Below are 230686 nucleotides of genomic sequence, written 5' to 3' on the forward strand. Positions count from 1 at the left end.
TCATCCTCATGATCTTTACGGATACAACACCCCTCTACATATTGACTGCTGCCATCCATATAAAATTCTTCTTTCCATACAGGCACTTCATGTTTAACCCGTTCCACCGCCTCTTCACAAGCAGCAAATGCCTCCCGCCGATGTGGTGCATAGGCCATTGCAATAATCGCTTTTTCACCAATATCTAAAGCGCCAACGCGGTGAATCACACGCACATAAGATATGCCATGTTTGATTTGAATCTCTTGTTCAATTTGACGGATCATTTTTTCTGCTACAGGCGCATAAGCGGTATATTTCAGCGCCTTAACCGCCTTGCCTTCATGATGATCTCGTACCGTGCCGACAAAAATCCCGATCCCGCCACATTCAGGAAAATGTTCAATGCCATCAAAACCGTCTTGGCTTAATGCACTCTCTTGAATGCGTTTAAAATCTTTTAAATGTCGATGTTGACTATTCACAATTTCAGTCATGTTAACCTCCTGCAACAGGCGATAATAAAACCAAAGTAGTATCTGAACTTAAAAGGGCTTGTCGTGGAATAATGTCTTCGCCCACCGCGCAAGCACAACGTTCCAAAAGTGTTGAGGACTGTGGATAAGCACGTTGTACATATTCAAGTACATCGCTAATGCTGATTTCAGACTCAAACTGCAAGCATAAATCTTGTGGCAGTTGTCGCTCAATCGCACCAAACGACTCTATTTGAATGTTGATCAGTGCACTGTGAGGATCTTGATTGTGTACTGTGAAATGCATCTTAACCTCCAATCATATACATACTAATTTTGCGTGTTGCCACATGGTTTACAGATGCCGTTAATGTCGTTTGTTCTTGCTGTATGGCATCAAAGCCTTGTTTCTTATGCCAAATATAATCAGTTAACACTGCATTTAACTTCAATTCTGCTGGTGCTTTTTTCTGCATCAATGCCTGAATGTATTTTTTTAAATCCAAACCTTGCGTTGCAAATAGACAATTAAAAAACTCTCCTTTTGCAGTTAAACGCAATCGGTCGCATGTGCCACAAAATGAATTGGAAATGGTGGAAATAATCCCAATCGGAAAACCATGAATGAAATAAGTGCGTGCAGGTTCAGACGATTGACCTTGTTTGATGGTGACATCAAAATCTTGTTTTAGATGTCTTAAAATGTCTTGTTCCGTCACCACATGCGCAGATGACCAATGCGCATCACCATCTAAAGGCATAAATTCGATAAAACGCACCATCACATTATTTTGTATCGACCAATGTGCCAAAGGCAAAATTTGATCGTCATTAACACCTCTAATGAGCACAGTATTGATTTTAATTGGTAGCCCTACCGCTTTTGCTTGCTGAATTCCCTCAAGTACAGGCAATAAATCTTTTTTGGTTAAGTGTTTAAATTGCTCGGCATCTAAACTATCTAAACTGATGTTTAAATCATCCAATCCCGCTTGTTTCAGTTGTGAAGCATATTGTTTTAAATAATGTGCATTCGTGGTCATAGACACTTTTTTGAGACCGATTTTTTTCAACTGTTGTAATTCGGCAATAAAATGCACCACGCCTTGACGCATTAAGGGCTCGCCCCCTGTAATCCGAATGTGTTCGATGCCACGGCGCACCATAAACTCGCAAAACTGATAAAGTGCTTCAAAACTAAGTAAATCTTGTTTTTTCATCCATTCGGGATGTTCAGGCATACAATAGACACATTTAAAATTACAGCGATCTGTCACTGAAATTCTCAGTTTACGTTTATGACGTCCAAATTGATCAACAAATGGATTGACGTCACGCTGTACATTATGATGTGGTATTGCATTCATACACAGTCCCTTTTGCACTGTTTAAGTTCAGGATTTTCCAAAACTAAAAAAATGCATCATCTGATTTACAATGAAACTGCAAAAAGTGTTCCAATATTTAGTAAATCGAAATATTTTTATAAAACTCAAAGGCTGCAAAGTTAAATGTGAATAGATTTCAATTGTTGATATTGTTGTAATTCATCCAGCGAATTAATACTGTGCAAAAATAATGCATGATTTTTAAATATTACCCCCTGGCCGTGCAACTCGGAAAAACACTGTTTTAAACTGCGCTTATTTTGTGCAAGACTGTTTTGAATAGTCTGATATGCACTACGCTTGACAAGACAAAATGGATATAGCGCCACACCATTAATGTCGACATAAGCCACATCAGACAAAGCATTTTTGGCTAATGCTTGATGTAATTTTTCAACCACACGCTTAGGAATAAACGTCACATCACAAGGGACAAACAACACATAATCGGCTTGCACATACGTCCACGCACTTTTAATGCCCATCAAAGGACCGTGAAAACCGCCATCATCATCTTGATAACAATCAATATTTGGAATCATTTTTTGATAAATTGAATAATCCCGATGGCTATTCACCCATACAGCCGAGACTGCATATTTGAGTTGTTGATGTATTTTAATCAGTTGAATTTGATCATCAAATTTTTGCAATAATTTATTAATTCCATTCATGCGTCGTGCTTGACCACCAGCAAGAATCACCAAATCCGTTTCAGGATAATCTATCCCTCGACTGATCATTTTGACTATTCTCTTCATTCGGCTGCCTCCGCTTGACAAGCTTTGATTAAGCCACGAATTTCAGGTAGACAAGAACCACAGTTCCCCCCTGCTTTTAAACAGGCAGTGACTTGTTTTTCATTGCTGATATTTTGTTCTTTAATGGTTTGAATGATGCGGTTTTTACCGACTTTAAAACAACTACAAACCAATGGGCCGTCATGATTGCCCATTGACATGGCTTGTCCTGCAAGCAATGCCTTACGGTGCATAGCACTTAAACGTTCACGTTTAAATAGACTCGAAATCCAGTCCCGATCAGGCAATAAGGCTTTTGGTGCAATATATAAACTGGCAATTAAAATCCCATCTTTTAAAATAATGGTATGGCTGATATGTGCAGTTTGGTCTTCAAGATTTAACCATTCAAAACTCTCATCCTCAAAAGGTAACAACTCTTTTAAGTGTTCAGTAGTTTGAGTAAAACGGCGACGATCAGCCAACTCATAACGTATAGCTTTAGCAATTTGAATTTTTGTCCACCACACCGTATTTTCAATACTATTTTTAACGAGATGGTCAAAACCATGTCGCACATAGAACACCCCTTGCCATTGGGTATAAAAAGGGTGAATGATGACAGGCGTATGTTTAAATTCAGGCTCGCCCGAAATAGCATCGACCACAGGATTGACCACTTTGCCAATGCGTGCATCTGAAGCAAATTGATCGTTCCAATGAATCGGAGCAAAAATCTGTCCACGGCGAATATTTTCACTCACCACCGCACGCAGTACACAATTCCCCCAAGCGGATTTAATCTCAACCAATTCACCATCTTTTAAACCATATTTCAGTGCATCATTTGGATGAATTTCGCAGTAAGGTTCAGCTTTATGGGTACTTAAATTTGCTGACAGACCTGTTCGTGTCATGGTATGCCATTGGTCACGGATTCGACCTGTATTAAGAATAAGTGGATATTCACGATCAGTTTGATTTACAGGATCAATCATTGTTGTTGCAATGAATTTCGCTTTGCCATCGGCATGGCTGAATTGCCCTCGTGTAAATAATTGCCCATATTCATCTTTCGATTGTTTTTTTTGTATCACAGGCCATTGCACAGGTTCGAGTTCATGATACTCAGACAATGAAAGTTCAGTTAAACCTTGCAGATTAAAATAACGGAAGTTTGCAACATCAGCACGTTTATTGATTTCTGTATTTTGATAAGCAGAAAGTTGAGCATGTTCTTTGAAAATGTCATGGCTATTTTTAAATTCAAAACCACCAAAACCCATTTTCTTTGCCACTTGTGCGACTGCCCACCAATCTGCTTTGGCTTGTTCAGGCTCAGTTAAAAATGCGCGCTGTCTTGATATACGACGTTCAGAATTGGTCACCGTACCATCTTTCTCACCCCAGCCTAGTGCAGGCAATAAAACATCGGCATATTGGGTGGTATCTGTATCTTTACAAATATCTGAAACCACAACAAATTCACATTTGTCTAAAGCACGTTTTACCTGATCTGCATTCGGCAAACTGACCACAGGATTGGTCGCCATGATCCAAATGGCTTTAATTTTACCACTTTCAACTGCTTCAAAAAGATCAACTGCTTTTAATCCAACCTGAGTGGCAATGGATGGGCTGTTCCAAAAACTTTGCACAAGCTGTTGATGCTGAGGATTTTCAAGCTCCATATGCGCCGCCAACATATTGGCTAAACCACCGACTTCACGGCCACCCATGGCGTTGGGTTGTCCTGTCATCGAAAATGGTGCTGCACCTAATTTACCAATTTTTCCTGTGAGTAAATGAGCATTGATAATACTGTTGGCTTTATCTACCCCACGTGAAGATTGATTAACCCCCATAGAAAATAAGGTCATGACTTTTTCTGTTTGAGCAAATTTTTCAAAGAAAACTTTTAATTTTTCGAGTGAAATCCCTGTTTTCTTTGCAACTGGTTCGATGTCCGCTTCAGGCTGTGAACTTTCTAATAGCGCATCCAAACCTTGTGTATGTGCTTGAATAAACTCGTGGTCACTATACCCATTTTGATATAAATATTGAACTAAACCATTAAATAACGAAACATCTTGACCAATCAGAATCGGTAAATGTAAATCCGCTGCTTCACAGGTAGCAGTAAATCGTGGATCGATCACTACAACAAATAAATCTCTTTCTTCCTTAGCTTTCATAATGCGTTGATACAACACAGGATGACACCATGCTGTATTTGAGCCGACTAAAACCACCATGTCGGTGTGTTCAAAATCCTCATAACTTGCAGGAACAAGGTCTTCGCCAAAGGCACGCTTATGCGCTGCTACCGCAGAAGACATACATAAGCGTGAATTGGTATCAATATTGGCAGTACCGAGATAACCTTTAACGAACTTATTGACCACATAATAATCTTCTGTCAGCAATTGTCCTGAGACATAAAATGCAATGCTGTCACGACCATATTGGTCAATACATTGTTGAAATTTATTGGCAATTAGGTCCGTCGCTTTATCCCAGTCAGTTTTTTGACGTGTGTAAGCATAGGCATGTTCTGCATCAATTTTCCGCCCGAGCATAGGGTGTAAAACACGTGTTTCTAGCCCTACGGTATCTGCTAAATTACTGCCTTTAATGCAGAGTTTGCCGTAATTGGATGGATGATTAACATCACCGATTACAGATACTTTTTGTCCAAGTACAGTATCTTCAACAGTTGCCGTTACACCACAACCTACTCCACAGTATGGGCATGTGGTTTGGGTAATTTTGACTTTATTTTCTGTGGAGCTGTGCAATTCCATTACAGGGATACTATTCATTTTCTGCGGTGCTCCTGATAATGCTTTTATTCCCCTCCTTTCAGGAGGAGTTAGGGGTGGTTTATATTAGAAATCCCCACCATCCCAACCTCCTTCTCCCTAAGCCATATACGGCGTAAGAGAAGGCACTTGAATACCTAAATTTCACAATTTAAAAAAGGAATTAGGGAGACTAATTCACCCTGCTTTCTTCAAAGCAAAATCCTTACCAAACAGCAATTTATTTCGAATAGAAGAAATAGAAGTTTGATCCGAGATCAATTCAGCATACCAAGTCCCATCTTCGGTATCACCAAACAAGACAGCACCAATAACTTTATCTTTTTGAATAATAATACGTTTATAGATTTGACGTTTCTCATCATTCAATACGATGTCTTCAAATTCCTCATCAGCATTCTTATCAAGATCAATTCGACCTGCGGAGAACACATCACAGCCACTCACTTTGAGCTGCGTCGGCACTGTTGGTGCTTTAAAAGTTAAACTGCCATGTTCAGCCAAATGTGATGCACAAATAAATGCTTGACCCCACAAAGGTTCAACCAAACCAAAGGTTTGATTACGATGCTCAATACATTCACCAACCGCATAAATACTTGGGTCATAAGTCTGCATCGTATCATTCACCAACACACCACGATTACAACGTAAGCCTGCACTTTGTGCCAGTGCCATATTCGGACGGATACCGACTGCAAAAACCACTAAATCAGCATCTAAAATTGTGCCATCTTTTAAGCGTACATGTGTGACATGACCATTTTCACCCAAAAGGGCTTCTGTATTGGCTTCAGTGATGATGCGAATACCTTTTTGCTCAATACTATGACGTAACATTTGGCTCGCTTTACTATCCAATTGGCGTTCCATAATGCGATCCATTAAATGTAAAACAGTCACATTCATGCCACGTTGTTTTAAACCATAAGCTGCTTCGAGCCCGAGTAGACCGCCACCAATCACCACTGCATTTTTCTTAGATTTGCAGTAGTCGAGCATGGTATTGACATCGTAAATGTCACGGAAGCTTAATACACCATCAAGTTCTGCACCGTGTACAGGCGGCACAAATGGCTTAGAACCTGTAGCCAAAATCAAACGGTCATAATCAACCATTAAACCTTTTTCGGTATAAACTTGTTTACGTGGACGATCAATCCGTACCGCAGGATCGCCTGCAATAAAGCGAATATTTTTATCGCTATACCATGCGTGCGGATGCAGCATAATATCATCAATGGTTTTATCTCCCGATAACACAGGTGATAGCATGATACGGTTATAGTTCCCCCATGGCTCTTCACCAATGACGGTAATTTCATAACGATCAGGTGCCATGTCAAGCAAGTCTTCAAGGCAACGCATACCTGCTAGACCATTACCGATCAGCACCAACTTCATTTTTTCTTGAGACGTACCATTATTGGTAATATAGGTTTTTTGTGGTGTCGGGCTAATCATCACTCGACCATTTTCAATTTTGCTAGGAAATACTAAAAGTTTTTGATCTTTATCTTCCAAGCAACGCCCTGTTGCCAAACTAAAATGTTGTTTATAAATCGGAGAAGCAACCACACGTTCACCTTGTAAATCACCAATAATGCCACGTGACATCACAAAGGCTTTGCTAAACGGATCTTGGTTGCTGAGTGCGTATACTCGCTTTTCTGAACCTACACGGAAAATTGCAATTTGTTGGTCATCAATTAACGCACCCACACCTGTATTCGGCGTAATATCATCCAATGCACATACATCTAACCAATTCAATTCATTCATATCTTTAAATACTGTCATCATCTTATCCTTGTTCTTTAACTTCATTTTTTCTGCATCTTCATCTTTTCTCTTCAGAAAATGCAGCGCTATACTTAAAAGAAGTTTTCTGACCTAAATTCGTTAAGCTTCAACTACAGGGATACGACTCGCATCACGTTCTGCTTCTGTCTTTGGACGAATTTGTCCACGTACTTCAGCAAATTGCACATGTGGATCTTGTTGTTGTTCAGCTTTAGCATTGATAAAGGTGACAAAGCGTTTACGCACTTCAGGATCTTCCACCGCTGTACGCCATTCATCTTGATAGGTACCTACCACATGGCTCATACGGCGTTCAAGTTCTTCTGCAAGCCCTAAAGAATCATTCACCACCACATCTTTGAGATAATCCAATCCCCCTTCCATGTTGTCACGCCATACTGAGGTACGTTGTAGACGATCTGCCGTTTGGATGTAGAACATAAAGAAACGATCGATATATTTGATTAAGGTTTGTGTATCTAAGTCGGAAGCAAGTAATTCAGCATGGCGCGGTTTCATACCACCATTACCACAAACATATAAATTCCAACCCTTTTCAGTTGCAATCACACCAACATCTTTACTTTGCGCTTCAGCACATTCACGAGTACAGCCTGACACTGCCATTTTGAGTTTATGTGGAGAACGTAAGCCTTTATAACGATTTTCAAGGAAAATGGCTAAACCGACTGAATCGTCTACGCCATAACGACACCATGTACTGCCTACGCAGGATTTCACAGTACGCAATGACTTACCGTAAGCATGTCCTGACTCAAAACCTGCATTGATCAGTTTTTCCCAGATTTCAGGCAGTTGATGCAGTTGTGCACCAAACATATCAACACGTTGACCACCTGTCAGTTTGGTATACAAACCATATTCTTTGGCAATTTGACCGACAGCAATGAGTCCATCTGGCGTGACTTCACCGCCTGCCATACGTGGCACGACTGAATAAGTCCCATCTTTTTGAATATTGCCAAGATAATAATCGTTACTGTCTTGCAAACCTGCATGACTTGGTTTAAGCACGAAGTCGTTCCAACAAGAAGCAAGAATATTTGCCACAGTCGGCTTACAAATATCACAACCTAGACCATGTCCATGTTGTTGAATTAAATCATCAAAGGTTTTGATTTCATTGACACGAACCAAGTGATACAACTCTTGACGAGAGTAGGCAAAGTGCTCACAAAGATGGTTATTGACGGTCACACCTTGGCGTTGTAATTCTGATTTTAAAACTTGAGTAACGAGCGGTGCACAACCTCCACATGCTGTTGCAGCTTTGGTACATTTTTTCAAAGCACCCAATGAAGTCGAACCTTCTTGAATTGCGGAGCAAATATCAGCTTTAGAGACGTTATTACATGAGCAAATCGTTGCACTATCAGGCAGTAGGTCTACACCACTTCCGCCTGTTTTTGCACCTGATTGAGCATAGCCTGGCATGATGAGGCTTTCAGGATTTTCAGGAATCTCTAAACCATTGAGCATCATTTGTAGCAAGTCATTGTACTCTTTAGCACAACCGACCAGTACCGCACCTAAAAGTTTGGTTTTCTCAGCATTGACCACAATCTTTTTATAGATCATGGCATCTTCATCAGCAAAGAAATAGCTCAAAGAATTTGGGGTCATCGCATGCGCATCCCCCACAGAAGCAACATCGACTCCCATAAGTTTGAGTTTGGTGCTCATGTCCGCACCTGCGAACTCAGTACTGGTTTGTTCGAGTACGTGTTTCGCTGCAATACGCGCCATGTCATAGCCCGGTGCAACCAAACCATAAATTTTATTTTGCCACAGCGCACATTCACCAATGGCATAGATATCAGGGTTAGAAGTTTGGCAATAATCATTGATCACGATCCCGCCACGCTCACCAATGGCTAAACCGCTTTGACGTGCGAGTTCATCACGAGGACGAATGCCTGCTGAAAACAAAATAATGTCGGTTTCAAGCTCAGAACCATCACTAAATTTCATCACATGAGTTGTATTTACACCATCTTCAATGGATGAAGTCGCTTTTTGGGTATGAACTTTTACCCCTAAGTTTTCAATTTTTGAACGTAAAACTTTACCGCCTAAATCATCGATTTGAACCGCCATCAAACGTGGCGCAAATTCAACCACATGCGTTTCTAAGTCTAAGTCTCGAAGTGCTTTAGCAGCCTCCAAACCCAATAAACCACCACCAATCACCACACCTGATTTTGCATTCAAGCTTGCAGCTCGAATCGCATCAAGATCTTCAATGGTACGATAAACAAAGCAATTTTGACGATCATTACCTGGAATCGGTGGAACGAATGCATAAGAACCTGTAGCGAGAATCAATTTGTCATAACTGATGACATCACCATGATTAGTCGTTACCAATTTATTTACAGTATCAATTTCTGTTGCTTTTGTGCTTAAACGGAGATCGATACCATAAGCATCGGCAAAATCTGCACGGCATAAAGTTAGGTCTTTTGCCGATTTACCAGTGAAATATTCAGTTAAATGAACGCGATCATAAGCTAAACGTGGTTCTTCTGCCAAAATCGTGATTTCAACTTCATCACCTGCATGCTCTAACACAGATTCAATAAATTTGTGCCCTACCATTCCATGACCAATCATGACTAATTTCATTTCAATTCTCCTCAATTCTTATGCTTATACGTGGCTTTTAAGCTGCGCTATTTTGTTTAACTGTTGCCGCTGAAGCTTGCTCCATACGGTTGCGTTCCAAGACAGCTTCTTCAAATAACTTTTGCTCTTTTTCTTTATGTTCAACTGAGAATCGAATCATCAATACAAAGCTTGCTGCAATGACTACTAATCCACCCAAAATCATCAGTGTAATTTGAATATCCAACATACCTTTGAGTAAAAAACCTGCTGCGACTGCACCAACGTTACCACCTGCACCAATAATCCCTGCCACGCCACCTAAGGCATCACGGTCAATGAAAGGAACTAGGGCATAAGTTGCACCACATGCCATGTGTGTGAATAGTGCGAATACCGTCATTGCTAGGATGGCAAACATTGGGACATTCATTTGTGAGAAGACGATCAGGAATAAACCTTCCATGAGAATCATCACAAAGAGAACTTTAGTACGACCATCTAAGCCTTTTTTAGTCGCTACTTTGTCTGAAACAATTCCACCCAATGCACGAGCAAACAATGCCAATAAACCGAAGATCCCTGCTGCCATGCCCGCTTCTTTTAAACCAAAGTTGAAATGGTCTACGTAGTACATCGCAATGATGTTATGGATGAAAATTTCGATGCCGAAACATGCCGCATATGCACCAAATAAAATCCAAACGCGGTAGTTTTTTGCGGCATGCATTAAAATTGCGATACCACCTTTTTTGTCACTTCCTACTTGAACGCCTTCGGCACGTAATGCTTTAAAATCACCTTGTGGACAGTCTTGGGTAAATTTCCAATACATCGCACCGACGATTAACATCATCACACCAGGAACGATCAGCGCAATTCTCCAACCTAAAGCTTTTTCAATCCCAAACATCACTAAAGCAGAAAGTAATAACGGCATAAGCGCTTGAGTTGCACCACCACCCGCATTCCCCCAACCTGCAGTCGTTGCATTGGCTGTACCTACGACATTTGGTGCAAACATGATACTGGTGTGATATTGGGTGATGACAAAACTCGCGCCGATCGCACCAATCAATAAGCGGAAGAATAAGAATGATTCATAACTATTCGCAGATGCCACACCAAATACTGGGATACTGCCGAGAATCAATAAAGCGGTATAGGTTTTGCGTGGGCCGTATTTATCACACAATGGCCCAACGATAAGACGAACCACGATTGTGATTGCAACTGCTGCAATATTAATATTGGCAATTTGATCTTTAGTCAGATGAAATTCACCAGCAATGACTGGCATTAAAGGTGCACAAGCAAACCATGCAAAGAAACAGACAAAAAATGCGAGCCAACTCATGTGGAAGGCTCTCATCGCTGCGCTGCTAAAACTAAAAAGATTGATTTTTGTTGCTTTTTTAGCATCCAAATTTATATTTGAAGACATAACCATCCCCTTCCAGAACTGAACGTATAGGTTTATCTGCTGTGCAACTATTGCACTTCAGATTCGATCAGAGCGGACGTCGTTGGCCGTCTTACAAATTTTTCATCGAGTCTTCTTTGACTCAGTTAGGATTATGCAACTGGTGTGCCAACTTTTTAAGTTAGAACATATATTATTATTTTTAAATGAATTTATTTTTTAAAATATAATTCTAATCCACAAATAAGTATATTTTAGATTCATGGTTGAGCAAGTTTGTTATGCTTTACTGTGCGATCAATCAGCGCAATTTGCATCATTAAAGTGCATTCATCGCAAAGCTAAATCCAATTCAAGCAATATATGCTCTTTTTGGTATAGAAATTGCTTATTAAATAATAACTTTCAGGCTTCCTGATACGCATGTCAAAACTTAAAATTGCTTTGATTGATGATGATTCTGATCGAGCAGAATTTGTCAAAAAAACCCTTATCGAACATCAGTTTGAGGTCGTTGCATGCCTTATGACCGATCAACTCGATCTCTTTTATCTACAACAAATTCATGCCGATGTCATTCTTTTGGACATGGATCATCCACATCGGGATATTATTGAAAGCTGCGTTAGTCAATTTGACTTACCCACTGTGCTTTTCACTAAAAATGGGCATAAAGAAACCATCAAAAGTGCGATTGAAGCTGGAATTACTGCTTATATCGTAGATGGAATACAACCTGCGAAATTAGACAGTATTTTACAAATAGCAATTGAACAATATAAAAAGCATAAAAAGTTAACCAATGACTTAAAAGAAGCTAAAACTAAATTAGCAGACCGTAAAGACATCGACAAAGCCAAGGTCTTGCTTATGAATTTACACCAAATCAATGAAGAAAATGCCTTTGCATTACTGCGTAAAAATGCGATGAGTCATCGTATAACCATCGGTGAAATGGCACGTAGGCTCATTGATGCACAAGCACTGCTCCAAGGACATACAAAGGATGAATTATGAAAGCATTAGAACAAACAGAGATTCAACTGGGTTATGTACCACTTTTGGATTGTATTGCACTGTTATGGGCACAACATCAAGGCTACTTTATTGAACAAGGCTTAAACGTAAGCTTAGTCAAAGAAGCATCATGGGCAAGTTTACGTGATCGCTTAGCTTTTGGTTTTTTAGATGCGGCGCACTGTTTATCCGCGATGCTACCTGCCGCAGCATTGGGTGATGATCAACTTGGCATTCCGCTACAAACACCTTTGGTACTCAGTACCAATAAAGCGTTTATCAGTTTAAGTCAGCAGTTATGCCATGAACTGAATATTGGCTTACATGATTGTGTCGAGCAAACTGCGACAAAAGTCGTCGATGCATTTAAAAATGGACAAACCTTACAACTGGCACATGTTTTTAAACATTCGATCCATCACTATAGTTTACGAGAATGGTTAGCACTGGTAGATCATGAGGTCGCAGCACAATATCCTTTTTGTACCCTACCACCACCGTATATGGTTGAGGCTATCTCTAAACAAATGATTGATGGTTTTTGTGTTGGGGAACCGTGGAATACTCAAGCTGAATTAGAAGGCTATAGTCAAATTATTGCCAGTAGCCAAGAGATTATTCCAAGTGTTGCAGACAAAGTATTGGCCGTCACTGCAGCTTGGGCTGAACAACATCCTCAAAGTTTAGCTGCATTAAAAGCAGCTATTGTTCAGGCACAAAATCATTTAAGAGATTTAGAGGATTTTAGTGAAGTATGGCAACTGTTAAAAGACTATCAGGTTGTTCGTTTTAATTGCTCAACACATGTACATGTGAAAGCATGTTATAAAATTCAAAATATTATTCAAAATCTTGTACCTATTGAAGTTAACCCACAACAGGTAGATTTTGAGTGGCTCGTGACTCAAAATTGTAAGTGGCAGCAACTCGACATCAGTCAAACACTTCAACAAGAAATAGCAAGGCAGTGCATTTTGTAATCGGCATTGATGGAAATATGCTGAAAAGCCATACATCAAAAGCAGATAAAATATTTTTTTCTGCTTAAAAAATAGCATGATAAGCATTTTTTTGTTCAAAATGCATATTTATAAAGCAAACGATTCATTTCTGTGTATTCTCTTGTTGACGAGTTGCTATTTCATCCCTAAAATGCGCATCAGATTCTCCAATAGCTCAGTCGGTAGAGCGACGGACTGTTAATCCGCAGGTCCCTGGTTCGAGCCCAGGTTGGAGAGCCATCTATTCTTCCATAGCTCAGTCGGTAGAGCGACGGACTGTTAATCCGCAGGTCCCTGGTTCGAGCCCAGGTGGAAGAGCCAAGATTTTAAAAAGCCCATGCATTGCGACATGGGCTTTTTTATTTTACGATTCAGACTCAATACAATATTTTATTCAATCAAATATGTCTGAAAATTCTCATATTTTTTATTTTAAGCAAAATAAACGCCATAAATTTACACTTCCCATCCTGCTTTTAATTTTTATCCTTGCAACATTGATAATGATGGTTAATGCAATTGCACATCACAGTATTATTTATACAGCACTTGCACTATTTTTTGGCTATCTTATTTATCTGTGTAGTTTTGCAACCTATCGCTTATTTAAAATTGGGCATCCACATTTAAAAATTACAGCAGAGGGTCTGTTTCACGAGGGTATTTGGAAAAAATCGGAATATGTGAAATTTATTGATATTGAAACTTCAGATTTAAAAATACATTCCGTTTATGGCAATACGATGTGTGACTTACAATTAAATGCTTGGAATGTTCAAAAACAGCAAAAAACGGGCTATGGTGATTATAAAGAAGTTTTACGTATTCGTATTTTCCCAGAATGTTATCACTTCATCGATCTTGATTTTGCCACATGGATTACTTTATTCAAACGCATGAATATCCAACAACGTAATGAACTCATTCAACAATGGAATTTAGGGATCAAGCCTGAACTCACTCAATATTTCACTGAAAAAGAGCGGCAATATTATTTAGAAAATAATGTAATTTTAATTGGTAACAACATTCGTTTGGCATTTCAACATGATGCAGAACAACGGCAAAATAAGATTTAAATCTTGATTAAAATCTTATTTTATAAAAGCTGAGTCAAAAATAATCATGATGTCTACATCCCCTACATTAAAATTCAGTTCTCGCCTAAGTCTTATCATTTTCAGTTTTATTATCACTTATGTTTTTGCCTGTCTATTTTATTTTTTAAATCTTGAATTTCAGTTACATCACCCCCTACTCGCATTTGGCTGTGCATTCATCAGTCTTTTATTCATTCTCATCTCACTCTATTATTTTGTATTTCTCATCCGCTTTGGAAAGCCTTTTTTAAGAATTTCTAAGCAACGACTTGAAATTCAAACATTATTTAAGTCTTTCAATATTGTGCTTGAAGATATTGAACAAACCAATATCAGTGTAGAAAATCTTAATTTCTTCCAAGCAACGGTCATCTTGCACCTTGATCAGAAATCAACACATCAACATCATGTAATTCCGCTATTCTTTTTACCCAAACACCTCCATTTTGAAATCATCACGTTATTATCTTTAATCTATTATCTTCCTGAGTCTAAAAGAGAGATATTTATTCAATCTTATCAAAAAGATATCAATATTGATTTCAAAGAGTATTTAAACATTGAACAAACTTTTGAGTTAGATCTATTGGGCTATTTACTGATTTCAAAATAGCCCTACGATGCCATACTGGATAAAAATTAAGTTTAGCAACTGTAAGTATAAAAAAACCCGCATCTAGCGGGTTTTTTTTCAGCTGAAAAATTATGCAGACTTTTTCGCCGCATTATTTTTACGAATCGTAATCATTACCAACTGAACTGCCGCAGGTGTTACACCTGGAATACGACTTGCTTGAGCTAAAGTTTCAGGACGTACATCTTTCAACTTCAAGGTAATTTCACGAGAAAGACCAGAAACTACATCATAATCAAAATCAGCAGGTATACGCGTGTCTTCTAAACGCTTCATCTGCGCAACATCTTCTTGCTGACGGTTGATATAACCGGCATATTTCACCGCAATTTCAATTTGCTCACCGACAAATGCAGTCACTTCTGAACCCGTGATTTCAGCAATTTGTGAGAAATTGATATTTGGACGTTTCAGCAAATCAATCGCATTGGTTTCTTTAGACAAGTCATCCCCTGTCAAATCAACGAATTTCTTACCCAATGCATTATTTGGTGCAGCCCAAAGATGCTGTAAACGCGCTTTTTCAGTTTCTACCGCTTCCATTTTGTCACAGTAGTTTGCCCAACGTGCATCATCCACCAAGCCCATTTCACGACCAATTGGTGTTAAACGTTGATCCGCATTGTCTTCACGCAGCATCAAACGATATTCCGCACGTGAAGTAAACATACGGTACGGTTCTTTTGTACCAAGTGTAATTAAATCATCCACCAGTACGCCCATATACGCTTCATCACGTTTCGGCGTCCATTGCTCTTGATCCCAAGCACGGCGTGCAGCATTTAAACCAGCCAATAAACCTTGTGCGCCTGCTTCTTCATAACCTGTTGTACCGTTAATTTGACCAGCGAAGTACAAGTTATTGATCGCTTTGGTTTCTAAAGAAAACTTCAACGCTTGCGGATTAAAATAGTCATATTCAATCGCATAACCCGGACGAAGAATGTGTGCATTTTCCATACCACGAATCGAACGAACCAATTCAAACTGAACATCGAAAGGAAGTGATGTAGAAATACCATTTGGATATAATTCGTGTGTATCCAAACCTTCGGGCTCTAAGAACACTTGATGCGAGTTTTTATCTGCAAATTTATTGATTTTATCTTCAATGGATGGGCAATAACGAGGCCCAACACCTTCAATCACACCTGTATACATTGGTGAACGATCTAGACCACCACGAATAATGTCATGCGTACGTTCATTAGTATGAGTAATATAACAATTGACTTGCTCAGGGTGCATCGACACATCCCCCATAAATGACATGGTTGGCGATGGGAAATCGCCTGGTTGTGGTGTCATGACAGAGAAGTCAACTGAACGCGCATCGATACGTGGCGGTGTACCTGTTTTTAAACGACCTACAGGTAGTTTTAATTCACGTAAACGCGCTGCTAAAGAAATCGAAGGAGGATCACCTGCACGACCACCTGAAGCATTATTTAACCCCACGTGAATCACACCACCTAAGAATGTGCCTGTGGTCAACACAACCGTTTTCGCATCAAAGCGAATTCCCATTTGTGTGACTACACCTTTTACGGTATCGCCTTCAACAATTAAATCATCCGCTGCTTGTTGGAAAATGTCCAAATTTGCTTGGTTTTCTAAAGTATGACGAATTGCAGCTTTATAACGGATACGATCCGCTTGCGCACGTGTCGCACGTACTGCTGCACCTTTACGTGAATTTAAAATACGGAATTGAATACCGCCTTTATCGGCAGCCAATGCCATTGCACCACCTAAGGCATCAATTTCACGTACAAGGTGAGATTTACCAATACCACCAATGGCTGGGTTACAGCTCATCTGTCCTAAAGTCTCAATGTTATGAGTAAGGAGTAAAGTCTGTCGACCCATACGTGCCGCAGCAAGTGCTGCTTCCGTACCTGCGTGACCGCCGCCGATAACAATGACATCGTAAACTTTAGGATAATGCATAGTGATAATTGAGAGAAAATAAAATGACGTAAAATTATAGCAAATTTTTAACTTTAGTATGAGGATGATTTACAATTTTTATTTTCCTTCGTGGTTTCATACTATTAACACACCGTCACATTCTGTAGCAGTTCACTCTCATAAATCAAATATAACTTGCTTAAAAAATTTCCTAGTATGAATAACGAACGTAGAGATCAGGGTTATTTTTCCCTCATTATTATTTGATTGAATAAATAAAGGATGCATGTCATGAAAAATACAATCTCAAAGGTACTTTCTCTTTCACTTATGTGTTTTGTAGGTACAAGCTTTGCCCATGCAGCAGATGAAAACTCAAGCAAAGCGGAAGTTAACAAGCAAATTCAAGTTTGTAAAAATAAAAAGCAAGGAGATTGGGTTGTTTATGCCAATAAAGGTGTAACTTATAACGGTAGTTGTGAACCCAATGAAAATGGTAAATTGCAATTTACTTTCCCTGCACCAGCAGGTGGTGCAACAGCAGCTGTTCAAGCTCAACCTACAACAATTGAAAATACACCAGCTGTAGCTGTAGAAAGTACATCTGCGGTTCAATCAGAAGCTCCTGCTACTGATGCAACGCAACAAGCAAGTCCTGAAGCAGTAACACCAGCTACTGATGCAACACAACAAGCCAATCCCGAAGCTGCTGTAGATGCACCTGATGTAGCACAATAATGCCTTTAAATGAATAAGCTTTATTATTTTCAGCTTGAAAATATAACTCAAAAGGCGATCAATTTTTATTGATCGCCTTTTGCTTTAATCAAAATGTCCAATACGATCAAATAATTCTTAATTTATTCTAAATTTCTATTCCACTTTTCCATAAATCGTTTAGGCTAAAACTTAGCACGATTTAAAACAACAAAAAGGAAAAGTATATGGATTCAGGGATTATCACCATGATGCTACCTCTTGCTCTTGCCATTATTATGATTGGCTTAGGGCTTGAGCTTACTCTAAAAGATTTTGCACGAGTCACTCAACATCCGAAAGCTGTGGTCATCGCTTTATTTTGTCAACTCGTACTCCTCGTCGGTATTGCTTTTATTCTATGTAAAATCCTCGCTTTACCGCCCTTACTTGCTGTCGGTTTAATGCTGCTCGCTGCTTCACCTGGTGGAAGTACAGCAAACTTATTTAGCTATTTATTTAAAGGTGATATTGCGCTAAATATCACGCTGACCGCGATCAACTCAGTAATCGCCGCGCTAACCCTACCTTTCATTGTTAATTTTTCGATTCAATATTTTATGAACGATGCTCAGCAAATCAGCATGCAATTCAGTAAAATAGTGCAAGTTTTTGCCATTATTCTCATTCCTGTTGCTATAGGAATGACCATTCGACGTTATGCACCTCATTTTAGTGAAAAACTAAATAAGCCTTTACGCATTTTTTCAGTTGTATTTTTAGTTTTGATTATTATTGGTGCCATTGCCAAAGAGCGTGCGCACATTGTGGAATATATCGCTCAAGTGGGAATTGCAACGATTATTTTTTGTATTTGTAGCCTGTTAATTGGTTATTTTGTCCCACGTTTTTTAGGAATTAGTAGTGCTCAAGCACGCGCTTGCGCCTTTGAAATTGGCATTCATAACAGTACTTTAGCCATGACCATCGCATTGACTGTTATAAATAACACGACCGTTGCTATGCCAGCAGCGGTCTATTCTATTTTTATGTATTTTTTCGCAGCTATTTTTGGCATGCTCATTTCACGTTTGGCAGACCATCAATCTGTTTCGACCTCTGCTTCTCTATCAAACACTTAATATCAGATCCTATGTTTAAAATGGACGTTCAACGTCCATTTTTTAATTTGATACAGCACAAGTGCATGGTTTCCGCTACAATACTGCTTTTAAGAAAAGTATTAGGTCTTTGCCGTGAAGTGGTTACAAATTCATATTACAGTTGAGCAAGCTCAAGTTGATTTTACAGAAACATTATTAAGTTCACTTGGCGCTGTAAGCGTTACCCTTGACGATGCTGAAAACCAAGACTTACTTGAACCACTACCAGGTGAAACACCACTTTGGAATAAAGTGATTGTCACTGGCATTTATGCGCAAGAAGATAATGAAGAAATTGATGTCGCCGCTTTAGAAACCTTTATTCGTACACAACTACCAACAGAACCGATGCGTAGTGAATTCTTAGAAGATCAAGAATGGGAACGCACATGGATGGATGCCTACGAACCCATTCAAATTGCTGAAAAATACTGGATCGTACCCGAATGGATGGAAGCGCCTGAGGCTGATGCAGTTAATATTAAACTTGATCCAGGTTTGGCTTTTGGTACAGGTAACCATGCTTCTACGTTCTTATGCTTACAATGGTTAGGCAAAACTGATGTGAAAGATAAGATCGTCATTGATTATGGTTGTGGTTCAGGCATTTTAGGTGTTGCGGCACTTTTGCTTGGCGCAAAAAAAGTGTATGCAACCGATATTGACCCACAAGCTGTTTTAGCCACACAACAAAATGCTGAGTTAAATGGTGTATTGGAAAATCTGTATGTCGGTTTGCCTGAAGAATTCAATCAAGTATTGGCGGGACAACAAGCAGATGTTTTTGTTGCTAACATTTTAGCAGGTCCACTCATGATGCTTGCGAAAGAATTTTCAACTTTAATTAAACCTGAGGGTGAATTTGCACTTGCAGGTGTCATTGAAGAACAAGTAGAGGATGTTTCTCAAGTATATGCTGAGTTTTTTGATATATTAAACGTTGAAAAACGTGATGAAAATTGGTGCCGTATTTCAGGAAAACGCCATCAAGCATAAATCCATACATTGATAAACTTATGAGTGACAAACAAACCCGCTGCCCCCAGTGCTTAACTTTATATCGAGTCTCTGTGATGCAACTGACTGTTGCAGGCGGCGAGGTTTGTTGTGCGAAATGCTCAACTCAATTTAATGCACTACTTCATTTAAATGAGATCAGCTCTACTGAAAATGACATCACTGCACTTAATTCTGTCACCCAACCTATTTTTAGCCAATTTCCAACAGGCGATGCTACAACGTTCGAACTTGAGAAAAACAATATTACTGATTTTTTTAATCGTAAAATTCAAAACTCAAATATTGATTTAAGAACTTATCTCAATAGCCTCAAAGTTGTACAAGATGATGGTTTTAATGCCTTTCCATCCTTACATTTGGCGACTCATCATAATCATAAAGCACATGCACAAATTCAAAAAACTCGCTTTTATTACATCATATGGACATTGATCAATATTGCTTTGGTTTCTATTTTAAGTTTTCAAATTTTATGGTTTAACCCCAATCTACTAGACCGCTATCCTATTTTAAATACAATTTTTACTCAGACCTGCTCAGTATTACGCTGTGAAACCATTGATCAACGTTATAAAAAAATTTTAGTCAACAACCTACAAGTTAAAGCTACGCTAAATAATGAAACCGAGTTTTCAGGTCAGTTGATCAATCAATTTTCCAAAAGCTTAGAATTACCCTTAATTAAAGTGTCTCTATATAATAAGGAAGGCAAACTCTTTAAAACATTTATTATATCTTCTGATGAATATCTTGTAGAAAGTTTATCTCGGATTCGACGCATTCCACAAAATAGCCCTTATAGCTTTAATTTTAAGTTACCAATTCAGAAAAAAAAGATTGACAGTTGGAAATTAGAAATAATTCACCCTTAATATTGAAAAAAACTATAAAAAAATTAAAAAAAATGTAGTTTTCTTGCTCACTTTTTCTTAGACAATGGTATCATACGCGCCACGAAAGCTTTGTACCGCAAACTCCTCGCAATTTTTCACAATAAATATAGTCTTGACCATGTGCTTAATCTCTCATTTTGCGCATCAGGGATTGTTTTTGTTTTAAAGTGATCAGTAACAAATATTAATTTATTGTTACGCTTATTTTTCACTCAATTGCATTAGGTTGTGGCAAGCTAATTGTTCTTGTTTTAGAGCCCACCGTTTTAGGATCTAAAACGGAGCTCGATATTTTTTAGACCACATTTATATTACTTTACCCAAGTAGTATCTGAATTTTCGGATTAACTCGCATGAATAGCAAATCTCCTATTTTTACTGCACAATCTGATGTCGCTTTACGTATTCACGTAGATCGCGCAGTTCGCCACTATTTTGCACAATTGCAAGGTGAGCAACCATCTCAAGTGTATGACATGGTGCTAGCAGAAATGGAGAAACCTCTTTTATCTGTTGTTTTAGAATATACGCGTGGGAATCAGACTCGCGCTGCTGAAATTCTCGGACTGAACCGTGGTACTTTACGTAAAAAGTTAAAAGCTCACGGTTTAATGAGTGAATAAATGATAAAATGCTCACGGCTTGCGTGGGCATTTTTTTTACCTACGTTTTGCCTATTTGTTTAAATCTCTAGACTTAAGAACTGTTGACGAAGATCATGACTATTAAACGCGCTTTAATCTCTGTTTCAGATAAAACTGGAATCGTTGAATTTGCCCAAAACCTTGCTGCTCTTGGGGTAGAAATTTTATCTACTGGTGGTACATATAAGTTGCTTAAAGACAACGATGTTGCCGTAGTTGAAGTTTCAGAGCACACTGGTTTTCCAGAAATGATGGACGGTCGTGTTAAAACGCTACATCCGAAAATTCATGGCGGTATTTTGGCTCGCCGTGGTCTAGACGAAGCTGTCATGGCTGAACACAATATCGACGCGATCGATTTAGTTGTGGTTAACCTTTATCCATTTGCGGCAACTGTTGCAAAACCAAACTGTTCACTTGCAGATGCAATTGAAAATATCGACATTGGTGGTCCAACCATGGTTCGTGCTGCTGCGAAAAACCATGCTTCTGTAGGTATTGTGGTGAATGCTGCTGACTATGCAACTGTAATTGCAGAACTTAAAGCGGATGGTGCATTGTCTCATGCAACTCGTTTTGACCTTGCTGTTAAAGCATTTGAACATACTGCACAATACGACGGCATGATTGCATCTTACTTAGGTGCTCGCGTAGGTGTCGAGGCAGGTAAAGCAGATAAATTTGCCCGTACTTTCAATACGCAATTGAACAAAGTTCAAGATTTACGTTACGGTGAAAACCCGCATCAATCTGCTGCTTTTTATGTAGAAGCAACTGCGACTGAAGCATCTGTTTCTACAGCGAAACAGTTACAAGGTAAAGAACTATCTTATAACAACATTGCAGATACTGATGCAGCACTTGAATGTGTTAAATCATTTGCGAAACCTGCTTGTGTCATTGTAAAACATGCAAACCCTTGTGGTGTTGCTGTTTCTCTTGACGGCATCCAAGCAGCTTATGATCTTGCTTATGCAACTGACCCAGAATCAGCTTTCGGTGGCATCATTGCATTCAACCGTGAATTAGACGTTGCAACTGCTCAAGCTATTGTTGACCGCCAATTCGTCGAAGTGATCATTGCACCAAGTATTGCTGATGGCGTACTTGAAGTGACTAGCGTGAAGAAAAATGTACGTGTACTTGTATGTGGCGAACTTCCTGCAATTGATGCGCGTCAAGCTCAACTTGACTACAAACGTGTAAATGGCGGTTTATTGGTTCAAGACCAAGACTTAGGCATGATCACCAAAGATGACTTAAAAGTTGTGACAAAACGTGCACCAACTGAACAAGAAATCGATGACATGATCTTCGCTTGGAAAGTTGCGAAATATGTGAAATCGAATGCGATTGTTTATGCGAAGAACCGTCAAACCATTGGTGTAGGCGCAGGTCAAATGAGCCGCGTTAACTCTGCGCGTATTGCTGCAATCAAAGCTGAACATGCTGGCTTAGTGGTTGAAGGTGCAGTCATGGCATCTGATGCATTCTTCCCATTCCGTGATGGTATTGATAACGCTGCGAAAGCAGGTATTAAATGCATTATCCAACCGGGTGGTTCTATGCGTGATGAAGAAACGATTGCTGCTGCTGATGAAGCAGGTATTGCAATGGTGTTCACAGGCATGCGTCATTTCCGCCACTAATTACTAGACATTACATTGTAATGACAACGTCATTCATTGTTGTAGATACAGATTAATAATCTTGCATAAAGTCCTCTCCTTTTAAGGCTGAGGACTTTATGTCATTTTCGATTCATGGAGTATGAACCGATGAATATTTTAGTTTTGGGTAATGGCGGTCGTGAACATGCGCTTGCATGGAAAATCGCACAAGATGAAAAAGTCGCTAAAGTTTTTGTTGCACCGGGTAATGCAGGTACAGCAACTGAAAATAAATGCGAAAATGTTGCCTTAAATATTTTAGATAACGCTGCAATTATAGACTTTGCAAAAAACAATGCAGTTGATTTAATTGTGGTGGGTCCAGAAGCGCCACTTGTCAATGGTGTAGTCGATGCTTGCCGTGAAGCTGGTGTAAAAATTTGGGGTCCAACTCAATTTGCAGCGCAATTAGAAGGCTCTAAAGCATTTGCGAAACACTTCTTAAAACGTCATAACATCCCAACGGCTTTTTATGATGTATTTACAGAAGTCGATGCAGCAAAAGCATTTGTTGAAAAAAATGGTGCACCAATTGTAATCAAGGCGGATGGTCTTGCTGCAGGTAAAGGCGTAATCGTTGCCATGACCAACAAGGAAGCATTTGATGCGATTGATGACATGCTTGCAGGCAACAAATTTGGTGATGCAGGTTCTCGCGTAGTCATCGAAGAATTCTTGGCAGGTGAAGAAGCCTCTTTCATTTGTATGATTGATGGCGACAACATTCTGCCAATGGCAACTTCACAAGATCACAAACGTATTTTTGAAGGCGACCAAGGTCCAAACACGGGTGGTATGGGTGCTTACTCACCTGCGCCTGTTGTAACGGCTGATGTGTTTGAAAAAACCATGAATGAAGTGATGCGTCCTACCGTTGAAGGTATGAAAAAAGACGGTCACGTGTATACAGGTTTCTTATATGCAGGCTTGATGATTGATGAACAAGGTCAACCTAAAGTGATCGAGTTTAACTGTCGTTTTGGTGACCCTGAGACTCAACCTATTATGATGCGTTTAAAATCGTCTTTAGTTGATTTGGTTGAAGCGGGTATTGCGGGTAACTTACCTGCTGAAGCTGAATGGGACGAACGTAAAACTGTTGGTATAGTTTTAGCATCTAAAGGCTACCCTGAAACTTCGAGCAATGGCGATGTGATTTCTGGTTTAGACACAGTAATGACCGATGCCAAAGTATTTCACGCAGGTACTAAAGCGCTTGAGAATGGTGATATTGTAACGGCTGGTGGTCGTGTACTTTGCGTGACTGCTTTAGGTCATACCATTGGTGAAGCACAAGCAAAAGCTTTAGAACTTTGTGAAAAAGTGACGTTTGATGGTGTTCAATACCGTAAAGATATTGGTTACCGTGCCATTGCACGTGAAAATGCATAAGTCATTTTCAATGTAAATAAAAAACCTGCTGAGGCGGGTTTTTTATTTATCTAAATTCCATTCAATTACTTTTTAATACTTTAAACAATAATATAATCAGATAGATCAAAGCAAAAATGATCAATAACGTCATGATACTTATCGTTAAAATATATGCTGTTGACCCTACCTCAACAACATGACTGTTTTTTTAATCCACAATAATGATAAATTGCACAATCCCAAATTTTATAAAATACAAAGAAAAACAATGACACTCAGTATTTGATAATAAACATTATTTTGCATCTATATCGCACAATGCGATTTATTAAAAATCTATGTTCTGTATAAGCTGAGATCTTCTATTATCAAAACACTAGTCCAAATGAATTTGTCGTTGAATCCGGATAACACGTTGCTTAAATCGTTGTGTCAAAGCATATAAAACAATACTCAGCATAAGAAATAAGGTCAAAATTCCCAATAAAACCTTTTGAATCAGTGCTGACCACGACTGTGCATTTTCAATACGAGGCTGTAATTTTTCAGTACTGGCTGTCACTGCTTTTGCATAAACAGCATGTTGCATCGCCCACAGCTGCTCAGGTTTAAAGCCATATTCAAGAAAATGTGGATCGGTGCGTTCAGTCTGAACCAATTGTGTAACATATGCCGTAGCTGTATCTCGATCCTGTGGCTTATGCAATAACGCAGCCTGTCCTAATAGATAGGCTTGTACAGGTTTTGCAGTTTCAGAGTGTTGCAAATACTGAAAAATATGACTTTGTTGAATATTACGATCATAATGCACAAGTTCTTCATAAGCGGACTGTTCATTGTCTTGCCAATCATATTGTAAATACGTTAGCCCTGACCACAACACCACAAAAGCAATGATCCAAGCCACAAATTTAAGTACAAAAGACTGAAAACGCACCAAGAAAAAACGAAATTTCTTTAAAAAACCGACAATGAAAAATGCGCCAATAAATGACACAACAACTTTAAGTAACAACCAACCAAACCATGAAAATAAATTCATCAAATAATTTGGATGCTCAACATAGGCCTGTAAATTTTGGTCTACACTCAACGGAATATGCAGTTGAGCAATATTTTGTGTCAAACCTAAAAAATGAAAAACCACATCCTGCTGAATAAACAAGCTTAAACCCGTTGCGATAAACACTACACAGCTCAACACAGTCAATGCAGTCAATTTACCTTGGCGCTGTTTTAAACGGGCTAAGCCTGTGTTTAAATCTGCTGACTGTACAGGATAATCTTCTTTAAGTGACAATATGTTCTCCTAAAAGCTTAAGAAGAATGCGTATTTTCCAAAACCAATTGTTTCAAATTACTTTGCAAGGCACGAATCCGCTCAGAAGCTTCCTCACGTTTTTGCACCCCCTCTTTCTGGATTTGAATCACATCATTTACAGTTTTAATGAGGGTATTTTGCACATGTTCAAGGGTTTCAATATCAATCACTGAACGCTGATTGGCTTTGGCAGTATCTACTGAATTTTGATGTAATAAGTCAGCATTGCGCTTTAATAAATCATTGGTTGCATCATCGATGGTATTTGCGAGCTGTACACTATTACGCTGTTCATGCAATGAAATAGCCAAACTAATTTGATTTTTCCACGCAGGTAAAGTGATGTTTTTAATCGCATAAAACTTATCAACCAACATCATATTGTTGGATTGGATAATACGAATCATCGGTAAAGTTTGCATTGCAGACTGCTGTAGAACTTGCAAATCACTCACTCGTTTTTCCAAATTATTGGCTAAATGATTTAAATCATAAATTCGCTGATGCGTCTGTTGATCTTGTTCTTGTGTGGTCAGTGTTGAAATTTCTTGCTGTAACTCTTGTTGTTTGAGTTTGCCTGCCGCAACATAAATACCTAATTGTTTATATTCCTCTTGTACCGCAGCAAACATTTTGTCTAAAGTGCTGACCCGCGCTTTTAAACCATTTTGTGATGTTTCAATTTCTTTAACTAAACTTTCAATCTGCTCTTTGGTTGAATTAAAATGCTGATCAAAACTTTGCTTAGCCCCTTTAAATTTACTTAAAATGCCACCAAAAAAGCCTGAACTTTTTGACTGATTTAAAATACTTGAGGTATTTAACTGTTGGGCAACTTGTACGACCTGATTGAGTTTTTGTCCTGTGGCATCGAGGTCTTTATTTTTGACCAAATCTAACAATTCATCCGTATAAGATGAGGTTTTAGTTGCAATATTTTTACCATATTCAGCCACTGCATGATGGTCAATATTAAGCAACTCTTTTTGTGCATTGAGCACTTCATGATAGTCATCAGCATTTAAACCAATCTCTTTAAGGCTGAGCTGCTCAAAACGTTGTTGTAAGTCTGCCGAAGATTCAACCAAGACATTTTTATCTAATTCTGTCATCACACACCCCTATTTTTGCTCTAATGATTTTTTCAATGAGTTGATCAATTTCTCTCGGCTTTGGTCGAGCTCTTGTACTGACTCTCTCGACTGTTGCTCTGAGTTTTGTTTTAAATGATATTGCCAAGCAGGAATCAACACTTGTTGTGCTTCTTTAAAACGATCCATCAAACTCAATGATAATTGTTGTGTCAGTTGCATTTGCGCCAAAGCAATATCATTACTGGCTTGCAGAGTCTCTAAAGTATGAATTTTTTTCGATAATCGTTCTGCAAAATTATCTAAAGGATGTCTATTTTTGACAAAGGAAGGATATTCACCTAAAAATTCTTGTGCTGCTCGAATATACTTTGCCATTTGCTCACGGAAACCAAGTGCTTGCTGGTAACGTGCTTGTGATTTTTGAATTTCAATGGCCATTTTTTGATTTAAATAATTGGCTTCCTGAATCAAAACATCTAAATCTCTAAAATATTTCACCTGTCCCGCACTAAACTCTAAGTCTAATCCAAGCCATTTTTGTAAAGCATTAAATTTACGCTGTTTGAGCTTTTTTTGCGAATTTGAGAGTTGTTGAATAATTTGTGCAATGACTTGACTAAGTTTCTGTGTCAACTGTGCATCTACGCCGTTGAGTAACACGGATTGTGCTTGAATTAACTGATCTGCATATAAATTTAAACGACTTTGATTATCTAATAGCGGTACCAAATCATTGCGTTTAATCGACAACAATTCCTCAGGATCAATCTGAATATGCTGTAAAGGTGTCAATGAAATCAATTGGGTCATGGCAAAATCATATAAAAATTATACATCTATGTTATGGCTTGCACAGGCATAAAATACAAGTCTTATGCAAACTTATAATACAATTTTAAAATTTTAAATATAGAAATATGTAAACGTTGAGCGTTAAGCTACTGATTTAAATCATCAACAATAAAAAAACCAGTGCAAGCACTGGTTTTTCATGAAGTTATTGATTATTTGTTACGAGCATCTTTATAACGGCGATAACCAACTAAACTGATGAGACCCAAGATACCAAACCATCCCATTGAACCACCACCACTGTTGCGAACACTATTTTCCGCTGTGGCGGTATTGTTCAATTTCACAGTCGCTTCATTTGAGATCAATCCATCGGCGTCATAAACTGCATAATTAAATTTATAACTGAATGGATCTAAAGTATTTTTATACTGAACGGTAATTTTACCACCATAACAGGTATATAAACGGTCTTCACCCGGACAAGGTCCACTACGTTCTGCACTAAAAAGCAAAGGATCAATTTTTTTAGTAATACGGATTGCTAAATCCTGTCCATTGGCATTGGTATAATAAGCCAATTTGTTTTTTAACTTCTGATCTGTCAAAGCACTAACTAAACCATCACCATCATCATTAACATAATTCAGTAAATCAACGGTGACTTTCTTATCTGAACCTTCTTTCACTGTAAATTCAGCATCTTTGGCAATCGGTGCAATATTACCAAATGTGCCTAAAATGTAGGCTGAAGATGATTTAGTTCGATCCGCGTTTAATCTTAAAGTGTACTGACAAAATTCTTTATCACCCGTTGGCGTAACATGGTCATCAACACGCCACATTTTGATCAAACCTAAGCTTGCATCCCATTCACACTTAAGATTTGCATCTGGCTTAATATTTTCAACATTTTCAGAAATGTTACCGATACCTTTAGCATTGACTTCAACCAAATAATTCTGAGCATTCAAATGTTTAATTTCTCGTCCGCCATTTCCTAACTCAATCTCATGTGGCAGGTTTGAAACAAATGGATCAAAGAAAATAGTACGATATTTTTGCTTGGTTTTAATATTTGCAAGATTGCTATATTTGGCTTGCTCTGCTTTGTAATACGGTAAGAATTCAGGTTTGGTGGTTTTATCTTCAATTAAGGTTTTAAACTTGTCAGCATAACCTTTGTATTGATCCAATAACGTCACGACAGAACCGTTGGTTAATTCTGCTTTAAATGCAGTTAAACGTACAATTTCTGTTGAACCAATATCACATGAGTTGGATTGATCTGAGGTTTTTGACTCGCTCGCATTGACTCGACCTACCCCACGTTGATCATATCCACTACAAGAGTATGCTTTGGTATCGACTAAACTTACACTCGCCCCTTTGATATTTAGAGGGAAATATAAAGGCATAAAACCTGTATATTGTGATGCAGGTTGTAAACTACTCAATACACTTGAAAATGCAATATTGCTCAAATCTACTGAATTTTTTACAGCTTCAGTGGCTGTGACTTTAGCAGGTAATTCACAACTTGAGTTTGCACTATTTGCTGATAATGCCCATGCATTTTTTTCCACAGTCATATTTGGCTTATCAACTGTTGCCAAGTCATTGCCTGTATAACGACAAGATTTACCATTGCCATTATAAGCGAGGACATTAAAACCTAAGGTCTTACTGGTTGGAGCATTATATAAGAAGGTTGACCATGCTGAATTTTTAACGATGGTATTACTGAGCAATACAATACTTGATAAGTCGCTCAAACTTACATTGCCTTGTGGTGTTACTGCACTAAATTGAATAATACTGCCGTTATTTGCATTTGCTGTATTTTCAGTGATGGTATTTGCAGAAAAGTTCACATCAGGCTGACCACAAAATGCAAACATACTATTGCTATTTGCCGCACCATTGCCTAAAAAGCTTGCACTCGAAATTGCAATACTGCGTTTGGTATCATTTAACTGATCACTACAGGTCATTGCTAAGAGGCTACCTGTAACTGCATTATTCTTTTGAAAGGTACCATGCGTAATGGTTAAATCACTATGGGTACCATTCAAATAAATTGCGCCACCAGTTTGTGCATTCGAATTTTCAATCGAAACATTATTTAAAATTGTTGGTCCGCCTAGATAAAGCGCTCCGCCTGCATTGGTGCGCTCATTTTTACTTGAACCATTGATTAATTTTAAATTAGTCAAAGTTAAACTCGGTGCACTGGTATTATTGGTATTAAAAATACGTGATGATCCCTGTGCATTAATGGTGGTTTTTAGTGCAGTTGCCGCAGGATAACTATTTGTTAATACATCAGGTTTGCTATAGTCTGCTGGTTCTTTGCCCACAATCAGCATCGCTGAACTTGGCTGCAATTCTGACTTTAATTGATATTCACCTGCTTCCAACTGAATCACATTCGTGACCGTACTATGCGGTTGTCCTGCACTACAGCCACCAAATGCCTTATGTGTAGATGCCGTGATTACCGCTTCACGCAAAGAACATTTATCTGTATTTTCACCATTTTCATCGGCAAATGTGGTGACATAAATTGTTCGATCTTCTGCCGCCATTAATGACATTGCAGATAAAACCATTAGGGTTAATACCCCTTTTTTATAATGTTTCATCACTTATTCCCTTATTATTTTTTAGTTCTGCGTAATCCGATCAAGCCAAATAAAGTGAATAATGCAATAACACCAACACCACCACCCGAAGTTTTTACTTTTTTATCTTCAAAATTATTCACAGGTGCTTGTACAACGCGTGCATTAATTGCGATATAAGGCTCAGTATTGTCGCTAAAATACGTGGTTGAGGTCACCACTTTTAACTGAAACTCATCTGAACCATGCCAATTACCATTCGGGACATAAGTAATATCACCATCTTGGGTCACTGTTAATGTGCCTTTTGAAGGCGTATTGGTTTGCACAACTTTTAAACAACCTGGTTTCCAAGGACTACCATCGGTCGGTTTGCCAAATAATGCTGTACATTGTGCAGGCGTAACCAATTCACCATCTTGTAATTGATCTGGAAGAGCTAGTTTTACAGATGCGCCATTTTCCGTATTGGTTGAAAGACTAAATTTAGCAATTTCACCATAGTGAATATCTTCACCGACCGTCGTATTTGTACTGGTATCTACAGACAATTCAATTGCCCCACGGTCACATAACTTAGCATTATTTGGACGTTTTGTATTACGCTGATCCACTACACAAGCCAAGAGGTCACTATTTTGTGGACCTTTATTCACAATAGGTGAGTCTGCGATGGTTTTATAACTTTCAATTAAGCGAGGCTTGAAGAAACTCATCACTGTATCTTTTGCAGGATTATATGGGCATAAAATTCCTGTTGAACTTAGATCACACTTACCTTCTGTGGTTTTACCTGCAATTAAAGTGGTATTGCCCAAAGCTTGCGCCCCTGTACCACCACACCCCACAGAATAAAGGTTATTACTGATCTGATTGGCTTCACCACCAGCAACGATTTTACAGTCTTGCGAACCATTTTTTGCCAAAATACTATTGGCAACATAGCCTTTTTTGTTTGGCGCATTCACAACCAAGCCCATGCTATTTAAAATCATCGTAGTGTTAATCACTTGCATATCATCTAAGACTTTGATGATATAGCCTTTATTATTAAAAATCGTACTGCTAAAAATACCACGTGTCAGTGTAGATGCAGATAAATTTTTACTGATCTCTGCACTAAAAGGTGACTTTGCCTCAAATAATGATGAGTTACTATCAGTCACTTCATTATCACGCACAACAGACTGCGCAATCAAAAATTGTGGCACTTCACTATAAACCACACCACCTTGTGCTGCTTTGTTACCTTTGATAAATGACTTTTCAATACTCACCACACTCCAGTTAAAACTTGAGCCTGGAACACCTGCATTATAAATTGCACCACCTTGATCGGCAGTACCATTTAAAAGACGTGCATTGGTAATGGAGAGTGCTTCATTGTTGTAAATCAAACCACCTTGTGCCTCACAACGACTTGTACCACAACCCTGTAACGTAAGCTCTGAAAGATTGACTGAAATTTTTGCATCTTTTTCAGCTTGCGTTTGGTTCTTATCAACAGGCAAGAGAACTTTTTTAATATTAAATAAACGATGATTACCTGATGCTTTGATTACAGCATTCGACAATCCGACCTGACTGTTCGCATCTGTTACCGTAGTATCATAAACTGATCTTATATCAACACTTTGTGCAATAGAAATTTGACTTTTCAAGACATATTCTTGTTTGCCTTTCAGTTCAATCACTGCTGAGGTTTCTTTACCACCACAGCCATTGAAACCCGCTTCAGGCAAGCCTTTATTGACATATTCAATCGCTTCACGAAGGGAACATTGGTCATCGGCTTTTACAACATCTTCTGTTGTTGTCACCACAATATTTGCACTAAATGCATGACCAGTAATACATAATAATCCTAAGCCTATGCCCCGTTTGAGCATTATAGTCTCCTTGATTTCTTTTAATTATTTCTTATAAGCCAGCATAAAGCTTTGCTAACATTCCTTGTGCGTACTTTGTCACAGCTTAATAAAATTCTCAAGAATTTTATTGTGGACGGTACTCATCGATCAGTGCATAGATTTGTCTCAGTGTTGCATGAGAAAGTTTTACCTTCTCACCTTTCAATAATTTTTCCAAACGATCCACTGACTGCAACAGTGTACTGGTTTGATGTGCACCATGTAATAGCAGATATTCGGTTATTTGTGGATCAAAATGTAGACCGCGCCGTGCTAAGACAGAATTTAATAATGCCTGACGGTCTGCATAAGAATGTCCATTTGGAACTTTGACGCTTACAGCTTGGGTTAAGCGAGACTGTAAATCTGGTAATTCTAATTTTAATTCAATCGGAGCAAAACGTGATGAAAAGACCAACTGACCACCGTCTTCATTATTACTATTAATTAAATGAAAAACTGCTTTTTGCCAATGTGGTACACCACTGATCGCTTCAATATCATCCAATGCAACTAAATCATAGGTTTCTAAAGCACTAATCGCCTCAATCGGAGCATCAAGCAACTCTAAAAGAGAAACTTTGATCGCAGATTTACCTATTTCTAAATAGGAATCACAAATCGCTGAAAGCAAGTGGCTTTTTCCCGATCCCGCTCCACCATAAATATAGAAACGGTTCATCAAACCTGCATGTAATTGTCTGACTGCATCAATTACAGGTCCCCAACCTGGGCCAGAAAAATCACTGATTTTGGCATCTAGTTGTGGCTCTATATCCAACTGTAATTGACGCATATATTTTCATTATTCCTTAACAACAGATCATTATTTGGTTGAGGGTTCGTCATTATGTTGCGTGTTTTGAATCTCAAGATCAAGATTAATATGCTCACTTTCTATTGAAACTATATGGCTATTTTCATTATTTTCAATGCCAACTGAGGTAGAGTCCTGATAAAGTGAACTTCGTTCATACCATTCTCGTGCATGTTTTAATAGCACAACAATAACCGCAGCAACAGGTAGCGCGATGAGCATCCCCATAAAGCCTGCTAATTGTGCTCCTGCCAACACGGCAAAAACCACAGCGACAGGCGATAATCCGATTTTATCGCCTAATAAGAATGGTTGTAAAACATAACCTTCAATAATTTGTCCTACCCCAAATACCACTAGAACCAGCACTAAATGTGTCCAGTCCAAGCCGAATTGGAAAAATGCCGCAATCATCGCTGCAATAATGCCTACACCAAAACCCAAGTAAGGAATAATGCTACACAAGCCTGCAACCATACCAATGATCAAGCCAACTTCAAGCCCAACCAACTGTAAGCCAACCGCATACACAACACCAAGTAAAAACATGACAAGGAATTGTCCTTTCACAAAGGCACCTAAAACACTGTGACATTCACCCACAATTTTTAAAGTACTTTGTTCATAAGCACGAGGAATTAAATTTCTCATACTCATTAACATACGATTCCAATCTAAAAGAAAATAAAATGCAATAATCGGAATAAGTACAATTGTACCGCCAATGGAAATAAAACTTAGCCCCGATTGCGCAATTTTAAGTGCCATCGCTTGAATACTGTCTGCACTGTAATTGGTTTGTACATATTCCATAACAACTTTGGAAATTTGATCTGTGTCGAGTTCCATACGTTCAACATTAAACGTCTGAGAAACCCAAGGCAACAAGGTATAATTGACCCAATGGATGGCCGCAGGAATACTATCTCGCGCATAAATCAATTGCTTCCACACTAAAGGCACTACAAACCACATTGCCCAAGTCAGAACAATACCAATGCCAACAAATACAACTGAAATCGCTAACCAACGTGGTAAAAACTTATCAAGCTTTTCCACAATCGGGCTAAATAAATAAGCTAATAAAAAAGCGCCAATAAATGGCACTACTACAGGCTTAAGCAAATATAAAACCCAGAGTATCAGTGCGATCCCTGCGAGGATAAAAATTCGTTTTAATGTCCGATCGCGCATACAATTATGCCTTTTTCAGGTTTATTCATTATAGAAAGTAAAATATTTCAATAAAGATAGCATTTTAGTACAGAAATAACATAAGAGTTTCGTATATTCGGGTATAATCGCCGCGCGAATGCGGAGACTTCAAATATGAGCAACTCAACTTCTACCCCAAACACTGGTTTAAGCTATAAAGACGCTGGTGTCGATATTGAAGCGGGCGACGCACTTGTCGATCGCATCAAATCTGTCGCTAAACGTACCACTCGTCCTGAAGTAATGGGCGGTCTAGGCGGCTTCGGCGCACTTTGTAAAATTCCTAAAGGTTATGAAGAACCTGTTCTCGTATCTGGCACAGACGGTGTTGGTACAAAATTACGTTTAGCATTGAACTTAAACCGTCATGACACGATTGGTCAAGACTTGGTGGCAATGTGTGTAAACGATCTTCTCGTATGTGGTGCTGAACCATTATTCTTCCTTGACTACTATGCAACAGGTCACTTAAATGTTGATGTTGCTGCCAATGTTGTTACGGGTATTGGTAAAGGTTGTGAGCTTGCAGGCTGTGCATTGGTCGGTGGTGAAACTGCTGAAATGCCAGGCATGTATGAAGGCGAAGACTATGACTTAGCAGGTTTCTGTGTAGGTGTAGTTGAGCAAAGCAAAATTATTGACGGCAGCAAAGTAAAAGCGGGTGATGTTTTGATTGGTGTAGCATCTTCAGGTGCACATTCAAACGGTTACTCATTGCTTCGTAAAATCCTCGATGTCAAAAATGTTGATTTAACACAAATTGTGGATGGTCGCCCACTTGCAGATACAGCAATGGAACCAACACGCATTTATGTAAAATCAATTCTTGAATTAATCAAACAAGTTGATGTTCACGCGATGGCGCATATCACGGGTGGCGGTTTACCAGGTAACTTACCACGTGTATTACCAAATGGTGCACAAGCGGTAATTAATGAATCTTCTTGGCAATGGCCAGAATTGTTCCAACTCCTCCAAAAAGAAGGTGGTGTTGACCAATTCGAAATGTACCGTGCATTTAACTGTGGTGTAGGTATGGTGATAGCTGTTGATGCAAACGATGCAGACAAAACAGTTCAGTTGCTCAACACATTGGGTGAAAAAGCATGGAAACTGGGTTTCATCCAAGATAATGCTGAATCTGTTGAAGGTGCTGACGAAAAAATCCGCGTGATTTTCGCATAATTCAGTCATCAATCCCATGATCAAAATTGCTGTACTTGTTTCTGGTAGTGGAAGTAACTTACAAGCCCTGATTGATGCAAATCTTTCAGGAAAAATTGTAGGGGTTATTTCCAATAAACCTGAAGCTTATGCTTTACAACGTGCACAACACGCAGGCATCTCAACTGCCATCATTGAACACAAACAATTTCCGAATCGTGAGGCTTTTGATGCAGTGATGCATCAACAATTACTGGATTGGGATGTTGATTTGGTGATTCTTGCGGGCTTTATGCGAATTCTGAGTGCAGGCTTTGTCAATGCTTGGCAGGGGAAAATGGTGAATATTCACCCTTCTCTATTACCCCATTACAAAGGCATGCATACGCATCAACGTGTTTTAAATACGGGTGATATGCTACATGGTTGTACGGTGCATTACGTCACAGCAGAACTCGATGCAGGTCAAGCCCTGACGCAAGGTGTGGTTCAAGTTCATTTACATGACACTGTCGACACTTTAGCTGAACGAGTACATACGCTTGAACACTTGATTTATCCACAAGCAGTTGAATGGATCTGTAATGGTACGATTCAGCATATGGAAAATGGTCAAGTCCTGTATAAGGGTCAAGTATTAAAACAACCTATTCAGTTCTGTAAATTTTAAAAAATGTGTAATTTAATAACGCATCTTCGGATGCGTTTTTTATTACTTGGAAAATTATACTATCAATCTGGTTCTGTAGTATTAAGCTGTATTATGTTAATTTTAAATATTCTTAAAAGGGATTAGGTAATAAAACAGGTCCATGATCATCTCTTTTTTCTAAACACCACACTGCATTTTTGCTATCAATAATATCATCTTCCAAAATATATTTAGCTTCTTCTGGAAATTCTTGACCAACTATTAAATGCTGTGGAAATCCCTCAAAATCAAATGGTTTCCACATCCCTGAATACGGAACAAGTTGACGATCATATTTATATTTACCCAGTACGTGGAGTAATTCTTGTTTTTTGCCTTGAGGATTAAATATTCCCTTTTCAAAGTTATCATTATTCCAACGATGTAACCAATAATATGTTTGTGGGTAGGAATATAGATTACCTTGGTTACCTGTATGTAAAGCATCAAAAGGTTTTTTAGTCATAATAATTCGGCATAATTGATTAACAACAACATAGCTTAAAGGTAAAGGTTCTTTGACATTAGCTAAACGAGGAATATCTCCCGCTTGTAAAATTAAGCATCCATTTATCTCAGAATTTTTCACGTCCGGATAATTTTTCAAGGTTTCTTGATAATAAGGTTGTTGAATCACTTTATCTTTTAATCTAGCCCCAATAAAAGTTTGCCAACTTATACTTCTGAGACCGGTTTGCCATTCATGTTTAGAAAATGCTCCTCCATCGGGCGTAATTCCCCAATATTTATGGGTAATATCATATTCATAAGATTGAAATGGGTGTCGATCATAAGGCGTTTTTAGAGTCAGTCCAGCATAACCATGAAAAACAGAAAAAGAATGAATAAATAGATGAATCCACTGTTGATATTCCTCTAAACCTTCTTTTGTTTCAATGGTTGATAAAGGCAGAGTAAGACTAGCATAAGAGAGTTTTAACTTTTGATCTGTTGCAGATTCTGAATCAGGATATGCTGTGAAAAACTCAAGCACATAGTCATCTGCAAACTCACCGTCTTCATCAGAAGATAAATAGTAAGTGAATAAATCGTCATTGGCTTGAATATTTTGTTCAGCTTTTTTTAAAAAGTTTTGATAGTTTTTTTCATTAAACTTTACAAAACCTCGGTTACTCTGTGTGAACTGAGCTTTCAAATGTGGAGCGTATTTCTGTTTAAACTGCGCTATGATCTCTAATGCTTTACGTTTAGATTCTGCTGTTGCACCATCTAAATAATAGAGTTGAATGGTGAGTGCTAATTTTGCCAATGGTCGATTTTGATCATCGATTAATCTTAATTCTCGTTCGGCTTTTTTTAGTTCAAAAATCAGGTCTTGTTGCTCAGGTACTTTTAATTCAACGTCTTTCACAAAAATTTTCCTTAATCTCAATACGATTTAAAAAGCAGGTGAAAGCTTTATGGCACAAAATTGTAAATCTTATATAGAGAAGTTATTCATAAATCAAAAAATATGCAAATTAATGTTTTTCATTTAGGCAACTTGTGTACTTTTTAAGTTAATTTCTCTGAAAATTGAATAAATACAAGCTACTATTTATTTTATAGATAAATTAAAACAAATAGTCATCAATCCTGTGGAGAAATTAAATGCTCAAATCAGTCCTTATTTCAAGTTGTGCGGTTTTAACCTTAAGTATGGCGGGTTGTGCAACTATGTCCAATCCTTCTACTGAACGTAATTTAAATGACCTACAAAATAAAAATTGGGTGGTTAGTGAACTTTATGGCACCAAACTCGCTGCTGATCCAACACAATCTGACGTTCCATCTATACAGTTTAACAATGAGCGCGTCAGTGGTTCAGATGGTTGTAATCGCTTTATGGGCGGCTATGCGGTCAAAGGCACACAAATTCAATTCTCTAATCTAGCATCAACACAAAGAGCATGTCTGAATGCAACGGATATTCCACAAAAATATACCCAAGCTTTAGGTCAAGTCACCCACTATGATGCCTCTAAAAAAGAGTTGAAATTTTTAGATGCCAATAACAAAGTGGTGATCAAATTTGATCATGTGAAATAACTTTAGATTTTATTTAAAATAAAGTAAAAATAAGCACTTAAAAGTGCTTATTTTTTAGTATGAATAGTTAAAACACAAATAACAGGACTAATCTTTTGGAATTTGGATTAAGTCTTTAATTAACTGTACCACTTCTACAGGATGCTCCAAAGGAAACATATGCCCCCCTGAAGTGATGCTAAAAGGAATACCTAATTTTTTCTGAATCATTTGCGGAAATTTTCGAGTTAAAAATGGACTTTCCGATCCCACCACCAACTGCGCTGTAATCGGTGGTTTGGCTTTAGGTAACCACCAAGAAATTGAATTGGTACGAAAAATATCGACCTCATCATATTTAGAAATTGCCAGCTCTACTCCACCGCGGACAGGATCTTCCACTAGAGCATACTGAATATAATCATGAAAACAGTCTGCATCAAAATGTTGATAAAAACCTTTTGGTCGCAGTAGTAGCGCAGCTTGTTCACGCGATTCCCAATGATCTCGGCGTTTAATGCTCAAACCTGCTGGAGTGATTTTATCGACCATTTTTGGATGAAAAATTTTGGTGAGGAACAGTGCAAATGAGGCTTGTCCTACAATTAAAGGAGGATCAAGCAAAATTACTTTTTCAAATAATTCTGGTCGCTTATAAGATGCCATCAAGGTTAAGACAGCGCCCAAAGAATGTCCCAAACCAATGACTTTACGTCCTTGTGCTTGCTGCACAATACTATCGATCACTTGATCAACCAAATCCTGCCAACCTTGTGTAATTGGATAGCGGCGATCTGGACCAAGTAATGGCACATAAATAACGTCATATTGATCACTTAAAAGATCAAATAATTTTGAATAGACTTTCGAGGGCACACCATTTGCATGCGCAAAATGAATCAGTGGTTTGGACTGCTTTGAACGACACATGTTTTTCAATTTCTACTGGTTTAAATGATGAAAAAAGCTTCTTCCTAATCTTGGAATAGAAAGAAGCGAAAGCATAACTTATTGCATTTTTACATCTTGGTTCATGTTAATTTTTTGGCTCATTGCTTCACCTACACCATGTCCCATTTCCGAACCTAAACGACCTAATACTGAATCAAATGGACTACGTTCAACGGTATAGTTCACCGTTTTTTTGATTTTTAATTCACGTTTTAGCGTTTCTATATTGCCTGCTTTGTCTGCAACTCCTAACTTAATGGCTTGCTCACCTGTCCAAAACAGTCCTGAGAAAATCGCAGGATCATTCGATTTTAACTTTTCACCACGACCTTGTTTTACTGCCGTAATAAAATGTGAATGCACATTGTCCAATAATGCTTGAATATGCGCTTTTTGCTCAGGACTCACAGGTTTGGTCATACTCAAAATGTCTTTGTTTGCACCTGAGGTCATGGTACGATCTTCTACACCTAACTTTTGCGCTAAACCACTGACACCGTAATTCGGCATAATCACACCGATAGAACCGACTAGGCTTGACGGATTTACCCAAATCTCATCCGCAGCTGACGCAATATAATAAGCGCCTGAAGCCCCCATATCTCCAATAACTGCATAGACTTTTTTCTCTGGATGTTGCTGCTTTAAATAACGAATCTCTTGCCAAATATCATCAGATTGTACAGGAGAGCCACCTGGTGAATTGACATTAAGTACTACAGCTTTAGCTGCACTTGCTTCAAAGGCTTTTTTCAGCGACTTAATGGTATCCGTGCTATTTACACCTTGATTACTTGAATCAATCGTGCCCACGATATTGACTATACCCAAGTGCGATTCTGAAGTTGAACCTGTTGCATCATCCCCTGATGAACAGCTTTTTCCAAACAATAAAAAGCCAAGCAAAATAAAAATATATGAGAAAGTTAGAATTTTAAAGAATATTCCCCAACGGCGACTGCGACGCTGTTCTTGTACTGACGCCAAAACAACTTTTTCTAAAAGTTGCCATTCTTGACCTGTCGGTTGTTGTGGTACAGAACTACCTAATGGAGTATTTTCATTATGTGGTTTCGGTGGCCAATCGGACATACATACCATCCAAATTAATTTTTAAGGCATCATTATATACAACTAATTCAGTTAAACTGTCTAAATCGACATAATTCACTTATAATAATTTACAATTCACTAGCACTTTGGCTCAGTTTTAAATATAGATAAACGATGACTGAAAAGCAAAAATCCACAACCACTCGACTACTCCATTTTTTTGGTCGTCAACCTATTCTTTTTTCTAGATTTTATGCACGTATATTGGCAGGGATTGTCAATTTATTACATGTGTCTAAAACATCAAAAACGATACGCCTGAATATCGAAATCTGTTTACCCCATCTGAATAAGCAACAACGGGAACACATTACACGCACTGCAATTCGTAATGAATTACAGTCTTATATGGAATTTTTTAGTATTTGGGGCAGCTCAACTGAAAAAAATATTTCTAGAATTCGTCAAATTCATGGTGAACACTTCGTGCATGAAGCCCTTGCTGAAGGTAAAGGTTTGGTGTTGATTGTACCGCATTTTGGTACATGGGAAATCATGAATCCATGGTTTGCACAGCATACGCAAATGACGATTATGTATAAACCGATTAAAAACCCTGATGCTGATGAGTTTGTCCGTGATGCCCGTAGTCGTGATCAAGCCAATTTAGTCCCCACAGATGAATCTGGCGTACGCCAAATTTTCAAAGCCCTAAAACAAGGGGGGACAACCGTCATTTTACCTGACCACACCCCCAATGCCGGTGGTGAACTGATTGATTATTTTGGTGTTCCTTTAGCTTCAAGTAATCTTAGTGCCAAATTGATTCAAAAAACCAAAGCAAAATCTTTACTTCTATATGCCATTCGCAATGAATCTGATGATTTTGATATGTTTATTGAACCCATGGATGAGCAGATTTATCAAGGAACAGCCAATGACGGCACACGCATTATTCATCAAGCACTTGAACATTTGATTGAACGTTTTCCTGAGCATTATCATTGGAGTTATAAACGTTTTAAAGCCAATCCTGAGCTTAGAGATTTATATACCGTATCGACTGAACAGGCGATTGCACGAATTAATGCAATTAAAGAACAAAGTCACAGCCTAGCGGACGAGCCACATCTTTGAGCTACGATAATTGCTCATCTGCATATTTTTCTGTGCATCGAGTTGAAACTGAATACTACCCTGTTCAATCGTACTCACCATAGGAATATTCAGGGCTTTTAGTCGAGCCAAAACAATCGAATGTGGATGTCCATAACGGTTGTCAAAACCTGCTGAAATGACTGCGACTTTAGGTTTAAGCTTATCTAAAAATGCATACGCTGAACTATGTTGACTGCCATGATGTCCTAAAACGAGCACATCTACTTTTAAGTTTGGATAATGTTGTAGCAAATCAAACTCTGCTTCCCAACCTGCATCTCCCATAATTAAAAAATTTTGATTATTTTGAGCATTTTGTACTTGAATATACACGATACATGAAAGCTCATTTTGTTGAGAAACCACATTGCTTAGGCTATTTTCAGGTGGTGCTAAAACCTGTATTTTCACTTGCGCATATTGCCAAACTTGCCCTGCATGACAATACTGAAAATTTTCCTTGGCAAATCTTCCATCATTTTCATTTGACCAAATCTGTTTTACTTTTATTTCCTCTGCAATCGCAGGAAATGCCCCACTATGGTCTTGATCTAAATGTGATAAAATCACTTGATCAAGCTGATGAACACCTTGTTGCTTTAAATAAGGGATGACCACTTGTCGACCAATACTAAATTTTATTTCATCAAATGATCCCCCAGTATCAATCATCATTTTATGTGTGGGTAAATTGAGGAAAATGGCTTGCCCTTGTGCAACATCTAGCACCGTTAATGTAAAGTCAGATTGTTTTTGTTGTGGAAAAATCAAAGGAATACAGCAGATCCCCACCCAAGCTTTAGACATGACACCGCGGGGTAAAAATAGAATAAAAATCGCCAATGCCAAACATAGGGTCATCCATGGTGTAAAAGCAAACCACTGTAAGTTTTGAGAAAAAATTTGATCTAAAACATTTAAAATATGTAATAAAATGGATAAAACCCAATCTGCCACAGCAAAAAATATGCTTCCTAAAGGGGTAAAAAGCAAACTCAAACATGCCCCAATCACTTCGAGGGGCACTACCACCGCTCCGATCAAAGGAATCGCAAATAAATTACTGAGTGGTGCAACCCAAGCCACTTTTTGAAAAATAAAAATCATTAAAGGGAACAGTGCAATAAATACTTTCCACTGTGACTCCACTAAAACTTTAAGATAAAAAATTGTTTTTTGGAAAAGTGTTTGATATTGCGACGGTTGTTGTTGCAGCGTTTGATAAACACGAATTAAAATAAAACACGCCCCATAAGACAGCCAAAATGCCGCTGATAAAATACTAAAAGGGTCCACCCATAATAAAATACTCGCACTGAGCAATAAAATTTTGAGCGCAGACAAAGACTGCCTCAGCCAAATCAGAACACTGCATAATGTAACGGTGAGCAACGTACGCAAAGCAGGAATTTCAAAACCGACAAATGCGCTATACAAGGCTACACATGCCAAAAAGGGAATCATCAATAAATAAGGCTTCGGACATTTTAAATAAAATTCTGGACGAAACTTTTGAATAGCCCTTTGAAAAATTGAACAAAATAAAATGGCAAAAATCAACACATGAGGGCCTGAAATCGCCAATAAATGTGAAATTCCTAAGCGTTGAAATAAATGCTGTGTATCACTCGAAAGTAAACTTTCATCCCCCGTCAACAATGCCAAAAGTAAGCCTTTTTGTTGCAAACTACTATTTTCAATGCGCTTTCGAAATGCTAAACGCTGCATTTCAATGCCTAATTTAAACTTCGACCACCACGAATCATGCTGCTGCACAAATTTTGCATAACCTAATGCAGAAACTTGGAGTGTATCGATCGGTTGAATAAATTGAGCATTTAAACTCCCCATCATATTTTCTTGTAAAAACCAACGCTCTTTATCAAATACACCCGCAACCGCATAACTATGTGCTGGCTTTAATTTTCCTGAAATTTGGTAATAGTGACCTAATGCTAATGGGCTTTGCCCTTGTTTTAAATCAACACTGATTTTAATCGGTTGTGCAGCATGATTAAGTAACCATACCGTATATTTAGTACGTACTTGGTCTGTATCTATTGAAACTTGACTGATTTTATCAACATAGACCAATGCCGAAACATTTAAGATCTGCTGAACTCGCAATTGCAAACGTTGTTGCAAAGCATGATCTGCATAAAACCAAGCGCCAATAAACATACTCAGCCCTAAGCTTAAATGTAGGATAATTTTAATAATGTTAGAACGTACTAATTTCCATTTTAAAATAGAAGAAATAGCCACGAAAACAATAAAAATAAAATTAAAAAATAAGATGATATTTAAATGATTTGGGATGACATTGCCCATACAACTGATGCCAATGATCCAACCTAAACAGAGTGAGTAGACATACCACATACTTATTATTTTTTTGTTGATGTTTTCAATGAATTAAAGCCCATTTTCATGAGCTTTAACAAGGTTTTTGATCGGATTTATCGCGTTATTTTAAATCGGTATTTAAAAATAACGTAGGTTATTCAGTGATCCACACACCATCTTGCATGTGTAGCACTTTATCCGCAGATTTTGCCAATTGCTCATCATGCGTTACGATTAACATTGCCATATTAAACTCATGCCGTAAATCACGTAATAATTCAAAAATCGTGACTGCAGTTTTACGGTCTAAGTTACCTGTCGGTTCATCAGCAAGCATTAATTTTGGCTGTGTGACCAAAGCACGTGCCAATGCCACACGTTGCCGTTCACCACCCGATAACTCACCAGGCTTATGCGTCAGACGATGTGATAAACCCACACGATTGAGCAAGTACTCTGCACGTTCTTTGACTTTTTTAAACTCAGCATCTTTACGCAACATCAATGGCATTGCCACATTTTCCAATGCTGAAAATTCAGGTAATAAATGGTGAAACTGGTAGACAAAACCGAGGTGTTGATTACGCAAGAAACCACGTTCTGCCTCACCTAAGTTATCAAAGCGTTGTCCATTTAAATTTACAATACCTTGTGATGGACGATCTAAGCCACCCAAAATATGCAGCAAGGTACTTTTACCCGAACCACTTGAACCAACAATAGAAACAAACTCACCTTGATGAACTTGCAAAGACAAGGCTTTGATCACATCAACGGTTGACTTACCATCGGTAAAAGATTTTGAAATGTCTTTGGCTTCAAGCACCACATTACTATTCATAACGAAGTGCCTCCGCTGGTTGAATTTTTGCAGCACGTAATGCAGGATAAATCGTCGCAAGAAAACTGAGGGCAAGTGACACACAGACAATCAGCAACACATCTTGCCAACGTAAATATGAAGGTAAATAATTAATAAAATAAGCATCAAATAAATGCCAACCAAACAAATTATTCATCCAATCGATTAGATTACTGATTCCAAGTGCAGAGATTACACCTAACACAGCTCCCGCCAAGGTTCCAACTACACCGATGACCGTACCTTGCACCATAAAAATTTTGGTAATGGTTGCAGGTGATGCACCAAGCGTACGTAAAATGGCAATATCAGATTTTTTATCTGTCACGACCATAACCAAAGATGACACAATATTAAATGCAGCCACCAAAACGATCAGGAACAACAATAGACTGACCATGGCTTTTTCCATTTGAATGGCACTAAATAAATTACCATGTGTATAGGTCCAGTCAGATGCATAAAAACCTGAAGGTAAATCTTGAACAATTTCATTGGCAACTTGTGGTGCAAGGAAAATATTATCCAACTTCATCCGCACACCTTGTGCGCCATCAGGTAGACGTAGCAACGTAGATGCATCATTCAAAGCAATATAACCCAGACTTGAATCTACTTCTGCCCCAATACTAAAAATCCCCACAATTTTAAAACGTTTAAAACGTGGTACTACGCCCGCAGGTGAAGGTGTCGCTTCAGGAAGAACTAAGGTGATGCTGTCATTCAAGCTCAAACCGAGAGCATCCGTCATTTGTTTACCCAGTACGATGCCAAATTCACCTTTTTTCAGCTGATCAATACTCCCCTCAACCATATGATTTTGAATAATTGATACATTCTTTTCATACTTGGGTTCGATCCCACTGACCATGATCCCTGCGACACGCCCTTGTGCCGTTAACATCCCTTGCAATTGAGTAAAAGGTGCTACCCCAGTAACATGTTCATGTTTCTCAATTTTCTTTGCAAGTGTGGGCCAGTCTGTTAAAATCTGCGTGGATGAAACAGTGGCTTGCGGCACCATGCCTAAAACACGATTTTTCAGTTCACGGTCAAAGCCGTTCATCACAGATAAAACTGTAATAAGAACCGCAACGCCAAGGGTTAGACCGATCATAGACACCAAGGCGATAAAAGAAATAAAGTGATTACTACGCCGTGCGCGAGTATATCTCAACCCTATATACAGCGAGATTGGTTTAAACATACCATCAAAGTCCGAGGTGTTTTATGGAAACGTTACAGCATCAAACTGAAGCCAACGAGCGTCGCGTGATGTCTCGAATCGATGCTGCCTTAAGAATCAATTATCAGATCATTTCTGACGATGTCGCCCTTAACGATCCATACGATCCAAATTTTGTATTGCCGCGCTATTTTCTACTACTTGCAGAATTAGATCAATTTGATCATGCACTTCAATACGAATTAGACCAATTAAATGAAAAAGATCAACAAATTGCTCGAATCTTATCCTTATTCAACCAAAAATTAAACCTCATTACAGGCTCTCTGTATGATTCAATTGTACAAACCATGTTACCAACACCACAAAATGTGAATTTTTCAGAGAGTGGTTTTAGCTTTTTTAGCAAACAAAATATCAATGAAGGCACGTATATTCATGTAACTTTAAGCCATGCTGAAAACTTCTTTCATATTGCAGCAACGGCACAAATTGCTTACTCAGAGCGTATTTCTGACGAGCAAGAGGATTATCGAATTGGTGCATATTTCGTGACATTGCACCCCCAAGATAGAGTCAAACTCGCAGAATGTGTTAAATCATGTATGTCTGCATAAAAATATACATATTTATGATGAAGATTTAATTTTATGAGCAAGCTCACGACTTGCTTTTAAATCTTTGAAAAAGTACAAGAACAGACCAAATAACAATACACTTGCACCGACAAATATCATGAAGGATAAACTTTCATTATTCAAAAGTGCACCAAATAACATTGCTAGCATTGGGGTCATCACGGTCGTTAATGACAATGTAGTAGCTTTGATATTTTGTACCAATTTGAAATAACAAAACATGGCAATCAAAGATGCCATAATCACTGTATACAATAATGCAAATAAAGATTTTGCCTCAGGAATGTGGTCAGGTGCATATTGCCAAATAAACGGCACAATACAGAGTGCCATAAGCGTAGAGATTAAAATTGAACCTGTTGCTTGTGCCATCGGCTCAACCGTTGCATTCACTTTTTTGACCCAAAAGATCGACAATGCATAAGTAAAAACACTCATTAACATCAAAGCAATACCGATCGGGTGCACACGCTGCTCTGCTCCACCACTGGTACAAATAATGGCTAAACCACAGACCGAAACACACATACCTATCCATTGCAATGTCTGTAATTTTTGTTGAAAACCAAAACGTCCGATCAAACCCGCCATAATGGGGGCTAAACCAAACATCAAAGCAATAATGCCTGAGCTTAAATAACTGGTTGCCGCATAGGTAAAAATTTGTGAACCGATTAAACTAAATGACCCTGCAAAATAACTATGTAAAGCAATTTTGTTTACAGGAAATTTGATTTTTAAAACCAGCAACAACAAAATGGCGATCGGCAAAGCAATCAAAAAGCGGATCACTAAAGCCCACATCAGGTGAATGTCTTGCACACTCCACACAATTGCTAAAGGTGTACTCGCCCAAATGAAGACCAACAAAATATAGGTCATCATGATATTGTTTTTCGATGGCATCGAACTGTCCTGCTATTGCGCTGCGGTTTTACGTTTTTGCTTTAAAATGGTTTGATCTAAACTACTTGAAAATTCACGCTTATCGCGTTCAGAAATAGGGGGTGGTCCACCTGTTTGTACCCCTGCTCCACGTAAAGTATCCATAAAATCACGTAAATGTAGGCGTGCTTTGACATTTGCATCGGTATAGACCTCACCACGTGGATGAATTGCGATTCCTCCCTTTTCAATCACTTGTGCCGCAAGTGGAATATCTTGGGTAATGACAATATCATTCGCTTGCATACGTTCCACGATTTCTTGGTCAGCTTGGTCAGCACCACTGAGTGCTTGAATCGAGTTGATGCGTACAGAAGGTGTAATTCCAACAGGTTGGTTAGCAACAAAAGTGACTTCAAGTTGATAACGATCCGAAGCACGAATGATCACTTCACGCAATATTTTTGGTAAGGCATCGGCATCGACCCAAAGTTTAAATGGCAGCACAAAACATCTCTCTGAATAGCATTACATGGATTGTAGCAAAACTTTGCTAGAGAATTATGATGACAATGGGCTTTTTTCAGATTTATTTCCAAGCATACATTGCACAATATTCTCATATTGTGAAAATAAAATTATTTCTCACTAGGAAAAAACCTTATTTTCTATACATAAAAAGACACTTAGACTTATTTCTCAGGTGATTTACATGTTCATGTTTTGTGAATTTTCATATTTTATCCTAAAATACATTTTTAAAAATCTAACGTTACATTCATTATGTCATCTCCTGCCTCTGATCCTCAGCAACCGCATGCTGAAGGACAACCGATTTCTTTAAAAAGAGCCATGTCTCGCCGTCACCTCATTATGTTGTCACTCGGCGGTGCGATTGGTACAGGTCTATTTTTAAGTTCTGGTTCTGTGATTCAACAAGCGGGCCCGCTTGGTGCTGTTATTTCGTACATCATTGGTGGCCTGATTGCCTACATGGTCATGTTATGTTTAGGAGAATTAGCCGTTAACCAGCCTGTTACAGGTTCATTTGGTGCTTTTGCTGCCAATAATATTGGTCCTGGTACGGGTTATATGGTGTCTTGGATGTATTGGCTCGGTTGGTCAGCAACACTCGGTACCGAATTCACCGCGGCTGCGCTACTCATGCAAGAATGGTTTCCAAGCATCTCGATTTGGATTTGGACACTCATTTTTATTTTTGGCGTTCTATTTTCAAACTTATACTCAACACGATTTTTTGCCGAATCGGAATTTTGGTTGTCATTTATCAAAGTCGCCACTGTTGCGATTTTCATTTTGGTCGGCTTAGCTGCAATCTTTGGGTTTATTTCTTTTGCAGGTTATGAGTCAGCGCCATTATTCAGTAATTTGACTGAACATGGTTGGCTACCAAACGGTTTATTTCCCATTTTTGCCACAATGCTGATTGTAAATTTTGCCTTCAATGGCACTGAAATGATCGGGATTGCCGCAGGCGAAACTGAAAATCCTGAGAAAAATGTACCGAAAGCCATTCATGCTGCTGTATGGCGTTTGATGATTTTTTTCGTTGGTACCATTATTGTCATCAGCTCATTATTGCCTTATCAAGATGCAGGTTTAAATGCTGGACATGGTGATGGTTTAAGTAGCAGCCCCTTTGTAACTGTCTTTAATCATATTGGGATCCCGTACGCTGAAGATATTATGCGTTTTGTGATTATCACTGCCTTACTTTCAACTGCCAACTCAGGTTTATATGCTGCCTCTCGTATGATGTGGGCACTGTCAGTACAAAAACAATTACCGAAAATATTCTCTAAACTGACCAAGTCTGGTACACCTGTTATTGCAATTTTGGTGACCATGATCGGTGGTTTACCTGGCTTACTTTCCGAACAGTTTGGTGCTGATTTTATTTTCAAAAATTTATTGGGTGTTGCTGCTTTTACCATGGTCATCGTATGGATGAGTATCTGTTGGAGTCAGTTTAATTTCCGTAGAAATTGGCTAAAACAGGGGCGTACCTTGGCTGAATTAAAATTTAGAACACCGTGGTATCCACTTGTGCCCATTTTAGGTTTTATCACCTGTACCATCACCGGTTTAAGTATGGCTGCTGACCCTGAAATGTTATCGGGCTTCATTGGTTGTTTACTGTTTATGGCTGCATGTTATGCCAGTTATTATTGGCTGTATCACAATAAAAAAGCATCATAACACTCAATTTTTAGGTGAATATTCTCTGCAATATTCACCTTTTTCTTGTTTATGATTCAAAATTAAACATGCTTCTTATTAAATGTCGATTAAATAATCATTTAAATATATTTTTCCATTACACCCTTTGACAAGCACCAGGGTTATCCCTATTATAGCGACACCTCACAACGACCCTATCGTCTAGAGGCCTAGGACATCGCCCTTTCACGGCGGTAACCGGGGTTCGAATCCCCGTAGGGTCGCCAAATTCTAGAATGTCTTACATTCTTATAAAAAACCTGAGCATCATGACTCAGGTTTTTTTATGCCTATTGACTATAAACTGTTTTTAAATATCGAGAATCAAACAGTGCTTTGGGGCTAATGACTTTTTCTTGCAATGGAATATGCTCACCATAGCGTTGCTTCATTAAAGCTTTAACTTTACTGTTAGTTAAATCAAAGTTCTTTAATTGTTGTAAAGGCGTTAATTCTATTGCTAAGGCATTTTTATAGGCTTTCCACACAATTTCAGAACAGTAAATCGCACGATCATCCCATTCAAAATAAATATCATAAGGTTTATTTAAATACTGTTCTGCATTTTTGATTAAAGCATTTTGTTGTTTTGAGTTTAAACCTTGAATCAAACGCTTTACGACATATTTTTGATCTACACCACGCCGTATCCACGCCTCAAATGGCGTATATTGAACAGGTTGGATTGCTTCCAACACCCATAATCGACCATTTTTATTCACCAACATTCCCATATGACTATAAGGTGAATGCGTTGCCAATTGAATCACCTGACTCTGTGCTGACTTAGAAGTCTGAAAAATCAAATCACCCGTTTGTAATGGTAGGGCGTATACTGCACTGCAACCGAACATTAAAATCAGATAAAATAGTGTATTAATTAATCGAGACATCACTTCAATTTACTCATATTATTTTTAAAATCACCTTGCGTTTCACAATTTGACATCAAGCATTATTTTACAAAGTAGCAATCAAATGCACATCACTTTATATCATCTACAAAACTCGCGCTCGCAACGCATCGTTTGGTTATGTGAAGAATTAAATCTTGACTATGAACTGGTGACCTTTACAGAACATTTACAAGAACAAGACTATCCTAAACACCCTCATCCCTTTAAAAAATTTCCAACTTTGGTGTATGCTCCGCCTGCGCAATCCGCCTTGGTATTGGCAGAGACCACAGCCATTGTAGATTTTCTTTGCCAACAGTATGCGCAGCTCACCACGCATCATATGACAGAAAATAAGCAACTTGCGGATTTTTATTATTGGAAAAATTGTGCCGATGCTTCTTTTATGCCAAATGTGGCACTCAAACAAATTTTTGCACAAATCGTGCAACATACGCCATTTCCAATACGCTTTGTTGCAAAAGTATTTAAATATGGTTTTGATCAGGGCTATTTAAATAATGCGCTACAACAACACATGCAGCAGATTGAGCTACAACTTCAACTTAATCCATGGATCGCAGGAGAATACTTTTCGGCTGCTGATATTTTAGTGTGGTTTCCCTTATTTGCCTGTGCACAGTTGGATCAGACATTTCAAAACTACGTGCATATCAATGCCTATCTGGAAGAAATAGAAAGCAGACCCGCCTTTCAACGTGCAAAAGCGAAAGGACAATGGTCTGCCGATCATTTTCAGTTATATTGGAATAAAGCCCATTAAGCTGATTTACGTGAATTCACTCGCCCTTGAATCACAGCTTTGACATTATTTTTGGCGTAGTTCAAGAAGACTTTTAATGGCGATAATTTAGGATTTGGCTGTTTGCCTTCACCAATCGCCTTAAACTGCGCTGCATACCAAAGAATTTCCATAATGGCCATTTTATCAATAAATGGAATACCCGTTTTAATTTGCTCCACGGCATAGCGTACATCACGCCCGGCAATCAAACTATTGCTGACATCAGGTTCTACCGCCAAAGGACGAGCAATCCCGATAAATTCACATGCACCACTGTCCAAGGCTGCATTCATACCTTGTGCAGTACGGAAACCACCCGTCACCATCAGTTGGCATTTGACTTCTTTACGAATTTTTTCTGCAAAATCGAGGAAATATGCTTCACGGGCAATGGTACTCGCCTTCCGTTTATCCGCCTTGGCGCCCGCCATCGCAGGTGCCTCGTAGGTTCCACCTGAGATTTCAATTAAGTCAATACCTGCCGCATCAATGGCTTTAAAGACATGAATCACTTCTTCTTCAGTGATGCCGCCACGTTGGAAATCTGCCGAATTTAATTTAACGGAAACAATGAAATTTTCTGAGGTTTTAGCACGAACTGCCTTATAAATTTCCAATAAAAAGCGTGAACGGTTTTCAATAGAACCACCCCATTGATCCTGACGCTTATTGGTCAGTGGCGATAAAAACTGACTAATCAAATAACCATGTGCGCCATGTAGCTGCACACCTTCAAAACCTGCCTTTTCACAGATGCGTGCAGATTCAGCAAAACGTTGGATAATATCCAAAATTTCTTTTTCTTCTAAAGCACGTGGCGTACCAAATGTCGTTGCTAACGTTGGGCTAAATGCCACTGCAGAAGGTGCAACGGTTTCTTTATTTAAACCACGTGGGCATTGACGTCCCGGATGTGACAACTGGATCAGTTGCACCATGCCATGCTTTTTACCCACATTTGCCCAGGCTGTAAGTTTTTCTAGATCACGCTCTGTTTCCACGACCACAACACCGGGTTCGTTTTTGGCACGAAAATCCACCATAACATTACCTGTGATCGCACAGCCTAGACCACCTTTGCCCCATGCATCATATAAACCTAAATGTAATTTATTCGGCTGACCTGCATGGTTTGCCAATGCTTCGCTCATTGCACCTTTAATAATGCGATTTTTAAAGGTGGTATTTCGGATGGTAAATGCTTGTGCAATATGGCTCATGGTACTTCTCGACATTATTTTTAGAATATTTACTCTAAATTATTTAAAAAAATGGTCAAGCAAAATCTGACAATATCTCATGTCAAATTTGCATAACCCGCTTAAATCCACTTTAACTACTGCGCTATTTAATACAGACTGGCTGAAATCAATTGCTTGGTATAGTCAGTTTTAGGGTTGGCAAATAAAGATTCAGTGTCTTGAAACTCAATCACTTGTGCATGACGCAATACCAAAACTTTTTGACACAACGCTTTCACCACCTGTAAATCATGGCTAATAAATAAATAGCTGATTTGAAACTCAGCTTGTAACTGACGTAACAATTTAACAATAGCTCGCTGTGTAGTACGGTCTAAAGCCGAGGTGGGTTCATCAAAAATAATCAGTTTGGGACGTAAAACCAAAGCACGTGCCAATGCGACACGTTGCCGTTGCCCACCCGACAATTCATGTGGATAACGCTGCTTAAACGCGACAGGTAATTCAACTTTTAACAACGCTTCATCAATGCGCTCGGTAATTTCATACGCTTTCAATTTCTTTAATGCCAAACCTTCACCAATGATCTGCTCAACGGTCATCCGTGGATTTAAACTACTGAATGGATCTTGAAAAACCATTTGAAATTCAGCGCGTAATGGGCGTAATTTTGACTCTTTGAGCTTATTTAAATCTTGATTAAATAAGACAATCAAACCATCACTTTCAATCAAACGCGCCACAGCCAATGCCAAAGACGTTTTACCTGAACCACTCTCCCCCACGATCCCAATCGCCTCAGACGCATGTAAGCGTAACTCTAAAGGTTCAACTGCCACAAAATAGTCTTTTACCCGATTCAGTAAGCCTTGTTTGATAGGGAATTTGACACCAACATGATGTAAGGACAAGACCAAATTTGCAGGATCATTCGGTGGTGCAGGATTGGCTGCGCCAAAATCATGGTCTAATAAATGCTTGGTATAATCTGCTTTAGGACGGTTAAAAATATCTTGAACAGCACCTTTTTCTTCAACTCTGCCTTTATTCATCACAATAACTTGATTGGCATAACGCTTGACCAAATTTAGATCATGGCTAATCAAAATCATCGACATATCATGATTTAAAATCAACAATTGCAAGAGATTTAAGACTTGTGCTTGTAAAGTCACATCCAAAGCGGTGGTGGGCTCATCGGCAATAATAATATCGGGTTCTAATGCCAATGCCGCCGCAATCATCACCCGTTGACGTTGCCCACCTGACAACTCATGTGGATAACGACTGAGTTTTTCCTCAGGATCTGGCATCCCCACATCTGTCAGTAAATCAATCACACGGCGACGTACTTTTGCCTTCGACATCCCATTCAGCAATAAAGGCTCACCAATAATTTTTTCCACGCGATGCAAAGGATTCAGTGCCGTCATCGGCTCTTGGAAAATCATGGCAATTTTTTTTCCACGAACTTGGCGAAGTTGCGCTTGATCCATGCTGAGTAAATTTTGCCCTTCAAGATTGGCTTCACCTGTAATTTTTAAATATTCAGGCAGTAAACCCAAGATTGCCAAACTACTAACAGATTTACCCGAACCACTTTCCCCCACAATGGCAATGGTCTCACCTGCATGTAGGTCAAAATTCAGATCTTTCACCAAATCTTGTTGCTGATTTTGAATATGTAAATGACGTACCGATAACACTAACTTTACGTCTTTATTGACGTCTTGGATCGAATGCATCCCGTGTCGCCTCCCCAATATAAATCAATAAAGAAAGTACCAAAGCCAAAGTAAAGAAACCTGACAATGCCAACCATGGTGCTGTTAAATTATTTTTTCCTTGTAGCAACAATTCACCTAAAGATGCTGCATCAGGCGGTAAACCATAACCGAGAAAATCCAATGCAGTTAAAGCAGTAATATTTGCAGTCAACATAAAAGGTAATTGAGACAAACTTGAACTCATCGCATTGGGTAAAATATGCCGAAACATAATGGTACGATCACGCACACCCAAAGACCGTGCGGCACGAACATAGTCTAAATTTCGAGCACGTAAAAACTCTGCACGGACCAACCCCACTAAGGCCGGCCAACCGAACACCAACATGATCAAAAATAACCAATACACGCTAGGGGTAAATAAACTCACCAAAATCATGATCATAAATAGTGTAGGCAAACCACCCCACACTTCTAATACACGCTGACCAATTAAGTCAATCCACCCACCATAATAGCCCTGAATCGCCCCCACGATAATTCCAATCACTGAAGCAAACAAAGTCAGTGCCAAACCAAACAATAAAGATACACGTAGCCCATATAAAATTCGTGCCACAACATCACGTCCTTGGTCGTCTGTGCCCAACCAGTTTTGTGCAGTCGGAGGTGAAGGTAATGGCACAGCCAAATCTAGATTGGGCGTTTGGTAGGAATAACGTAAAATTGGCCAGATCGCCCAACCTTTGGCATCAATCATCTGCTGTACTGCAGGATCACGATAATCTGCCTCCGTTTCAAATACCCCACCAAATGTGGTTTCAGGATATTTTTTGAATACGGGCGTGTAATATTGCGCATCATATTTGACTAAAAGTGGCTTATCATTGGCGATAAACTCTGCGCCCAAAGACAAAATAAAAATAAGAATAAATAAAATAAAACAGCCAAAACCAAGACGATTTTTTTTAAATCTTTTCAATCGGGTTTGCATGATCGGTGACATTATTTCGCACCTCTCGATTCAAAATTAATTCGTGGGTCAATGATTTGATATAAGACATCACTAATCAAACGTAATACCAAACCCAATAAAGTAAATAGAAATAATGTGCCAAAAATCACAGGATAATCACGTTGGGTAATCGCCTCAAAACCAAGTAAACCCAGTCCATCCAAATTGAAAATAATTTCAATAAATAGATTTCCAACAAAGAAAATACCGACCAAAGCTTCAGGTAAACCTGCAATGACAATAAGCATAGCATTACGAAAAACGTGTCCATAGAGCACACGATTTTCATTTAAACCTTTGGCACGTGCGGCAATTACATATTGTTTATTCAGTTCTTCCATAAACGAATACTTCGTCAAATAGGTTAAACCTGCAAAACCACCCAACACGATGGCAATCAAAGGCAAAGTCATGTGCCAAAAATAATCTTTAATTTTTCCCAATACACTTAAACTATGAAAATCATCCGAAACCAAGCCTTGCAATGGAAACCATTGAAAATAAGAACCACCCGCAAAGAATACAATGAGCAAAACTGCAAATACAAAAGATGGAACAGCATAGCCCACGGCTAAGATTAATGAAGTTGATTTATCAAAAAGCATACCGTGCTGTTTGGCTTTTTTAATCCCAAGTGGAATGGAAACCAAATAAATCAGCAAAGTACTCCACAAACCTAAAGACACAGTCACTGGCATTTTTTCCCATAACAACTGTGTGACAGGTTTGTCTTTGAAAAAGCTCGTGCCAAAATCAAAATGCAGATAGCCTTTGAGCATCATCCAAAAACGTTCAGGTGCAGGTCGATCAAACCCATACTGAGCTTTGATTTTCTCCACCATATCCTCACTCAAACCACGAGCACCTTGGTACTGACTCGAATGATTTGAAGCGGATGCCACTTCTGCTCCCGCAGGTGCGTGCCCCATACCTTGAAAGCTTTCAGCCTGTTGAATCGCTTGCTCTACAGGACCGCCAGGTGCGAGTTGAATCACCACAAAGTTAATCAATAAAATAAAAAACAATGTTGGAATAATCAGTAGAAGTCGTTTGAGAATGTATGTGCCCATTGATTAGACATTCCTTGTAAGCGCATGGCTTTTATTTTTGCTCAAATACAGTCTAAATTATTGTTTACGCAAATATTGACTGACTTTTTGTGCGTGTTGTGGATCAGACCACCAATAGTCTAAACCTAAAGATAATTTGGGTTTCACTTTCGGTTGCTTATACATATTCCAGTAGGCGTACCAATTTTTATCATTGCCATAGGTCAAAATATGATAATAACCTGAACGCAATAAACGATCTAAAATTTTGGTGCGTAGAATCAATTGCTCACGATTTGGCGCGCGAATCACTTGTTGTACCGCTTCATCAATCACAGGATTTTTAATACCTGCATAATTATAATTGCCCACCTCATCTGCCGCTTTACTGCTCCACATTTGTGCTTGTTCATTGCCTGGCGTTAAAGATTGTGGCATGACATTGGTGGTCATCTGAAAATCAGAACGGCGCATCCGTTCAATATACTGCGGCACATCAACTTGACGTACTGAGACTTGAATACCAAGTTTTTTAAGATTACGTACAAATGGCATCAATGTTCGCTGCAAACCCTCTTGATGAATCATAAATTCAATCCGAATCGGTTGCCCTTTTGCATCGACCAACATCGCATTTTGATAACGATAACCTGCTTTTAGCAACAATGCCCGTGCTGTTAATAGATTATTGCGGTTAAAGCCACTGGCATCTGAAACAGGATACTTCCAATCTGCTAAAACCCCTTGACGTTGTAAAGGGTGTAAACGCGCTAAGTACGGCTGCAAAATTTGTAACTCTTGCTGACTCGGTTTGCCTGTAGCTGCCAATTCACTATTTTGGAAATAACTGTTTAAACGAATATATTGCCCATAAAATAAAGCCTTATTGAGCCATTCAAAATCATAAACATAACTAAGCGCCTGCCGAAAATAGATATCATTAAATGGGGCTTTACGGGTATTAAATAAAAAGCTTTGTGTCGGCGCAGGATTTTCAGTTTTGACAATATATTTCGTCACCATTCCCGCAGTTAAGGCAGGGAAATTATATTCTGTTGTCCATTTTCGAGAAATTTTCTCTTCGTGAAATGTATATTGCCCTGATTTAAACCCTTCAAAAGCAATATCTAAACTACGATAATAGACAAATTTAACCAAATCAAAATTATAGCGACCTTTGTTGACCGCTAAATCTTTGCCCCAATAATATGGATTACGCTTGTAAGAAATACTGCGTCCTGCATCGATACGATCAATCAGATAAGGACCTGAACCTAAGATAGGTTGCATGGTAATTTTGGCAAAATCACGATTTTTCCAATCCGCTTTGGAATAAATCGCAATGCTAGACAAGATCAATGGCATTTCAGAATTATTGTCGGATTTAAACGTAACTTTAACTTGATACTTTGACAAAACCTCAGTTTTGGCTAAATCTGACAAATACATCTGAAAACCAGGATTTGCTTTTGCTTGAATACTGTCAAAAGTAAACTTCACATCTTCAGCAGTGACAGGCGTGCCATTGCTAAACTTCGCTTTGGGATTTAAATGAAAAATCACAAATTTGGTTTTTTCAGGATCAAAAGTGACTTTTTCAGCCAATAAAGGGTACATCACACTCGGTTCATCGAGCGATGAACTCATCAAGGTATCAAATAAAAAATTTGTCCCTTCAGCACTCGTTCCTTTGCCATTAAAGCCGTTCAAATTATCAAAAGTACCATTGCTTGCTTGACTGATCCAACCGCCTTTAGGTGCAGTTGGATTGGCATAAGGCATTGCTTGCGCATTTGCATACTTAGCGGTGGTATGAATTGCAATATACGGCGTAGTCTGAACCGCGGCCCAAACTTGACTTCCCATTAGCAATAAAGCATATGTCATCCCAAACTGTTTTGCATACGCAAAGCTCAATTGCATATTGAGTCTATCCTTTTACTGACTGTTCTTTCCCAATTTTACAAGTTTGGCACTTTAATAACATCCCCAATACGCAGTTGTGTAGAAGGTTTCATATCATTTAGCTCTGCAAGCTCGTTACTCGCAATCCCATATTTGCTTGCCAAACGAATCAAAGAATCACCACTTTTCACTTTATACTCTGTGACTAACTTTGGAATACGAATGCTTTGACCACGTTGTAAGCCTGTACGACCATTGAGATTATTTAACTTAGCCAACTCATTCGCTGAAATCCCTAAGCGGTTTGCAATCAGATTTAAAGACTCTCCTGATTTCACCGTATAAGTTTCTGTATTTTGCGTTGAACGTGTGGTTTTGCTCGTTGCTAGATTCTCTGTTTCTTTAGATACTGCGCCTTTACTGGGTAATTCCCCATCAATTTTTAAACGCTGTCCTGCACGTAACTTGGCATTTTTAGCCAAACCATTCAGCTCTGTTAAAAACGCGAGTTGTAAATGATACTTCTGCGCAACCGAAGCTAGTGTTTCCCCAGCTTTTACAATATGAACATCTTTTTCAGCGCTACGGCTATTATTGACCACGTCTTCAGATTCAACAGACTTGGTTCTGCTTTGTACAGGTTCACCTGACAATTTTAGTTTTTGTCCAACAAACAAGCCTGCATTGGTACTCATGCCATTTAAATCAGCAACTTGACCCACAGACATATTATATTTACTGGCAACACTCGTCAGGCTATCTCCTGATTGCACAGTATAACTGTCTGGCACTGTACTTCCTTCAGGCACTTTAATGGTTTGGCCAACCAATAAACCTTTGGAAGTCGATAAATTATTTAGCTCAGCAAGCTCAGACAAACTGATTTTTGACTGTACAGCGATACTCGATAAAGTATCCCCACTTTTTACACGATAATTTTCAGTTTTATAACGGGTTTGCGCTTGCACATTTTTAAATTTAGTCTGATCAACAATTTTAGACTCAATTTTGTCAACACGTTGTTCAACCTCTTGTACAGGAACATTAATTTTTTGCCCTGCATATAAATTCCCCACTTCCAAGCCTGGTGTTAAATCTGCCAATTCTTGTACTGACAAGGCATAACGATCCGCGATCACTTTGAGATATTCACCACGTTTCACCACATAAGGCTTTGTCTTAATTTTAGCTTCAGGCTTGCTTGTATCAGAACGAACTAAAGTTTTATTGAGTGCAGAGAGTTTATCGCTACCATTGTCTTTGAGATGCAGCTTTTGACCCACAAATAAATTACTGGTGGTAGTCAAATTGTTATAACTTGCTAATTGTGATACAGACAAATTAAATTGATTGGCAACACCAATTAAACTGTCATTCGGTTTAACTGTATATGTTGCAGGCATGCTATCCACTTTTTTACTTGAGCTTTCAACATCTTGTGGTTTAGCGTCATATAAATATAAAGTTGCACCAACAAATAAAGTTCCATTTGGATCGACTTGGTTCCATTTGGCAATGTCACGCCAATTCACCCCATTTTTCATGGCAATCAATGCCAAAGTATCGCCCGCCAATACCGTATAGGTACTGCGCTTACCTTTTGGTGGCACCACAACCACTTCACTTTCCGTTTTTTCAAACTTTTTGTCTTGATTGAGTTTTGCTTCATCCGCACTGATCGCTGTAGGTTCAGCCAAACCTTTTGGATAAGCAAAACCAACTGTATTTTCCCGACCCTGTTGCTCTGCAACGGATTGACTTGTTTGAATAGCAGTTAACTTAATTTTACCATCATAAGGGTCAACAATTTCTGTCCCTTGTGGTGCAATGGCTTTGATTTCTTTAACGACTTCATCTTTTTCAGCTTGCGTTGCTTGTGGTTCAACCACTTGCTTTACCGTTAACTTTGCATCATCTGCTTTCACTGCAGCTACAATCTGTTCACGTTCCTGTGCCGATAACGGTGGTTCAACAGTCACAGGTTTTACATTGCTTGCTTGAGTGATTGCAACAGGAATACGTGGTGCACTTGGTACAGTGGCATCTGCCGCAAATGCAGCCAAGGCCGATGATCCTTGCGGCGTTGTTTTCAACGTCGTAGGTGATGGTGTTGTCGTTGGCACTGTACTCGTTACAGCTTTCGCAGACTGAACAGGTGCTGTACTTGCAATTAACGCGGGTGGATTCGTGGTTGCAGGCGTAATCGGTGTACCTGTATTTGCAGGGACATAGCTAGGTGCAGGAACATAAGCAGGTGCCGTATTTGCCCAATAACCGCCTGTACTAGACTGTAGTTTTTTTAATTTCGCATCGATAGTCGGGTTTAAATCCGCAGGAATTAAAATCTTCATTGGACTTGAAGGATCTATAATTTCACCTCGATGCCCTGGATTTAACGCATACAATTCTGCACGACTTAAACCTGTGGTTGCAGCAATTTGATTTAACTGTACACCCGCAGGCACAGAAACTTCCCTAAAATGCGGACGGTTGGCAATCGGAGGTAAAGTTACCCCATATTTTTGTGGATTTTTAACAATTTGTGCCACGGCCAAGAAGCGTGGGACATAGTTCATAGTTTCTTGCGGCAAACGTAATGACCAATAATCTGTCGGTAGACCCGCTGCTTCATTACGATTAATTGCTTGTTGAATACGACCTGGACCTGCATTATATGCAGCAAGTGCCAATTCCCAAGAACCAAATTGATTATATAAGCTACCTAAAAATTCATAAGCTGCACGCGTCGACTCAACGACATCACGACGACCATCATAGGCACTTGTCTGTCTTAAACCGTAAATTTTCCCTGTACTTGGAATAAACTGCCACATTCCCGCTGCCGCTGCACTACTGGTTGCGGCAGGATCATAAGAACTTTCAATAATCGGTAATAACGCTAATTCTGTAGGTAAACCACGGCGCTCAGCTTCTTTTACAGTATGGTACAAATAACGAGATGCACGCGCACTCAAACGGTCAATATACGGTTGACGTGCTGCAAACCAACTACGCTGAGCATCAATACGAGGGTCCCAACGATCTTCATTCATTTTAAAGCCAACGGACATACGTTTCCATACATCGCCATGTTTTAAAATCAACAAACGATCACCTTCCACTGCACGCATATCTGTTGCAGACAATAAATCTTCTAAAGAATCTAAACTGCTTGCATCTAACATTCCTGTTTGCTTACTGGTTTGTGTCTTGGTCACAGTTTGCGAAGAAGAACACCCTGTCATTAACCCAATGGCAGCCAGTGCTGATGTCATGAATGATAATTTAAATAAAGCAGAAGAATTGGGCTGCCACGCAATTGTGGTTGGTTTAGGCATACAGGGTTCCGAACATCAAAATATAGTAAATTATTTTATCCATGCCATTTTAGTAGAGCATCTGACTCATACAAGGCACTTATTGCAAGCAAACTGCTTACAAATGTTACAAAAAATTAAAAAAATCGCCGTTCTGCCCGTTGAAAGGCGCGATTTGCGTATACAATAAATTCTTCGCTCGTTATGTTCAACACTAAATTCAATTTCATTGGTTATCACTATGTCTCAAACAATCACGCTTTATGTAGATGGTGCATGTAAAGGCAATCCCGGACTTGGGGGTTGGGGCGCATATGTCATTACAGCAACAGAAGAACATAAACTCTGTGGGGGTGAACTTGAAACAACCAATAACCGTATGGAACTATCAGCAGCCATTCAAGGGATTGCCTTTTGTCCAAAAGAAGCAAAATTGGTTCTTTGGACAGATTCCAACTACGTCAAACGCGGCATCACGGAGTGGATTGAAGGTTGGAAAAAGAAAAACTGGAAAGATGTGAAAAATCCAGACCTTTGGAAAGAACTTGATGCGACCTGCAAAGATCGTGATATTGAGTGGAATTGGATTAAAGGACATGCGGGACACGCGGGCAATGAAATGGCAGATCAACTTGCCAACTTAGGTGCAGCAAATATTGCCAAAGGCATAACCACACCACAAATCACCACGGTTCAAAAAACAGCGACACAGGCAAATACTCCCATGACTGAAGATAAAAAAAAAGTTGAAACAGATTGGCTTTTAGACGACCCTTTTGGTTTTGATTTAACTGATCAAGATATGCCTGATGAATTTGAAAATGCTGAAATAACCGATGCCTCAGAGACGACATCGGTCACGCATGAAGTGGACCATACAACCGATGACAGCGATTCATCTCAAATAACAAGCTCTAATGCTATAGCACAGCAAAATCAAGTGCATGAAACAATCAGCGCAAGTACTTCATCACATCCACAGATTGTCATTACTCCGAAAAAACTCGATATACAGGGTCCGCGCCAATTGATCTTGGATACAGAAACCACAGGTTTTTATTTTCAAGATAGCGACCGAATTATCGAGGTCGGTGCGATTGAAATGATCAATCGTAAACTAACAGGTAGCTCAATTCATATTTATATTAACCCTGAAAAACCTGTGGGCGACTCAGAAGCAATTCACGGCATCACCGATGAGTTTTTAAAAGATAAACCGAAATACAATGACATTGCCCAAGTCTTATTTGACTATCTAAAAGGCAGCGAAATCATTGCACATAATGCAAGCTTCGATATGAACTTCTTAGATATGGAGTTTAAACGTAGTGGTTTCGTCGCATTGTCTGAGGTGTGTACTGTCACCGATACTTTAGCCATGGCAAAAAGTAAGCATCCAGGACAAAAAAACTCCTTAGATGCCTTGGTTCGCCGTTATGAAATTCCGCAAAGGGATCGTACTTTCCACGGTGCATTACTGGATGCGGAAATTTTATCTGACGTCTATTTAGCGATGACGGGTGGACAAGTCTCTTTTGATATGGACGCTTTGTCGAATGACGACGAATTTTCCAATGATGCACAAGTACGTCAAAAAATCGATCTAGACGCACCTGTCATTCTAGCTTCAGCAGCAGAACTTGAAGCACATCAAACATGGATGGATGAATATCAAGAAAAAAATGGCACAGCCTGCCTCTTTGCCCGTTGATAAAGTTCATATCGCATCTTTCTTATATTTTGCTTTTGGGTAAATCACATGCAATTCGTTATGCAAGACATAGAAACTATGGCAATGATGGCATAAGTCTATTGTAAAAGCTGCGCATTTAAGCGATATTAAAATCTAAAAATTAGTCTTTAAGATAAAGACTAAAAAACTAAAACATGTATTTTTTATCAGGGGGCTTTGATGTCTTATCAAACATCAATTTATTTCGATCCAACGGCTTTATTAATAATAAAAAATGAAGTGGATAACTCGATTCAATTGGTAGAGTCTGCTGTCAGCAGTTTGGTTGAAGATCAAACATTGCCTTTTGGTATTGATGATGCACTGAATCAGTTTGAGCAATGTGCACATGTCATTCGTTTAATTGACATGCCACAACTTGCGCAACTGACTGAATACGCTGCTGAACTGATGCGTAAAATCATGCAAGATCCACAAAATATCAAAACCTCAGACGTACTTGCGCTCAGCGAAGGCACCACCATGCTGAAGCGTTTTATTGAGTTTACTTGCTTACGCGAAGTCAAAGTTCATCAGTTTCTATTAGACACCTTAAACCGTTTAGAATTAGCGTTGGGTAAACCACTGACACAAGATGGTGAAAGTATTGCACCACTTTTAGACTGTGTCGTGCCAAACTTAGAGCTTCAAGCTGCACCTGAACTTGAAAAGTCTGCTTATGTACATAAGCTGTATAAAATTTGCTTGAATAATTTGCTTAAACAACAAGAATCACCACTTGATTTTCAAGGTTTACAACTCGTTGGTTCATATCTGTCTTATTTGTCAGAAGCAACAGCCACTGCACAATATTGGAAATTGGTTGCCAATGCCTTACAAAACATTAAAGATCTTATTTTAAGTGATGCACGTTTACGCACACTCATTCAAATCGAAACACATATCGCTGCATTTCTACAAGATCCACAACAATTCAATGTCAACACTCTTGAAATTGCCAACGTAATCAGCTTATGTATTAGCCAAGACAATGATCTCTCACAATACCTACGTGAAAAAATCAATGCAGGCGATGACATTTTAACAGACAACCAGTTACAAGTATTCAGCCGCCATTTATATGGTCCTGATTTTGAAACGATTCATACTGCAAGTAAGCTCATTACCGATGAAATGAGTGAAATTCGTAATGATATCGAATATAACTACGAAAATATGTCAGATGAAAAAACGGCCGAACTTAAGAATAAATTACTCGCTTTAGTCAATATTTTCAAAGTATTAAACTTAAATGAAGCAGCAAATGAACTCACACAACAAGCGGCTTTGTTATCTGATCATACCTCGTTAAGTAATGAAAACTATGCCCAACAATTAATGAATAGCATTTTATCTGCGATGAATTCTATTGGGATCTTAGAGCGTAATTACACCTCCAATCGCTTACAACTACGTGTCAATAATCTACACATTTCACTTGATCGTTTAGATGATGCACATACAGTTTTATTGGCGGAAAGTAAAGTTCAAATCGATGCAACGAGTCAAACTTTAGTGCAATATATCTCTGAACAGAACAATGAACATATTGCCAATATTCCTATGCAGTTGAAAGAAATCAGTGGTGCAATGCTGTTCTTAGGTTCACAAGAAAGTCAAAAAACTTTACTTGATAGCGCAGATTTTGTAGAAGCACAACTGTCTCAACAAGCGATATTAAACCCACAACAAGTACAAGCTTTGTTAGAAATTCTAGCAAGTGCCGATATGATGATTGATAATTTACAAAACAAACAACCTGTTTTACAGTCGATGTTTGATATAGCATTGAACAGTAGCCAAAACTTAAAAGCGACTGCCTAATGTGTAATCAAGATACTAATTTATCACTTGCCTATATTTTTCATCATCACCAACTTTTAGTCGATGATCATTTCCAACTTCCCAAAGTTGAGCAGCTGGCAAGTGATTTAGTATTTCATTCAGGTGATCAAATCATCGCCCGAGACTTATTTATTGAAGAAAATATTCCTACAGGCTATCAACTGGTTCCCATTCGTCAGCTCATTTCACAGTGGACAAAAGTGCAGTTTGAGCAAGCCAGTCGGGCATTACAACTGTTAGAATGGCGTCGTAATCATAAGTTTTGTAGCCATTGTGGTCATGAAACCGAAGTTCATCCAACCGAATATGCCATGGTCTGTCCTGCATGCCGTTATCACCAATACCCTCGTGTACAGCCCTGTATCATTACCGTGATTACCCGTGGAGAAGATGAAATTTTATTGGCAAAAAATGCTAAAAATACTAGCAATATGTATGGTTTAATTGCAGGCTTTGTCGAAGTGGGTGAAACCCTTGAAGAAGCGGTTGAACGCGAAACACTTGAAGAAGTGGGTATTAAAGTCAAGAATATTCAGTATTTAGCGAGCCAACCTTGGCCTTTCCCAAGCAATCTGATGTTAGCCTTTAAAGCCGAATATGAATCAGGCGAGCTTGTACTACAAGAAGAAGAAATTAGTGATGCAAAATTCTTTAAATTTGATGCATTACCTGAGATTCCCATTTCAGGCAGTATCGCCCATGCCATGATAGAACATGTCATTTTCAATAAAAAAATGCCTGAGTAATTCAGGCATTTTGCTTTTTCTTCATTCAAGCGATACATTTAAAGTCTTTTAAAAGTCTGATCCAATGCCTTGATAATCTCGGAACGCGTCCGATAAAAACGGCTGAATAAACTGGAAATACTGCCCATAATTGAAACGTGTCCTGTTTTGGGGATCACACAGATTTGGCAATGATTACCCAAAGCTTCAAGCTTATTTTTCAAATCAAAACTATTGGTATCTTTCACAATTTGATCATTTTCAGCCAAAAACAAATAGTGCTGCACTTCATTTTTTTCAACAAAATAATACGGCATCACATGTTGATACGGCGTATCTTGATCAAAGGCATGTCCTGCTAAAGGATCACCTTTATAATCAAAATGATAAGGCCCTGCTATCCCAATAATCGCTTTAATCTGTGTCTTGATTGCAGATTGAAACCGTTGAGGATGATACAACAATGAAGCAATATTAAATGCCCCCGCAGAATGCCCCATTAAGGCAATATTTTGTGTCGAAATCCCCAATCGCATCTGTTGCTGCTCTAAAAAATTGAGTGCAATTGCCAAGTCATCCACATAAGTTGGAAACTTAAACTGTGGTGCAAGATGATAATTTAAGACAGCAACATCATAGCCATAACGACTAAAAGCCTCACCGACAAACTTATAAGCACTTTTATCTCCATGGCTCCAAGCTCCGCCATGTACAAATATAATCAAAGGCTTATTTTGTTTTTGCTCCGAAATATACAAATCCAAGCGTTGTCTTGCTTTTAATCCATAGGCAATATTGGCATGCAGTTGATAACCTTTTTTAGGTGTCAAACCATTAATCGTGATACTCGCAAGATCATACAGTCGAAAATCTGCATAAAATGCTTTAAACGCTTGGATTTTTTTCAACACGAATTGTTGTTTGTCTTGAAAATTACGGCTGAACATTGCTACTCGGCTCTACAGCATCAGGATCTATCGCTACAGGGGTTTGCACATCAGGCTGAGCATTGGATCCCGTTGGAGCAACGGTAAAAGATGAATTTTGCATCTGACGATTTGCGATTTCTACATTATCTAAAAGCGTAACAATTCGGGTAATATTGCCAACTTTTTGCAGTACGTCATTTAAATCATTACTTTCAGCATTATTTAAACGCCCCATGACATACAACACACCATCCTCAGTATGTACGAGCACCTTATTGTCTGAAACTACAGGCGCTTTCATGATCAAACCACGCGTATTTGCAGTCACTGAAGCGTCTTGCATGATTGTCCCATAACTGATCTGATTACCTACTGTAATATAGTTATGTACAGCTTTTACATCACTCATCGCGCGGACATTATCTTCAGCAAGTTGCTTTAAATGCGCGTCAGGCACTTGCCCTGTCAGCAACACATTGCTATGGAAACTGTTAATATTGATACGGGATTGTTTAAATCTCGAATCTAATTTATATAAATTAATTTTTGCAGTACGTTCAATGGAAGAATCAATAAATACCTGACCCAGTGATCTTACTCCGCTTTCTGTTCCTACAGGCGTACTGCCCGTACCCCCAGAGATGAAGCTTGCACATCCAGATAAACTTGCTACACACAACATTGTAATGACAATTCGGTTTAACACTCAGCAAGACTCCTCATTGAAATCATTATTTCTATCTTTTATAAGCAATTATGCTTAAATTTCAGTCACAGATTAATCAAGTCTGCATCTAAAGTAAATGCATTTTCAATCCACTGTAGATCATACGAGATTTTTGAAAAGTCATGCTGTACATTTTTTGCAATTTCTTGATGAAAATCAAAACAAACTACATCAAAACGATAATAAAAATCCTGAAATTCTGCATGATCTTGTAAAAACTTTAAGGTTGTTTTCACAATTTTGCGTTGTTTGGCCAGTGTAATGACTTCCAAAGCAGTGCCATATTCAGTTTTGGCACGAGCTTTCACCTCAACAAAAATCAGTTCATTGGCTTTTTGTACAATGAGATCTATTTCACCACATCGGGCATAATAATTTTTATACAGTAAAACAAAACCATGTTGCTCAAGCACATTCAGTGCCATCTGCTCTGCCCATTCACCGAGCTGTTGTCTTAAAGGTTTAACTTTAAGTCTCATAACGTTGCCCCATTTGAACAATTAAGCGACTGCTAAACTTGTACCCGTACTTATAAAACACATCGGCTGACGCTTAATCTGCTGATGTTCAACATGAATTTCTCCAGTACGTCCATGAAAATCTATCGTAGATTGCTTAGGTTGAGCTAAATAAATTTGAGCAATTTGCCAAGCATCACCGCCAAAGGCATATAAGCGTTGATATGGCATAGGCGTTGGATTTTGCTGATAAGCCGTTAGAACATCTTTCCAATCAGGAAGATAAAGAGAAGGTACATCACAAAATTTTATGCCTTTGGGTAAAGGCTGACTATCTTCTACGGCGAGTGCTTGCATATATAGATTACGAATGGGTAATTTTTTCAACTGACGAATCCAAGCATAATTACCCAATAATAATAAGCCTTCACTTTTCACCATTTTCGTAGGTATATTGTCGAGGATTTCAATTTGCCCTTGGAATTGTTGTGAAACCGCATTCAAAAATGCTTTGTTTTCTTCAACAGTTTCAGGTTGTTGTAAAATATATAATTTATTGATTTGATCCGCCCGCATTGTACCGATTAAAGCGGCGGCATCCTCTTTTTTTGACAAACTAAATTGAATGACATTAGGGTGTTTAATGGTCACTTCATTTAAAGCCAATACAGGCACTTTGGGTGCAAGTTTAACAATCTCCTCTACATCATGACGTGCCAAAGGCCCAATGATCATCTGCGTGTGCTGATCGACTTGTTGTTTTAACACAGCACTCATAGATTTTTGATCGCTATTGACAAATTTTAAAACTGTTTTTGCCCCCATTGCCTGATATGCAGTCGATATTCCCAGTTTAATACTACTACTCGCTCGCGCCAAAGGCCCTGTTTCGGGTAAAATAACCAACACATCTGCATGTGCCATCCACATCATGCTCATCAAACCAAGACCGAGTACGGTCTGTCTATAATTCACTTTTTTATTCTTAATCATGGAGAACCCCTTATGAGTGCTCAGTTATTTGTTGTAGCGACCCCAATTGGGCACTTAGATGACATGACCTTTCGTGCCATTGAAGTCTTAAAATCTGTTTCTGTCGTTGCGGCAGAAGATACACGCCAATCTGCACAACTTTTAAAGCATTATAATATCTCAACACCATTAACCGCATGTCATGATCATAATGAAAGTAACAAAATTAATATACTGATTGAACGACTCAAAAATGGTGAAGATATCGCTTTAGTCAGTGATGCAGGTACTCCTTTGATCAGTGACCCTGGCTTTAAACTGGTCCGTGCCGCACAAGAAAATCATATCCGTGTTATTCCTGTACCTGGCGCATGTGCAGCGATTGCCGCGCTGAGTGCTGTGGGTTTACCCAGTGATCGCTTTAGTTTTGAAGGTTTTTTACCCTCTAAACAATCACAACGCATGTTGCAACTCGAAAAGTTAAAACATGAAACACAAACCTTGATTATCTATGAAGCACCACATCGTATTTTAGATTGTGTCAAAGATATGGTTGAGGTCTTTGGTGCAGAACGTCCTGTCGGTTTTGCAAGAGAAATTACCAAAACCTTTGAAACCATAAAAAAAATGACTTTAGCAGAATTACTGGCATTCATTGAAAATGATCATCATCAACAAAAAGGTGAAATTGTGCTAGTCATTGGCGGTGCAACACAAGAGCATGATGTAAATCAAGAAAAGCTAGACAAATTACTTTTGCGTTTGCTTGAGGATTTATCCGTTAAAGCGGCATCACAACTGGCCGCCGATTTGACTGGAATCAAGAAAAAAGTGGCATATCAACGTGCTTTAGAACTCACACAGCAAGATTAATTTTATCTTAATTCGAGTTATTTCTTACTTTCTATTTCACATGATTTAAAAAGGTAAAAACATCAACAAATTGTAATATTGAAATCGATAAAGCCTATTACACCACATTTCAATATTACAATTTAAAACCCGACTAATTTAGTATAAATTATTTTAAAATACATATTCTTATATTAAATATAAATTAAAAACCAATATTTATAGCTCACTTGTTTTTTAGCCATTTTCAAATCATTTCTTTTCATATATGATGAATTTATAGCCGAAAAAATATCTATATTTTTGTAATAACTATAAGGAGAATTTTATGACTTTTCAAAATATTTTAGTCCCTATTGATGGTTCTGAAACATCACTTGCTGCAGTACCTGAAGCCGTAGAAATTGCTAAAAAATTTAATGCTCATGTGACTGTTGTCCAAGTCATGACTCTAGATCCTTATATTGCCAATGAATATATGGTGCATGGTCAAAGTAACCAATTGATCGAACGTGCGCGCAATTATATTTTAGATAACTTAGAAACAGCGAAAGCGAAATTTAAAGAGCAAGGAGTCGATGTAGAAGTTAAATTGCTCGAAGGTGAAAATATTGCCAAAGCCATTGCCAATGCCACAGAAGAACTAAAATCAGACCTTGTCATCGTCAGTTCTCATGGACGTAGTGGTTTCAAAAAGCTGCTGATCGGTAGTGTGGCTCAAAGCTTATTAACGACTGTAAATGTACCTGTTTTGGTTGTAAAACACGCCTAATATGAGTTGCTATAAAACATCTCTATCAAGTGATAGGGATGTTTTATTTACACCACCCATAAAGCCAGAGGTCCAAATAAAATGATTGCCCCAAAAAACATCCATGAATAATAAAATGGTACTAAACAATTAATTTTCGGATAAGGCATAAACACATACACCTGACCACGTTTTTTGACTTTTTCTATATGTTTTTCAACTCTTTTCTTACTGAGTGCTCCTGCGGCTAAACCGAGATAATTCATTCGTTTAGCTGTATACATTTGCCCATTGATTTCAAAAGTATATTGCCCTTGTAAATGATACACATCTCCGACTTGCGAATAATTTGCATAGCAACTCAGTTGCAAATTTTTCACGGGTAGTTTTCTCCCAAAGAGATAACATAGCGTATCTAAACTCAACCCAATACATGTATATAAAGTGACAAATAATCCGATATAAAAAATCAGTGTTTGCTGCATTTTATTTCAAGGTTGCCATGCATATTTTTTCATATTTACTTTTCCATCTAACACGACAATACTTTCAGCCAACAATTTAGCTTGCTGAATATTCATCCCTTGCTCGTCCAATGTATGGGTACTTATTTTTCCCTGAGCATTAATCACCCGATACCAAGGAACATCATGCCCCGCTTCCAACTGTCCTAAAACTCGCCCAACCAACCGCGCATGCCTAGGTAATCCTGCCAATTTGGCAATTTGCCCATAACTTGCAACTTTTCCATAGGGAATTTGTACCACAACAGCGATGATCATTTGCGTCAATTCAGCAGTCGATGCAGATGAATTTTGAGTAATCATTGGCTTAAATACACTCTAATTTTATATTTTGGCAAATGTATTAAAAAAAATACTGTTTTAGTCTTAAATCATATTGAACAACAAAAACATAGAGTACTACAAATGAAAGGAATCTTCAGTAAACTCATGCTTTCTACAGCATTAAGTTTGGGCTTTGTCACAACCGCAAGTCTACCTAGTCAGGCTTTTGCAGCAATAGATATTCAGAGTGTTTTACAACAAGAGCGCACATGGGCGGGTTTACAATCCAAACGCCTCAAAGTAGGTGAAATCGATTGGGCATATAGTGAAGGTGGACAAGCCGGTAAACCGACCTTGATGTTAGTGCACGGTTTAGCAGGCAGTCGAGACAATTGGAATCGTTTGGCTCGTTATTTAACCCCTTATTATCATGTCATTATTCCAGATCTACCCGGTCAAGGTGACAGCAAAGTCGCTGCAGATTTTGACTATACTATTCCGAATATGACTGAAAAATTACGCCGTTTTGCTGAAGCTGCAAAAATTGAACAAGGTTTACACGTTGCAGGTCATAGTATGGGAGGCTCTATTGCACTCCTCTATGCAGCACAATATCCCGTCGATACCAAATCTCTGTTTTTAGTAGATAGTGCAGGTGTATTTAAATCTGCAAATACACCTTATTTGAAAGATCCAACCACTTTACGCAGTATGATTGTGGCGAAAAAAGGAGATTTAGACAAAGTGCTAAGCATTGCAACTGCACTCCCGCCTTTTATCCCCAATGAACTCAAAGAAGCTCAAGAAAAGTTAATGATTTCACAAGCAGCGAACAATGCCAAACTTGTGGAACAGTTGATTTTAATGTCAAAAGTATATACGCCAGAAACGTTTGCTTTAGCAGCACGTTCCATTGATCAGCCTGTGCTCATCGCATGGGGAGACAAAGATAAAGTCATTAATGTTGAAGCTGCGGCTGAACTTAAGTCTTTATTGAAAAATGCCAAAGAGCCATTGATCTTGAAAGGTGTAGGACATATGCCCATCATGGAACAAGAACAATTATTAGTTCAACCTTATCTAAACTTTCTGCATGGCTTAAAATAAATCACCAAAAGCAGTAGAAAACAACTACTGCTTCACACTTAAAAAGCTATAATTACTAAAATTACGCAATTTTATTGTTTAAAAATACCACAAAACAACCTTTTTTGAAGAAATTTCACACAAAATAAGCACTCTATTTTATGAAAGTATTGTGAAAATTATAGAAATTTATTATTGTTAAGCGATTAAATAATTTAAAAAACGATAAAGAATTCTTGATTGGGGAATACGCATGAGTGATGTCATTTTAGAACATGAAGTTTTAAGATGTTTTAACGAACACTTACATCCATTGGCTAAAAATTTAACTGAAATGTTAAATGAGCATTTTAGTCATCAAACTGAACGCCGAGGTTGTGGCTATACTCAAGCAACACGTGTAGTGGCTGAGTTTATCAACTCAGAACAAGATGAAATTGACTTCAAAGACTTTAAAATATTTGATCAATACGATACTAAAGCGCTGAGAACGATTTTAGCCAATGCAACTGCACACGGTTTAGAACTAAAAACATGGCGCAATTTAGACATTAATGCTGAAGTACATGCATTTTTAGCAAAACATCAAGATCGTGATGATCCGTTCATTAGTGCATTAGCCAATGAAGTTGCTTTTCAAGCCAAACTCCGTAATATCCATGAACATGTCGAAAAAGAAGAAAGTAAGCTACTGTGCCAATTCTTAGAAGATATTATTTTACGTAAAGATCCTCAGGACGTAGACAGTTTAGAACTTAAAAATCTGAGTGAAAAACCGAAAGTGGGTTCTTGCCCAATGGCAGAAAACTTTTTCCTTAAAATTGCGCATGGTCGCATGTTACGTCAAGGCAACATTAATATTTTTGTAGATAAGAATGAAAAACCAATTTTGATGGAAAAAATCAAAATGGGCGATGACCATTCTTGTATTAATCTCGTGCCTTTAATTATTAATGGTATTCGTATTCCCCTTGGCAGCTTGTTTTCGGTATATTATGACGAAGAGACGATTGCCAAACGTCCCAATAAAAACTTCAAAGGTCATGTCATTTCTGTGCATGATGTGATTGGTTTTTGGTTTTTACGTTTAACGACTTTGGCGATTTCCCCCGAAAATAGAGCGCGTGCATTTACTTCGCATTTTAAACAACAAATTGATAATGGTTTATTTAGCCCAGAAACAACTGAGCTTAAACAACTGATTGCCGTTGCTCAAGAACAGATTTAGTTGAGAATACTTCATGTTAAAAGCTTGCTATTCACCTCAATATTTTGCAAAAACGCATACGAATAGCATGGAAAAACTAACTGCTGTTGCACAAGTACTTGAAGCAGAGGAAATGGCCGAGTTGGTTGATCCTGAAAGTATCGATCCCAAAATTTTATATGGTATTCATGACCCCGCTTATGTACAAGCATTTGTCCAAGGTAAAAAACCACTTGCCACCATGCAAGGCTTTAAACAGTGGAGTTTACAATTTAGGGAAGCAATTTTAGCCGTTCAATCAGGTCAACTTTTAGCCACAGAAATTGCATTCAAAGAAGGCATAGCAGCCAATATTGCACAAGGTTTTCATCATGCTGTTTATGAGCATGGTAATGCCTATTGTACTTTCAACGGCTTAGCCTTGATCGCACAACAATATCCGCATAAAAAAATCTTTGTGCTTGATTGTGACCAACACGGTGGTAATGGCACAGCAGAATATACGCTAAGATTTGAAAATTTGTTTAATTTTAGTATTTATGCTTTGGCATTTGGGTGTGCGACTTATGAACGCAGTATCACAAGGCATATCCATAATAAAAAGGGATCATTTGAGCAATATGCTGAAGCGGTCGTGGATGGGTTTGAACATGCTTTGGCATGGCAAGCGGATTTAATCGTCTATCAAGCAGGTATGGACTGTCATCAAAATGACCGTTGTGGTTCAAAGTGGTTCAGTACTGAAATGCTCTATGAACGAGATTTAATGGTATTTAAATTGGCTAAAAAATACAATTTACCCATTATGTTTGTTTTAGCTGGTGGTTATCAGAAATTGGATGATTTAGTTCCTTTACACGTCAATACCTTCAAAGCAGCCAATACGGTGTACTTTCCACCTGCCAATTAAATGATTTGTTCTCATTAAAAAACCGAATGTAAAAACATTCGGTTTTTTATGTTGAACACAATACTCAACTTTAGAAATTACTTGGATTTTCCAAACGTTTTACTTCTTGTGCTTTATCTGGACGGTGTACAGAGGCAACACCATCATCTGATTTTTTATCAACTAAAGCTTCAGGGTTATAAATCGTAATTGTTTCATGACCTTCAGCGTCTTCACCAACAATATATTTTACGCCTTTACGGTTCATTTTATGACACATACGCTGATACCAACCTTTAAAACCTTGCTTTTCTTCATTCGGGTTATAATAAAAAGCATTCATCACCGCAGGCAAACCTAGACCACAAACAATACCTGAGAGCAATACGCTAATAAACGTATAACCAATTAAAATACTACTATAATCACGTAATTCAGGAATGTTTGCGACAGCTAAGATCAAGGCAAGCGAAATACCACCACGTACCCCACCCCAAGATAGAATCGCTAAACTGCCATTATAGCTCTTGTGTCTGAAAGAAGGAAAAAATGCAAAAGCCAAATAGTTTGCTGCAAAACGAGATAAATGTAACGCAAAGAAAGCAAAGATCCCTCCTAAAATCAAACTTGTACTCAAGTCTAAAATAAAAATCTCAAGACCAATTAAGGTAAATAAGAAAGAATTAATAATGCCTTCAACGGTATGCCAAAAATGATTAACTTCACGAATTTCACGCTCTTGTAAAATTTCTTTCCATTTATTTCCAACAATCAAACCACCGATTACACAAGCAATAGGTGCAGAAGCATGAGCAAACAACGCCACAAGATATGAACCACATGCCAGTAGCGCTGTGGTTAAAATCAAAGACTCCATTTCATGTTTACCACGCAGTAAACGTAAAATGCCTAGACCAAATGCCCAACCGATAATTACAGCAACCACAATTTCATAGAGCAGGGTTTGCAAAGTTGCAACCAAACTAAAGTGTTCACCTTCCAACACATTCAGTAAAGTCATAAAAACGGCGATACACATCGCATCATTAAATAACGATTCGCCTTCAAGTTTAACCATTAAATGATGTGGCGCACGTACCGAACTAAGTACACCTTTAATCCCGATCGGGTCAGTCGCACCCAATGCTGAACCCAATAATAACAACACCAAAATAGGTACAGGATTACCAATCAAATACTGAAAGCCAAAAACTATGCCTGCAAAAAACACCGCACAAAGTACCAAGGCAATGGTCGCCAAGATACTAATGGGTTTCCAATGCACTTTTAAGTCAGATACTTTAAACTTCAATGCAGAGGAAGTTAAAATAAAACAAATTACACCATTGACCAAAAAGTCATAAAAATCAATATGTCTAACCGCTTCTTCAATATTATGAATATTAATGGAGATAAATTGATTGCCATTTAGCAAACTCGCTCCCCATTGCAAAATAAAGACAAATATCGCTGAAACCAACGGTACTCCAATGGCTTGTGGAAAACCTAAAATTCGCTTATTAAAAATGGTAGTTGCAATGGATAAAGCAAAAACGACTGTCAAGACTTGTAGAAAAAAATAATTACCCATGCTTACCCTTTTTCAGTTTTTAATATATGTGAACAACTACAACCTAATCATTTTTAAAATGAATCAAGAAATAAAAGTGATTTTTTAAATCTATATAATTTTACAAAGAAATGCCAACAAGTGCCCGTAAAAAATAATTTTTTTAACATAAATCTCAAGTTGCAACATCATTTCTAATAAAAGCGTTTAAAAGCGAGTTTGAAATCGGTATTATCAAATTTTGCAATTTTTTATGACTGTATGCGTTTTAAAATCATCTTCCGATATTTTTATGCAGCGTTGATTGGTATTGTCAGTACTTTACTGATTTGGACAACTCTAGTTAAAACCTATGAAGCTTTCACTGCACATCAAGTCACCCCTCAATACACGCATTTAGCGAGCACACCTCTTAAAGAATTGCGCTTGGTCAGTAACAACCAAAAGCCTGATGAAAAAATATTTATTACCCTACCCAACCAAGGCTATATCTTCACAATATCATGTGAACATTATATGAATAGCTTATGTACAAATGCAGATAATCAACATTATTTGCGTCAAATTAAAACGTTAGATTTAGTCCATTACGGAAAATATCATTATATTCAAAATATTAAGTATCAAAATACACAAAATCTCGAGACAAAAAGCTTTCATTTTGACAATCAACAAATTCATCAATTTTATACAACAGATATAGAAAGCCTAAAATTTCAATTGATTTTATTATGGTTTTTTAGTCTATTTGCACTCTATGTCTGTATTCGAATAGTGGGTGATTTTCAAACCTTTTTAAATAAATAAAGGAAAGTTTTACTTTCCTTTATTTAGATATGAACCGGTATTTTATTGAAAAGTATCACAACTATTCATGTCACCTGTTTTTAAACCTGTTTGAAACCATTGCATCCGTTGTTGGCTGGTTCCATGTGTAAAGCTATCAGGTACTGCATAACCACGTGCTTTTTTCTGTAAATAATCATCCCCAATTTTCTCAGCAGCATCCATCGCTTCTTCCACATCACCTTGTTCAAGGAACTGAGTTTTTTGATGGGTTTTATTTGCCCAAACACCTGCCAAACAATCTGCTTGTAATTCTAAACGCACTGATAATTGATTGCCCTGTGCCTCACTCGCACGCTGGCGTGCTTGCTGCACTTGTCCTGAAATACCCAAAAGATTTTGTACATGATGCCCCACTTCGTGAGCAATCACATAGGCTTGTGCAAAATCTCCAGCTTCATCTTGAGCACTTAACTCTGATTGATTTTGTTCACCAGAGATTCCCATTTGCTGACGCATATCTTTGAAAAATTGCGTATCGATATATACTTTTTGATCTGCTGGACAATAGAATGGTCCCATTGCTGACTGCGCTGCACCACAACCTGAATTGGTTGCCCCACTAAACATCACCAATTTAGGTGCAGCATATTGTGCACCTTGTGCCTGAAAAATGGGGGTCCAAACATCTTCAGTATCGGCAAGTACCGTACCGACAAAGTCTGACACTTCTTGTTGCTCAGGCGTTAAATTTTCAGGTGCAACTTGTTGGCTTTGTCCGTTTGAAGTCACTTGTTTGGTTGCTTGATATGCCTGTTGTGGATCAACACCAAAAAATTTCCAAGCCACAAAAGCCACAATTAAGCCTAAAATACTGATTCCGCCTGCTTTTGCCCCACCGCCGCCACGGCGATCTTCGACATTGCTACTTACTCGACGACCTTTCCAACGCATAGCCTTATCCTTATTTTTTATAAAATTCTTTCTATTTTAATGATATTTTCTCAATTAAACCGTTTCAGATTGCCCACGAATTTTTTGAACAATATTCACCAAAATAAGAACAATAAAACCCGCCACGATACCAATACCCAAATTAATCAACGTTGGCGTCATTGCACCAATGATTGAACCCACGGTAGGAATATGTTGAACCTGATCAACTGTTTGTTCAGTAAAATGATGCAAAGCGGAAATACCATGTGAAATAATCCCGCCACCCACTAAAAACATCGCAATCGTACCCACAATAGACAAAGTTTTCATTAATATCGGTGCAAATGCAAGTAAACCACGACCAATACTTTTCTTTAAGTTCGATGCTTGCTCCGTTAAATACACACCTAAGTCATCAATTTTTACAATCATCGCCACAAAACCATAAACACCAACAGTCATGATAATTGAAATCACAGTTAATACTAAAACTTTCGTCATAAAAGGTTGAGTCGCGACTGTCCCTAATGAAATCACCACAATTTCTGCAGATAAAATAAAATCTGTACGAACCGCGCCTTTAATTTTGTCTTTTTCAAATTTTTCTAAATCTGTTTCAACAGCATCAAATTCAGCCTTGGCTGTATCTGCCGTTTTTGCTTTTTTATGCATGATCGTATGAATAACTTTTTCCACACCTTCATAACATAAAAACAGACCACCAATAATCAGTAATGGCGTAATCAACCAAGGTGCAATCACACTGATCAAAAGTGCTAAAGGTACAAGAATCAATTTATTGATAAATGAGCCTTTTGCCACCCCCCACACCACAGGAATTTCTCGTTCAGAACGAACGCCTGTCACTTGCTGTGCATTAAGTGCTAAATCATCGCCTAAAACCCCTGCTGTTTTCTTGGCGGCCATTTTACTCATCACTGCAACATCATCTAACACCGTGGCAATATCATCTAATAATAATAACAAGCTACTCGCCATCTTTTTATCCTAATCTGTATTTCTGTATATTTTAATCAAGTTTTAAAATGCTTTATATAAGCACATGTATTTTTATATATCATTTTTGAAATTTTTATATTTTGCAATCAAGTGGATTTTTTCGCTGACATAAAAAAAAATTATGCCGTACAATGTGGGCATATTATTTAGCAACAACAGATGTCGTCGCTTACGGCTGTGGAATATATAATGAGTAATCAAGACAATCGTCCTATTATTTTAACGGGCGACCGTCCAACTGGACAACTTCATTTAGGACATTTTGTAGGTTCACTACGTTCACGTGTAGGGTTACAAGATTCCCATCATCAGCATTTACTTTTAGCAGATGCACAAGCACTGACAGATAATGCGGACAATTTTGAAAAAGTTCGCCGTAATATTATTGAAGTTGCAACAGATTATTTAGCGGTCGGTATTGATCCAACAAAAACCACGATTTGTGTACAATCTTGTTTGCCTGCACTCAATGAATTGACCATGCTGTATCTCAATTTCGTGACTGTTTCACGCTTAGAGCGCAATCCAACCATTAAGTCTGAAATTCAACTACGTGGTTTTGAACGTGATATTCCAGCAGGCTTTTTATGCTACCCTGTCGCACAAGCTGCTGATATAACTGCATTTAAAGCAACTGTCGTGCCTGTAGGTGAAGACCAAATTCCAATGATTGAACAAACCAACGAAATTGTTCGTCGTTTAAATCGTCAAATTGGTCATGAGGTTTTACCTGAATGTAAAGCTCTTTTATCTAATATGAGTCGCTTACCAGGTTTTGATGGTAAAGCAAAAATGTCTAAATCTTTAGGCAATACCATTGTATTAGATGCTTCGGATAAAGACATTAAAAAAGCAGTAAATGCAATGTATACCGATCCAAACCATCTTCGTATCGAAGATCCTGGTCAAGTTGAAGGTAATATTGTATTTACCTATTTAGACGCTTTTGATCCAAATAAAGAAGAAGTTGAAGAACTTAAAGCACATTATCGTCGCGGCGGTTTAGGCGATGGTACAGTGAAAAAACGCCTTGAAGGTGTGTTAAAAGAATTGATTAGCCCGATTCGTGAACGCCGTATGGAACTTGCAAAAGATCCTGATTACATTATGGATATCTTGAAAACAGGTACAGATAAGTGCCGCATTATCACTCAAGATACACTGGATGAAATCAAAAATGGTTTAGGTGTTTTCCACTTTTAAGTTATAAATAAATTGCTCAATAAAAAAGCCTTTCGATTGAAAGGCTTTTTTATATTAGAGGCTAAAGAAACATAAATCTCTTAATATTTAACGTTTATTAACATGACTTAACGCTAAAACTAATGAAGTATCTATTGAGTCGTATTATTATTTATCTCAAGTTATGAACCATCCCCAAAGTTCATAACATTTCTCCTTAACCGAATTTGTAGCTACAAATTCGTTGTTCTACGCAATGATCACCCCAATCATTGCGTATTTTTTTAAGATAAAAAATAATATACTCTTTTCCCTTTAGTTCTAATGAACTTAAATAAAAATAATCGGTAATTTTAACAACCCTTATCAATAATCTTTTTAAATATCAGCGCCATACATTCCTTGTAATGGTGATTACGCTTTCATCTAGTTATGTATAATTTATAATCTAGTTTTTAAATAATTACAAATTTTTTCCGTTGTCGTGTACACCATCACTAAAAAACAATAACTTATTGATTTACAATTATTATTAATAAAAAAATATTGTCAACATTGAAATAACCATATAAACTAGCTTTATTAATAGAATTAATTCATCATTTGGCGGTTGCCAAATATTAAAAACTCATCACAAAAATAAATTGTGAATTAAATAAGAGCTCAGACAATGTGGGAACTATTTACACATCCTTCAAACTTATTTTTTAGTGTCAGCTTATGCTTAATGCTGTTATTGGGCGTTTTTGAATGTTTACTTTTAATTTTAGGTGCATCTACGCAGGGATTTTTAGATCAATTTATTCCTGATGGCTTAGGTGAAGCAAAAAGTCTAGCAATAGATCTAGATGTAGAACAAAACTTTGTTGTGCAATTTTTAGATTGGCTATATTTAGGGCGCATCCCTGTTTTAGTTTGGTTAATTATTTTTTTAACTGTATATGCTGTTTTTGGTTTTGCTGTACAAGCGGCTTTCTTTGCATTTACACAACATTATTTACCGATTTGGATTGCAGCACCCGCTTGCTTATTTTTATGCATGCCTTTGGTACGTGTAAGTGCTGCACTGATCAGCAAAATTTTACCTCAAGATGAAACCACAGCCATTCATAGTGATGAACTGATTGGGCGTACCGCATTAATCATCTTAGGTGAAGCAAAGAAAAATTATCCTGCTCAAGCTAAAGTTCTCGACCAATTTGGTCAAACACATTATGTCTTAGTCGAGCCTGAGCTCGATATGATTTTTTCACAAGGTCAAGAAGTGATTTTAACGCAAAAAACAGCAAACGGGTTTCAAGCGATTCAACTTTAATTTTTTAATAACAACGTAGAGATAATGACATGATGAGTTCATCTTTTAATCAAATTTTAATACTTGCAGGTCTTATTTTAGCTGCGCTTATTTTCATCGGGATCATTATTGCCCGCCTTTATAAACGATCAAGTAAAGAAGTATCATTTGTTCGAACTGGTTTCGGCGGTGAAAAAGTCATTTTAAATGGTGGTGCAATCGTATTACCTGTTTTACATGAAGTGATTCCTGTCAACATGAACACTTTACGTTTAGAAGTGAAACGTGCAGCAGATCAGGCACTGATCACACGAGATCGAATGCGTGTCGATGTCATGGCTGAGTTTTATGTCCGTGTAAAACCTACGGCGGAATCAATTGCGACAGCAGCACAGACATTAGGTAAAAAAACCATGTCACCGCCTGAATTAAAAGACTTAGTTGAAGGTAAATTTGTCGATTCTTTACGTGCTGTTGCCGCAGAAATGGCAATGGAAGAATTACATGAAAAGCGTGTTGATTTCGTACAAAAAGTACAACAAGTCGTTTCGGAAGATTTGTTTAAAAATGGTCTTGAACTTGAAACCGTATCTTTGACAGGTTTAGACCAAACAAGCTTTAAATTTTTCAACCCCCAAAATGCTTTTGATGCTGAGGGTTTAACTAAACTGACTGAAACGATTGAAGATCGTCGTAAAAAGCGAAATGATATTGAGCAAGATGCTGATCTTGCAATTAAAGCTAAAAACTTAGAAACCCAACAAGCGCAATTGCAAATTTTACGTGAAGAAGAATATGCAAAAATGCAACAAGAGCGTGAAATTTCCATTCGCAAAGCTGAACAATTGGCAGAAATTGCATCACAAGAAGCATCAAAAAAACGTGAAGCAGAAGAAGCACGTATTGCGGCAGATCGTGAAGTTGAACTCAAACGTATTGCATCTGCTCGTGATGTTGAAAATGAAAATATTGTCAAAGCACAGTTGATTCAAAAAGCACAAGTAGAACAGAAGAAAACCATTGAATTGGCTGAACAAGATCGTGCAATTGCGATTGCTGAAAAATCTCGTGCTGAATCTGAAGCAAAAGCACTTGCTGACCAAGCACGTGCCCAAGCAGTCAAAGCCGAAGAAGAGGTCTTAACTGTTCGTGAAACACAACGTGCTGAACGTATAAAAGCTGTTGAACTCGTGGCTGCAAAACAGGTGGCTGAAACGGATGCAATCGCCATTACAGTAGCCGCAGAAGCATCTAAAAAAGCAGCGGTAGATGAAGCTGAAGCAGTGCGTATTGCTGCCGAAGCTGAAGCTGAGAAAGTTCGTTTAAAAGCTAAAGGTGAAGCAGATGCAAAAATCTTGCTCGCACAAGCACAAGAAAAACAATACCATGTAGATGCAGAAGGTACGCGTGCAGTCAACGAAGCCAATAATATTTTGTCAACTGAGCAAGTAGAAATGCAAATTCGCTTGGCATTGTTAAAATATTTACCAGAAATTATTCGTGAAAGCGTTAAACCAATGGAAAATATTGATGACATTAAAATTTTACAAGTGAATGGTTTAGGTGGCATGGGCGGTTCATCTGCTGCAATGGATACAGGTACTGAACAAGGTCAGGTGGCTTTGTCAGATCAAGTGGTGAATAGCGCTTTGCGTTACCGTACACAAGCCCCTTTGATTGATAGCTTAATGAATGAATTAGGTATACAAGGTGGTGACATCAATGGTTTAACTCAAAGCCTAAAAGCTAAAACTGATGCAAAATAACCCAAATCGTTAAATTTTTAATTGTGATATACCCAAAACTGCTGATTTTTAATCAATCTCATGACCAAATTTCAGCAGTTTTTTATGTTAAAACATCATGCCGCGTCATAATGATTCATTATAAATACCCTATTTACATCGTGATTTTGATTAAAATACTCAAAGCGTAAATCATACCAATAACTGCACTTTGTCAAAAATTTTTAATCTAAGCTTCAGTATGATTTAATAATGTCTCGCTAGCCTGATTCTAACAAAACATCAGATTAGGTTAAGTTGTGACTATAATAGGATCCAATACATCTGTGATCGTGATTCACGATGGTCGAAAAGGTCATTTAAATCCATCACTTGCTGTCGCTGAAATTATTCAAGAAAAATACTCCTTAGGATTTCAAGCTTTTCAACTCCCTATTACACTAAGTAAAAAATGGGTGAGTTTATTTAAAAAGTTTTCTAACTTTCCAATATTTTATAAATTTTTAGGGCAATTATTTTTTAAAGTTGAACCTACAGGCATTCAACAGACAGAAATCATCATTTGCTCAGGTATGCCAAATTTAATCTACGCAGCATATTTGGCTCAAAAATACCAAATACCACTTTTATATGTTGGAAATTTAAGAAAATTTAATGAAAATCTCATTGATTTGAGCATTACTGCTTTGGCTCAAAATGTAAATTGTAAACAAATTATTTTACCCACACCGCCAGTTTGTGCGCATTTTGCAACTCAGCTTAAAGCGCAAGAACAACATGAAGCTGTTTTACTTTTAGGTGGATCAACTTCAGATTATCCTTTTTCAAAGCAAGATTATTCTGACATGATTCAAGAATTTGCTCATTTTGTCAGTGTACATCAGTTAAAAGGAAGCGTCATTTGTTCTCGTAGAACACCTGATTTAGACCCTAAAAGTTTAGATTTATTACATACACAACAAATAGATCATATAGACCCGCATCAAAAATTTACAATGTCTGAAAAATTAGCACAGTGTAAATATATTTTTGTGACTGAAGACAGCATTACCATGTTATCTGAAGCCATTCATACAGGTGCAATCGTCACTTCAGTGTGTTTAAATGAAGCCAAAACAGATGAATTAATCGAAAAATACTTGAATTATCAATATATTCAAAGAAAATCTATTGCACATTTGGGACAAGTTGTCGAACACTATAGTCCGATCAAAAGAACAGACATGGTCACACCTTTAGTACAACAGTTAGACAGGCTTTATTTTCAAGGACATTTTCATAAAGTCACGAACTCTCGAAAAAAGAACAAAGCTTATGCCTAAAAAAAGCACTCGAGTGAGTGCTTTTTAAATTTAGATTCGATACTTTAAATGCTTAACCATTTCGCGACTTTGCTTTGATCTACAACGTTAAGTTCAACTGTACTCAGCTCAACTTCACCGCCTTGTAGTTCACACTGTATTAATTCATCACGGCGGAACGCATAGACTGTGAAATTGGTTGCTTGTTTCGCATATTTAACCAATAACTTTTCCGATGCCTTTAAACCATCAATGGCAATAATCACATCATGAGCAGACAGTCCTGCTTTTGCCCCTGTACCATTACGATGGGCTTGCTGGATCAACACGCCTTCTGCTTTGTCTGAAATTTTTAAGCCAAATGGCAACGTTTTTTCATTTTTTACTTCAAAATCAATACCAAATTCAGGCAACAATTGATCAAGGGGTAATTCTTCCGTGGTATTAATTAAGTGGTTAATTTGCTCAATCCACTGCACACCTGTCAGTTCTTCGCATAAAGTGAAAATCGTGCGTTCATTCACTTGAATGCCATTTTGCGTATTTTCATACAATTTACGCATTAAAGCATCAAGGCTTGAACCTTTCATACGCAAGCCTAAATCTAAGCATAATGCCACTAGACAACCTTTGTTATAGTAACTTGTGCCTGCATTATTAGAGTTTTCATCTTGACGATAAAACTTAATCCACGCATCAAAACTAGACTCAGCAACAGTTTGAATGAAGCGCCCTGGATTTTGTAAATAACGATCAATCTGTGCTTTGAGTAGCTTTAAATAAGATTCTTGAGAAATTACGCCACTACGATACAAAATTAAGTCATCGTAATAAGAGGTAAATCCTTCAAAAATCCACAATAAAGAGGTCAAACTTTCTTGATTTAAATCATAGGTCGCTAAATTTTCAGGACGAATAAATTTCACTAACCATGAATGAAAATATTCATGACTACATAAGCCTAAGAAACGTTGATAATCTGCTGATGGTTCAGCAGGTTCATCGGCTTTGGGCAAATCATCACGTGGTGTAATTAAACTGGTACTGTTCGGATGCTCTAAACCACCATAGCTATTACCTGTTGCCATGGTCATAAAAGTATAGTTTGCAAAAGGTGCTGAACCAAACATGGCAATTTCAGTGCTACAAATTTTTTCAATGTCTTGCTGCATACGTTCAGCATTCATTGCATGCTGGCCAGAAACTACAAATTCATGAGGAATACCATGAGCTTCAAAGCTAAAACGTGTTTGATCTGCCAATTCAAATGGGCAGTCAATCAATTCTGCATAATTTTTCGCAGTGAGCGTATAACGACCTTTAACTAAGCTTTTTGATGCTAGTCCTGTGGCAATTTGGAAATGTTTCAATTCTTCAGGTAAAAAGATTTCCAATTCAATGGGCGAGTGTTCTTGATCTTGTAGGCCTAAACATAAACACGCAGGATTTACATAAAAACGTGTTTGATCCACATAAGCACCACGCACTGAGAGATCATAAGCATAAACATCATATTCAACCGTGATGAGCTCATGATCTGTGTTATATAAACGCCATTTGTTCTTATCAAACTTGGTAATTTGGAGTTCGCGCCCTGCTTCATCATAGGCTTTAACAGCTTCTAAATGCTTGGCAAATTCACGAATTAAATAACTACCTGGAATCCATGTTGGCAAAGATAATACTTGGGTTGGATTCGCTAAAAAACGTAAAGTGACATGCACGAGATGCTGACGATAATCGTCAAATTCAATTTGATAATGCAACATAAGCCGTATTCAAAAAAATATCTAAGGTAATTATTTATTAGATTAACATTTTTTACAAAGCTGTGCTTTATTCGTGCTTTTTGATTGTAAAACTGACTAGCCAGAATAGTGAAAAAAGCATAGCATTCGTTATATTTTTCACCTCCTGTTTTGCTAAGGCTGTCCCCCTTGAAAATTGCCACTTACTTGCTTGTCTTCATTTGCTCACTGTGCTCAACGTTCGTCAATGCAGCACTATTAAATATCAATCCAGCATCAGTAGAAGCAGAAGCTTGGACGATTTTAGATACTCAAACAGGACAGACTATTGCTGAGTATAATAGTCATGTACAACGTGCACCCGCTTCAATGACCAAAATGATGGTGGCGTACATTGCATTAAAAGAAATTCAGGCAGGACATCTAAAGAAAGATGAAATACTGACAGCAACCCCTATTGTTAAAATTGTACAATGGGATGAATCACAGATGTATCTCAAAGAAGGCGAACAAATCTCAGTTGATCAACTGATTGCAGGTTTGATTGTCATGTCTGCCAATGATGCAGCTGTGACTTTAGCAGAACGTATTTCAGGTACACTCCCTGCTTTTATTGAACGCATGAACAAAGAAGCGAAAGCTTTGGGAATGAATAACACGCACTTTGCCAATGCACCAGGCATTACCATGCCTGAGCATTTTTCCTCTGCGCATGATATGGCTTTACTTGGACAAGCTGTTGCACAGCATACCCCTGATTATTTGCATTATTCGGTGATGCCGAGTTTTAGCTATAAACAACATTTTCATCATGCAACCAATTTGATCTTAAAAACTGACCCAAGTGTCGATGGTTTAAAAACAGGATTCACTAAAGCCGCAGGTTATAATTTAGCTCTGTCAGCACACCGCCCTACACTCAATCCGGATGTACCTGATCGCCGTATTATCGTCGTGGTGATGGGCACCAAAAATGCGAGCAAACGTGCCGAAGTTGCACACAAGCTTTTAAACTTAGCATATGCCTATACACGTGATGAAGTTGTCATCAAAGACAAGCAATTAATCGCTGAGTTACCTGTGGTCAAATCGACTTTGAAAATGTTTAAAGTTGAAGCCAAAAAACCTCAAATTGTGACCACCAGTTTATACAATAATGTACAACCGATCGACTTGATGAACTTTGACAATATCAATTCAAGAATCATGCAAGCAAATGCAACAGGATTGTTGTCCGCAGTTCACCCTTTGCAAAACACAGAGACACATTTAAATGTCGAACTGAATGAAGCTTCGCTGACTGCGCCACTAGCAAAAATAATGCATTTAGCCAAAGTCAATGTCTATCAAAATGACCTCTTACTGCAATCTTTTGACATTGAAGATGAAGTACATATCGAGCAAGCATCATGGTTTGAACGTCTACTCGAATGGCTAAAAACATGGTTAGGTTTCTGAGTAAGAGCAAACCCAACCCATTTACTTTGTTTTGTTGTAAGTATGTAAATTGTAAAACAAAAAATACAAATAATTACCAATAGGATGGCATATTAAGCCATCCTTCAATAAAAATTATTAGGTAATTCATGTCAAAAATTCATCATATCGTGATTGTCGGTGGTGGTGTGGGCGGCTTAGAACTGGTCACACAACTCGGCGATACTTTAGGCAAAGCACAAAAAGCTAAAATCACTTTGATCGATCAAAAGCTTACCCACGTTTGGAAGCCACTTTTACATGAAATTGCTGCGGGAACCATGAATCCCAATGATGAAGAAACCAATTATTATGCACATGCAGCGAAGCATCATTATGAGTTTATTCAAGGTCGCTTTGAACATTTAGACCGTGAAAAACAAGAAATTACGTTAATTAAACCCCAAACCACAAAATATGAAGCAGCAAGTGAAAAACAAACTATTGCTTATGACACTTTAGTCTTGGCGGTAGGTTCTGTTTCAAATGACTTTCATACCCCAGGTGTCAAAGAATATTGTCATTATCTAGACAGTTTGCAACAGGCTGAAATTTTCCAACAAGATCTTCTGCATTTATATTTAGATGCACAAAATAAAAATACTGAACGTCATCTCAATATTGCGGTGATTGGTGCAGGTGCAACAGGCGTTGAACTATCAGCAGAGCTAGTCGAAGCCAAACAAAATTTCTACAATTACGGCTTAAATAAAATCAATCCCAATCAAGTCAAAATTTCACTGATTGAAGGCGCAGATCGTATCTTACCAGCCCTTTCAGAAAAAATTGCAGAACATGCTGACAAACAACTGCAACGAATGAAAATTGATATATTAACCGCAAAACGTGTCGAAAAAGTTGATGCTGAACGTGTTTATTTTAATGATGGTACAAGCATCCAAGCAGAGCTTAAAGTCTGGGCTGCAGGGATCAAGACACCACAGGTGATTTCAGAATTACCAGATTTCAGCAAAGACCGTATGGGACGCTTAGAAGTCTACGCAACACTACAAACCAAAACTGACCCCAATATTTTTGCCATTGGTGACTGTGCCAACTGTATTTTAGATGCACGAGAAGCAGCACTTGGTCCACGTGCACAAGTAGCAAGCCAACAAGCAGCATTTATGGTTGATGCTTTAAAGGCACGTGTAAGTGGTCATAAACAACCAATGTTCCAATTTTCAGACAAAGGCTCTTTAGTCTCACTCAGCAAAAATAAAGCTGTGGGTGAATTACTCGGTCAGGTCAACGTGCAAGGCTTTGTCGCGAAGTCCATGTATGTGTCATTGTATCGTTTACATCAAGCTACAATTTATGGTTATGCTCATGCAGGATTACTCACGGCCAAAGATTTTGTTACACGAAAAATCGCACCGCGGATAAAATTGCATTGAAATTTAATAATTCGCCCTTATTAATGAAAAAACCATCAAAAAAGTGGTAAAAATGCTTTTTTTTCGTAAATTTAGTCTACAAAAATTGCATTTCACTTTATGATGTAAGCTTATAACTCTCTATTGTCGTATGGATCAATAACATGACTGCTATTGCAAATAACCAAGTGGTTTCTTTCCACTACACGTTGACTAACGCTGAGGGTGAAACTCTCGATAAATCACAAGGTGAGCCACTCGCATATTTGCATGGCGCAGGAAATATCATTCCTGGTTTAGAAAAAGCTTTAGAAGGCAAAACTGTAGGCGAAAAATTCACTGTAAACGTTCCTGCAGCTGAAGGTTATGGCGAATACAATCCTGACCTCGTTCAAGAAGTTCCTGCTCAAATGTTCCAAGGTGTTGAAAACATCGAAGCGGGTATGCAATTCCAAGCACAAACTGAAGATGGCGTTCAAATCGTAACTGTTAAAGCAGTTGAAGGCGACAACGTTGTTGTAGATGCAAACTTCCCACTTGCTGGTCAAGATCTTACTTTTGAAGTAGAAATCGTTGAAATTCGTGACGCTTCTGCTGAAGAATTAGAACATGGTCATGTTCACGGTGCAGGTGGTCATCACCACTAAGATCATTGCGATCTCAGCAAAAAGGCAAAGTTTAATACTTTGCCTTTTTTATGAGCTTGTTTTTTATTCTCATTACTTTGTTCATTTTGAATTTTATTCTAGAATCAATAGAATTCTATTTTCGATACAGCCTTGTACACAAAGCCCCCAACCAATACCATATGAAAGATCATGAAACGACAACTGATTTGGTTTCGCCAAGACTTACGCATTCAAGACCATAGTGCACTGTGGCATGCAACACAGTCAGGACAAAGCATCGCTTTCATTGCCCTTTCCCCACAGCAATGGCGTAAACATCATGATGCTCCAATTAAAATCGACTTTTATTTGAGACAAGTACAGCAACTTAAACAGCAACTCAATGCCCTGCATATTCCCTTAATTGTTGATATCGTGCCCGAATGGCATGACCTGCCAAAGCATATTTTAAAGCATTGTGATACACTCAATATTGAAAATGTACACGCCAACATTGAATGCGGTGTCAATGAGCTACAACGTGATTTTCAAGTACAAAAAACGCTCAACCAACATGCATGCGATTTGATTTTATACCATGATCGTAGCATTTTTCCTGTGGGTTCCATTCGTAACAAATCCAACCAACCCTATCAAGTCTTTGGTGCATTTAAAAAATACTGTTATGAACAACTCAGTATTGCTATCCCTCAGCCTTATCCAGCACCTGAGCCACAAACATGGGTAGACATTGAGTTTGAAAATAAAGTTCAATGTGAAATTCCCAATTTGCAACAATTAGGTTTTGAGAACAATGACTTTTATTCAAAATGGCAAGTGGGTGAAAATCATGCCCACACAATATTAGATCATTTTATAGAACACCAAGTCCTCAATTATCAAACCGCACGAGATTTTCCACATCTTGAAGCAACCAGTCAGTTATCACCCTATTTAAATCTCGGAATTTTATCGATTCGTCAGTGCTTGAATGCGTTATTTCGTCAGCAACAAGGGTATTTCCATATAAACAATATTGGACAACAAACATGGTTAGATGAGCTACTTTGGCGAGAGTTTTATCAACATATCTTATTTGATTTCCCACGTATTTCTAAAAATATTCCTTTTAAAATCAATACACAATATTTACAGTGGCGCAATTCACCAGAAGATTTAAAAGCATGGCAACAGGGACAAACAGGTATTCCAATTGTCGACGCTGGCATGCGTCAAATGTTACAAACAGGTTGGATGCATAACCGTGTACGTATGATCGTAGCCATGTTTCTCAGTAAAAATTTACTCATCGACTGGCGCTTAGGCGAACAGTGGTTTATGCAGCATTTGATTGATGGTGACTTAGCGGCAAATAATGGTGGTTGGCAATGGTGTGCCTCTACAGGGACAGATTCGGTCCCTTATTTCCGTATTTTTAACCCGATCAGTCAGTCTAAAAAGTTTGATGAAAATGGTGATTATTTAAGAAAATGGTTACCTGAAATTGCACATTTGGATGCTAAAACCATCCATGAACCTTATGCTAAAAACCCTAATTTACAACTGGATTATCCTCAACCAATCGTTGACTTAAAAATGAGTCGACAAAGAGCTATTGAGGCTTTCAAACACTTAACTGCTTAAAAGCCCTGTGCAAATGACAACTTTAAATAGCATGTTTAAAATGGTTAAATGGCAGTTGAGCAGTTTTTGGTCTTTCAATCGACTCAAAGAAACAGTAATATTTAAAAACACGATCTAAAGCAATATGCACAACTTTTTGCTCAGAAATAGACCACACCTTGGCATGATTTGCACCTGAAAAAGTACTGCCGACCAGTTGAAATAAGTATAGATCATGCTCACGTTGGATAGATTGCTGCGTATTTTGCGTGCTTGCATCTGTTAAAAGTCGGCACTTTGCATTGATCAGCCATTTTTCACTAAACCAAAGCTGTAATAAATCACCTAGGAATAATTTTTTCTCACCAAAAGGCCATACTTCAAAATAAGCATGCTCAACTTCAGTGTAATAATGTTCAGAATTTTGCAGAATAGAAAGATAGTTTTCTTGATAAAAAGATAAATTTGAAAAAATATCGGAAATGCTAAGCGTATTCATCGCTGTCTCCTATTTAGCCATTTTAGTGCTGGCAAGTTGGTTAAATCCACACGGTTTAAGCAGTTGCTTAAACTCACTTTCTAAATTTAATCTAACAAGCCATTTTCATCATTGCAACCCTTTCTTTAATTTTTTTTGAATTTCATTATTTTTGTTCAAATAAAAAGCATACAGCACAAAAATGAAGAAAACATGACATGAAAGGCTTGACCCTCAACAATATATCCTTATAATCACATGCAGATTCTCCAATAGCTCAGTCGGTAGAGCGACGGACTGTTAATCCGCAGGTCCCTGGTTCGAGCCCAGGTTGGAGAGCCAAATACTAAAAAGCCCACTCATAACGAAGTGGGCTTTTTTTATGCAAAAACAAATATCACATTGAAACCAATAGCATAATGGTCGGCAGTAAAGTTTTGATCTCAAAAATAAAAAAGGAAGTGTGACCACTTCCTATTCTTTTTCTTTAAACATTTAAGCCACAGCTTATATGGGAACACCACTATGAAAACGAAAAGTTTTATCTGGGGTTAAAATCAAATCCTTTTCTACTTCACGAATTAATTCAATACGTTGTTGAATATCTTCTTCAGGGTCTTTGAGTTTAGCGGTTTTCGCTACATCCAATGCTAAAGCGAGATAATCTTCGTAATGGCGTGATTCAGACTTTAGTAAGTAACGATAATAACGCCCAAGCTCATCATCAACTAAGGGCGCTAAAGCATAAAAACGCTCACAAGAACGTGCTTCAACAAAAGCACCAATCACCAAAACATCAATCAATGCTTCAGGTTCATAAGTACGAATTTCCTTACGCAAACCACCTGCATAACGACCTGCACTTAGACCTTTCCATTCTTGACCACGCTTGGTCATAAACTCTAAAACTTGTTCATAATGTAGCATTTCTTCACGAACAAGTTGTGCAAGCTTAACTTGTAAATCTGTAAAAAAGCTATAACGAAACATCAAATTCATGGCTGTTCCTGCGGCTTTTTTCTCACAATTGGCATGATCTTGCATTAAAATATCAAGATTCTTTAGGGCTTCATCCAACCATGCTTGAGGCGTTTCACAGCCTAAAAAACCAATGACAGGTTGCATTAGTTCATCATAATTAATATTCGACATGACTACTTTTCAATATATTCCAATGTATTAACTTGCAGCATGTATTGCTGCTTTCATGTCTTTCACTGCTTGTTCTAAGCCAACAAAAACACTTTCTGCAATAATTGAATGACCAATATTCAACTCGTGAATCTGTGGAATTGCTGCAATTTCAGCGACATTTTTAAGATTTAAACCATGCCCTGCATTGACCACTAAGCCTTTTGCAGCCGCATATTCAGCACCTTTGATAATACGCTCTAACTCGTGATGATGTGCATCTTCAGTGTGTGCATCTGCATAAGCACCTGTGTGCAATTCGATGGTTTGTGCACCACATGCCACTGCTGCGTCAATTTGCGCAAAGTCAGCATCAATAAATAATGATACGTCACAGCCAATCGCAACCAATGCCTGAGTTGCAGCTCTCACATCAGCAAAATGTCCAACCACATCCAAACCACCTTCAGTCGTCACTTCTTGGCGTTTTTCAGGTACAAAGCAAACATGTTGCGGCTTGACTTCAAGTGCAATTGCGACCATTTCATCAGTGACTGCCATTTCCAAGTTCATACGTGTCTTGATTGCTGAGCGCATACGATACACGTCAGCATCTTGAATATGACGGCGATCTTCACGTAAATGCAAGGTAATTCCCTCTGCACCTGCTTGTTCACAGACCAATGCTGCCTGAACAGGATCAGGATAAGTCGTACCACGTGCTTGTCGAAGTGTTGCAACATGGTCAATATTTACACCAAGCAATGCAGCCATAATATTTTCCTAAATACATCAAAATAAAAACTAGCGATTCACAGTTTTGGACTGAGAATTTTGTATCCACAGTTGCCGACTTTTTAATGGGCGATCACCAAGCAATGAGGTAATCATTTGGCGATAAAGTTTCGACAATAATTGTAACTGTTCTGAATTAAAATCCCTACCCTTTTCATAATTCGCCATACTTAAAATCTGCTCGCCGCTTAGGGTCGATGAAGCGCTATGGGAAATAGGAATAAATCCATCTGACAGTTGAAATTGATAACGTTGCGTCGCAATGATCGGCGCTTGCTGTGCATCCATCTCATAATCTAAGGGATAGCCCAACTCTTCTAAAAGCGCATACTCAAACTGACGTAAAATTTGTTTTAAAAATGTATGAGGCTCGGGATGTGAGGCTAAATGTTGTAAATGCTCAAGCGTAACATGATATTGCTCAAAAGTTTGCGGCATACTTTCTTCAAGTGGGCATAAACGGAGCAGAATTTCATTCAGATAAAACCCTGAAAAAAATGCATCACCATAAAAAAATACAGGTTGATTAAGTATTTCTAATTTTGAAAAGTTTTTCAGCTCACTTTTCCCTGATGCTTGCAGAGTAATCGGCTGATATTGCGGAGGCGGCGTTTGCCTTAAAATTCCATCAACACGTCCATACTCTTGTGTAAATAAATGCACAATATGGCTACGTTCACGATATTTTCGATGATGGATTAAATAACCATGCAAGATTTCATTTCGCATCTTGGCGAATTAATCATCCTTATCTTTTTTATCATCTTCATCATCTCCATCTGGGATGACTGCACCGACCACAGCCGCAGTACCTTTTACCACACCTTTGGTCACACCATACGCTGCTTTGACAGGAACCGTAACGAGTTTGTAGACACAACCCTGTAACACGATCATACAAGATATTATGACAAAAACTTTCATCATTACGGCTCTATCCTTTTCTCAAATCAGCGCTTAAATATCGCTATAACCTAAACTTTTTAAAGCACGCTCATCATCAGACCAACCACCTTTGACTTTCACCCAAAGTGTTAGCATGATTTTTTGTTCGAACATTTTTTCCATGTCGACACGTGCATCCATACCAATTTTTTTCAGCTTAGCACCTTTTTCACCAATCACGATGGCTTTTTGTCCCGGACGATCTACAAAAATGGTCGCATCAATGTAAGTACACGCTGCTTTAGGACGACCCGTTTTAGGGTTAATCGTTGCTTCTTCAGTCTTAAATGATTCAATTTGCACAGTTAAATCATAAGGCAGTTCTTCACCTAACTGACGCATGATTTTCTCACGAATAATTTCACTCGCAAGGAAACGTTCAGAACGGTCTGTTAACTGCTCTAAAGCATATAGGGGTGGTTGAAATGGCAAATACTTTTCAATGGTATTACGTAAATGATCTAAATTTGCACCACGTAATGCAGATACTGGTACAATTTCCGCAAAATTCATTAACTTTGCACGCTCTTGGATCAATGGCAAAGCATGGTTTTTATTTTCAAGCGTATCAATTTTATTGATGACTAGAATAACTGGCATTTCTGCATTTTTCAGTTTTTCAAGTACCAACTCATCGTTCTGTGTCCACTTGTCTGCATCCAATACAAACAAAACAAGGTTCACATCACGCAATGCAGAATGTGCGGCTTTATTCATCATTTTATTGATGGCACGTACTTCTTTTTTGTGCATCCCAGGCGTATCCACAAATACAGCTTGTGATGTCTCACGACTATCAATCCCGACAATTTTATGGCGAGTTGTTTGTGGCTTACGTGAGGTAATAGATAATTTTTGACCCAAAATATGGTTCATTAGGGTTGACTTACCTACATTTGGACGACCAACAATCGCCACAAAACCACTTTTATAATCTGCAGGAATTTCCGTTCCTTGTGAACTAAAAAATTGGTTAATTAAGTCATTACCGCTGTCTTGCGGCTCGTGATCAGCATCGTTGTGATCGGAATGTGTATTCATGCAGTTTACTGCTCCAATAACTTTAAAAAATCTGCCGCGACTGCCTGTTCTGCAAATCGGCGACTTGAGCCCTCACCCATCATTTTAGGCAAGCCCTCTACTAAGCATTCTACTTTAAAATGCTGATTGGGTGCATCACCCTGAATATCTACAACCTCGTAACTCGGCAATGGCTTTTTACGAGCTTGTAGATATTCTTGGAGACGTGATTTCGGATCTTTCAACTGATCTGTGGGTTCAATATGTTCTAAATAGGGTTCATACCATTTCAGTACAATATTGCGCAACATCGGTAAATCTTGACAATCTGTATAAATCGCACCAATGATCGCTTCTACTGTATCTGCTAATATTGACTCACGATGATGACCGCCTGATTTCAATTCACCTGTACTTAAAATTAAACTGGTGCTTAATTTTAAGTCATTGGCAATTTTACCTAAGGCTTCTTGGCGCACCAAAGTCGCACGCATACGGGTTAAACGACCTTCATTTTCTTGCGGATAAGCATGGTACAAATAGTTTGCAATGATCATCCCCAATAATGAATCACCTAAAAACTCTAAGCGCTCATAATTGTATTTATGACTCACCGAACGATGTGTCAATGCAAGTTGTAGCAATTCAGATTGTTTAAACTCATAGCCGATACGACTCTGTAAGCGAGGATCACTTACTTTGAACTGACCTTTGATCAAAACTTTTCTCGAATGTTTGGACTAAATCAATATTCATGAAGAATGGTGTTCTTACTTCATATTTCTTTGTCACTGTTAAGCCGTTGTCGTTTGAAACTTTCGCAATATCGTTAAATTTAATATCACGAATATTGTTCATGTCCAAACGTTGACTCATTTGGCTTTCAAATTTAGATGGTGTGATATCCGCTGAGCTTTCTTTAAGAAGTTGCTCAATTTGACCATTAATCACACGATCATCCCAATACGATGGCCAAAGTGCTAATACCGCTTTCACGATAAAAGCAAAGACCACGATTCCTAATAAAATCGCAATATACGATGCACCTTGTTGAGATTTACGCATTGTTATTATCCACTAGGCGAAAATAATTATATCATTTTGCAGACTTTAAAATAAGACCAGATCCTTCAACCTTGCCACTTTAACCCTACAAATTCCCCAAATTTAAAATGTCATATTAATATGATGTGTAAATGTTAAACATTCGTCATCATGAATCAATATTTCAGTATTGTATTATCTTGCAAAGCCCATTCAGTTACTAGATTTCGATACTCATTTTTATAAAAAAATTTGCATGAAATCTTATAAACTCACCACTTTGACGTTTTACTCAGTTGTCATTCAAAAGAAAATAAAAAAGACCAATGTACATTGGTCTTTTTATACTTAAAATCAGATTCGACTCAAAGGAAGCTTAGTCAATTGTCCCATTACGGCTAAATGAAGGTAATTTCAAGCCTGGTTCTTTGTGCATCCACACATAGATCGCATGCCCTGTTAAATTTGCCTCAGGTACAAATCCCCAAAAACGGCTGTCAGCACTTTGATCGCGGTTATCACCCATCGCAAAGTAATGACCTTTCGGAACAGTGACTTCCCAACTTTGACCATTTGATTTGATGAAACGATCATTATCACGCGCAACAAAAGGTAAATCTTCTTTTTTCTGTGCATATTGGAAAGCACTCGCCAAAGTATTTTGACCTTCTAAAATACGCACAAGATGCTTATGTTCACCCATGGTTTCAGTATAGTAAATCGATTTTGGAGTATCCAAAATATCTTTTTGACGACTAAATTCGACTGGGGTCTGTGTAACATTTTTCCCATTAATACTTAATTGCCCCTGATCATAAACAATATGATCGCCCGGTAAACCAATAATACGTTTGATATAACTAATTTTTGGATTTTCAGGATAACGGAACACCGCAACATCACCACGTTGAGGCTCACCTACATCAATGACTTTAGTATTGGTAATCGGTAAACGCACACCATACTGGTACTTATTCACCAAAATATAATCACCCGTTTCTAAGGTCGGAACCATCGAATCAGAGGGAATATTAAAAGGTTCAAATAAAAATGAACGTAACACCAAAACAACGGCAAGGACTGGCCAAAAATCGTATGCCCATGAAATGATAAAATGTTCATTCCCCTTACCCTTTGTTTCGCGTTGTTTAAACACGAATTTATCGAGTAACCACAACACAAAAAACACCAGTGTTGCAGGTACGAGAATTAAATTAAAATCAAAATCCATGAGCGATACGACCTCTTACTTCTTATCTATCGACTTTTAATACAGCCAAGAACGCTTCTTGTGGGATTTCAACACTACCCACTTGTTTCATGCGTTTCTTACCTTCTTTTTGTTTCGATAACAATTTCTTCTTACGAGAAACGTCACCACCATAACATTTTGCCAAGACGTTTTTACGCATTGCTTTGACTGTAGAACGTGCAATCACTTGCGCACCGATCGCCGCTTGAATTGCAACATCAAACATTTGACGTGGAATCAAATCTTTCATCTTTTCAACCAAGGCAATGCCACGATGACGTGCATCTTGACGGTGACAAATCATCGCCAATGCATCTACTTTGTCACCATTAATTAACACGTCAACCTTAACCAAAGATGAAGACTCAAAGCGTACAAAATTGTAATCGAGTGATGCAAAACCACGCGAACATGATTTCAATTTATCAAAGAAGTCCATCACGACTTCAGCCATCGGGATTTCAAACGTAATGGATACTTGGTTGGCCATAAACTTCATGTCTTTTTGCACCCCACGGCGCTCAACACATAAAGTCATCACATTACCTAAATAATCTTGTGGTACTAAAATATGACACTCAGCAATCGGTTCACGTAAATCTTCAACCGTTGAACCATCTGGCATTTTTGATGGACTGTCGATATAAATCGTGTCGCCATTTTTCATCACGGCTTCATAAATTACGGTCGGTGCTGAAGAAATGAGGTCTAAATCGTACTCACGTTCTAAACGCTCTTGTACGATTTCCATGTGCAGCATACCCAAGAAGCCACAACGAAAACCAAATCCTAACGCATCTGAGCTTTCAGGTTCAAAGAACAATGCCGAATCGTTAATTTGTAGTTTATGTAACGCTTCACGGAAGGGTTCAAAATCACTCGCATCGATTGGGAATAAACCTGCGTAGACTTGTGGTTTAACCTTTTTAAAGCCAGGTAATGAAGCTACTTCCGGTGTCGTTGCTAAAGTAATGGTATCCCCCACAGGCGCACCAAAAATATCTTTAATCCCCGCAATCACAAAGCCAACTTCACCTGCTTCCAAAATCCCAGTTTCTGTGTGTTTTGGATTAAAAATACCCACAGACGTAATGATATGAGACTGACCTGTTGATTTCATCAACATTTTGTCGCCTTTTTTCACACGTCCTTGTTTCACACGAACCAAAGACACAACACCTAAGTAGTTATCAAACCACGAGTCTACAATTAAAGCTTGTAAAGGTGCGTCACGGTCACCCTCAGGTGCAGGAATAACATTGACCAACGTCTCTAGGACACCCTCAATCCCTAATCCTGTTTTTGCTGAACATGTCGGTGCTTCAGTGGCTTCAATCCCAATAATATCTTCAATTTCTTGAATCACACGCTCAGGCTCTGCTTGTGGTAAATCGATTTTATTTAAGATTGGAAGGACTTCCAAACCTTGTTCAATTGCTGTATAGCAGTTAGCAACCGACTGTGCTTCCACACCTTGCGCTGCATCAACAACCAATAACGCACCTTCACAAGCGGCCAAAGAACGTGATACTTCATACGAAAAGTCCACGTGTCCTGGTGTATCAATAAAGTTGAGTTGGTATTCTTGACCATTTGGATGAGTGTAATACAAGGTTACAGACGTTGCTTTAATGGTAATCCCACGCTCACGTTCTAATTCCATTGAATCTAAAACTTGTGCTTGCATTTCACGATCTTGTAAACCGCCACAGGTTTGAATGAAGCGGTCTGCGAGTGTCGACTTACCGTGGTCGATGTGCGCGATAATACTGAAATTACGAATATTTTTAATATCGACAGATTTTTTAGCTTGCGCCATGGGCTACCTTGAAGAAAAACACGCTATGTACTGAAAAAATATACATAACAAAAGCTGAATAGAAATTGCGAGGGATTATAGCAGATGGTTTTTTTAAAGTATCCATAATAATGATCAGGCAATTGAATTATTTAAAAATGAAGCGACTTAATATCCCTATTTTCATGGTCACTTTAGATCACTCACATCATAAGGATCAATATTTTCATCTAAAGGTTGATAGGCTTGAATAAACGTCGGTGATAAGCGCTTTGGGCGCCCTGTGGCAATTTCAACACATGCCCATTTCGTCGTACCTGTAAATAACAATGCCTGATCTGCTGCACGAAAAAAAGCATATTGGCGGAATGAAAATAATGCATTAATGTCATTGAGCCATGTTCTTAAAATAATGTCATCCCCTTCAAGCGCAGCTTTACGATATTGCACATGATGTTCCACTGCAACCATCGCATGTTTTAATTCTAGATAATCCTTGACACCTAAACCTAAAGCTTCGATATGTGCTGTAGCGACCTCCTGCATCCATGCTACATAAACCACATTATTGACATGTCCTAAAATATCAATATGTTCAGGTTGAACCGTGAGTTTTAAATCAAAATATGCTGTTGCCACAAAAAGATCCTATTACTTCGCTTTTACAATCTTATCTACACTAACATTTTGCCCATGCAATTGACAAAAAAACCACTCCGTAGAGTGGTTCATATTTTTGCTTGCCGCCAAGATTATTGTACTCTTAGACCCAACATGGCATGTTGTCCATCGCGGATAATTGCCACGCGTGCAACAGTATTGGCTTTTAGTTCAGACACAGCTTCCACAAAATCATTGGCATTTAAAATGGTTTTCGAGTTAATTTGCGTCACAACATCCCCTGCGAGAATACGCGACTGTGCAGCTAAGCCACCACGAGTGACATCTTGAATCAAGACACCGCCTTTAATACCTAAACGTGATTTTTCAATTTCATTTAAAGTCCGAATTGCGACCCCTAAAATTGGACCTTTCTTGGCAGATGCTGTGGTACCACGCTCACTTTTCGCTGGTGTATCATCAGGTGCGGTGGTTAATGTTGCGGTAATAACTTTTGCTTTGTCATCACGCAAAACTTCAAGCTGTACGGTTTGTTTAGGTTGAGTACGGTTCAGATAGTTCAACAACTCACTGGTCTGTGAAATAGGCGAACCATTATATTTCATAATCACATCACCTGATTTAAAACCTGCTTTATCTGCTGGCGAACCTGCTGCGACTTGGGTGATCAAAGATCCTTCAGGTTTTGGTAATTTGTATGCTTCCGCCAAATTACGATCAATATCTTGTAGCATGACTCCCAAATAAGAACGGGTGACTTTGCCATTGGTTTTCAACTGACTCACGACATCCATCGCGACATCGATTGGAATGGAGAATGACAAGCCCATGTAGCCGCCTGTACCACTAAAAATACGTGAGTTCACACCCACCACTTGTCCTTGTTGATTAAACAACGGGCCACCTGAGTTCCCCGGATTTAATGCAACATCAGTCTGGATAAATGGAACGGAAGTTTCACCCATCATATTACGTGACTTCGCACTGACAATCCCTGCCGAAGCGGAATAATCAAAACCAAATGGTGAACCAATGGCTAATACAGGTTGACCAACTTTAAGCTGATCGACATTGCCAGTGGATAGTGATGGAAAATTCGTACCATCTACTTTAAGCAATGCAATGTCTGTACGCTCGTCACTTCCGATCACTTTAGCATCAATTTCACGGCGATCATTCAGGACAATGGTCACTTTTGAAGCATCTTCTACCACATGATGATTCGTTACTAAATAACCGTCTTTGCTGATAAAAAAGGCACTGCCATAGCCTGTTTTCTCTTGCGGAATTTGTTGCTGTGGAATAATGATCTGATTACCAAAGAAACGTTTTAAAATTTCAGGTACTTGCTGTTGTAATAATTCTTCTTGCGACATTTTTTTAACAACATTCACACTCACTACCGCAGGACTAACTTGTTCGACTAAATTTGAAAAATCAACAGGTGCTTGCGCTTGTGCTTGTGTTGCTGCAACTGTAAATACTGCTGCATACATTCCTTTTTGTATAAAGCTAATTTTCATGAATGACTAACCTACAAATTTTGTTTTTTGTTGATGAATTTGTTTGTAACATAGAATTTTATAATATTGCGTAATAAAATGTTTCTATATTTTTAAAAAACAATAATTTACTTAAATTATCCTTAAAAAGTGAATGATTTGCCTTATCGACAAAAATCTGAGACTTATAACCATTGAAATTTATTCAAAAAGAGAGTGTTATTAGCAAACTCTTTTCAAATTAGCTGATGGACATGTCTAATTTAAAAACCACGCACCAATTTGATGTGATTATTGTAGGTAGTGGCGGTGCAGGTTTAAGCCTCGCTCTGTCTTTGCCAACACATTTTAAAATTGCCGTTTTAGCCAAATCTAGTCTTACTGATGCCAGCACCTATTTTGCGCAAGGTGGTGTGGCTGCTGTACTGGATGAAACGGATTCCATTGAACAACATATAGATGACACCATGATTGCAGGCGCGCATTTATGCGAAATCGATGCAGTCAAACATACAGTAGAAGGTGGTCGACCATCCGTTGACTTTTTACTTGAACATGGCGTGAAGTTTACTTTAAATGAAGATGAACAACTACATCTGACCCGTGAAGGTGGACATTCTCAACGCCGTATTATTCATGCAGCCGATGCAACAGGCAAAGCTATTTCTACCACCTTGGTTGAACGTGCTCAAGAAAAAGAAAATATTACGATTTTTGAAAATTATATTGCGATTGACCTCATTACCACACACAAATTAGGTCATAAAGCATTAGTAAATAAAGCTTTAGGCTTATATGCACTCGATGAGCGTAATGAAACAGTACATACTTTTCTAGCACCATTCACTGCCCTTGCTTGCGGTGGTGCAATGAAAGCCTACTTATATACGTCCAATCCTGACATAGCAACAGGTGATGGTATTGCCATGGCGTACCGAGCAGGTTGCCGTGTTGCAAATATGGAGTTTAATCAATTCCATCCGACTTGTTTATATCACCCACAAGCGCGCTCGTTTTTAATCACCGAAGCCATGCGGGGCGAAGGTGCTTATCTGCGTTTACCAGATGGTGAACGCTTTATGCTGCGTTTTGATGAACGTGCAGAACTTGCACCTCGTGATATCGTAGCACGTGCCATTGACTATGAAATCAAACGCTTAGGTATTCGTCATGTCTGGCTTGATATTAGCCATAAACCTGCAAATTTCATTAAAGAACATTTCCCAACTTTATATGCACGTTTAATGGAACTTGGTATCGACATCACCAAAGAGATGATTCCTGTTGTCCCTGCTGCGCACTATACTTGTGGTGGTGTTGTGGTCGATGAAAATAGTGAAACCGACATTGCGGGTTTATATGCCATTGGTGAAACTTCCTATACTGGCTTGCATGGTGCAAACCGTATGGCAAGTAACTCTCTACTCGAATGTTTTGTCTATGGCATGAGTGCTGCAAAAGATATTGAGAAAAAATTTGATCAAACATTCGAAGTGCCGCATGTACCCGAATGGGATGCGACACAGGCCGTTAATCCTGATGAAGAAGTGGTGATTTTACAAAATTGGGATGAATTACGTCAGACCATGTGGAACTATGTCGGCATCGTACGAACAACCAAACGTCTCGAACGTGCTTTACATCGTATTGAAATGCTTAAACAAGAAATTACTGAATATTATCAAGATTATCATGTCAGCAAGAATTTAATTGAGCTGCGTAATTTAGTTTTGGTCTCGGAAATGATCGTACGTTGTGCGATGGAACGTAAAGAATCTCGTGGTTTACATTACACTCTTGATTATCCTGAACTATCCGATGAACTCCGTAAAACCGTACTGACCCCCCCAAACTTTAAAGTGGAAACACCTCTGGTTAATACTTAATCAATATATTAAAAAAAGAGATTCCAATGAATCTCTTTTTTTAACTAAACAGCTCAGATGGTTTTATCTTTTCGGTGGAATGGAATACGTTCCCGTGACATGCGCAACAGGCTCATCCTGATCAATTGAGTAAATCCAGACTTCACCAACAATCAATGCCTGTCCCACTTTCATAAGCTTACATACCCCACGCAAATCTACGCCGCCAGAGGGTTTACGTAAAAAATTAATATTTAAATTGGTCGTTACTGTCAAACCGACAATCCCAATTTTACCTAAAATCGCGACATATAAAGCAAAATCAGCCAAAGTCATCATGGTTGGTCCTGAAATCGTTCCCCCTGGGCGAATATCTGTGCCACTCACATGCCAAATCAAACTTGCCCCACATTCGGTCACTTCCTCAATTTCACATTTTTCTAAACTTGGTGGAAAATGGACGGTTAAAAAATCAATAATTTCCTTTTTAGTGCTTTTCATTTTTCATTTATTCCTTACATTATTTCTTTATGACACTGTATTTTCAATATAAAGCTTTTTCTGCAAAGACTTGAGAACGCTTGGGTTCACATTTTCAATCAAAAAGAAGTTTTTTGCCAATGCTTTCATTTTGTTCTATTTTAAAAGTCACTCAAACCATAAATTTTCATCAAACACGATGCAAAAGCCTTACATTTTTATAGATGCCGATAGTACACAAAGCGCATGGTTATACTTCATTGTTGAAAAAGCAACAAATTATTTTATGCAAGTCAATGCGCAGGTTTAGAGAATCAAATATACAGCACTGAAGGCTATTTCATTCCGTTGATTGGACTGACATTTGATACAGATGTTTTATTGGATAAATATTCACACCAATTAAGACAGATATTTCATCAAGGACAATCTTGTCGCAGTGCAAGCAAACTCAATACACAACAATTAGATTAACTGCGAAGCTGCATTGAAAATATCACCATTTGGTTCACGAGCAATGAGCAAGAAGAAGATCAACGTCAGGATGTATGTTTAGACATGAGCCGACTGGAAGAAATCACAGAAGCTTGGGTTCCTGTTATTTCCCCTTATGGCAAAGCAATTTTAATCTGGAAAAATTGTGACTAAAGTGATGATTAAACTCATTCAACCAAATAGCTTAAAGCCTCAGCAAACACCTGTTCAGGACTTTGTGTTGCATCTAAACGCTTCATACGCTCAGGCTCACGTGTATGAATTTCTGCAAATCCTGCACGGACTGATGCAAAAAAAGCGACTTTTTCTTGTTCGAAACGGTCTAAAGCACCGCGTTCTCGCGCACGTGTCATGCCCAATTCAATCGGTGCATCCAACCAAAAAGTAAGATCAGGCATTCGACTGACAAAGTTTTCATTTAGAAGTTGTAGTTTTTCCCGACTCAGCCCACGCCCTGCACATTGATAGGCAAAACTGCTGTCCGTAAAACGATCACATAATACAATTTTATCCTCTGCCAAGGCAGGTAAAATCACACGATCCAAATGCTGCGCCCGTGCGGCATACATCAACAATAATTCACTATCATGACTCATTTTTTCCTCATGATTGACTGACAGTAATAACCCGCGAATTTGCTCAGCCAACGGTGTTCCACCCGGCTCACGGGTCAGTACAACATCTTTACCTTGCGCCTGAAAATGCTCAAATAATTTTCGAATCAGTGTGGTTTTACCTACGCCTTCTGTGCCTTCAAAACTAATAAACATGACTACTCCTTAATTTTTAGCACGCATCACAGTAAGGTATTCCTGAACTGCACGATTATGATCTGCCAGATTACTTGAAAATTTATGTCCACCATTGCCTGTTGCAACAAAGTAAATATTGTTTGAGTTGTCAGGATGCATGGCTGCCTCAATGGCTTTTTTACTTGGCAAAGCAATCGGAGTTGGTGGCAAGCCATTGATGGTATAGGTGTTATAAGGCGTTGGTGTACGTAAATCTTGCTTAGTAATATTGCCTTTATAGTTGTCACCCATACCATAAATCACGGTTGGGTCAGTTTGCAGACGCATTCCTAATTTTAAACGACGTACAAATACTCCTGATACTTGCTCTAACTCGCTGTCTACACTGGTTTCACGTTCAATGATTGACGCCATAATCAAGGCTTCATATTTATTTTGATAAGGTAAACCTTGGTCACGTTTTTCCCAGGCCTCGTCTAAAATTTTCATTTGTCGCTGATATAAATCGGTCAGAATCTTTTGATCACTTGCGCCTTTATCAAAGAAATATGTATCAGGTGCGAACAAACCTTCTGCATGCTCAAAAGGAATATTTAAGGCTTTGAGCATCTCGGCGGTAGGTAGATTTGCGACCTCCGTTTTCACATATTGATCTTTTTTCAAGGTTTTGAGTAATTGCTGCGTTGTTGTCCCTTCAATGACTAAAATTCGGTTCATTTGTGCATTATCAGCATCTGAGACCATGACTAAAACATCACGCACACTCATGCCTTGAGTGACTTCATAGACACCCGCTTTCATGGTTTCCTGAATAAAGGCTTTGCGATATAACTTTAAAACAATTGGAAAGCTGACTTTGTCATCTTTAGCTAATTGATCAATAAAACCAGTATAAGTTTCACCATTATTAATCACTAATTTTTGTTTTACACCCGTGATAGGATAAGTTTTAAATAAACTCATTTTCAACACGACTGCGCCTAGAACTAAAAGTCCAATCAGTACAAGCGCAATACCTTTATAAAATTTATTGTGTGCTTTATTAGGCGCTTTTTTATTACTTTTTGCAGGAGTATTCGACATGAGATTTAAACTGTTGTAATTGCAAAGTTTCAAATAATTCAACACAAGGTTGAACCACTAAAGTTCGATTATCCAAAGACTGTACGATTTTCATCGGACTCAATGCGTTGCAAAAAAACAGACTTTGGATATGTGAAATTTCATCTAGCCCAACTGAACGTTGTTCACATGAAATATTTTGGCGTTGCATACGTTGCAAAATCTCAGCACGCATCACACCATGCACACCATTATAACGGAGTTCAGGCGTAATCCATGTATTGTTTATTTGAATAAAACAATTACTGCTCACTCCTTCAACAATTCGATCTTGTAGATCAATCACCAAAGCTTCAAGCCATCCTTTTTCATGTGCTTCTTTTTTTAACATGACTTGTTCAAGTCGATTCAGGCTTTTTAACCCCACAAGTTCAGGCATTGTTAAACCTATTTTTTGGCTTAATACACCACTTTGAATCAATTCAGGCTGAAAGTTTTGGATGTTTTGTGGATAGTACAATACATATAAATCTGCGAGATGATCAGGCATCAGGTAGCCGCGTTGTCCTTCTCCACGACTGATCACAATTTTTAAAGTGCCATTTAATACATCAAATTTTTGTTCAAGTTGTTTGAACATTTTATCTAAAAGTGAAAAATCGACTGGCAAAAATAACCGTTCAGCAGATTGTTGCAGACGTTGACGATGTAAATCTTCTAGTTCGATGACATTGTCATAAATACGAGCTGTGGTAAAACAACCATCACCATACTGAAATGCACGATCAAAAATTGATACAGAATCAACAATTTGACCATTTTTATAACAGATTACCATCTCTATTTTCCTAAAATTACAGCCAATAAATGTACATTGAAAAACCAATCTTATGCTTTTTTATTCATATAAAATTCGTTTTTTATTATTTTTTATGGATAAAGACTGGCGTTATGCTGCACGCATATTAACGAAATTATGAATCATTTGGGGCATTCACACATGCAATTTTCAAAATTAAAATTAGGTATTGCTGCAGTACTCATTTCAGCAACTTCTTTTACTGCAACCGCAAAAGACTTTCTTAATGTCTCTTATGACCCAACCCGAGAGTTATATGACAACTTCAACAAGCAATTTGCAGGTTATTGGAAGTCAAAAACAGGACAAGAGATTAATTTTAAACAATCACATGGTGGTTCTGGTAAACAAGCACGTGCAGTGATTGATGGTTTAAGCGCAGATGTGGTGACCTTGGCACTGGCTGCAGATATTGACGCTATTGCAGACAAAACCAACTTATTACCTAAAGATTGGCAAAAGAAGTTTCCGCAGAACTCAACACCATATACTTCAACCATTGTATTTTTAGTGCGTAAAGGTAACCCGAAAGGCATTAAAGATTGGGGCGACTTAATCAAACCTGGTGTTGACATTATTACGCCAAATCCAAAAACTTCTGGTGGTGCACGTTGGAACTATCTTGCAGCATGGGCATGGGCTAAACATAAGTACGGTTCAGATGCAAAAGCACAAGACTTTGTTCGCCAAATTTATAAACAAACCAAAGTCTTGGACTCAGGTGCACGTGGCTCTACCACAACATTTGCAGAACGTGGCATTGGTGATGTGTTGTTGGCTTGGGAAAATGAAGCATTTTTAGCACAACGTGAACAACCTGGTAAATTTGAAATTATTACTCCATCTCTTTCAATTTTAGCTGAACCGCCTGTGGCGATTGTTGAAAAAAATGCGGAAAAAAATGGCAGTTTAAATCTTGCGAAAGCTTATCTGAATTATTTGTATTCACCTGCAGGACAAGAAATTGCGGCGAAAAACTTTTATCGCCCTCGCAATGCAGCAACATTGAAAAAATATGCCACAACCTTTAAACCACTTAAACTTGTGACCATTGATAAAGAGTTTGGCGGTTGGACAAAAGTACAAAAACAACATTTTGAAAATAATGGTGTTTTCGATCAAATCGTTAAAGCCAATAATACAGCTAAATAATAGATTTCAGTAGGAGCATCGACATGATTCATACCGTAATTGTTCCAGGTGTAGGTGGCAGTGATTATGATCATTGGCAGTCTTGGTTACAGCGCCAGCTCATGTCTTGTTCACGTGTACAACAAAATTGGGATCATCCTGTTTTAGCAGAATGGATCGAAAATTTTGTCCATACACTCAACAAAGTCGATGCACCTATGCAAATAATTGCACATAGTTTTGGTTGTTTAACGAGTGTGGCTGCTTTAGCACAACACCCTGAATTAAAATCAAAAGTTAAAAAATTGGTTTTAGTTGCACCCGCCAACCCTGCTCGCTTTGGTGAAGCAGGTTTTGCAAGGGATAGTATTGGAAATTATGCTGAATATTTTCAAAAACTACGCATTGATGTGCCTGTAGACATGATTATTTCTGAAAATGATCCTTGGTTAAATTTTGAAGATGCGCAAGCCTTAGCAAAAGCATGGAAAATTAAACCACATAATGTAGGACAAGCAGGTCATATTAATGTTGCATCAGGCTTTAACACTTTTCCTGAAATTTTTGATTATTTAATTGCAGCACCTGCCAATGCTTATATCAATAATTTTGATGATAGCAAGTTGTTTTTTAAATTTGCTATTTGATTATTGCCTCTTAAGCTTGGCAAAAGTTTTAGTTTATTGGCTTGTTGACTTCAACAAGCTTTCTCTCTTTGAGGAGTAGTCATGTCGCAGCGATCCCGAGTGCTGCCAGGATTTGGTCTTTCACTAGGCTTCACCCTAGCGTATTTGTCTTTAATTGTACTGATACCATTATCTGCTGTATTCATAAAATCATTAGGTGTGGGTTGGGATGGACTTTGGGAAATTCTCAGTTCAGAACGTATTATCAAAGCCTTACAACTCAGTTTTAGTACTGCGATTATCGCAGCCTTAATCAATGTGGTTTTTGGTTTGTTACTCGCTTGGTGTTTAGTCCGCTATACTTTCCCTGGTAAACGCATTGTCGATGCTTTAGTTGATTTACCTTTTGCTTTGCCTACCGCAGTTGCAGGGATCGCCTTAACCTCTTTATATGCACCTACAGGTTGGATTGGGCAATATTTAGAGCCATTAGGCATCAAAGTTGCGTATACCCCTATAGGTATCACCTTAGCATTAATTTTTATTGGTATTCCTTTTGTTGTCCGTACCGTACAACCTGTACTAAGTGATTTTGAAACAGAACTCGAAGAAGCTGCATCAGCATTGGGTGCGAATCGTTTTCAAATCATTACCAAAGTGATTTTACCTGTACTCTTTCCTGCACTTTTAACAGGATTTGCTTTGGCATTTGCTCGTGGCGTAGGTGAATACGGCTCTGTGATTTTCATTGCAGGTAACCAGCCGTTTGAAACAGAAATTGCGCCACTCATGATTATTTCTCGTTTAGAAGAATATGATTATGCAGGTGCAACGACGATTGCTGTGGTGATGTTGGTCATCTCATTTTTTATCTTGTTCTTAATTAACCTGATTCAAGCATGGGCAAGTCGCCGCACAGGGAGAACTGCACGATGAGCTTAACAACAAATAGTAATGCTTTGGCTGAAAAACTTCAGTCACGAGATGCAACACGTGAGCCGAAATGGGTTCGTTATACTCTTTTGACGATTGCTTTGATCTTCTTTTTAAGCTGTCTAATTTTGCCATTAATTTTGGTCTTTGTTGAAGCATTTAAACAAGGTTTAGCGGTCTATTTTGAGGCTTTAATTAACCCTGATACATTATCAGCGGTTAAATTAACCTTGTTAACTGCTGCAATTGCAGTGCCTCTTAACGTGATTTTTGGTGTTGCTGCCGCATGGTGTGTTGCGAAGTTTAATTTCCGTGGTAAAGCCATTTTAACCACCATCATTGATACACCTTTTTCAGTTTCACCTGTGATTGCGGGTTTAATGTTGGTCTTGATCTTTGGTTCGCAAGGTTGGTTAGGCGGCTGGCTCATGGACAATGATATTAAAATTTTATATGCAACGCCTGCCATTGTTTTAGCCACAGTGTTTATTACTGTTCCCTTTGTTGCACGTGAGCTCATTCCACTGATGGAAGCGCAAGGTACAGAGGAAGAAGAAGCTGCAATCGTATTAGGTGCATCAGGCTGGCAGACTTTTTGGAAAGTCACCTTACCTAATATCAAATGGGGGCTAATCTACGGTGTTATTCTATGTAACGCACGTGCAATGGGTGAGTTTGGTGCAGTTTCTGTGGTTTCTGGACATATCCGTGGTGAAACCAATACCTTGCCTTTACATGTAGAAATTTTGTACAACGAATATACCTTTAGTGCCGCATTCGCAGTGTCATCGCTCTTGGCTTTATTGGCAATTATTACCCTGATTTTAAAAACATGGGTTGAGTTCCGCCAAGAAAAACTAAACCAAAGCAAAGATGATTCAACAGTTTCTTAAGGAATGACCTCATGAGTATTCAAGTTAAAAATATTGAAAAACACTTCGGTGCATTCCATGCACTAAAAGATATCACGTTAGATTTCCCGGATGGTCAACTGGTTGCCCTACTCGGTCCATCAGGTTGTGGAAAAACAACATTATTGCGCATCATTGCAGGTTTAGAGTCAGCAGACCGTGGGCAGATCATGCTTGAAGGTCAAGATGCTACCAATGTTCATGTTCGTGAGCGTCAAGTCGGTTTTGTATTCCAGCACTATGCCTTATTCCGTCACATGACAGTCTATGACAATGTGGCTTTTGGTTTACGTGTTCGCCCACGTGCAACTCGTCCAAGCGAAGCGGAAATTAAAAAACGTGTAACACGATTACTCGATTTAGTTCAACTTGGATTTTTAGCAGATCGTTACCCTGCACAGCTTTCAGGTGGTCAACGTCAACGTATTGCATTGGCACGTGCTTTAGCCGTTGAGCCACGTGTATTATTACTGGACGAACCTTTTGGTGCATTAGATGCCAAAGTACGTAAAGAGTTACGCCGTTGGCTACGTACTTTACATGATGAGTTACACATTACCTCTATTTTTGTTACCCATGACCAAGAAGAAGCTTTAGAAGTTGCCGATCAAATCGTGGTGATGAACAAAGGGGATATTGAGCAAATTGGTTCACCTCGTGAAGTTTACGAAAAACCTGCAACACCATTTGTCTTTGACTTTTTAGGTCAAGCAAACCGATTTGAAGGTGAAAATCGTCAAGGCACACTTTATTTAGGTGATGATCATCTTCAACTTGATGCGGCAAAAAATACGGCTGATGGCAAAGTGATTGCATTTGCACGCCCTGATGAACTCACTATTCATACTCAACCCACTGAAAATGCCATTCAAGCAACTTTCTTACGTGAAGTTTGGATCGCAGGTAAAGTCATGGCGGAGTTACATGATCGTCAAGGAAATTTAATTGAAATTTCCTTAAATTCAGAAGAGGCAAAATTACATAAATTTAGACCAAACCAAACCGTTTGGCTTAGCCCTTCGACATTACACTTATTTGAAAATCAAGTTGCGTAATACGCTCTACGGATGAGTGTAATCCACTCATCCAAACCCCGAGGTAATGAATAAAATGAACTTTCAACAATTACGAATTATCCGAGAGACAGTTCGACAAAATTATAATTTAACCGAAGCTTCTGCGGCATTGTATACATCACAATCAGGTGTCAGTAAACATATCAAAGATTTAGAAGATGAACTTGGTGTACAACTTTTTGTACGTAAAGGCAAGCGTTTACTTGGTTTAACTGAGCCTGGACAAGCGTTATTGAGCATTGTTGAACGTATGTTAATCGATGCTGATAATATCAAACGTCTTGCAGATGATTTTAACAAAGTCGATGAAGGCACATTAACTATCGCAACAACACATACGCAAGCACGTTATGTATTGCCACCTATTGTCAATTTATTTAAAAAAGCCTTTCCAAAAGTCCATCTGATTTTGCAACAAGCGAGTCCTGTTGAGATTTCTGAAATGTTACTACTTGGTTTAGCTGACATTGGTATCGCAACCGAGTCACTTACCACTGAAGACAACTTGGGAAGTGTGCCATTTTATGAATGGAAACATAGCATTATTACGCCACAAGATCATCCATTGACCAAACTCGATCCTAAAGACATCACTTTAGAGAAATTAGCTGAATATCCAATTATTACCTATCACGGCGGTTTTACAGGACGTTCAAAAATTGACAAAGCCTTTCATGATGCTGAATTAGATGTCGATATTGTCATGTCAGCACTTGATGCCGATGTCATTAAAACTTATGTTGAACTTGGCATGGGCGTTGGTATTGTCAATGATGTGGCTTATGACTTAGAACGTGACCACCGTCTTAAACAAATTGATACTGATATTTTTGGTGTTAACACCACTTGGATCGCAGTGCGTAAAGGACATCTCCTACGTGGCTACGGCTATGAGTTCATATCATTATGCTCACCTGAAGCAGATATCAAAGCCCTGAAAAAAATCGCTTATCCTGAGGACTAAATCTCCTGCATTGATCAATACAACTCAAAGAGAGTGATCATCACTCTCTTTATTATTTTAATAATCATATAATTATTAATACTGATGATTGTACATTTTACAAAAGCCTCATAAAATTCTTGAATAAAAATAAAGCAATATAACTTTTTATACTTGGTTGGGGTCACAGCATGAATACTAATGAAACGCTCGCAGGACAGAAGATACAATTTATAACGAATAGTGGCACAAATATTCAACCCCCACACTCAGTCAATGTGGATTTCAAAACTGCTGTCAGAAGCAAGCATTTAATCTATGGTTCTTATGGTCTAGTCAGTTAGGATTGGCTCATCGAGTCCATGATCAATGGATCATGCTCACAGATGTATCTTGGGATTCTGGTACAGGCAATCCTGCTAAGACACTCAATCCTTCCGATGGTTTTTATGCTTTAGGTCTCGGTGCAATATATCAACTACAACCCAATCGTTTTATTACAGCGGGTTTAAAATATTTTAAATTACAAAAAGCTCAAACCGTACAAAACGATATTTTTATTGCAGGTAATCAAAGTGCAAACTTAAATGCAATAGATGATAATTATGCAATCGCTTATGGTATAAAAATTGGTTATTCATTTTAAACAATAAATGATATGCATAAAAAAACGAGCCGAAGCTCGTCTTTTCGATCATGATAAAATCAAGTCTTACCAGTTGTAGCTGATCCCCACTTTACCCACTGGCATCCACTCATATTTGTCATCGTTTGCAATTTTATTAGATTCATTTGCAAGTTCTTGATCTAAATCATGACCTACAGTTGAGCTAGCTGAACCAGATACTGCTTGAAGGTTTACGTTTGGATTACCTGTATAATACGCACCTACTTCACCAAAAACGCCGATGTTTTTAGTAATTTTAGGCGCAAAACCAAAACCAACATAAGGTGCTATATCATTATCATATGATAAACTACCTTTAATTTGTGTACCATTAGGACCTGCTTGGAAGTCTTTATGATTCACAGTAAAATTACGACCCGCATTTACATTACGGTTTAGGTCATAATCATTATCAACATAGCCTACACCTGCTGCAACATATAGACCTTGTGCCCATACATTTTGGCTTGCACCCCAAGGACGAATTTCAGCATTTAAATATGCAAGGCTGTTATCCATATCCATATCATATGTTGAGCCATTTACTTTAACATCATCCGACCAAGAAATGTCACCACCATTATAACCTAGAGCCAAACCAACATATGGGTTCGCTGTCCAAAGTAAAGCACCACCGTAACCTGTTGTACCTACTTCAGCACGTACACCTGTTGGGATTAATTGGTTTTTATCAAATGCATAACCACTATGTACCACTTGGTCATCAGCCATTGCAAAACACGATGCAGATAATGCTGTCGCTACTGCTAATACTTTTAACATTTTCATAGATGTCTCCTCAAAAAGCATTTCTTCTTTAATCATTCATATATTTTTGACGTGAGCCCATCATATTCAAAAACTTTATGTTAAAAAATATACATATTGATGAAGTTTTGTTAATTTTTGATACAATTCTACGTAATTATTTGTTTTTAGTTGCTTTACATCTATACAAAATGCGTATTTTTATGCTTATCCGATAAAACCTTTTTCAATATGATATTTTTCTAGAAAATGCGGTTTTTTTATCTCATTTCATCACTTTTGGTGTAGAATCTTCGGCAAACTTTTTTTGGAAAAAAGATCATGTCTCAGCTTTCAACTCTTATTGAGCAAGCATTTGAAGACCGTGCTAATTTCACTGCTGCAACATGCCCAGCAGAAATTCGCCAAGCCGTTGAGGAAGCAATTGCGGGTTTAGATAATGGCTCACTTCGTGTAGCAGAAAAAATTGACGGTGAATGGATTGTTCACCAATGGCTTAAAAAAGCTGTTTTATTGTCTTTTAAAATTAACGACAATAAGCCAATTGAATCTTGTGATCTTCGTTTTTACGACAAAGTTGATACGAAATTTAAAGGCTGGACTGAAACACAATTCCAAGAGGCGGGTGTGCGTGTTGTTCCTCCTGCTGTTGCACGTAAAGGCTCTTTCCAAGCAAAAAATGTTGTGTTGATGCCTTCTTATGTGAACATCGGTGCTTATGTGGATGAAGGCACAATGGTTGACACATGGGCAACTGTGGGTTCATGTGCTCAAATTGGTAAAAATGTTCACCTTTCAGGTGGTGTAGGTATTGGTGGTGTATTAGAGCCACTTCAAGCGAATCCTACAATTATTGAAGACAACTGTTTTATTGGCGCACGCTCTGAAATCGTTGAAGGCGTGATCGTTGAAGAAGGCTCAGTTATTTCAATGGGTGTTTTCATTGGTCAATCTACCAAGATCTATGACCGTGAAACCGGTGAAATCCATTATGGTCGTGTACCAGCAGGCTCAGTTGTTGTATCGGGTAGCCTTCCATCAAAATGCGGTAAATACAGCTTATATGCTGCGGTTATCGTGAAAAAAGTAGATGCGAAAACACGTGCAAAAACCAGTTTGAATGACTTATTACGCGAAGACTAATCGTTCATTTTAAGGAGCTACGTGTTCCTTGGCGCTTTCTTCGTTCCTCCATCTCCACGCTCAGATGTGAGCGTGGAGATTTTTCATTTTGTAACCTGTGGTAAATCTCATGAATGCTCTGCGAACTTCGACTATTCCTGTCTCCGATCCGTCTGCGGGACTACGTATTACGGAGATTTTCTATTCTTTGCAAGGTGAAGCCAATGCAGCAGGCTTACCCACGGTATTTATTCGGTTAACAGGATGTCCTCTACGTTGTACCTATTGTGATACCACGTATTCTTTTGAAGGTGGTGAACGCCAATCTTTAGAGCAAATTATTCAAACAACGCTCGATTTTAAAACCCCTTATATTTGTGTAACAGGTGGTGAACCCTTAGCTCAGCCCAATGCCTTACCACTCATGACACGTCTTGCTGACTTAGGTTGTGATGTTTCATTAGAAACCAGTGGTGCATTGGATGTATCTAAAGTTGATCCACGTGTGTCTAAAGTTTTAGACTTAAAAACCCCAACGTCGGGTGAAATGCAACGCAATTTACTCAGTAATTTTGAACATTTAACACCACATGATCAGATCAAGTTTGTGATTTGTAATCGTGAAGACTATGATTGGGCAAAGCAACAAGTCGCTGATTTTCAGTTAAATGAAAAAGTGAGTACTGTTTGGTTCTCCCCTGCCTTTGCAGTCGAAAAAGGTGCGGTACGTTTGCCACAATTGGCACGTGACCTTGCACAATGGATTTTAGATGACCATCTCCCTGTTCGTTTCCAATTACAATTGCATAAATTGTTATGGAATGATGAAACTGGTCGTTAATAGATCGCATCGTTGTATTTTTATTTTACGTTTAGAAAATATAAAGCACGATAAGTTATCGAATTTTAGTAATTTTTGGAGACTTTGATTATGCGCCCTCGCGCCGTAGTTTTATTATCTGGTGGCTTAGACTCAACAACGTGTTTGGCTTGGGCACAAGCAAATTATGACTGTATTGCGCTAAGCTTTATGTATGGTCAACGCTCAACCACAGAACTTGATGCAGCACGCGCGATTACAAAAAATGCAGGTATAGAACATCGTGTCATCAATATTGACTTAGGAAATTTGGGTGGTTCTGCACTGACTGACCATAATATTGATGTTCCTGATCATGAAACTGATGGTATTCCTGTAACTTATGTTCCAGCACGTAACACAATTTTCTTATCTTATGCACTGGCTGCTGCTGAAGTTTTTGATGCACAAGCGATTGTAATTGGCATCAATGCTGTTGATTATTCAGGATATCCTGACTGCCGACCTGAATTTATCGAAGCTTTTGCTAATATGGCTCGCCTTGCAACCAAAGTGGGGATTGAAGGAAAACCACTTAAATTTGAAACACCTCTGTTACATTTATCCAAAGCGAATATAATACGCTTAGGCATTGAACATGGCGTAGACTATAGTCAAACGGTCTCCTGTTACCAAGCAGATGACCAAGGACGTGCTTGTGGAAAATGTGATAGCTGCCGCCTCAGAAAGCAAGGCTTCAATGATGCAGGTGTTGCTGACCCAACACGTTATATACAGTAATAACAAGGTACAGTTTATGAAAAACTTAAAATCGGGTCTTATTCTTTCAACTTTATTTTCTGCGGCGGCTTTATTTGGTACAGCAGCACAAGCAGACAATAATGCACTACAACAAGCATATAAAAGCAGCAACGTAAAGTCTGCATTGATTGGTGTATGTAAAACTGAAACAGCCAAAGGTGGCAAATTAACCTCTGCTGAAGTCAGCAAATACTGTTCTTGTGCAATTGAATCAGACGGCAAACTGACCAATGATCAAAAATGGCAAATCCAAAGTGCCATTAACCAAAAGAAAAATCCTTCTTCTTTAGCGTTTGTACAAAAACAAAACCAAGACCTTCAAGCATGTTTTGGTCCTCAGTTAACAGGTAAATTAAAAACCTTAACTGAAGCTGCAATGAAAGCGGCTCAAGCGAAAAAATAAGTTGTCATCATTTGAAAATAAGCCACATTTTTGTGGCTTATTTTTTATAGCTTGCATAATGGAATAAAATTGGAGTAACACATGTCTGAGAATATTCAATTACCCAACCAGTGCTTTGCGAGTACGCAAGGTGAAATCAATCTCACCGAAATAACAACGGATTGGCTCATTCTTTATTTTTATCCAAAAGATAATACCCCAGGTTGTACGACACAAGCCGTTGGATTTTCTTGTTTAAAAGATCAATTTGATGCTTTAAACACCACGATTATTGGTGTTTCTCGTGACTCCGTGAAAACGCATCAGAACTTTACTGAAAAACAGGCTTTAACAATTGACTTGATTAGTGACAAAGATGAAGTGCTCTGTCAGCATTTTGATGTCATTAAAGAAAAAAATATGTATGGTAAAAAAGTTATGGGCATCGAACGCTCTACTTTTATTTTCCATAAAGGCGAATTGGTTAAAGAATATCGCAAAGTCAAAGCAGCAAGACATGCTGAAATTGTTTTAGAAGATTTAAAAGCTTTGCAGAAATAATTGAATATTTAATCTGAAAAAATAAGGAGCTATATGCTCCTTATTTTTATGAAACTACATTATTGTTTCATCAATGCATCTACAGTATTTGCCAATAACGGAATATTGTCAGATACCGCTGTACTATGCGTTTTTCCTTCTAAAAGCTGCAATTTAACATCGGTTTTTTTCGCCGTCATATTTGCAACCAATTGTTCTGTAATGAGATATGGTACTGTGGTATCTGCTTTACCTTGATAAATATACACAGGCTTTTCAAGCTTCACTTTAGCAGGCGTATTATCTGCTAAATAATTTGCAATATCAGGGTCTGTTTTAAAGTCCTTTTGTAATGCTTGATATTTACTAAAGTTACCACCATTCGACTGTAAAGTTTTTTGAATATCCTCACCAAATTTAACGGCTAACTCAGGTGAACACAAACTTTCCGCTTGTTCTGCCAAAGGTACTTTTGCATCAATAAAGGCTTGATTATATTTAAAGGTTGTTGATCCAGCTTTGATTCCCGAGCTGACAATTGCAGCATAAGTATATAAAGTTGCACCAATTTTTGTCGCTTGTACAGCGTCACCTGCAAGTGCATACTGATTTGCAACTTGCATACCCAAATCAAGTGTTTCACCTAAATAGGATGCTGGTGCAATCGCCACTGTGCCTTTAAAATTATAATTTGGTAATGCTTTACTATATTCAGCCGCAGCTAAAGCAGCATGCCCACCTTGTGACCACCCAATAACACTCCAATTTTTAGACAAATTACCATAGTGTTTATTGGCTTGATCCAAAGCAAATAAAATTGATTTTGCAGCACTTTGTAAATTCAGATAAGGATGAGCAACTTTCTTATTACCTAAACCTTCATAGTCTGGTGCAACAACTGCATAGCCTTTTTGCAGCAAAGCCATAATCAAATCTTTTTCTAACCCACTCAATTCATTTGCAGATGGAGCACATTGATCAGCTGCCCCTGTTGTGCCATGTGCCCACACCACCACAGGCCACCCACCTGTTGGCGCTGTACCTTTCGGTGTAAAAACTAAAGTTGTTGCATCAATATCTTTATTTAACACACTTGGCATAGTGTATGTAAAAATATCATGCTTATTTGCCACATTGGCAACATCGTTATCAACTTTAAATGTTTTAGTCTTTGAGTCTACGATAAAATTAAAGTCATCGTCATCATCATTACACCCCGCAAAAAAGAGAACCGAAGTACAGCTCAACGCAATCAGTGATTTTTTAAGTACATGTTGCATAAATATATCCTCATTGTTGTTTTTTTGCTCTTCATGAGCACTTCACTAATAAAGCATAAAAAAAAGTACCTTACTAGGGTACTTTTCATGAAAATACGATGTTTTCATCGTTTATCTTTAAATTTTTAATTTTTAAAATATAAAGCAATAAATATACCTACAAAGATAATCAGCCCAACCCAACGATTATGTCGGAATGCCCAAAAACAACGTTGCGGATCACGATCATTGGTCTTTGTCCATTGATAAATAAAGTCTGCAACCACCACCAACAAGGCAATTAAACCATAAGGAAATAATAGATTTTCCAAATATAAACTTGCACCAATCAAAATCACCGCTGTTGCTTGTAATAAGGAAATAATTTCAATGTCATATTTGCCAAATAAAATGGCTGTCGACTTCACACCAATTTTCAAATCATATTCACGGTCAGTGATGGCATATTGTGTATCATAAGCCACTGTCCAAGCCAAATTACCAAAATAAAGCAACCAACATGTCCAATCCAAAGGCTTACCCATCGCGGTAAAAGACATTGGAATGCCCCATGAAAATGCCATGCCTAAAACCACTTGTGGTAAATGGGTATAGCGTTTCATAAATGGGTAAATAAATGCCAAGACCAAAGCTGCCAATGCGCAATAGAAAGTCGCAATCGGTAAGAAAAACAATGTACACGCACTTGCAGCGACTAAAGCGACAAAAACCCAAATCGCTTCTTTGGCTGAAATCACCCCTGTGGCTAAGGGTCTGTTTTTGGTACGTTCTACATGCGCATCCACCTTACGATCTGCAAAATCATTAATTGCACAACCTGCTGCACGCATAAAAATCGTACCTAACACCATAGCAGTTAATGTGACAAGATCAGGAATGCCTCCTGCTGCAATCCATAACGCCCACATGGTCGGCCAAAACACCAATTCGGTACCAATTGGTTTGTCAAACCGACACAAATAATAATAAGCTTCTAAGCGATCACGCCATGTGGTCTGTTGCAGAGTTGTCATGAAAATCCAACACCTTATTTCAACGATTTACTTTCAAGGAATTGCTCAAAAGCAGGTAAAAAAGTTTCTTGCACAATAAATTTGCAGCCATGCCAAGTATAACAACTTTGACGTGTCCAACCATCGTCTAAAAGCAATACACGACGCTCACAAGCAGGATGTGTACGCTGAAATAAAAATCGACCTATAGGTTGTCGCCCAATATGCTGAAATAAACGAGCACGTTTTTGCAAGCTTAAAATCGGGAAAATACTTTTAGCTTTGACCCATGCATCTGCATCACAGCCATATAAAAGGCTTTCACGTACCCATGCTGTATGTTGATACGGCATCTGCATCCATTGACTATCAATCCATGTTAAACGTTGGAAATGCTCATGTGTCGGTTCAACTTTAAATACACCACTCGCGATGTCAGTCAGTTGTTGTGTGAGTGAACCTTCGGCATACAGCCATGTGGTTAAATGCTCAGGAGTATTGAAAACCTGTTTGCGGCAGGAAGCAATCACTGTCATTTCCTTGAAATATTAAATAAAGAAAAGCATCATTGAGAATCATCAAAAATAATGTCAATTCTTATCAAGTATATCAAGATGATGACTCGCTGTGTTGCGATTGTCGCGATCTTCATCTACAAAAATTTTCATCTACAAAATTTAGTGCTGTCCCTCAACAGCCATTGCATGATTTTCATTATTTTATCAATTAGGTTTAGCTCAGCCCTTAAAAAAGCCCCGAAATCACTTCAGGGCTTTTCACAGTATTAAAATCTGCTTTGCTAACAATAACGTTTAATCAACTTTGAAAATAACGTAAATCCAAACGACCTTCATAAACATTTGCCGTTGGACCTGTCATCCACACCACATCGCCTTCTTTCCATTCAATGTGCAATGTACCGCCTGCAAGCTCAATTTCCACTTGATTAGACAATAAACCACGACGTATGCCCGAAACTGCCGCAGCACAAGCACCTGTGCCACATGCCATGGTTTCACCTACACCACGCTCAAAGACACGTAAACGTGCATGTTTTTCATCAATGATTTGCATAAAGCCTGCATTTACACGCTGAGGAAAACGCGCATGTGACTCAACTTGACGACCAATATTTTCGACATCAGCTGTTAAAACATCTGAAACCACGGTGACTGCGTGAGGATTTCCCATGTTGACAACATCAATCGTCAACTTTTGCTCATTAGCTAAGTCGATGTCATATAAAGCATCTGCTTCTTCAGCAACAAATGGGATTTCAACAGGTAAAAACTTCGGATAGCCCATATTGACACGTACCCAACCATTTGCACCAATTTCAGGTTCTACAATTCCTGCGCAGGTTTGTACCTTAAATTTAGTTTTATTGGTCAGTTGACGCTCATGTACAAAACGCGCAAAACAACGTACACCATTACCACACTGTTCGACTTCAGAACCATCCGCATTGAAAATACGATATTTAAAATCGACATTTGGAAAATCAGGAGGTTCAACGATCAGTAGTTGATCAAAGCCCACACCAAAATGACGGTCAGCCAAACGACGAATAGTCGCGGTATCAAAAAAAGCACGTTGGCTGATCAGGTCAACCACCATAAAGTCATTGCCCAAGCCATGCATTTTAGTAAATTCTAATAACATCTTCATTTACTCCTTAAGGCAATAACTGTTCATTTTCCCAAAGTGATTCAATCGTTTCACGCTGACGAATCACATGTGCTTGCTCACCATCAACCATGATTTCCGCAGCACGTCCACGGCTATTATAGTTTGAGCTCATGACAAAGCCGTAAGCCCCTGCACCCATCACTGCCAAAATATCATTTTCTTGTAATGCTAAATCGCGCTCTTTTCCTAAGAAGTCACCCGTTTCACAAATCGCACCCACAAGATCCCATGTTTTTGTTTCAACATCGGCACGAGGTGTAACCGCTTGAATGTCCATCCATGCTTGATATAAAGATGGGCGAATCAAGTCATTCATTGCTGCATCAATAATTGCAAAATTACGATGATTGGTTGGTTTGAGTAAATCAACTTTGGTTAATAGTACACCCGCATTGGCAGAGATACTACGACCCGGTTCCATATAGACTTTTAAGCCAAGTTTCTCTAAAGCAGGACGCATTGCATTGGCATATTCAGTCACTGTAGGCGGTGTTTCATCTTTATAGGTCACACCTAAACCACCACCAATGTCGATGTGTTTTAGATTGATGCCAAGTGCTTTCAACTGTTCAATCATGGCAATCACACGATCAAGTGCATCAACAAAAGGTTGAGTTTCAGTCAACTGTGAACCAATATGACAGTCGATGCCCACAACATCAAGATTTGGTAAAGAAGCTGCATATTGGTATGTTTCAAAAACGACATCTGAAGGAATACCAAATTTATTTTCTTTTAACCCTGTTGAAATATACGGATGTGTTTTCGCATCTACATCTGGGTTTACACGTAAAGAAATTGGCGCTTTTTTGCCAAGTTGAGCAGCAACTTTTTGAATTCGATCAAGTTCAGCATAAGATTCAACATTAAAACAAGCAATGCCCACTTCTAAGGCTTTTTGAATATCTGCTTCTTGTTTACCTAAACCAGAGAATACAATTTTTGAAGCATCGCCACCTGCGGCTAACACACGTGCAAGCTCGCCACCTGTCACAATATCAAAACCTGAACCGAGTTTTGCCAGTACATTCAATACCGCAAGATTTGAGTTTGACTTCACCGCAAAACAAATTTGATGATCGATAAATTCAAAAGCTTTATCCATATCTAAATAATGTTTTTCAAACGTTGCTTTAGAGTAAACATAAAGCGGTGTGCCAAATTGCTGTGCAAGCTGATCTAAAGAACATTGCTCTGCATGCAATACCCCATTAATGCGGGAAAAACTCATGAATGTATCCTTTCAATGAACGCTAAAAATTTAGTTGGTTGTCACTTGTGATGCGGCAGGTGCATCGAGAGTTGCGACTACTTTTTTGTCAGCAGAAGTGGCTTGACTGTCTGTATTTGGGTAAAGCAAATATTGCGCACGTTTGTCATAATTTGGGTCATTTGGTAATTGTAATTCACCTGATTGACCACATGCTGTTAACAATAGAAAAATTGACAGCAAAGCGATTTTATTTGAAATAGCATACATCAGTGTACCCAATACAATGTTTTATGGCAGTATAGCGTGATCACCCTGATGATAAAAGCAAAAGCCTATGATTTACTCATCGGCTTTTAACATAAGTGAAATTAATAAATTTGCTAGATTAGTCTGTATGTTCTCCAACACTGTCCAATGCTTTTTGAATCGCATTTTTAGCAATGTCATAAGATAAATGTTCGTATAAATCATGCAACGCTTGTCTACCACTTTCACCCTGCTGCAATAAGACATAGATGGCTGCATTTGCTAAATTGGTGCTATTTGCACCGATCCCGGCAATTTTACGATAACCAATCTGCACAACACGACTTAATAATACAATCACCTCTTGCTGTACAGGCAATAACAATAAAAACCACAACACGCCTTTCAACGTATTTTCATTTTTACTGTCAAATACACGCATATTTCGCGGTGAATTTTGCTCAATTAACGTCATCCATCCTGACACACGCTGTACATAAGCCTCCTGAATGGATGACTGTAAAATTTCTTCAGCTTTTTTTAACCATTTTTGACTAGGCTTTTTCGCACTCACATTGTCTACATGCTGCCAAAATATCTGCCAATCTGCTTTTTTCGGTCTATCAAAAGCTGCAAATTCTTGTTGTAAAATATCTACCCAAACCAAAGGTATCGCACTATAAAATGTCCTACTTGGCGTCACCGCAGACAACGGTAACTGATATTCGATATCTGCATATTGAGCAGAATTGAGTGTGTTTTGTTGCGTAAATGCTGTTGCCAAGTCACTGACTTTGTGTTGAATTTGTTCCAAACGGCGCATAGCTATAGATTGGGTACTGTGTTTGGTAAACTGAATCTGCACCATCGCATCTACAATGGCATGATTGAGTTGTTGCGCTTTGGCGATTTTTTCGATTGAAAAGGCCAAATGCAGAATAAATGGTTTGGCATAAATCATTTTTTTAATAATTAGATCAAATTCTTGTACTAATTTTTCTAAAATTTCAGGTCGATTTAAACGCTTATCTTTTTGTTCCATCAAAATAAAAAACAATTTTTTACTGACCCAATAATGAAAATATTCTTCTTCTTTAAGCGCAAATAAAAATAAATTTAAAATATCTTCAGGATATTGTTGCACAATCTCTAACTGTAAATCTTGAATTAAAGGTTCACGCTCATCATAATTCAATGCCTGATAAGGGTCTAACAACGCAATATAGCGGTCTAACAGCGGTAGTAATCCTGCTGAAAATTTAAAATCTCCATTGTGATACAGTTGCTGTAAATCCCACAATGCTTGTGTCCGCTCTAAAATTTCTTTAAGCTCAAACATGCCTTTAGCCACATAATCTTTAAACAGACGTGGTTGTGCAAAATAAGCCTCACCTAATAGCAACAACTCATTCAACACAGTTAGAATACGTGTGCGTTGCTCCACATGATCTCGATAAAAATTGGCAATGTTTTGCGCATGTTCTACATAGTGAATTTTTGTTTCAGAAATGGGTAAAGCGGACTGTAAACTTTCAACATAAACCATGCATAATGCTAATAATTGACAAGGTTCTTGTTGATATTTGTCTTGAATCAGCTGTTGCCATGCAGCATGACCATTTCTGATCTCATGATTATGTGAAAGTCCATGCACCCGAAATATTTCTTGTAAATGTCGTTGTAAATACTGTTCGTCATGCCCCATCCCTGTCCCCATTTTTATAATAAAAATAATATCTTAATACAGCCTAAATTTTGCTTCTAGCATTTTTTATGATCAAATCAACTATAACGTCAAACTTTGTCGCATAAAAAAACTGCCTCATGTTTCCATCAGACAGTTTTTAAAAGAACATTCAATAGGATTATTTTTTCTTATAAAATACAAAATAACCAATTGCTAAAATGATTAACCAAATTGGACTTACTTTTAAAGCCTCTAATGTCGTTTCATCTAAAGCAAGGAAATACACGGTTGCTAAGAAAAATAAAATCACAACCACACATGTAAACACACCGCCAGGCAGCTTAAATGTAGATTGTGCATGTAGTTCAGGTTTATTTCTGCGGTAGTTAATATAACTCCACATAATAATAATCCATACACATATAAATAGAATGGTTGATAAAGTTGTCGCTAAGGTAAACGCCGTAACTTCATCATTGGTTCCTGTTTGAACCTTATACACATATTGAACAAATGCACCTAAAAAGATACAGATCGATGAAAAAATCAATGCTTTTGCAGGCACAGAAGATTTCGACAATTTACCAAATAATTTTGGTGCTTGTTGATCTGTCGATAAACCAAATAGCATACGACTGGTTGAGAATACACCACTGTTCATGGATGACATAACCGATGACAATACTACCAAGTTCATGATAATCGCAGCAGATGCAATACCCGCTTGTGAGAAAATATTTACAAATGGACTCACTTTCGGATTAATTTGATCCCAAGGTGTTACACACATCACGACAAACAATGCTAAAACATAGAAAATGATGATACGGATTGGAATCGAATTAATTGCTTTAGGTAAATTACGTTTAGGATCTTGTGTTTCAGCAGCCGTTGTACCGACCAATTCGACACCTACAAAGGCAAAAATTGCGATTTGAAAACCTGCCAAAAATCCATCTAAACCTTTCGGGAAAATCCCCCCATGTGACCAAAGATTGGAGATACTTGCCACGGCACCTGATTCGCTCGTAAACCCAGTAAAGACCATCCATAAACCGACAGCAATCAACACAATGATGGCTGTAATTTTAACCATGGCAAACCAAAACTCCATTTCACCAAACAGTCGTACAGTGAGCAAGTTCAGACCAAGTACAAACAGTATGGCAACCGTACTAATTAAAAGCCCTCCTAATGGCGTAAAGGATGCTCCATTATTAAAAAACTCTAAATAGTAAATAATGGCAGATAAATCTGCGATTCCAATCGTGACCCAACATAGCCAATAGGTCCATCCAACAAAATAGCCTGCCCAAGGACCAATTAAATCGGTGGATAAATCAATAAATGACTTATATTTTAAGTTTGACAATAATAATTCACCAAGCGCACGCATGACGAAGAACACCATCAAACCAATCAACATATAAATAATTAATATCGAGGGTCCAGCTTTACTAATCGTAGAGCCTGACCCCATGAACAGTCCTGTTCCAATCGCACCACCAATCGCAATTAACTGTAGATGTCGATTCGATAAACTTCTTGCCAATTCTCCTGAATCTACAGAAGACTTTTGATTTTCATTAGACATTTTTAATTCAACATTCGTGTTAATTTGCACAAATTAGCTTAATTTTGCTAAAAAATAAAAAAAAATTATCAAGTTTGTTCATTCATTGCGCAGCAAATTTTTATCTCAAAGATCAATTATTACACACTAATAATCACATGATTTTATTTAATTTTATTAATATTTATAAAAATCAACAATTAAAATCAACTATTTTTATTGATTGTTAAACATAGAAAATGACTTGTAAGTTAAATAAATCTATGTCAAAAAAGAAATCATTGGAAAAAACAATATGGATTTGTTTACCCATTTTGATGATTAGACCAATTTTCAATTGAATTAATAAACAATCCAAAAACACATAAATACAGGGATGGCATAGCATTTGCTTAATTGCTATGTAAAGAACAGATCAGGAAAAAGAAGAAGCGAATATGCAAAACTTACAATCAGCGATGGAAACACTTAGCGGTTGGGTCTGGGGACCCTACATGCTTGTTTTGTTGGTCGGTACGGGGATTTTTCTCACTCTGCGCTTAATGTTTTTACAATTTAGACTCCTCCCCTTCGCCTTCAAACAAGTGTTTGGACGACATGATAAAGCCAAAAGTAGCGATGGCGATATTTCCCAGTTTGGTGCTTTAATGACAGCTCTTTCTGCCACTATTGGCACAGGAAATATCGCTGGAGTCGCCACAGCATGTGTGCTCGGTGGACCAGGTGCCGTCTTTTGGATGTGGATGACTGCCTTAGTAGGAATGGCTACCAAATATGGTGAAGGTGTCTTGGCAGTTAAATATCGAGTCACCAACGAGAATGGGCAAAAATCAGGTGGCCCAATGTACTATATTGAACGTGGACTAAAATGGAAATGGCTTGCTGTTTTATTTGCTTTATTTGGTACAATCGCATCCTTTGGTATTGGTAGTTCAGTACAGTCAAACACCGTTGCACTTGCAGTCGAAAATAGCATGGGAGTTCAAACCTGGGTTACAGGAATTATCATTACTGTCTTTTCAGCCTTGGTGATTTTAGGCGGAATTAAGTCGATTGCTAAAGCAGCGTCCTTTATTGTCCCAATTATGGCGATTGGTTACGTACTCGGTGGCTTAGCAATTATCTTCAGTAATCTAGAATTAGTCATACCTGCTTTAAAGTTAATTTTCACAGATGCGTTTACAGGTGAAGCAGTTGCAGGTGGTGCCATTGGTGCTGTGATTCGTTATGGTGTAGCACGTGGTGTATTCTCCAATGAGGCTGGTATGGGTTCTGCACCAATTGCAGCCGCAGCAGCGAAAACGGATCACCCTGTTCGTCAAGGCCTAGTATCCATGACGGGTACATTTATCGACACTATTATTGTATGTAGTATCACAGGTATTGTTTTAGTCATGGGTTATCTGGTTGCTGGAAATACTTTTGGTACAGAAACAGGTGCAGTTTTAACTACACATATTTTTGATCGTTTGCTACCAGGGGTTGGCGGTTGGGTGGTAACATTCGGGATTATTTTCTTTGCCTACTCTACTATTTTAGGCTGGTGTTATTATGGTGAAAAGTGCGCGACCTATTTATTGGGTGAAAAATTTGTCCTCATTTACCGTTTAATGTATATCGCAACAGTCTTTATTGGAACGGTAGCAACGCTTGACTTAGTCTGGCTATTTGCAGATACCTTTAACGGTTTAATGGCAATTCCAAACTTAATTGCCTTATTATTACTTTCAAGCGTAATTGTGAAAGAAACTAAGGATTTTCTTGATAAACGTAAATCAGGTGAATTGTATTAATATAAATGAAGATACAGGGATTTAATTCAAATTTGAGATCAGAGCGACTTAAACAGTCGCTCTTTTTAATATCTATCTGCTGATATGAACAAATTTATTGTATAGTCCAAACAAAATTGAAATTATATAAACAATTATGGCAAAAGCAAAAACACTCTATCGTTGCGAACAATGTGGCACAGATCATCCCAAATGGTCAGGACAATGTTCTGACTGTGGTGAATGGAATAGCTTGACTGAAGTGCGTATAGAACCTGTGGTGTCACACCGTGCCAAACCTATGGGGGGTGGCTATGCAGGTCAAGCAGCGAATGTGACGACCTTAAATAAAGTTGCAGTGTCGACTGAAACTCGTCTCGCAACAGGAATTGGTGAATTTGACCGTGTCCTTGGTGGTGGCTTGGTGACAGGCTCTGTGGTCTTGATTGGCGGCGATCCTGGCATTGGTAAATCCACTATTTTGCTACAAACTGCAACCTATATGGCAGCAGCCAACAGCTCAGCACTGTATGTCACAGGTGAAGAATCTTTGTCACAAGTGGCATTACGTGCCAACCGTTTAGATCTACCTACTGATAAACTGCAAGTCATGGCGGAAACCTGTGTAGAGCGTATTTGTGAAACCTTGGCGCAACTGCGTCCATCCGTTGCAATTTTAGACTCGATCCAAACCTTATATACTGAAACTTTACAATCTGCACCTGGCGGCGTTTCCCAGATCCGTGAGTCGGCTGCGCTTTTAACCCGTTTTGCCAAAAACAGTGGTACTGCATTATTTATTGTCGGTCATGTCACCAAAGAAGGTTCGCTTGCAGGGCCTCGTGTTTTAGAACACATGGTCGACTGTGTTTTGTATTTTGAAGGACAATCTGACTCACGCTACCGTATGATTCGTGCCGTAAAAAACCGTTTTGGTGCGGTCAATGAACTGGGCGTATTTGGCATGACGGATAAAGGCTTAAAAGAAGTGGCTAATCCCTCAGCCATTTTTTTGAGCCGTTATGATGAAGCTATTCCCGGTTCAGTGGTGATGATCAGCCGTGAAGGTACACGTCCTCTTTTGGTTGAGGTACAAGCTTTGGTCGATGATGCACATGGACAACCTCGCCGTGTTGCTTTAGGTTTGGAACAAAACCGTTTAAATATGTTGTTGGCCGTGATGCATCGTCATGGTGGGGTACAAACATCAGGACAAGATGTTTATGTCAATGTGGTCGGTGGCTTAAAGATTACGGAAACAGGGTCAGATTTAGCCGTGCTTTTAGCCTGTGCTTCGAGTTTACGCTCCAAAGCACTCCCCCAACAGCTTGCTGTCTTTGGTGAGGTCGGGTTATCGGGTGAGATACGTCCTGTACCCAATGGTCAGGAACGCTTAAAAGAAGCCATTAAACATGGTTTTAAATACATCATTGTGCCACGTGGCAATGCACCACAAAAACCGATCGCTGGGGTACAAATCATTGCTGTTGCTCGCTTACATGAAGCTTTAAGTGAAGCCATTCAACTGTGTGATGAGCATAATTAAAGAAATCGTTGTCTTTATGTGAATGACTGTGCAAAAAAATGGCAATCATTCTTGAAATTTCACTGAAAAAGCTGCATATATAGAAGTTCAATCAACATATTATTTCTAGTAGGAAAATTCAATGGAAGTTCGACAGCGTGGTTTAATGGCGGGTGTACTGATGGCAGCATTGGTGGTTGCTCCTTTAGCGGAAGCTAAACGTGCAGGCGGTGGTAAAAGTCATGGTATGAGCCGCTCTGCTACCCCAAGTCAGTCTTACTCACAACCTCGACAAGCTACGCCTGTACAACAACCGATGCCTGCTCAAAATACCCAACAGAAATCTGGTTCTGGTGTAGGTAAAATGGTTGCTGCTGGTGTAGCAGGTGCTGCGATTGGAGCTGTTGCTGCAAACGCAATGGCAGACGACAACAATGCCAATACTCAAGCACAGACCAATGACGCAGAATTAGCGAAACAGCAAGCAGCGGCTCAGCAAGAAGAGGAAAAAGGCGGCATCCCAAGTTGGATCTGGCTCATCCTGATTGCGGGTGGTGCTTTCTTCTTGTTCCGTAAATTTGGTGCAAAAAAAAAATTAGCAGCCTCTAATCCTTATGCACCTAATAATGCAGGACCAAGTTCGACTCCTTTTGGTCGCTCATCTACAGCACAAAATGGTGATAACACCAATATCTTTGGTCAATCTGTAGGTGGTTCTACTGCAACACAAGCGCCTTTTGGTGCAGCATCAACACAAAGCGGCAACCAACTTCCAGATGGCACTGAACCTGCTGCCTTTTTACGTATTGCACGTCAACGTTTTAACCATATTCAGTCGATGAATACTGCAAGCAATATTAACGAAATTCAGCGTTATTTAACGCCTGATCTTTATCAGTCTATGTATAGCGATATCATGGCAAACCAAGATCAAGATGTTGCTGAGTTTTCTAATTTAAATGCAATGGTCACTGATTCAGCGACAGAAAATGGTCAATATGTCGTGAGTGTACGCTTTACAGGTACAGTAAGCGAAGATTTGAACAGTCAACCTGTTCCATTCACAGAAATCTGGCATTTTGTAAAACCTGCGGGTTCTACACAAGATTGGCTCGTTGCGGGTATTCAACAAGCATAATTTCATTCAATAACATGAATGTATCAAAACCAGTGATTCGTCACTGGTTTTTTATTTTCGATCAATTTTGAATCTAGGAATTAAAAGATTACAATGACAAAGCAAAATCAACCAAAGCATTGACATGGATTTGTGTGGTGTCAAATACAGGAATGTTTAGATCTTGCTGTTGAATCAATAAACCAATTTCAGTACAGCCTAAAATCACACCTTCTATACCTTGTTCGATCATGGCTTGAATAATATTTAAATATTGTTGTTTTGAAGATTCAAGGACATGACCACGGCACAATTCATGATAAATCACGTCATGAATGATGATTTGATCATGAGCATTTGGCGTCTGCACATCAATGCCTTGTGCCAACAATCGACCTTTATAAAAATCTTGTTGCATGGTAAATGCTGTACCTAGCAAGCCAACCCGTTGTATTTTCTGTTGCTGAATCGCTTGAATGGTGGCATCCGCAATATGCAAAAACGGGCGATATATTGCACTTTCTATCTCGGCTGCAACTTTATGCATGGTGTTGGTACATAAGGCGATGACATCAGCACCTGCAGCTTCTAACTGCACAGCAGTTTTTGCCAAATATTGCCCTGCTTCATCCCAACGATTTTCTCGTTGCAAAACTTCAATATCATGAAAATTAACACTATTTAAAATCACTTGAGCAGAATGCAAACCACCATAACGTTGCTGTATCTGACGATTCAATTGTTGATAATAAAGCGCTGAAGATTCCCAACTCATGCCTCCAATAAGACCGATCGTTTTCATTTTAATGTCATCATGTATTTATGTTTAGAGCTCTTATTGTTCACACATCAGCTTAAAAATGCAAAAATATAATCCTTGATTTCGATATGATAAAAAGCATTGATGTAAATTTAATAAACACATTCTATTCTTTTGAACTTTACTTAATATCAATAAAAAATGCCCATATTCATGAGCATTTATAATGTGATTGCGTCTAGTCTGTTAAGGTTTGAAAACCTTGCTGACGCCATGCTTCATATAAAATTACCGCAGTCGCATTGGATAAATTCAAACTGCGCGAATTTGGTGCCATCGGTAAACGAATCCAATGCGCTTTGGGAAACATCATACGAACGTCTTCAGGCAAACCACGCGTTTCTGGTCCCATCAGTAAAGCCACTGGACGGTTTAAATCAGAAGTATGTGGCGTTTCAAAACCTTTCGTGGTTAATGGGTAAATGGCATCACGCTCAATACCTTGTTCAGCCAAATGCGCAAGACATTGCTCAAAATTTTCCCATACTTTCATATGTGCCCATTCATGATAATCCAATCCCGCACGGCGCAATTTTTTATCATCTAATTGAAATCCCAGAGGCTTAACCAAATGTAATTGTGCACCTGTATTGGCACATAAACGGATAATATTCCCAGTATTTGCAGGAATTTCAGGTTCGTATAAAACAACATGTATCACGGGAGATTGACCTATTTTGAATAAAAGTTACAGTGTTATCGCCACTGCAACTGTTCACGTAAACTCACCACTTCACCAATAATGGTCAAGGTTGGTGCTTGAATTTGATATTCTTCTACTTTGAACGCAATGTCTGCTAAAGTTCCAATCACGACTTTTTGCTCAGGGGTAGTCCCTTTAGAAATTAAAGCCACAGGCATATCAGCACGCTGACCATGTGCGATGAGTTTTTCACAAATTTTCTCTAAACCGACCAAGCCCATATACAAAACTAAGGTTTGATTTTCATAAACCAACTCTTGCCATGGCAACTCAGGTGAGCCCTCTTTGAGATGTCCTGTTAGAAAACGAACACTTTGTGCATAGTCACGATGGGTCAATGGAATACCTGCATAAGCCGAACAGCCCGATGCTGCGGTAATGCCTGGCACAACTTGGAAAGCGATGCCCGCCGCAAATAGTTCTTGAATTTCTTCACCACCACGTCCAAAAATAAATGGGTCACCGCCTTTTAAACGACAAACACGTTTACCTTGTGAAGCATACGCGACCAACAAAGCATTGATCCCATCTTGGGGTACAGAATGATTTGAACGAGCTTTACCGACATAGATTTTTTCTGCATCACGGCGACACAGTTCCATAATGGCAGGTGAAACCAAGCGGTCATAAATTACGACATCGGCTTGTTGCATTAAACGCAGTGCTTTTAAAGTCAATAACTCTGGATCACCCGGTCCAGCACCCACGAGATACACTTCACCTTTTGGTTTTTGCCATTCAGTTAATGCTTGCTCAATTAAACGATCCGCCTCATTCAGATTGTCATTAAAAACTTGCTCTTTCAGAGGACTTGCATATAAATCTTCCCAAAAAATACGACGTTCATCAGGATTGGTGATTTTTTCTTTCACTGCTTTACGCCATTTTCCTGAAAAATCAGCAAGTTTTCCCATACCATGTGGAATTAAAGTTTCTAGTTTGGTACGAATCTGACGGGATAACACAGGCGAAGCACCATTGGTCGCAATCGACACCACCAAAGGTGAACGATCAATCATCGCAGGCACCATAAAACGGCAATGCGGTGGATCATCCACACTATTGACCAATACATTTAACACTTCACACGCTTCAAACACTGCTTGATTGACTGCTTTGTCATTGGTTGCTGCAATCACCAATCTAAAGCTGCTTAGGCTAATTTGTGTATTAAACTTTTCAGCATGATATTGCCCCTGAGTTGAGTGCACGATTTGCAATAAATCCTGCTCAATTTCAGGCGCAAGCACATGAATGATTGCCCCAGATTTTGCCAAAAGTACTGCTTTTCGATAGGCAATATGACCACCGCCCACCAACAAACAGGGCTGTTGCTGTAATTTTAATGAAATTGGAAAAATATCCACACTATGCACCTTTACAATTCGGTTTCAATTTTAGCACCATCTTTACGACCAATAACATCAAAAAAAGCCAATGTACGATTTCGATTAAACTGATTGATCTGTTTTAACTTATCTTGCCAATGCTGATTATTTGCCAGTTCAGGCACTTCAGGTTCATCCATATAAAAATCAACCCGTTGCACATTCATACTCTGATAAATCGGCTGCCACTCCCCATTGACTTTGATGATCAATTCAGGATTCAGCAAATATTGCCCACGTCCCGTTCGTATAAATAAGTGCTTGTTATATTTGTCACTGCCTGTTGTTTCATTTTTAGACAAAAGTGAACTGATATAACTTCGCTTTAATTTCTTTTTAGCAAATAACGTACCAAATATTTTTTCCAGCATTTCCAACAATACAGCACTATCAAAGCCTTTTTCATCACGTGCATAACGCTGATAGCCCTGAATCATACTCATCACGTACATCAGTTGAAAAATCATATATTCAGCATGATGTGCTTCCAGTTTAAATAAGCGTTGGCTGATTTGTAAAACAATGCTGTCTTGCGGTAAATATGCTGCAATGTCAGTCAAGTTGGCTGCATATTTAGGCTGAATAGTGACACGTTGTAGTGCAATTTGTAAGACATTTAACCCATGTCCATCTAATAATCCAACATCAGCACCATCTTGTAAAAGCTGCTGATAAAATGCACCGTTACCAACCCAAACAGCCGCCATTAATGGTGTTTGATTAAATTCATTGCGATGATTAATGCCAAATTTTTCAATCTTTTTCAGCAATGCTGTCGGATGTTTCACCTGATAATTCATATAATATTTAGACAAAATACCCTGCTCAGCTTTATGTGCCACCACTTCATGACGCATATTAAAAACACTGATTGCAGGCTTAAATCCAATTTTTGCCAATTGAATTAAATACGCCTGATGCTGATAAACCACGGCATATTCAAATAAAGCCAATTGAGATTTTTTATCTTTGTCTTGCAATGCCCGATGTTCTAAATGTCGCAGTTCACTGTCTTTTAATACTACCCAATTCGGTGATTCTTCTTTTAAAATCTCACGTCGAATCCGCTCTGCCTGTTCTTTTTTACCTTGCAGTTCGAGCTTCTGCGCTTCTTTTTGCCACTCTTTTAAGCTTGACTGTTGATCTTGTAAATCAAGTACTTCCGCAGCCTGATCCATACCCAGCAAATGAAAAATCTGATGTTGATCTTGCTGTTCCACCCAATAAATATTGGACATTGCACGTGTTAATCCAACATATAGAGCATTGATATAAAATTTATAGATTTCAAGTGATTTATCCGCTTTGTCTTTATTACGTGCATAGACAAAATCACTTTGCAGATCCTGCAATGAAATCTCACCGCATATTTCATTAAAATGTGCGGCAGACTGACTGACAAAATTATATAAAATAATGTTTTGGTACTCTAAGCCTTTGGCTTCCTGAATCGAAAAGACCAAGGGCGTTTTAAAAACCCGCTGTGCGGTTTTCTTTTGTTCTTCATGCATCACGATGACCGCAAACTGTGTGGATACCGCAGTTTTTTGATCTAGCTCATGTAAAATTTCAGGTCGATTTTTTAAAAAATAAACACCGCCCTGTATATCTGCATTACTTCGCACTAAATAATGACTTTCTTTATCAATCGAGCCAAATCGAGCATTTTTTAACAATAATACCCGATTGGAAATTTCGGTAATTCGCTGCGCATTACGATAATTGTGTTGCAATATATGGGTGATTTCCATGCCATGATGCAGTTCTTCATGACGATGAAACAAACTTTTTACCTTTGCCCAAGAGAAAAAATTTGGATGCACAATTTGATTGGCATCTCCACACATTAAAAATAGTCCTTTATCACTGAGGCTATTTAAAATCAAATAGAGTTGGATCGCAGTAATATCCTGTACTTCGTCAATCACCACATAATCATAGGCAGCTTTAACTTTTTGCAGATATTCAAAGCTTAAAATATTAATATCAGATAAATTATTTTTATCAAGTTCAGTTAAATAGTGCTGAAAAATTCGATAAACTTCAGTTCTTTCCTCGACACTGAATATCGATTGCTTAATGCCTAGATTTAAATAATCCTGTTCAGACAAATAAGCCTGATCTGTCATTGCACCTGTCAATACACCTTTAAATTCTTCATAAATACTGTGTGCATTGAAGCTATTTTTATAATGTTTTTTATACCATGTTCTAAAAAATTCAATATCAGCAAAAGCATGTTCAGGAATTGCTATACTTTCAATAAAATCCTGATAGGAGTAAAAATCGACCAATTGTCGATCATTATAATATTGGTCAGAATAATATAACTCACGTGAGTTTTTCACCAAAAATGAAGATAAAGTGACATATAAAATCTGCCCTTCCAACTGCTTCATTTTTTCCAATAAAATCGCGGTTTTACCGCTACCTGCTGAACCAATAATCACCAAAGGCGGATATTGTTTATAAATATGCTGCTGCACATCATCAAATGAAATAAATTTGTTTAAATAGACGAAATTGGGATTATTGACATTGATATACACCAATTGTTCCTGTGCTTCCATTTCATCGATAGATTCAACATCAGGAATTTCAGCTTCATTGATTTGAACATCTTCATTTAAAAACCGCGAGCCTTGATAATCATGATTTTTTAAATATTCTAAGATTAAAATATAATTTTTTTGTTGATATTGATAAACAGAAAATAAAATACGATCGCTACGGTTCAGTTTGGCACGATATAAATTTGGTTGAATTTTTTTAACTTCTGCGGATTTAAAATTATCATCTTGCAAGTAGGCAATAAGTTTATCCAAACCCATAATTTTTTGATTTGCTAATTCATTATAAATTAAGACATCCATCTCAAATTCAAACTCAACTGATTTCAATATTTATACTAATGATAAAAAATAAGCCAAATATCAAATTTGGCTTATTTCATTTCAAACATACTTGCTTACATGATCATTAATCAATAAAGCTAACCCCGCCCATATATGGACGTAAGACTTCAGGAATTTCGATTGAACCATCTGCACGTTGATAATTTTCCATCACTGCAAGTAAAGTACGACCTACAGCCAAACCAGAACCATTTAACGTATGCACAAATTCTGTTTTCTTTTGGTCTGCACGATAACGCGCTTTCATACGACGCGCTTGGAAGTCCCACATATTTGAACATGAAGAAATTTCACGATAAGTATTTTGGCTAGGTACCCAAACTTCTAAGTCATAAGTTTTACATGCGCCAAAGCCCATGTCACCACCACATAGTACGATTTTACGATACGGTAAACCTAAAGCTTGTAAAATGCCTTCCGCATGACCAGTTAAATCTTCTAAAGCCTGCATAGAATCTTCAGGTTTAACGATCTGAACCATTTCAACTTTATCGAATTGGTGCTGACGAATCAAACCACGGGTATCACGACCATAAGAACCCGCTTCACTACGGAAACATGGCGTATGCGCAGCATATTTTAAAGGTAAACGTTCAGGATCAATGATTTCATCACGCACAAAGTTAGTCACTGGTACTTCTGCTGTTGGGATCAGGTAGTATTCCTTTTCACCTTGTAATTTGAATAAATCTTCTTCAAATTTAGGCAGTTGACCTGTGCCACGTAAAGAATCAGCATTCACCAAATAAGGTACATAAGCTTCGGTATAGCCATTTTTCAGCGTATGCGTATCGAGCATAAATTGCGTCAATGCTCGTTGTAAACGCGCTAATGGACCTTTTAATACACTAAAACGTGTACCTGTGAGCTTGGTTGCGGTTTCAAATTCCAAACCACCCATCATTTCACCCAGATCGGTATGGTCTTTGATCTCGAAGTCAAACTGACGCGGTGTGCCCCATTTTAAGATTTCCACATTGTCGCTTTCATCTTTACCTTCAGGCACGGATTCATGTGGCATGTTTGGAATAGACATCAATTTTGCATCAAGTTCAGCTTGTAACTCATTCAGCTCAACTTCCGCAGCTTTGATTTCATCACCAATTGCAGACATACGTGCCATGATTTCAGAAGCATCGCCGCCCGCTTTTTTGATTTGACCAACTTGTTTTGCACCCGAATTACGCTCAGCTTGCAGATTTTCAGTTTTGGACTGAATTTCTTTACGGCGAGTTTCAAGTGATGCCCACTCCTCGACATTGAGTTGCACACCACGTTTTGCCAAGGCTAAATTTACAGCCTCAATATTATTTCTGATTAATTTCGGGTCGATCATAGTCAATCTAAATAAGAGAAAAAAACTGATTATAGTGTAAGCTCTTCACCATAAAAAATACAGTGACAGAGCAAATTCACAGGAGAGATTTTAAATATTGTGTTGAAAAATGAGCTTATTCTGCCTCAACAGGCTTTTCAGCGACAGCTTCAATCACAGGTAAACTTGGTAAATACTCAGCTTTGACCAAATCTCTTGCACTTAAATAAGGTAAAGTTAGTTCTGTCATCCCTTCTGCATAAGATGCTAATTCATATAAAGGATAAACAAAAACAATCCCTTTTGGGCCGTAATAATAGTTATCACTAAGCTGTAATTTTTCACGGGTAATGTCATGTTGCGTCAACCAATTTGCATTGGCATCATACAATTGTTCAGCCACTTTAGCCTCGACATTCGGTTTTAAAATATCTGTTAATGCCAAACGCTTTTGGGTGGATAAATCAAAAGTGACATATTCATTATGATACATGCCATGCGCTGCACCTGCTACATAGGTATAAGACTGGATCATAAAAGTTGCTAAATTATACTGCTGAGAAATAAAACGAACATAAATTGAACTTTGGCTTAATCCCTTTTGGCTTGCTGCCTCATTGCTTGTTGCTGTTGCCTCTTTGGTTGGTTTTTCAAAAGCACTCGGAACATCTTTTTTGATACGATTTAAAAAATAATCATCAATCCATGTGACTTGCGTTTTAACCGTTTGAAAATCATATTGAGTACAACCATCTTCATCACAAAATTGTTTTTCAGGCAGTTCTACACGCTCGATTTTTGCTTGAATCAAAGGAATTTCAATTTTTTTTGCTTGTTGTGCAGATGCTGCTTCTGCCTGTGAAGCAGGTTTTTCTTGGCAGCCTGAAACCACCAATAAAATAGATAGAAGTGCAGAAGCAACCAACGTTTTCTTTAAATGTACTTGCATGATGCGGTCTTTCAAACATGTATTGCGATATAAGTATCATAAAATCACAACATCCAAATTGAAATTGATTATTGTAATTATCGCCTGCTTTGCTTTCTTAATTTCTTGTTTAAATGCTTATTTTGCCTTTTTCGTTCGGCTGCTTCATCTTCATTTCGGGTTTTTAACACAACCCAAATATATAATTTGATTTAACAATAGTGATATAGCTCAACTTTATTCATATAATTCATATTTAATTTTTTATCATGAAATCGCTCTATCATAACCATAAAAAAGCAGCTCGAAAGCTGCTTTCTTGTTGCAAAGATTTATTCATCAGTTCTATTTTATTGGTCAATAATATCTGTACCTTTTGGTGGTGCAAAATTAAATGTTGATGCAGGTAATGATGGATTGAGCTTCACATTATTAAACTTCACATAAGTGGTTTGACCTAAAGAATCTTTTAAAATCATAAGACTAGGTGCTTTGTTTGCAGCAAAGCTAATGGTTAAGCTTTGGAATGCACCCTCTCTGTCTTTAGGGAACAACGTATAATAAGTTTTTGTACGGTCAGGTTGGGTAATACGATAAGCTTTTTGAATTTGCGCAGTATTCCCTGAAAGCAACAATGCTGGGGTATTTGCCACTTGCTCATCTAAGCTTTGACGCACAGCTTGCTGTAAGTCAGGGTCATAGATCCACACCATTTTACCCGTCGTTGCAATGGTTTGTTTTGCAGGTGACGTTGTTTCCCAATAGAACTTACCAGGACGTGCAACTTTCATTACCCCTTTAAAGGTTTGGTTCATGTGTTGTGCAGACAAACCTTTCTGTTGAGCGACTTTACTACCGCTTGTCGCTTTAGTGGTTTGCTCAAAGTTTGCTGATAAACTTTGGATACCGCTCAATTGTTTCACCAAGTTATTGGTTGCTTGTTGCTCCGTTGCGGCGGTTGCAGCAAAAACTGTTGTGCTCATCATTGCAGGTGCAAGCAGCGCTGCACTGATTGCGACTGCACTCATGGTTTTACGAAGCATATTCATATGTTCACCTTTTATATATTTGCGCTATAGCAATTTGTTAGATGATTTATCATAAACCAAATTTTAGCGCTAATATTAGAGAAAATAAGAAGTTTTGTATTGTTATTAGCATAATTTGTAGAAATTCATTCATCATGATGAAGATTTTCTTTGCACTTTCACTATTTTAGAGCATAAAAAAACCCGCAATAAAGCGGGTCTTTTCTGTACAGTTAAAACTTACGCTTCAACAGATACATAGCGACGGCCAAACTGACCTTTCACTTCAAATTTGATAATGCCGTCAGCAGTAGCAAATAAAGTATGGTCACGGCCCATACCTACGTTTGTACCCGCGTGGAATTCAGTACCACGTTGACGAACAATAATGTTACCAGCAGTCACAGCTTGACCACCGTACATTTTAACACCTAACATTTTAGGGTTTGAATCACGACCATTTCGTGTCGAACCACCGGCTTTTTTAGTTGCCATGTCTACTTACTCCTAGTGATTAGCCTGCAATCGCAGTAATTTTCAACTCAGTGAACCATTGACGGTGACCTTGTTGTTTACGGTAATGTTTACGACGACGCATTTTAACAATACGGATTTTGTCGTGACGACCATGACCAACCACTTCTGCAGTTACTTTTGCGCCAGCAACAACTGGAGCACCGATTTGAATGCTTTCGCCATTCACAACCATTAATACATCGTCAAATGTAATCGTTGCGCCAGTTTCAGCTTTCAACAATTCAACTTTAAGGGTTTCACCCTCAACAACACGGTGCTGTTTACCACCGCTTTGGATTACTGCGTACATAATGTACTCCAACTTGCCCGTATCGTCGTGCCGAAAAAGGAATATTTCGATCTTATAACGAACGCTACTGGGGGTTATACAAGGGCAAAGATTTTAAGGGATAATAAAGCAAACAACAAGCCATTTCCGTTAAATATTCAAGTTGTATGTAAAATATTCAAATAAAAACTTAACTATTAAGGTTGAGGGATTGAATTTATATGGTTTATTTTCAAATTTACAAAAATTGAAATAGATTTTAAAACGAATTCCGTTACTATGGAGCGCAAAAGAACGACTACACAAAGACTTAATCAACATCATATTTTGGACAAATTAAGAACATTTCATTAAGATTCAGTACAATGTCTGTTTTCTTAAGTAACATTGATCGTTATTAATTGTTTACACTAGTCACTTAAAAATGCATTTGTATGAGGTTTCCTTCACATGACCATCGACTTTAAGCAAGATATTCTCGCGCCTGTTGCTACTGACTTTGCAGCGATGGATACATTTATCAATGAAGGGATTACTTCAAAAGTTGCTTTGGTGATGGCGGTCAGTAAACATGTGGTTGAAGCAGGCGGTAAACGTATGCGTCCAATTATGTGTCTACTTGCTGCAAAAGCATGTGGCGTATTAGATGCTGATATGGATCAATATCGTAAACTTGCTGCGATTATCGAAATGCTCCATACCGCAACTTTGGTACATGATGATGTTGTCGATGAATCTGGTCTAAGACGTGGTCGCCCAACGGCAAATGCAACGTGGAATAATCAAACTGCCGTTTTAGTTGGGGACTTTCTCATTTCTCGTGCGTTTGACTTATTGGTAGATTTAGACAATATGACTTTGTTGAAAGACTTTTCGACAGGTACATGTGAAATTGCTGAAGGTGAAGTATTACAACTGCAAGCACAACACCAACCAGAAACAAGCGAACAAACCTATCTTGATATTATTCATGGTAAAACTTCGCGCTTATTTGAACTAGCGACCGAAGGTGCAGCAATTTTAGCAGGCAAACCTGAGTACCGTGAACCATTACGTTTATTTGCTGGTCACTTTGGCAATGCTTTCCAAATTATTGACGATATTTTAGATTACACCTCTGACGCTGAAACATTAGGTAAAAATATTGGTGATGATTTAATGGAAGGTAAGCCCACTTTACCTTTAATCTCTGCTTTACAAAATATCACAGGTGAGCAGCATGAGATTGTGCGTAAGAGTATTGCCACGGGTGGAACAGAACATTTAACTGAAGTGATTCAAATTGTACAAAATTCTGGGGCGCTTGATTATTGTCGTCAACGCGCGACTGAAGAAACGCAAACCGCGATACGTGCTTTAGAACAGTTACCTGAGAGTGTTTATCGTCAAGCTTTATTTAATTTGGCACAATTGGCGTTGCATAGAATTCAATAAACTCAACTTACAATTTGCTTATGCATATAAAATTTAATGATATTTTCCTAAAAATGCAGGAACAGCTTGAATCCCCTCAAGCTATTCCTAGCGAATTTCTTCTGATTGAATTGATTAATCGTATTCGTCCTTCTGACAGTCACGATATCGAACAAACCCAACAAAATGTTCAAACATTGATTCAAGCCTTGCTGATTACCCCCACTGCGGCTTTGAATGTTCAAGGTTATTTACTCAAAATAATTAATCAACATAAACAAGCCAGCTTATATGCAGACAGCGGTATTTTATCGCTTGATGGTTTTTGGAATCAGCTTGCACAGCGTGTAGGTGCTTATTTTCTTCCTCTACTTCGTGATGAAACAGACTTGCGAGATTTGGTGGGCAATGTTTTTCATCAGCGGACTGATCGTTATTGGCTCGAACATATTAAAGATGAGCAATGGAATCAGCTTTTTCTGATTTTAACTCAAGGACATTTTCCACAAGCAGAACTGAATGTAAAACGGGAAATGATCACAGCTATCACAGTACTGTCCTATCGGATTAGTGGTATTGGGTTATATCCTGAGTTTATTAATGCTTATCCTGAACTGAGTGAATATGAATCACCCTTTTTGGTACAAAATCGTGAAATCGTAGACTTTATTAATGCCTACAAAAAGCAATATCGTAATGCTGATGATATTGCTGTTACCCCACCACCAGATGCTGATCAAGCTTTGGTTATGATCGAACAATGTCGTGATGTGGTGTTAAAAATTCGCCGTGCCACTAAACGCATTGGGGTAAGTTTAAGCTTGACGTATTTATTGTCTTTACTTGAACAATGTCTAGATCGTGTGGAAATTTTACTCAACCTGATCGTTGAAGAAAACAAAGTACGTGCACTTTCGTGTGGCGAGTTGCTCATTGACCTCGTACATGCCAATTATAATGAAACCAGTGTACGTCATTTACTCAGAACCAACAGTGAACTGATCGCCCTACAAGTGACCGAAAATGCCAGCAAAACGGGCGAGCACTATGTAAGTACGGACAAAAAAGGCTTTTTAGCCATGTATAAAGCGGCTGCGGGTGCAGGCGTGATCATTGCCACAATGGCAACACTGAAGATTCTCAGCGCACGTTTGATCTTAGCGCCATTTTTACATGCCTTTATCTACAGTATGAATTATGCCTTAGGCTTTATGTTCATTCATGTCTTGCATTTCACAGTTGCGACCAAACAACCCGCTATGACTGCAGCAGCACTCGCATCTACCGTTCAGCATCGAAAAGGGTCAAAAACGGCGCAAATTGCCGAGCTTGCAGGATTGATTATTAATATTATCCGCACTCAGTTTATTGCCATTTTGGGGAATATCTCCATTGCTATTCCGACAGCCGCGCTAATCACATGGCTTTGGCAAGTCTCGATGCATGAACCTTTGCTCACACATGCTAAAGCTACAACGCTGTTACATAGCTTAAATCCTTTTACCTCCTTGGCAATACCTCATGCAGCCATTGCAGGAGTATGTTTATTTTTATCTGGGTTAATCGCTGGATATTTTGACAATATGGCAATTTATCGTAAGGTTGGTCCACGTTTAAAAGCACATCCAAAATTAAAAAATTGGTTAGGTCAAGCCAAACTCGATCAATTTGCAGACTATATTGAACGTAATCTCGGTGCTTTAGGCGGTAATTTTTTATTCGGGATCATGCTCGGGAGTATGGGAACGATTGGTTTTATTTTAGGTTTACCGCTCGATATTCGTCATATTGCCTTTGCATCAGCCAATTTTATGCAAGGTTTAATGTGTATCAACGGCTCACCAGACATTGGGCTGATTATTATTTCTTTCTTGGGTGTATTACTGATCGGGATCACCAACTTATTCGTGAGTTTTAGCTTAACCATCATTGTGGCACTACGTGCACGACAAGTCCGTTTCGAACAGTGGAAACCTTTGGCAAAATTAGTCTTTACTCACTTTTTCACTCGCCCACTCGATTTCTTTTGGCCACCGAAACAACCTCTACAAGTAGAGGAGCACTCTTCTACAGGACATCAAAGTAATCATTAGTTAAATTGTTATCATTTTGTGCAAATGATTAAAACTTTAAAAAAAAGAAATTACTATAAATTACTCATTTATAGTGACTTGAAAAAAAGTGTACTGACTAGTACACTTTAGCACACTATTTAATCTCAACATGTGTGATTAATCTTAGCAAGGTCATCCAATATGCCTTATATCCTTCTATTCGTCCTTGGCTGTATTGGATATAGTATAAGTTATATTGGATTAAATATTTCTTATATACAACAACTTGACCAAAGCATACTACATTGGATAAGTTTGCATCGTACGGATTTTTTTGATCATGTTTCGATCACCTTATCTTATATAGGTGGTTTGCCTGTCATGTTATTACTATGCGGAATATGTTGCCTGCAGCAAGCATATTTAAAAAAATATGCAAATGTTATATTGATTAGTGTAAGCCTATTAGGGGCTTCGGGTATTGGTTGGATATTAAAAGCTTGTATCCATCGCCCTCGACCTGAAGCGGTTTACCAAATGGTGCAAACCTATGGTGCATCTTTTCCTAGTGCGCACAGCATCTATGCTGCTGTAATTGCTTGTTTAATTATTTTTATATTTTTTCGACACACACAAGCTAAATTATTGATGAGTTTCGCTTATTTATGGTGTCTGAGTATGGGAATTTCAAGAGTGTATGTGGGTGCTCATTTTTTAACTGATGTGCTTGCAGGTTGGAGTATCGGTTTATTATGGGTTTCTCTCATTTGGTACTTGTTTTCGAAATACATGTTGAATACGAACAAATTATTTTTAGATAAAAATCTAAACGAGGTGGAATGATGATGTCGGCAAAGCTTTGGGCTCCTGCCCTTACTGCTTGTGCTTTAGCAACAAGTCTTGCACTTGTGGGTTGTAGCAAAGATCCCAAAGATGCACAGCAAGGTGGCGCTGCTGCCCAAAAAATGCCGCCGACAGAAGTTGGTGTCATTGTTGCTCAACCACAAAGTGTAGAACAAACTGTTGAGTTATCAGGTCGTACATCTGCATACCAAGTATCAGAAGTTCGTCCACAAACCAGTGGTGTAATTTTAAAACGCTTGTTTACTGAAGGTAGTTTTGTCCGTGAAGGTCAACCTTTGTATGAAATTGACTCGAGTAGCAACCGTGCAAATTTAGACAGTGCAAAAGCAGCTTTAGTACGTCAACAAGCCAACTTAAATGCGCTACAAGTAAAAGCCAATCGTTATCGTCAACTTGTTGGTATTAATGCCGTTTCTAAACAAGAATATGACGATTTGTTAGCACAGATTAAACTCGCTGAAGCAGATATTGCTGCATCAAATGCTGCAGTAAAAAATGCACAAATTGACTTGGGTTATTCAACTGTTCGTTCACCGATTTCTGGTCAATCTGGACGCTCAAGTGTAACCGCAGGGGCTTTAGTGACTGCAAGCCAAGCCAATGCTTTGGTAACAATTCAACAACTTGACCCAATTTATGTCGACATTAATCAATCAAGTGCTGAATTATTACGTCTACGTCAACAATTGGCTCAAGGCAGTATTGATCGTAGCAATAACACCAAAGTACGTTTGAAGCTTGAAGATGGCAGCACTTATCCAATTGAAGGTAATCTTGCATTTTCTGACGCAAGTGTAAACCCTGATACAGGTTCGGTAACTTTACGTGCAGTATTCTCAAATCCAAATCATTTATTACTTCCAGGCATGTTTGCCAACGCGCAAATCGTACAAGGGGTGATTCCAAATGCGTATTTGATTCCACAAGCAGCTATCACGCGCACACCAACAGGTCAAGCAATGGCCATGTTAGTGAATGCAAAAGGTGTTGTTGAAGCACGTCCGATCACGACTGCAGGTGTACAAGGTCAAAACTGGATCGTGACACAAGGTTTAAACACTGGTGATAAAGTCATTGTAGATGGAATAGCCAAAGTAAAAGCTGAACAACAAGTTGTTGCTAAACCTTATCAACCACAAGCTGCTGCACCTCAAGGTGCAACACCTGCGACTCAACAAAAAACAGGTGGAGCACAACCTGCTCAGCAAGATAAAGCAACTGAACACAAAGCTACTTCAAATGCATAAGGGGTAGACTGAATGGCTCAATTTTTTATTCATCGCCCAATCTTTGCATGGGTGATTGCATTAGTCATTATGCTGGCGGGGATTCTCACGCTAACCAAAATGCCTATTGCACAATATCCGACAATTGCACCTCCGACAGTTACAATTTCTGCAACTTATCCGGGTGCATCTGCTGCGACTGTTGAAAACACGGTTACACAGATTATCGAACAACAAATGAATGGTCTCGATGGCTTACGCTATATCTCCTCAAACAGTGCGGGGAATGGTCAAGCATCGATCCAATTAAACTTTGAACAAGGGATTGATCCTGATATTGCCCAAGTTCAAGTTCAAAATAAATTGCAATCAGCTACAGCTCTTTTACCTGAAGATGTTCAACGTCAAGGGGTAAAGGTTACAAAGTCTGGTGCAAGCTTCTTACAAGTATTGGCATTTTACTCGCCAGATAGCTCGCTCTCTGCAAATGACATTAAGGATTATGTTAATTCAAATATTTCTGAACCTTTAAGTCGTGTAGCTGGTGTAGGTGAAGTTCAAGTCTTTGGTGGTTCTTATGCCATGCGTATTTGGTTAGACCCTGCTAAATTGACTAGCTTCGGTATTACCCCATCTGATGTTGCAGCAGCAATTCGTGCCCAAAACTCACAAGTGGCTGTAGGTCAGTTGGGTGGCGCACCATCGATTGAGGGTCAAGTGCTCAATGCAACTGTCAATGCACAGAGTATGTTGACTACCCCAGAACAATTTAAAAACATCTTCCTACGTAATACGAGTGATGGTGCTCAGGTACGTTTAGGTGATGTAGCACGGGTTGAATTGGGTGCTGATAATTATCAGTTTGACTCGAAATTCAATGGTAAACCTGCAGGTGGCGTAGCAATTAAACTCGCAACTGGTGCTAATGCTCTAGATACAGCAAAAGCTGTTGAAGCGCGTATGGTTGAATTGCGTAAAAACTTTCCTGTTGGCATGAAGGATAAGTTGGCTTTTGATACAACACCATTTATTAAATTATCAATCGAAAGTGTTGTACATACTTTGATTGAAGCAGTTATCCTTGTATTCTTCGTCATGTTCTTATTCTTACAGAACTGGCGTGCAACGATCATTCCAACAATGGCTGTACCTGTGGTTGTACTCGGTACATTCGCAGTGATTAACGTCTTTGGCTTCTCAATCAATACCCTCACCATGTTTGCAATGGTACTTGCCATTGGTCTATTGGTCGATGATGCCATCGTTGTGGTTGAAAACGTCGAACGTGTTATGGTAGAGGATCATCTTGATCCTGTTGCAGCAACTGAAATTTCAATGAAACAGATTTCAGGAGCATTAATCGGGATCACCTCAGTATTAACTGCTGTATTCGTTCCAATGGCGTTCTTTGGAGGGACAACAGGGGTAATTTACCGTCAGTTCTCCATTACCCTTGTAACTGCAATGATTTTATCATTGATCGTTGCCTTAACCTTCACACCTGCATTGTGTGCGACGATTCTAAAACAGCATGATCCACATAAAAAGCCAAGCAATAATATTTTTGCTCGCTTCTTTAGATGGTTTAACGATGCCTTTGATCGTACTGCTGAAAAGTATAAAGGCGGTGTCAACTTCATGACACATCATAAATTGTTCTCAGGAATTGTTTATGCTGCTGTGATTGGGGTTTTAGTTGTATTATTTAAAATGTTGCCTTCGTCTTTCTTACCTGAAGAAGACCAAGGTGTCGTCATGACTTTAGTTCAATTACCACCAAATGCAACACTTGATCGTACTGACAAAGTCATCGACACAATGACACACTATTTCATGGAAAATGAAAAAAAATCTGTAGAATCGGTTTTTAGCGTTTCAGGTTTCTCATTTACAGGTGTCGGTCAAAATGCAGGTTTAGCATTTATTCAGCTGAAAGATTGGGCTGATCGTACAACACCTGAACAAAAAATCGGTGAAATCATCAAACGTGGTATGGCGCTAAATATGATTGCTAAAGATGCATCTTATGTGATGCCTCTACAATTACCAGCTATGCCTGAATTAGGTGTGACTGCAGGTTTTAATTTGCAGTTAAAAGCTTCTGCTGGCCAAACTCACGAACAACTACTTGCTGCACGTAATGCAATTTTAGGTATGGCAGCACAAGACAAACGCTTAATAGGCGTACGTCCAAACGGCCAGGAAGATACTCCTCAGTACCAAATTAATATTGACCAAGCACAAGCTGGAGCAATGGGTGTAAGTATTGCAGATATTAACTCAACGATGAGTATGGCTTGGGGTGGTTCTTATATTAATGACTTCATTGACCGTGGTCGTGTGAAAAAAGTCTATGTTCAAGGTGAAGCCAATGCGCGTATGATGCCTGAGGACTTGAACAAATGGTATGTGCGCAATAATAAAGGTGAAATGATTCCATTCTCAAGTTTTGCAACTGGGGTTTGGACATATGGTTCACCACGCTTAGAACGCTACAATGGCATTTCATCAATGAATATCCAAGGTACACCTGCACCAGGTACAAGTTCTGGCGATGCGATGCAAGCCATGGAAGAGATTATTGCCAAATTACCATCAATGGGTCTACAAGGTTTTGACTATGAATGGACAGGGTTATCTTTAGAAGAACGTGAGTCTGGCGCACAAGCACCATTCTTATATGCCCTTTCATTACTCATCGTATTCTTATGTCTTGCAGCACTTTATGAAAGTTGGTCAATTCCATTCTCAGTATTACTGGTTGTACCACTCGGTGTTGTTGGTGCAATGGGCTTAACTTGGTTAGGTATGGTGCTCTCAGGTGATCCAAACCTTTCAAATAACATTTACTTCCAAGTGGCAATTATTGCAGTCATCGGTTTATCTGCAAAAAATGCGATCTTGATTGTAGAATTTGCCAAGGAATTGCAAGAAAAAGGCGAAGACCTATTTGATGCAACATTACATGCAGCAAAAATGCGTTTACGCCCAATTATCATGACGACATTGGCATTTGGTTTTGGTGTACTTCCACTTGCTTTAGCAAGCGGTGCTGGTGCAGGTAGCCAACATTCAGTCGGTTATGGTGTATTGGGGGGTGTAATTAGCTCAACCTTACTAGGGATCTTCTTTATTCCTGTATTCTTCGTCTGGATACGTAGTATCTTTAAATACAAACCTAAGAATCAAAACCTTCAGGAGCAAAAATCGTGATGCAAAATCTATGGTCTATTTCAGGTCGTGGCATTGCGGTATCTGCACTTGCGCTTGCTTTGACTGCATGTCAAAGCATGCGTGGCCCAGAGCCCGTTGTACAAGCCAATATTCCGACCAATTATCTTGAAAGTGCATCGGGTACTTCTATTGCTGAACAAGGTTATAAAGACTTTTTTGCAGACCCACGTTTGCTGCAAGTGATTGATCTTGCTTTAACCAATAACCGTGATTTACGTACAGCGACATTGAACATTCAACGTGCACAACAACAATATCAAATCACTGAAAACAATCAGCTTCCAACGATTGGTGCCAGTGGTGGTATATTACGTCAGGACACATTGAACACTCAAAAACCAGTCACTTCATATAATGTTGGTCTGGGTGTTACTGCATATGAATTAGATTTCTGGGGACGTGTTCGTAGTTTAAAAGACAATGCTTTAGACAGTTATTTAGCGACAGCAAGTGCACGTGATGCAACGCAAATCTCTTTAATTGGTCAAGTCGCACAAGCTTGGCTGAATTATTCATTTGCCAATGCACAACTTAAACTTGCTGAACAAACCTTAAAAGCACAGCTTGATTCATATAATCTCAACAAAAAACGTTTTGATGTTGGAATTGACAGTGAAGTGCCTGTACGTCAAGCACAAGTGTCGGTAGAAACTGCACGGAATGATGTTGCCAACTATAAAACACAGATTGCACAAGCACAAAACTTGCTCAATCTTTTGGTTGGTCAACAAGTACCGAGCAACTTATTGCCATCACAACGTGTAACGAAGATCACCAATAACACGGCTTTAGCTTCAGGCTTACCAAGTGACTTGCTACATAACCGCCCTGATGTTCGTGCGGCTGAATACAAACTCTCTGCGATGGGTGCAAATATTGGTGCAGCAAAAGCACGCTTATTCCCAACCATTAGTTTGACGGGTTCAGCAGGTTATGCTTCAACTGATTTAAGTGACTTATTTAAATCAGGCGCATTTGTTTGGTCTTTAGGTCCAAGCTTAGATATTCCACTTTGGGATTGGGGTACACGTAAAGCTAACATTAAAATTTCGGAAACAGATCAAGAAATTGCTTTATCTGATTACGAAAAATCAATTCAATCTGCTTTCCGTGAAGTCAATGATGCATTAGCGACTCGCCAAAATATTGGTGATCGTATTTCTGCACAGCGCCGTTTAGTCGATGCAACCAATACCACATATAAGCTTTCTAATGCGCGTTTCCGTGCAGGTATTGATAGCTTCTTAACCGTATTAGATGCACAGCGTAGTTCTTATGCAGCTGAACAAGGTTTATTATTGTTAGAACAAGCAAACTTAAATAACCAAGTCGAGTTATATAAATCTCTCGGTGGTGGTGTCAAAGCCAATACATCTGACCAAATTGTTGTACAGCCTTCTACTGCTGAACTCAAGCAACAGCAAGCAACCAAATAATTTGATTGACTTACACATTTGATTCAATAAAGAAAGCTCACTCCAGTGGGCTTTTTTATAAAACTCACTCACCGTTTCAACAAGCAAATCTAAAATTTGAAAACTCAGCCTAGACTACATCACCCAAAGCAAAACGAGCGGTAAAGTAAATGCTGAACATAAGGTTTGCAAGCTGATTACCCCAGCCATCAATTGATGATCCCCACCCAAAACCTTAGTTAAAATATAAGATGCCGAGGCGGTCGGTAATGCAAAAAACAGGACTAAAACTTGGGTTTCAAGTTGGCTTAAATGTAAAAATCTACACACCATATAAGCGAGTGCTGGCATGATCAGCAATCGAGCAAAAGTATTTAAGAATAAAACCCAAAGCTCTTTTTTTAGCTCGGTAAATTGTAAAGCTGCACCGACACAGAGCAAACCCAAAGGTAAACTGCATATTGCCAACTGTTTAATTAAATCTGTAAAGCCTGCCCATAAACTCAGACCTGAAAAATTAAAGGCAATCCCCACCACACACGCCATAATTAAGGGGTTTTTCAACACAGAAAGTAAAATAGATTGAGCATCCATATTGTCCTGTCGAGTGAGCGCCAATACAGATAAGACATTTACAATCGGAATGCACATTGCCAAAGTAATGGCTAAAATGGTCATGCCCTGTTGACTAAATAATGCAGCAACAATAGCTAAACCCATATACGTATTAAAGCGTACCATGCTCTGCATATAGACACCAAAACGTGCAGCATCGGTTTTTTGCGTCGCACGAATGACATATAATACGATACAGGTAATCAGCAAAATAGAAATCAAAACCGTAAAAATGGTTTTGATCATGCCTAAATGAATCGTTGCTGTCGATAAATTAGCAAATAGCATTGCAGGAAATAGCAGATAATAATTGAGTTTTTCTGCACCACTCCAAAAACCATCCGTTAAAAATTTTGTTCTTTTTAGAATATTCCCCCCAAAAATTAAAGCCAATAAAGGAAATAATGAGAGGAAGATCTGAGTCATGCCGTATCCTAAAAATGCAATATTAAAATGCAAGAATTAGAACTTTACAGCATTGAACAAAAAAAATTTATTTATGTTTTTATTTTTATATAGCCTTTTATTTTACACATGCCTTACATAAAAAATAATACCATATTTTTCAAAAACTTAAAATAATACATATTTTTTTAAACGCACCGAAATAATGCAAAAAATCCAACTTAGTGCAGGGTTTTGCTTTATATCGAGTCTTGCAGCTTCTTCTCCATTTTTGATCAATTTTTCCCGTCTTTCCCCTCTTCACGCCCACAAATAGCTCGTTATACTTGAACCAAACTGTAACATTCAGCACCAAATCAGAGCCCTTATGCAAAATATTGATCTACTTTTCCTTCTACTCGGTGCGATCCTTGTACTTGCAATGCATGCAGGATTTGCATTTTTAGAACTCGGTACTGTACGCCACAAAAACCAAGTCAATGCACTGAGTAAAATTTTGACTGACTTTTCTATTTCAGCGATTGCTTATTTTTTTGTGGGCTATTACATCGCTTATGGTCAACACTTTTTCCATTCAGGCATACAACTTTCCGCTGAGCATGGTTACAACTTGATGCGCTGTTTCTTTTTACTGACTTTTGCAGCAGCTATTCCTGCCATTATTTCAGGGGGAATTGCTGAACGTGCCAAAATGCGTACTCAAGCGATTGCGACTTTGTTTTTAGTTGCCTTGGTTTATCCTTTTTTTGAAGGCATTGCATGGAATGGTAATTTTGGATTACAAGATTGGTTAAAAAATGCATTTGGTGCATCTTTTCATGACTTTGCAGGTTCAGTTGTTGTACATGCAATGGGCGGATGGATGGCACTTGCAGCCGTAATTTTACTAGGCGCTCGACATGGTCGTTATAAAAAAGATGGACGCATCAGTGCACATCCACCTTCATCTATTCCATTTTTAGCACTTGGTTCATGGATTTTGATTGTGGGTTGGTTTGGTTTCAATGTCATGAGCGCACAACGTTTAGATGCTATTTCAGGATTAGTCGCAATCAACTCACTGATGGCGATGGTCGGGGGAACAATTGCAGCCAATTTCTTCGGCAAAGAAGACCCTGGCTTTTTACATAATGGTCCATTGGCGGGTTTAGTTGCGATCTGTGCAGGCTCTGACATTGTTCATCCTATGGGTGCTTTATTCATCGGGATATTTGCAGGCTTCTTCTTCGTTAAGTTATTTACTTATACACAAAACCGCTTAAAAGTGGACGACGTACTCGGCGTATGGCCTTTACATGGGGTATGTGGTGCCTTTGGTGGTATTGCTGTGGGTCTATTCGGTCAAACTTGGTTGGGCGGTTTAGGCGGTGTTTCGATGTTATCGCAGATCTTCGGTACAATCTTTGCCATTATTATTGCGTTGCTTGGTGCTTTTGCAGTCTATGGTATTTTAAAAGTGACGATGGGTATTCGTTTAAGCCAAGAAGAAGAATTTCGTGGTGCTGATTTATCTATTCATAAAATTTCAGCAAATTCAGAGGATGCTATTTTTTAAATACAAATTATGCTGCTCTTGTGTTTTGGCTCTAAATCACCACTACCTCCTGCTCTCAGGAGGTTTTTTATCTCAATCTTTAAGAGATAAATAATCTAAAACTTGCTTTAATTCATCAATCCGTTGTGGAATATGTGCAACATTTTCATGAAAGCCGTTCAGCAATAATGCATTGAGACCTGCACCTGTTGCACCTGCATAATCATTCACTGGATGATCACCAATATATAAAGCCTGTTGTGGTTGTATATGTAAACGCTGACAGGTATCTAAAAATATTTCAGGTTTAGGCTTACTTATGCCCACCAATTCCGAACTGATAATCTGGTCAAAATAATGAGCAAAGCCCAAACCCTGTAAAATTTTTAAACGGGTTGCATGCCCACCATTGGAAATCACCGCTAATTTATAATTTTCTTGCTTTAAATATTGCAATAAATCTGCTGCACCCTGCATTGCAACCGCAGCCATGCCAAATTGCTCAAACCAATATTGAGTAAGTTCATCAAGGTCGGGCAATGTATTCCAAGTCAAAGTATCTGTTAAAGCCTGCCCCACTGAAGCAGCAATACTTGAATGTGTTAATCGTTCTTTTTTAGGATAACCACCATTGTCAATATAACGGATGATATCCACGGTTTTTTCTAGTTCAGATGTGGCTAAATGATGTGAAAAGTCATTTAAAAAGCGTTGTGCATACACCACCACGCTCTGATCTCGGTGGGTCAACGTATTGTCTAAATCAAAAAGTACTGCTTGAATTTTCATGGTATTTTTTCAGTTGCACAACAATAAGACCAAATTTCGATATGATGAAATTGTATAGATTAATACTCATTTAAGTTTTAATTGCTTAAATCATAAACTATATTTTCATTTCACATTTGCATTTTATCCGATATGGTTTTCTCAAATTTTCAAAAATTTATGCTGTCTTGTATGACAGTCAGTTTGATATCCGGTGTGATTCTGCTCTGTTATTTTCCTGTTGGTGGCGCAATTGACCAAAATTTGATTCGACCTTGGATGGATCAATTTGGACATTTTACCTATCGTGATAACTATTATTTGGTACATTGGAATCATAAACACCTGAAAAATATTTTGATTTTAGTTTATCTGAGTTTTTTATTTTTATGGTTAGCTTCATTTAAGGTTGAAAAATTAAAACCATCTCGTTGGCAATATGGCTATATGTTTTGGGTCAGTATATTGTGTACAGGTGTCGTCGGATTATTAAAATCTCAATCGCAGCATGCTTGTCCATGGAATATGACACAAGCAACCCCTACAGGATTTATTTGGGACTTCACTGCAACACATGGACACTGTTTTCCAGGTGGGCATGCCAGTACAGGCTTTGCACTGATGACTGGATTTTTTGTCTATCGTTTAAGTTCAAAAAAATGTGCCTATCTCTTCTTATTTTTCGGTCTAACTTTAGGCTTTATTATGGGTTGGGGGCAAATGATGCGAGGCGCACATTTTCTCAGTCACAATCTATGGACAGCTTGGATTATATTTAGTTTAAATGCTGTTCTGTATGCCATTTTCTATAAAAAATTTCAAAAACATGCACAATAATTGATGAGGTGAAACCGTATTTTCACCTCATTTTAAAGATTTACTGATCACTCAATTGCATCGGTAATTTAACCAGAACCTCTAAACCACCGAGTTCTTCACTGCGCGATAAAGTCAGTAGTCCACCCAAATGTTGTACTGCTTTTTCTACAATCGATAATCCTAGACCACTGCCCACTTCTAAGTGATGATGGATTCGATAAAAGCGTTTCAGCACTTTTTCATATAACTCAGGTTCGATTCCCGGACCACTGTCCTCAATTTTAACAAATGCTGAGCCATGCCCATCTTCAAATACAGAAATATTGATCACACCTGTATCAGGGGTATATTTAATGGCATTATCAATTAAATTAAAAATAATCGAATGCACACTTTGTTCAACACTAAACATCTGTACAGGATCATTGCGTAAAAATCCAAGATCTATGTCTTTTTGCATCGCAAGATTAAGTAATTGTTCAACACAATTAAATGCAACATCATTTAACTGAAAAGTAGTCGCGGGTCGCTCGTATTTCAACGAAGCATCTTGTTTGGCAAGTGCCAAGAGTTGGGTGACCAAATGCTGCATCCGTGCCAAACCTTTACTTAAATTCAATAAATTAGGGTCATCAGGCAATTGGCTAATCAAAATCTTGGTTTGTAAGTTGAGTGCGGTAATCGGTGTCCGTAACTCATGTGCAGCATCAGCGACAAATTGGCGTTGTTCCTGTTGAGCAATAGAAATACGTTCAAATAAATGATTCATTTCATTAATAGTAGGCACAAGCTCTTCGGGATAATGACTACTTTGAATCGAAGATAAACTATTTGAATCACGTAACGACAGTTCAGATTTAAACGCTTCTAAAGGCTTTAAGCTTCTACGAATAATAAATACCAATGCAAACAGGGCAAAAGGCATAATCAACAAATAAGGCAAAAACATTGTACCTGCTAACTCAAATGCCAGCTCTTTACGCACTTTTAGTTGTTGACTAATTTGAATTTGATATTGTGGTGTAGGTAAAACATAAGCAATCCAAGTACCATTTTCAGTTTCTTGGGTATAGAAGCCTGCTTTACTTTTCGGTTCAATCAAATAATGTTCATCATGACTGAGGTCTTTACGCTCATTGTACGCCCAAACATCGATAAACAAATCTTCTTCATGATAACGTTTTTGATGATTAAATTGACTTTCTAATGGACGTGGATTTTTGGCAACACGTTCCGCCAAATACACCATTTGTTCATCTAGAATTTCAGTGATTTCATGTAATGACGTTTTATAAGCAGTAAAAATGAGCAGGCAACCCATGAGCACGCTAAAGAGCGAGACATATGTAATTAAGCGCCTTCTAAGAGAATAATGCTGTTTTTCTGTCATACTTTTATTTCAAATTTTTCCAAAATATTAGGCTTGACCAAAACGATAGCCCAAACCACGAATAGTACGAATAATGTTTTTACCTAATTTTGAACGAATATGATGCACATAGACTTCAATGGTATTGCTATTAATTTCACTGTCTAAAGCATATAACTTATCTTCTAAATTGGTTTTAGAAAATATTTTATTTGGGTGGGTCATCAGTGGAATTAAGATTGCCCATTCACGTTTAGATAATTCGACCAATTCACCTTTAAAAGTTGCGAGATGCTGCTCTACATCGAGTACTAAATCTCCATTTTTTAGGATTTCAGCACCTGATTGCAGCGCTTGCGTTTGATTCGAACGACGTAATAACGCTTGGATACGTGCAATTAATTCTTCAAATTCATACGGTTTAATCAAATAATCATCTGCGCCTTGATTTAAACCATCTACACGATTTTGCAGTTGATCTCGTGCAGAAATGATCAATACAGGCGTTGCTACCCGTTGTCGAATTTGCTTCAGTACTTGCATGCCATCCATCATTGGCAGACCTAAGTCTAATAAAATCAAATCAAATTGTTGATGGGTCAATTGTTTTAACCCATCCAAGCCATTATTGACCCATTCCACTTCATATTGATGAAAACGCAACAAGGTGAGCGTTGATTCAGCAATCATAAAGTCATCTTCAATCATTAAGATTTTAGTCATGTTTGGCATCCTGTATTAACTACGTACAGCACATTGGCTGAGCATATTATGATTTTGATTAATCACTTGGGTTTTAACACCCAACAGACTTAACAAACTTGGAAATAAATTATCCTGACTCAAGGTTTTTGCCTTTTGTTGTGCCAAACAATTGACTTGTGCAGCATGTGCTTGTTTCCAACTGTCAGAGAACCACATCATCATCGGTACATGGGTTTGTTGGCTCGGTGCAATTGAATACGGTGCGCCATGTAAATACATACCATGCTCACCTGTAGATTCACCATGATCAGACAAATACCAAAAACCTGTTCTATATTGCGTTTGTGTTTTTAAAACTTCAATCACTTGATTCAGCACATGGTCAGTATACACAATACTATTGTCATAACTGTTTAATAATTCCTCACGTGTACAGCCTTGAATCGCGTTGGTATCACAGGTTGGATGAAATACCTGAAACGCTTGAGGTGCACGTTTATAATAAGCAGGGCCATGGCTACCCATCTGATGTAATACAATCAAATGCGGTGATACATCATTTTTCGGAATCGTTGAAATATATTGTTTTAAACTGTCCACCAAAATACCATCCAGACACTCTCCTTCTTTACACCATTTTTGTTTTAGATTTTCAGGAATTTTATACTGTTCTACACGATTACATGTGCCTTTACAGCCAGAGTTATTATCAATCCACGTCACTTTATAACCTGCACGTTGTGCAATATCGAGTAGTCCTTCACGATGGCTTGCTAAGTGCTCATCATATTCAAGACGTGGCATTCCTGAGAACATACAAGGTACTGACACTGCTGTGGCTGTACCACATGAACTCACCTGACTATAATTAATCAGACCTGCCTGTTTAGACAATTCAGGATTGGTATTTTTATGATAACCATCTAAAGCAAAGCTTTCAGCACGTGCGGTTTCACCGACCACCAATACCATCAATTTCGGATGTTTTTGTGTTGAGGTGTCTTCAACCAAATGTGCATCTTCACCATAACGAATTAAAGGTAAATTTTCCTTTGGCGCTCTTTTATGGAAATAAGAACTGGTTGCAGCAAACACATTTTGTGGTGAAATCATGCCTTTTAAATCTCGATGCTCACGAAAAATTGCAGCAAAATCGACATAATAGACAAATAACAATGAACCGATTACTGCCAAAGAAGCAATACTACTGGCTAACTTTTTCAGCAAGGTTTTCGAAATGGACTCATCACGAATATTGACCCAAAAAATCAATGCGATGGGTAAAACCACAAAAGCAATCGACCATAAAATAAAACGGAGTGAAACCAGATCACGTACTTCTGCAGGGTCTGTCTGCATCATATTTTGAATTTGATCAGGAGAAATCACCACACCCAATGAATTCACAAAATAGGCACTGAATCCACCAATAAATACCAGTAAAACGGTAATTGCTTTGAGTGTCCACTTCCAACCCAAGATTTGTAAAATCAGATTATATAATGCGATTAAAATTAAGGCTGTAGCAGCTAGAAAAGCATAGGATTTAATACCTTGATATGGCGTTAAATTATGAATTTGACGATAAAAAGCAAAATTTAAACATACCCCTAACCACACCGCCATAGCTAAAGTAAAAACAGTAAATGAAACCGTTATTTTTTGATTGAATCGTTTTTCTAAGAATCCCAACATCTCAGTCTGATCATGCATAAAAGATAATCAACTGTAAAAATTGAACCTTAAGAAAGACTTAATTTAAACTGAAATAGCCTTAAGAAATAGAGATAAACCACTGAAATACATAAATTTGCACAATTTAGCATTTTACCAATAGTTTAATTTTCATCTATTTTTAGATGCACTTGCTTCATCCATAGAAAAATGGGCAATAAACACAGGAGAGCAACACAACTCATCAAGATAAAATAATCAAAATATCCCATCACATCGCCCAAGATTCCACTGAGACTATACAGCATGCCACTTACTGCCGCCATCACAGAGACCTGAAAGGTAAAGTCTGTTCCTGCATGCGTTTTACGGCTATATTGCATTATCAAAGTCAAAATCACCACCAAAAGCATGGCTGCAAACATATCATCGACAGCATTGATGAAATAAATAGTCAGATGCGAAACTGCAGTTTTTTGTTGGAATTGATATGCGAGCCATGCATAAGCAAGCAAACTCAATACTTTAAAAAAAGAGAATAAAATTAGTGCACGAACACGTGAAAAATACTGTAAATAAAGACTCGCTAAACCTGCACCACATAATGCAGCCCCTGCCCCTAACATGGTGATGTAAACACCAATTTGTGAATACGTTAAACCTAAATCCACCATGAGTGGCTTGCTAATTGGACCTGACAAACCATCCGCAATTTTGATCGTGCATAATACAATGAACCAATACAACATGACTTTAGTGTTTAAAAAATACTGTAAATATTCTGAGATTTGCTGCATGAAAGGTGCTTTGCTCTCAGCCTGTTCCCTTGGTTTAGATTGCTCTAAGTGTAAATGATGTTGTGGTTCTCGATAAAATAAAGCAGGCACAATATTTAAAAATACAATTGCAGCTAAAATTAAAAAAGTCGTTTGCCATGTCAAACTGTCCAATGCCCACAAAATCACCCCACCACCAACAATAAATCCTAAACGCGACCCCACCACTTGAAACATATTGCCCCAATGTTGTTGTTCACCTTTGAGAATATTGACTGCCAAAGCATCTGTGGCAATATCTTGGGTGGCACCAATGCCATTCATCAACAATAAAGTAATAAAAAATCCCAATAAATACACAGGTTCATTTAAAGCTTGAATGGGCAAATAAGATAAAACAATTAAAATAGTAACTGTCAGTAACTGACAAGGAATAATCCAACTCCGATAATGCCCAAACCCCAATGCACCATAACGGTCAACCCAAGGTGCCCACAGGACTTTCATCGCCCAAGGTGCCATCAGCAAACCAAAACCACCAATATGGGTCAGTGACACTCCTTGTGCCCTTAAAATCACAGGCAAAGCATGTGTCATAAAACCAACAGGTAATCCTTGTGCCCAATATAAAGAAAACAACAGGACATACAAATGGGGGGCTTTGGGCATAACAATATTGACCTTTCAACCAATTGGCGATCTTTTAGAGTAGATAATGTTGTTGGATAATTACAATTTATCCATGTACTATTATCTATGAAAAATGCATATTTACAGTGATTTTTAGTGTTATGTAAACAACAATGGCAATAAATTTTCCACAATTACCCGATCAAGTTCCACATCGTGGAACACCAAAAAGCCGTGCTTTTTTTAAAAATTTATATCTCGCACAAGGATGGCGCTTTGAAGGACAATTTCCCAATATCCCTAAAGCGGTTGCTATTGTTTCGCCACATACATCTAATTTTGATGGATTGTATGCATTCTTAGCCATGCTCGGCATTGGCTTAAAAGTCACGATCTTTGGCAAAGACAGTTTATTTAAACCGCCATTGGATAAGCTATTTAAATGGATGGGGGTAATTCCTGTACAACGTGACTCCCCTCATGGCTTGACCCAACAAATTGTCAATGCCATTCAATCTACGGATAAAATTTGGATTGCCCTCGCGCCTGAAGGGACACGCAAACAAGCTGAAAAAATCAAAAGTGGTTTTTATCATATTGCCATGGGTGCACATATTCCAATTGTCATGTTTGCTTTTGATTATGAGCAAAAAATGATTCGTTGCTTAGGTGTATTCACCCCTACAGGCGACTATGATGCAGACTTAGCGCAAATTTTCAGTCATTATCAGGGCAATTTTTCACCCAAAAATCCTGCCCGATTGGCTAAACCGTTACAAAAACTGTTTAAAAAGCGCTAGAAAATCATAACGTAATCTGTTGTGATGTTGCGCATATTTTGTTTAATTTATGAATAGATAACGCACATGCATATCAAACTCTTTGGACTCATCAGCTTACTTGGTCTGGCATTGGTAGGCTGTGATAAAACCACAAAAACACCACCCACAACCACAGCAATCAAAGCCCGTGAACCTGTGATTGCACTTGCTTTAGGCGGTGGTGGTGCCAAAGGCTTCGCCCATATTGGTGTAATCAAAGTACTTGAGTCACATGGTATTAAACCCAAAATTGTGACAGGAACAAGTGCAGGGAGTTTTGTCGGTAGTATTTATGCCAGTGGTAAAACACCTTATCAAATGCAGCAAATTGCCCTACAGCTCAAAGAGTCAGATCTGCGTGACTTAACTCTTAATCGTCAAGGGATTATTTTGGGTGAAAAGCTGCAAAATTATGTCAATAGTCATGTGGCCAATAAACCCATTGAAAAATTTCCAATTCGTTTTGCAGCCGTGGCAACCCGCTTAGACAATGGTAAAAAAGCAGAATTCATCAAAGGAAATGCAGGTCAAGCTGTCCGTGCTTCATGTAGTATTCCTAATGTCTTTGTACCCGCAACTATTGGCAAGACTAAATATGTCGATGGTGGCTTAGTCAGTCCAATTCCAGTACAAACTGCGAAAAATATGGGTGCTGATATTGTGATTGCAGTCGATATTTCTGCACGTCCTTCAGGCAGCCAACCCATGAATATGTGGGGCTTACTCGATCAGACCATTAACATTATGGGACAACAAAGTATTCAGTCAGAACTTGCTCAAGCCAATATCGTGATCCAACCCAAAGTGGGACATTTAGGGACTTTGGACTTAACAGCGAGTAATCAAGCGATTTTGGAGGGGGAAAAAGCTGCACAGTTGAAAATTACTGCAATTCAAACGGCTATTAACAATTTTAAAAAATCCCCGGCTGCACTACAACCCGCACTTAAAGCAAGAATCTAATTTTTTCATCACTGTAACCAACTTTTCATCAGAGAAGTTGGTCATTTTTTAATATTCATTCTGACCGCGATCTGTTACATTGATTGAGATGATTCGTCATCTATCTCCATGATTACAATTAGAGTAGACGTATGAATTTTATAATAGAACCTTGGCATTGGTTAGTTTTAGGTGTGTTGTTAATCCTCTTTGAACTGATTCTGCCTTCTTTTGCTGCACTGTGGTTTGGGGTTGCAGCGATATTGGTTGCCATTCTTTTTTGGCTTTTCCCTAGTCTATCTTTAACTACCCAAATTATTTTTTGGATCATCCTTTCGATCAGTTGTACTCTTTTTTGGTTTAAATTTATTAAACCCTTATCTATAGATAAAACTAAAGCAGGTCTTGCCCGTGAGTCCACCATCGGTCAAGTGGGTATGGTCATTCAAACAGATTTAACACATGATCATGTCAAAGTCCGCTTTCCCATGCCTATTTTAGGTGCTGATGAATGGAATTGTCGAACTCTCTCTCCTGTTGCAGTGGGTGATCGTGTCCGCGTTGTTGATATTTCAGGAAATGATCTGGTCATTCAACCCCATCAAAGCACTCAAACACCATTATAATTTTTTAGAAAAGAGGAATAAACATGTCAATTGGTTCAATTATTGCAGTTGCTCTTTCTGCATTGGTCATCGTCACCATATTCAAAGGTGTTCGTATTGTCCCACAAGGTTATAAGTGGATCGTACAGCGTTTAGGGAAATATGACAGTACCCTCAGTCCAGGGCTAAATTTTATTATTCCTTATGTAGATGATGTTGCTTATAAAATCACCACCAAAGATATTGTTTTGGATATTCCTTCTCAAGAAGTGATTACTCGTGATAATGCAGTATTATTGATGAATGCTGTGGCTTATATCAATATTACCACACCTGAAAAAGCGGTCTATGGGATTGAAAACTATACATGGGCAATTCAAAATCTAGTACAAACCTCATTACGTTCTATCGTTGGTGAAATGGATTTAGATGATGCCTTGTCATCACGTGACCATATCAAAGCCAAACTTAAAGCTGCAATTTCCGATGATATTTCAGACTGGGGAATTACCCTTAAAACTGTGGAAATTCAAGATATTCAACCCTCGACCACCATGCAATCGGCGATGGAAGCTCAGGCTGCAGCTGAACGTCAACGCCGTGCAACTGTAACCAAAGCGGATGGTGAAAAACAGGCTGCAATTTTAGAAGCAGATGGACGTTTAGAAGCCTCTCGCCGTGATGCTGAAGCACAAGTGGTATTAGCAGAAGCATCACAAAAAGCCATTTCAATGGTGACTTCTGCGGTAGGAGACAAAGAAATCCCTGTGGCATATTTGTTAGGTGAACAGTACGTAAAAGCCATGCAAGATATGGCAAAATCGAATAATGCGAAAACGGTTGTATTGCCAGCAGATGTGTTAAATACCATTCGTGGTGTAATGGGAAGAAATAATTAATTTATTATTTTTCAGTAAAATAGGTGGTTTCAAGACTGCCTATTTTTTCTTATGCACAATAATTAGTCAGCAAATATTGTTAATTTGTGCTTAAATTTCACGTTATTTTTTGAAATAAACTATTTCAAATTGTTGTCTTACATACACTTGGACTGCGTATGAGCTCCCTAAATCCCACCCTAATAACCTTTATGTTCTATATTGTCGCCATGATTGTGATTGGCTTATTGGCATATCGTGCAACCAAAGATTTTTCCGACTATATCTTAGGTGGACGCCGTTTAGGTAGCTTTGTCACTGCATTATCCGCAGGCGCATCTGATATGAGTGGTTGGTTACTCATGGGTTTACCTGGTGCCATTTATCTGTTCGGTTTATCTAAAATGTGGATCGCCATCGGTCTGATTATTGGTGCATGGCTGAATTGGTTTTTGGTTGCGGGACGTTTACGTGTCCATACTGAAGTACAAAATAATGCACTCACCTTACCCGATTATTTTTCAAATCGTTTTGATGACCGTAAAAAAGTATTACGTGTGATTTCTGCGGTGGTGATTTTAATCTTCTTTGCGGTGTATTGCGCATCGGGTATGGTCGCAGGTGCACGTTTGTTCGAAGGCATGTTTGATATGTCTTATAACACAGCACTGTGGATTAGTGCTATTGCCACCATCAGTTATGTATTTATTGGTGGATTCTTGGCTGTGAGTTGGACGGATACGATTCAAGCGACACTCATGATTTTTGCATTATTACTTACGCCAATTGTCACGATTTTAAGTATTGGTGATTTGTCACAGGTCACTGTTGCTTTAGAAGCTGCTCGTCCACATGCTTTAGATTTATTTACCAATTTAAGTACCGTTGCAGTGATTTCATCGCTTGCATGGGGTTTAGGCTATTTTGGTCAACCGCATATTTTAGTGCGCTTTATGGCGATTGATTCGATCAAATCTATTCCAAATGCACGCCGTATTGGCATGACATGGATGACCTTATGTCTCGGAGGCGCAGTTGCAGCAGGTTTCTTTGGTATTGCATTTTTCTATCTACATCCTGAGCTCGCAGGCAATGTCAGTGCCAATCATGAACTGATTTTTATTGAACTCACCAAAATTTTATTTAATCCATGGGTAGCGGGTATTGTATTGGCAGCGATTTTAGCCGCAGTAATGAGTACATTAAGCTGTCAGTTATTGGTCTGTTCAAGTACCTTGACCGAAGACTTTTATAAAGCATTTATCCGTAAATCTGCTTCACAAAAAGAATTGGTTTGGGTTGGACGTTTAATGGTCTTGCTGATTGCTATCTTAGCCATTGTTTTAGCGCATGATCCAGACTCTGAAGTCCTTGGCTTAGTGGCAAATGCATGGGCAGGTTTTGGTGCAGCATTTGGACCATTAATCATCTTCTCATTGTTCTGGAAACGCATGACTTTATCTGGTGCAATCGCAGGTATGGTGGTCGGTGCGATCGTGGTTATTCTGTGGGTGACGGTGCCTGCGCTCATCGCAACAGAACTTTATGCCATTATCCCGGGCTTTATTGCCTCAATGATTGCAATTGTTGTTGTAAGTTTAATCAGCAAAAAACCAAATGCAGCTATGATCCAGCGTTTTGATGAAGCAGATCAACTCTATAGAACATCAAAATAAGTCTAAAACCTAAACAAATATCACATTAATGGGGCTAAATTAGCCCCATTATGCATTTTATTCATATTCAAAATAAATCTAGTGTTATATTATAACAATCATAGTTTATAAAAATATTGATGACGCTGTCATCCCAATAAATTTTCGGAACAATGCTTTGAAAAAATTAAAACGTCTTTATCTACGTCCTCACGATACACCTTTTATCTGGCTTGCATCTTTTGTCTGTGCGGCTGAAAAAGAAAAATGGGCAAAAGAGGAAATTCGTACCATTGTGCAAACAGTACGCCCTTTAGATCGTGATGCAGCTTATGAATTTTTAATGCAATTCATCGAATAATACATGGCTCAGCGATCTGCCATACTTAGGGGTTTAATCATTCAATTTTCAAAAAAATCGCAAGTCAATCGATTGACTTGCGACCTTCATACATCACAAAAAAGTTAACTTTTCCGTCCTAATAAAAACTGCGAAATTTGATTTAATTCCGCAGCATTTTCAGCAAAATACGCTAAAGCTTCAAAGGCTTGATCATGCAATTGTTGTGCATAAAGCTTGGCATTTTCTAAACCCATCAATGCAGGATAGGTCGACTTATCCACTTGCTCATCTTTACCCGCGGTTTTGCCTAAAGATACAGTGTCAGAGATCACATCTAAAATATCATCTTGAACTTGGAATGCTAAACCAATGGCTTGTCCAAACTGGCGTAATTGCGGAATCGCAGGATCAGCACCTTTAAAAATGGTCACCGCTGCCATCATGATGGCAGCTTGAATCAATGCACCTGTTTTATTACGGTGAATATTTTCTAAATGTGCTTGATCAACATGTTTGCCTTCAGCTTGCAAATCTAACACCTGCCCACAGACCATTTTTGAGGTTGCTGTCGCCAAGATTTGCATTTGTTTCAATACAATTGAATTGTCGACCGCTTGCATTTGATCAAACAAACGACTGCCTAAAACTTCAAATGCCATCGACTGTAAAATATCACCTGCCAACAGTGCTGTATCTTCACCAAAAGCTGCATGACATGTCGGTTGTCCTCGACGTAATAAATCATTATCCATACAAGGTAAATCATCATGTGCCAATGAATAACAATGTATTAACTCTATGGCAACAGCCGCACGGCGTACAGCCGCAAAATTTTGATTGTTTTCTTGTAAAGCGGACGTTGCATAACATAATGCTGGTCGGACACGTTTTCCACCTAACATCACAGCATGATGTACGGCAGATTTCAAAGGTTCAGGAAGAGAAAAAGCCTCTAATGCTGTTTGTAAATCCTGCTGAATACGCTGTTGCGCTTGCTTTAATACATCTGCATTCACATTAGAAATTGCGGTCACTTTTGCCTCGAAATTCAAATGATGAGTCACTTTAACTCAATATTTTAAGCCTATGATATTCTACATCGAAATATATAGAGAGGCATCTATTTCAGGCTTTATTTCAGTCATGAAGCAAAAAAAGGTAGATAATATTTGAAAATGTATACTGACCATTAAATACCACTCAACAGCTTCATCATCAATGTACTTTTTAACATAGAGATCAATAGCTTAATCATGCTGTATTTCCGCATAATGTCGCACTTGATTACGTCCTTTATGCTTTGCCAAATACAATGCCTGATCTGCTTGACGTAACACTACTTCTTTACTTTGATCTTGTTCAGATATGGCAACACCAAAACTGGCAGTGACATAGAGTTTTTGCTCGTGGTCTAGGATAATCTCTTCTTGTTCAATCAGTTTTCGACATTGTTCAGCAATAAAAATCGTTTGCTCAGTATTTTTATTTTTTAAAATTAATAAAAATTCCTCGCCACCAAAACGTCCGACCATATCATCTTGTCCTACATGCATATCGAGCAATTTAGCCACTTTCGTCAGCACCAAATCCCCAACATCATGTCCATAGGTATCATTGATCATCTTAAAGTGATCTAAATCAAGTAAAACCAAGGCATACGCCGTTTGCTCAAGCTGCATTTGCATTAAGCGCTGTGCCAAACTACGGCGGTTAAAAATATTGGTCAATGGGTCTAATAAACTCATGTTCTGAATCTGTGCTTCACGATTACGCCATTGCGTAAGTAATATCTCAAAAAGAATGATCGAAAATAATAAAATCGGAAAAGACAAAATGAGCATGCTATTCACCCAAAATGGATTTTCCGACAAAATGGTGCCATTGAGTTCCTGGCTAAATAAAGGTGCATAGGGTATAAGTTGCAAGCTACTTAAAATAATTGCACTCAACATAAATATTGAGATCGGAATCGCAGCGCTATAAATTATTTTACGATCAAATAAAACTACACCAACAGACATAAGACTGATATAACTTCCTATCGTTGCAGGACTAATAATCCCAATATTAAAACCGCCATAAATTAATGTAGAAGCAAAATATAAAATCGAAAAATAAGGAAAATAATCTTTCACCCATGTACTATTTTTAAACTTCCACCCCAACCATGCCAACAATAAATATGAAAAGAAAATAATAATAGAAAGTGTTAAATGTGAATAAAATAAATCCACATTCATCCAATATTTTAAAGTCGGGAAACTAAAAACAAATAAATACCATGAAATCCATAGAGCATAGACCAAGGCACCTAGTATCATCACTAGACAACATTTGGTGAGCGTATTCCAGTTGAGAATAATCTCTCCACCTATAAACGCACTGAATTTGCGCCACAATTTCATTTTCATCTGCCGTGTTGACATATTAAGTGTATGCTTCAGTCTATTTTTAAAGAGCAAAATATTATTTACATCACACATATAAAAAATAATATGAATTATTTTGCATAATAAAATGATCACGATGATCAGTCTTTAAAGCATGCATCAATAATAAATAATATGTACTGTATTTCTGAATAAAAAGATAGACTTTATAAATAAAATCATAAATTTAATTATTCAACTCAGCCGCGATTTTGTGATTTAGTCTTCCTTGGAATCACTCAAAATCTTCTCAAATCTGTTATTTTTGCCAGTATAAATCTTATATTGTGATGAATATTCAATGATTAAATATATCCCGATATTCAATACGAATATCAAACTCATCAGCACCATCGTCTAAGCCCGTGACTGTCCATGTCGTCCCCTTTGGAAAATCATTTAGCCATGCCGCATGATAAAAATCTGCCAATGAGTCAAAATTTAAATAACATTCAGGTTGAGCCTTAATTTTGTCTGCAAGTTGTTGAAACTTTTGCTTTTGCATCGCAATCAAATCAATCAACATAGCCTGTGACCTTTAAGTACTCAGCTTGAGCTGTTGCTTTTGTTTGACCTGTGTCCATTGCCACCATCCAAAGGCTGCCATTGCCACAAATGCCGCATATAAACCTGCGGTGAGAAATAAATCTTTGTGAATAAACATACCCACATAAATAATATCAACGAAAACCCATAAAACCCAAGTTGCAATATGTTTACGGCTAGTCCAATAAGTCGCTAACAAACTAAATGCGGCCAACTGTGAGTCCAACCAAGGCAAAGCGGCATCTGTAAAATGATGTAATGACCAGCCAAAAACAAAACCACCCACAGCAGCTAAAATCATTTGCCCTACAACCAACTTTATAGCGATGGGCTCAATACGAATCTCATGATCTTGTTGTTTACCTTTAAGCCATTGATAAAAACCGTAAAAATTCACCATAATAAACAAAAACTGTAAAATGGTTTCACCATACAATTTATATTCGTAGAATAAATAGGCATATAAAATAAAGGCAAGAAAGTTAAACAGCCAACACCACATACTTCGTTTTATGGTCAATGCCACCCCGATGACACTAATGATCACGGAAAATATTTCTAATGGGGACATACGTGGGCTACCCTAAGGAAGAAGTGCTTATTATGAAAAAATACACTGTGAATGCAAGTCTAATTCGCAGGATTATGCATATTTATGCCGTAATTTATCTCCACATCCTTTGATGTCTATACACTTTTCTCAATTACGCTCGCCAACACATCTCACGCTACTATTTTCAATAACATCAACAGGCACTATAAGCGTAATCGTCACATTTTTAAATTTGACAGTTTTCTCATAACCCATTAAAACTTAAATCACACACCACACTCAACACTATAAAAGAGAGAATAATAATGTCAGTACAAGGAAAAGTGAGCCGTGAAATCCGTGGTCATATTTTTTTAATTGGACTCGACCGTACCACTAAACGCAATGCTTTCGACAGTTACATGATTGAAGATTTATCATTGGCATTGACCGAATATGAAAATAATCCTGAACTACGCTGTGCTGTGATTTTCGCACATGGTGACCATTTCACTGCTGGCTTAGATTTAGTCGAGTTACAACCCAAACTTGCTGACGGTGTATTCAATTTTCATCATGATATTGTCAATCCTTGGGGTACAGTCGGTCGGCAACGCAGTAAACCTTTGGTCACAGCGGTACAAGGTTACTGCTATACCGCAGGTATTGAACTTATGTTGAACTCGGACATTGTGGTTGCCAATGAAAATACCCAATTTACTCAAATTGAAGTACAACGTGGCATTTTACCCTTTGGAGGTGCAACAGTGCGTTTTGTACAGGCTGCAGGTTGGGCAAAAGCCATGAAATATATCCTGACAGGTGATTTATTCTATGCACAAACCGCTTATGAAATGAACTTAGTCACAGAAGTAGTTGAAGGCAATAACCAATTAATCCGTGCGATTGAACTGGCTGAACGGATCGCTCAAGCTGCCCCACTTGCAGTACAAGCGACGCTCAAATCGGCGCATCAAGCATTTCTACAAAGTCCCGAAGCAGCTTTTGCCAATCTACAAGAATTGCTCAGCCCATTACTTGGTTCACAAGACGCACAAGAAGGTGTGATGGCAATGTTACAACGTCGTGCTCCACAATTTAAAGGCAGATAATGTCCAGCTTTCATCTATGAATTTAATTAATTGTGTTTAAAAATAAAAATGCTTTCAAGATAGTGAAGTGCCTACTGTTGTAGCAAATGATGATTCTCATAATAAAGCCATCATGATGATGGCTTTAAATACTTAAATAAATTTCCCTTCACGTTCAGGTTGATACAGAACTTTTTCAATTTTGACTTTCATGGTGTGACCATCGGGTTGTGGCCATTCAATTTCCTGACCTTCAGCTAAGCCAATAATCGCAGCACCAATTGGGGCAAGAATATTGACTTGACCTTTATCCCCTTTAAAGTCATGTGGATACACCAAAGTAATTTCTGTTGCTTCTGTTGCAGGCGCAATTGTAATCAACACTTTGGCATTCATCGTCACAATATTGGCAGGAATATCCTGTGGTGCAACCACATCTGCACGTGCCAACTCATCTTCTAAATGTTCCATTGTGGGTGTTAATTTAGTTTGATGTTCAAGCATCGTTTCTAAACGATGTAAATCTTGTTCTGTAATTACAATCTTCGGTTGAGCCATGTACTTCACTTCCTTTAATTTATATGATGAACGAGCAACAGCAATAAAAATTTAATGTCTAACTTCCACTTATAACAGAAATTATGACAATTGAATAATCCACTCACTTTTTTAAAGCTATAAAAAAAGCCCCCTTGAGGGGGCTTTCTCAAGTCAATGCTTATTTTGCATAAACAGGGAATTTAGCGCATACAGCTTCAACTTTCGCTTTCACTGCATTAATTACTGCTTCATCACCTTTCGCATCTAAAATATCTGCGATCCAACCTGCAAGGTCACGTACTTCAGCTTCACCGAAACCACGAGTTGTGACAGCAGGAGTACCAATACGAATACCTGAAGTCACAAATGGAGAACGTGGGTCATTTGGTACAGAGTTTTTGTTCACTGTAATGTGAGCAGCACCCAACCATGCATCAGCATCTTTACCTGTAATGTCTTGTTTAATTAAAGACAATAGGAACAAGTGGTTTTTAGTACCACCAGATACAACGTCATAACCACGCTCAATTAGCACTTCAGCCATTGCTTGTGCATTCTTAACAACTTGTTGTTGGTAAGCTTTGTACTCAGGAGCCATTGCTTCTTTAAAACAAATTGCTTTCGCAGCAACTGCATGAACTAAAGGACCACCTTGGTTACCAGGGAATACAGCAGATTGAAGTTTTTTCTCAATTTCTTCATTTGCTTTGGCAAGGATTAAACCTGAACGTGGACCACGTAAAGTTTTATGTGTAGTCGTTGTTGTGACATCAGCAATTTGCACTGGGCTTGGGTAAACACCCGCAGCAACAAGACCTGCAACGTGAGCCATATCTACGAATAAGTAAGCGCCAACTTTGTCCGCGATTTCACGGAAACGTTGCCAATCTACGATTTGGCTATAAGCAGAGAAACCAGCCACGATCATACGTGGTTTATGTTCTACAGCTAAACGCTCAACTTCTTCATAATCGATTTCACCAGTTTCTGGATTTAAACCGTATTGAATCGCATTATATGTTTTACCTGAGAAACTTACTTTTGCACCGTGCGTCAAGTGACCACCGTGAGCAAGACTCATCCCAAGAACTGTATCGCCTGGGTTAAGAAGTGCAAGGTAAACTGCTGAGTTTGCTTGAGAACCTGCATGCGGTTGAACGTTTGCATAGTCAGCACCAAAAAGCTCTTTAGCACGATCAATCGCCAATTGTTCGATCACGTCTACATATTCACAACCGCCATAATAGCGTTTGCCTGGGTAGCCTTCTGCATATTTGTTAGTGAGTTTTGAGCCTTGTGCTTCCATTACTGCTGGTGAGCAATAGTTTTCAGAAGCGATTAACTCAATATGCGCTTCTTGGCGAGCATCTTCATTCGAGATTGCTTGCGCTAATTCAGGGTCAAATTCAGCAATAGAGATATTGGCAAACATTAGCGAGGTCCTATGAAATGTAGGGCTTTTAAGCCGTGCTAAGATTGGCGCATATTGTAGCATGAAGTTTTTAAAGATTGAGAATGAACTTTACTCAGTTTTTCATAAAAACTTCTTTATATTGCAACAAAACTGTTTTATGAGGTCAAATTAATGCTTTGGATTTAAAGCTAAGTGCTTTCAAAGTTAAAAAATAAATGGAACTTATCTGTTGAACATTTAATCTAAGCTTTGAATATCAATATTTCAAAATACGCATTACTTAGTAGTGAACACAATTTTGGGTTTTAAAGCACTAAATAAAATCCCCACAGCAATCAAAATCGCCCCTGTCCAAATATAAAATGTTAATGGCTCGTGCCACAACACATAGCCGAAAAATAAACTGAGAATTGGGATACTCATTACGGAAATGGATGCCACAAAAGTATCAACTTGACTCACAATCCAATTCCACAATGCAAATGCAGCACCTGTACCAACCACGGCAATATAAAGCAAGAGTGAATCGTTCAATGGATTCAGCCATACTTTCGGATCAACAGTTTCAAATGTTAGAGATCCGATAAGCAACACCACCCCACCGAGCAACATTTGCCAAATCGTCAATTTGATTTTGTCATAATTCGCAAAATTCTTTTTAATATAAACAGTCGTCATTGCCCAGAAAAAGCCTGATAGAATCAAACACACTTGACCAAGCAATGCCATATTCAAATGTAAATGTTGCAACTGTGGCCAAAGAATTGCTGTTAATCCTAAAAAGCCGAAAAGCAAGCCGAGCATTTTTTGTGAGTTCAACCGTTCTTTTAAAATAAAGTGTGCCAATATTCCGACAAAAATAGGCATCGTAAATACCAAGACTGCTGACAGACCCGAATCAACGAATTGCATGGCAAAAGTTTGAGTTGCATAAAAACCAAAACACATCAAAAAACTTGAAATAATAAGTTTTTTCCACTCATTACGTTTAGGTAAGATGGATTTCTGTATCAGTTTCTGCGCGAGCATTAAAGTCAATGCCGCCAAAAGCAAACGAACTGAAATAAATAAAAATGGCGGGAAGATTTGCAAAACATGTTTAACAACGCCCCATAATGAGCCCCAAATCAAGCACAATACAGCAATTGCACTCACAACTTTGATATTCATTTGTCGCACTCATTAGATGGAAATTAGATGCAGTTTAAATAATAAATGACATCATGAATAATGTTATGTTTTAATGTATACATCATTTTTTTTGATGTGTGGTTTTTCTACTGTGCGTTCATGCAATAATCAAACTTAAGTGAGAAAGCATTGTTTGATGAATCAAGCGAAAATAAATAATTGAGGTATTACAATGAATATTGACATGGGTGATATTAAGTCCTTTGTGACTGTTGCAGAACTGAAAAGCATTTCTGCAGCTGCCAATAAGCTCAATTATTTACAGTCAAATATGACCGCTAAAATTAAAAAAATTGAAAATCACTATAAACGTCAGCTATTTATACGTAAACCTAAAGGCGTAGAATTAACTGAATCAGGTATTGATTTGTATCAGCAATATAAAAAAATGATGTTCACTTGGGAAGAAACTGAAAATAAGATTTACCAACAAGAAAAAAAATTGCGTTTTGGTACCAATACGAGTTTGGGTGGTATGCGTTTCTACCCTTCTTTTAAGCAACTTTGTGAAACTTATTTAGACATTTCAATCACAATGAAAACAGGCTCAACGGGTTTCATTGAAGACGAAGTTTTGTATGGAAATATCGATATTGCCTATGTTTTGGGGCACCCAAATCATAAAAGTCTGCATTATATTCATAAAGCTGAAGATGAACTCGTAGTCATTGGTAAAGATTTACATCGCTATCAAAACATCAATGATGCCTTACATAAGAAGAATATTTTATATACTTCATTAGATTGTTGTTATTGGTCAATGCTCGATAAATTATTTCAAGATTTTCAAATCGAACGCGGCGAACAAACCCATATCAATGATTATGAATCTCTTGTTAATTTTACGCAATTGGGTCTAGGGATTGCGATGGTGACCAAAACAGTTGCAAAGAAATATCACATTGAGCATTATCTTGAAATTCCTAAACCATATCGTGACATAGGCTTATACCTCATTGCACGCAATGATCATGTATTTACACCCATTGAGAAACAGTTTATTGGTTTGAATGATCAATTGTAAATAAGGAAATATCATGCACATCACAGGTTATGACTATATTTTTTATTCACCAGTAAGCTACAATAAGTTTTTCAAACGTTTTCGCAAAAAAATTAAACAGCACGTTTGGTGAACCAATCTAGAAAGTTTTGATTATGATAAAAAAGAAGACAACATCATTGCTTATTTTCAAAAAGATTCGCTCATGGATCAATTCAGTGATGAACATGGCTATGCACTTAATACTGAAGGAGAAGGTCCATTTGCCATTTTCACCTCTAAACATCGAACACATGAAGTCCAAAGTTTTGTACGTGATTTAAAATCCACAGTGGATGGAGAAGAATTTAATGATGAATCCCGTATAACAACTGTATATATCTGTAGCAAAATTTATCGTTATACCCTCGTGCTACCAGCTGATATTGATACAGATCCATTTTCAAAGCTGATCCATGCATGTGCTTTCACATCTCTCAAGAAAAATAAGTAAGCATTTAATCGCAAAGCTAAATCATCCCTAGTAAGCAAAACAAATTTTCCATTTAAAAAATGAATATATTTTTAAATTGCCGTTTTGATAAGGAAAACAAGTGCGTTAAAAAGTGCTATCATATCGCCCATATAATTTTTTTCGGTACACCCATGCGTGTACCAATATTCGTAAAAGTTAGGAATAGCAATGACTGATAATGCAACGATCTTGCAGCATGTACCAGTAGGCAAAAAAGTAGGTATCGCTTTCTCTGGTGGTCTAGATACTTCAGCTGCTTTATTGTGGATGAAACAAAAAGGCGCTGAACCTTATGCATATACTGCAAACTTAGGTCAACCTGATGAAGATGACTATGATGCAATCCCACGTAAAGCAGAAGCTTACGGTGCGGTAAAAGCTCGCTTGGTCGATTGCCGTTTACAACTTGCATTGGAAGGTATTGCTGCAATTCAATGTGGCGCATTCCATATCAGCACTGGTGGCGTTCCTTACTTCAACACAACTCCGCTTGGTCGTGCAGTAACAGGTACAATGCTTGTCACTGCCATGAAAGAAGATGACGTGAACATCTGGGGTGATGGTTCAACTTATAAAGGTAACGATATTGAACGTTTCTATCGTTATGGTTTATTGACCAATCCAGCACTTAAAATTTACAAACCATGGTTAGACCAACAGTTCATCGATGAGCTTGGTGGTCGTGCAGAAATGTCACAATTCTTGATCGACAATGGTTTTGATTACAAAATGTCAAAAGAAAAAGCATATTCAACTGACTCGAATATGTTAGGTGCAACACACGAAGCAAAAGATCTTGAATACTTAAATGCGGGTATCAAAATCGTTGATCCAATCATGGGCGTTGCATTCTGGAAAGAAGACGTAAAAATTGATGCTGAAGAAGTATCCATTACTTTTGAAGAAGGCTTCCCTGTTGCTTTAAATGGCAAACGTATCGAAGATCCTGTTGAATTGATCCTTGAAGCAAATCGCATTGGTGGTCGTCATGGTCTAGGTATGTCGGATCAAATCGAAAACCGTATTATCGAAGCGAAATCTCGTGGTATTTATGAAGCTCCAGGTATGGCACTGCTTCACATCGCTTATGAACGCCTTGTAACTGGTATTCACAACGAAGACACCATCGAACAATACCGCATTAACGGTTTACGTTTAGGTCGTTTATTGTACCAAGGTCGTTGGTTCGATTCTCAATCTTTAATGCTTCGTGAAACTGCACAACGTTGGGTGGCTAAAGCAATTACAGGTACTGTAACTTTAGAACTTCGTCGCGGTAATGACTATACCATCATGAACACTGAATCTGAAAACTTGACCTATGAAGCTGAACGCTTAACCATGGAAAAAGGCGATTCAATGTTCACGCCTATGGATCGTATTGGTCAATTAACGATGCGTAACCTTGACATCACAGATACACGTGCAAAATTGGGTATCTATACAGGTGCAGGTTTATTGGCTGTCGGTACAGGTTCTGCTGTTCCTCAATTAAAAGACAAAAACAAATAATTTTGCATTTGTTTGGTGTCAAAAAAAACCGCTCAATGTTGAGCGGTTTTTTTATCAATCTTTATTTAAGATTCACTGACAGTTTGTTTTGGGTCTATGGCTTGCTGAATTTTTTGTTGCTGTTTTTGAAATTCAATTTTTTCAGCTTGCTGTTGGCGGATACGATCATATTCCTTTTGATTTTCAGCATCATTTTTTGCAGCAAAAAATACCAGAGCAATCAGTGTGACTGGAATCAGAATACCTAAACTGAGAATAAATAAAAGTTTTGTATGACTTTTTTTGGCTGTGGGCACAGTTGAATTCATGTGTTCTCATTCCTCAAGCAAAAATCAGCATCATTTTGGTGATGCACTATAACAAAAATACTGTTCAATAGCAGGTTAAATCCGTTTCTCTGATGATTTGACCTTCTGTATAAGCGACAAACAAAACATAAATAATTATTTTTACTATTTAATAATGATTATCATTTATATATACTGTATTGTAAATATACATATCTCCGTGTTGATTCAACATGAAAATTTTAGGCATTTGCTTTGTCTTTTTAGGTGCTTTTAGCATCTATAGCAGCCACCACAATCAAAACCTATTCGCTAAACCGCTACCTCCATTATTCAAATGGCTTGGTATGAGTGCATTAATCATCAGTTTAGTCTTACTGATCATTAGCTTACCAAAGCTTGTTGCCTGTTTAATTTGGGTCATGTTGTTAATTACTGTTTGGTCTTTTGCTCCATTTTTAAGCTTATTTAAACGGAAATGATTGCCATGAAAACAAAAATACAACGCCCTATGCAGCCCGATTGGTGGACAAAAACGCTTGTTGGCGCATTTTTGGGGCTGAGTCTATCGATTGCCTTGGCAAGTTTGGTGCTAGTGATCGGACTTCATTTTTTAGCACAAGCCACAATTGCACAAATTGCAATGTGGTGTATCGCATGGTTTTGGTTGCCGTTATTTTTTCTGAGTTACTTATGTCGAACAGGCAAACAGGCTCTACTATTTTTCAGTATCGCCAATGTAATTGCCTTTAGTTTACTTTTTGGATTAAGGGCTTAGTATGAAAATTCGTTCAGACCTTATGAAAATTGCCAAAAACTTGCATACATGGGTTGGTGTCAGTGCGGGCATTTTGCTGTTCATCTGCTTTTTTGCAGGGGGGCTAAGTATGTTTCAACATCAAATTAGCCAATGGGCAACACCTGAAAAACAGCAGCTTCCACACATTCAAGTGCATCAATATGGGCAGCTTATTCAACAGGTACAAGAAAAATACCCTGCAACAGCAAACAGTTTTACCCTCAACTTTAATTCGAATGAATATCATTTTGCTCCATTGTCATGGAGTGAAAAAAGTCGAGGTGAGGGTTTTAATACCGCACAAAACACGTGGCTTGCGAGTTTAAGTGAACAAGGAGAATTGATCGTACAACAAGAAAATCTTGCCAAAGCAGGTTGGTTAATTGAACAGTTACATGAAACAGCCGGTATCCCTGGCATGCTTGGACATCATGCTTTTGGGGTCTATGTCATGGGTATTGTTGCTGTTTTATACTTTTTGGCACTCATGTCAGGGTTAATCATTTTATTACCGACATTAATCAAAGATTATTTTGTCATTCGTCCTGGTAAAAACAAAAAGCGTTTTTGGTTAGACACACATAATGTTGTAGGCATTACCAGTTTACCCTTTCATATTCTCATCAGTGCATCTGTGATTGTATTTGCATTTCATGATTTATTCTATGATGCTTTGGGCGCGTTGGCACTCAAAGGCAAACCTGTTTTTAGCCCACCAGCCAAAGAAGTGATCCATATCTCTCATCATAAAATTGATATTCAGCAGATTTTGAACAAGATTCATAAAACTGCACCTGAGTATCGAGTGGATTACATTCAATTTAGCAATTTAGATCAACCACAAAAAGCGGCTGCACGTATTGCATTATATAGCCCCGATCAAATGTTACGCGGTGCATCACAAGACTTTATGCGTATGAATCCCTATGCAGTAGAAAAATTGGATGCTAGCGGCATCAATACCCAAAACGGCACCAGTGAAAAACTCGTCAATACCATGTTTAGTTTACATTTCGGTAGTTTTGGTGGCTTTACAGTGCGTTGGCTGTACTTAATCTTAGGTATTGGTGGCGCATTTTTGTTTTATTCAGGAAATATGTTGTGGGTCGAAACGCGTGCACGCAAACAAAAACGTGCGCAAGACCCTATTCCAACTCAGCGTAAAGATGTGGTATTTCTCGCAAATTTAACTATCGGAACATGCTTAGGCTGTATTTTAGCCATTGTTGCAACGCTGATGCTCAGTCGTATCATTTTCCAATATGTTACGTTAAATAGCAGCAATCACTTTTTTATGTATGGTTATTATCTGATTTTTTTGGCTTGTATTGTATTTACATTTATCAAAGGGTATGCCAAAGCATTACCCATATTGCTGATGACGATTGCAATGTGTTTAATGTTGATGCCATTGACCAGTTTAATCGGGACCTATATCCCGAGTAGCGGGATTTCTGTCTACGGTGGTACAACGTTTTGGATTGATTTTGTTGCATTGGTGGCAGCATGGGCATTTTTCAGATTTTATCAACAAGCAAAAGATCGCCAACAGAATACCGAACAAGGTTCTTTATGGGCTGTAACGAGTCAAAAGTGACATTGTAATAATGTCATTGAAGGATAAATAAAAAAGAGAGCATGTTGCTATGCTCTCTTTTTTGTCATGGAACACTTATTTTTCCTCTAGAACAGATTCAAAAGCTTTTAAACGTTTATGAATCGACAATAGCTCAATGATGGTTTTCCATGAACTAATCAAATATTGAAATGATTCACGTACCTTATCAAATACATTACCAATTTGATTTAATAAACCTAAAGTCATGGTTCCCGCTGCAATTGATGGAAATAACACCACCAAACTAAACAAAATATCAAGCTGCGCATACCATGTGCTCACCATATTAAAATAAGCATAATGAAAATATAAACGAAAATAGTTTTTACGCACGTTTTGGAACAATTCCTTTAAAGTCGCAGGTTGTGCACGGTCTGCATAGTCTTCACCATAGACCAATTCTTTACGATAGGCTGCCTCTACTTTTTGATTATTAAACTCTAAGCCAGGTAATTTCACCCCAACTACCATTAATAAAAATGTACCGAAAACTGCCCAACCGATTGCGGCCCAAACGAGCGAATATTTAATTTCACCAATCACAGGCAATACAGGAACATGTTTAGAAAGTTCAATTAATACAGGTAAAAATGCAATTAAAATCATAATTGCTTTAATAAAACTTACGCCTAACGACTCTAAAGTTGTGGCAAAACGCATGGTATCTTCTTGTACACGCTGTGATGCACCTTCTACATGACGCAACTTCTCCCAATGTGCTGTGTAATATTCATTCATTGCTGTACGCCAACGAAAAATATAATGACTGACAAAAAACGAATTCATCACAGCAACAGTAACAGCGACCATGGCAATCATTAAGAAGGTTAATGTCCCCATATATAAGTCTTGAATATTCCCCCCGCCACTACTGAGCATCTTTTGAATCAAATCCCAAAATGGGCCATACCAAGCATTGATCGCAACAGAAACTTGCACTCCAAACCAAACATTAAACAAGATAAAGGCAGAACCCCATACTGACCACGCTTGCCATTGATTATTCGACTTCCATTTCCAAAACCCTGCAAATAGCGCAGTTGAAACAAAGAACCAAATATAAAACCAAAGGAACTGTGCTGACCAAAAACGTGTCACACTAATGGGTAATTCTGTAGTCGCATACGCTTGCGGAAAACCAATCAACTCCCCCCAAGATTTACCACCGCTATACCACAACACTAAATTAATGATGAACCAAATGAGCAATGAATTAAAAAACCATTTTGGATTTGGAAAAAAAGATTTAAACATTGATACTTGATATCCTTAATATTTTTTCTAAGTAACCTGATATTAATCCTAAAAACTTAATTAAGAATAAGAAATCAAAATAATTTTTATGTATTTTAGTAACTTGCCATGTAGTTTAAAGATCAAAAAGATATTTTTAAAAAGACTTTCTCGTTGTGCAACACATTTTATCCATTGGTCTGATTAAAAGTGTCCGCTCAATCTGCTATGTTCAATGTATAACAATGATCGAGTGAAAAGAGGGAAATTACATGTCAAAACAAATTTTAATGTTGGTCGGTGACTATGTCGAAGATTATGAAACTATGGTGCCTTTCCAATTTTTGACTGGCTTAGGCTATACCGTGCATACTGTTTGTCCTGAAAAAAAATCAGGTGATACTGTCGCAACAGCCATTCATGATTTTGAAGGCGAACAAACCTATAGTGAAAAGCGTGGGCACAATTTTGCACTCAATTTTGATTTTTCAGCAGTCAATACTGCTCACTATGTCGGTTTAGTGATTCCGGGTGGTCGAGCACCTGAGTACTTACGCATGAATGCACGTATCCTTGAAATCGTTCGTGAGTTTGATACAGCACAAAAACCTATTGCTGCAGTTTGTCATGGCGCTCAGATCTTAGCTGCTGCGGATGTACTAAAAGGTCGTTTGTGCTCTGCTTATCCTGCCTGTGCAGCAGAAGTTAAACTTGCAGGTGGTCAATATGCGGAGATAGCTGTAACTGAAGCGGTGACTGATGGACATTTAATCACTGCACCTGCATGGCCTGCACATCCTGCATGGATGGCACAGTTTATTAAAGCATTGGGCGCAACTATACAACTTTAATATTACACCAATACTATATTTTGAGTCATCGCTAGACTTACAATTTCATGCCAAAAATCCGCTATTATTTTTTTAAATTTACGGTATTTATATAAGAATAAATAATAGCAAAAGGAAAAAATACATGAAGAAAATACTGAGCTTATGTACCGCTGCTTTTTTAATTTCATTAAGCGCATGCGCCGTACATACACCTGCAGGCAGCGTTGTTGTTGACCCAGATGGACATTATCATGACCGCGATCATGGCGATTTTTGCCCGCCTGGACAAGCAAAAAAAGGACGTTGCTAAATCTAAAGCCTCTATACATAGAGGCTTTTTTATTATATTTATGCAAATTATTTTATTGCCAACGGGGCGATTTTGGCAGAAATTGCCACCGTATATTTAAACTTGGCGTGGATAATGTATACATCTGTATATTAATGATGAAAAAATAGAGATTTTTTGCATGTCCACTTCACTTGACGGTTTACACTTCCCACTTGATCCTGAATCTCAAAAAGCCAGTACCTCTTCACTCGGAAAAGAAATTATTGCCGAAGCTTTGTCATTGATCGATCAAGAGAGTGCTCAAAAAGTTTTAAACGAAAAAAATTGGCGTAAAAATTATCCTCGCCATTTTAAAGCATTGGTGACACAAGGTATTGCTTCAATCAATGCACCGATTACCATTGCCAAACAAGGTTTAGCCAAAGCACATCATCGTTTTGAATTTTATCGTGATGGGCAGTCTTATGCACTCAAAGATTTCATGGCTGTACCCAAAATCCAACCTTTGCATACTGTGCGTTTACAAGGACAAAGTACTGCTGCACCTGAATGGTATGTGCCTTATCATGGGAAAAAATTACAGGGACAAGCACTGCTTGAGCAAATTCAAACTTGGGAAAATAATGGCATTGTTGAACCAAGCCATGCCAAGGCTTTGCGTAATGTTATTGCTCATCCTGAATGGTTTGATTTATCTGATCGTACCATGGTGTTGTTTGGTGCTGCATCTGAAGCAGGCCCTCTCACTTGGTTGGCAAAATGGAAAGCCAATATCATTGCAATTGATTTACCCAATGCTAAGGTTTGGCAGAAAATTCTCAACACCATTCAACAAGGGAATGCCACTTTATATGCACCAAGCACTGAGTCATTGGCTGAAAATTTATCCATAGATGAACTTAAAAATAAGCTCGGTGTAAACTTATTGACGCAAACACCTGAAATCGCGCAATGGTTAGCACAAAATCCCAATACTTTAGATTTGGCTGCTATCGCCTATCTTGATGGTGAAAAGCATGTCCGTGTTTCCATGGCAATGGACAGCATTATGAGCTATGTCAGTGCACAAAAACCTGACAGTTCATTGATGTATATGTGTACGCCTACAGATGTCTATGCTGTACCCAAAGAAGTGATTCAAGCAGCGACTGAAAAATATCAGTCACGCTCTTCAGCTGAAAAGTGGCTGAGTAAAGGGATTGCCACAGTATCCATGAAGCAATTATTTAAAGCGAATCATCAACAATTAATCAACTCTGACAATGGTCAATCTTATGGCGTGGCAGACTGTTTAGTGGTAGAACAAGGCCCAAACTATGCCTTGGCAAAACGTATTCAACAATGGCGAGCAACACTCGCACGTCATCACGGACAACGCGTTAGTATTAATATTGCCCCCTCAACCACGACAGCTTCAGTCACCAAGAATCCCTTGCTCAAAGCGGCATTTAATGGGGCAAGTTTATTTGATGTAGAAGCATTTTCACCCGAAACAACCAATGCCATCATGGCAGCATTGTGGATTCATGATTTAAAAAATCCTGAAGCAGTCGCAAATCCTGACACATTCATTGCTCACCCTTTAGAATTGATTATGGATGGTGCAAATCATGGTGGTTTATGGCGAGTTGCCTATTTAGCACGTACTGCCCTGCCATTTGCAGCGATTTATGGTTTTGCCCATGATAAGTTGCCGCTCAAAAAGCACTTTGGCAAGGAAAACAAATAATTCATAAGACACAAAAAACGCTGCAATTGCAGCGTTTTTTTATTTTTAATTTAAAGATCAAAAAACTTTTAATAACAACCAATACAATGCACCAGATAAACAAATCGTTGCAGGTAATGTAAAAATCCACGCTGACAAAATTGTTTTCACTGTATTAAAGTTCAAACCTGATTTATTTGCCACCATTGTACCTGCAACCGCAGAGTTCAAGACGTGTGTAGTTGATACAGGCATACCAAAACCATCTGCAGCAGCAATCGTTGACATTGCAACAAGTTCAGCAGACATCCCTTGACCATAGGTCATATGGTGTTTACCAATACGCTCACCTACAGTCACGACAATACGCTTCCAACCCACCATTGTGCCTAGACCTAAGGCAAGCGCAACAGCAACTTTCACCCAAGTTGGAATATATTGTAAGAACGAATCTAAGTTACTACGATATTCTTTAACAGTTTTTGCTTGGGCTGCATCCATTTTTGGCAATTGTTCAGCTTTATCCAAACGTTTAAATGCAGTTGTACTCAAGTACATGTCATTACGTAAAGATGAAACTTCAGCTTCAGGAATATCTTTTAAATCACCAAACTTGCCAACACGCTCACCTAAATGATCGGTCAAACTTGCCAAAGCAGGTACGACTTCAGGCGTAATTTCTTTGGTTTGAATATATTTGGTAATGGTATTACGCGCTTGCTCATCTGGAATATCTGAATGCTGTGCATAAATTGCAGTCGCAGTTTGTTCAGACAACTGTGAGAAAGATTGTAAATGTTGCTGATCTAAATTTTTATTCAAAGAATAAGCCAATGGCACCAAACCGATCAAAATCAACATGATCAAGCCCATACCTTTTTGCCCATCATTTGAACCATGTGCAAAACTCACACCTGTACAAGTGAAAATCAAAATCGCACGAATTAATGGTGGTGGTGGTTTATTACCTTCAGGTGGTTGAAATAACTCAAGTTGTTTCTTAAAAATCTTTTTAACGATCAAGAAAACAACTGCTGCAAAAGCAAAACCAATCAATGGAGAGAATAAAAGTGCTTTACCGACTTTCATGACTTGATCCATGTCTACGCCGCTTGCACCACTAGAAGAATGCAAAATGTAGTTCATGATCCCCACACCGAGAATAGAACCAATCAAAGTGTGTGAACTTGATGCAGGAATGCCTAAGAACCATGTTCCTAAATTCCACATGATTGCAGCAATCAGCATCGCAAAGACCATGGCAAAACCTGCGCCACTGCCAACATTCATAATCAATTCAACAGGCAATAATGCAATGATGCCATAGGCTACGGCACCACTTGCTACCATTACCCCAAGGAAATTACAGAAACCCGCCCACATCACTGCCACAGGTGCAGGAAGTGCGTTGGTATAAATCACTGTTGCAACGGCATTGGCTGTGTCATGAAAACCATTGACAAACTCAAACCCCAATGCAATGAACAAAGCTGTTGCAAGCAGTACAACAGAATATAAGCTCAAAGGTGGCACATGTGCCAAATCAGCAGAAAGCTGAACACCGATATAAATAAGTGTTGAAATAATAAGCGTTAAAAACACCGGCATAAAAAACTTGGGTGTCGGAACATGAACATTCGTCGATTTACTTGAATGCGACGATTGTGATGAATCTGAAACGGGAGGTAAATTAGAATTCATGCAGACGTTTTAAGCGGATGATAGAATGCGCTTATTGTTCAATTAAATTGTGACAATTATATGACAAATAGCTGTCATATAAAGCAACATTTCTGCCTAATTAGCAGATAATAAATGGGCTAAAAATATCTGTATTTGATACTTAATCATAAAAAATCAAACAATTACCACGCTTTAAACTCACAATTTATATTCATTTAAATATTTCAACAATTTGAAATATTTGTAATATTTGCCATAAAAAATGTCACAATTTTATTTTTGCAAACTAAGCATAGCGACCTATCATGACATTTCGATGAAATTTCAAACAAAAAAGCCTCTCAATTTTCCACAAAAGCAATAAAAAATATTTTCCATCGCCAAGTGGCATGAATAGCAATAAAACTGATGTGAATTCTGCTAACATATATGCCGATTTTATATTCCATCGGATTGGGTTATTTATGTCCACGCTTACCACCTTAAAAGAGCTACTTGCTCAACGGATTCTGATTATTGATGGTGCAATGGGTACCATGATTCAGCGTCATAAACTTGAAGAAGCCGACTATCGTGGTGAGCGTTTTGCCGACTGGGCATCGGATTTAAAAGGCAACAATGACCTTTTGGTCTTAACTCAACCACAAATCATTCAAGGCATTCATGAAGCCTATTTGGATGCTGGCGCAGACATCATTGAAACCAACAGTTTCAATGGCACACGTGTTTCGATGTCTGACTATCATATGGAAGATTTGGTTACAGAGATCAACCGTGAAGCAGCACGCATTGCAAAAGCCGCTTGTGAAAAATACTCAACCCCTGAAAAGCCGCGTTTTGTTGCAGGGGTGCTTGGGCCGACTTCACGCACTTGCTCTATTTCACCGAATGTAAACGACCCTGCGTTTCGTAATATTACCTTTGATGAATTAAAAATAAATTATATCGAAGCTGCACATGCCCTCATTGAAGGCGGTGCGGACATTCTGCTGATTGAAACTGTATTTGATACTTTAAACTGTAAAGCAGCAATTTTTGCAGTCAAAGAAGTCTTTAAACAAATCGGTTATGAATTGCCATTGATGATTTCAGGTACGATTACCGATGCATCAGGTCGTACCTTAACAGGTCAAACCGCTGAAGCATTCTGGAACTCTGTACGTCACGGCGACTTGTTATCTATTGGGTTCAACTGTGCCTTAGGTGCAGATGCCATGCGTCCACACGTCAAAACCATTGCAGATGTTGCCGATACCTTTGTTTCTGCACATCCAAACGCTGGCTTACCGAATGCCTTTGGTGGTTATGATGAAACGCCTGAACAAACCGCTGCCTTTATTAAAGAGTTTGCTGAAAGTGGTTTAATTAATATTACAGGCGGCTGTTGTGGTACCACGCCTGATCATATTCGTGCCATTGCCAATGCAGTCAAAGACATTGCACCACGCAGCGTGCCTGAAACTAAACCCGCTTGCCGTTTAAGTGGTTTAGAACCGTTCAACATTACCGAAGATTCGCTGTTTGTGAATGTCGGTGAACGTACCAACGTCACAGGATCTAAAAAATTCTTACGCCTAATCCGTGAAGAAAACTTTGCCGAAGCTTTAGATGTTGCACAGCAACAAGTTGAAGCTGGCGCGCAGATTATCGACATCAACATGGATGAAGGCATGTTGGATTCAGAAGGCGCAATGGTGCACTTCCTGAATCTTGTAGCATCTGAGCCTGAAATTTCACGTGTGCCAATCATGATCGACTCATCTAAATGGGACATCATTGAAGCAGGTTTGAAATGCGTACAAGGTAAAGCGGTTGTTAACTCGATCTCACTCAAAGAGGGTTATGACGAGTTTGTGCATAAAGCACGCCTATGCCGTCAGTATGGCGCTGCCGTGATTGTCATGGCATTTGATGAACAAGGTCAGGCAGATACTGCCGCACGTAAAAAAGAAATCTGCAAGCGTTCTTATGATGTGTTGGTTAATGAAGTGGGCTTCCCTGCTGAAGACATCATTTTTGACCCGAACGTGTTTGCTGTTGCAACAGGGATTGAAGAACACAACAACTATGCTGTGGACTTCATTGAGGCGACAGGCTGGATCAAGCAAAACTTACCGCATGCGATGATTTCAGGTGGTGTGTCGAACGTATCCTTCTCATTCCGCGGCAACGAGCCAGTCCGTGAAGCGATTCACTCGGTCTTCCTCTACCATGCCATTAAGCAAGGCATGACCATGGGGATCGTAAACGCAGGTCAAATGGCGATTTATGATGATATTGACGCTGAACTAAAAACTGCAGTTGAAGATGTGATCTTGAACCAAAACCAAGGTGAAAGCCATCAAGAAGCAACAGAAAAGCTGCTTGAAGTGGCTGAGAAATACCGCGGTCAAGGCGCAGCGCAAAAACAAGTTGAAAACTTGGAATGGCGTGAGCTTCCTGTAGAAAAGCGCCTTGAGCATGCTTTAGTGAAAGGGATCACCACCTTTATTGATGAAGATACTGAAGAAGCACGCCTGAAAGCTAAACGTCCACTCGATGTGATTGAAGGTCCGCTGATGGACGGCATGAACGTGGTTGGTGACTTATTCGGTTCGGGCAAAATGTTCCTGCCGCAAGTGGTGAAATCTGCACGTGTCATGAAACAGGCTGTAGCTTGGCTGAACCCGTTCATTGAAGCGGAAAAAACAGCTGGCCAATCTAAGGGTAAAGTCCTGATGGCAACCGTGAAAGGTGACGTACATGACATCGGTAAAAATATTGTAGGCGTAGTTCTTGGTTGTAATGGTTATGACATTGTCGACCTTGGCGTGATGGTGCCTGCGGAGAAAATTCTGCAAACTGCGATTGATGAGAAAGTTGATATCATCGGCTTGTCCGGTCTGATCACACCGTCTTTGGATGAAATGGTCTTTGTTGCCAAAGAGATGCAACGTAAAGGCTTTAATGTTCCACTCATGATTGGTGGTGCAACGACTTCTAAAGCACATACAGCTGTAAAAATTGACCCGCAATATTCAAATGATGCAGTCATTTATGTTGCTGATGCTTCTCGTGCCGTAGGTGTAGCAACCACACTACTTTCTAAAGAAATGAAGCCGAAGTTTGTAGCAGAAACCCGTGCTGAATATGAAAAAGTGCGTGAACGTATTGCCAACAAACAGCCGAAAGCCGCTAAGCTGTCTTATGCAGAATCGATTGAAAATGGTTTGAAAATTGACTTTGCAGCGAATAAACCTGCGAAGCCAAACTTTATTGGTACGCAAACGCTGACCAATTATCCATTGGAAACTTTGGTGGAATACTTTGACTGGACACCGTTCTTTATCTCTTGGAGCTTGGCGGGTAAATTCCCTGCAATTCTAAAAGATGAAGTGGTCGGTGAAGCAGCAACTGACTTGTACAACCAAGCACAAGACATGTTAAAAGACATCATCGATAACAAACGTTTTGATGCACGTGCTGTCTTTGGTATTTACCCTGCCAACCGTTCTGCTGCAGATTCTGTTGAAGTTTATACAGAAGATGGGCAAGCCGTGACGCATACTTTCCATCATTTGCGTCAACAATCAGATAAGGTTACAGGTAAACCAAACTTGTCATTGGCTGACTTTGTTGCGCCTAAAGGTGTTGCGGAAGATTACTTGGGCGGTTTCACGGTATCCATCTTTGGCGCAGAAGAAATGGCGAATGAGTACAAAGCCAAAGGCGATGACTACTCTGCAATTTTGGCGCAATCATTAGGTGACCGTTTTGCCGAAGCATTTGCGGAGCATTTGCATGAGCGCATCCGTAAAGAGTTCTGGGGCAACCAAGCATCTGAAATTTTAAGCAATGAAGAATTGATTAAAGAGAAGTATGTGGGAATCCGTCCTGCACCGGGCTACCCTGCTTGCCCTGAGCATTCTGAAAAAGCGCCATTGTTTGACTGGCTCGGTTCGACTGACAAGATTGGTACGCAATTGACCACTAGCTTTGCAATGTGGCCACCTTCATCTGTCAGCGGTTTCTACTATGCACACCCTGAAAGCCAGTACTTTAACGTGGGCAAAATTGCAGGCGATCAGCTAGAAGATTATGCAAAGCGTAAAGGTTGGACGTTGGATGAGGCGAAACGTTGGTTAGCGCCGAATTTGGATGATTCGGTTTCTTGAGTTTTTTAAATCTCCCCTAACCCTTCTTTGAAAAAGAGGGAAATGTCATGTGATTTAATGAATTACGTGACAGCTCCTCCCTTTTTAAAGGGAGGTTGGGAGGGATTAAATTGATTTAATAATACGCCTTGAATTCTCTGATAAAACAATCATATAGATATGAAATATAGTCTAGTAGAAATTAACTTATGCTTATATACAAATACCGTGGTGGAGCTTTTGAAAGAGATTTAAACTCTCCGTTTTTATTAGCACACATCACTGCCCCTTCACCACAAAGAAAGGGAACATCATTGGATTTAATGTCTGCATGAGTTTCGCAATGAAGTCCCTCTCCTGAGCAAATTTAAAAGCACTACTTTAAAATTTGCTCAGGAGAGGGAAACGTACTTTTAATAAAAAACATCAAAGTACCCCATTCCCCAACAACACTTCCAACCCTTTTACTTTCCCCATATATTTCAAACGTTCCTTTTCCCACTTTATTTGTTCTTTTAACGCCACCACATCCGCATCAATTACCTTATACACATCTTTCACCTGCATATTTTTCGGCTTCGGCTTTTCACTCCAATGCAAAGCATCGGTAATATCATCAATCTGACTCGCCAAACGTTGACTTTGTGCATCCAATGCCATTTTATAAAACTTTAAATGCTCGTCCGTCAAAGCCTTTGGACTTTTGCCCTGATTGGTTTCCAGCTGTAATTGAAGCTTTAATAAATAAAATAAATCCTGTTGCTCATACGCCTGATTTACCACTTGCTGAAGTTCAGTTTTTTCTAACTTTTTAACCTCATCAGTTTCACGGTCAGGATGAATCATGGCGGTGATTTTTAAATACACCGTTTTTAATGATTGCTCCGCCAACTTCTCAGATTGCTCACGTTTTTGTTGTAAACGCTTACGTTGATGTTCTTCTCGTTCACGCTGAAACTGATCATTGTCCCAATCTTCACACTGATCAACGGCATATTCTACATTTTCAAAGTTTGAATACTGATTTTCATTTTCTACGACTTGTTCATTTTCAAAAATTGACTTTTTCTTTGCCTTCTTCGACTTTTTATATAAATGATTTTGTTGATAAAATATATGAACTTCTACAACTTTTTGCAGTTGTGCTGTATTTAAATACGATGATTTTTTCAGTTGCTTAGCAAGTTGAGTAAGTTTGTGATCGAGTTGTTCTAAATCAGCTTTTGAAAAGTCTTGCTGTTGTAAATGTGCCCACAATTGCTCAAGTTGCTTGAATAAAATCGTATGTAAATCACGATAAATCGGGACTAATTTTTGCTGCAAATAACTCTGGATTTCACTTTGTGCATTTTGCCAAAGCTTTAAATCTTGCTTTTGTTGCTCAATCTGTTGAATCAATTGATTTAGTTTTTTGTGCTGCGGATGAAATTCAGCTTGAGGCTGTTGAGTCACTTTAATATCAAAAGACATGGCTAATCAGGTCCCAACAATCAAAAAAATACAGCCATGATAAAATAAAATTACAACAAAGATCATTCTTTTCTAGCGTGATCTTAATCACAGCCACACCTCCTCTTTATTTTTCTAAATATCCAGATGGATATAAGCCATGTTTCAGCCAATAGAAAAGCCATCTTAATGAATGCAACATAGATTTTATTATTCATGCCAATGCGGTCACATCAACATCTTAGTTTTATTTAAATTTTAATTACTTCCACTCAACTTTATGTCTACTGTCAGGCATAAAGTATGAGCGGAAATATTACATAAATTATTCTAAAACAACGCGTGCATTCACAGGCTGTACAGGACGATTATTTGGATGACTTAACAGTTTGTTAAATTCATCAAACTGTGCCTCAGATGCAGTTTGAATATCTTTTAATACAATCCAACGCACCCCTTCTGTACATGGTGGTGTCGTTAAAGAGCCATTAAAACGGTAATAATCTAGTTTTTTAGGTAAAAAATTTGCAGCTTTTTCAGTTTCTTCTAAGTTAAGCATCTGCCCTGCTTGCTTCGGTAAATTTTTCCACGTGTGCGCTAAACTTGCATTCTCTTGCCCTTTTTGATACATCACTGCAACCACTGCTAGCTCACCCTGTGCATTAGCATGAACCAAATGCATTTCCATTGGATAACTCACACCATTGATTTTATTTTCACTAGGACTATGTAAATGGAATTGTTTTAAAACAAATTCTTGACCATCTAAAGTCAAACTATTTCCTGCATTAAAATCGACCTGAACAGTATGTCCATTATTTACGATCGATTTTGCACTTGTCGTGTAGTTAAAAGTTAAAGGTTCAAGTTTAGCTGATGTGGTATTTTTAATATCAATTGGCGACTGATTTAAACCTGAACAAGCATGATACTTTTCACTTAAACTCGCCCATTTTTCAGGTGCATTGTTTGTATCATATCCCCAGTCATTTCCTTGACCTGCATAGAGCATCGTTGTCGACAAAGAAAAAATACATAGACCAAATAATACTTTTTTCACAGAAACCTCTTATTTTAAAGTTATAAAGAATATCGATCTTAATCAGTTGCTAAGACACATATTTATTTTTAATAATATTCAATACTTAACCTTCTAAATCGATAGCATCATTGATTTAAAATTTAAAAATAAAATATAAAAACATTAAATAATGGAGAGTTAATTGTATCAATGGTTAAAATTATCATTTTCCAGCCTTTTATGAGCATACAATTACTAAGATATTCACATAATATTTTTTTAAAAAGTTAAGCTATTTTTATCATAAATATAGTACGCATCGTTCTATAGAAAATCCGTTTTTTCTTATAAAAATGCACTATAATCAGTACACATCGCTTCAGGGCGGGGTGCAATTCCCCACCGGTGGTAATTTAAATATGTTCTTTAGAACGTATTTATTCAGCCCACGAGCCTATTATTTCTCATAAAATGATAGGCAGATTTGGTCAAAGCCAAAGCCGACGGTATAGTCCGGATGAAAGAAGACGACGTCACTTTTGAACAGATTCGATTCACTCGGATCTGTTTTGTAACGCCACTATTTTCACATGTCCTGAAATGTTCAACCGTATTTTTATTTTTACGAGAGCGTTTCAATGTCTAGTTTAATCCAACCCGAAATTTTCTTTTCAGCACTTTCTCCTGCTGAGCAACGTATAGAACAAGCTTTAGAAGATATGCGTCAAGGCAAACCTGTCTTGGTCATGGACGATTTTGATCGTGAAAATGAAGCAGATTTGATTGTTGCAGCCGAAACATTAAATGTTGAAACCATGGCACGTATGATCCGTGATGGTTCTGGGATTGTCTGTCTGACACTCACTTCTGAACTTGCCGACCATTTAGCATTAGCCCCTATGGTTCAGGACAATTCAAGTCATTTTAAAACTGCATTTACAGTCACCATTGAGGCAGCTGAAGGCGTGACTACAGGCGTTTCAGCCAAAGATCGCGTCACAACCATTCAAGCCGCTATCAAAGATGGTGCTGTAGCCAGTGATTTAAATCGTCCCGGACATGTATTTCCTTTACGTGGTCGTGATGGTGGTGTGCTTACACGTCGTGGACATACAGAAGGTTCTATTGATTTAGCACGTATGGCAGGCTTAAAACCTGCGGGCGTATTGTGTGAAGTCACCAATCCTGATGGTACGATGGCTTCAGGTATCCAAGTTTTAGCATATGCACAAACCCATCATTTAACACTCATTAGCATTGATGAAATTGCACAATATCGTTTAGCGCATGGTGTTTAATTTAGACCATAAAATCTAAAATTCATATTAAGCCAGTTTAAGCATGAGAATTTGATTAGCATTCTCATGCTTTTTTAATTCAGTATATAAAATAAGAAAATTAAATAAAAATCAATAAGCTATTATTTTTTATACTCTTTTTTAGCTAGTATAATTGTTAAAATTTAAGCATAATTCTAAAAAAATATTAAGTTTATTTAAACAATATAAATAATAGGATAATAAATATGTTAAGTAGCCTTTCTGAATTGGATCAAAATCAACTTGCCTTCATACAACATACCTATACGATTTTATTTGGCTCATTACTCCTCATGCCCATCTTTGGCATTTTTTCATATCATTTTTTACCGCCGATGCTTCAGTTTCCTGTCATGATACTCGACTTCTTAATTTGGGTTGCATGCGGCTGGTTTCATTGGAGAAATCCCATCAAAGCAGTATTTCCCATATTTCTAGTCATTACAGGTTTAGCAATGGGACAAATTGCCCATTTATATAGCCCAAATTTATTTTTAAGTGCTGCGTTAACGACATTAGCAATTTTTGCAGGTGTCAGTACTTATGTATTTTTTAGCAAACGTGATTTTTCATTTTTGGCAGCGAGTCTGAATATTGGTTTTTGGATTTTACTGGTTGGGGGAATCTTAACGTTATTTTTCCATATCAGCATCTTATCTTTATTTTTAGGATTCTTTGGCTCAGCAGTCTTTATTGGATGGATCTTATATGACACCAGTCAAATTCTAATTCGCGCTGAACAATTTGGTTATGATGCACGTTTCGGAGCATTTGATTTATTTATGGATATCATTGGCTTATTCAGCTATATACGCAGCCTATTTAGCTATTTTGATGATTAATTTTTAATGCTTTTTATTTATTTACTTCAAAACCAAATTGAATAAATGCCATATAACGCAACTGTAATCAAAATTGCACCACAGCCCAGTAAAATTTTAGAGTAAAGCTTAGACTTAGATAATGCATTAAAACCTAAATAAACCACCGATAAAGTCGCAAAATCTAAGATAATCCACGTTAAAGTCAACACAACTAAGCTCTGATCTAAGGTGGATGTCACATGCGTAAATTGAGGGAAAAAAGATGCAAAGAAAATAATATCTTTAGGATTGGAAATTCCCACAAGAAAACCTTGTTGAAAACCCCCTTGTACTTGGCGCGAAATCTCTTGGTCTTGCTGGCTTTGGCTTAATACCTCTCGTACGATTTGTATGCCCAAATAAGCAATATATAAGCAACCCAAAATTTTGATCAAATTAAACCAATGACTAGCAATATTAAAAAAGCCTTTTAAAATCAAAACAGAAATCGCGATAAGTAACAAAGAAGCTGAATTTGTTCCCACAATCGTATGTAATGCTTTTTTATACCCACCTTTTAAACCTGCACTTGCCACCAAAAGCATCACAGGTCCAGGCGTTGCAATCATGATCACCACAGCGATACAGTACAAAATATAGGCTGAAAAATCCAAGACTTATCCAAATAATAACTGATGATTCATTAAATTATAAAGAATGTAATTCTTCATCCTCTTCCATGATTTTCAATAAATTATGGCGAATACCATCTGCACGCAACCATGCCAAATCATAACTCGCCGTTGCCAATGCCAAAACACGGCGTTCAAACTCATCCCATAAAGGTTTGACTTGTTTAGCCCCAATACCTAAGCCACTTTCATCTGCAAGTGAACGATTTTTTTCACAAATTTTTAATGCATGGTAAAGTTTACGCCCTTTTGAAGCTCCATCTAACACACGGACACGTTTACTTAAAATAAAACCTTCAACATGTTGTAGCTGAGCAAAAGGCAACATCGGGACTAAAATTTGATCAAGTTGTGCATCCAAACGCTTCCAAACAGCCAAACGCTGTTCTGCGGTATAGGTATTCCATTGGATCACTTCATGATTAAAACGGCGACAACCACGACAAACCGAATCACCAAAAACCGTTGAACAGCGTCCTGCACACGGGGTTAATGTTGGGATTCGACTTTTATTACTCAAAATATTTTCCTCATTTAAAACCATATTTTTGCTATGGCTTTCTCGCAAATTTTCAAAATTCAGGCTAGAATACGCACCTAAATTTTTTCATATCTTAATACATTTGGAGTATTCCATGAACGCTACTGTAGAACAGCTTGCACCTGTAGAACAGCAAGCGACCACTGGTTGGGTTGTTGCAGCACTTTATCAATTCAAAGAAGTTCAAGATCCTGCCGATCTTCAACAACGTCTTTTAGACTTGGTAAAAACCATCAACTTATGCGGTACTCTAATTGTTGCAGGTGAAGGAATCAACGGTACTGTTGCAGGTGATCGTCAAGCAATTGATGTTATTCATCAATTTCTTTTAGACAATGGTTTTAATGCTATGGAATACAAAGAATCTCATAGTGACGATAAACCATTCCGTAAAATGAAAGTTAAACTCAAAAAAGAAATCGTAACTTTGGGCGTAGAAGTGAAACCACGTGACTTGGTTGGACATTATCTCGATCCAAAAGAGTGGAATGAACTCATTGCACGTGATGATGTGATCTTAGTTGATACACGTAATGACTATGAATATAAGGCAGGCACATTCAAAGGCGCAGTTGATCCAAAAACTGAAACTTTCCGTGAATTTCCTGACTACGTTAAAAAAGAATTAGCGCAACACAAAGATAAAAAAATTGCCATGTTCTGTACAGGTGGTATTCGCTGTGAAAAATCAACGTCATTACTTTTACAAGAAGGTTTTAACGAGGTTTATCATCTTAAAGGTGGCATTTTAAAATACCTAGAAGAAACCCCTGCTGAAGAAAGTATGTGGGAAGGTGAATGCTTTGTTTTTGATGGTCGTACTGCAGTTACACATGGCGTTGAAGAAGGCACCAATATTAAATGTCATGCTTGCGGTTGGCCGTTAACCCCAGAAGAAGTTGCTTTACCAAGTTATGAGCACGGCGTATCTTGTGTGTACTGTATTGAAAAAACTTCTGAAAAACAAAAAGAAGGTTTCCGTATGCGCCAATCACAAATCGTAGCAGCAAAACGTAAACGCTTATAATCTAAGATTTTTATCCAATTTGTAAAAAAACCGCATATTTGATGCGGTTTTTTTACATTTACATGACACATTTTATAGAACGCATAAAGTATTCATACATGAAATATGTGCTTCAGGAGAGCAGATTACAAAATTGATTGCTAATATCAAATTTATTCAATCCATTGTTTAAAAGTGATTAAGTAGATACTGAAAAGCTGTATTACAAATGATAAGGAAATTCATATGATGAATAAAAACGCTTACCTTCCATCTCATCGCATACATTACCCTTATTCACAGACTGTTCCCGTAATTACGAGCCAAAACATAAAAACTAAACTTGAACAAGAGTCACATCTATTTATTATTTGCTTAGGTATGATGATCGGAGCAATACTATCATTGTTTATCGGCTATCATCTAAATACAACTTGGATAAATCTCTTTTTATTAATGAGTTTTCCTGTTGCCCTCACCTACTGTTTACGTAAAATTTATATTCATACACTGATTCATTACCAAGACTAATTTTTTAAGATATAACACTTTACAAAGATATACGCCGCATCACTTTACGAAGTGAATTACACACAATACTATAAATATCCACTTCGTTAGTGATGCGATAAAATGACTGAATGGATTATTTCCATCATGGAGCAATTGAGCTATTTCGGCATTGCTCTACTTATGTTTTTAGACAATGTCTTCCCACCTATTCCATCTGAAATTATTATGCCTTCCGCAGGACTCGCTGCCTCTCAAGGCAAACTCATTCTGACAGGCGTAATCATTGCAGGAAGTCTTGGCTCTTTACTTGCTGCTGCATTGCTGTACTGGCTCGGACACAAAATCTCACAACAAACCTTATTTAAATGGGTCGATCGTTACGGCAAATATCTTTTTATTAAGTCAACCGATGTGGAAAAATCTTTGGATTGGTTTGAACAATATGGACATCGTATTGTATTTTTTGGTCGTATGATTCCTGCGGTACGTTCACTGATCAGCATCCCTGCGGGTATGAGTGGCATGCCATTTTGGAAATTTATGCTGTATAGCGGATTAGGAACCGTGATTTGGACAACCTTTTTGGCTTGTGTCGGTTTTTATTTCGGTGAAAATCAAGCCTTGATGCAGCAAATCTTTCATCAAGTGAGCTATTTTATTATGGCAATCGTGATTGTCGTCATCCTTTGGATCCTCTATCGTAGACATCAACGTAAGACTCGACATCAATCTCAAAGATAAATCCAATTTAAAACTGTTACACTGTAAGCTATTGCTTTGATTTATATTTAGGAATAAGAATGCAGCATTATTATCTTCATTTTGCCAAAGTCTATGCTGTTGCATTAATTGTATTAATGTTGATTCTTATTTTTATTTTCCCACTCGGCTATATTTCTCTCTTTCCAACCTTGGTCATAGCAGCATTCATCAATGCACATTATTATTTTAAACGTGAACAACGCTTAGCTTCATCTGATGAAAAAATCCAACTGATTTGGGGACTTAGTGCGGTTGCAATTGTCATTGGTAGTTTTTTCACGTTCTTTTTAGTCTTAATGAACCCTCAAGCAGAACAAATTTTAAAATCTGCAGATCAAGCAGGTCTAGCACTCTCTGCTGTTATTATGCTCTGTATGGTGGCAGTACATGCTGCGGTATTTTTTACAGTGTATACCATTTCGGCAAAATTATTTTTAAAGACGACTCACTAAAAGTTATTTGCAGTCAAAAAAGAATAAAAAACTTATTCTCATAACATATATTTCAATTAACCCTTAAAACTAAACAATACGCCAAACAATAAAAAAGCACCGATTAAAGGTGCTTTCTCATCAAACTTAAACTTATTGATCTGAATGGAACATCAAATAAATTTCATTTAAATTATCAGGAATTTCTTCTGCAATTTCATCCATGAGCTGACCATTGCGACGGAACGATTCCATTTGCGGGTCTTCATCATCTACACCACTAAAGACCATCATCGGCAGGGTTAAATCAACCACTTGCTCTTCATACTCAGGGCTAAACCATGCTTCTTCATTGAGGAACATTGCATCGACAAAACCCACAGACCAATCACCTAAGCTTGACTCAACATCTGCTTCTTCAATTTCAAAAGGAAATTCCACCCCTTCTTCATTAGATAATTTTTGACGAATATCATCTAACCATGTCTTAATTTGCGCAATGATTTCTTTTGGTGCTTTGCTTTGGTTTCCTTCAAACAGCTCGTCTAACCAACGATCAAATTGTGGACCAACCGCAATTGCACATAAAAAACCATGAGTCGCTGCGAAATCTAGACCGTACTCGTTTTGGTCGCCATCTAAATAGTCACTTAACAGGTCTAAATCTAAAGCACTCATCTTGTTTCCAATTGATTTGAATCAGTGTAAAAGCATAGCATTTTTTAGCGCTATGCCCAATCTGTTTTAAGCATCGTCATCATCAAAATCGTCGTCGTCATCAAAATCATAATCAAAATCTTTTAATTCGCGATCTAAACGGCGTTGAGCAAGTAAATCATCGATTAAACGACGTTTTTCTAATGATTCTTTGGCGCTAATTTTGCTTGATGACTCATCAAAACTAACATCATCATCACCGTAGTTATCATCTAGTTCAAAATCTGTAGAAGACACTAAAACTACCTCATAATGAAAAAATGTGAATGGGTCTAGGCGCTATTTATCTTTGTTCTGAAATCTTGTCAAGTTTTATTTATTTTTTTTACATTTTTAGGCCTATTTGGGCTTTTTTTGTGCCGAAATTTATGGCATGGTATAATCCACCCTACGTCCTTCTATTTGATGACTCACTTTGAGCACTTGTAGATAGAAGATACGTTATAGGGTTGAACTTGAAAACAACAAATTCATCCCCATTTTAAGTCACAGAAACCAATTTTACTGATTTTATCAGAGCCCATTTACTCTGATGAAATACCCAAATTATTGCCATAAAAATGGTTATGGACTGTGCTGAATACAGTTTTCACTACCACAGATTTCAACGAGAAGAGAGTAAAGATGAGCGATATGCATTCCCCTACTTCACAAGTAGCGGCTCTGATTAGCCGAGGCAAAGAACAAGGTTACTTAACCTATGCTGAGGTTAACGATCATCTCCCAGACTCAATCACCGAAAGCGAACAGATTGAAGACATTATCCAAATGCTTCAAGACGTCGGTATCCCTGTGCATGAACGTGCACCTGAAACTGACGATGCCATGTTCGAAGGCAACAGCGAAGCAGCAGATGAAGTGGCTGAAGAAGAAGCAGCCGCTGTTCTTGCTTCTGTAGAAAATGAACCTGGTCGTACCACTGACCCTGTCCGTATGTATATGCGTGAAATGGGCACCGTTGAACTTTTGACCCGTGAAGGCGAAATCAGCATTGCAAAACGTATCGAAGAAGGCATCCGTGATGTTCTACATTCAATTGCGTATTGGCCAAATGCTGTGGAAGTGGTTTTACAAGAATACAAAGATTATGAAGCGGGTGAACGCCGTTTAGCGGACATTTTATCAGGTTATCTTGACCCTGAAACTGACGAAGAAATTCCTGAAGTTTTGGAAGATGAAGCTGAAGATCTTGATGACGAAGAAGAATCTTCTAGCAAACCAACCAAAGATGTAAAGTTGGATGACGACGACGAGGAAGAAGAAGCCGAAGGTGATGACGATTCTGAAGGCGAATCTGGCCCTGACCCTGAAATTGCCAAAGCGCGTTTTGAAGAATTACAAGCTGTCTGGAATACTGCAAAAGAATCTATTGCAAAATCAGGACGTAACAGTGCTGAAAGTAAAGAAGCAATGGAAGCTCTTGCAACTGTATTTATGATGTTTAAATTTACACCACGTTTATTTGACATCATTTCTGAAATGATTCGTGGTACACATGAACAAATTCGTACCTCTGAACGTGAAATTATGCGTTATGCAGTACGTCGTGGTCGTATGGATCGTACGCAATTCCGTACCTCTTTCCCAGGTCAAGAGTCAAACTTTGCTTGGTTAGATGAGCAAATTGCTAAAGCACCTGCTGAACTTAAAAATTATTTAGAAAAAGTTCGTCCTGATGTATTGGCATTCCAACAAAAGATTGCAGACATCGAAAACGACTTAGGTTTAGATGTTAAAGGCATCAAAGACATTTCTAAACGTATGGCAATTGGTGAAGCCAAAGCGCGTCGTGCGAAAAAAGAAATGGTTGAAGCCAACTTACGTTTGGTTATTTCAATTGCGAAAAAATATACTAACCGTGGCTTACAATTCCTTGACTTGATTCAAGAAGGTAACATTGGCTTGATGAAAGCGGTAGACAAGTTTGAATATCGCCGTGGTTATAAATTTTCGACTTATGCAACTTGGTGGATTCGTCAGGCGATTACCCGTTCGATTGCCGATCAAGCACGTACGATCCGTATTCCTGTGCATATGATTGAAACCATTAACAAGATCAACCGTGTATCTCGTCAATTACTGCAAGAAATGGGACGTGAACCAACACCTGAAGAATTGGGCGAACGTCTAGAAATGGACGAAGTTAAAGTTCGTAAAGTGTTGAAAATTGCGAAAGAACCAATTTCAATGGAAACCCCAATCGGTGATGATGAAGATTCGCATTTGGGTGACTTCATTGAAGATGGCAACATCACCTCACCTGTTGATGCTGCAACTTCAGAAGGTTTAAAAGAAGCGACTCGTGAAGTACTTGAAAACTTAACTGAACGTGAAGCGAAAGTCTTGAAAATGCGTTTTGGTATCGACATGCCAACCGACCATACCTTGGAAGAAGTAGGTAAACAGTTTGACGTTACACGTGAGCGTATTCGTCAGATTGAAGCGAAAGCGTTACGTAAATTACGTCACCCTTCTCGTTCGGAACATTTACGTTCATTCCTTGAAAATGACTAAAATCTACTACTCTTTATGGAGACTTGAAAATTTATTATTCACCTCCATTAAGTAGTTAATTGCAACACAACGCCTGCTCTTGCAGGCGTTTGAAATTAGGGGACACTCATGTCAATGTTAGACCGTACACCTTCTCGCGAACTTCGTGAAGATCTTTGGGTATTTCCAATGGATTATCCAATCAAATTGATTGGTGATGCTGGCGAAGAATTGCGTGGTGCTGTTGTTGAAATTTTAGTTAAACATTTCCCTGAATTTGATGAAGCCACTTTAAAAGTACAACCATCACGTACAGGTAAATATCATTCAATTACCGCACAATTACGCTTTGATGAACTCGAACAAGTCCATCAACTCTATGCAGATTTAGCAGCTTGCTCATTAATTAAAACTGCACTGTAAGCATTCAATTAGAAACGGAAAAATCAGAGTCTGAGTACTCTGATTTTTTCATCATATTCTTAAACAATTGACTGTACCTATCCTGTTAAGATACTGTTATTTTAATTTTTCTTAGTCAATTTTAAATTAACGTTTTAAAATGAGCCTTTACGGCTTATCCCGTGATATTGCCTCCTTGCATAAAAAATTCAAGTCCTACATACTTTAGAATAGAATGTTTACTTTAAAAATGCTGGATCATACTGTCTTCATCTTACGAATCATGAAAATCAAATAATTATTTTGAATATTTATGTACCATCAATGATTAATTTGTAATAAATAATACTTAAAGCCTGCGAAACATTCTAATATAAGAGAAAATTAAAGTTTCTTATCGACACGTGTTATGAATCTATCTGATGGTTTACCAAATTTAATCATTCGTGAATTTAAACAACTCACAGACTATGCAACACGCTTTCAGGAAATGAAAGCCCTCACCGAACAACGTGATGAAAATACACCTGATGAATTGTGGATTTTACAGCATCCTGATGTTTTAACTCAGGGACAAGCTGGAAAACCAGAACATATTCTTGTGCATACAGATATTCCTGTGGTGCAATCAGATCGTGGCGGTCAAGTCACTTGGCATGGTCCAGGTCAAATGGTGATCTATTTTATGTTTGATCTAAATCGCTTAAAATGGAATGTTCGCACTTTGGTAAGCTATGCAGAAAATTTGATGATTGATCTGCTCAAAAAATACAATATCGAAGCCTATGCTAAACCTGATGCACCTGGTGTATATGTGAATGAACGAAAAATTGGCTCTTTAGGCTTTAAAATACGTAAAGGTCGCAGTTATCATGGTTTAGCACTCAATATCGACTGCAATCTTGATGGTTTTCATACCATTAACCCTTGCGGTTATGCTGGTTTAGAAATGGTTCGCATCTGTGACCTTGTAGAAAATTATCCAAAATTCAAACAACTAGCAGAAGATGTTAGTACTTATTTAAAAGAAAGTGGCTTTTTTAATGACGTTAAAGTCATTTCACAATAAAGCACTTCCCTTTTCACTTAAAACAAATTAGAGTAATTACTCTAAAATATAATACTAACTCAAATGAAGGGATAAGCGAGTGATTTCAAGTAAATCTGTAAAACCCGCTTTAGAACAAGCCTATGTCAAGCTCATGATGGATGTGATTGGCAGAGGTTTGGTCATGGCGAGTCAAGTCGATGATGAAATTAGACATGAAGTATCTAAGTTCCCTGTCGATTTTGTACTTTCAATGAAAGTGTTCCCTAATGGAGCTGCTTTTATTGCCAAAGTCAATGCACAGCATAATTTAGAACTCGTTACGTCTTTGCAAGGTAAACCTGATCTAACCATTACGTTTAAACATCTGCATCATGCATTTTTGGTATTTTCATTTCAGGAAAGTACTGCCCAGGCTTTTGCCAATGACCGTATGATTGCAGATGGTGATTTGTCATATGCAATTCGTTTAGTCCGTTGTTTAAATAAAATGGAAGCCTTAATTTTACCAAAATTGGTGGCAGAACTTGCAGTCAAAGAATACCCACATGAATTAAGCTTAAAAGAAAAATTATCTGGCGCAGCAAATATTTACCTTAAAGTTGCCCAATCTTATTTAAAAAGGAGTGCATAACACATGGCTGCTAAACCGTATTACGAATTTTTTTGTCCTGTAAAAGTCATTGCTGGTCATGCTGCACTTGAACATATTCCTTATGAATTATCATCACTTGGCGCAAAACGTCCAATGATCATTACAGATAAAGGGGTACGTACCAATAAGCTACTTGAACCAATTGAAGCAGCATTTATCTCTACAGATGTCGAAATTGGCTTTATTTTTGATGATGTCCCACCAGATTCAAGCTTAGAAACGGTGCGTGCAGTTGCACAAGCATATCGTACGCACAATTGTGATGCGATTATTGCTGTGGGTGGCGGTTCAGTGATTGACACGGCTAAAGCATCTAATATTTTGGTGACTGAAGGTGGTGATGACCTGACTAAATATTCAGGTGCGCATAATCTACCACGACCACTGAAACCTTTTTTTGTGATTCCAACCACCTCAGGTACGGGTTCTGAAGTCACGATGGTTGCTGTCGTTTCTGACAATCAAAAACATGTCAAAATGGCATTTGCATCAAACTATTTAATGCCACATGCTGCAATTTTAGACCCCCGCATGACTCAGACCTTGCCACCGCATTTAACAGCGATGACCGCAATGGATGCCATGACGCATGCTGTTGAAGCATATACCTGTATGGCAGCAAATCCGATTTCAGATGCATATGCGACTGCTGCAATTAAAAAAGTCAGTGCAAACTTATTTAATGTCTTAGACAACCCAAGTGATGCAGAAGGTCGTTTAGAACTTGCACAGGCATCAACGATGGCAGGCATTGCATTTTCAAACTCAATGGTTGGCTTAGTGCATTCATTAGGTCATGCGCTTGGTGCGGTTGCACATCTGCCGCATGGTTTATGCATGAACCTGTTTTTACCTTATGTACTTGAATATAATAAAGAAGTAAATGGCGATAAAATCGCTGATTTATTATTACCGCTTGCAGGTGCAGATATTTATGCACAAACCCCTGCTAATCAACGTGCTGAAAAAGCGATTGCTGTGTTAAATACGATGCGTGATCGTATCTATACTTTGACCAAATTACCACGCACTTTGAGTGAAACAGGTAAAGTCTCCAAAGAGCAATTGGATGAAGTGGCAGATAAAGCACTTAATGATGGTTCTATCATTTACAACCCGAAAGAAGCAACATTTAAAGATTTGAAATCTATTTTAGAAAAAGCTTGGTAATTGTTGAAAAATAAGCCAATATACCATTGAAATAAGCCTAATGTTTTCGAACATTGGGCTTTTCATTTGTCGTGCATAAATTTAGCTTGTTTTTCATACAAATTGGCATATTTTCTGCTAAAAACATGCTTAAAGTTACTGACAAAAGTTTGCAATTGGAGTAGATTGGCGCACTTTTGTTTTATTTGTAGGGGGGATCGTTCGTCTCAAACGATCCTTAGATATATGACTGATCCTTGATCAACGATAAGAGGATAACGCCGTTGACAATTAACTCTGGGACTCAATCGGCAGCTAAACTGCAAAAAACGCTGGGCTTCTGGCACATCATTATTATTGGTTTGGCTTACATTCAACCAATGACGCTTTTTGATACATTTGGTTTAGTATCAGAAGAAAGTCACTTTCATGTTCCCACTTCATATATCATTGCTTTAATTGCAATTTTATTTACTTCCATTAGTTATGGTCACATGATCCGTCGATATCCATCTTCGGGTTCTGCTTATACCTATGCGCAAAAATCGATTCATCCAAACGTCGGCTTTATGGTCGGTTGGTCATCTTGGTTAGATTATTTGCTCTCGCCAATGGTGAACATCATTCTTGCCGTGATTTATTTGGAAGCGTTATTTCCAGAAGTGAATCACTGGGTGTGGGTTATTGGATTAACTGCTGTAATGACTGCCGTCAATTTACGTGGTGCTAAATTTGTTGCTAACTTCAACAGTTTGATTGTATTTGTACAATTAGGCGTGATTGCGTACTTTACGTGGATGGTTTATCAACTACTTGAAAGTGGTGTCAATGCGGATGGTACATTGGTCAATGCAAAATATCAGTTGTGGAGCTTAGAACCATTTTGGAATGAGTTAACTAGTCTTGGTGCACTCATTACGGGCGCAACTTTACTGTGCTTCTCTTTTACAGGTTTTGACTCTCTCAGTTCACTTGCAGAAGAAACCAAAGATACTGAAAAAACTTTGCCACGTGCGATCTTTATGACTGCACTATTTGCTGGAGTTATTTTCATTATCAGTACGTACTTTATGCAAATTTATTTCCCGAACGACCCGAAAACATACTTCGAAGATGTTGCCGCAACTCAGCCTGATATTTTACAAGCTGTTGGTGGCGTCGCGTTTAAAACAGTCGTTCTGTATTTTGCAATTGTCACGGTTATGGCTTCAGGGATCTCAGCACATGCGGGTGTATCACGTTTAATGTATGTGATGGGCCGTGATGGCGTGATTAACAAAAAAATCTTTGGTCATATCAGTCCAAAAAATTTCACACCGTCATACAACATTTTAATTGTTGGTGCTGTTGCATTAACTGCAGGCTTCATGGATCTTGATATTGTCATTTCAATGATCAGCTTCGGTGCTTTAACTGCATTTACCTTCGTGAACTTATCTGTCATTTCTCGTTATGCACTACGTGACGGTCGTACCAAATCATTCAAAGATATTCTTAGTTTTGTGATTATTCCACTTTTAGGTTTTATCAGTATCTTTGCAATGTGGCTCGAAATCGAAGAAACTGCATTAAAATTTGGTTTATGGTGGGCAATGTTCGGTATCTTGTATTTAGGTTATAAAACCAAAGGTTTCCGCTACCCTGCACCACAACATAATGAACACGAATAATTTTAAATTGACTGTTCATCCATAACAAAAGGCGCATGATGCGCCTTTTGTTTTGTCAAAAATCAAAGTGATAAAGCTACAAATTTATCTGTAATCTGTTGAATACGTTTTGCATATACTTTAGCAGTCTCTAAATCACCACTTGGAATTTCATCCACGCTTGCATCTGCAGGTGATTGCACCAATAAGCCGACTGAACCACCTAAATTATTTACGTCTTGTCGAGTCGCTGCTTTGGTATTTGCAGGTAATAATCCTAAACTTACCCAGATTCCACCATGTTGAGAAGCGAGTGTTTGTAAATAAATCAAAGTGACTTGCTTGTCCCCATTAAAACTTGCACTGTTGGTAAAACCGCCAAAAACTTTATCTTTCCAAACGCTTGTAAACCAACGTTTAGATGATGCATCCGCAAATTTTTTAAATTGCCAAGGTACGCCACCCATGTAAGTCGGTGCACCAAATACAATTGCATCTGCTGCATCTAGCACTGCCCAATCAGCTTCAGTAACATCCCCTTCCTGATTAACAGCAACTAAGGTTGCATCAACTTCTTTCGCAAAAGTTTCAGCAATCACTTTGGTATGACCATAACCAGAATAATAAACCACAGCTATTCTAGACATAAAAAACCTCTTATTAATGTTTTGAAAGTTTCGTGTTATTCAACATTGACCTTTAATCTAACTAAAAATTTAATTTGTTAAATCTTATTGTCTTCATTGAACACATATTCATGTGATGGATTTATGATATACTTTTGAAATCTAGTATCAATTAGTTACCACTAGGTAACTGGTCATTTTAAGCAAAATTATTTGTCAATAATTGTGAATAAAAGGCGATTTAACATGACAAATCATTGTAATTTCGATGTTTTTCAACCGCTTTGCCCTGCTCGTGCTTTTTTTGAAAAATTTGCAGATAAATGGGTATTGCTCATTATTTATCGTTTATATCAAAACGCTCTACACTTCAATGAATTAAAAAAGAGTCTTGAAGGTATTTCTCCTAAAGTACTTTCTCAAAAGTTAAAAATTTTGGAAAGAGATGGTTTTATTTCAAGAACTATTCACGAAAACAATATCATCCGTGTTGAATATGCACTGACAAACTTAGGGATTGAATTTACTCAAACTGCTCTTTCATTTAAAACTTGGGCAGAAGAAAATGTGCAACATGTTCTTATTGCACAACAACAGTTTGATATTACACAATCTAAATAAACGCGACATGTTTATTGCCATTTGAAATAAAAAATAATGCGAAAGTACAGTTAAATTTATGAACTCAATATGTCCTTATCGGTTAATCACTTTTTAACAGTACCAATTAAATACAGTAAAAAGCCCTGAACTTTCAGGGCTTTAATATTTTTGAACTAACGTTTTGGTAAAGGGATAAACTGGGAATCATTTTGTTGGAATTGACGCTCGCCTACTTTTACATTCAGGTCTAATGTTTCTTGTCCACGAATCACTTCAACTTTAATTTCAGAATTAGGTGCTTGCAAAGCTACATAATTAATTAAATGTGATGTTGATGTAATTTCCTCATCATTGACTTTAACAATACGGTCACCAATTTTTAAACCTGCATTTGCAGCAGGACCATTCTTCAACACATCAGCCACAACAACGCCTGTTTGACGTGGCGCTAATACATCAGCCTGTGTTGGTGGAACTAAGCTAATTCCCAACCACCCACGAATGACACGACCATCTTTCAAAATTGAGTTTAAAATCTGTTGGCAAATTTTTGCAGGGATAGCAAAACCAATTCCCAATGAACCACCCGACTGTGAAAAAATAGCGGTATTCACCCCGATTAAATTACCTGAAACATCAATTAATGCTCCACCAGAATTACCGGGATTAATTGCAGCATCTGTTTGAATAAAGTCTTCGTAAGTATTAATCCCTAAGTCAGAACGACCTGTCGCCGAGATAATGCCTTGTGTAACAGTTTGCCCAACGCCAAAAGGATTACCTATCGCAAGAACAACATCACCGACTTCATTACCACTGAGTTTAAATGGCAATACTGGCAAATTTTCTAATTCGATTTTAATCACAGCCAAATCAGTATCTGGATCTGTACCAATGACTTTGGCTTCTGCACGGCGTCCATCTTGTAATGCAACCACAATTTGGTCAGCCTGTTCGATCACATGATTGTTCGTCAAAATATAACCATCAGGGCGAACGATCACACCTGAACCTAGGCTATTTTCATTTTGTCCTTGATTTTGTTCAGGAATTTGATTACCAAAAAACTCACGGAATGCTGGATCATTCAATAATGGATGATTCTGTTTTACTTTTTGCGTTGTAAAAATATTGACCACAGCTGGCGCTGCAACTTTGACCGCAGCATTATAAGAAACCACACCACCTGTACGTGACGTATTGACTAATGGCTCAACCTTTTCAGCTGGCATTTTTACACCATCTGCTGCAATGGGTGCTTTTGGTTGTTGTAATTTTTGCCATACGACAAAACTAATAATTACGAGGATGAGTAACACCCAAGGTAGCCATGTAAAGGTGCGGCGCACTTTTTCGCTCCTCTTCAAAATTTTTTAATTCATTGATGTGAAAGTATTTTCAATATTGTAATGCAATTCAACAAATAAACCTAAAAAACGCCAGGAGTTTTGTTCAGCTTTAGTTACAATTTAACAGATTAGTACCATATTACATATATTTAGTATCTGTTGGTATTTCATATAATAAGCATTGTTATCGTAAACACAAAATAAATTCCTAGATCTTGCTGAATGCGATATGTTTAATATCATGTTAACACTGATTTTTTAAATACTTTCTTGATGTAAATAGATGAGAGCATTATGGTAAAATTATCTGACCTGATTCAGTGGTGTGACCGCACCTTAAAAACAGCTGAATTTAAAGACTATGCACCCAACGGTTTACAGATCGAAGGCAAAGCCGAAGTTAAAAAGATTCTCTGTGCAGTGACCGCATCACAAGATGCAATTGATGCTGCAATTCACCAACAAGCTGACTTGTTATTGGTGCATCATGGCTATTTTTGGAAAGGTGAACCTTACCCGATTACAGGCATGCGTGGTAAACGAATCAAATCTTTGATCCAACATGATATTTCTCTTGTAGGTTATCATTTACCTCTAGACTCACATCCTATTTTAGGTAATAACGCTGCCATTGCTGATATTTTAGCATTAGAAAATATTGAAGCGCTTGACCCTACTGAACGTAATCCTATTGGTAATATTGGTTATTTAAAACAACCAATGTCCGCTGAAACATTCAAAGCGGTATTAACTGAAAAACTAGGTTTCAATACCATTCATTTACCTGCAGCAAAAACCCAAATTCAAAAAGTTGGTTTTTGTACAGGGGGGGCACAAGACTATATTGAAAAAGCGGCAGCACAAGCATGTGATGCTTATATTTCAGGTGAAGTTAGTGAGCGAACTTTCTATCAAGCACAAGAGTTAAATGTACATTATTTTGCCTGTGGACATCATGCCACTGAGCGTTATGGTGTACAACGACTAGGCAAAGCTATTTCAGAACACTTCAATATTGAGTATAGTTATTTCGAATTAAATAATCCGATTTAATGGCGGTCGAAAAGTTAAATTTGCATGTTCATAAAAACATTCAAATGAAAAGCTTTTTTGCCAAAAATAATGGCTGTTTTTTAACATTTTCTTTATACGTATTAAATCGAAATAAATTGTGTATTGTTATTTAACATCCTGCACAATTATTCGTAGAATCTATTACAATAAAGCCACTTAATGTTAAAACCCAGCAAAATGCAAGGAATTTAAAACATGACAACCATTACTTTACCTGCGCTTCCATACGGTTATGATGACCTCGCTCCGCACATCAGCAAAGAAACTTTAGAGTTTCACCATGACAAACACCACAATACTTACGTTGTTAACTTAAACAACCTTATTGCTGGTACAGATCTTGAAGGTAAATCTTTAGAAGAAATCATCACTGCTGTTGCAGGCGATGCATCTAAAGCTGGTGTTTTCAATAACGCTGCTCAAGTTTGGAACCACACGTTCTACTGGAACTGTATGGCTAAAAATGGTGGCGGTAAAGCAACTGGTGCTTTAGCTGCTAAAATTGATGAAGCTTTCGGTTCTTATGAAAAATTTGCTGAAGAATTTGCTGCTGCTGCAACAACTCAATTTGGTTCAGGTTGGGCTTGGTTAGTTGCTGACAAAGTAAATGGCGACCTTTCTATCCTTAAAACTTCAAACGCTGATACTCCACTTGCTCATGGTAAAGTTGCTGTACTTACAATTGACGTTTGGGAACATGCTTATTACATCGACTTCCGTAATGCACGTCCTAAATATATCTCTACTTTCTTAGAAAGCTTAGTGAACTGGGACTATGCAAATGCTAAATATGCTGGTCAAGAAGCTGGTGTAGAAAAATAATTTACTTTTTATAAAGTAAATCAAAAGCCAGTCAGTGTAAATTGACTGGCTTTTTTAATGCGTTTTACATTTAAATACAACTCACGCAAAACCTACAAAATGTGTTCTATCGGTTTTTTTAACTCACTGCTGCTTTTTTATTTTTTACGGATTCATCTGCTAGTTTATAAATCAGATCTTGCATTGCCAACATTTTGTCACGATTTGCATGATCCCATGGATGGAAATTTGGACGGAAATAATCAATATAATTGCCCAATTGTTTTCTTAAAGCACCCACTTCTCCAAACGTATATTTGTACGCCTTACGCCAACTTGAAAGATCTGTCAGCTTTTTCTCATCTATCACAATCTTCGTAAAAACTGGGAGTACAAGTCCCCAAAATACAATCGTTGCAAGTACTAAACCTAAACTACGAACTGCGTAGGCATAAGGTCCATGCCCCATTGCAGTATTCCATACATCGAAAGCAACGGCTTTATGTTCAGTTTCTTCAAAAGCATGCCAACGCCAAATATTGGCATAATTTTCTTCAGCTCCATCAAAGAGTTCAGGAATTTGCAGCACAGAATCTGCCAATAGTGCAGTAAAATGTTCTAGTGCAATGGTAGAACTCAACCAAAAATACTCAGGTGTATGTTTTTTAATTAAACCAAACAGATCTAAAACAAAAGCTTCAAATTTTGGTGCAATGCTATTTCGCTCGAACAGCGCACTATTATATTCTTCATGCTCACGACCATGCATGGCTTCCTGACCAATAAAAGCTGTTACCGCTTTTTGTAAATCAGGGTCTTGCACGAGATCTCGATGTGCACGTACCGCATCAATAAAGAACCGCTCACCTATCGGTAAAACAATTGAAAATGTATTTAACAATGCGGTAAAAATAGGCCCCGCAGATGTATGCCAGTCTGCAATACGGTTAGCAGGTAAAGCAAAATGAATATCACGGCGAATAGGTAAAGGTTCGTGATAAACAGTCGATTTAATCAATTTCTGTAAAATGCCCATAGCTTCATCCTATCTGTACTTATTTGAATTAACATGATGTCCTTAACAAAATTGTACCCTTATGGATACTATTCGCTATGTCATTTCAACTCATTTCCATATCATCGCAGCCCTAATGCAGGACGATTAAGCAAGAAAATTTAATCTAATCAAGCAAACATGCTCATCAGCAATTCACCATGTACATGTATAAGTAGAAAAAAGTTTATATAGTAAAATTTAGAACTAAAAATAATTTAATCCATCAAAAAAATATAGCGCGTATTTCAAACACAGAAATAATAATAAAATTTGATATCTCTATGCCTTAATCTAATTTTAATTCAACATGATAGCCTGTCAGCAACACAATCTACCACCGATCAATCAAGCATCGGTCGGTCTAAATTAGCTTGATGAAACTGTGCAATTTTTGATGGCGGATTAAAAAGCAAAGAGAACGACCGTGCTTTTACCATCCTGCAAAAACACGTCAATCTCTTTTTTGAGTGATTACTTTGTATTTTATTGAAAATAATAAGTATTTATATAAAAAAATCAAAATCAATCTAATAACCTTAATTTTTTTAGCCTCGCCCGAATTCCACCTTGTTTACGGTTGTGTCGTTGGGCAATTTCTTTAATCGACAAATTTTCATCCATAAAAGCATCAATCAATCGAACTTCTTCATCTTCGGTCCACTTCTGCCCAATCATTGAATCATCCATTTTTTCTGTTTTAGGCTCAGAATTCACTTCCTCAACTTGACCAATGCTGACTTCAATTGAGTGCTCTCGAATCTCAAGCAGACGCGTGGTTTGTTCATAAATCTCTTTTACATCGGCTAGAAAACCTTTATTTTCACAGCCAAGTAGAAACAATTTATTCTGTGCGCGTGTCATGCCCACATAAGCCAATTTACGTTCTGAGTCCAAATCACGGTTTTCACCGATACGAGGCATATAATCTAAACCCACAAAGAATACATGGGTAAACTCCAAACCTTTTGATGATTCCACATTCATCACTTTCAGTGAGTTTTTATGTAAATCTAAAGCTTTTTTATCAGCGCTGCTAAAAATAAAATCTACCGCTACATCTGAAATATAAGCACTTAACTTTAACTTTAATTCACTCACAAACACATCATATTCAGCAGATTTCGCCTGTAATATTGCAATATCTCGTGGCTCAACTCCTGATTTCAATAACTGACGAATTTTTCGCGCAATCAAATCTACCAAATGACGTACATCATTTTCATGATAAATACTTGGATAATCCCCTGTTTTGCACTCACCTGTATCAGGGTCTAATACACGGTCATATTCATCGTTATTTTGTAAACTATCCAATGCCTTAGGATTTAAAAATGCTTTGGCTATATCTAGAATTTCTTTGGTATTGCGGTAGCATTTGTACAATTCAACTGGTTTTTTACCTTGTACCTGTAAACCGACAGAACGCCAACTCGGTTTTTTACGATTAAAAATATTTTGCGCGGGATCGTAGCAAAACAAAATATTATTGGTTTCAGTTTTAACGAGTTGAGATAAACCAATTATCCATTCCTGCGCAAAATCCTGCCCTTCATCAATTAAGATCGCATCATATAAGTCTTGTTGAGCTAATTTTTTTTGCTCCAAATAATCTAATAAAATCTGTCCAACACGACTATTATAATCCGCTTGCTTTTCATTCACTAACATTGACAAATTGGCATGGGTTATTGTCTTAACAAGGCTATGAAAATTGAATACATGAATCTTTTCATTGAATTCATCACCAAACATTTGTCTTAAATGATTGCAAAGTGAATTGTTATAACAAACCACTAAAATTTTATATTCAGGATAAATCGTTTTTAAATATTTTGCTCTACAAGCTAAAACCAGTGTTTTACCACTTCCCGCGACACCTTTTAAAATACGATGTCCATCACCGATATTTTTAGCAATGGATTCTTGTGATAAATCAAGTGCTTTTGCATCTTGCGGTTCAACTGAAAATAACTCCTCCTGGGTAAATTCATTTACACGAATTTCAGGAAAAATCATATAACGTAAAAATTTTTCTTCAGCATAACTCAATGCTTTAAATGAAAATGACACCCCTTTAAATGCATCAATTAATTTATTTTTAAAGGTTTTATTTTCAGCAACCAAACGTAAATCATCTTTAAAAATGGTTTTATGTGCTGTTGAAATCGAAGCTAAAGTCAAACCAATGGCATCTGCATCCTCTTGTTTTAACTCGGTATAAATAACACAACTGCTGATTGGAAATTTTAAATTACCTTGATAATGTCCCTCTTGTTGTAGAAAAATTGCTGCTTTCTTAAACTCATGCAAAATATTCAACATGCACTTACGTACTTGGCTTTCAGGGTTTTTCACTGCAACAATTTTTTGTTGATTATGATGATAAAAACGCCCTGTAAAAGTATCAGGATTCAAGGTTTCAAAACGCTCTTTTGACCAATCTTTGACTTCAATGACCAATAAACCATGTTCAGGTAACCAAACAATAAAATCGGTATAGCGATTTAATGCTTTAGGCTCATACCAAATGATGGCATTTTCATTCTGAAAAACATGTTCAAGCAACTGATAAACCTTGCGTTCCCCACTCGTTGCAGATTTTAATTGTTGTATACTCGGAGGAATCAGTTCAGCCACGTGGATCTTTACTCTTGGTTAAAATTTCATTTATAAATTATATTCATTTCCATCAAATATATCAAAATTTAAACAAAAAATTCAATCGCTTATATAAACCCAATCATTTATTCGGTTTCAATTCAAAAATAATAAAAAATCATCATATCGATCAATCATTCAAAAAGTGAATCAATCTCTATTTTTCTACTTTCAACATACTTTAGGATTACTCCCAAATACTTTTACAGCAAAGCATTGGGAGTCATGTATCTCAGATCACTTTCTAAAATTAGACAGCAAAGTATTGGTAATCGCTTCATTATGCTTTACCACTTTGGTTTTTTTCGCTTTTGCTGAATGATCTTCCAGACGTTCAATTTTGATTGCGCGTGGCTTACCACCATTATCCACAACAATAAACTTCACACGTTCATTACGCTTCGGTTCACCATCTGCCAATGGAAAATCGGAAATATGAAAGAAAATATCCTGACCCATTCCACCAATAAAACCAAAACCTTTATCGGCATGGTATTGCTTAATTTTGCCTTGTTGAAATTCAGCTTTCATCTACATTCTCATCATCTCTTACAATTACACCATTATACGCATCTTGAAAAATGATCAGAGAAAATAATGCAAATACTCATCCCAATCAGGCATTTTTTAGCAACAAAGCATATTTTTTAAAGTCGATCGACAAATAAAATGCCATTTAAATGGTCAATTTCATGTTGCACAATCCGTGCTGGAAAACCAGAAAATGTTGTTTCAACCACTTCGCCCTGCAAACTCATATAACGTACTCGAATATGTTCTGCACGTGCGACTTGCCCACGTTCATCGGACACACTCAAACAGCCTTCCTCCCCCAAAGTCTTTTCATCAGACATAGATAAAATCTCTGGGTTAACCATCACCACAGCAGCCATTTCAGGCGCATCAGGATAACGTGGATTTGGACGAGATGCCACAATGATGATTCTTTTGGATATATATACTTGTGGTGCTGCAATGCCCACACCATTTCTTTGTAACATCGTCATATGTAACGCCGCAGCTAACTGTTGCAACCATTCACTGCCAAATTCAGTTTGAGCCACAGGCACAGCAACAAACGTTAAAATCACTTCTCCACGTTGTGCTACAGGTAAAATCACCGACATAAATTTTCTCTTGTTTTAAATTGCAATCTTCTTGATGGGATACTTTTTTAACATCGATTAAGTATAGCTTCAGTTAACCACGTCATACTGATTTTTTCAGCAAAGCATAGCAAGAACATGAATGTCAGCGCTTTATTATTAGGCACGCTATTTGGCTCAATAGGCTTAGGCTATTTTATTTATGGTAAAAAACAGCATCACACAATCGCCTTAATATGTGGTCTTGCATTGATGATTTATCCCTATTTTTTTGAAAATACAACGTCACTGATTGTGATTGGCATACTACTCATGGCACTGCCCAAATGGGTGAAAATCTAGCACTTAACTCCGCTTAACTATGGTTTTGCTGGATCAATACCTCGTGCTGTTCAAAGTTACTGCTGATGCTTTTCATTTTCTGCTACAACATCAAATAAGACACACTTTAAAAACCAATACAGCTCTATTTTGATTAAAAAAATAGAGTTGGCTTTTGCTTTATACTTTTAATTGTGGCTAAGATCATATTTACCTGTCATAGAATAAAAAATATATTTCCTAAGCTCTCTCAAACTTACGAAATCCATGACCTAACCCTGTAAAACATAAATTGAGTTTTTACCTTGAGATTTTGCCTGCTGCACAGCGAAATCTAACTGCTGTAAAATATCATGCTGCTGAAAAGGTGTTGTTAAATGATAAATTCCCACTGAAGCAGTCAATAGATCCTGATCCTGAAGTATGATTTTTTCCTGAGAAATTTTCATTTTCAAACGTTCAGCCAAAGTAAATACAGCCCATTGTGTCATTTCCTTAATCACAACCACAAAACTGGCTGAATTTAACCGAAAAATACGGCTATAATCAGGATTAAGCTCATCATTCAAGATTGTGCCAATTTGCATTAAAACCTGATCACCTTGTGTATAGCTATGAATTTGATTAAATTTTTTAAATTGATCTAAATCTATTTTCAAAAATGCATATGTATATTGAACGTTATTCACAATGTTTTCTTGAATAAACTGATCCAATGCCATTTTATTGGGTAAACCCGTAATTTGATCAATAAATAGATGATCATGCAATTTTTGATTATTTAAAATCAAAACTTTCTCACGGCGTTTTAAACGAGTCACATCGGCACAAATTAAAATTACCGCCTGTACGGCATGCTCAGCGTCATAAATGGCTTTGAAATAAGACAAATAAAAACGCCCTTGTGAATAGAACTCAAAGTCTGCTTGCGTTTCTATATCTTGAATTTTTTCAATTGCCAACAAAAAATGTGCATGTACAACGGTTGAGCAAGTGCTTAAAAATTTTCCATTTAAAAATAATGCATCACTTTGAAAAATATCGGCAAAAAGTTGGTTTACTCCAATTAAACGCGAGTCAGGTTCTAAAATCGCTACAGGTAATGGAAGTTTTGAAATCAAGGAGACTAAATCTAATTTTTCAACATTTTTTAACGTCTGGATCAAGTCCTCATCTGAAAGTATTGTGCTCAAATGAGACTGTTCACTTTCCATACCGTACCCCATGATAGTCGTATATATCACTATTTATTTGTTGATTTTGCTGAAATTAATATCATCAACATTATATCCGATGTGTTGCTTTAAACATCTATATATAAAAATAAAGGTTTAAATGTTAATACAATGATGAGATTAAAATATATAAGAGCTTGAATGCGGCATATTATAATTTTTTATGATTTAAAAATATATGCAATTTTTAAAAAGATTAAAAAATAATCAAAAAATTTATATAGTCATCGAAAAAATCCCCAATTACTCATTGGTAATTAGGGACAGTTCAGTGTTTAATTTACAGAAATTAGAAGCTATCTGCAGGAATACGTACCCAACCTTCCATTAATACACGTGCGCTGCGACTCATAATGGCTTTTTTTACTACCCATTGTCCATTTTCTAGCAATGCCTGTGCGCCTACACGTAAAGTCCCAGACGGATGACCAAAACGTACTGCTTCACGCTCACCACCACCTGCTGCCAAATTCACCAAAGTGTCAGGAATCGCTGCAGCCGTACCAATTGCAACAGCAGCCGTCCCCATCATGGCATGGTGAAGTTTCCCCATCGATAATGCACGAACGAGTAAATCTGTATCTGCCTCAGTTACCTGTTTACCACTTGATGCTGTATAGGCTTTCGGTTTTGAGACAAATGCAACTTTAGGTGTATGTTGACGATTGGCAGCTTCACTAACATCTTGAATGAGCCCCATTTTCAATGCCCCATAAGCACGAATTTTTTCAAAACGTGCCAATGCTGCGGCATCACCATTGATCGCTTCTTGTAGCTCTGTACCTTGATAACCAATATCTTCAGCATTTAAGAAAATCGTTGGAATCCCTGCATTGATCAATGTTGCTTGGAAAGTGCCGACTTCAGGTACATCCAATGTATCAACGACATTGCCTGTAGGGAACATTGCACCGCCATCCTCACCATCATCAGCAGGATCTAAAAATTCAATTTGCACTTCCGCTGCAGGAAAAGTCACCCCATCTAACTCAAAGTCACCAGTCTCTTGTACTTGTCCATCAGTTATTGGCACATGGGCAATAATGGTTTTTTGAATATTTACCTGCCAAATACGTACAGTACATATACCATTTTCAGGAATACGTTCCGCACTGACCAAACCATTAGAAATCGCAAATGACCCTACAGCTGCTGTTAGGTTACCGCAGTTACCGCTCCAATCTACAAAGGCTTTATCAATCGAGACTTGCCCAAATAAATAATCCACATCATGTTCAGGTTGTGTACTTTTAGACAGAATGACGGTTTTACTCGTACTTGATGTTGCACCACCCATACCATCAATTTGTTTACCATATGGGTCTGGACTACCAATAACACGAAGCAACATTTGATCACGTGCTTCGCCTGCACTTTGCGCACGTTCAGGCAAATCATCTAATTTAAAGAATACGCCTTTACTGGTACCACCACGCATATATGTTGCAGGTATTTTGATCTGGGGTGCAGAGCTCATTTATCGCTTTCCTTTTCGTTTATCTTTTATTGTCGCATAATCATGATTTCAAATAGTGAATCATAATTCAGTTTAATTTTACCCATTTTTTATAAAAATGCACAGAAGCATTGACTTAAGTCTTAAAGCCAAATGCAAATTATGCTGAAATATTAAACAAAACCAAAAGCATTCATTTGTGTTTAATATTTTTTATTTATATGAAATATAAATAAATTTATTTGCTACATTCCATTTTTAATCTTAAGCGTCAGCATATTCATTCAACACATACTAGGCTTAAAGTTACCAATCATTTACAATCAATTTAATCTATATACCGAGTTGTAAACATTGAGCAACGAGTCTACCCATTTAAAACGTGGACTTAAAAATAGACATATCCAATTAATTGCCATGGGTGGTGCAATTGGTACGGGACTATTTTTAGGTTCTGCAGATGTCATCAAGTCTGCTGGTCCATCCATTATTCTCGGTTATGCCATTGGTGGTTTAATTGCATTTCTGATTATGCGCCAACTCGGTGAAATGATCGTAGAAGAACCTGTCGCTGGCTCATTCAGTCATTTTGCTTATAAATATTGGGGCAAATTTCCAGGCTTTTTAGCAGGCTGGAACTATTGGATCTTGTATATTTTAGTTGCTATGTCTGAACTGACAGCGGCTGCAAAATATGTCAATTTTTGGTGGCCCCATATACCAGCATGGACCACGGTTTTGGTCTTTTTTGTTGCGATTACTGCGATCAATTTGGCCAACGTCAAATTTTACGGTGAATCTGAGTTTTGGTTATCCATCATTAAAGTCACCGCCATTATTGCGATGATTATCTTTGGTTTATACCTCATTTTTACCGCAGATCCGAGCGCAGGTTTTGGCTTTAGTAATCTTTGGTCACATGGCGGTTTCTTCCCACATGGCTTTGAAGGTTTATTTTTAATGCTTGCCTTCTTGATGTTTGCCTTTGGTGGTATTGAACTGATTGGTATGGCAGCTGCTGAAGCTAAAGATCCTGAAAAAACCATTCCAAAAGCAATTAATCAGATTATTCCTCGTATTTTGATTTTCTATATTGGTTCGATTGCAATTTTGCTTTCTCTCGTGCCTTGGGATCAATTCACAGGTGGTAGTTTAGACAAAAGCCCATTTGTGATGGTCTTTAGTTTAATTGGTATTGCTTGGGCTGCGAATTTGGTGAATTTTATTATTCTTACTGCTGCACTCTCTGTTTATAACAGTGGGATGTATGCCAACAGTCGTATGCTGTATGGCTTAGCGGAACAAGGCAATGCACCCAAAGTATTTAAACAAGTCAACAAACAAGGCGTGCCAATTCCTGCAGTACTCTTCTCAGCTTTACTGATTTTTGGCTGTGTCTTATTGAACTACTTCGTTCCTGAAGATGCACTAGGACATTTGATTTACATTGTGGTCGGTGCTTTGGTACTGAACTGGGCAATGATCAGCTTGACACATTTAAAATTCAAACAAGCTATGAAGAAAACAGGTCAAGTCTCTAAATTTCCTGCGTTATGGTCGCCTGTCAGCAATATTCTTGTTTTAGTTTTTATTGCTATGGTGCTTGGCATTATGTGGAAAGTTGGCTTTAAAGAGTCAGTGTTAATGATTCCAATTTGGATTGTATTGATGTTTGGTCTTTATAAAATGTTGAATAAAAACATGCCGCAATAAAGCAGTTAAAATTTTGTTTTAATGGATTTTATTTCAAATACAATTCAATTAAAACAGCGAAAATCAAGTTCCGTAAGAGATATGTGTAGCTCACACATATCTCTTTTTTATTAAATGAAAGATTAAACAGCTAACCATCGCCGCTCTTGGCGCTTAGCAAAATGTCATATTCAAACTGCACAATGATAAATCAGATCAATATCTTCACTTTCGATGATTTAAAATTCATTGCTTCAAACTATTTATCTTAAAGCTATTTTTTATACAAATCATACTAAACTTGTCCAATTATTCATCACCCACCTACTCAGCGCTTTATGTTTAAATATTTTTCTATTACATTACCCACTATGCGCCCTTAGCTTAACTGGATAGAGCAGTTGCCTCCTAAGCGACCGACGTGGGTTCGAGTCCCGCAGAGCGCACCACCAAGCAATACATATAACTTCAAATCTATTTAATTTTTCAAACTAAAGGTTTTACGGTAAGCATTTTTTATTCTTTTATTATGCTGATCTAAAAGAGAATACTCTACTTCAACATCTGCTACTGTCTCATACAAGGTTACCGTTGAATTCAGTGGAATAAATGCATCAGGCACAATCAATAATGGAGCAAATTGTTCCGATGTTTTATTCACCATATTTATAACTTCTGCTTTTGTTAAAATATGCTTGACTGTGTCCGAGGGGCGAATAAACACCTGAATATTTCGATCTAACTTTTGACCATCTTTTACCGTCACCATAATATGTTCAGGCTTCAAATTTTCCGCACTTTGTCGTAACTTTCCTTCGTTCATTTGGCTTTGGTCTTGAGTATTATTATGACATGCTGTAATCAAAAGCATGCAAATCATCATTCCAACTTTGTGCATTGTTATATCCTAAAAATTTTTCTGCTATTTTTATAACAATTTTATATGGACATCCTGATCAAAATCAGTCAGTACAACATCATGAAATTGTTAACAGGATCAACAATCTATCATTTTGGTCAATTATAGCTTTTATTAATATCAGTATAAAATCCAAAAATAGACTTGATTTTTATTCCAATAATTTTACAGTTCACTGATATTCAAAATTGAGTTGATTTTTTAAAAGTCCGATTTTTCATCATTAAAACATTCAACTTTACATTCATCGCAAAGCCAAATAACAAGTATAAGAAATTGATATATATTAAATTATTTTTTTAAAGCACAAATAATAAACTATACCGTTTACACTTTTTTCACTTTTTCAATTCCTAGAGTATTTACTCTTATTTTTTATATGTTATTTTGTAAAAAGAAGTAAATTTCAAACACTATTTGTAAATTACAAATATTCTAAGTTTTGTTTACAAATGCTTCAAACCATTCATTTTATGGCTAGGGAAAAACTAAAATGAAATTAAAAACGTTAACAACTGCAATTTTATTTGCAACAGTACCTGCAACAAGTGTTTTTGCTGCAGCATTAGATCGATCTGGTCAATCGATGTCTGCTTTTTTACAGCCTAATAACTATTTTGAAGCTGGTATTTCTGTTTTAGACCCAACGGTTGAGGGACGTGAGGCTGGAACAAGTGAAACACGCCGTGATATTGAAGATATGGGTGAGGATTATTATTTTCCATCTGCAGCGTTGAAACTTCAACTTACAGACAATATTTCTTTTGGTCTTTTATATGATCAACCTTTTGGTGCAGATGCGAAATATCATGGAAGTAATATTTTCGTTTCAAATCCAGGAGTAGATACTGTACTACCTCAAAATAAATTAGATGCTTTGGCTGCTGCAGGAAAAGCAAAAGTACAAGCCTATATGCAATCTGATGCAGCGAAACAAGCAATTGGTGGTTTAATGCAACAAGGCTTAAGCCAAGCTGATGCAACACAAGCTGTATTAGCAGAAGCAAGTAAACCTCTTGTTGCTTTGGCAAAAGGTTTAGCTGATGCAAATGCAAATCTAGGTACAGGTAGTACTCAAGTTGAAGTTGATACTCAAAACTTATCCTTAGTTTTTGGTTTCCAACCTACTAAAAATATCAACCTTTATGGTGGTGCTGCTTACCAAACCATTAAAGGTAATGTAAGCCTACGTGGTACAGCATATAGTCTTTATAATGGTTATGATGCATCTATCAAGCAAACAGGTGGTGTAGGTTGGTTAGCGGGTGCTGCATATCAAATTCCTGAAATTGCCTTAAAAGCTTCGGTTACCTATCGTTCAGAAATCGACCATGATGTAAATGCTGTTGAAACACTTTCAGTGGAAAGTGCTTTTGATCGTAATCCTGCAGTTTTAGCAGGTTTAGGAGTAACAAAAGAACAAATCGCTGCCATGAAATCTGATGGTAAGACTAAAATTACCACACCACAATCAGTCAATTTAGATTTACAAACAGGCATCATGGCAGATACCGTTGCTTTTGCTAATATTCGTTGGGTGAATTGGAAAGATTTCTCTATTCAACCTTATAAGTTTGGTAAAGTTTCTGAAGCAATTGGTAGTTTAGTCAATCGTCCAAATGGCTTTAACCTTGTTGAATATTCTGATGATCAATGGTCTGTTAACGCAGGTGTAGGTCGTAAACTCAATGACAAATGGGCAGGTAATGTCTCTGTAGGTTGGGACTCAGGTGCAGGAGACCCTGTCTCTACACTTGGTCCAACAGAAGGCTATTGGAATGTGGGTCTAGGTGTTCAATATAGTCCTACACCTGCAACCTTTATCGCTGGTGGTGTAAAATATTTCTGGTTAGGCGATGCTAAAGCGCAAACAGGTGCTCAAGCAGGCGGTAGCGATTATGTTGCTGAATTCTCAGATAACAATGCCATCGCTTATGGTTTAAAATTAGGTTATAAATTCTAAGAACTTAACTCTATAGAAAATCCCACATCATTGTGGGATTTTTTATTTCGACGCTCAGAATAGACTTAAAGAATTTCTAAACTCAAAAGTCATAAAATAAAACTTCACCTGTTTCAAGTGAATATTCTGCGCCAACAACTTTTAACTTCCCTTTTGCGATCAGACTTTCAAGCACTGCTGAACCATGTCTTAACTGATTTACAGAAGCAAATACATTTGATTTCACGGCATGCATAGATAACTTTTCAAGGTCATCTTTTAATTCAGTTTGCATCAAAATTTCAACAGAAGGACGTACACGATTCACAATCGACATGAGGTTTGCAGAAGGTGGTGTATTCGGATTTTTAAGTGCTTCTATCGTTGAATGAATTGCACCACAATGGCTATGTCCAAGCACAATGACCAAAGGACAACCAAAACTTTCTGCAGCAAACTCCACACTACCTACTTGTGATGGTGCAACAATATTTCCTGCAACACGAATTACAAATAAATCACCAAAACCTTGGTCAAAAACCATCTCCGCAGGAACACGTGAATCTGAACATCCTAAAATAATGGCAAAAGGTTCCTGACTACCTACCATCTCTGTGCGCTGTTGATGTGTTAAAAACTTATTATGGTTTGTTTCACCGTGTGCAAAGCGTTCATTACCCTGTTTCAATCTTTCTAAAGCTTCTTGAGCAGTTAGCATGTGTCATCAGTTCCATTGGGTGAAGATAAAGTTAATTTTAATACTGTCAATTTTGATTGTCACTGACTAAAAATAAACTCTGTTACAATTTAAGTTAAATGTTATTTTTTCATTCAAATACCTTTTTATTGTTTAATTAATCTACACAATATAGAGATAATATGAATAAGTAGACATTTTCAAACTCAAAAAAGTTTATTTAATAAACAAAAACCAATAATAACCAACGTTTTATGCAAAATATACCTACATTTTAAGAAAACTAGGTCATCAAAAAATTGCATTTGCTTTATATAATGGTGAATTGTTTAGAAGGAATCCTATACATGCCACAAACGCCCTCAAAAAAAGTTTTCAAATTTTTTAGTGTAGCACTCATTGCAAGTAGTATGAATTTTGCTTTATCTAGTGTAGGACTCAGTACAAGTTATGCCGCAGCGCATGAAGCAATAGATTACCAAAAAGTATTACAAGAAGAGCGAGCTTGGGCAGGTGTATCGAGTAAAACTTTACGTGTAGGTGATGTGGTTTGGTCATATAGTGAGGGCGGTGACCGTAGCAAACCGACAATTTTACTGATTCATGGTTTGGGTAATAGTCGTGATACTTGGAATGATGTCGCACACGAGTTAACTCGTCATTATCATGTGATAATGCCGGACTTACCTTTTGCAGGCAGCACTCAAGTTCCAACAAATTTTGATATTTCTGTTCCAAATGTTACAGAACAACTGCGCCGTTTTATTGAAGCAGCTCGTATTCAAAATAATTTAAATGTCGTTGGACACTCTCTAGGTGGCTCAATTGCAATGTTCTATGCATCACAATACCCTTTTGATACTCAAAGTTTGTTTTTACTCAGCTCGGGTGGTGTATTTAAAAGCAACAATACCAATTATTTAAAAAATCCGATTTATCTAAAACAATTATTAGTCACACAAGCAGGTGATCTAAATTTTGTCATGAAAAAAGTGATGTATAACCCACCTTTTACGCCAAGCATGATCAATAATGAACGTGAAAAAATGCTGATTTCAAAAGCACAAGATACCAGAAAGGTGATCGATCAAATTGATGCTTTAAACAAGCTCTATACGACAAGTTCATTTGCCACGATGGTGAGAAATATTGAAGCACCTACCTTAATCATGTGGGGCAAACAAGACCAAATTGTCAATGTTGAAGTTGCTCAAGAACTCAAATCTATGATTAAACATAGCCAAACGCCGATCATTTTAGATCGCGTGGGTCATATGCCCTTATTAGAAGCACCTGATAAAGTGGTAGATGCTTATCTGTCTTTTTTAGATAAAGTTCAAGCACAAAAGAGTGCTTTGAATGATCCGAAAATTTTATAAATAAGGCAGTGCTATGAGTCACCCTATGATTGAACAATTGATCGATGCTCAATTGGCATTTTTAGATCAAGAATTTACACAAGTAGATCGTATTCAAATTGAATTTAAAGAATTTTATCTTTGGTTTCGCAAGCAACCATTACAAAACATTTGGCGTTTTGAACAAATTAATCAATTGTTGCAAAAGCAAATTTTAGCAACTCCAGCCAGTGATTTTTTGATTGAGCAAATTGCTGAACATATTCGTTTTGCACTGATCCACCCAAGCAATGATCAAACCTGTATCGAAGATATTATTCCTGTCACAACGATTGATAAAATCGCCCAGTATGTGGCAAGTAAGTCCTCACATCGTAAAGCATTGATTCATAAAGTTGTCAATAATCCTGCATTTTCAATGATGCTCACCCAACTGATTCATCATTCAATCCAAGACTATATGGATAATTCTGTGATGACTAAAAAAGTCCCTGGGGTTGGGCGCTTTATGAAAATGGGCAAATCTGTTTTGGAATCTGTGACTGATACCAATTTAGATGATACCGTAAAGCATTATTTACAAAAAAATATTATTAAGATTAGTCAGTTAAGCGAACAAGTGATTAATCAGCATTTTGATGATGACACGCTCTATCATTTCCAAGCAAATTTATGGCATAAGATCAAGAAGCAGCCTTTAAATGTCATGCGTCATTATGTAGAAGTGAATGATTTACCCAATACAGTCGGTATGGGACATGAAATTTGGGAGCATCTGCGCCAGACTGAATATTTACAGCAACAAGTTCATGATGGTGTTTTTGCTTGGTATGTGCGTAATGCAGAGCGCCCTGTTGATTTATTGCTACGTGATTTAAATATTGATGAAGCCTTGATTGAGAATCAACTTCAAGCATTACTCGAACCTGTCATTCAAAAAATGATTTCTTCTGAGCATTTAAAAACTCGTGCGCGTCTTTATTTAGAAAAGTTTTATTATGCAGATGAAACTTTAGCGATTTTAAATATTGAAAAAGGCGCTTAAGCGCCTTTCTCTTTTTATCATGTTGTTAGAATTTTGCTAAAAAGCTAATTCCATAACGACGACCATCCAGAACTTGATCACCATCAGCATCTTCAGCTTTTTCATCTAAAATATTATAAATACCAAATTTACCTTTTAAGTTTGCTGTAAATTGATAATTAAAACCAACATCTAAAAATTGATATGCAGGTGTCGGTGCTGACATAGAAGCTCGACCTAAATATGACGACGTTTCGCTACGATGATGTAAACGTGTCCAAATGTCTAAAGCATCATTAATAGTATAATCAACTGTCGCATTAAACATATGCTTAGGCACTTGATTTAAAGGCTGCCCTTTTAAATCGCCAGACTTTTGCTCTGTTTCAGTATAAGTATAGTTTGTACTTAAATTCACACCATCGGCAAGTTCAGTGTCAAATGTCGCTTCCACACCTTGCATGGTTGCTTCATCAACATTGATACGTGAACTAATGAAGTTCCATAAACGAACATCACCCGTTGCAGCATCTAAACGACCAAATGGGTCTTTACATGCCCAAGTCGCTGCATTTGTATTACTGCCATTTGGCGAAGAACAGTCTCGAATTTCGGTAATTTTATCTTTAAATTCAGTATAAAATGCCGTCACAGAAGCTTTTGACTGATCGCCTTGCCATGCTGTACCAAACTCATAACTGACAGATTTTTCTGGTTTTAAATCATCATTTCCCATAATAAAGGCACTGCCTTTACCTGTGACAGAATGCACATCACTCGAAGACTGTTTTAAGTCAGGTTGTTTATACCCTGTTGACACTCCACCTTTAAATGTCCAAGCCTCTGTAGGGGTGTAAACACCATATAAACGTGGCGAAAAATTACCATCATAATTTTCATCATGATCATAACGTAATCCAGTCGTCAAATTAAATGTGTCAGTCAGCGCCCATGTATCTTCAGCAAATACGGCGAATGCCCAACGCTCTAACTCTGTTACAGGCATATTTGCATTTTGATTGGTTGCTTTATCGACTAAAGATTCATTTTTAAAATATAAGCCACCAATGAGGTTATGGTCGTTTAATTTCCAATGCCACTGACTATTTGCCAACCAAGTTTCCAGTTCAATCCCACTTAAACCAGTTGAACTGTTACTACGATCTGGATTTTTTGAATTTTCATATTGAATATAAGAATGACTACTTAAATTATCGCCATAATGACCATTATGAGTTAAGCCATAGACTTGGCGATAATTACGTCCATAAGAATCTGCACCTGTACTTACAATGGTTTTACCCGCAGTTGACTCAGACTCTTGTTTCATGAAATTTGCTTCAAATTCAAGATCATGATTGTCATTGAGTAAATATGTAAATCTTGAATTTAAGCTTTCAACATCAGTACTTCTAAAGCCGCCAACATAACGATCTTCATCACGTTTCGACTTACTTAAGCCTAATTGCATGCCTAATTTATTGGCAATAAGCGGACCTGATATATATGCAGAACCATTTTTAATGTCGCCCGATTGGTGATGATCTTGTAGCACAGCACCTAATTCTGCTGTTCCTGACCAATCTGTACTGACCTTTTTGGTAATGATATTTACCACACCACCCATAGCGTCTGTACCATATAAAGTAGATGCAGGACCACGAATGACTTCAATACGTTCAATTTCAGCAATTGGCGGTAAAATGTTTTTTTCAAAACCATAATCATCGCCATTTGGGTTCACATCTTTAGAAAATTGGCGCTTTCCGTTGACCAAAAATAAAGTATAACTTGAGCCCATACCACGAATACTGACCGTTTGTGCTGAACCTGCACCTGAAATTACAACCCCTGGGGTATTTCTGAGTACATCTGTAATATCACTATATTGTCGATTTTCTAATTCTTTACGTGTAATGACCGTCATAGAGGCTGGTGCTTTTGTTTTATCTTGTTTATAGCCAGAAGCCGTTAAAACCACCGTTTCTAATTGCACAGGTTCTGAATTTTTACCCTGAACTTCACTGGAATTTTCTTGTGAACTATTTGCATAGACTTGCCCTGTCATCAGCGAGAGTACCGATATAGAGAGCGCAGATTGGATAATACGGTTTGACATAAAAGGTATTCCAGAATGGTTCAAATACAAAAAAGAGAATAAAAAGTGCAGTTTTCGTGAAGAAGTGTAACAATAATAACTCAAATTACAATAATAATGATAACAATTCTTATTAACTTTATTAAAATCTTGTTTATCTGTTTTAAATTTAAACAATATCTTCTATTTTTTAATATTCATTTAAGTTTTTTAATGTCCAAAATAAAAAACTCATTCATATAAAAATAATCACGTATAAAAAAAGCTTCTCGATTTGAGAAGCTTTTTTAAAATATTTTCAAACAAAATTATTTGAAATATGCACCATCTGCTTGGCTATGGTCAGTTTGATCCACGACACGTGCCAATTCAGGAATATGCTCTTTCAGTGTAGTTTCCACACCTTGTTTTAAAGTCACATCAATTGCTGAACATCCTTGGCAACCACCACCAAACTTCAATACAGCCGTTAAACCGTGTTCTTCATCTTCAACCACTTCAACCAAAGCACAGTTACCACCATGCCCTGCTAAGCCTGGATTAATTTCAGCTTGTAGTACATAAGTAATGCGCTCTTCAATAGAAGCATCTGGTCCAACACGTGGCACTTTAGAGTTTGGTGCACGGAATGTCAGTTGTCCCCCAAAGCGGTCTTTATTGTAGTCAATGACAGCATCTTTTAAATAAGGAATCGATGGTGTATCAATAAATGCAGGAAATTCCGCATATTCTTGACGATAATCGGTTGGAATCACTTCTTCAGGTGCGCTATATGCCATACAACATTCAGCACGTGGCGTGCCTGCATTTTCTACAAATACACGAACGCCAATTCCTGGAGTATTTTGTTTTTCCAATAATTCTTTCAAATACTCTTGTGCAGTTGGCGTAATCAATAAATTTGGAAGTTCTTCTGCAACTGCAGTATTGGTGTTCTCAGTCGACATAACTCTATCCTCAAGCTGAAGTCGGTATTTTAACTGAAGATGAGGACGAATAAATAAAAATCAACTAAAATTGTCGGAATTGATGAAAAACAACATGATTTTTTATCATTTAATGTCATGATTGTTGTTAAATTAATCTTCTAACTTTGTTTAGTGAATACTTATGCTGCATTTACCTTTTAATCATACGATTACCATCATTTTGATTACCGTTATGATTTCCCTGATTGCTTTTTCACAACGTGTTGTGATGGATCGTCTTATTTTTTGGCCGCCTGCGATTCAGCAAAAAGCGCAATATGACCGCTTTATCACGCATGGTTTTATCCATGCCGATGGTATGCATTTATTATTTAACATGTTTACCTTATTCTTTTTTGGCAGCATTATTGAAAGTTTTTATCGACAATATCTTTATGATTTAGGCTTTGTATTATTTTATTTGGGTGCATTGATCTTTGCGATTTTACCGAGTTATTTAAAACATAAAAATGACAGTCGATGGGCAAGTCTTGGTGCTTCAGGTGCTGTGTCTGCGGTGCTGTTTGCTTATATTTTATTTCAACCGTGGAAGCTGATCTTCGTCTTTTTTATTCCTGTACCCGCGATTATTTTTGCAGTGCTGTATGTGGCTTATAGTATTTGGTCAGGTAAAAAAGGCAATTCGAATATCAATCACAGTGCCCATCTATGGGGAGCAGCGTACGGTGTGATTATGACCATCATGATTGAGCCTAAAGTTATTCCTCATTTTTTCAATCAGTTGATGCAATTTCCTTTTTAATTATGATGTCAACATAAACTTAGTAGAAGAAAATTGATCTAAAAAACAGGCATTTTCAGTCAAATTTAAGCATGATAAAAATAAGGACTGCAAATGCCGAACCAGATACTCACAAAATATAGGCTCAGATGTTTACTTTAGATCTTCATTTCATTGCGATGCTCAATACCAAAACGATCAACATGGGTATAAAAAATGCCATATTTACCCACATAATATTCTAAGGACTGCTGTCGATAATTCCAATAAATACACCATTCGCCTAAATCAAACTCACCAATTTGACTGTTGGTTTTAGCGGGCATTTTATTTAAATATTGCTGCTGAATATTTTCTGCTTGTTCAAGGCATACGACGTGTCGTTGCTGTTCAAAAAATAATTTTGCCACATCATCAAATAACACTTGCTCTTCATCATTATATGCCATGGGTTCAACTTTAATTTGGTCTAGCTTCGGTTGCACAGCATCTTTAAAAGGTTTAAATGTTGCGGGTTTGAATTTTGAAATATGCTGTGCAGCAATCATACGATACAGCCAAAAGATCACCACACAGACAATGATCAAAATCAACAGCAATTTCATGCTTAAGTACCTCTAAATTATTTTTATGTCATTTCAATATAAAGTACATGCACATTTATTTATAATTTTATTTAAATGCATCGTACTGAAAGCTTTTCATATTACCTGATTGATAGACAAGCCCTTTATTATTTTCTTTTTTAATTACAATACTTTGACCGATATTTTTATATTTAGCGAGACCTTTTTGATCATCACCAAGGTATATTTTCTTTTGTAAAATAATATTTTGACCTTGTGCAGTCACGGTGACACTGCCCTCATCTGAAGTCATATAAGGAATTTTAGCCGAATAGAGATGTTGTGCATCTGTAAACCACAGTAAGACTAAATCACCGCCCCGTTCATACATATTGTCAAAAACAACGGTCGAAGCATCAACTTGTTGTGCTGTGATGCCAACATAGCCGATCGCATCCACAGCTTGATCATTCAAAAAAAACTGTTTGCCTGAATCGAGCTTTAGCCCATAACTTGAATAATATTGTGAATGATGCGCTTTTTCTATATGGCAAGAATATGTTTTTAATGTGACTTTTCCAACATTTAAATGATATGTTTTAGGCTCAAATACCTCGCTGTCATCTTGTGTACATTCGTGATTAAGTTGAGAACTATATGGCAATGCAGCAAATGTATGATTTGAATCTGCCTGTGTAGCGCTACAGATGAACAAGATACAACTGAGAATATAATTTTTCATTTTAGGTCTTTGATTTAATATTTATAGCATTCACTGAATTATAAAATAGTTTTCTCCCTTTTCTAAAGCCAAATATCAACGTTTAAGACATAACATTACATCCCCCGAAAAAATGACTTTAACAGCGCTAATTGGTACATTTATCTAGTGAGTTGACGTTATCAGGTGAAAGTTATGCGTGAACAAT

General features: G+C 38.0%; 208 protein-coding genes, 5 tRNA genes, 1 pseudogene and 1 riboswitch (1 of these 215 cut by a window edge). Of the genes and pseudogenes, 103 read left to right on the top strand and 111 right to left on the bottom strand.

What is annotated here, in order from left to right; translation table 11 throughout:
* The 8 genes from HUV91_RS07415 to HUV91_RS07450 all read right to left on the bottom strand — a co-directional run.
* On the bottom strand, nt 1-476 hold the 5' portion of the coding sequence (locus HUV91_RS07415) for a molybdopterin synthase catalytic subunit (protein WP_174493007.1). It extends 196 nt beyond the left edge of the window; only the first 476 of its 672 coding nucleotides appear in the window; the start codon lies at nt 474-476; the stop codon falls past the left edge of the window.
* A 1-nt stretch (nt 477) separates the two neighbouring features.
* Nucleotides 478-762 (bottom strand): MoaD/ThiS family protein, encoded by a 285-nt coding sequence (locus HUV91_RS07420; protein WP_130072831.1) that lies wholly within the window; start codon nt 760-762, stop codon nt 478-480.
* A gap of 1 nt (nt 763) precedes the next feature.
* Nucleotides 764-1822 carry a GTP 3',8-cyclase MoaA gene (gene moaA / locus HUV91_RS07425; RefSeq protein ID WP_174493008.1) on the bottom strand — a complete coding sequence of 353 codons (1059 nt, stop codon included), beginning with the start codon at nt 1820-1822 and terminating at the stop codon, nt 764-766.
* A 140-nt stretch (nt 1823-1962) separates the two neighbouring features.
* Nucleotides 1963-2604, bottom strand: coding sequence for a molybdenum cofactor guanylyltransferase (gene mobA, locus HUV91_RS07430; RefSeq protein ID WP_174493009.1), 642 nt, complete (start codon nt 2602-2604; stop codon nt 1963-1965).
* Entirely contained in the window at nt 2601-5405 is a 2805-nt protein-coding gene (locus tag HUV91_RS07435) for a nitrate reductase (RefSeq protein ID WP_130072834.1), read from the bottom strand. The genes mobA and HUV91_RS07435 overlap by 4 nt, the downstream gene beginning before the upstream one ends.
* Nucleotides 5406-5582: 177 nt before the next feature.
* Complete coding sequence (gene nirD, locus HUV91_RS07440) at nt 5583-7205, bottom strand: nitrite reductase small subunit NirD (protein ID WP_130072835.1); 1623 nt, start codon at nt 7203-7205, stop codon at nt 5583-5585.
* A gap of 102 nt (nt 7206-7307) precedes the next feature.
* Entirely contained in the window at nt 7308-9854 is a 2547-nt protein-coding gene (nirB, locus tag HUV91_RS07445; protein ID WP_217431192.1) for a nitrite reductase large subunit NirB, read from the bottom strand.
* Between the two features lie 37 nt (nt 9855-9891).
* Nucleotides 9892-11277 (bottom strand): MFS transporter, encoded by a 1386-nt coding sequence (locus tag HUV91_RS07450; RefSeq protein WP_174493010.1) that lies wholly within the window; start codon nt 11275-11277, stop codon nt 9892-9894.
* A gap of 402 nt (nt 11278-11679) precedes the next feature.
* Between HUV91_RS07450 and HUV91_RS07455 the strand changes: the two genes are divergently transcribed.
* The 6 genes from HUV91_RS07455 (at nt 11680) to HUV91_RS16540 (ending at nt 14987) form a co-directional block, all read left to right on the top strand.
* Nucleotides 11680-12273, top strand: coding sequence for an ANTAR domain-containing response regulator (locus tag HUV91_RS07455; RefSeq protein ID WP_174493011.1), 594 nt, complete (start codon nt 11680-11682; stop codon nt 12271-12273).
* Complete coding sequence (locus HUV91_RS07460) at nt 12270-13253, top strand: ABC transporter substrate-binding protein (protein WP_174493012.1); 984 nt, start codon at nt 12270-12272, stop codon at nt 13251-13253. Before HUV91_RS07455 ends, HUV91_RS07460 begins: the two co-directional genes overlap by 4 nt.
* A gap of 185 nt (nt 13254-13438) precedes the next feature.
* Nucleotides 13439-13514, top strand: a tRNA-Asn gene (locus HUV91_RS07465).
* A 5-nt stretch (nt 13515-13519) separates the two neighbouring features.
* A tRNA-Asn gene (locus tag HUV91_RS07470) sits at nt 13520-13595 on the top strand.
* A gap of 182 nt (nt 13596-13777) precedes the next feature.
* Nucleotides 13778-14353, top strand: coding sequence for a hypothetical protein (locus tag HUV91_RS07475; protein ID WP_174493013.1), 576 nt, complete (start codon nt 13778-13780; stop codon nt 14351-14353).
* Between the two features lie 325 nt (nt 14354-14678).
* Entirely contained in the window at nt 14679-14987 is a 309-nt protein-coding gene (locus HUV91_RS16540; protein ID WP_194088752.1) for a hypothetical protein, read from the top strand.
* Between the two features lie 90 nt (nt 14988-15077).
* On the opposite strand, the gene mnmG is transcribed toward HUV91_RS16540, so the two are convergent.
* Nucleotides 15078-16958 (bottom strand): tRNA uridine-5-carboxymethylaminomethyl(34) synthesis enzyme MnmG, encoded by a 1881-nt coding sequence (gene mnmG / locus HUV91_RS07485; RefSeq protein ID WP_174493015.1) that lies wholly within the window; start codon nt 16956-16958, stop codon nt 15078-15080.
* Nucleotides 16959-17210: 252 nt separating this feature from the next.
* Between mnmG and HUV91_RS16740 the strand changes: the two are divergent.
* From HUV91_RS16740 to purD, 7 genes and pseudogenes are all read left to right on the top strand, one after another.
* Nucleotides 17211-17444 (top strand): annotated as a pseudogene (locus tag HUV91_RS16740) (hypothetical protein); the annotation flags it as partial.
* A 419-nt stretch (nt 17445-17863) separates the two neighbouring features.
* A complete protein-coding gene (locus tag HUV91_RS07495) occupies nt 17864-18757 on the top strand; it encodes a bile acid:sodium symporter family protein (RefSeq protein ID WP_174493016.1) in 894 nt (297 codons plus the stop codon).
* A gap of 114 nt (nt 18758-18871) precedes the next feature.
* Complete coding sequence (gene prmA, locus HUV91_RS07500) at nt 18872-19774, top strand: 50S ribosomal protein L11 methyltransferase (protein WP_174493017.1); 903 nt, start codon at nt 18872-18874, stop codon at nt 19772-19774.
* 20 nt (nt 19775-19794) lie between these two features.
* A complete protein-coding gene (locus HUV91_RS07505) occupies nt 19795-20670 on the top strand; it encodes a DUF3426 domain-containing protein (RefSeq protein WP_130072846.1) in 876 nt (291 codons plus the stop codon).
* A gap of 374 nt (nt 20671-21044) precedes the next feature.
* A complete protein-coding gene (fis, locus tag HUV91_RS07510) occupies nt 21045-21314 on the top strand; it encodes a DNA-binding transcriptional regulator Fis (RefSeq protein WP_001086304.1) in 270 nt (89 codons plus the stop codon).
* Nucleotides 21315-21409: 95 nt separating this feature from the next.
* Nucleotides 21410-22984, top strand: a complete 1575-nt coding sequence (purH, locus tag HUV91_RS07515; RefSeq protein WP_174493018.1) for a bifunctional phosphoribosylaminoimidazolecarboxamide formyltransferase/IMP cyclohydrolase — start codon at nt 21410-21412, stop codon at nt 22982-22984.
* 129 nt (nt 22985-23113) lie between these two features.
* On the top strand, nt 23114-24397 hold the full coding sequence (gene purD, locus HUV91_RS07520) for a phosphoribosylamine--glycine ligase (RefSeq protein ID WP_174493019.1): 1284 nt from the start codon (nt 23114-23116) through the stop codon (nt 24395-24397).
* 358 nt (nt 24398-24755) lie between these two features.
* Here purD and HUV91_RS07525 read toward each other — a convergent pair whose 3' ends face one another.
* The 7 genes from HUV91_RS07525 to cxpE form a co-directional block, all read right to left on the bottom strand.
* Complete coding sequence (locus tag HUV91_RS07525; RefSeq protein WP_174493020.1) at nt 24756-25679, bottom strand: hypothetical protein; 924 nt, start codon at nt 25677-25679, stop codon at nt 24756-24758.
* Between the two features lie 17 nt (nt 25680-25696).
* The gene (locus HUV91_RS07530) at nt 25697-26812 is read right to left on the bottom strand and encodes a toxic anion resistance protein (protein WP_174493021.1); all 1116 of its coding nucleotides are present in this window, start codon (nt 26810-26812) and stop codon (nt 25697-25699) included.
* A gap of 9 nt (nt 26813-26821) precedes the next feature.
* Nucleotides 26822-27604: a tellurium resistance protein gene (locus tag HUV91_RS07535; RefSeq protein ID WP_174493022.1), complete on the bottom strand. Its 783-nt coding sequence runs from the start codon at nt 27602-27604 to the stop codon at nt 26822-26824.
* Nucleotides 27605-27798: 194 nt separating this feature from the next.
* Complete coding sequence (locus tag HUV91_RS07540; protein ID WP_174493023.1) at nt 27799-30231, bottom strand: CSLREA domain-containing protein; 2433 nt, start codon at nt 30229-30231, stop codon at nt 27799-27801.
* Nucleotides 30232-30245: 14 nt separating this feature from the next.
* Nucleotides 30246-32099, bottom strand: a complete 1854-nt coding sequence (rbtA, locus tag HUV91_RS07545; RefSeq protein WP_174493024.1) for a rhombotarget A — start codon at nt 32097-32099, stop codon at nt 30246-30248.
* A gap of 106 nt (nt 32100-32205) precedes the next feature.
* On the bottom strand, nt 32206-32916 hold the full coding sequence (gene hda, locus HUV91_RS07550; protein ID WP_130072854.1) for a DnaA regulatory inactivator Hda: 711 nt from the start codon (nt 32914-32916) through the stop codon (nt 32206-32208).
* 30 nt (nt 32917-32946) lie between these two features.
* A complete protein-coding gene (gene cxpE, locus HUV91_RS07555; protein ID WP_174493025.1) occupies nt 32947-34131 on the bottom strand; it encodes a chloramphenicol efflux transporter CxpE in 1185 nt (394 codons plus the stop codon).
* Between the two features lie 135 nt (nt 34132-34266).
* Here cxpE and purM point away from each other — a divergent pair, with 135 nt between their 5' ends.
* A complete protein-coding gene (gene purM, locus HUV91_RS07560) occupies nt 34267-35337 on the top strand; it encodes a phosphoribosylformylglycinamidine cyclo-ligase (RefSeq protein WP_130072856.1) in 1071 nt (356 codons plus the stop codon).
* A 16-nt stretch (nt 35338-35353) separates the two neighbouring features.
* Nucleotides 35354-35986, top strand: a complete 633-nt coding sequence (gene purN / locus HUV91_RS07565; RefSeq protein ID WP_130072857.1) for a phosphoribosylglycinamide formyltransferase — start codon at nt 35354-35356, stop codon at nt 35984-35986.
* 112 nt (nt 35987-36098) lie between these two features.
* On the opposite strand, the gene HUV91_RS07570 is transcribed toward purN, so the two are convergent.
* A complete protein-coding gene (locus tag HUV91_RS07570) occupies nt 36099-37379 on the bottom strand; it encodes a type VI immunity family protein (protein ID WP_174493026.1) in 1281 nt (426 codons plus the stop codon).
* A gap of 239 nt (nt 37380-37618) precedes the next feature.
* Here HUV91_RS07570 and HUV91_RS07575 point away from each other — a divergent pair, with 239 nt between their 5' ends.
* Complete coding sequence (locus tag HUV91_RS07575) at nt 37619-38056, top strand: META domain-containing protein (protein ID WP_130072859.1); 438 nt, start codon at nt 37619-37621, stop codon at nt 38054-38056.
* Between the two features lie 87 nt (nt 38057-38143).
* Here the strand turns inward: HUV91_RS07575 and HUV91_RS07580 are convergent, their stop codons facing one another.
* Both HUV91_RS07580 and sppA read right to left on the bottom strand, forming a co-directional pair.
* Nucleotides 38144-38965: an alpha/beta hydrolase gene (locus HUV91_RS07580; RefSeq protein WP_174493027.1), complete on the bottom strand. Its 822-nt coding sequence runs from the start codon at nt 38963-38965 to the stop codon at nt 38144-38146.
* Nucleotides 38966-39043: 78 nt separating this feature from the next.
* On the bottom strand, nt 39044-40078 hold the full coding sequence (gene sppA / locus HUV91_RS07585) for a signal peptide peptidase SppA (RefSeq protein WP_174493028.1): 1035 nt from the start codon (nt 40076-40078) through the stop codon (nt 39044-39046).
* Nucleotides 40079-40213: 135 nt separating this feature from the next.
* Here sppA and HUV91_RS07590 point away from each other — a divergent pair, with 135 nt between their 5' ends.
* Complete coding sequence (locus tag HUV91_RS07590; protein WP_174493029.1) at nt 40214-41176, top strand: lysophospholipid acyltransferase family protein; 963 nt, start codon at nt 40214-40216, stop codon at nt 41174-41176.
* Here the strand turns inward: HUV91_RS07590 and HUV91_RS07595 are convergent.
* The 3 genes from HUV91_RS07595 to HUV91_RS07605 all read right to left on the bottom strand — a co-directional run bounded on the left by HUV91_RS07595 (nt 41153) and on the right by HUV91_RS07605 (nt 45612).
* Nucleotides 41153-43579 (bottom strand): DNA internalization-related competence protein ComEC/Rec2, encoded by a 2427-nt coding sequence (locus tag HUV91_RS07595; protein WP_217431193.1) that lies wholly within the window; start codon nt 43577-43579, stop codon nt 41153-41155. The two genes, HUV91_RS07590 and HUV91_RS07595, sit on opposite strands and share 24 nt — an antisense overlap.
* Before the next feature lie 118 nt (nt 43580-43697).
* A complete protein-coding gene (gene lolD, locus HUV91_RS07600) occupies nt 43698-44384 on the bottom strand; it encodes a lipoprotein-releasing ABC transporter ATP-binding protein LolD (protein WP_130072863.1) in 687 nt (228 codons plus the stop codon).
* Nucleotides 44377-45612: a lipoprotein-releasing ABC transporter permease subunit gene (locus HUV91_RS07605; RefSeq protein WP_130072864.1), complete on the bottom strand. Its 1236-nt coding sequence runs from the start codon at nt 45610-45612 to the stop codon at nt 44377-44379. The genes lolD and HUV91_RS07605 overlap by 8 nt, the downstream gene beginning before the upstream one ends.
* Nucleotides 45613-45635: 23 nt before the next feature.
* On the opposite strand from HUV91_RS07605, the gene HUV91_RS07610 reads away from it, so the two are divergent.
* On the top strand, nt 45636-46208 hold the full coding sequence (locus HUV91_RS07610; RefSeq protein WP_130072865.1) for a PilZ domain-containing protein: 573 nt from the start codon (nt 45636-45638) through the stop codon (nt 46206-46208).
* Nucleotides 46209-46220: 12 nt separating this feature from the next.
* Here HUV91_RS07610 and HUV91_RS07615 read toward each other — a convergent pair whose 3' ends face one another.
* Together HUV91_RS07615 and HUV91_RS07620 are read right to left on the bottom strand one after the other, a co-directional pair.
* Nucleotides 46221-47135, bottom strand: coding sequence for a DMT family transporter (locus tag HUV91_RS07615; protein ID WP_174493030.1), 915 nt, complete (start codon nt 47133-47135; stop codon nt 46221-46223).
* 12 nt (nt 47136-47147) lie between these two features.
* Complete coding sequence (locus HUV91_RS07620; RefSeq protein ID WP_130072867.1) at nt 47148-47621, bottom strand: YaiI/YqxD family protein; 474 nt, start codon at nt 47619-47621, stop codon at nt 47148-47150.
* A gap of 276 nt (nt 47622-47897) precedes the next feature.
* Between HUV91_RS07620 and HUV91_RS07625 the strand changes: the two genes are divergently transcribed.
* Both HUV91_RS07625 and HUV91_RS07630 read left to right on the top strand, forming a co-directional pair.
* On the top strand, nt 47898-49334 hold the full coding sequence (locus HUV91_RS07625; protein ID WP_130072868.1) for an amino acid permease: 1437 nt from the start codon (nt 47898-47900) through the stop codon (nt 49332-49334).
* Between the two features lie 172 nt (nt 49335-49506).
* Nucleotides 49507-49582, top strand: a tRNA-Glu gene (locus tag HUV91_RS07630).
* 63 nt (nt 49583-49645) lie between these two features.
* Here the strand turns inward: HUV91_RS07630 and HUV91_RS07635 are convergent.
* Nucleotides 49646-50248, bottom strand: coding sequence for a YiiX family permuted papain-like enzyme (locus tag HUV91_RS07635; protein WP_174493031.1), 603 nt, complete (start codon nt 50246-50248; stop codon nt 49646-49648).
* An 85-nt stretch (nt 50249-50333) separates the two neighbouring features.
* On the opposite strand from HUV91_RS07635, the gene HUV91_RS07640 reads away from it, so the two are divergent.
* Nucleotides 50334-51035: a glutathione S-transferase gene (locus HUV91_RS07640; RefSeq protein WP_174493032.1), complete on the top strand. Its 702-nt coding sequence runs from the start codon at nt 50334-50336 to the stop codon at nt 51033-51035.
* On the opposite strand, the gene HUV91_RS07645 is transcribed toward HUV91_RS07640, so the two are convergent.
* The 6 genes from HUV91_RS07645 to HUV91_RS07670 form a co-directional block, all read right to left on the bottom strand.
* Entirely contained in the window at nt 51032-52276 is a 1245-nt protein-coding gene (locus HUV91_RS07645) for an NADH:flavin oxidoreductase/NADH oxidase family protein (RefSeq protein ID WP_174493033.1), read from the bottom strand. The two genes, HUV91_RS07640 and HUV91_RS07645, sit on opposite strands and share 4 nt — an antisense overlap.
* Nucleotides 52277-52404: 128 nt before the next feature.
* Entirely contained in the window at nt 52405-54003 is a 1599-nt protein-coding gene (locus tag HUV91_RS07650; protein ID WP_174493034.1) for an ABC transporter ATP-binding protein, read from the bottom strand.
* Entirely contained in the window at nt 53978-54991 is a 1014-nt protein-coding gene (locus tag HUV91_RS07655) for an ABC transporter permease (protein WP_130072873.1), read from the bottom strand. The genes HUV91_RS07650 and HUV91_RS07655 overlap by 26 nt, the downstream gene beginning before the upstream one ends.
* Nucleotides 54991-56070, bottom strand: a complete 1080-nt coding sequence (locus HUV91_RS07660; RefSeq protein WP_130072874.1) for a microcin C ABC transporter permease YejB — start codon at nt 56068-56070, stop codon at nt 54991-54993. Before HUV91_RS07660 ends, HUV91_RS07655 begins: the two co-directional genes overlap by 1 nt.
* Nucleotides 56071-56127: 57 nt before the next feature.
* Nucleotides 56128-57972 carry an extracellular solute-binding protein gene (locus HUV91_RS07665; RefSeq protein ID WP_174493035.1) on the bottom strand — a complete coding sequence of 615 codons (1845 nt, stop codon included), beginning with the start codon at nt 57970-57972 and terminating at the stop codon, nt 56128-56130.
* A 38-nt stretch (nt 57973-58010) separates the two neighbouring features.
* The gene (locus HUV91_RS07670; protein WP_174493036.1) at nt 58011-61292 is read right to left on the bottom strand and encodes a lytic transglycosylase; all 3282 of its coding nucleotides are present in this window, start codon (nt 61290-61292) and stop codon (nt 58011-58013) included.
* Here HUV91_RS07670 and HUV91_RS07675 point away from each other — a divergent pair.
* From HUV91_RS07675 to nudC, 4 genes are all read left to right on the top strand, one after another.
* Nucleotides 61228-61461: a hypothetical protein gene (locus HUV91_RS07675; RefSeq protein WP_174492122.1), complete on the top strand. Its 234-nt coding sequence runs from the start codon at nt 61228-61230 to the stop codon at nt 61459-61461. The genes HUV91_RS07670 and HUV91_RS07675 overlap by 65 nt on opposite strands.
* Nucleotides 61462-61512: 51 nt before the next feature.
* On the top strand, nt 61513-62982 hold the full coding sequence (gene dnaQ / locus HUV91_RS07680; protein WP_174493037.1) for a DNA polymerase III subunit epsilon: 1470 nt from the start codon (nt 61513-61515) through the stop codon (nt 62980-62982).
* Nucleotides 62983-63183: 201 nt separating this feature from the next.
* Nucleotides 63184-64827, top strand: coding sequence for a chemotaxis protein (locus HUV91_RS07685; protein WP_174493038.1), 1644 nt, complete (start codon nt 63184-63186; stop codon nt 64825-64827).
* On the top strand, nt 64827-65594 hold the full coding sequence (gene nudC / locus HUV91_RS07690) for an NAD(+) diphosphatase (RefSeq protein ID WP_174493039.1): 768 nt from the start codon (nt 64827-64829) through the stop codon (nt 65592-65594). The genes HUV91_RS07685 and nudC overlap by 1 nt, the downstream gene beginning before the upstream one ends.
* A gap of 38 nt (nt 65595-65632) precedes the next feature.
* On the opposite strand, the gene HUV91_RS07695 is transcribed toward nudC, so the two are convergent.
* The 4 genes from HUV91_RS07695 to HUV91_RS07710 form a co-directional block, all read right to left on the bottom strand.
* Complete coding sequence (locus HUV91_RS07695; protein ID WP_130072880.1) at nt 65633-66520, bottom strand: alpha/beta hydrolase; 888 nt, start codon at nt 66518-66520, stop codon at nt 65633-65635.
* A complete protein-coding gene (locus tag HUV91_RS07700) occupies nt 66507-67208 on the bottom strand; it encodes a BON domain-containing protein (protein ID WP_130072881.1) in 702 nt (233 codons plus the stop codon). Before HUV91_RS07700 ends, HUV91_RS07695 begins: the two co-directional genes overlap by 14 nt.
* Before the next feature lie 65 nt (nt 67209-67273).
* A complete protein-coding gene (locus HUV91_RS07705) occupies nt 67274-67708 on the bottom strand; it encodes a YraN family protein (RefSeq protein ID WP_174493040.1) in 435 nt (144 codons plus the stop codon).
* Nucleotides 67709-67729: 21 nt separating this feature from the next.
* Nucleotides 67730-68680 (bottom strand): penicillin-binding protein activator, encoded by a 951-nt coding sequence (locus HUV91_RS07710; RefSeq protein ID WP_174493041.1) that lies wholly within the window; start codon nt 68678-68680, stop codon nt 67730-67732.
* A gap of 12 nt (nt 68681-68692) precedes the next feature.
* Here HUV91_RS07710 and rsmI point away from each other — a divergent pair, with 12 nt between their 5' ends.
* Both rsmI and HUV91_RS07720 read left to right on the top strand, forming a co-directional pair.
* Nucleotides 68693-69532, top strand: a complete 840-nt coding sequence (gene rsmI / locus HUV91_RS07715) for a 16S rRNA (cytidine(1402)-2'-O)-methyltransferase (RefSeq protein ID WP_130072884.1) — start codon at nt 68693-68695, stop codon at nt 69530-69532.
* A gap of 307 nt (nt 69533-69839) precedes the next feature.
* Complete coding sequence (locus HUV91_RS07720) at nt 69840-70283, top strand: universal stress protein (protein WP_174493042.1); 444 nt, start codon at nt 69840-69842, stop codon at nt 70281-70283.
* A gap of 47 nt (nt 70284-70330) precedes the next feature.
* On the opposite strand, the gene HUV91_RS07725 is transcribed toward HUV91_RS07720, so the two are convergent.
* The gene (locus HUV91_RS07725) at nt 70331-70642 is read right to left on the bottom strand and encodes a hypothetical protein (RefSeq protein WP_130072886.1); all 312 of its coding nucleotides are present in this window, start codon (nt 70640-70642) and stop codon (nt 70331-70333) included.
* Between the two features lie 111 nt (nt 70643-70753).
* Entirely contained in the window at nt 70754-71089 is a 336-nt protein-coding gene (locus HUV91_RS07730) for an MGMT family protein (RefSeq protein ID WP_130072887.1), read from the bottom strand.
* A gap of 102 nt (nt 71090-71191) precedes the next feature.
* On the opposite strand from HUV91_RS07730, the gene HUV91_RS07735 reads away from it, so the two are divergent.
* The 3 genes from HUV91_RS07735 to HUV91_RS07745 all read left to right on the top strand — a co-directional run bounded on the left by HUV91_RS07735 (nt 71192) and on the right by HUV91_RS07745 (nt 74253).
* Nucleotides 71192-72157, top strand: a complete 966-nt coding sequence (locus HUV91_RS07735) for an alpha/beta fold hydrolase (RefSeq protein ID WP_174493043.1) — start codon at nt 71192-71194, stop codon at nt 72155-72157.
* A 232-nt stretch (nt 72158-72389) separates the two neighbouring features.
* Nucleotides 72390-73364, top strand: a complete 975-nt coding sequence (locus HUV91_RS07740; RefSeq protein WP_130072889.1) for a hypothetical protein — start codon at nt 72390-72392, stop codon at nt 73362-73364.
* A gap of 13 nt (nt 73365-73377) precedes the next feature.
* A complete protein-coding gene (locus HUV91_RS07745; RefSeq protein ID WP_174493044.1) occupies nt 73378-74253 on the top strand; it encodes a histone deacetylase in 876 nt (291 codons plus the stop codon).
* Nucleotides 74254-74323: 70 nt separating this feature from the next.
* On the opposite strand, the gene HUV91_RS07750 is transcribed toward HUV91_RS07745, so the two are convergent.
* Nucleotides 74324-75823 carry a cation:proton antiporter gene (locus HUV91_RS07750; protein ID WP_174493045.1) on the bottom strand — a complete coding sequence of 500 codons (1500 nt, stop codon included), beginning with the start codon at nt 75821-75823 and terminating at the stop codon, nt 74324-74326.
* A 240-nt stretch (nt 75824-76063) separates the two neighbouring features.
* Here HUV91_RS07750 and HUV91_RS07755 point away from each other — a divergent pair, with 240 nt between their 5' ends.
* Nucleotides 76064-76609, top strand: coding sequence for a hypothetical protein (locus HUV91_RS07755; RefSeq protein ID WP_174493046.1), 546 nt, complete (start codon nt 76064-76066; stop codon nt 76607-76609).
* 42 nt (nt 76610-76651) lie between these two features.
* Here HUV91_RS07755 and HUV91_RS07760 read toward each other — a convergent pair whose 3' ends face one another.
* Nucleotides 76652-77542 (bottom strand): neutral zinc metallopeptidase, encoded by an 891-nt coding sequence (locus HUV91_RS07760; protein WP_174493047.1) that lies wholly within the window; start codon nt 77540-77542, stop codon nt 76652-76654.
* 54 nt (nt 77543-77596) lie between these two features.
* Nucleotides 77597-78523, bottom strand: a complete 927-nt coding sequence (locus tag HUV91_RS07765) for a DUF808 domain-containing protein (protein WP_130072894.1) — start codon at nt 78521-78523, stop codon at nt 77597-77599.
* A gap of 210 nt (nt 78524-78733) precedes the next feature.
* Here HUV91_RS07765 and trpS point away from each other — a divergent pair, with 210 nt between their 5' ends.
* The 4 genes from trpS to HUV91_RS07785 all read left to right on the top strand — a co-directional run bounded on the left by trpS (nt 78734) and on the right by HUV91_RS07785 (nt 84087).
* A complete protein-coding gene (trpS, locus tag HUV91_RS07770) occupies nt 78734-79747 on the top strand; it encodes a tryptophan--tRNA ligase (protein WP_130072895.1) in 1014 nt (337 codons plus the stop codon).
* A gap of 649 nt (nt 79748-80396) precedes the next feature.
* Nucleotides 80397-81041, top strand: coding sequence for a YqiJ family protein (locus HUV91_RS07775; protein WP_174493048.1), 645 nt, complete (start codon nt 80397-80399; stop codon nt 81039-81041).
* Between the two features lie 29 nt (nt 81042-81070).
* Nucleotides 81071-82786 carry a flotillin family protein gene (locus HUV91_RS07780; RefSeq protein ID WP_130072897.1) on the top strand — a complete coding sequence of 572 codons (1716 nt, stop codon included), beginning with the start codon at nt 81071-81073 and terminating at the stop codon, nt 82784-82786.
* Between the two features lie 278 nt (nt 82787-83064).
* Complete coding sequence (locus HUV91_RS07785) at nt 83065-84087, top strand: ELM1/GtrOC1 family putative glycosyltransferase (RefSeq protein ID WP_174493049.1); 1023 nt, start codon at nt 83065-83067, stop codon at nt 84085-84087.
* A gap of 44 nt (nt 84088-84131) precedes the next feature.
* On the opposite strand, the gene HUV91_RS07790 is transcribed toward HUV91_RS07785, so the two are convergent.
* Complete coding sequence (locus HUV91_RS07790; protein WP_174493050.1) at nt 84132-85835, bottom strand: M61 family metallopeptidase; 1704 nt, start codon at nt 85833-85835, stop codon at nt 84132-84134.
* 168 nt (nt 85836-86003) lie between these two features.
* Here HUV91_RS07790 and HUV91_RS07795 point away from each other — a divergent pair, with 168 nt between their 5' ends.
* The 4 genes from HUV91_RS07795 (at nt 86004) to HUV91_RS07810 (ending at nt 90918) form a co-directional block, all read left to right on the top strand.
* A complete protein-coding gene (locus HUV91_RS07795) occupies nt 86004-87272 on the top strand; it encodes a D-alanyl-D-alanine carboxypeptidase PBP6B (protein WP_174493051.1) in 1269 nt (422 codons plus the stop codon).
* Between the two features lie 128 nt (nt 87273-87400).
* Complete coding sequence (locus HUV91_RS07800; RefSeq protein ID WP_130072901.1) at nt 87401-88687, top strand: NAD(P)/FAD-dependent oxidoreductase; 1287 nt, start codon at nt 87401-87403, stop codon at nt 88685-88687.
* Nucleotides 88688-88830: 143 nt separating this feature from the next.
* On the top strand, nt 88831-89313 hold the full coding sequence (locus HUV91_RS07805) for an FKBP-type peptidyl-prolyl cis-trans isomerase (RefSeq protein ID WP_111859859.1): 483 nt from the start codon (nt 88831-88833) through the stop codon (nt 89311-89313).
* A gap of 171 nt (nt 89314-89484) precedes the next feature.
* A complete protein-coding gene (locus tag HUV91_RS07810) occupies nt 89485-90918 on the top strand; it encodes a cryptochrome/photolyase family protein (RefSeq protein ID WP_174493052.1) in 1434 nt (477 codons plus the stop codon).
* Between the two features lie 22 nt (nt 90919-90940).
* Here HUV91_RS07810 and HUV91_RS07815 read toward each other — a convergent pair whose 3' ends face one another.
* On the bottom strand, nt 90941-91396 hold the full coding sequence (locus HUV91_RS07815) for a hypothetical protein (RefSeq protein ID WP_130072903.1): 456 nt from the start codon (nt 91394-91396) through the stop codon (nt 90941-90943).
* Nucleotides 91397-91641: 245 nt separating this feature from the next.
* Between HUV91_RS07815 and HUV91_RS07820 the strand changes: the two genes are divergently transcribed.
* A tRNA-Asn gene (locus tag HUV91_RS07820) sits at nt 91642-91717 on the top strand.
* A 165-nt stretch (nt 91718-91882) separates the two neighbouring features.
* Here HUV91_RS07820 and HUV91_RS07825 read toward each other — a convergent pair.
* The 11 genes from HUV91_RS07825 to HUV91_RS07875 all read right to left on the bottom strand — a co-directional run bounded on the left by HUV91_RS07825 (nt 91883) and on the right by HUV91_RS07875 (nt 101504).
* Entirely contained in the window at nt 91883-92527 is a 645-nt protein-coding gene (locus HUV91_RS07825) for a tRNA-(ms[2]io[6]A)-hydroxylase (protein WP_174493053.1), read from the bottom strand.
* Nucleotides 92528-92554: 27 nt separating this feature from the next.
* Nucleotides 92555-93280: a pyridoxine 5'-phosphate synthase gene (gene pdxJ, locus HUV91_RS07830; protein ID WP_174493054.1), complete on the bottom strand. Its 726-nt coding sequence runs from the start codon at nt 93278-93280 to the stop codon at nt 92555-92557.
* Between the two features lie 30 nt (nt 93281-93310).
* The gene (gene recO / locus HUV91_RS07835) at nt 93311-94030 is read right to left on the bottom strand and encodes a DNA repair protein RecO (protein WP_174493055.1); all 720 of its coding nucleotides are present in this window, start codon (nt 94028-94030) and stop codon (nt 93311-93313) included.
* A gap of 9 nt (nt 94031-94039) precedes the next feature.
* Complete coding sequence (locus tag HUV91_RS07840) at nt 94040-94228, bottom strand: NF038104 family lipoprotein (RefSeq protein ID WP_174493056.1); 189 nt, start codon at nt 94226-94228, stop codon at nt 94040-94042.
* A 30-nt stretch (nt 94229-94258) separates the two neighbouring features.
* The gene (era, locus tag HUV91_RS07845; protein WP_174493057.1) at nt 94259-95287 is read right to left on the bottom strand and encodes a GTPase Era; all 1029 of its coding nucleotides are present in this window, start codon (nt 95285-95287) and stop codon (nt 94259-94261) included.
* Between the two features lie 5 nt (nt 95288-95292).
* Nucleotides 95293-95985: a ribonuclease III gene (rnc, locus tag HUV91_RS07850; RefSeq protein WP_130072909.1), complete on the bottom strand. Its 693-nt coding sequence runs from the start codon at nt 95983-95985 to the stop codon at nt 95293-95295.
* Entirely contained in the window at nt 95957-96331 is a 375-nt protein-coding gene (locus HUV91_RS07855; RefSeq protein WP_174493058.1) for a DUF4845 domain-containing protein, read from the bottom strand. Before HUV91_RS07855 ends, rnc begins: the two co-directional genes overlap by 29 nt.
* 355 nt (nt 96332-96686) lie before the next feature.
* On the bottom strand, nt 96687-97541 hold the full coding sequence (lepB, locus tag HUV91_RS07860) for a signal peptidase I (RefSeq protein ID WP_174493059.1): 855 nt from the start codon (nt 97539-97541) through the stop codon (nt 96687-96689).
* A gap of 22 nt (nt 97542-97563) precedes the next feature.
* Nucleotides 97564-99381 (bottom strand): translation elongation factor 4, encoded by a 1818-nt coding sequence (gene lepA / locus HUV91_RS07865; RefSeq protein ID WP_130072912.1) that lies wholly within the window; start codon nt 99379-99381, stop codon nt 97564-97566.
* A gap of 168 nt (nt 99382-99549) precedes the next feature.
* Nucleotides 99550-99999: an acyl-CoA thioesterase gene (locus tag HUV91_RS07870; protein ID WP_130072913.1), complete on the bottom strand. Its 450-nt coding sequence runs from the start codon at nt 99997-99999 to the stop codon at nt 99550-99552.
* Nucleotides 100000-100112: 113 nt separating this feature from the next.
* Entirely contained in the window at nt 100113-101504 is a 1392-nt protein-coding gene (locus HUV91_RS07875) for a Do family serine endopeptidase (protein ID WP_174493060.1), read from the bottom strand.
* 227 nt (nt 101505-101731) lie between these two features.
* Here HUV91_RS07875 and nadB point away from each other — a divergent pair, with 227 nt between their 5' ends.
* Nucleotides 101732-103369 carry an L-aspartate oxidase gene (nadB, locus tag HUV91_RS07880; protein WP_174493061.1) on the top strand — a complete coding sequence of 546 codons (1638 nt, stop codon included), beginning with the start codon at nt 101732-101734 and terminating at the stop codon, nt 103367-103369.
* 63 nt (nt 103370-103432) lie between these two features.
* Here the strand turns inward: nadB and HUV91_RS07885 are convergent, their stop codons facing one another.
* Nucleotides 103433-103849, bottom strand: a complete 417-nt coding sequence (locus HUV91_RS07885) for a PaaI family thioesterase (protein WP_174493062.1) — start codon at nt 103847-103849, stop codon at nt 103433-103435.
* Nucleotides 103850-104314: 465 nt separating this feature from the next.
* Between HUV91_RS07885 and HUV91_RS16745 the strand changes: the two genes are divergently transcribed.
* Nucleotides 104315-104476, top strand: a complete 162-nt coding sequence (locus HUV91_RS16745; RefSeq protein ID WP_416377016.1) for a DUF6210 family protein — start codon at nt 104315-104317, stop codon at nt 104474-104476.
* 14 nt (nt 104477-104490) lie between these two features.
* On the opposite strand, the gene tmk is transcribed toward HUV91_RS16745, so the two are convergent.
* Genes tmk through pabC form a run of 3 tightly spaced genes read right to left on the bottom strand, consistent with a single transcriptional unit; the run spans nt 104491 to nt 106975 of the window.
* Nucleotides 104491-105093 carry a dTMP kinase gene (gene tmk, locus HUV91_RS07890; protein ID WP_174493063.1) on the bottom strand — a complete coding sequence of 201 codons (603 nt, stop codon included), beginning with the start codon at nt 105091-105093 and terminating at the stop codon, nt 104491-104493.
* Between the two features lie 9 nt (nt 105094-105102).
* Nucleotides 105103-106158: an endolytic transglycosylase MltG gene (gene mltG, locus HUV91_RS07895; protein ID WP_174493064.1), complete on the bottom strand. Its 1056-nt coding sequence runs from the start codon at nt 106156-106158 to the stop codon at nt 105103-105105.
* Nucleotides 106133-106975 (bottom strand): aminodeoxychorismate lyase, encoded by an 843-nt coding sequence (pabC, locus tag HUV91_RS07900; RefSeq protein ID WP_174493065.1) that lies wholly within the window; start codon nt 106973-106975, stop codon nt 106133-106135. The genes mltG and pabC overlap by 26 nt, the downstream gene beginning before the upstream one ends.
* Before the next feature lie 162 nt (nt 106976-107137).
* Between pabC and HUV91_RS07905 the strand changes: the two genes are divergently transcribed.
* The 8 genes from HUV91_RS07905 (at nt 107138) to HUV91_RS07940 (ending at nt 113262) form a co-directional block, all read left to right on the top strand.
* Nucleotides 107138-108148 (top strand): sulfate ABC transporter substrate-binding protein, encoded by a 1011-nt coding sequence (locus HUV91_RS07905; RefSeq protein ID WP_130072921.1) that lies wholly within the window; start codon nt 107138-107140, stop codon nt 108146-108148.
* A gap of 23 nt (nt 108149-108171) precedes the next feature.
* On the top strand, nt 108172-108774 hold the full coding sequence (locus HUV91_RS07910) for an RBBP9/YdeN family alpha/beta hydrolase (RefSeq protein ID WP_130072922.1): 603 nt from the start codon (nt 108172-108174) through the stop codon (nt 108772-108774).
* Between the two features lie 81 nt (nt 108775-108855).
* Entirely contained in the window at nt 108856-109689 is an 834-nt protein-coding gene (gene cysT, locus HUV91_RS07915; RefSeq protein WP_130072923.1) for a sulfate ABC transporter permease subunit CysT, read from the top strand.
* Nucleotides 109686-110579 carry a sulfate ABC transporter permease subunit CysW gene (gene cysW, locus HUV91_RS07920; RefSeq protein WP_130072924.1) on the top strand — a complete coding sequence of 298 codons (894 nt, stop codon included), beginning with the start codon at nt 109686-109688 and terminating at the stop codon, nt 110577-110579. Before cysT ends, cysW begins: the two co-directional genes overlap by 4 nt.
* Nucleotides 110580-110590: 11 nt before the next feature.
* Nucleotides 110591-111652 (top strand): sulfate/molybdate ABC transporter ATP-binding protein, encoded by a 1062-nt coding sequence (locus HUV91_RS07925; RefSeq protein ID WP_130072925.1) that lies wholly within the window; start codon nt 110591-110593, stop codon nt 111650-111652.
* A gap of 55 nt (nt 111653-111707) precedes the next feature.
* Nucleotides 111708-112637, top strand: coding sequence for a CysB family HTH-type transcriptional regulator (locus HUV91_RS07930; RefSeq protein ID WP_174493066.1), 930 nt, complete (start codon nt 111708-111710; stop codon nt 112635-112637).
* A gap of 170 nt (nt 112638-112807) precedes the next feature.
* A complete protein-coding gene (locus HUV91_RS07935; RefSeq protein WP_174493067.1) occupies nt 112808-112960 on the top strand; it encodes a hypothetical protein in 153 nt (50 codons plus the stop codon).
* A gap of 32 nt (nt 112961-112992) precedes the next feature.
* Nucleotides 112993-113262, top strand: a complete 270-nt coding sequence (locus HUV91_RS07940; RefSeq protein ID WP_174493068.1) for a hypothetical protein — start codon at nt 112993-112995, stop codon at nt 113260-113262.
* Between the two features lie 66 nt (nt 113263-113328).
* Here the strand turns inward: HUV91_RS07940 and carO are convergent, their stop codons facing one another.
* Nucleotides 113329-114072 (bottom strand): ornithine uptake porin CarO, encoded by a 744-nt coding sequence (gene carO / locus HUV91_RS07945; protein ID WP_174493069.1) that lies wholly within the window; start codon nt 114070-114072, stop codon nt 113329-113331.
* 300 nt (nt 114073-114372) lie between these two features.
* Between carO and dapD the strand changes: the two genes are divergently transcribed.
* From dapD to HUV91_RS07970, 5 genes are all read left to right on the top strand, one after another.
* The gene (gene dapD, locus HUV91_RS07950) at nt 114373-115194 is read left to right on the top strand and encodes a 2,3,4,5-tetrahydropyridine-2,6-dicarboxylate N-succinyltransferase (protein ID WP_130072929.1); all 822 of its coding nucleotides are present in this window, start codon (nt 114373-114375) and stop codon (nt 115192-115194) included.
* A 109-nt stretch (nt 115195-115303) separates the two neighbouring features.
* Nucleotides 115304-116014 (top strand): 7-carboxy-7-deazaguanine synthase QueE, encoded by a 711-nt coding sequence (gene queE, locus HUV91_RS07955; protein WP_174493070.1) that lies wholly within the window; start codon nt 115304-115306, stop codon nt 116012-116014.
* 90 nt (nt 116015-116104) lie between these two features.
* Nucleotides 116105-116773 carry a 7-cyano-7-deazaguanine synthase QueC gene (queC, locus tag HUV91_RS07960; protein WP_130072931.1) on the top strand — a complete coding sequence of 223 codons (669 nt, stop codon included), beginning with the start codon at nt 116105-116107 and terminating at the stop codon, nt 116771-116773.
* A gap of 16 nt (nt 116774-116789) precedes the next feature.
* A complete protein-coding gene (locus HUV91_RS07965) occupies nt 116790-117197 on the top strand; it encodes a hypothetical protein (protein WP_130072932.1) in 408 nt (135 codons plus the stop codon).
* Nucleotides 117198-117278: 81 nt separating this feature from the next.
* The gene (locus HUV91_RS07970) at nt 117279-117737 is read left to right on the top strand and encodes a peroxiredoxin (RefSeq protein ID WP_174493071.1); all 459 of its coding nucleotides are present in this window, start codon (nt 117279-117281) and stop codon (nt 117735-117737) included.
* Between the two features lie 59 nt (nt 117738-117796).
* Here the strand turns inward: HUV91_RS07970 and HUV91_RS07975 are convergent, their stop codons facing one another.
* The 8 genes from HUV91_RS07975 to HUV91_RS08010 all read right to left on the bottom strand — a co-directional run bounded on the left by HUV91_RS07975 (nt 117797) and on the right by HUV91_RS08010 (nt 126417).
* On the bottom strand, nt 117797-118996 hold the full coding sequence (locus HUV91_RS07975; RefSeq protein ID WP_174493072.1) for an alpha/beta hydrolase family protein: 1200 nt from the start codon (nt 118994-118996) through the stop codon (nt 117797-117799).
* Between the two features lie 125 nt (nt 118997-119121).
* A complete protein-coding gene (gene ubiA, locus HUV91_RS07980; protein WP_174493073.1) occupies nt 119122-120009 on the bottom strand; it encodes a 4-hydroxybenzoate octaprenyltransferase in 888 nt (295 codons plus the stop codon).
* Nucleotides 120010-120023: 14 nt separating this feature from the next.
* A complete protein-coding gene (locus HUV91_RS07985) occupies nt 120024-120524 on the bottom strand; it encodes a chorismate lyase (RefSeq protein WP_174493074.1) in 501 nt (166 codons plus the stop codon).
* A gap of 280 nt (nt 120525-120804) precedes the next feature.
* Nucleotides 120805-121650 carry a diaminopimelate epimerase gene (gene dapF, locus HUV91_RS07990; protein WP_174493610.1) on the bottom strand — a complete coding sequence of 282 codons (846 nt, stop codon included), beginning with the start codon at nt 121648-121650 and terminating at the stop codon, nt 120805-120807.
* A gap of 13 nt (nt 121651-121663) precedes the next feature.
* The gene (lysA, locus tag HUV91_RS07995; RefSeq protein ID WP_130072938.1) at nt 121664-122908 is read right to left on the bottom strand and encodes a diaminopimelate decarboxylase; all 1245 of its coding nucleotides are present in this window, start codon (nt 122906-122908) and stop codon (nt 121664-121666) included.
* A 30-nt stretch (nt 122909-122938) separates the two neighbouring features.
* Nucleotides 122939-123157 (bottom strand): LPS translocon maturation chaperone LptM, encoded by a 219-nt coding sequence (gene lptM / locus HUV91_RS08000; RefSeq protein WP_130072939.1) that lies wholly within the window; start codon nt 123155-123157, stop codon nt 122939-122941.
* Nucleotides 123158-123275: 118 nt separating this feature from the next.
* Nucleotides 123276-124841, bottom strand: coding sequence for a hypothetical protein (locus HUV91_RS08005; RefSeq protein WP_174493075.1), 1566 nt, complete (start codon nt 124839-124841; stop codon nt 123276-123278).
* Nucleotides 124842-125001: 160 nt separating this feature from the next.
* A complete protein-coding gene (locus tag HUV91_RS08010; protein WP_174493076.1) occupies nt 125002-126417 on the bottom strand; it encodes an amino acid permease in 1416 nt (471 codons plus the stop codon).
* Between the two features lie 416 nt (nt 126418-126833).
* Here HUV91_RS08010 and HUV91_RS08015 point away from each other — a divergent pair, with 416 nt between their 5' ends.
* The 3 genes from HUV91_RS08015 to HUV91_RS08025 all read left to right on the top strand — a co-directional run bounded on the left by HUV91_RS08015 (nt 126834) and on the right by HUV91_RS08025 (nt 130831).
* Nucleotides 126834-128189 carry an alanine/glycine:cation symporter family protein gene (locus HUV91_RS08015; RefSeq protein ID WP_174493077.1) on the top strand — a complete coding sequence of 452 codons (1356 nt, stop codon included), beginning with the start codon at nt 126834-126836 and terminating at the stop codon, nt 128187-128189.
* Between the two features lie 136 nt (nt 128190-128325).
* The gene (gene radA / locus HUV91_RS08020) at nt 128326-129714 is read left to right on the top strand and encodes a DNA repair protein RadA (protein WP_174493078.1); all 1389 of its coding nucleotides are present in this window, start codon (nt 128326-128328) and stop codon (nt 129712-129714) included.
* Between the two features lie 121 nt (nt 129715-129835).
* The gene (locus HUV91_RS08025) at nt 129836-130831 is read left to right on the top strand and encodes a Tim44 domain-containing protein (RefSeq protein WP_174493079.1); all 996 of its coding nucleotides are present in this window, start codon (nt 129836-129838) and stop codon (nt 130829-130831) included.
* An 88-nt stretch (nt 130832-130919) separates the two neighbouring features.
* Here HUV91_RS08025 and HUV91_RS08030 read toward each other — a convergent pair whose 3' ends face one another.
* The 9 genes from HUV91_RS08030 to rplU all read right to left on the bottom strand — a co-directional run bounded on the left by HUV91_RS08030 (nt 130920) and on the right by rplU (nt 140733).
* A complete protein-coding gene (locus tag HUV91_RS08030; protein ID WP_174493080.1) occupies nt 130920-131612 on the bottom strand; it encodes an aspartate/glutamate racemase family protein in 693 nt (230 codons plus the stop codon).
* A 196-nt stretch (nt 131613-131808) separates the two neighbouring features.
* Complete coding sequence (locus tag HUV91_RS08035; protein WP_130072946.1) at nt 131809-132291, bottom strand: tRNA (cytidine(34)-2'-O)-methyltransferase; 483 nt, start codon at nt 132289-132291, stop codon at nt 131809-131811.
* A 35-nt stretch (nt 132292-132326) separates the two neighbouring features.
* Nucleotides 132327-133700, bottom strand: coding sequence for a siroheme synthase CysG (gene cysG / locus HUV91_RS08040; protein WP_174493081.1), 1374 nt, complete (start codon nt 133698-133700; stop codon nt 132327-132329).
* A gap of 11 nt (nt 133701-133711) precedes the next feature.
* Nucleotides 133712-136594, bottom strand: a complete 2883-nt coding sequence (locus HUV91_RS08045; protein ID WP_174493082.1) for a UvrD-helicase domain-containing protein — start codon at nt 136592-136594, stop codon at nt 133712-133714.
* Nucleotides 136595-136700: 106 nt separating this feature from the next.
* The gene (serS, locus tag HUV91_RS08050) at nt 136701-137972 is read right to left on the bottom strand and encodes a serine--tRNA ligase (RefSeq protein WP_174493083.1); all 1272 of its coding nucleotides are present in this window, start codon (nt 137970-137972) and stop codon (nt 136701-136703) included.
* A 115-nt stretch (nt 137973-138087) separates the two neighbouring features.
* A complete protein-coding gene (locus HUV91_RS08055) occupies nt 138088-138900 on the bottom strand; it encodes an RsiV family protein (protein WP_174493084.1) in 813 nt (270 codons plus the stop codon).
* A gap of 329 nt (nt 138901-139229) precedes the next feature.
* Nucleotides 139230-139928, bottom strand: coding sequence for an outer membrane lipoprotein chaperone LolA (gene lolA / locus HUV91_RS08060; RefSeq protein WP_130072952.1), 699 nt, complete (start codon nt 139926-139928; stop codon nt 139230-139232).
* A gap of 219 nt (nt 139929-140147) precedes the next feature.
* Nucleotides 140148-140402, bottom strand: coding sequence for a 50S ribosomal protein L27 (rpmA, locus tag HUV91_RS08065; RefSeq protein ID WP_130072953.1), 255 nt, complete (start codon nt 140400-140402; stop codon nt 140148-140150).
* A gap of 19 nt (nt 140403-140421) precedes the next feature.
* Nucleotides 140422-140733 (bottom strand): 50S ribosomal protein L21, encoded by a 312-nt coding sequence (gene rplU / locus HUV91_RS08070; RefSeq protein WP_010113102.1) that lies wholly within the window; start codon nt 140731-140733, stop codon nt 140422-140424.
* A 429-nt stretch (nt 140734-141162) separates the two neighbouring features.
* On the opposite strand from rplU, the gene sdsA reads away from it, so the two are divergent.
* From sdsA to adeK, 6 genes are all read left to right on the top strand, one after another.
* The gene (sdsA, locus tag HUV91_RS08075) at nt 141163-142146 is read left to right on the top strand and encodes an All-trans-nonaprenyl-diphosphate synthase (RefSeq protein WP_174493085.1); all 984 of its coding nucleotides are present in this window, start codon (nt 141163-141165) and stop codon (nt 142144-142146) included.
* Between the two features lie 20 nt (nt 142147-142166).
* On the top strand, nt 142167-144218 hold the full coding sequence (locus tag HUV91_RS08080; RefSeq protein WP_180046234.1) for a site-specific recombinase: 2052 nt from the start codon (nt 142167-142169) through the stop codon (nt 144216-144218).
* Nucleotides 144219-144380: 162 nt separating this feature from the next.
* Nucleotides 144381-145022 carry a phosphatase PAP2 family protein gene (locus tag HUV91_RS08085; RefSeq protein ID WP_130072955.1) on the top strand — a complete coding sequence of 214 codons (642 nt, stop codon included), beginning with the start codon at nt 144381-144383 and terminating at the stop codon, nt 145020-145022.
* Nucleotides 145022-146290, top strand: coding sequence for an efflux RND transporter periplasmic adaptor subunit (locus HUV91_RS08090; protein ID WP_130072956.1), 1269 nt, complete (start codon nt 145022-145024; stop codon nt 146288-146290). The genes HUV91_RS08085 and HUV91_RS08090 overlap by 1 nt, the downstream gene beginning before the upstream one ends.
* Before the next feature lie 12 nt (nt 146291-146302).
* Nucleotides 146303-149482 (top strand): multidrug efflux RND transporter permease subunit AdeJ, encoded by a 3180-nt coding sequence (adeJ, locus tag HUV91_RS08095; RefSeq protein WP_130072957.1) that lies wholly within the window; start codon nt 146303-146305, stop codon nt 149480-149482.
* Entirely contained in the window at nt 149482-150939 is a 1458-nt protein-coding gene (adeK, locus tag HUV91_RS08100) for a multidrug efflux RND transporter AdeIJK outer membrane channel subunit AdeK (protein ID WP_130073049.1), read from the top strand. The genes adeJ and adeK overlap by 1 nt, the downstream gene beginning before the upstream one ends.
* Nucleotides 150940-151053: 114 nt before the next feature.
* On the opposite strand, the gene HUV91_RS08105 is transcribed toward adeK, so the two are convergent.
* Nucleotides 151054-151959, bottom strand: coding sequence for an AEC family transporter (locus HUV91_RS08105; RefSeq protein ID WP_130072958.1), 906 nt, complete (start codon nt 151957-151959; stop codon nt 151054-151056).
* A gap of 346 nt (nt 151960-152305) precedes the next feature.
* On the opposite strand from HUV91_RS08105, the gene HUV91_RS08110 reads away from it, so the two are divergent.
* Nucleotides 152306-153493 carry an ammonium transporter gene (locus HUV91_RS08110; RefSeq protein ID WP_130072959.1) on the top strand — a complete coding sequence of 396 codons (1188 nt, stop codon included), beginning with the start codon at nt 152306-152308 and terminating at the stop codon, nt 153491-153493.
* A 72-nt stretch (nt 153494-153565) separates the two neighbouring features.
* Here HUV91_RS08110 and HUV91_RS08115 read toward each other — a convergent pair whose 3' ends face one another.
* Nucleotides 153566-154261, bottom strand: coding sequence for an HAD family hydrolase (locus tag HUV91_RS08115; protein WP_174493086.1), 696 nt, complete (start codon nt 154259-154261; stop codon nt 153566-153568).
* A gap of 171 nt (nt 154262-154432) precedes the next feature.
* On the opposite strand from HUV91_RS08115, the gene HUV91_RS08120 reads away from it, so the two are divergent.
* Entirely contained in the window at nt 154433-155077 is a 645-nt protein-coding gene (locus HUV91_RS08120) for a phosphatase PAP2 family protein (RefSeq protein WP_227554776.1), read from the top strand.
* A gap of 40 nt (nt 155078-155117) precedes the next feature.
* Here HUV91_RS08120 and HUV91_RS08125 read toward each other — a convergent pair whose 3' ends face one another.
* The 4 genes from HUV91_RS08125 to HUV91_RS08140 form a co-directional block, all read right to left on the bottom strand.
* On the bottom strand, nt 155118-156449 hold the full coding sequence (locus HUV91_RS08125) for an ATP-binding protein (RefSeq protein WP_174493088.1): 1332 nt from the start codon (nt 156447-156449) through the stop codon (nt 155118-155120).
* A 27-nt stretch (nt 156450-156476) separates the two neighbouring features.
* Complete coding sequence (locus HUV91_RS08130; RefSeq protein WP_130072963.1) at nt 156477-157151, bottom strand: response regulator transcription factor; 675 nt, start codon at nt 157149-157151, stop codon at nt 156477-156479.
* Nucleotides 157152-157166: 15 nt separating this feature from the next.
* Nucleotides 157167-158828 (bottom strand): phosphoethanolamine transferase, encoded by a 1662-nt coding sequence (locus tag HUV91_RS08135; protein ID WP_174493612.1) that lies wholly within the window; start codon nt 158826-158828, stop codon nt 157167-157169.
* A gap of 143 nt (nt 158829-158971) precedes the next feature.
* Nucleotides 158972-160252, bottom strand: a complete 1281-nt coding sequence (locus tag HUV91_RS08140; RefSeq protein WP_174493089.1) for an MFS transporter — start codon at nt 160250-160252, stop codon at nt 158972-158974.
* A 134-nt stretch (nt 160253-160386) separates the two neighbouring features.
* Between HUV91_RS08140 and HUV91_RS08145 the strand changes: the two genes are divergently transcribed.
* The 6 genes from HUV91_RS08145 to HUV91_RS08170 all read left to right on the top strand — a co-directional run bounded on the left by HUV91_RS08145 (nt 160387) and on the right by HUV91_RS08170 (nt 165475).
* Complete coding sequence (locus HUV91_RS08145; protein ID WP_130072965.1) at nt 160387-161013, top strand: lysophospholipid acyltransferase family protein; 627 nt, start codon at nt 160387-160389, stop codon at nt 161011-161013.
* 66 nt (nt 161014-161079) lie between these two features.
* Nucleotides 161080-161997, top strand: coding sequence for a patatin-like phospholipase family protein (locus HUV91_RS08150; protein WP_174493090.1), 918 nt, complete (start codon nt 161080-161082; stop codon nt 161995-161997).
* A 131-nt stretch (nt 161998-162128) separates the two neighbouring features.
* Nucleotides 162129-162602 carry an NfeD family protein gene (locus tag HUV91_RS08155; RefSeq protein WP_130072967.1) on the top strand — a complete coding sequence of 158 codons (474 nt, stop codon included), beginning with the start codon at nt 162129-162131 and terminating at the stop codon, nt 162600-162602.
* A gap of 23 nt (nt 162603-162625) precedes the next feature.
* The gene (locus tag HUV91_RS08160) at nt 162626-163480 is read left to right on the top strand and encodes an SPFH domain-containing protein (protein ID WP_130072968.1); all 855 of its coding nucleotides are present in this window, start codon (nt 162626-162628) and stop codon (nt 163478-163480) included.
* Between the two features lie 158 nt (nt 163481-163638).
* A complete protein-coding gene (gene putP / locus HUV91_RS08165) occupies nt 163639-165135 on the top strand; it encodes a sodium/proline symporter PutP (protein ID WP_130072969.1) in 1497 nt (498 codons plus the stop codon).
* A gap of 157 nt (nt 165136-165292) precedes the next feature.
* Complete coding sequence (locus tag HUV91_RS08170) at nt 165293-165475, top strand: hypothetical protein (protein ID WP_130072970.1); 183 nt, start codon at nt 165293-165295, stop codon at nt 165473-165475.
* 104 nt (nt 165476-165579) lie between these two features.
* Here the strand turns inward: HUV91_RS08170 and HUV91_RS08175 are convergent, their stop codons facing one another.
* From HUV91_RS08175 to pnuC, 4 genes are all read right to left on the bottom strand, one after another.
* Nucleotides 165580-166491: a polyprenyl synthetase family protein gene (locus HUV91_RS08175; RefSeq protein ID WP_130072971.1), complete on the bottom strand. Its 912-nt coding sequence runs from the start codon at nt 166489-166491 to the stop codon at nt 165580-165582.
* 213 nt (nt 166492-166704) lie between these two features.
* Nucleotides 166705-167862, bottom strand: coding sequence for a GGDEF domain-containing protein (locus HUV91_RS08180; protein WP_174493091.1), 1158 nt, complete (start codon nt 167860-167862; stop codon nt 166705-166707).
* 322 nt (nt 167863-168184) lie between these two features.
* Entirely contained in the window at nt 168185-168412 is a 228-nt protein-coding gene (locus HUV91_RS08185; RefSeq protein ID WP_228721850.1) for a hypothetical protein, read from the bottom strand.
* Nucleotides 168413-168424: 12 nt separating this feature from the next.
* Nucleotides 168425-169003, bottom strand: coding sequence for a nicotinamide riboside transporter PnuC (gene pnuC, locus HUV91_RS08190; protein WP_130072974.1), 579 nt, complete (start codon nt 169001-169003; stop codon nt 168425-168427).
* A 287-nt stretch (nt 169004-169290) separates the two neighbouring features.
* Between pnuC and HUV91_RS08195 the strand changes: the two genes are divergently transcribed.
* Nucleotides 169291-170076, top strand: coding sequence for a crotonase/enoyl-CoA hydratase family protein (locus HUV91_RS08195; RefSeq protein WP_416332277.1), 786 nt, complete (start codon nt 169291-169293; stop codon nt 170074-170076).
* 132 nt (nt 170077-170208) lie between these two features.
* Here the strand turns inward: HUV91_RS08195 and rnk are convergent, their stop codons facing one another.
* The 3 genes from rnk to HUV91_RS08210 all read right to left on the bottom strand — a co-directional run bounded on the left by rnk (nt 170209) and on the right by HUV91_RS08210 (nt 173179).
* On the bottom strand, nt 170209-170613 hold the full coding sequence (gene rnk / locus HUV91_RS08200; RefSeq protein ID WP_130072976.1) for a nucleoside diphosphate kinase regulator: 405 nt from the start codon (nt 170611-170613) through the stop codon (nt 170209-170211).
* 160 nt (nt 170614-170773) lie between these two features.
* Nucleotides 170774-172027, bottom strand: a complete 1254-nt coding sequence (glyA, locus tag HUV91_RS08205; protein WP_130072977.1) for a serine hydroxymethyltransferase — start codon at nt 172025-172027, stop codon at nt 170774-170776.
* A gap of 258 nt (nt 172028-172285) precedes the next feature.
* Nucleotides 172286-173179, bottom strand: a complete 894-nt coding sequence (locus HUV91_RS08210) for a DMT family transporter (protein WP_130072978.1) — start codon at nt 173177-173179, stop codon at nt 172286-172288.
* A 193-nt stretch (nt 173180-173372) separates the two neighbouring features.
* On the opposite strand from HUV91_RS08210, the gene HUV91_RS08215 reads away from it, so the two are divergent.
* The 3 genes from HUV91_RS08215 to argG all read left to right on the top strand — a co-directional run bounded on the left by HUV91_RS08215 (nt 173373) and on the right by argG (nt 176229).
* Nucleotides 173373-174224 carry a LysR family transcriptional regulator gene (locus tag HUV91_RS08215; protein ID WP_130072979.1) on the top strand — a complete coding sequence of 284 codons (852 nt, stop codon included), beginning with the start codon at nt 173373-173375 and terminating at the stop codon, nt 174222-174224.
* A gap of 184 nt (nt 174225-174408) precedes the next feature.
* The gene (locus HUV91_RS08220; protein ID WP_174493092.1) at nt 174409-174696 is read left to right on the top strand and encodes a hypothetical protein; all 288 of its coding nucleotides are present in this window, start codon (nt 174409-174411) and stop codon (nt 174694-174696) included.
* A gap of 189 nt (nt 174697-174885) precedes the next feature.
* Nucleotides 174886-176229 (top strand): argininosuccinate synthase, encoded by a 1344-nt coding sequence (argG, locus tag HUV91_RS08225; protein WP_130072980.1) that lies wholly within the window; start codon nt 174886-174888, stop codon nt 176227-176229.
* Between the two features lie 65 nt (nt 176230-176294).
* Here the strand turns inward: argG and HUV91_RS08230 are convergent, their stop codons facing one another.
* Nucleotides 176295-176537, bottom strand: coding sequence for a hypothetical protein (locus tag HUV91_RS08230; RefSeq protein ID WP_130072981.1), 243 nt, complete (start codon nt 176535-176537; stop codon nt 176295-176297).
* 466 nt (nt 176538-177003) lie between these two features.
* On the opposite strand from HUV91_RS08230, the gene HUV91_RS08235 reads away from it, so the two are divergent.
* Together HUV91_RS08235 and HUV91_RS08240 are read left to right on the top strand one after the other, a co-directional pair.
* The gene (locus HUV91_RS08235) at nt 177004-177294 is read left to right on the top strand and encodes a hypothetical protein (protein WP_174493093.1); all 291 of its coding nucleotides are present in this window, start codon (nt 177004-177006) and stop codon (nt 177292-177294) included.
* A gap of 1 nt (nt 177295) precedes the next feature.
* The gene (locus HUV91_RS08240) at nt 177296-178912 is read left to right on the top strand and encodes a PepSY-associated TM helix domain-containing protein (RefSeq protein ID WP_174493094.1); all 1617 of its coding nucleotides are present in this window, start codon (nt 177296-177298) and stop codon (nt 178910-178912) included.
* 75 nt (nt 178913-178987) lie between these two features.
* On the opposite strand, the gene sbmA is transcribed toward HUV91_RS08240, so the two are convergent.
* Nucleotides 178988-180187 (bottom strand): peptide antibiotic transporter SbmA, encoded by a 1200-nt coding sequence (sbmA, locus tag HUV91_RS08245; protein ID WP_174493095.1) that lies wholly within the window; start codon nt 180185-180187, stop codon nt 178988-178990.
* A gap of 251 nt (nt 180188-180438) precedes the next feature.
* On the opposite strand from sbmA, the gene HUV91_RS08250 reads away from it, so the two are divergent.
* The 3 genes from HUV91_RS08250 (at nt 180439) to HUV91_RS08260 (ending at nt 183020) form a co-directional block, all read left to right on the top strand.
* On the top strand, nt 180439-181017 hold the full coding sequence (locus HUV91_RS08250; RefSeq protein WP_130072986.1) for a DJ-1/PfpI family protein: 579 nt from the start codon (nt 180439-180441) through the stop codon (nt 181015-181017).
* Between the two features lie 124 nt (nt 181018-181141).
* Complete coding sequence (locus HUV91_RS08255; protein ID WP_165353036.1) at nt 181142-181309, top strand: hypothetical protein; 168 nt, start codon at nt 181142-181144, stop codon at nt 181307-181309.
* 160 nt (nt 181310-181469) lie between these two features.
* Complete coding sequence (locus HUV91_RS08260) at nt 181470-183020, top strand: hypothetical protein (RefSeq protein ID WP_174493096.1); 1551 nt, start codon at nt 181470-181472, stop codon at nt 183018-183020.
* Between the two features lie 57 nt (nt 183021-183077).
* Here the strand turns inward: HUV91_RS08260 and HUV91_RS08265 are convergent, their stop codons facing one another.
* On the bottom strand, nt 183078-184700 hold the full coding sequence (locus HUV91_RS08265; RefSeq protein ID WP_130072988.1) for an inorganic phosphate transporter: 1623 nt from the start codon (nt 184698-184700) through the stop codon (nt 183078-183080).
* 446 nt (nt 184701-185146) lie between these two features.
* Between HUV91_RS08265 and metH the strand changes: the two genes are divergently transcribed.
* Complete coding sequence (metH, locus tag HUV91_RS08270; RefSeq protein ID WP_174493097.1) at nt 185147-188836, top strand: methionine synthase; 3690 nt, start codon at nt 185147-185149, stop codon at nt 188834-188836.
* A gap of 405 nt (nt 188837-189241) precedes the next feature.
* On the opposite strand, the gene HUV91_RS08275 is transcribed toward metH, so the two are convergent.
* A complete protein-coding gene (locus HUV91_RS08275) occupies nt 189242-190285 on the bottom strand; it encodes a molecular chaperone DnaJ (protein WP_174493098.1) in 1044 nt (347 codons plus the stop codon).
* Nucleotides 190286-190589: 304 nt separating this feature from the next.
* Entirely contained in the window at nt 190590-191324 is a 735-nt protein-coding gene (locus HUV91_RS08280; RefSeq protein ID WP_416377008.1) for a carbonic anhydrase, read from the bottom strand.
* Between the two features lie 333 nt (nt 191325-191657).
* Nucleotides 191658-191818, top strand: a riboswitch (FMN riboswitch).
* Nucleotides 191819-191923: 105 nt separating this feature from the next.
* Between HUV91_RS08280 and ribB the strand changes: the two genes are divergently transcribed.
* Entirely contained in the window at nt 191924-192583 is a 660-nt protein-coding gene (ribB, locus tag HUV91_RS08285; protein WP_174493099.1) for a 3,4-dihydroxy-2-butanone-4-phosphate synthase, read from the top strand.
* A 227-nt stretch (nt 192584-192810) separates the two neighbouring features.
* The gene (locus HUV91_RS08290; protein WP_174493100.1) at nt 192811-193446 is read left to right on the top strand and encodes a Bax inhibitor-1 family protein; all 636 of its coding nucleotides are present in this window, start codon (nt 192811-192813) and stop codon (nt 193444-193446) included.
* A 26-nt stretch (nt 193447-193472) separates the two neighbouring features.
* Here HUV91_RS08290 and HUV91_RS08295 read toward each other — a convergent pair whose 3' ends face one another.
* Entirely contained in the window at nt 193473-194036 is a 564-nt protein-coding gene (locus HUV91_RS08295) for a LysE family translocator (RefSeq protein ID WP_416377017.1), read from the bottom strand.
* Between the two features lie 79 nt (nt 194037-194115).
* On the bottom strand, nt 194116-194619 hold the full coding sequence (locus tag HUV91_RS08300) for a DUF1289 domain-containing protein (RefSeq protein ID WP_174493102.1): 504 nt from the start codon (nt 194617-194619) through the stop codon (nt 194116-194118).
* Between the two features lie 115 nt (nt 194620-194734).
* Here HUV91_RS08300 and HUV91_RS08305 point away from each other — a divergent pair, with 115 nt between their 5' ends.
* The 3 genes from HUV91_RS08305 to HUV91_RS08315 all read left to right on the top strand — a co-directional run bounded on the left by HUV91_RS08305 (nt 194735) and on the right by HUV91_RS08315 (nt 197373).
* Nucleotides 194735-195667 carry a rhodanese-related sulfurtransferase gene (locus HUV91_RS08305; protein ID WP_174493103.1) on the top strand — a complete coding sequence of 311 codons (933 nt, stop codon included), beginning with the start codon at nt 194735-194737 and terminating at the stop codon, nt 195665-195667.
* A 612-nt stretch (nt 195668-196279) separates the two neighbouring features.
* Nucleotides 196280-196900 (top strand): DedA family protein, encoded by a 621-nt coding sequence (locus HUV91_RS08310; protein ID WP_227554774.1) that lies wholly within the window; start codon nt 196280-196282, stop codon nt 196898-196900.
* A gap of 59 nt (nt 196901-196959) precedes the next feature.
* Nucleotides 196960-197373, top strand: a complete 414-nt coding sequence (locus HUV91_RS08315; protein ID WP_174493104.1) for an ABZJ_00895 family protein — start codon at nt 196960-196962, stop codon at nt 197371-197373.
* 132 nt (nt 197374-197505) lie between these two features.
* Here HUV91_RS08315 and HUV91_RS08320 read toward each other — a convergent pair whose 3' ends face one another.
* Both HUV91_RS08320 and HUV91_RS08325 read right to left on the bottom strand, forming a co-directional pair.
* Entirely contained in the window at nt 197506-198030 is a 525-nt protein-coding gene (locus HUV91_RS08320) for a YecA family protein (protein ID WP_130072997.1), read from the bottom strand.
* A 66-nt stretch (nt 198031-198096) separates the two neighbouring features.
* On the bottom strand, nt 198097-198306 hold the full coding sequence (locus tag HUV91_RS08325) for a PA3496 family putative envelope integrity protein (protein ID WP_130072998.1): 210 nt from the start codon (nt 198304-198306) through the stop codon (nt 198097-198099).
* A gap of 339 nt (nt 198307-198645) precedes the next feature.
* Between HUV91_RS08325 and rpoD the strand changes: the two genes are divergently transcribed.
* From rpoD to HUV91_RS08355, 6 genes are all read left to right on the top strand, one after another.
* A complete protein-coding gene (gene rpoD / locus HUV91_RS08330) occupies nt 198646-200583 on the top strand; it encodes an RNA polymerase sigma factor RpoD (protein ID WP_257222238.1) in 1938 nt (645 codons plus the stop codon).
* A 114-nt stretch (nt 200584-200697) separates the two neighbouring features.
* Nucleotides 200698-200985, top strand: a complete 288-nt coding sequence (locus tag HUV91_RS08335) for a YbeD family protein (RefSeq protein WP_130073053.1) — start codon at nt 200698-200700, stop codon at nt 200983-200985.
* A 388-nt stretch (nt 200986-201373) separates the two neighbouring features.
* A complete protein-coding gene (lipB, locus tag HUV91_RS08340; RefSeq protein WP_174493105.1) occupies nt 201374-202033 on the top strand; it encodes a lipoyl(octanoyl) transferase LipB in 660 nt (219 codons plus the stop codon).
* Between the two features lie 79 nt (nt 202034-202112).
* Nucleotides 202113-202646: a hypothetical protein gene (locus HUV91_RS08345; protein ID WP_130073001.1), complete on the top strand. Its 534-nt coding sequence runs from the start codon at nt 202113-202115 to the stop codon at nt 202644-202646.
* Between the two features lie 3 nt (nt 202647-202649).
* Nucleotides 202650-203837, top strand: a complete 1188-nt coding sequence (locus HUV91_RS08350) for an iron-containing alcohol dehydrogenase (RefSeq protein ID WP_130073002.1) — start codon at nt 202650-202652, stop codon at nt 203835-203837.
* Between the two features lie 263 nt (nt 203838-204100).
* Complete coding sequence (locus HUV91_RS08355; RefSeq protein WP_130073003.1) at nt 204101-205486, top strand: APC family permease; 1386 nt, start codon at nt 204101-204103, stop codon at nt 205484-205486.
* Nucleotides 205487-205548: 62 nt separating this feature from the next.
* Here HUV91_RS08355 and HUV91_RS08360 read toward each other — a convergent pair whose 3' ends face one another.
* Nucleotides 205549-206112 (bottom strand): flavodoxin family protein, encoded by a 564-nt coding sequence (locus tag HUV91_RS08360; protein ID WP_174493106.1) that lies wholly within the window; start codon nt 206110-206112, stop codon nt 205549-205551.
* A gap of 225 nt (nt 206113-206337) precedes the next feature.
* On the opposite strand from HUV91_RS08360, the gene HUV91_RS08365 reads away from it, so the two are divergent.
* Nucleotides 206338-206712 (top strand): winged helix-turn-helix transcriptional regulator, encoded by a 375-nt coding sequence (locus HUV91_RS08365; RefSeq protein ID WP_130073005.1) that lies wholly within the window; start codon nt 206338-206340, stop codon nt 206710-206712.
* A gap of 155 nt (nt 206713-206867) precedes the next feature.
* On the opposite strand, the gene HUV91_RS08370 is transcribed toward HUV91_RS08365, so the two are convergent.
* Nucleotides 206868-208043: a S1C family serine protease gene (locus HUV91_RS08370; RefSeq protein WP_130073006.1), complete on the bottom strand. Its 1176-nt coding sequence runs from the start codon at nt 208041-208043 to the stop codon at nt 206868-206870.
* Nucleotides 208044-208337: 294 nt separating this feature from the next.
* Here HUV91_RS08370 and HUV91_RS08375 point away from each other — a divergent pair, with 294 nt between their 5' ends.
* Together HUV91_RS08375 and HUV91_RS08380 are read left to right on the top strand one after the other, a co-directional pair.
* The gene (locus HUV91_RS08375; RefSeq protein WP_174493107.1) at nt 208338-209096 is read left to right on the top strand and encodes a Nif3-like dinuclear metal center hexameric protein; all 759 of its coding nucleotides are present in this window, start codon (nt 208338-208340) and stop codon (nt 209094-209096) included.
* A 216-nt stretch (nt 209097-209312) separates the two neighbouring features.
* Nucleotides 209313-209939 (top strand): superoxide dismutase, encoded by a 627-nt coding sequence (locus tag HUV91_RS08380; RefSeq protein ID WP_107007056.1) that lies wholly within the window; start codon nt 209313-209315, stop codon nt 209937-209939.
* A 118-nt stretch (nt 209940-210057) separates the two neighbouring features.
* Here HUV91_RS08380 and HUV91_RS08385 read toward each other — a convergent pair whose 3' ends face one another.
* The 4 genes from HUV91_RS08385 to def form a co-directional block, all read right to left on the bottom strand.
* Nucleotides 210058-210954 (bottom strand): metal-dependent hydrolase, encoded by an 897-nt coding sequence (locus tag HUV91_RS08385; RefSeq protein WP_174493108.1) that lies wholly within the window; start codon nt 210952-210954, stop codon nt 210058-210060.
* Nucleotides 210955-211497: 543 nt separating this feature from the next.
* Nucleotides 211498-213612 (bottom strand): 3'-5' exonuclease, encoded by a 2115-nt coding sequence (locus tag HUV91_RS08390; protein ID WP_174493109.1) that lies wholly within the window; start codon nt 213610-213612, stop codon nt 211498-211500.
* A gap of 258 nt (nt 213613-213870) precedes the next feature.
* Entirely contained in the window at nt 213871-214164 is a 294-nt protein-coding gene (locus HUV91_RS08395; protein ID WP_174493110.1) for a cold shock domain-containing protein, read from the bottom strand.
* Nucleotides 214165-214280: 116 nt separating this feature from the next.
* Nucleotides 214281-214760 carry a peptide deformylase gene (def, locus tag HUV91_RS08400; protein WP_174493111.1) on the bottom strand — a complete coding sequence of 160 codons (480 nt, stop codon included), beginning with the start codon at nt 214758-214760 and terminating at the stop codon, nt 214281-214283.
* Between the two features lie 117 nt (nt 214761-214877).
* Between def and HUV91_RS08405 the strand changes: the two genes are divergently transcribed.
* Nucleotides 214878-215081, top strand: a complete 204-nt coding sequence (locus HUV91_RS08405) for a hypothetical protein (RefSeq protein ID WP_130073012.1) — start codon at nt 214878-214880, stop codon at nt 215079-215081.
* 251 nt (nt 215082-215332) lie between these two features.
* Here the strand turns inward: HUV91_RS08405 and HUV91_RS08410 are convergent, their stop codons facing one another.
* Nucleotides 215333-216274 carry a GGDEF domain-containing protein gene (locus HUV91_RS08410; protein ID WP_174493112.1) on the bottom strand — a complete coding sequence of 314 codons (942 nt, stop codon included), beginning with the start codon at nt 216272-216274 and terminating at the stop codon, nt 215333-215335.
* Between the two features lie 310 nt (nt 216275-216584).
* A complete protein-coding gene (gene prpF, locus HUV91_RS08415) occupies nt 216585-217772 on the bottom strand; it encodes a 2-methylaconitate cis-trans isomerase PrpF (protein WP_174493113.1) in 1188 nt (395 codons plus the stop codon).
* A gap of 333 nt (nt 217773-218105) precedes the next feature.
* Here prpF and HUV91_RS08420 point away from each other — a divergent pair, with 333 nt between their 5' ends.
* Both HUV91_RS08420 and HUV91_RS08425 read left to right on the top strand, forming a co-directional pair.
* Entirely contained in the window at nt 218106-219464 is a 1359-nt protein-coding gene (locus HUV91_RS08420; protein ID WP_130073015.1) for an amino acid permease, read from the top strand.
* Between the two features lie 352 nt (nt 219465-219816).
* Nucleotides 219817-219892: transfer RNA gene (locus tag HUV91_RS08425), tRNA-Arg, on the top strand.
* Between the two features lie 29 nt (nt 219893-219921).
* Here the strand turns inward: HUV91_RS08425 and HUV91_RS08430 are convergent.
* Nucleotides 219922-220341: a hypothetical protein gene (locus HUV91_RS08430; protein ID WP_174493114.1), complete on the bottom strand. Its 420-nt coding sequence runs from the start codon at nt 220339-220341 to the stop codon at nt 219922-219924.
* A 514-nt stretch (nt 220342-220855) separates the two neighbouring features.
* Between HUV91_RS08430 and HUV91_RS08435 the strand changes: the two genes are divergently transcribed.
* The gene (locus tag HUV91_RS08435) at nt 220856-222325 is read left to right on the top strand and encodes a long-chain fatty acid transporter (protein WP_174493115.1); all 1470 of its coding nucleotides are present in this window, start codon (nt 220856-220858) and stop codon (nt 222323-222325) included.
* Between the two features lie 82 nt (nt 222326-222407).
* Here the strand turns inward: HUV91_RS08435 and HUV91_RS08440 are convergent, their stop codons facing one another.
* A complete protein-coding gene (locus HUV91_RS08440) occupies nt 222408-223022 on the bottom strand; it encodes a carbonic anhydrase (RefSeq protein ID WP_130073018.1) in 615 nt (204 codons plus the stop codon).
* Between the two features lie 326 nt (nt 223023-223348).
* On the opposite strand from HUV91_RS08440, the gene HUV91_RS08445 reads away from it, so the two are divergent.
* Nucleotides 223349-224380, top strand: a complete 1032-nt coding sequence (locus HUV91_RS08445; RefSeq protein WP_174493116.1) for an alpha/beta fold hydrolase — start codon at nt 223349-223351, stop codon at nt 224378-224380.
* A gap of 13 nt (nt 224381-224393) precedes the next feature.
* A complete protein-coding gene (locus tag HUV91_RS08450) occupies nt 224394-225404 on the top strand; it encodes a hypothetical protein (protein ID WP_174493117.1) in 1011 nt (336 codons plus the stop codon).
* Nucleotides 225405-225429: 25 nt separating this feature from the next.
* Here HUV91_RS08450 and HUV91_RS08455 read toward each other — a convergent pair whose 3' ends face one another.
* Both HUV91_RS08455 and nfuA read right to left on the bottom strand, forming a co-directional pair.
* The gene (locus HUV91_RS08455; RefSeq protein ID WP_130073021.1) at nt 225430-227502 is read right to left on the bottom strand and encodes a TonB-dependent receptor domain-containing protein; all 2073 of its coding nucleotides are present in this window, start codon (nt 227500-227502) and stop codon (nt 225430-225432) included.
* Nucleotides 227503-227789: 287 nt separating this feature from the next.
* Nucleotides 227790-228428 carry a Fe-S biogenesis protein NfuA gene (nfuA, locus tag HUV91_RS08460; protein ID WP_130073022.1) on the bottom strand — a complete coding sequence of 213 codons (639 nt, stop codon included), beginning with the start codon at nt 228426-228428 and terminating at the stop codon, nt 227790-227792.
* Between the two features lie 163 nt (nt 228429-228591).
* Here nfuA and HUV91_RS08465 point away from each other — a divergent pair, with 163 nt between their 5' ends.
* The gene (locus HUV91_RS08465) at nt 228592-229212 is read left to right on the top strand and encodes a rhomboid family intramembrane serine protease (protein ID WP_174493118.1); all 621 of its coding nucleotides are present in this window, start codon (nt 228592-228594) and stop codon (nt 229210-229212) included.
* A 137-nt stretch (nt 229213-229349) separates the two neighbouring features.
* On the opposite strand, the gene HUV91_RS08470 is transcribed toward HUV91_RS08465, so the two are convergent.
* Both HUV91_RS08470 and HUV91_RS08475 read right to left on the bottom strand, forming a co-directional pair.
* Nucleotides 229350-229796, bottom strand: a complete 447-nt coding sequence (locus tag HUV91_RS08470; protein ID WP_174493119.1) for a hypothetical protein — start codon at nt 229794-229796, stop codon at nt 229350-229352.
* A 67-nt stretch (nt 229797-229863) separates the two neighbouring features.
* Nucleotides 229864-230499, bottom strand: coding sequence for a hypothetical protein (locus tag HUV91_RS08475; protein ID WP_174493120.1), 636 nt, complete (start codon nt 230497-230499; stop codon nt 229864-229866).
* Between the last annotated feature and the right edge of the window lie 187 nt (nt 230500-230686).

Source organism: Acinetobacter sp. Marseille-Q1623 (assembly GCF_902809895.1).
Lineage (GTDB): Bacteria > Pseudomonadota > Gammaproteobacteria > Pseudomonadales > Moraxellaceae > Acinetobacter > Acinetobacter piscicola_A.

What these genes read in the sequence shown, in the direction of transcription:
- HUV91_RS07420 (WP_130072831.1), bottom strand. Translation starts at nt 762, where the DNA reads ATGCATTTCACAGTACACAATCAAGATCCTCACAGTGCACTGATCAAC.
- moaA (WP_174493008.1), bottom strand. Translation starts at nt 1,822, where the DNA reads ATGAATGCAATACCACATCATAATGTACAGCGTGACGTCAATCCATTT.
- mobA (WP_174493009.1), bottom strand. Translation starts at nt 2,604, where the DNA reads ATGAAGAGAATAGTCAAAATGATCAGTCGAGGGATAGATTATCCTGAA.
- HUV91_RS07435 (WP_130072834.1), bottom strand. Translation starts at nt 5,405, where the DNA reads ATGAATAGTATCCCTGTAATGGAATTGCACAGCTCCACAGAAAATAAA.
- nirD (WP_130072835.1), bottom strand. Translation starts at nt 7,205, where the DNA reads ATGACAGTATTTAAAGATATGAATGAATTGAATTGGTTAGATGTATGT.
- nirB (WP_217431192.1), bottom strand. Translation starts at nt 9,854, where the DNA reads ATGAAATTAGTCATGATTGGTCATGGAATGGTAGGGCACAAATTTATT.
- HUV91_RS07450 (WP_174493010.1), bottom strand. Translation starts at nt 11,277, where the DNA reads ATGTCTTCAAATATAAATTTGGATGCTAAAAAAGCAACAAAAATCAAT.
- HUV91_RS07455 (WP_174493011.1), top strand. Translation starts at nt 11,680, where the DNA reads ATGTCAAAACTTAAAATTGCTTTGATTGATGATGATTCTGATCGAGCA.
- HUV91_RS07460 (WP_174493012.1), top strand. Translation starts at nt 12,270, where the DNA reads ATGAAAGCATTAGAACAAACAGAGATTCAACTGGGTTATGTACCACTT.
- HUV91_RS07475 (WP_174493013.1), top strand. Translation starts at nt 13,778, where the DNA reads ATGATGGTTAATGCAATTGCACATCACAGTATTATTTATACAGCACTT.
- mnmG (WP_174493015.1), bottom strand. Translation starts at nt 16,958, where the DNA reads ATGCATTATCCTAAAGTTTACGATGTCATTGTTATCGGCGGCGGTCAC.
- HUV91_RS07495 (WP_174493016.1), top strand. Translation starts at nt 17,864, where the DNA reads ATGGATTCAGGGATTATCACCATGATGCTACCTCTTGCTCTTGCCATT.
- HUV91_RS07505 (WP_130072846.1), top strand. Translation starts at nt 19,795, where the DNA reads ATGAGTGACAAACAAACCCGCTGCCCCCAGTGCTTAACTTTATATCGA.
- fis (WP_001086304.1), top strand. Translation starts at nt 21,045, where the DNA reads ATGAATAGCAAATCTCCTATTTTTACTGCACAATCTGATGTCGCTTTA.
- purH (WP_174493018.1), top strand. Translation starts at nt 21,410, where the DNA reads ATGACTATTAAACGCGCTTTAATCTCTGTTTCAGATAAAACTGGAATC.
- purD (WP_174493019.1), top strand. Translation starts at nt 23,114, where the DNA reads ATGAATATTTTAGTTTTGGGTAATGGCGGTCGTGAACATGCGCTTGCA.
- HUV91_RS07530 (WP_174493021.1), bottom strand. Translation starts at nt 26,812, where the DNA reads ATGACAGAATTAGATAAAAATGTCTTGGTTGAATCTTCGGCAGACTTA.
- HUV91_RS07535 (WP_174493022.1), bottom strand. Translation starts at nt 27,604, where the DNA reads ATGACCCAATTGATTTCATTGACACCTTTACAGCATATTCAGATTGAT.
- HUV91_RS07540 (WP_174493023.1), bottom strand. Translation starts at nt 30,231, where the DNA reads ATGAAACATTATAAAAAAGGGGTATTAACCCTAATGGTTTTATCTGCA.
- rbtA (WP_174493024.1), bottom strand. Translation starts at nt 32,099, where the DNA reads ATGCTCAAACGGGGCATAGGCTTAGGATTATTATGTATTACTGGTCAT.
- hda (WP_130072854.1), bottom strand. Translation starts at nt 32,916, where the DNA reads ATGCGTCAATTACAGTTGGATATAGAGCCACAACTAGATGCCAAAATC.
- cxpE (WP_174493025.1), bottom strand. Translation starts at nt 34,131, where the DNA reads ATGCGCGATCGGACATTAAAACGAATTTTTATCCTCGCAGGGATCGCA.
- purM (WP_130072856.1), top strand. Translation starts at nt 34,267, where the DNA reads ATGAGCAACTCAACTTCTACCCCAAACACTGGTTTAAGCTATAAAGAC.
- purN (WP_130072857.1), top strand. Translation starts at nt 35,354, where the DNA reads ATGATCAAAATTGCTGTACTTGTTTCTGGTAGTGGAAGTAACTTACAA.
- HUV91_RS07575 (WP_130072859.1), top strand. Translation starts at nt 37,619, where the DNA reads ATGCTCAAATCAGTCCTTATTTCAAGTTGTGCGGTTTTAACCTTAAGT.
- HUV91_RS07580 (WP_174493027.1), bottom strand. Translation starts at nt 38,965, where the DNA reads ATGTGTCGTTCAAAGCAGTCCAAACCACTGATTCATTTTGCGCATGCA.
- sppA (WP_174493028.1), bottom strand. Translation starts at nt 40,078, where the DNA reads ATGTCCGATTGGCCACCGAAACCACATAATGAAAATACTCCATTAGGT.
- HUV91_RS07590 (WP_174493029.1), top strand. Translation starts at nt 40,214, where the DNA reads ATGACTGAAAAGCAAAAATCCACAACCACTCGACTACTCCATTTTTTT.
- HUV91_RS07595 (WP_217431193.1), bottom strand. Translation starts at nt 43,579, where the DNA reads ATGTGGTATGTCTACTCACTCTGTTTAGGTTGGATCATTGGCATCAGT.
- lolD (WP_130072863.1), bottom strand. Translation starts at nt 44,384, where the DNA reads ATGAATAGTAATGTGGTGCTTGAAGCCAAAGACATTTCAAAATCTTTT.
- HUV91_RS07605 (WP_130072864.1), bottom strand. Translation starts at nt 45,612, where the DNA reads ATGTTTAAACCAATCTCGCTGTATATAGGGTTGAGATATACTCGCGCA.
- HUV91_RS07610 (WP_130072865.1), top strand. Translation starts at nt 45,636, where the DNA reads ATGGAAACGTTACAGCATCAAACTGAAGCCAACGAGCGTCGCGTGATG.
- HUV91_RS07615 (WP_174493030.1), bottom strand. Translation starts at nt 47,135, where the DNA reads ATGCCATCGAAAAACAATATCATGATGACCTATATTTTGTTGGTCTTC.
- HUV91_RS07625 (WP_130072868.1), top strand. Translation starts at nt 47,898, where the DNA reads ATGTCATCTCCTGCCTCTGATCCTCAGCAACCGCATGCTGAAGGACAA.
- HUV91_RS07635 (WP_174493031.1), bottom strand. Translation starts at nt 50,248, where the DNA reads ATGTCTCGATTAATTAATACACTATTTTATCTGATTTTAATGTTCGGT.
- HUV91_RS07640 (WP_174493032.1), top strand. Translation starts at nt 50,334, where the DNA reads ATGCACATCACTTTATATCATCTACAAAACTCGCGCTCGCAACGCATC.
- HUV91_RS07645 (WP_174493033.1), bottom strand. Translation starts at nt 52,276, where the DNA reads ATGAGCCATATTGCACAAGCATTTACCATCCGAAATACCACCTTTAAA.
- HUV91_RS07650 (WP_174493034.1), bottom strand. Translation starts at nt 54,003, where the DNA reads ATGCATTCGATCCAAGACGTCAATAAAGACGTAAAGTTAGTGTTATCG.
- HUV91_RS07655 (WP_130072873.1), bottom strand. Translation starts at nt 54,991, where the DNA reads ATGTCACCGATCATGCAAACCCGATTGAAAAGATTTAAAAAAAATCGT.
- HUV91_RS07660 (WP_130072874.1), bottom strand. Translation starts at nt 56,070, where the DNA reads ATGGGCACATACATTCTCAAACGACTTCTACTGATTATTCCAACATTG.
- HUV91_RS07665 (WP_174493035.1), bottom strand. Translation starts at nt 57,972, where the DNA reads ATGCAATTGAGCTTTGCGTATGCAAAACAGTTTGGGATGACATATGCT.
- HUV91_RS07675 (WP_174492122.1), top strand. Translation starts at nt 61,228, where the DNA reads ATGAATGATAATTTAAATAAAGCAGAAGAATTGGGCTGCCACGCAATT.
- HUV91_RS07670 (WP_174493036.1), bottom strand. Translation starts at nt 61,292, where the DNA reads ATGCCTAAACCAACCACAATTGCGTGGCAGCCCAATTCTTCTGCTTTA.
- dnaQ (WP_174493037.1), top strand. Translation starts at nt 61,513, where the DNA reads ATGTCTCAAACAATCACGCTTTATGTAGATGGTGCATGTAAAGGCAAT.
- HUV91_RS07685 (WP_174493038.1), top strand. Translation starts at nt 63,184, where the DNA reads ATGTCTTATCAAACATCAATTTATTTCGATCCAACGGCTTTATTAATA.
- nudC (WP_174493039.1), top strand. Translation starts at nt 64,827, where the DNA reads ATGTGTAATCAAGATACTAATTTATCACTTGCCTATATTTTTCATCAT.
- HUV91_RS07695 (WP_130072880.1), bottom strand. Translation starts at nt 66,520, where the DNA reads ATGTTCAGCCGTAATTTTCAAGACAAACAACAATTCGTGTTGAAAAAA.
- HUV91_RS07705 (WP_174493040.1), bottom strand. Translation starts at nt 67,708, where the DNA reads ATGAGACTTAAAGTTAAACCTTTAAGACAACAGCTCGGTGAATGGGCA.
- HUV91_RS07710 (WP_174493041.1), bottom strand. Translation starts at nt 68,680, where the DNA reads ATGATTAAGAATAAAAAAGTGAATTATAGACAGACCGTACTCGGTCTT.
- rsmI (WP_130072884.1), top strand. Translation starts at nt 68,693, where the DNA reads ATGAGTGCTCAGTTATTTGTTGTAGCGACCCCAATTGGGCACTTAGAT.
- HUV91_RS07720 (WP_174493042.1), top strand. Translation starts at nt 69,840, where the DNA reads ATGACTTTTCAAAATATTTTAGTCCCTATTGATGGTTCTGAAACATCA.
- HUV91_RS07730 (WP_130072887.1), bottom strand. Translation starts at nt 71,089, where the DNA reads ATGATTACTCAAAATTCATCTGCATCGACTGCTGAATTGACGCAAATG.
- HUV91_RS07735 (WP_174493043.1), top strand. Translation starts at nt 71,192, where the DNA reads ATGAAAGGAATCTTCAGTAAACTCATGCTTTCTACAGCATTAAGTTTG.
- HUV91_RS07740 (WP_130072889.1), top strand. Translation starts at nt 72,390, where the DNA reads ATGAGTGATGTCATTTTAGAACATGAAGTTTTAAGATGTTTTAACGAA.
- HUV91_RS07745 (WP_174493044.1), top strand. Translation starts at nt 73,378, where the DNA reads ATGTTAAAAGCTTGCTATTCACCTCAATATTTTGCAAAAACGCATACG.
- HUV91_RS07750 (WP_174493045.1), bottom strand. Translation starts at nt 75,823, where the DNA reads ATGGGTAATTATTTTTTTCTACAAGTCTTGACAGTCGTTTTTGCTTTA.
- HUV91_RS07755 (WP_174493046.1), top strand. Translation starts at nt 76,064, where the DNA reads ATGCGTTTTAAAATCATCTTCCGATATTTTTATGCAGCGTTGATTGGT.
- HUV91_RS07760 (WP_174493047.1), bottom strand. Translation starts at nt 77,542, where the DNA reads ATGCGTTGGAAAGGTCGTCGAGTAAGTAGCAATGTCGAAGATCGCCGT.
- HUV91_RS07765 (WP_130072894.1), bottom strand. Translation starts at nt 78,523, where the DNA reads ATGGCGAGTAGCTTGTTATTATTATTAGATGATATTGCCACGGTGTTA.
- trpS (WP_130072895.1), top strand. Translation starts at nt 78,734, where the DNA reads ATGAGTAATCAAGACAATCGTCCTATTATTTTAACGGGCGACCGTCCA.
- HUV91_RS07775 (WP_174493048.1), top strand. Translation starts at nt 80,397, where the DNA reads ATGTGGGAACTATTTACACATCCTTCAAACTTATTTTTTAGTGTCAGC.
- HUV91_RS07780 (WP_130072897.1), top strand. Translation starts at nt 81,071, where the DNA reads ATGATGAGTTCATCTTTTAATCAAATTTTAATACTTGCAGGTCTTATT.
- HUV91_RS07790 (WP_174493050.1), bottom strand. Translation starts at nt 85,835, where the DNA reads ATGTTGCATTATCAAATTGAATTTGACGATTATCGTCAGCATCTCGTG.
- HUV91_RS07800 (WP_130072901.1), top strand. Translation starts at nt 87,401, where the DNA reads ATGTCAAAAATTCATCATATCGTGATTGTCGGTGGTGGTGTGGGCGGC.
- HUV91_RS07805 (WP_111859859.1), top strand. Translation starts at nt 88,831, where the DNA reads ATGACTGCTATTGCAAATAACCAAGTGGTTTCTTTCCACTACACGTTG.
- HUV91_RS07810 (WP_174493052.1), top strand. Translation starts at nt 89,485, where the DNA reads ATGAAACGACAACTGATTTGGTTTCGCCAAGACTTACGCATTCAAGAC.
- HUV91_RS07815 (WP_130072903.1), bottom strand. Translation starts at nt 91,396, where the DNA reads ATGAATACGCTTAGCATTTCCGATATTTTTTCAAATTTATCTTTTTAT.
- HUV91_RS07825 (WP_174493053.1), bottom strand. Translation starts at nt 92,527, where the DNA reads ATGTCGAATATTAATTATGATGAACTAATGCAACCTGTCATTGGTTTT.
- pdxJ (WP_174493054.1), bottom strand. Translation starts at nt 93,280, where the DNA reads ATGGCTGCATTGCTTGGTGTAAATATTGACCATGTTGCAACACTTCGA.
- recO (WP_174493055.1), bottom strand. Translation starts at nt 94,030, where the DNA reads ATGCGAAATGAAATCTTGCATGGTTATTTAATCCATCATCGAAAATAT.
- HUV91_RS07840 (WP_174493056.1), bottom strand. Translation starts at nt 94,228, where the DNA reads ATGATGAAAGTTTTTGTCATAATATCTTGTATGATCGTGTTACAGGGT.
- era (WP_174493057.1), bottom strand. Translation starts at nt 95,287, where the DNA reads ATGAATACACATTCCGATCACAACGATGCTGATCACGAGCCGCAAGAC.
- HUV91_RS07855 (WP_174493058.1), bottom strand. Translation starts at nt 96,331, where the DNA reads ATGCGTAAATCTCAACAAGGTGCATCGTATATTGCGATTTTATTAGGA.
- lepB (WP_174493059.1), bottom strand. Translation starts at nt 97,541, where the DNA reads ATGGATTTTGATTTTAATTTAATTCTCGTACCTGCAACACTGGTGTTT.
- lepA (WP_130072912.1), bottom strand. Translation starts at nt 99,381, where the DNA reads ATGGCGCAAGCTAAAAAATCTGTCGATATTAAAAATATTCGTAATTTC.
- HUV91_RS07875 (WP_174493060.1), bottom strand. Translation starts at nt 101,504, where the DNA reads ATGAAAATTAGCTTTATACAAAAAGGAATGTATGCAGCAGTATTTACA.
- nadB (WP_174493061.1), top strand. Translation starts at nt 101,732, where the DNA reads ATGGACATGTCTAATTTAAAAACCACGCACCAATTTGATGTGATTATT.
- HUV91_RS07885 (WP_174493062.1), bottom strand. Translation starts at nt 103,849, where the DNA reads ATGAAAAGCACTAAAAAGGAAATTATTGATTTTTTAACCGTCCATTTT.
- tmk (WP_174493063.1), bottom strand. Translation starts at nt 105,093, where the DNA reads ATGTTTATTAGTTTTGAAGGCACAGAAGGCGTAGGTAAAACCACACTG.
- mltG (WP_174493064.1), bottom strand. Translation starts at nt 106,158, where the DNA reads ATGTCGAATACTCCTGCAAAAAGTAATAAAAAAGCGCCTAATAAAGCA.
- pabC (WP_174493065.1), bottom strand. Translation starts at nt 106,975, where the DNA reads ATGGTAATCTGTTATAAAAATGGTCAAATTGTTGATTCTGTATCAATT.
- HUV91_RS07905 (WP_130072921.1), top strand. Translation starts at nt 107,138, where the DNA reads ATGCAATTTTCAAAATTAAAATTAGGTATTGCTGCAGTACTCATTTCA.
- HUV91_RS07910 (WP_130072922.1), top strand. Translation starts at nt 108,172, where the DNA reads ATGATTCATACCGTAATTGTTCCAGGTGTAGGTGGCAGTGATTATGAT.
- cysT (WP_130072923.1), top strand. Translation starts at nt 108,856, where the DNA reads ATGTCGCAGCGATCCCGAGTGCTGCCAGGATTTGGTCTTTCACTAGGC.
- cysW (WP_130072924.1), top strand. Translation starts at nt 109,686, where the DNA reads ATGAGCTTAACAACAAATAGTAATGCTTTGGCTGAAAAACTTCAGTCA.
- HUV91_RS07925 (WP_130072925.1), top strand. Translation starts at nt 110,591, where the DNA reads ATGAGTATTCAAGTTAAAAATATTGAAAAACACTTCGGTGCATTCCAT.
- HUV91_RS07930 (WP_174493066.1), top strand. Translation starts at nt 111,708, where the DNA reads ATGAACTTTCAACAATTACGAATTATCCGAGAGACAGTTCGACAAAAT.
- HUV91_RS07935 (WP_174493067.1), top strand. Translation starts at nt 112,808, where the DNA reads ATGAATACTAATGAAACGCTCGCAGGACAGAAGATACAATTTATAACG.
- HUV91_RS07940 (WP_174493068.1), top strand. Translation starts at nt 112,993, where the DNA reads ATGCTCACAGATGTATCTTGGGATTCTGGTACAGGCAATCCTGCTAAG.
- carO (WP_174493069.1), bottom strand. Translation starts at nt 114,072, where the DNA reads ATGAAAATGTTAAAAGTATTAGCAGTAGCGACAGCATTATCTGCATCG.
- dapD (WP_130072929.1), top strand. Translation starts at nt 114,373, where the DNA reads ATGTCTCAGCTTTCAACTCTTATTGAGCAAGCATTTGAAGACCGTGCT.
- queE (WP_174493070.1), top strand. Translation starts at nt 115,304, where the DNA reads ATGAATGCTCTGCGAACTTCGACTATTCCTGTCTCCGATCCGTCTGCG.
- queC (WP_130072931.1), top strand. Translation starts at nt 116,105, where the DNA reads ATGCGCCCTCGCGCCGTAGTTTTATTATCTGGTGGCTTAGACTCAACA.
- HUV91_RS07965 (WP_130072932.1), top strand. Translation starts at nt 116,790, where the DNA reads ATGAAAAACTTAAAATCGGGTCTTATTCTTTCAACTTTATTTTCTGCG.
- HUV91_RS07970 (WP_174493071.1), top strand. Translation starts at nt 117,279, where the DNA reads ATGTCTGAGAATATTCAATTACCCAACCAGTGCTTTGCGAGTACGCAA.
- HUV91_RS07975 (WP_174493072.1), bottom strand. Translation starts at nt 118,996, where the DNA reads ATGCAACATGTACTTAAAAAATCACTGATTGCGTTGAGCTGTACTTCG.
- ubiA (WP_174493073.1), bottom strand. Translation starts at nt 120,009, where the DNA reads ATGACAACTCTGCAACAGACCACATGGCGTGATCGCTTAGAAGCTTAT.
- HUV91_RS07985 (WP_174493074.1), bottom strand. Translation starts at nt 120,524, where the DNA reads ATGACAGTGATTGCTTCCTGCCGCAAACAGGTTTTCAATACTCCTGAG.
- dapF (WP_174493610.1), bottom strand. Translation starts at nt 121,650, where the DNA reads ATGTTATTAGAATTTACTAAAATGCATGGCTTGGGCAATGACTTTATG.
- lysA (WP_130072938.1), bottom strand. Translation starts at nt 122,908, where the DNA reads ATGAGTTTTTCCCGCATTAATGGGGTATTGCATGCAGAGCAATGTTCT.
- lptM (WP_130072939.1), bottom strand. Translation starts at nt 123,157, where the DNA reads ATGTATGCTATTTCAAATAAAATCGCTTTGCTGTCAATTTTTCTATTG.
- HUV91_RS08005 (WP_174493075.1), bottom strand. Translation starts at nt 124,841, where the DNA reads ATGGGGCATGACGAACAGTATTTACAACGACATTTACAAGAAATATTT.
- HUV91_RS08010 (WP_174493076.1), bottom strand. Translation starts at nt 126,417, where the DNA reads ATGTCTAATGAAAATCAAAAGTCTTCTGTAGATTCAGGAGAATTGGCA.
- HUV91_RS08015 (WP_174493077.1), top strand. Translation starts at nt 126,834, where the DNA reads ATGCAAAACTTACAATCAGCGATGGAAACACTTAGCGGTTGGGTCTGG.
- radA (WP_174493078.1), top strand. Translation starts at nt 128,326, where the DNA reads ATGGCAAAAGCAAAAACACTCTATCGTTGCGAACAATGTGGCACAGAT.
- HUV91_RS08025 (WP_174493079.1), top strand. Translation starts at nt 129,836, where the DNA reads ATGGAAGTTCGACAGCGTGGTTTAATGGCGGGTGTACTGATGGCAGCA.
- HUV91_RS08030 (WP_174493080.1), bottom strand. Translation starts at nt 131,612, where the DNA reads ATGAAAACGATCGGTCTTATTGGAGGCATGAGTTGGGAATCTTCAGCG.
- HUV91_RS08045 (WP_174493082.1), bottom strand. Translation starts at nt 136,594, where the DNA reads ATGGATGTCTTAATTTATAATGAATTAGCAAATCAAAAAATTATGGGT.
- serS (WP_174493083.1), bottom strand. Translation starts at nt 137,972, where the DNA reads ATGATCGACCCGAAATTAATCAGAAATAATATTGAGGCTGTAAATTTA.
- HUV91_RS08055 (WP_174493084.1), bottom strand. Translation starts at nt 138,900, where the DNA reads ATGCAAGTACATTTAAAGAAAACGTTGGTTGCTTCTGCACTTCTATCT.
- lolA (WP_130072952.1), bottom strand. Translation starts at nt 139,928, where the DNA reads ATGAATATGCTTCGTAAAACCATGAGTGCAGTCGCAATCAGTGCAGCG.
- rpmA (WP_130072953.1), bottom strand. Translation starts at nt 140,402, where the DNA reads ATGGCAACTAAAAAAGCCGGTGGTTCGACACGAAATGGTCGTGATTCA.
- rplU (WP_010113102.1), bottom strand. Translation starts at nt 140,733, where the DNA reads ATGTACGCAGTAATCCAAAGCGGTGGTAAACAGCACCGTGTTGTTGAG.
- sdsA (WP_174493085.1), top strand. Translation starts at nt 141,163, where the DNA reads ATGACCATCGACTTTAAGCAAGATATTCTCGCGCCTGTTGCTACTGAC.
- HUV91_RS08080 (WP_180046234.1), top strand. Translation starts at nt 142,167, where the DNA reads ATGCATATAAAATTTAATGATATTTTCCTAAAAATGCAGGAACAGCTT.
- HUV91_RS08085 (WP_130072955.1), top strand. Translation starts at nt 144,381, where the DNA reads ATGCCTTATATCCTTCTATTCGTCCTTGGCTGTATTGGATATAGTATA.
- HUV91_RS08090 (WP_130072956.1), top strand. Translation starts at nt 145,022, where the DNA reads ATGATGTCGGCAAAGCTTTGGGCTCCTGCCCTTACTGCTTGTGCTTTA.
- adeJ (WP_130072957.1), top strand. Translation starts at nt 146,303, where the DNA reads ATGGCTCAATTTTTTATTCATCGCCCAATCTTTGCATGGGTGATTGCA.
- adeK (WP_130073049.1), top strand. Translation starts at nt 149,482, where the DNA reads ATGCAAAATCTATGGTCTATTTCAGGTCGTGGCATTGCGGTATCTGCA.
- HUV91_RS08105 (WP_130072958.1), bottom strand. Translation starts at nt 151,959, where the DNA reads ATGACTCAGATCTTCCTCTCATTATTTCCTTTATTGGCTTTAATTTTT.
- HUV91_RS08110 (WP_130072959.1), top strand. Translation starts at nt 152,306, where the DNA reads ATGCAAAATATTGATCTACTTTTCCTTCTACTCGGTGCGATCCTTGTA.
- HUV91_RS08115 (WP_174493086.1), bottom strand. Translation starts at nt 154,261, where the DNA reads ATGAAAATTCAAGCAGTACTTTTTGATTTAGACAATACGTTGACCCAC.
- HUV91_RS08120 (WP_227554776.1), top strand. Translation starts at nt 154,433, where the DNA reads ATGACAGTCAGTTTGATATCCGGTGTGATTCTGCTCTGTTATTTTCCT.
- HUV91_RS08125 (WP_174493088.1), bottom strand. Translation starts at nt 156,449, where the DNA reads ATGACAGAAAAACAGCATTATTCTCTTAGAAGGCGCTTAATTACATAT.
- HUV91_RS08130 (WP_130072963.1), bottom strand. Translation starts at nt 157,151, where the DNA reads ATGACTAAAATCTTAATGATTGAAGATGACTTTATGATTGCTGAATCA.
- HUV91_RS08135 (WP_174493612.1), bottom strand. Translation starts at nt 158,828, where the DNA reads ATGTTGGGATTCTTAGAAAAACGATTCAATCAAAAAATAACGGTTTCA.
- HUV91_RS08140 (WP_174493089.1), bottom strand. Translation starts at nt 160,252, where the DNA reads ATGCCCAAAGCCCCCCATTTGTATGTCCTGTTGTTTTCTTTATATTGG.
- HUV91_RS08145 (WP_130072965.1), top strand. Translation starts at nt 160,387, where the DNA reads ATGGCAATAAATTTTCCACAATTACCCGATCAAGTTCCACATCGTGGA.
- HUV91_RS08150 (WP_174493090.1), top strand. Translation starts at nt 161,080, where the DNA reads ATGCATATCAAACTCTTTGGACTCATCAGCTTACTTGGTCTGGCATTG.
- HUV91_RS08155 (WP_130072967.1), top strand. Translation starts at nt 162,129, where the DNA reads ATGAATTTTATAATAGAACCTTGGCATTGGTTAGTTTTAGGTGTGTTG.
- HUV91_RS08160 (WP_130072968.1), top strand. Translation starts at nt 162,626, where the DNA reads ATGTCAATTGGTTCAATTATTGCAGTTGCTCTTTCTGCATTGGTCATC.
- putP (WP_130072969.1), top strand. Translation starts at nt 163,639, where the DNA reads ATGAGCTCCCTAAATCCCACCCTAATAACCTTTATGTTCTATATTGTC.
- HUV91_RS08180 (WP_174493091.1), bottom strand. Translation starts at nt 167,862, where the DNA reads ATGAAATTGTGGCGCAAATTCAGTGCGTTTATAGGTGGAGAGATTATT.
- HUV91_RS08185 (WP_228721850.1), bottom strand. Translation starts at nt 168,412, where the DNA reads ATGTTGATTGATTTGATTGCGATGCAAAAGCAAAAGTTTCAACAACTT.
- pnuC (WP_130072974.1), bottom strand. Translation starts at nt 169,003, where the DNA reads ATGTCCCCATTAGAAATATTTTCCGTGATCATTAGTGTCATCGGGGTG.
- HUV91_RS08195 (WP_416332277.1), top strand. Translation starts at nt 169,291, where the DNA reads ATGTCAGTACAAGGAAAAGTGAGCCGTGAAATCCGTGGTCATATTTTT.
- rnk (WP_130072976.1), bottom strand. Translation starts at nt 170,613, where the DNA reads ATGGCTCAACCGAAGATTGTAATTACAGAACAAGATTTACATCGTTTA.
- glyA (WP_130072977.1), bottom strand. Translation starts at nt 172,027, where the DNA reads ATGTTTGCCAATATCTCTATTGCTGAATTTGACCCTGAATTAGCGCAA.
- HUV91_RS08210 (WP_130072978.1), bottom strand. Translation starts at nt 173,179, where the DNA reads ATGAATATCAAAGTTGTGAGTGCAATTGCTGTATTGTGCTTGATTTGG.
- HUV91_RS08215 (WP_130072979.1), top strand. Translation starts at nt 173,373, where the DNA reads ATGAATATTGACATGGGTGATATTAAGTCCTTTGTGACTGTTGCAGAA.
- HUV91_RS08220 (WP_174493092.1), top strand. Translation starts at nt 174,409, where the DNA reads ATGGATCAATTCAGTGATGAACATGGCTATGCACTTAATACTGAAGGA.
- argG (WP_130072980.1), top strand. Translation starts at nt 174,886, where the DNA reads ATGACTGATAATGCAACGATCTTGCAGCATGTACCAGTAGGCAAAAAA.
- HUV91_RS08230 (WP_130072981.1), bottom strand. Translation starts at nt 176,537, where the DNA reads ATGAATTCAACTGTGCCCACAGCCAAAAAAAGTCATACAAAACTTTTA.
- HUV91_RS08235 (WP_174493093.1), top strand. Translation starts at nt 177,004, where the DNA reads ATGAAAACAAAAATACAACGCCCTATGCAGCCCGATTGGTGGACAAAA.
- HUV91_RS08240 (WP_174493094.1), top strand. Translation starts at nt 177,296, where the DNA reads ATGAAAATTCGTTCAGACCTTATGAAAATTGCCAAAAACTTGCATACA.
- sbmA (WP_174493095.1), bottom strand. Translation starts at nt 180,187, where the DNA reads ATGTTTAAATCTTTTTTTCCAAATCCAAAATGGTTTTTTAATTCATTG.
- HUV91_RS08250 (WP_130072986.1), top strand. Translation starts at nt 180,439, where the DNA reads ATGTCAAAACAAATTTTAATGTTGGTCGGTGACTATGTCGAAGATTAT.
- HUV91_RS08255 (WP_165353036.1), top strand. Translation starts at nt 181,142, where the DNA reads ATGAAGAAAATACTGAGCTTATGTACCGCTGCTTTTTTAATTTCATTA.
- HUV91_RS08260 (WP_174493096.1), top strand. Translation starts at nt 181,470, where the DNA reads ATGTCCACTTCACTTGACGGTTTACACTTCCCACTTGATCCTGAATCT.
- HUV91_RS08265 (WP_130072988.1), bottom strand. Translation starts at nt 184,700, where the DNA reads ATGAATTCTAATTTACCTCCCGTTTCAGATTCATCACAATCGTCGCAT.
- metH (WP_174493097.1), top strand. Translation starts at nt 185,147, where the DNA reads ATGTCCACGCTTACCACCTTAAAAGAGCTACTTGCTCAACGGATTCTG.
- HUV91_RS08275 (WP_174493098.1), bottom strand. Translation starts at nt 190,285, where the DNA reads ATGTCTTTTGATATTAAAGTGACTCAACAGCCTCAAGCTGAATTTCAT.
- ribB (WP_174493099.1), top strand. Translation starts at nt 191,924, where the DNA reads ATGTCTAGTTTAATCCAACCCGAAATTTTCTTTTCAGCACTTTCTCCT.
- HUV91_RS08290 (WP_174493100.1), top strand. Translation starts at nt 192,811, where the DNA reads ATGTTAAGTAGCCTTTCTGAATTGGATCAAAATCAACTTGCCTTCATA.
- HUV91_RS08295 (WP_416377017.1), bottom strand. Translation starts at nt 194,036, where the DNA reads ATGATTGCAACGCCTGGACCTGTGATGCTTTTGGTGGCAAGTGCAGGT.
- HUV91_RS08305 (WP_174493103.1), top strand. Translation starts at nt 194,735, where the DNA reads ATGAACGCTACTGTAGAACAGCTTGCACCTGTAGAACAGCAAGCGACC.
- HUV91_RS08310 (WP_227554774.1), top strand. Translation starts at nt 196,280, where the DNA reads ATGACTGAATGGATTATTTCCATCATGGAGCAATTGAGCTATTTCGGC.
- HUV91_RS08315 (WP_174493104.1), top strand. Translation starts at nt 196,960, where the DNA reads ATGCAGCATTATTATCTTCATTTTGCCAAAGTCTATGCTGTTGCATTA.
- HUV91_RS08320 (WP_130072997.1), bottom strand. Translation starts at nt 198,030, where the DNA reads ATGAGTGCTTTAGATTTAGACCTGTTAAGTGACTATTTAGATGGCGAC.
- HUV91_RS08335 (WP_130073053.1), top strand. Translation starts at nt 200,698, where the DNA reads ATGTTAGACCGTACACCTTCTCGCGAACTTCGTGAAGATCTTTGGGTA.
- lipB (WP_174493105.1), top strand. Translation starts at nt 201,374, where the DNA reads ATGAATCTATCTGATGGTTTACCAAATTTAATCATTCGTGAATTTAAA.
- HUV91_RS08350 (WP_130073002.1), top strand. Translation starts at nt 202,650, where the DNA reads ATGGCTGCTAAACCGTATTACGAATTTTTTTGTCCTGTAAAAGTCATT.
- HUV91_RS08360 (WP_174493106.1), bottom strand. Translation starts at nt 206,112, where the DNA reads ATGTCTAGAATAGCTGTGGTTTATTATTCTGGTTATGGTCATACCAAA.
- HUV91_RS08365 (WP_130073005.1), top strand. Translation starts at nt 206,338, where the DNA reads ATGACAAATCATTGTAATTTCGATGTTTTTCAACCGCTTTGCCCTGCT.
- HUV91_RS08375 (WP_174493107.1), top strand. Translation starts at nt 208,338, where the DNA reads ATGGTAAAATTATCTGACCTGATTCAGTGGTGTGACCGCACCTTAAAA.
- HUV91_RS08380 (WP_107007056.1), top strand. Translation starts at nt 209,313, where the DNA reads ATGACAACCATTACTTTACCTGCGCTTCCATACGGTTATGATGACCTC.
- HUV91_RS08385 (WP_174493108.1), bottom strand. Translation starts at nt 210,954, where the DNA reads ATGGGCATTTTACAGAAATTGATTAAATCGACTGTTTATCACGAACCT.
- HUV91_RS08395 (WP_174493110.1), bottom strand. Translation starts at nt 214,164, where the DNA reads ATGAAAGCTGAATTTCAACAAGGCAAAATTAAGCAATACCATGCCGAT.
- def (WP_174493111.1), bottom strand. Translation starts at nt 214,760, where the DNA reads ATGTCGGTGATTTTACCTGTAGCACAACGTGGAGAAGTGATTTTAACG.
- HUV91_RS08405 (WP_130073012.1), top strand. Translation starts at nt 214,878, where the DNA reads ATGAATGTCAGCGCTTTATTATTAGGCACGCTATTTGGCTCAATAGGC.
- HUV91_RS08410 (WP_174493112.1), bottom strand. Translation starts at nt 216,274, where the DNA reads ATGGAAAGTGAACAGTCTCATTTGAGCACAATACTTTCAGATGAGGAC.
- prpF (WP_174493113.1), bottom strand. Translation starts at nt 217,772, where the DNA reads ATGAGCTCTGCACCCCAGATCAAAATACCTGCAACATATATGCGTGGT.
- HUV91_RS08430 (WP_174493114.1), bottom strand. Translation starts at nt 220,341, where the DNA reads ATGCACAAAGTTGGAATGATGATTTGCATGCTTTTGATTACAGCATGT.
- HUV91_RS08435 (WP_174493115.1), top strand. Translation starts at nt 220,856, where the DNA reads ATGAAATTAAAAACGTTAACAACTGCAATTTTATTTGCAACAGTACCT.
- HUV91_RS08440 (WP_130073018.1), bottom strand. Translation starts at nt 223,022, where the DNA reads ATGCTAACTGCTCAAGAAGCTTTAGAAAGATTGAAACAGGGTAATGAA.
- HUV91_RS08445 (WP_174493116.1), top strand. Translation starts at nt 223,349, where the DNA reads ATGCCACAAACGCCCTCAAAAAAAGTTTTCAAATTTTTTAGTGTAGCA.
- HUV91_RS08450 (WP_174493117.1), top strand. Translation starts at nt 224,394, where the DNA reads ATGAGTCACCCTATGATTGAACAATTGATCGATGCTCAATTGGCATTT.
- HUV91_RS08455 (WP_130073021.1), bottom strand. Translation starts at nt 227,502, where the DNA reads ATGTCAAACCGTATTATCCAATCTGCGCTCTCTATATCGGTACTCTCG.
- nfuA (WP_130073022.1), bottom strand. Translation starts at nt 228,428, where the DNA reads ATGTCGACTGAGAACACCAATACTGCAGTTGCAGAAGAACTTCCAAAT.
- HUV91_RS08465 (WP_174493118.1), top strand. Translation starts at nt 228,592, where the DNA reads ATGCTGCATTTACCTTTTAATCATACGATTACCATCATTTTGATTACC.
- HUV91_RS08470 (WP_174493119.1), bottom strand. Translation starts at nt 229,796, where the DNA reads ATGAAATTGCTGTTGATTTTGATCATTGTCTGTGTGGTGATCTTTTGG.
- HUV91_RS08475 (WP_174493120.1), bottom strand. Translation starts at nt 230,499, where the DNA reads ATGAAAAATTATATTCTCAGTTGTATCTTGTTCATCTGTAGCGCTACA.